This window comes from Candidatus Endomicrobiellum trichonymphae (assembly GCF_002355835.1).
GTDB lineage: Bacteria > Elusimicrobiota > Endomicrobiia > Endomicrobiales > Endomicrobiaceae > Endomicrobiellum > Endomicrobiellum trichonymphae.
On the sequence record NZ_AP017459.1, the window covers coordinates 115343 to 346028 of the forward strand.

General features: G+C 36.5%; 210 protein-coding genes, 13 tRNA genes, 3 rRNA genes, 5 pseudogenes and 1 CRISPR repeat array (2 of these 232 cut by a window edge). Of the genes and pseudogenes, 178 read left to right on the plus strand and 53 right to left on the minus strand.

Annotated elements, in window-relative coordinates; translation table 11 throughout:
• From RSTT_RS00555 to RSTT_RS00590, 7 genes are all read right to left on the minus strand, one after another.
• Nucleotides 1-1064: the 5' portion of a M16 family metallopeptidase gene (locus RSTT_RS00555; protein WP_015423077.1), read on the minus strand. It extends 160 nt beyond the left edge of the window; only the first 1064 of its 1224 coding nucleotides appear in the window; its start codon is at nucleotides 1062-1064; its stop codon lies beyond the left edge, outside the window.
• A gap of 1205 nt (nucleotides 1065-2269) precedes the next feature.
• Nucleotides 2270-3688, minus strand: coding sequence for an MFS transporter (locus tag RSTT_RS00565; protein ID WP_096525301.1), 1419 nt, complete (start codon nucleotides 3686-3688; stop codon nucleotides 2270-2272).
• Between the two features lie 61 nt (nucleotides 3689-3749).
• Nucleotides 3750-5156 (minus strand): glucuronate isomerase, encoded by a 1407-nt coding sequence (gene uxaC, locus RSTT_RS00570; protein WP_096525302.1) that lies wholly within the window; start codon nucleotides 5154-5156, stop codon nucleotides 3750-3752.
• A 21-nt stretch (nucleotides 5157-5177) separates the two neighbouring features.
• Entirely contained in the window at nucleotides 5178-6011 is an 834-nt protein-coding gene (locus tag RSTT_RS00575) for an SDR family oxidoreductase (protein WP_015423080.1), read from the minus strand.
• The gene (gene uxuA, locus RSTT_RS00580; RefSeq protein ID WP_096525303.1) at nucleotides 5998-7092 is read right to left on the minus strand and encodes a mannonate dehydratase; all 1095 of its coding nucleotides are present in this window, start codon (nucleotides 7090-7092) and stop codon (nucleotides 5998-6000) included. The genes RSTT_RS00575 and uxuA overlap by 14 nt, the downstream gene beginning before the upstream one ends.
• A gap of 7 nt (nucleotides 7093-7099) precedes the next feature.
• The gene (locus RSTT_RS00585) at nucleotides 7100-8125 is read right to left on the minus strand and encodes a sugar kinase (RefSeq protein ID WP_096525304.1); all 1026 of its coding nucleotides are present in this window, start codon (nucleotides 8123-8125) and stop codon (nucleotides 7100-7102) included.
• A gap of 18 nt (nucleotides 8126-8143) precedes the next feature.
• Complete coding sequence (locus tag RSTT_RS00590; RefSeq protein ID WP_096525305.1) at nucleotides 8144-9109, minus strand: bifunctional 4-hydroxy-2-oxoglutarate aldolase/2-dehydro-3-deoxy-phosphogluconate aldolase; 966 nt, start codon at nucleotides 9107-9109, stop codon at nucleotides 8144-8146.
• Between the two features lie 279 nt (nucleotides 9110-9388).
• Between RSTT_RS00590 and RSTT_RS00595 the strand changes: the two genes are divergently transcribed.
• The 59 genes and pseudogenes from RSTT_RS00595 to trpA all read left to right on the plus strand — a co-directional run bounded on the left by RSTT_RS00595 (nucleotide 9389) and on the right by trpA (nucleotide 64881).
• Nucleotides 9389-9460, plus strand: a tRNA-Arg gene (locus RSTT_RS00595).
• Between the two features lie 620 nt (nucleotides 9461-10080).
• On the plus strand, nucleotides 10081-10368 hold the full coding sequence (locus tag RSTT_RS00600; RefSeq protein ID WP_096525306.1) for a radical SAM protein: 288 nt from the start codon (nucleotides 10081-10083) through the stop codon (nucleotides 10366-10368).
• A 961-nt stretch (nucleotides 10369-11329) separates the two neighbouring features.
• Nucleotides 11330-12850, plus strand: a 16S ribosomal RNA gene (locus RSTT_RS00610).
• A 158-nt stretch (nucleotides 12851-13008) separates the two neighbouring features.
• Nucleotides 13009-13082, plus strand: a tRNA-Ile gene (locus tag RSTT_RS00615).
• Between the two features lie 59 nt (nucleotides 13083-13141).
• Nucleotides 13142-13214: transfer RNA gene (locus tag RSTT_RS00620), tRNA-Ala, on the plus strand.
• 324 nt (nucleotides 13215-13538) lie between these two features.
• Nucleotides 13539-16421, plus strand: a 23S ribosomal RNA gene (locus tag RSTT_RS00625).
• A gap of 308 nt (nucleotides 16422-16729) precedes the next feature.
• Nucleotides 16730-16846: ribosomal RNA gene (gene rrf / locus RSTT_RS00630) — 5S ribosomal RNA — on the plus strand.
• Together the 16S, 23S and 5S rRNA genes with 2 tRNA genes alongside form the textbook arrangement of a ribosomal RNA operon.
• Nucleotides 16847-17122: 276 nt before the next feature.
• Nucleotides 17123-17638, plus strand: a complete 516-nt coding sequence (rplJ, locus tag RSTT_RS00635; RefSeq protein WP_096525308.1) for a 50S ribosomal protein L10 — start codon at nucleotides 17123-17125, stop codon at nucleotides 17636-17638.
• Nucleotides 17639-17965: 327 nt separating this feature from the next.
• Nucleotides 17966-18346, plus strand: coding sequence for a 50S ribosomal protein L7/L12 (gene rplL / locus RSTT_RS00640; RefSeq protein ID WP_096525309.1), 381 nt, complete (start codon nucleotides 17966-17968; stop codon nucleotides 18344-18346).
• Nucleotides 18347-18457: 111 nt separating this feature from the next.
• Nucleotides 18458-22231: a DNA-directed RNA polymerase subunit beta gene (gene rpoB / locus RSTT_RS00645; RefSeq protein ID WP_096525310.1), complete on the plus strand. Its 3774-nt coding sequence runs from the start codon at nucleotides 18458-18460 to the stop codon at nucleotides 22229-22231.
• A 41-nt stretch (nucleotides 22232-22272) separates the two neighbouring features.
• Nucleotides 22273-27012 (plus strand): annotated as a pseudogene (gene rpoC / locus RSTT_RS00650) (DNA-directed RNA polymerase subunit beta'); the annotation flags it as partial.
• On the plus strand, nucleotides 26999-27394 hold the full coding sequence (rpsL, locus tag RSTT_RS00655) for a 30S ribosomal protein S12 (protein ID WP_015423088.1): 396 nt from the start codon (nucleotides 26999-27001) through the stop codon (nucleotides 27392-27394). The pseudogene rpoC and the gene rpsL, both read left to right, overlap by 14 nt.
• A 347-nt stretch (nucleotides 27395-27741) precedes the next feature.
• Nucleotides 27742-28221 (plus strand): 30S ribosomal protein S7, encoded by a 480-nt coding sequence (gene rpsG / locus RSTT_RS00665; protein WP_015423090.1) that lies wholly within the window; start codon nucleotides 27742-27744, stop codon nucleotides 28219-28221.
• Between the two features lie 357 nt (nucleotides 28222-28578).
• Nucleotides 28579-30663, plus strand: coding sequence for an elongation factor G (gene fusA / locus RSTT_RS00670; RefSeq protein ID WP_096525313.1), 2085 nt, complete (start codon nucleotides 28579-28581; stop codon nucleotides 30661-30663).
• Nucleotides 30664-30677: 14 nt separating this feature from the next.
• Nucleotides 30678-31877, plus strand: a complete 1200-nt coding sequence (tuf, locus tag RSTT_RS00675) for an elongation factor Tu (protein WP_015423092.1) — start codon at nucleotides 30678-30680, stop codon at nucleotides 31875-31877.
• Nucleotides 31878-32046: 169 nt separating this feature from the next.
• Nucleotides 32047-32373: a 30S ribosomal protein S10 gene (gene rpsJ / locus RSTT_RS00680; protein WP_096525314.1), complete on the plus strand. Its 327-nt coding sequence runs from the start codon at nucleotides 32047-32049 to the stop codon at nucleotides 32371-32373.
• Nucleotides 32374-32405: 32 nt separating this feature from the next.
• Complete coding sequence (rplC, locus tag RSTT_RS00685; RefSeq protein ID WP_096525315.1) at nucleotides 32406-33089, plus strand: 50S ribosomal protein L3; 684 nt, start codon at nucleotides 32406-32408, stop codon at nucleotides 33087-33089.
• A 411-nt stretch (nucleotides 33090-33500) separates the two neighbouring features.
• Nucleotides 33501-34121 carry a 50S ribosomal protein L4 gene (gene rplD, locus RSTT_RS00690; protein ID WP_015423095.1) on the plus strand — a complete coding sequence of 207 codons (621 nt, stop codon included), beginning with the start codon at nucleotides 33501-33503 and terminating at the stop codon, nucleotides 34119-34121.
• A gap of 38 nt (nucleotides 34122-34159) precedes the next feature.
• Nucleotides 34160-34450, plus strand: a complete 291-nt coding sequence (rplW, locus tag RSTT_RS00695; RefSeq protein WP_096525316.1) for a 50S ribosomal protein L23 — start codon at nucleotides 34160-34162, stop codon at nucleotides 34448-34450.
• Nucleotides 34451-34641: 191 nt separating this feature from the next.
• Complete coding sequence (rplB, locus tag RSTT_RS00700; RefSeq protein ID WP_096525317.1) at nucleotides 34642-35469, plus strand: 50S ribosomal protein L2; 828 nt, start codon at nucleotides 34642-34644, stop codon at nucleotides 35467-35469.
• Nucleotides 35470-35496: 27 nt separating this feature from the next.
• Nucleotides 35497-35781, plus strand: a complete 285-nt coding sequence (gene rpsS / locus RSTT_RS00705; protein ID WP_015423098.1) for a 30S ribosomal protein S19 — start codon at nucleotides 35497-35499, stop codon at nucleotides 35779-35781.
• Nucleotides 35782-35890: 109 nt separating this feature from the next.
• Nucleotides 35891-36238 carry a 50S ribosomal protein L22 gene (gene rplV, locus RSTT_RS00710; protein ID WP_015423099.1) on the plus strand — a complete coding sequence of 116 codons (348 nt, stop codon included), beginning with the start codon at nucleotides 35891-35893 and terminating at the stop codon, nucleotides 36236-36238.
• Between the two features lie 78 nt (nucleotides 36239-36316).
• Nucleotides 36317-37012, plus strand: a complete 696-nt coding sequence (gene rpsC, locus RSTT_RS00715; RefSeq protein WP_096525318.1) for a 30S ribosomal protein S3 — start codon at nucleotides 36317-36319, stop codon at nucleotides 37010-37012.
• A gap of 76 nt (nucleotides 37013-37088) precedes the next feature.
• Nucleotides 37089-37502 (plus strand): 50S ribosomal protein L16, encoded by a 414-nt coding sequence (gene rplP, locus RSTT_RS00720; RefSeq protein ID WP_096525319.1) that lies wholly within the window; start codon nucleotides 37089-37091, stop codon nucleotides 37500-37502.
• A 7-nt stretch (nucleotides 37503-37509) separates the two neighbouring features.
• Nucleotides 37510-37713, plus strand: coding sequence for a 50S ribosomal protein L29 (rpmC, locus tag RSTT_RS00725; protein ID WP_015423102.1), 204 nt, complete (start codon nucleotides 37510-37512; stop codon nucleotides 37711-37713).
• A 35-nt stretch (nucleotides 37714-37748) separates the two neighbouring features.
• Nucleotides 37749-38012, plus strand: a complete 264-nt coding sequence (rpsQ, locus tag RSTT_RS00730; protein ID WP_015423103.1) for a 30S ribosomal protein S17 — start codon at nucleotides 37749-37751, stop codon at nucleotides 38010-38012.
• A gap of 25 nt (nucleotides 38013-38037) precedes the next feature.
• Nucleotides 38038-38406, plus strand: a complete 369-nt coding sequence (gene rplN, locus RSTT_RS00735) for a 50S ribosomal protein L14 (RefSeq protein ID WP_015423104.1) — start codon at nucleotides 38038-38040, stop codon at nucleotides 38404-38406.
• Nucleotides 38407-38606: 200 nt separating this feature from the next.
• Nucleotides 38607-38918 (plus strand): 50S ribosomal protein L24, encoded by a 312-nt coding sequence (rplX, locus tag RSTT_RS00740; protein ID WP_096525320.1) that lies wholly within the window; start codon nucleotides 38607-38609, stop codon nucleotides 38916-38918.
• Nucleotides 38919-39075: 157 nt separating this feature from the next.
• Nucleotides 39076-39639 (plus strand): 50S ribosomal protein L5, encoded by a 564-nt coding sequence (gene rplE / locus RSTT_RS00745; RefSeq protein WP_096525995.1) that lies wholly within the window; start codon nucleotides 39076-39078, stop codon nucleotides 39637-39639.
• An 18-nt stretch (nucleotides 39640-39657) separates the two neighbouring features.
• A complete protein-coding gene (locus RSTT_RS00750) occupies nucleotides 39658-39843 on the plus strand; it encodes a type Z 30S ribosomal protein S14 (protein ID WP_015423107.1) in 186 nt (61 codons plus the stop codon).
• Nucleotides 39844-39873: 30 nt separating this feature from the next.
• Complete coding sequence (gene rpsH, locus RSTT_RS00755) at nucleotides 39874-40275, plus strand: 30S ribosomal protein S8 (RefSeq protein WP_096525321.1); 402 nt, start codon at nucleotides 39874-39876, stop codon at nucleotides 40273-40275.
• Between the two features lie 101 nt (nucleotides 40276-40376).
• Nucleotides 40377-40943 carry a 50S ribosomal protein L6 gene (gene rplF, locus RSTT_RS00760; RefSeq protein WP_015423109.1) on the plus strand — a complete coding sequence of 189 codons (567 nt, stop codon included), beginning with the start codon at nucleotides 40377-40379 and terminating at the stop codon, nucleotides 40941-40943.
• A gap of 8 nt (nucleotides 40944-40951) precedes the next feature.
• On the plus strand, nucleotides 40952-41311 hold the full coding sequence (gene rplR / locus RSTT_RS00765) for a 50S ribosomal protein L18 (RefSeq protein WP_096525322.1): 360 nt from the start codon (nucleotides 40952-40954) through the stop codon (nucleotides 41309-41311).
• 718 nt (nucleotides 41312-42029) lie between these two features.
• Entirely contained in the window at nucleotides 42030-42530 is a 501-nt protein-coding gene (rpsE, locus tag RSTT_RS00775; RefSeq protein WP_015423111.1) for a 30S ribosomal protein S5, read from the plus strand.
• Complete coding sequence (rplO, locus tag RSTT_RS00780) at nucleotides 42527-42976, plus strand: 50S ribosomal protein L15 (protein ID WP_371828467.1); 450 nt, start codon at nucleotides 42527-42529, stop codon at nucleotides 42974-42976. Before rpsE ends, rplO begins: the two co-directional genes overlap by 4 nt.
• 44 nt (nucleotides 42977-43020) lie before the next feature.
• On the plus strand, nucleotides 43021-44367 hold the full coding sequence (gene secY, locus RSTT_RS00785; RefSeq protein WP_096525997.1) for a preprotein translocase subunit SecY: 1347 nt from the start codon (nucleotides 43021-43023) through the stop codon (nucleotides 44365-44367).
• Between the two features lie 3 nt (nucleotides 44368-44370).
• A complete protein-coding gene (locus RSTT_RS00790; protein ID WP_096525324.1) occupies nucleotides 44371-45009 on the plus strand; it encodes an adenylate kinase in 639 nt (212 codons plus the stop codon).
• Nucleotides 44999-45790, plus strand: coding sequence for a type I methionyl aminopeptidase (gene map, locus RSTT_RS00795; RefSeq protein WP_096525325.1), 792 nt, complete (start codon nucleotides 44999-45001; stop codon nucleotides 45788-45790). The genes RSTT_RS00790 and map overlap by 11 nt, the downstream gene beginning before the upstream one ends.
• Nucleotide 45791: 1 nt before the next feature.
• The gene (gene infA / locus RSTT_RS00800) at nucleotides 45792-46010 is read left to right on the plus strand and encodes a translation initiation factor IF-1 (protein ID WP_015423116.1); all 219 of its coding nucleotides are present in this window, start codon (nucleotides 45792-45794) and stop codon (nucleotides 46008-46010) included.
• Between the two features lie 278 nt (nucleotides 46011-46288).
• Nucleotides 46289-46402: a 50S ribosomal protein L36 gene (rpmJ, locus tag RSTT_RS00805; RefSeq protein ID WP_096525326.1), complete on the plus strand. Its 114-nt coding sequence runs from the start codon at nucleotides 46289-46291 to the stop codon at nucleotides 46400-46402.
• A gap of 138 nt (nucleotides 46403-46540) precedes the next feature.
• Nucleotides 46541-46933 carry a 30S ribosomal protein S13 gene (gene rpsM / locus RSTT_RS00810; RefSeq protein WP_015423118.1) on the plus strand — a complete coding sequence of 131 codons (393 nt, stop codon included), beginning with the start codon at nucleotides 46541-46543 and terminating at the stop codon, nucleotides 46931-46933.
• A 311-nt stretch (nucleotides 46934-47244) separates the two neighbouring features.
• A complete protein-coding gene (rpsK, locus tag RSTT_RS00815) occupies nucleotides 47245-47637 on the plus strand; it encodes a 30S ribosomal protein S11 (RefSeq protein WP_096525327.1) in 393 nt (130 codons plus the stop codon).
• Nucleotides 47638-47720: 83 nt separating this feature from the next.
• Nucleotides 47721-48347, plus strand: coding sequence for a 30S ribosomal protein S4 (gene rpsD / locus RSTT_RS00820; protein WP_015423120.1), 627 nt, complete (start codon nucleotides 47721-47723; stop codon nucleotides 48345-48347).
• Between the two features lie 40 nt (nucleotides 48348-48387).
• Nucleotides 48388-49359, plus strand: coding sequence for a DNA-directed RNA polymerase subunit alpha (locus RSTT_RS00825; RefSeq protein ID WP_096525328.1), 972 nt, complete (start codon nucleotides 48388-48390; stop codon nucleotides 49357-49359).
• Nucleotides 49343-49696, plus strand: coding sequence for a 50S ribosomal protein L17 (gene rplQ / locus RSTT_RS00830; RefSeq protein ID WP_096525329.1), 354 nt, complete (start codon nucleotides 49343-49345; stop codon nucleotides 49694-49696). The genes RSTT_RS00825 and rplQ overlap by 17 nt, the downstream gene beginning before the upstream one ends.
• Nucleotides 49697-49864: 168 nt before the next feature.
• The gene (locus tag RSTT_RS00835) at nucleotides 49865-50893 is read left to right on the plus strand and encodes a rod shape-determining protein (RefSeq protein WP_096525330.1); all 1029 of its coding nucleotides are present in this window, start codon (nucleotides 49865-49867) and stop codon (nucleotides 50891-50893) included.
• Nucleotides 50894-50948: 55 nt separating this feature from the next.
• The gene (gene mreC / locus RSTT_RS00840) at nucleotides 50949-51782 is read left to right on the plus strand and encodes a rod shape-determining protein MreC (protein WP_096525331.1); all 834 of its coding nucleotides are present in this window, start codon (nucleotides 50949-50951) and stop codon (nucleotides 51780-51782) included.
• Nucleotides 51779-52285 (plus strand): rod shape-determining protein MreD, encoded by a 507-nt coding sequence (gene mreD, locus RSTT_RS00845; RefSeq protein WP_096525332.1) that lies wholly within the window; start codon nucleotides 51779-51781, stop codon nucleotides 52283-52285. The genes mreC and mreD overlap by 4 nt, the downstream gene beginning before the upstream one ends.
• A gap of 973 nt (nucleotides 52286-53258) precedes the next feature.
• Complete coding sequence (gene mrdA, locus RSTT_RS00850) at nucleotides 53259-55040, plus strand: penicillin-binding protein 2 (RefSeq protein ID WP_096525333.1); 1782 nt, start codon at nucleotides 53259-53261, stop codon at nucleotides 55038-55040.
• Nucleotides 55037-56383, plus strand: coding sequence for a rod shape-determining protein RodA (rodA, locus tag RSTT_RS00855; RefSeq protein WP_096525334.1), 1347 nt, complete (start codon nucleotides 55037-55039; stop codon nucleotides 56381-56383). Before mrdA ends, rodA begins: the two co-directional genes overlap by 4 nt.
• 116 nt (nucleotides 56384-56499) lie before the next feature.
• On the plus strand, nucleotides 56500-56661 hold the full coding sequence (locus RSTT_RS06030; protein WP_158302762.1) for a hypothetical protein: 162 nt from the start codon (nucleotides 56500-56502) through the stop codon (nucleotides 56659-56661).
• A 1107-nt stretch (nucleotides 56662-57768) separates the two neighbouring features.
• Nucleotides 57769-59244, plus strand: a complete 1476-nt coding sequence (locus tag RSTT_RS00860; protein WP_015423128.1) for an anthranilate synthase component I family protein — start codon at nucleotides 57769-57771, stop codon at nucleotides 59242-59244.
• Entirely contained in the window at nucleotides 59241-59819 is a 579-nt protein-coding gene (locus RSTT_RS00865) for an anthranilate synthase component II (protein WP_015423129.1), read from the plus strand. The genes RSTT_RS00860 and RSTT_RS00865 overlap by 4 nt, the downstream gene beginning before the upstream one ends.
• Nucleotides 59816-60826 carry an anthranilate phosphoribosyltransferase gene (gene trpD, locus RSTT_RS00870; RefSeq protein WP_096525335.1) on the plus strand — a complete coding sequence of 337 codons (1011 nt, stop codon included), beginning with the start codon at nucleotides 59816-59818 and terminating at the stop codon, nucleotides 60824-60826. Before RSTT_RS00865 ends, trpD begins: the two co-directional genes overlap by 4 nt.
• Complete coding sequence (locus RSTT_RS06035; protein ID WP_172412802.1) at nucleotides 60816-60953, plus strand: hypothetical protein; 138 nt, start codon at nucleotides 60816-60818, stop codon at nucleotides 60951-60953. The genes trpD and RSTT_RS06035 overlap by 11 nt, the downstream gene beginning before the upstream one ends.
• Nucleotides 60954-61157: 204 nt before the next feature.
• The gene (trpC, locus tag RSTT_RS00875; RefSeq protein WP_015423131.1) at nucleotides 61158-61934 is read left to right on the plus strand and encodes an indole-3-glycerol phosphate synthase TrpC; all 777 of its coding nucleotides are present in this window, start codon (nucleotides 61158-61160) and stop codon (nucleotides 61932-61934) included.
• 213 nt (nucleotides 61935-62147) lie between these two features.
• On the plus strand, nucleotides 62148-62750 hold the full coding sequence (locus tag RSTT_RS00880; protein WP_096525336.1) for a phosphoribosylanthranilate isomerase: 603 nt from the start codon (nucleotides 62148-62150) through the stop codon (nucleotides 62748-62750).
• 141 nt (nucleotides 62751-62891) lie between these two features.
• Nucleotides 62892-64076: a tryptophan synthase subunit beta gene (trpB, locus tag RSTT_RS00885; RefSeq protein ID WP_096525337.1), complete on the plus strand. Its 1185-nt coding sequence runs from the start codon at nucleotides 62892-62894 to the stop codon at nucleotides 64074-64076.
• Entirely contained in the window at nucleotides 64069-64881 is an 813-nt protein-coding gene (gene trpA, locus RSTT_RS00890; protein ID WP_096525338.1) for a tryptophan synthase subunit alpha, read from the plus strand. The genes trpB and trpA overlap by 8 nt, the downstream gene beginning before the upstream one ends.
• Nucleotides 64882-65869: 988 nt before the next feature.
• On the opposite strand, the gene RSTT_RS00900 is transcribed toward trpA, so the two are convergent.
• On the minus strand, nucleotides 65870-66328 hold the full coding sequence (locus tag RSTT_RS00900; RefSeq protein WP_096525340.1) for a hypothetical protein: 459 nt from the start codon (nucleotides 66326-66328) through the stop codon (nucleotides 65870-65872).
• Between the two features lie 226 nt (nucleotides 66329-66554).
• On the opposite strand from RSTT_RS00900, the gene RSTT_RS00910 reads away from it, so the two are divergent.
• From RSTT_RS00910 to RSTT_RS00945, 8 genes and pseudogenes are all read left to right on the plus strand, one after another.
• Nucleotides 66555-67163, plus strand: a complete 609-nt coding sequence (locus RSTT_RS00910) for a DNA methyltransferase (protein ID WP_096525342.1) — start codon at nucleotides 66555-66557, stop codon at nucleotides 67161-67163.
• Between the two features lies 1 nt (nucleotide 67164).
• Nucleotides 67165-67719: a hypothetical protein gene (locus RSTT_RS00915; protein WP_096525343.1), complete on the plus strand. Its 555-nt coding sequence runs from the start codon at nucleotides 67165-67167 to the stop codon at nucleotides 67717-67719.
• A 190-nt stretch (nucleotides 67720-67909) separates the two neighbouring features.
• Entirely contained in the window at nucleotides 67910-68239 is a 330-nt protein-coding gene (locus RSTT_RS00920) for a hypothetical protein (RefSeq protein WP_096525344.1), read from the plus strand.
• A 24-nt stretch (nucleotides 68240-68263) separates the two neighbouring features.
• Nucleotides 68264-69070 carry an AAA family ATPase gene (locus RSTT_RS00925; protein WP_096525345.1) on the plus strand — a complete coding sequence of 269 codons (807 nt, stop codon included), beginning with the start codon at nucleotides 68264-68266 and terminating at the stop codon, nucleotides 69068-69070.
• A gap of 265 nt (nucleotides 69071-69335) precedes the next feature.
• A pseudogene (locus RSTT_RS00930) lies at nucleotides 69336-70451 on the plus strand (AAA family ATPase); the annotation flags it as partial.
• Nucleotides 70435-70716 (plus strand): hypothetical protein, encoded by a 282-nt coding sequence (locus RSTT_RS00935; RefSeq protein WP_096525347.1) that lies wholly within the window; start codon nucleotides 70435-70437, stop codon nucleotides 70714-70716. The pseudogene RSTT_RS00930 and the gene RSTT_RS00935, both read left to right, overlap by 17 nt.
• Complete coding sequence (locus RSTT_RS00940) at nucleotides 70713-72758, plus strand: DEAD/DEAH box helicase family protein (protein WP_269457771.1); 2046 nt, start codon at nucleotides 70713-70715, stop codon at nucleotides 72756-72758. The genes RSTT_RS00935 and RSTT_RS00940 overlap by 4 nt, the downstream gene beginning before the upstream one ends.
• Nucleotides 72759-72765: 7 nt before the next feature.
• Nucleotides 72766-73140: a hypothetical protein gene (locus tag RSTT_RS00945; protein WP_096525349.1), complete on the plus strand. Its 375-nt coding sequence runs from the start codon at nucleotides 72766-72768 to the stop codon at nucleotides 73138-73140.
• A gap of 388 nt (nucleotides 73141-73528) precedes the next feature.
• Here RSTT_RS00945 and RSTT_RS00950 read toward each other — a convergent pair whose 3' ends face one another.
• Nucleotides 73529-76063: a TIGR03960 family B12-binding radical SAM protein gene (locus tag RSTT_RS00950; RefSeq protein ID WP_096525350.1), complete on the minus strand. Its 2535-nt coding sequence runs from the start codon at nucleotides 76061-76063 to the stop codon at nucleotides 73529-73531.
• A 473-nt stretch (nucleotides 76064-76536) separates the two neighbouring features.
• On the opposite strand from RSTT_RS00950, the gene RSTT_RS00955 reads away from it, so the two are divergent.
• The gene (locus RSTT_RS00955; protein WP_015423141.1) at nucleotides 76537-78312 is read left to right on the plus strand and encodes a cation:proton antiporter; all 1776 of its coding nucleotides are present in this window, start codon (nucleotides 76537-76539) and stop codon (nucleotides 78310-78312) included.
• An 88-nt stretch (nucleotides 78313-78400) separates the two neighbouring features.
• On the opposite strand, the gene RSTT_RS00960 is transcribed toward RSTT_RS00955, so the two are convergent.
• The 5 genes from RSTT_RS00960 to gatC form a co-directional block, all read right to left on the minus strand.
• Nucleotides 78401-78712 (minus strand): phasin family protein, encoded by a 312-nt coding sequence (locus RSTT_RS00960; protein WP_015423142.1) that lies wholly within the window; start codon nucleotides 78710-78712, stop codon nucleotides 78401-78403.
• A gap of 243 nt (nucleotides 78713-78955) precedes the next feature.
• Nucleotides 78956-80440 carry an Asp-tRNA(Asn)/Glu-tRNA(Gln) amidotransferase subunit GatB gene (gatB, locus tag RSTT_RS00965; protein ID WP_015423143.1) on the minus strand — a complete coding sequence of 495 codons (1485 nt, stop codon included), beginning with the start codon at nucleotides 80438-80440 and terminating at the stop codon, nucleotides 78956-78958.
• A gap of 767 nt (nucleotides 80441-81207) precedes the next feature.
• Complete coding sequence (gene gatA, locus RSTT_RS00970) at nucleotides 81208-82665, minus strand: Asp-tRNA(Asn)/Glu-tRNA(Gln) amidotransferase subunit GatA (protein ID WP_096525351.1); 1458 nt, start codon at nucleotides 82663-82665, stop codon at nucleotides 81208-81210.
• 2 nt (nucleotides 82666-82667) lie between these two features.
• Entirely contained in the window at nucleotides 82668-83660 is a 993-nt protein-coding gene (locus tag RSTT_RS00975) for a magnesium transporter CorA family protein (protein WP_015423145.1), read from the minus strand.
• Nucleotides 83661-83689: 29 nt separating this feature from the next.
• The gene (gatC, locus tag RSTT_RS00980) at nucleotides 83690-83986 is read right to left on the minus strand and encodes an Asp-tRNA(Asn)/Glu-tRNA(Gln) amidotransferase subunit GatC (protein ID WP_015423146.1); all 297 of its coding nucleotides are present in this window, start codon (nucleotides 83984-83986) and stop codon (nucleotides 83690-83692) included.
• 445 nt (nucleotides 83987-84431) lie between these two features.
• Here gatC and RSTT_RS00985 point away from each other — a divergent pair, with 445 nt between their 5' ends.
• Complete coding sequence (locus RSTT_RS00985) at nucleotides 84432-84767, plus strand: hypothetical protein (RefSeq protein WP_149029997.1); 336 nt, start codon at nucleotides 84432-84434, stop codon at nucleotides 84765-84767.
• Nucleotides 84768-85239: 472 nt separating this feature from the next.
• Here RSTT_RS00985 and RSTT_RS06040 read toward each other — a convergent pair whose 3' ends face one another.
• The 5 genes from RSTT_RS06040 to RSTT_RS01005 all read right to left on the minus strand — a co-directional run bounded on the left by RSTT_RS06040 (nucleotide 85240) and on the right by RSTT_RS01005 (nucleotide 93221).
• Nucleotides 85240-85416, minus strand: a complete 177-nt coding sequence (locus RSTT_RS06040) for a hypothetical protein (RefSeq protein WP_158302764.1) — start codon at nucleotides 85414-85416, stop codon at nucleotides 85240-85242.
• Between the two features lie 808 nt (nucleotides 85417-86224).
• Nucleotides 86225-89026: a PD-(D/E)XK nuclease family protein gene (locus tag RSTT_RS00990; protein ID WP_096525353.1), complete on the minus strand. Its 2802-nt coding sequence runs from the start codon at nucleotides 89024-89026 to the stop codon at nucleotides 86225-86227.
• A 363-nt stretch (nucleotides 89027-89389) separates the two neighbouring features.
• Nucleotides 89390-92464 (minus strand): UvrD-helicase domain-containing protein, encoded by a 3075-nt coding sequence (locus RSTT_RS00995; protein WP_149029998.1) that lies wholly within the window; start codon nucleotides 92462-92464, stop codon nucleotides 89390-89392.
• Between the two features lie 31 nt (nucleotides 92465-92495).
• Entirely contained in the window at nucleotides 92496-92945 is a 450-nt protein-coding gene (gene smpB, locus RSTT_RS01000; RefSeq protein ID WP_096525998.1) for an SsrA-binding protein SmpB, read from the minus strand.
• Between the two features lie 203 nt (nucleotides 92946-93148).
• A tRNA-Thr gene (locus RSTT_RS01005) sits at nucleotides 93149-93221 on the minus strand.
• A gap of 1327 nt (nucleotides 93222-94548) precedes the next feature.
• Here RSTT_RS01005 and RSTT_RS07035 point away from each other — a divergent pair.
• From RSTT_RS07035 to RSTT_RS01030, 3 genes and pseudogenes are all read left to right on the plus strand, one after another.
• Nucleotides 94549-94761 (plus strand): annotated as a pseudogene (locus RSTT_RS07035) (M23 family metallopeptidase); the annotation flags it as partial.
• 20 nt (nucleotides 94762-94781) lie between these two features.
• Nucleotides 94782-94970: a hypothetical protein gene (locus tag RSTT_RS06045; RefSeq protein ID WP_172412803.1), complete on the plus strand. Its 189-nt coding sequence runs from the start codon at nucleotides 94782-94784 to the stop codon at nucleotides 94968-94970.
• A gap of 18 nt (nucleotides 94971-94988) precedes the next feature.
• Nucleotides 94989-95624 carry a SurA N-terminal domain-containing protein gene (locus RSTT_RS01030; protein ID WP_096525358.1) on the plus strand — a complete coding sequence of 212 codons (636 nt, stop codon included), beginning with the start codon at nucleotides 94989-94991 and terminating at the stop codon, nucleotides 95622-95624.
• Between the two features lie 95 nt (nucleotides 95625-95719).
• Here the strand turns inward: RSTT_RS01030 and RSTT_RS01035 are convergent, their stop codons facing one another.
• The 13 genes from RSTT_RS01035 to gap form a co-directional block, all read right to left on the minus strand.
• On the minus strand, nucleotides 95720-96397 hold the full coding sequence (locus tag RSTT_RS01035; protein WP_096525359.1) for a Maf family protein: 678 nt from the start codon (nucleotides 96395-96397) through the stop codon (nucleotides 95720-95722).
• Nucleotides 96384-97352 carry an ornithine carbamoyltransferase gene (gene argF, locus RSTT_RS01040; RefSeq protein ID WP_096525360.1) on the minus strand — a complete coding sequence of 323 codons (969 nt, stop codon included), beginning with the start codon at nucleotides 97350-97352 and terminating at the stop codon, nucleotides 96384-96386. The genes RSTT_RS01035 and argF overlap by 14 nt, the downstream gene beginning before the upstream one ends.
• 609 nt (nucleotides 97353-97961) lie before the next feature.
• Nucleotides 97962-98035, minus strand: a tRNA-Pro gene (locus RSTT_RS01045).
• 56 nt (nucleotides 98036-98091) lie between these two features.
• Nucleotides 98092-98466 carry a MerR family transcriptional regulator gene (locus RSTT_RS01050; protein WP_015423152.1) on the minus strand — a complete coding sequence of 125 codons (375 nt, stop codon included), beginning with the start codon at nucleotides 98464-98466 and terminating at the stop codon, nucleotides 98092-98094.
• 14 nt (nucleotides 98467-98480) lie between these two features.
• Nucleotides 98481-98777 carry an HU family DNA-binding protein gene (locus RSTT_RS01055; protein ID WP_172412805.1) on the minus strand — a complete coding sequence of 99 codons (297 nt, stop codon included), beginning with the start codon at nucleotides 98775-98777 and terminating at the stop codon, nucleotides 98481-98483.
• Between the two features lie 38 nt (nucleotides 98778-98815).
• A complete protein-coding gene (locus RSTT_RS01060) occupies nucleotides 98816-99808 on the minus strand; it encodes an NAD(P)H-dependent glycerol-3-phosphate dehydrogenase (RefSeq protein WP_096525361.1) in 993 nt (330 codons plus the stop codon).
• Nucleotides 99809-100053: 245 nt separating this feature from the next.
• Entirely contained in the window at nucleotides 100054-100653 is a 600-nt protein-coding gene (gene plsY / locus RSTT_RS01065) for a glycerol-3-phosphate 1-O-acyltransferase PlsY (RefSeq protein WP_096525362.1), read from the minus strand.
• 13 nt (nucleotides 100654-100666) lie between these two features.
• Nucleotides 100667-101992 (minus strand): ribosome biogenesis GTPase Der, encoded by a 1326-nt coding sequence (der, locus tag RSTT_RS01070; RefSeq protein WP_015423156.1) that lies wholly within the window; start codon nucleotides 101990-101992, stop codon nucleotides 100667-100669.
• A gap of 91 nt (nucleotides 101993-102083) precedes the next feature.
• Nucleotides 102084-102155: transfer RNA gene (locus tag RSTT_RS01075), tRNA-Gly, on the minus strand.
• Nucleotides 102156-102192: 37 nt separating this feature from the next.
• Nucleotides 102193-102274: transfer RNA gene (locus RSTT_RS01080), tRNA-Leu, on the minus strand.
• Nucleotides 102275-102306: 32 nt separating this feature from the next.
• The gene (secG, locus tag RSTT_RS01085; RefSeq protein ID WP_096525363.1) at nucleotides 102307-102561 is read right to left on the minus strand and encodes a preprotein translocase subunit SecG; all 255 of its coding nucleotides are present in this window, start codon (nucleotides 102559-102561) and stop codon (nucleotides 102307-102309) included.
• 165 nt (nucleotides 102562-102726) lie between these two features.
• On the minus strand, nucleotides 102727-103977 hold the full coding sequence (locus RSTT_RS01090; RefSeq protein ID WP_172412806.1) for a phosphoglycerate kinase: 1251 nt from the start codon (nucleotides 103975-103977) through the stop codon (nucleotides 102727-102729).
• Between the two features lie 88 nt (nucleotides 103978-104065).
• Nucleotides 104066-105073 carry a type I glyceraldehyde-3-phosphate dehydrogenase gene (gene gap / locus RSTT_RS01095; RefSeq protein WP_096525365.1) on the minus strand — a complete coding sequence of 336 codons (1008 nt, stop codon included), beginning with the start codon at nucleotides 105071-105073 and terminating at the stop codon, nucleotides 104066-104068.
• A 439-nt stretch (nucleotides 105074-105512) separates the two neighbouring features.
• Here gap and RSTT_RS07040 point away from each other — a divergent pair, with 439 nt between their 5' ends.
• The 8 genes and pseudogenes from RSTT_RS07040 to RSTT_RS07220 form a co-directional block, all read left to right on the plus strand.
• Complete coding sequence (locus RSTT_RS07040) at nucleotides 105513-105665, plus strand: hypothetical protein (RefSeq protein ID WP_149030061.1); 153 nt, start codon at nucleotides 105513-105515, stop codon at nucleotides 105663-105665.
• Between the two features lie 203 nt (nucleotides 105666-105868).
• Nucleotides 105869-106066: a hypothetical protein gene (locus tag RSTT_RS01100; RefSeq protein WP_231941957.1), complete on the plus strand. Its 198-nt coding sequence runs from the start codon at nucleotides 105869-105871 to the stop codon at nucleotides 106064-106066.
• Nucleotides 106067-106077: 11 nt separating this feature from the next.
• Complete coding sequence (locus RSTT_RS06735; protein WP_269457764.1) at nucleotides 106078-106206, plus strand: hypothetical protein; 129 nt, start codon at nucleotides 106078-106080, stop codon at nucleotides 106204-106206.
• Nucleotides 106207-106306: 100 nt separating this feature from the next.
• On the plus strand, nucleotides 106307-107029 hold the full coding sequence (locus tag RSTT_RS01105) for a hypothetical protein (RefSeq protein ID WP_096525367.1): 723 nt from the start codon (nucleotides 106307-106309) through the stop codon (nucleotides 107027-107029).
• Nucleotides 107030-107067: 38 nt separating this feature from the next.
• Nucleotides 107068-107289: a hypothetical protein gene (locus tag RSTT_RS01110; protein WP_096525368.1), complete on the plus strand. Its 222-nt coding sequence runs from the start codon at nucleotides 107068-107070 to the stop codon at nucleotides 107287-107289.
• A 264-nt stretch (nucleotides 107290-107553) separates the two neighbouring features.
• Nucleotides 107554-107781 (plus strand): hypothetical protein, encoded by a 228-nt coding sequence (locus tag RSTT_RS07045; RefSeq protein ID WP_096525369.1) that lies wholly within the window; start codon nucleotides 107554-107556, stop codon nucleotides 107779-107781.
• A 40-nt stretch (nucleotides 107782-107821) separates the two neighbouring features.
• Entirely contained in the window at nucleotides 107822-108034 is a 213-nt protein-coding gene (locus RSTT_RS06380; protein WP_197702013.1) for a hypothetical protein, read from the plus strand.
• A 69-nt stretch (nucleotides 108035-108103) separates the two neighbouring features.
• Nucleotides 108104-108389: pseudogene (locus tag RSTT_RS07220) on the plus strand (5-methyltetrahydropteroyltriglutamate--homocysteine S-methyltransferase); the annotation flags it as partial.
• Nucleotides 108390-108505: 116 nt separating this feature from the next.
• On the opposite strand, the gene RSTT_RS01125 reads toward RSTT_RS07220, so the two are convergent.
• Nucleotides 108506-108715 carry a YtxH domain-containing protein gene (locus RSTT_RS01125; protein WP_015423161.1) on the minus strand — a complete coding sequence of 70 codons (210 nt, stop codon included), beginning with the start codon at nucleotides 108713-108715 and terminating at the stop codon, nucleotides 108506-108508.
• A 1-nt stretch (nucleotide 108716) separates the two neighbouring features.
• The gene (locus RSTT_RS01130) at nucleotides 108717-109007 is read right to left on the minus strand and encodes a DUF948 domain-containing protein (protein WP_095558677.1); all 291 of its coding nucleotides are present in this window, start codon (nucleotides 109005-109007) and stop codon (nucleotides 108717-108719) included.
• A gap of 264 nt (nucleotides 109008-109271) precedes the next feature.
• Between RSTT_RS01130 and RSTT_RS07225 the strand changes: the two genes are divergently transcribed.
• From RSTT_RS07225 to pdxA, 6 genes are all read left to right on the plus strand, one after another.
• Nucleotides 109272-109505: a rolling circle replication-associated protein gene (locus RSTT_RS07225; protein WP_442861936.1), complete on the plus strand. Its 234-nt coding sequence runs from the start codon at nucleotides 109272-109274 to the stop codon at nucleotides 109503-109505.
• Nucleotides 109506-109673: 168 nt separating this feature from the next.
• Nucleotides 109674-109979, plus strand: coding sequence for a hypothetical protein (locus tag RSTT_RS01135; protein WP_096525370.1), 306 nt, complete (start codon nucleotides 109674-109676; stop codon nucleotides 109977-109979).
• Between the two features lie 298 nt (nucleotides 109980-110277).
• Nucleotides 110278-110586 carry a hypothetical protein gene (locus RSTT_RS01140; protein WP_096525371.1) on the plus strand — a complete coding sequence of 103 codons (309 nt, stop codon included), beginning with the start codon at nucleotides 110278-110280 and terminating at the stop codon, nucleotides 110584-110586.
• A gap of 376 nt (nucleotides 110587-110962) precedes the next feature.
• On the plus strand, nucleotides 110963-112054 hold the full coding sequence (gene ychF / locus RSTT_RS01145; RefSeq protein ID WP_015423164.1) for a redox-regulated ATPase YchF: 1092 nt from the start codon (nucleotides 110963-110965) through the stop codon (nucleotides 112052-112054).
• A 1144-nt stretch (nucleotides 112055-113198) separates the two neighbouring features.
• Entirely contained in the window at nucleotides 113199-114239 is a 1041-nt protein-coding gene (locus RSTT_RS01150; RefSeq protein ID WP_096525372.1) for a peptidylprolyl isomerase, read from the plus strand.
• 7 nt (nucleotides 114240-114246) lie between these two features.
• Nucleotides 114247-115203, plus strand: coding sequence for a 4-hydroxythreonine-4-phosphate dehydrogenase PdxA (gene pdxA, locus RSTT_RS01155; protein WP_096525373.1), 957 nt, complete (start codon nucleotides 114247-114249; stop codon nucleotides 115201-115203).
• Between the two features lie 73 nt (nucleotides 115204-115276).
• On the opposite strand, the gene RSTT_RS06915 is transcribed toward pdxA, so the two are convergent.
• From RSTT_RS06915 to RSTT_RS01170, 3 genes are all read right to left on the minus strand, one after another.
• Complete coding sequence (locus RSTT_RS06915; RefSeq protein ID WP_197702015.1) at nucleotides 115277-115513, minus strand: PQ-loop domain-containing transporter; 237 nt, start codon at nucleotides 115511-115513, stop codon at nucleotides 115277-115279.
• Nucleotides 115514-115641: 128 nt separating this feature from the next.
• Complete coding sequence (locus tag RSTT_RS01165; protein ID WP_096525374.1) at nucleotides 115642-116196, minus strand: AAA family ATPase; 555 nt, start codon at nucleotides 116194-116196, stop codon at nucleotides 115642-115644.
• Between the two features lie 261 nt (nucleotides 116197-116457).
• Nucleotides 116458-116688 carry a hypothetical protein gene (locus RSTT_RS01170; RefSeq protein ID WP_096525375.1) on the minus strand — a complete coding sequence of 77 codons (231 nt, stop codon included), beginning with the start codon at nucleotides 116686-116688 and terminating at the stop codon, nucleotides 116458-116460.
• 1059 nt (nucleotides 116689-117747) lie between these two features.
• Between RSTT_RS01170 and RSTT_RS01175 the strand changes: the two genes are divergently transcribed.
• From RSTT_RS01175 to RSTT_RS01295, 23 genes are all read left to right on the plus strand, one after another.
• Nucleotides 117748-119247: a CCA tRNA nucleotidyltransferase gene (locus RSTT_RS01175; RefSeq protein ID WP_096525376.1), complete on the plus strand. Its 1500-nt coding sequence runs from the start codon at nucleotides 117748-117750 to the stop codon at nucleotides 119245-119247.
• 389 nt (nucleotides 119248-119636) lie between these two features.
• The gene (locus tag RSTT_RS01180) at nucleotides 119637-119876 is read left to right on the plus strand and encodes a hypothetical protein (protein WP_149029999.1); all 240 of its coding nucleotides are present in this window, start codon (nucleotides 119637-119639) and stop codon (nucleotides 119874-119876) included.
• A gap of 445 nt (nucleotides 119877-120321) precedes the next feature.
• A complete protein-coding gene (locus RSTT_RS01185; RefSeq protein WP_096525378.1) occupies nucleotides 120322-121413 on the plus strand; it encodes a class II glutamine amidotransferase in 1092 nt (363 codons plus the stop codon).
• The gene (locus tag RSTT_RS01190; RefSeq protein WP_096525379.1) at nucleotides 121410-122915 is read left to right on the plus strand and encodes a glutamate synthase-related protein; all 1506 of its coding nucleotides are present in this window, start codon (nucleotides 121410-121412) and stop codon (nucleotides 122913-122915) included. Before RSTT_RS01185 ends, RSTT_RS01190 begins: the two co-directional genes overlap by 4 nt.
• Nucleotides 122916-123047: 132 nt before the next feature.
• Nucleotides 123048-123515, plus strand: coding sequence for a 4Fe-4S dicluster domain-containing protein (locus RSTT_RS01195; protein ID WP_096525380.1), 468 nt, complete (start codon nucleotides 123048-123050; stop codon nucleotides 123513-123515).
• On the plus strand, nucleotides 123512-124783 hold the full coding sequence (locus RSTT_RS01200; RefSeq protein WP_096525381.1) for an NAD(P)/FAD-dependent oxidoreductase: 1272 nt from the start codon (nucleotides 123512-123514) through the stop codon (nucleotides 124781-124783). The genes RSTT_RS01195 and RSTT_RS01200 overlap by 4 nt, the downstream gene beginning before the upstream one ends.
• Before the next feature lie 55 nt (nucleotides 124784-124838).
• Nucleotides 124839-125576 (plus strand): GltB/FmdC/FwdC-like GXGXG domain-containing protein, encoded by a 738-nt coding sequence (locus RSTT_RS01205; RefSeq protein ID WP_015423174.1) that lies wholly within the window; start codon nucleotides 124839-124841, stop codon nucleotides 125574-125576.
• A 241-nt stretch (nucleotides 125577-125817) separates the two neighbouring features.
• Nucleotides 125818-126960, plus strand: a complete 1143-nt coding sequence (gene carA, locus RSTT_RS01210) for a glutamine-hydrolyzing carbamoyl-phosphate synthase small subunit (protein ID WP_096525382.1) — start codon at nucleotides 125818-125820, stop codon at nucleotides 126958-126960.
• 203 nt (nucleotides 126961-127163) lie between these two features.
• Complete coding sequence (locus RSTT_RS01215) at nucleotides 127164-128204, plus strand: peptidylprolyl isomerase (RefSeq protein WP_096525372.1); 1041 nt, start codon at nucleotides 127164-127166, stop codon at nucleotides 128202-128204.
• Nucleotides 128205-128822: 618 nt separating this feature from the next.
• Entirely contained in the window at nucleotides 128823-129041 is a 219-nt protein-coding gene (locus RSTT_RS01220; RefSeq protein WP_096525383.1) for a hypothetical protein, read from the plus strand.
• A 195-nt stretch (nucleotides 129042-129236) separates the two neighbouring features.
• Nucleotides 129237-130310, plus strand: coding sequence for an AAA family ATPase (locus tag RSTT_RS01230; protein ID WP_197702016.1), 1074 nt, complete (start codon nucleotides 129237-129239; stop codon nucleotides 130308-130310).
• 42 nt (nucleotides 130311-130352) lie between these two features.
• Nucleotides 130353-130568: a hypothetical protein gene (locus RSTT_RS01235; protein WP_096525385.1), complete on the plus strand. Its 216-nt coding sequence runs from the start codon at nucleotides 130353-130355 to the stop codon at nucleotides 130566-130568.
• 21 nt (nucleotides 130569-130589) lie between these two features.
• Nucleotides 130590-133901: a carbamoyl-phosphate synthase (glutamine-hydrolyzing) large subunit gene (gene carB, locus RSTT_RS01240; protein ID WP_096525386.1), complete on the plus strand. Its 3312-nt coding sequence runs from the start codon at nucleotides 130590-130592 to the stop codon at nucleotides 133899-133901.
• A 184-nt stretch (nucleotides 133902-134085) separates the two neighbouring features.
• Entirely contained in the window at nucleotides 134086-134346 is a 261-nt protein-coding gene (gene rpsO / locus RSTT_RS01245; protein WP_015423177.1) for a 30S ribosomal protein S15, read from the plus strand.
• Nucleotides 134347-134460: 114 nt separating this feature from the next.
• Entirely contained in the window at nucleotides 134461-136530 is a 2070-nt protein-coding gene (gene pnp, locus RSTT_RS01250; RefSeq protein WP_096525387.1) for a polyribonucleotide nucleotidyltransferase, read from the plus strand.
• Between the two features lie 109 nt (nucleotides 136531-136639).
• A complete protein-coding gene (locus tag RSTT_RS01255) occupies nucleotides 136640-137062 on the plus strand; it encodes an acetyl-CoA carboxylase biotin carboxyl carrier protein (protein ID WP_015423179.1) in 423 nt (140 codons plus the stop codon).
• Between the two features lie 209 nt (nucleotides 137063-137271).
• Entirely contained in the window at nucleotides 137272-139443 is a 2172-nt protein-coding gene (locus RSTT_RS01260) for an FtsK/SpoIIIE family DNA translocase (RefSeq protein WP_096525388.1), read from the plus strand.
• 18 nt (nucleotides 139444-139461) lie between these two features.
• Complete coding sequence (locus RSTT_RS01265; protein WP_096525389.1) at nucleotides 139462-139641, plus strand: hypothetical protein; 180 nt, start codon at nucleotides 139462-139464, stop codon at nucleotides 139639-139641.
• Nucleotides 139613-139864 carry a hypothetical protein gene (locus RSTT_RS01270; protein ID WP_096525390.1) on the plus strand — a complete coding sequence of 84 codons (252 nt, stop codon included), beginning with the start codon at nucleotides 139613-139615 and terminating at the stop codon, nucleotides 139862-139864. The genes RSTT_RS01265 and RSTT_RS01270 overlap by 29 nt, the downstream gene beginning before the upstream one ends.
• Nucleotides 139865-140007: 143 nt before the next feature.
• On the plus strand, nucleotides 140008-140181 hold the full coding sequence (locus RSTT_RS01275) for a helix-turn-helix domain-containing protein (RefSeq protein WP_269457772.1): 174 nt from the start codon (nucleotides 140008-140010) through the stop codon (nucleotides 140179-140181).
• A 550-nt stretch (nucleotides 140182-140731) separates the two neighbouring features.
• A complete protein-coding gene (gene rimO / locus RSTT_RS01285) occupies nucleotides 140732-142051 on the plus strand; it encodes a 30S ribosomal protein S12 methylthiotransferase RimO (RefSeq protein ID WP_096525392.1) in 1320 nt (439 codons plus the stop codon).
• A 56-nt stretch (nucleotides 142052-142107) separates the two neighbouring features.
• A complete protein-coding gene (gene pgsA / locus RSTT_RS01290; protein ID WP_096525393.1) occupies nucleotides 142108-142731 on the plus strand; it encodes a CDP-diacylglycerol--glycerol-3-phosphate 3-phosphatidyltransferase in 624 nt (207 codons plus the stop codon).
• Nucleotides 142724-143173: a phosphatidylglycerophosphatase A family protein gene (locus RSTT_RS01295; protein ID WP_096525394.1), complete on the plus strand. Its 450-nt coding sequence runs from the start codon at nucleotides 142724-142726 to the stop codon at nucleotides 143171-143173. Before pgsA ends, RSTT_RS01295 begins: the two co-directional genes overlap by 8 nt.
• A gap of 80 nt (nucleotides 143174-143253) precedes the next feature.
• Here RSTT_RS01295 and RSTT_RS01300 read toward each other — a convergent pair whose 3' ends face one another.
• Both RSTT_RS01300 and RSTT_RS01305 read right to left on the minus strand, forming a co-directional pair.
• Entirely contained in the window at nucleotides 143254-143658 is a 405-nt protein-coding gene (locus tag RSTT_RS01300; protein ID WP_172412807.1) for a M23 family metallopeptidase, read from the minus strand.
• A 64-nt stretch (nucleotides 143659-143722) separates the two neighbouring features.
• A complete protein-coding gene (locus tag RSTT_RS01305) occupies nucleotides 143723-144418 on the minus strand; it encodes a hypothetical protein (RefSeq protein WP_149030000.1) in 696 nt (231 codons plus the stop codon).
• Between the two features lie 168 nt (nucleotides 144419-144586).
• On the opposite strand from RSTT_RS01305, the gene RSTT_RS01310 reads away from it, so the two are divergent.
• The 14 genes and pseudogenes from RSTT_RS01310 (at nucleotide 144587) to prmC (ending at nucleotide 160185) form a co-directional block, all read left to right on the plus strand.
• On the plus strand, nucleotides 144587-145807 hold the full coding sequence (locus tag RSTT_RS01310) for a DUF1015 domain-containing protein (RefSeq protein ID WP_096525397.1): 1221 nt from the start codon (nucleotides 144587-144589) through the stop codon (nucleotides 145805-145807).
• Between the two features lie 21 nt (nucleotides 145808-145828).
• Entirely contained in the window at nucleotides 145829-146284 is a 456-nt protein-coding gene (locus tag RSTT_RS01315) for a CvpA family protein (protein ID WP_096525398.1), read from the plus strand.
• 22 nt (nucleotides 146285-146306) lie between these two features.
• Entirely contained in the window at nucleotides 146307-147179 is an 873-nt protein-coding gene (gene hisG, locus RSTT_RS01320) for an ATP phosphoribosyltransferase (RefSeq protein ID WP_015423187.1), read from the plus strand.
• 133 nt (nucleotides 147180-147312) lie between these two features.
• Complete coding sequence (gene rsmH / locus RSTT_RS01325) at nucleotides 147313-148188, plus strand: 16S rRNA (cytosine(1402)-N(4))-methyltransferase RsmH (RefSeq protein ID WP_015423188.1); 876 nt, start codon at nucleotides 147313-147315, stop codon at nucleotides 148186-148188.
• Nucleotides 148189-148483: 295 nt separating this feature from the next.
• Nucleotides 148484-150226 carry a peptidoglycan D,D-transpeptidase FtsI family protein gene (locus RSTT_RS01335; RefSeq protein WP_172412808.1) on the plus strand — a complete coding sequence of 581 codons (1743 nt, stop codon included), beginning with the start codon at nucleotides 148484-148486 and terminating at the stop codon, nucleotides 150224-150226.
• 1084 nt (nucleotides 150227-151310) lie between these two features.
• Nucleotides 151311-151457 (plus strand): hypothetical protein, encoded by a 147-nt coding sequence (locus RSTT_RS06050; RefSeq protein WP_158302771.1) that lies wholly within the window; start codon nucleotides 151311-151313, stop codon nucleotides 151455-151457.
• 253 nt (nucleotides 151458-151710) lie between these two features.
• The gene (locus RSTT_RS06740; RefSeq protein WP_269457765.1) at nucleotides 151711-151839 is read left to right on the plus strand and encodes a hypothetical protein; all 129 of its coding nucleotides are present in this window, start codon (nucleotides 151711-151713) and stop codon (nucleotides 151837-151839) included.
• Between the two features lie 488 nt (nucleotides 151840-152327).
• Nucleotides 152328-153857, plus strand: a complete 1530-nt coding sequence (locus RSTT_RS01345; RefSeq protein ID WP_096525401.1) for a UDP-N-acetylmuramoyl-L-alanyl-D-glutamate--2,6-diaminopimelate ligase — start codon at nucleotides 152328-152330, stop codon at nucleotides 153855-153857.
• The gene (locus RSTT_RS01350; RefSeq protein WP_096525402.1) at nucleotides 153857-155257 is read left to right on the plus strand and encodes a UDP-N-acetylmuramoyl-tripeptide--D-alanyl-D-alanine ligase; all 1401 of its coding nucleotides are present in this window, start codon (nucleotides 153857-153859) and stop codon (nucleotides 155255-155257) included. Before RSTT_RS01345 ends, RSTT_RS01350 begins: the two co-directional genes overlap by 1 nt.
• Entirely contained in the window at nucleotides 155257-156342 is a 1086-nt protein-coding gene (mraY, locus tag RSTT_RS01355; protein WP_096525403.1) for a phospho-N-acetylmuramoyl-pentapeptide-transferase, read from the plus strand. Before RSTT_RS01350 ends, mraY begins: the two co-directional genes overlap by 1 nt.
• Before the next feature lie 7 nt (nucleotides 156343-156349).
• Complete coding sequence (murD, locus tag RSTT_RS01360; RefSeq protein ID WP_096525404.1) at nucleotides 156350-157675, plus strand: UDP-N-acetylmuramoyl-L-alanine--D-glutamate ligase; 1326 nt, start codon at nucleotides 156350-156352, stop codon at nucleotides 157673-157675.
• A gap of 159 nt (nucleotides 157676-157834) precedes the next feature.
• Nucleotides 157835-158068: pseudogene (gene rpmE, locus RSTT_RS01365) on the plus strand (50S ribosomal protein L31); the annotation flags it as partial.
• A 179-nt stretch (nucleotides 158069-158247) separates the two neighbouring features.
• The gene (gene prfA / locus RSTT_RS01370) at nucleotides 158248-159318 is read left to right on the plus strand and encodes a peptide chain release factor 1 (RefSeq protein WP_096526000.1); all 1071 of its coding nucleotides are present in this window, start codon (nucleotides 158248-158250) and stop codon (nucleotides 159316-159318) included.
• A complete protein-coding gene (gene prmC / locus RSTT_RS01375; RefSeq protein ID WP_096525406.1) occupies nucleotides 159319-160185 on the plus strand; it encodes a peptide chain release factor N(5)-glutamine methyltransferase in 867 nt (288 codons plus the stop codon).
• 88 nt (nucleotides 160186-160273) lie between these two features.
• Here the strand turns inward: prmC and RSTT_RS06055 are convergent, their stop codons facing one another.
• A complete protein-coding gene (locus tag RSTT_RS06055) occupies nucleotides 160274-160474 on the minus strand; it encodes a hypothetical protein (RefSeq protein ID WP_125266977.1) in 201 nt (66 codons plus the stop codon).
• Between the two features lie 82 nt (nucleotides 160475-160556).
• Here RSTT_RS06055 and RSTT_RS06745 point away from each other — a divergent pair, with 82 nt between their 5' ends.
• The 7 genes from RSTT_RS06745 to RSTT_RS01395 all read left to right on the plus strand — a co-directional run bounded on the left by RSTT_RS06745 (nucleotide 160557) and on the right by RSTT_RS01395 (nucleotide 164357).
• Entirely contained in the window at nucleotides 160557-160772 is a 216-nt protein-coding gene (locus RSTT_RS06745; RefSeq protein WP_149030001.1) for an ATP-binding cassette domain-containing protein, read from the plus strand.
• Between the two features lie 130 nt (nucleotides 160773-160902).
• Nucleotides 160903-161304, plus strand: coding sequence for an ATP-binding cassette domain-containing protein (locus RSTT_RS06750; RefSeq protein WP_149030002.1), 402 nt, complete (start codon nucleotides 160903-160905; stop codon nucleotides 161302-161304).
• Nucleotides 161301-161831 (plus strand): MlaD family protein, encoded by a 531-nt coding sequence (locus RSTT_RS01385; protein WP_096525407.1) that lies wholly within the window; start codon nucleotides 161301-161303, stop codon nucleotides 161829-161831. Before RSTT_RS06750 ends, RSTT_RS01385 begins: the two co-directional genes overlap by 4 nt.
• A 261-nt stretch (nucleotides 161832-162092) precedes the next feature.
• A complete protein-coding gene (locus tag RSTT_RS07250; RefSeq protein ID WP_501037340.1) occupies nucleotides 162093-162299 on the plus strand; it encodes a hypothetical protein in 207 nt (68 codons plus the stop codon).
• A gap of 153 nt (nucleotides 162300-162452) precedes the next feature.
• On the plus strand, nucleotides 162453-162593 hold the full coding sequence (locus RSTT_RS06065) for a hypothetical protein (RefSeq protein ID WP_172412809.1): 141 nt from the start codon (nucleotides 162453-162455) through the stop codon (nucleotides 162591-162593).
• A 68-nt stretch (nucleotides 162594-162661) separates the two neighbouring features.
• The gene (gene radA / locus RSTT_RS01390; RefSeq protein WP_096525408.1) at nucleotides 162662-164029 is read left to right on the plus strand and encodes a DNA repair protein RadA; all 1368 of its coding nucleotides are present in this window, start codon (nucleotides 162662-162664) and stop codon (nucleotides 164027-164029) included.
• Nucleotides 164030-164171: 142 nt separating this feature from the next.
• Nucleotides 164172-164357, plus strand: coding sequence for a hypothetical protein (locus RSTT_RS01395; protein ID WP_096525409.1), 186 nt, complete (start codon nucleotides 164172-164174; stop codon nucleotides 164355-164357).
• Nucleotides 164358-164583: 226 nt separating this feature from the next.
• On the opposite strand, the gene RSTT_RS01400 is transcribed toward RSTT_RS01395, so the two are convergent.
• From RSTT_RS01400 to RSTT_RS01425, 6 genes are all read right to left on the minus strand, one after another.
• The gene (locus RSTT_RS01400; RefSeq protein WP_095558693.1) at nucleotides 164584-164775 is read right to left on the minus strand and encodes a phosphoheptose isomerase family protein; all 192 of its coding nucleotides are present in this window, start codon (nucleotides 164773-164775) and stop codon (nucleotides 164584-164586) included.
• Nucleotides 164776-164898: 123 nt separating this feature from the next.
• On the minus strand, nucleotides 164899-165117 hold the full coding sequence (locus RSTT_RS01405; protein WP_096525410.1) for a hypothetical protein: 219 nt from the start codon (nucleotides 165115-165117) through the stop codon (nucleotides 164899-164901).
• Nucleotides 165118-165145: 28 nt separating this feature from the next.
• The gene (gene accC / locus RSTT_RS01410; RefSeq protein WP_096525411.1) at nucleotides 165146-166495 is read right to left on the minus strand and encodes an acetyl-CoA carboxylase biotin carboxylase subunit; all 1350 of its coding nucleotides are present in this window, start codon (nucleotides 166493-166495) and stop codon (nucleotides 165146-165148) included.
• 75 nt (nucleotides 166496-166570) lie between these two features.
• Entirely contained in the window at nucleotides 166571-167050 is a 480-nt protein-coding gene (locus tag RSTT_RS01415; RefSeq protein ID WP_096525412.1) for an acetyl-CoA carboxylase biotin carboxyl carrier protein, read from the minus strand.
• Nucleotides 167051-167157: 107 nt separating this feature from the next.
• The gene (gene efp, locus RSTT_RS01420; protein ID WP_096525413.1) at nucleotides 167158-167715 is read right to left on the minus strand and encodes an elongation factor P; all 558 of its coding nucleotides are present in this window, start codon (nucleotides 167713-167715) and stop codon (nucleotides 167158-167160) included.
• Between the two features lie 16 nt (nucleotides 167716-167731).
• Complete coding sequence (locus tag RSTT_RS01425) at nucleotides 167732-168784, minus strand: M24 family metallopeptidase (protein WP_096525414.1); 1053 nt, start codon at nucleotides 168782-168784, stop codon at nucleotides 167732-167734.
• A gap of 142 nt (nucleotides 168785-168926) precedes the next feature.
• On the opposite strand from RSTT_RS01425, the gene RSTT_RS01430 reads away from it, so the two are divergent.
• A complete protein-coding gene (locus tag RSTT_RS01430) occupies nucleotides 168927-169130 on the plus strand; it encodes a cold-shock protein (protein ID WP_015423202.1) in 204 nt (67 codons plus the stop codon).
• A 73-nt stretch (nucleotides 169131-169203) separates the two neighbouring features.
• Here RSTT_RS01430 and aroQ read toward each other — a convergent pair whose 3' ends face one another.
• The 3 genes from aroQ to RSTT_RS01445 all read right to left on the minus strand — a co-directional run bounded on the left by aroQ (nucleotide 169204) and on the right by RSTT_RS01445 (nucleotide 171074).
• A complete protein-coding gene (aroQ, locus tag RSTT_RS01435) occupies nucleotides 169204-169635 on the minus strand; it encodes a type II 3-dehydroquinate dehydratase (protein WP_096525415.1) in 432 nt (143 codons plus the stop codon).
• On the minus strand, nucleotides 169632-170717 hold the full coding sequence (gene aroB, locus RSTT_RS01440; protein WP_015423204.1) for a 3-dehydroquinate synthase: 1086 nt from the start codon (nucleotides 170715-170717) through the stop codon (nucleotides 169632-169634). The genes aroQ and aroB overlap by 4 nt, the downstream gene beginning before the upstream one ends.
• Nucleotides 170718-171002: 285 nt before the next feature.
• Nucleotides 171003-171074, minus strand: a tRNA-Met gene (locus tag RSTT_RS01445).
• A gap of 496 nt (nucleotides 171075-171570) precedes the next feature.
• Between RSTT_RS01445 and RSTT_RS01450 the strand changes: the two genes are divergently transcribed.
• The 13 genes from RSTT_RS01450 to RSTT_RS06070 all read left to right on the plus strand — a co-directional run bounded on the left by RSTT_RS01450 (nucleotide 171571) and on the right by RSTT_RS06070 (nucleotide 186928).
• Nucleotides 171571-173031 carry a class I SAM-dependent DNA methyltransferase gene (locus RSTT_RS01450; protein WP_096525416.1) on the plus strand — a complete coding sequence of 487 codons (1461 nt, stop codon included), beginning with the start codon at nucleotides 171571-171573 and terminating at the stop codon, nucleotides 173029-173031.
• Nucleotides 173032-173379, plus strand: a complete 348-nt coding sequence (locus RSTT_RS01455; protein WP_096525417.1) for a DUF3800 domain-containing protein — start codon at nucleotides 173032-173034, stop codon at nucleotides 173377-173379. It begins immediately after the preceding gene.
• Nucleotides 173380-173390: 11 nt separating this feature from the next.
• Nucleotides 173391-173585 (plus strand): hypothetical protein, encoded by a 195-nt coding sequence (locus RSTT_RS05880; protein ID WP_149030004.1) that lies wholly within the window; start codon nucleotides 173391-173393, stop codon nucleotides 173583-173585.
• 253 nt (nucleotides 173586-173838) lie between these two features.
• Complete coding sequence (locus RSTT_RS01460) at nucleotides 173839-175149, plus strand: restriction endonuclease subunit S (RefSeq protein ID WP_149030005.1); 1311 nt, start codon at nucleotides 173839-173841, stop codon at nucleotides 175147-175149.
• 127 nt (nucleotides 175150-175276) lie between these two features.
• On the plus strand, nucleotides 175277-177583 hold the full coding sequence (gene hsdR / locus RSTT_RS01465) for an EcoAI/FtnUII family type I restriction enzme subunit R (RefSeq protein ID WP_096525419.1): 2307 nt from the start codon (nucleotides 175277-175279) through the stop codon (nucleotides 177581-177583).
• A gap of 12 nt (nucleotides 177584-177595) precedes the next feature.
• Nucleotides 177596-178120 (plus strand): 2-amino-4-hydroxy-6-hydroxymethyldihydropteridine diphosphokinase, encoded by a 525-nt coding sequence (folK, locus tag RSTT_RS01470; protein WP_015423207.1) that lies wholly within the window; start codon nucleotides 177596-177598, stop codon nucleotides 178118-178120.
• A gap of 46 nt (nucleotides 178121-178166) precedes the next feature.
• Nucleotides 178167-178967: a 3-methyl-2-oxobutanoate hydroxymethyltransferase gene (gene panB, locus RSTT_RS01475; RefSeq protein ID WP_096525420.1), complete on the plus strand. Its 801-nt coding sequence runs from the start codon at nucleotides 178167-178169 to the stop codon at nucleotides 178965-178967.
• Nucleotides 178964-179815 carry a pantoate--beta-alanine ligase gene (gene panC, locus RSTT_RS01480; RefSeq protein WP_096525421.1) on the plus strand — a complete coding sequence of 284 codons (852 nt, stop codon included), beginning with the start codon at nucleotides 178964-178966 and terminating at the stop codon, nucleotides 179813-179815. Before panB ends, panC begins: the two co-directional genes overlap by 4 nt.
• Complete coding sequence (gene nadB, locus RSTT_RS01485; RefSeq protein WP_096525422.1) at nucleotides 179816-181378, plus strand: L-aspartate oxidase; 1563 nt, start codon at nucleotides 179816-179818, stop codon at nucleotides 181376-181378.
• A gap of 27 nt (nucleotides 181379-181405) precedes the next feature.
• Nucleotides 181406-184216: an excinuclease ABC subunit UvrA gene (gene uvrA / locus RSTT_RS01490; RefSeq protein ID WP_172412896.1), complete on the plus strand. Its 2811-nt coding sequence runs from the start codon at nucleotides 181406-181408 to the stop codon at nucleotides 184214-184216.
• Nucleotides 184217-184522: 306 nt separating this feature from the next.
• Complete coding sequence (locus tag RSTT_RS01500) at nucleotides 184523-185236, plus strand: DNA alkylation repair protein (protein ID WP_197702019.1); 714 nt, start codon at nucleotides 184523-184525, stop codon at nucleotides 185234-185236.
• A 289-nt stretch (nucleotides 185237-185525) separates the two neighbouring features.
• On the plus strand, nucleotides 185526-186701 hold the full coding sequence (locus RSTT_RS01505) for an HD domain-containing protein (protein ID WP_096525423.1): 1176 nt from the start codon (nucleotides 185526-185528) through the stop codon (nucleotides 186699-186701).
• A 53-nt stretch (nucleotides 186702-186754) separates the two neighbouring features.
• Nucleotides 186755-186928 carry a hypothetical protein gene (locus RSTT_RS06070; RefSeq protein WP_172412810.1) on the plus strand — a complete coding sequence of 58 codons (174 nt, stop codon included), beginning with the start codon at nucleotides 186755-186757 and terminating at the stop codon, nucleotides 186926-186928.
• Between the two features lie 472 nt (nucleotides 186929-187400).
• Here the strand turns inward: RSTT_RS06070 and RSTT_RS01510 are convergent.
• Nucleotides 187401-187484: transfer RNA gene (locus tag RSTT_RS01510), tRNA-Leu, on the minus strand.
• A 230-nt stretch (nucleotides 187485-187714) separates the two neighbouring features.
• On the opposite strand from RSTT_RS01510, the gene RSTT_RS01515 reads away from it, so the two are divergent.
• The 20 genes from RSTT_RS01515 to cas2 all read left to right on the plus strand — a co-directional run bounded on the left by RSTT_RS01515 (nucleotide 187715) and on the right by cas2 (nucleotide 211839).
• Nucleotides 187715-188500 (plus strand): ABC transporter ATP-binding protein, encoded by a 786-nt coding sequence (locus RSTT_RS01515; protein ID WP_015423214.1) that lies wholly within the window; start codon nucleotides 187715-187717, stop codon nucleotides 188498-188500.
• 212 nt (nucleotides 188501-188712) lie between these two features.
• On the plus strand, nucleotides 188713-191277 hold the full coding sequence (locus tag RSTT_RS01520; protein WP_096525425.1) for a phosphatidylglycerol lysyltransferase domain-containing protein: 2565 nt from the start codon (nucleotides 188713-188715) through the stop codon (nucleotides 191275-191277).
• Entirely contained in the window at nucleotides 191274-192239 is a 966-nt protein-coding gene (gene tilS, locus RSTT_RS01525; RefSeq protein ID WP_096525426.1) for a tRNA lysidine(34) synthetase TilS, read from the plus strand. The genes RSTT_RS01520 and tilS overlap by 4 nt, the downstream gene beginning before the upstream one ends.
• Before the next feature lie 270 nt (nucleotides 192240-192509).
• A complete protein-coding gene (gene ftsH, locus RSTT_RS01530; protein ID WP_096525427.1) occupies nucleotides 192510-194405 on the plus strand; it encodes an ATP-dependent zinc metalloprotease FtsH in 1896 nt (631 codons plus the stop codon).
• A gap of 65 nt (nucleotides 194406-194470) precedes the next feature.
• Nucleotides 194471-195037 (plus strand): GTP cyclohydrolase I FolE, encoded by a 567-nt coding sequence (gene folE / locus RSTT_RS01535; RefSeq protein ID WP_096526003.1) that lies wholly within the window; start codon nucleotides 194471-194473, stop codon nucleotides 195035-195037.
• 410 nt (nucleotides 195038-195447) lie between these two features.
• Nucleotides 195448-196614 (plus strand): dihydropteroate synthase, encoded by a 1167-nt coding sequence (folP, locus tag RSTT_RS01540; protein WP_096525428.1) that lies wholly within the window; start codon nucleotides 195448-195450, stop codon nucleotides 196612-196614.
• On the plus strand, nucleotides 196614-197477 hold the full coding sequence (gene cdaA / locus RSTT_RS01545) for a diadenylate cyclase CdaA (protein ID WP_096525429.1): 864 nt from the start codon (nucleotides 196614-196616) through the stop codon (nucleotides 197475-197477). The genes folP and cdaA overlap by 1 nt, the downstream gene beginning before the upstream one ends.
• A 1-nt stretch (nucleotide 197478) precedes the next feature.
• Complete coding sequence (locus RSTT_RS01550) at nucleotides 197479-198819, plus strand: phosphohexomutase domain-containing protein (protein WP_172412811.1); 1341 nt, start codon at nucleotides 197479-197481, stop codon at nucleotides 198817-198819.
• A gap of 302 nt (nucleotides 198820-199121) precedes the next feature.
• Complete coding sequence (locus RSTT_RS01560) at nucleotides 199122-199322, plus strand: hypothetical protein (RefSeq protein WP_095558698.1); 201 nt, start codon at nucleotides 199122-199124, stop codon at nucleotides 199320-199322.
• A gap of 1 nt (nucleotide 199323) precedes the next feature.
• On the plus strand, nucleotides 199324-200058 hold the full coding sequence (locus tag RSTT_RS01565; protein ID WP_015423222.1) for a pyridoxine 5'-phosphate synthase: 735 nt from the start codon (nucleotides 199324-199326) through the stop codon (nucleotides 200056-200058).
• A 3-nt stretch (nucleotides 200059-200061) separates the two neighbouring features.
• The gene (gene glmS, locus RSTT_RS01570; protein WP_096525432.1) at nucleotides 200062-201891 is read left to right on the plus strand and encodes a glutamine--fructose-6-phosphate transaminase (isomerizing); all 1830 of its coding nucleotides are present in this window, start codon (nucleotides 200062-200064) and stop codon (nucleotides 201889-201891) included.
• A gap of 344 nt (nucleotides 201892-202235) precedes the next feature.
• Nucleotides 202236-202571: a holo-ACP synthase gene (acpS, locus tag RSTT_RS01575; protein ID WP_096525433.1), complete on the plus strand. Its 336-nt coding sequence runs from the start codon at nucleotides 202236-202238 to the stop codon at nucleotides 202569-202571.
• Nucleotides 202561-203433 (plus strand): NAD(P)H-hydrate dehydratase, encoded by an 873-nt coding sequence (locus RSTT_RS01580; RefSeq protein ID WP_172412812.1) that lies wholly within the window; start codon nucleotides 202561-202563, stop codon nucleotides 203431-203433. The genes acpS and RSTT_RS01580 overlap by 11 nt, the downstream gene beginning before the upstream one ends.
• A 420-nt stretch (nucleotides 203434-203853) precedes the next feature.
• Complete coding sequence (locus RSTT_RS01585; RefSeq protein ID WP_096525434.1) at nucleotides 203854-206298, plus strand: CRISPR-associated helicase/endonuclease Cas3; 2445 nt, start codon at nucleotides 203854-203856, stop codon at nucleotides 206296-206298.
• Entirely contained in the window at nucleotides 206291-207034 is a 744-nt protein-coding gene (gene cas5c, locus RSTT_RS01590) for a type I-C CRISPR-associated protein Cas5c (RefSeq protein WP_197702021.1), read from the plus strand. Before RSTT_RS01585 ends, cas5c begins: the two co-directional genes overlap by 8 nt.
• Entirely contained in the window at nucleotides 207034-209043 is a 2010-nt protein-coding gene (locus RSTT_RS01595) for a type I-C CRISPR-associated protein Cas8c/Csd1 (protein WP_096525435.1), read from the plus strand. The genes cas5c and RSTT_RS01595 overlap by 1 nt, the downstream gene beginning before the upstream one ends.
• Nucleotides 209027-209878: a type I-C CRISPR-associated protein Cas7/Csd2 gene (gene cas7c / locus RSTT_RS01600; RefSeq protein ID WP_096525436.1), complete on the plus strand. Its 852-nt coding sequence runs from the start codon at nucleotides 209027-209029 to the stop codon at nucleotides 209876-209878. Before RSTT_RS01595 ends, cas7c begins: the two co-directional genes overlap by 17 nt.
• 4 nt (nucleotides 209879-209882) lie before the next feature.
• On the plus strand, nucleotides 209883-210521 hold the full coding sequence (gene cas4, locus RSTT_RS01605; protein WP_096525437.1) for a CRISPR-associated protein Cas4: 639 nt from the start codon (nucleotides 209883-209885) through the stop codon (nucleotides 210519-210521).
• On the plus strand, nucleotides 210505-211539 hold the full coding sequence (gene cas1c / locus RSTT_RS01610) for a type I-C CRISPR-associated endonuclease Cas1c (RefSeq protein ID WP_096525438.1): 1035 nt from the start codon (nucleotides 210505-210507) through the stop codon (nucleotides 211537-211539). Before cas4 ends, cas1c begins: the two co-directional genes overlap by 17 nt.
• 9 nt (nucleotides 211540-211548) lie before the next feature.
• Nucleotides 211549-211839, plus strand: coding sequence for a CRISPR-associated endonuclease Cas2 (gene cas2 / locus RSTT_RS01615; protein WP_096525439.1), 291 nt, complete (start codon nucleotides 211549-211551; stop codon nucleotides 211837-211839).
• Between the two features lie 175 nt (nucleotides 211840-212014).
• A CRISPR array of direct repeats spans nucleotides 212015-220499; the repeat unit is 32 nt; unit sequence GTCGCGCCCCGTGTGGGCGCGTGAATTGAAAT.
• 113 nt (nucleotides 220500-220612) lie between these two features.
• On the opposite strand, the gene RSTT_RS01620 is transcribed toward cas2, so the two are convergent.
• The 3 genes from RSTT_RS01620 to RSTT_RS06075 form a co-directional block, all read right to left on the minus strand.
• The gene (locus RSTT_RS01620) at nucleotides 220613-221830 is read right to left on the minus strand and encodes a MiaB/RimO family radical SAM methylthiotransferase (protein ID WP_096525440.1); all 1218 of its coding nucleotides are present in this window, start codon (nucleotides 221828-221830) and stop codon (nucleotides 220613-220615) included.
• Between the two features lie 218 nt (nucleotides 221831-222048).
• A complete protein-coding gene (locus RSTT_RS07050; protein ID WP_096525442.1) occupies nucleotides 222049-222255 on the minus strand; it encodes a 16S rRNA (uracil(1498)-N(3))-methyltransferase in 207 nt (68 codons plus the stop codon).
• Complete coding sequence (locus tag RSTT_RS06075; RefSeq protein WP_172412813.1) at nucleotides 222209-222352, minus strand: hypothetical protein; 144 nt, start codon at nucleotides 222350-222352, stop codon at nucleotides 222209-222211. Before RSTT_RS06075 ends, RSTT_RS07050 begins: the two co-directional genes overlap by 47 nt.
• Nucleotides 222353-222533: 181 nt before the next feature.
• Between RSTT_RS06075 and RSTT_RS06630 the strand changes: the two genes are divergently transcribed.
• The 14 genes from RSTT_RS06630 to infB all read left to right on the plus strand — a co-directional run.
• On the plus strand, nucleotides 222534-222734 hold the full coding sequence (locus RSTT_RS06630) for a YqaA family protein (protein WP_231941960.1): 201 nt from the start codon (nucleotides 222534-222536) through the stop codon (nucleotides 222732-222734).
• A gap of 442 nt (nucleotides 222735-223176) precedes the next feature.
• Nucleotides 223177-223259, plus strand: a tRNA-Tyr gene (locus RSTT_RS01635).
• Between the two features lie 15 nt (nucleotides 223260-223274).
• A tRNA-Gly gene (locus tag RSTT_RS01640) sits at nucleotides 223275-223345 on the plus strand.
• Between the two features lie 26 nt (nucleotides 223346-223371).
• Nucleotides 223372-223443: transfer RNA gene (locus tag RSTT_RS01645), tRNA-Thr, on the plus strand.
• Nucleotides 223444-223507: 64 nt separating this feature from the next.
• Nucleotides 223508-224707, plus strand: a complete 1200-nt coding sequence (gene tuf / locus RSTT_RS01650) for an elongation factor Tu (protein WP_015423092.1) — start codon at nucleotides 223508-223510, stop codon at nucleotides 224705-224707.
• A 502-nt stretch (nucleotides 224708-225209) separates the two neighbouring features.
• On the plus strand, nucleotides 225210-225362 hold the full coding sequence (gene rpmG, locus RSTT_RS01655; protein WP_015423238.1) for a 50S ribosomal protein L33: 153 nt from the start codon (nucleotides 225210-225212) through the stop codon (nucleotides 225360-225362).
• A gap of 11 nt (nucleotides 225363-225373) precedes the next feature.
• A tRNA-Trp gene (locus tag RSTT_RS01660) sits at nucleotides 225374-225444 on the plus strand.
• Nucleotides 225445-225473: 29 nt separating this feature from the next.
• Complete coding sequence (gene secE, locus RSTT_RS01665; RefSeq protein ID WP_096525443.1) at nucleotides 225474-225662, plus strand: preprotein translocase subunit SecE; 189 nt, start codon at nucleotides 225474-225476, stop codon at nucleotides 225660-225662.
• Nucleotides 225663-225674: 12 nt separating this feature from the next.
• Complete coding sequence (gene nusG / locus RSTT_RS01670; RefSeq protein WP_015423240.1) at nucleotides 225675-226205, plus strand: transcription termination/antitermination protein NusG; 531 nt, start codon at nucleotides 225675-225677, stop codon at nucleotides 226203-226205.
• Between the two features lie 71 nt (nucleotides 226206-226276).
• On the plus strand, nucleotides 226277-226711 hold the full coding sequence (gene rplK, locus RSTT_RS01675; protein WP_015423241.1) for a 50S ribosomal protein L11: 435 nt from the start codon (nucleotides 226277-226279) through the stop codon (nucleotides 226709-226711).
• A 102-nt stretch (nucleotides 226712-226813) separates the two neighbouring features.
• A complete protein-coding gene (gene rplA / locus RSTT_RS01680; protein ID WP_015423242.1) occupies nucleotides 226814-227497 on the plus strand; it encodes a 50S ribosomal protein L1 in 684 nt (227 codons plus the stop codon).
• Between the two features lie 78 nt (nucleotides 227498-227575).
• Entirely contained in the window at nucleotides 227576-228031 is a 456-nt protein-coding gene (gene rimP, locus RSTT_RS01685; protein ID WP_096525444.1) for a ribosome maturation factor RimP, read from the plus strand.
• A 10-nt stretch (nucleotides 228032-228041) separates the two neighbouring features.
• Nucleotides 228042-229334, plus strand: coding sequence for a transcription termination factor NusA (nusA, locus tag RSTT_RS01690; RefSeq protein ID WP_096525445.1), 1293 nt, complete (start codon nucleotides 228042-228044; stop codon nucleotides 229332-229334).
• Nucleotides 229315-230686, plus strand: partial view of a translation initiation factor IF-2 gene (infB, locus tag RSTT_RS01695; RefSeq protein ID WP_096525446.1) — the 5' portion only. Its footprint extends 908 nt past the window's final position; the window shows 1372 of its 2280 coding nt (coding positions 1-1372); the start codon lies at nucleotides 229315-229317; its stop codon lies beyond the right edge, outside the window. Before nusA ends, infB begins: the two co-directional genes overlap by 20 nt.

Here is a 230686-nt window from a genome sequence, read left to right on the forward strand (position 1 = left end):
ATGTTATCGGCGGTGCCAAAAGGAGTTTCAAGGGAAAAATTCCAGTTTGTTTTTATTGAAAGTGTTGCTCTATTTAATTCTTCTTCCGCAATACCGCCGTCGATAATATATTCAATTTGTTTTTTGATTTCATCTTTTATTTTTTTGAGATTTTTAGAATCAAAAACAGATATGATACAGATATTTCCAGTTCCTTTTTCAGTCATAAAGTAAGAATCTGTCGAATATACAAGATGTTTTTTTTCATACAGCGCTTTATACAGTCTTGAACTTTTTCCGCTGCCCAAGATATTTACAGCCGTGTCTGCAGTATAGATATCTTCCTCATTTATAGCAGGTCCTAGAAATCCGGTAAGCATATATCCCGTTTCAACTTTTCCGTATTCAATTATATCTTTTCCGTCATGGACTTTTTCAAAAAGCATCGGATCCGGAGACGCAGACTGCTCCTCAAATTTTCCGAAAGTTTCGCCGATAAGTTTCTCTACGGCGGTTTCATCAAAATTTCCCGATACAACAACAATCATTTTTGCCGGAATATAATGAGTTTTGTAATAACCGTATATTTCTTCTCTCGAAACATTTGCAACAACCTGCGGTGTTCCTATAATGCTGTTTTTCAGCGCGCTTGCTTCATAAACAGTTTCATAAAACTTTTCATAAATAACAGCTGCGGGATTATCAGAATGTCTTTGGATTTCTTCAATTACAACTTTTCTTTCTCTGTCAATTTCATCCTGCGGGAAAAGCGGGTTTTGCATAGCGTCCGCAAGCATTTTTATACTTTCTCCCAATCCGTCTTTTTGTATATTTATATAGTACATTGTAAATTCTTTTGCGGTAGCAGCGTTTATATATCCGCCCATATTTTCAACATTTCTGCCCATTAAATCCCCTCTGTAATTTTTACTGCCTTTAAACATCAAATGTTCTAAAAAGTGGGACAGTCCCGACTGAAACGGTTTTTCGTCAACGGAACCCACTCTTACAAAAACAATTGCTGTTGCCGTCAGAGTATTTTTATTGTTTATTAAAATAGACGTAAGTCCGTTTTCGTATTTCACAGTTTTTGCTCCATTTTAAACAGCACTTTAAATAAGAAAATGTTTTTTTAAAGACATTTATATATCTTTTGTTCTGGAACTAAAAGACCTTGTATTTATTTTATATAGGTTTAAAGATGTATATATTTTAGCAATTTTTGCATGGATATCAGCGGAAATATTGCACAAAAACAGGGATTTAATCTGAAGAATTTTAACAGTTTTGTTTTTTCAATGCAAATCATCGTCGCGCAATCGGGAAAGTTCTTTATTTTTTTCTTGCTGTTCAACTCCTCAGAAACGGTTAAAGGTTTTATCTATGACAAACGCATATTCTTATTTTTAGGAGAAACTCTTTTTAGACAGATTAGCGTCAGACTCTCAATTAGATTCTTGTAGCAGTTAGATATAAATATGCACCATTTCAAGCTGATGAGAAATTTATTCCGTCGGACTTTAAGATTTTTATTTTTTTCGCGATATTATCATAATTACATTTTAACGAAAAAAACAGCTTTATCATGTGAGAGAGCACAGCCTTTATATCTTTCCTGTAGTTATCGTAAGGGGAGCGTTGTGAAAAATAATGTATATTATAATTTGTCAAAAAACTACTGTAAAAACGAGGGAATATAGGAGACATAATCGTAAAAGAGAACTGCTTTTCTTTATAGATTCAGCCTTTTGACGTGAAAGTTAAAAGGAGATTTTATATATTTCTCTCAATGCAAGATCAATAGTATCATCTTTTAAAGTTTCTTTCCAGTCTAAAAGCATTCTTCAAGATATTCTAATTGGACAAGCTTTTTCTTTTTCGTTAATTAATGTCTGTTCCTCTAATTTTTCAGCAGCAATCTAATTTTTTGTTGACTTGACAAAAATTTTGATGTCGGGTATAAGAATTTTTTATTAACCGCTATATCGTATTGTTTTTGTAAAGTGTTATGCGTAAGTTGTTTTCTGGATATAATACTATAGTTAATCTGCAAACCGGGTATTATTTTTTATATCTGCACACCCGCTAAAACAGAAAAAGATGAGGCATGACACAACATGACAATATAAATTTTTTTACTGCTTTGAAAATAATTAGCGACTGCAAACTTTTAACAACTCTAAATTTAATCAAGTTTATAATGCCTCTGAAAACTTGACAATTTTTAATTCTGAAAATACGCTTCAGTTTTATGAAAAACTACAAAAAAATCTTGAGCATTGATTGTCATCTATATATCTGTTATAGGTTTAAACTTAGGAACGAGCAGTTTCATTATACACCATGCCAACAAATAGGCAATTGCGCAAAAAGCAAACATTATAGTATATCCTGTCTCAATATGTCCTAATGTGCTGTAATGATCAAACAGCCAGCCGCCGGCTTTGGAAATAATTACGCCGCTGATACTGCCTGCCATTCCGCCGATGCCGGTTACTGAAGCTACAACTTTTTTAGGAAACATATCTGACACTGTAGTAAAAAGGTTTGCCGACCATGCTTGGTGAGCCGATGTTCCGATTCCTATCAGCAAAATAGGCCACCAATAGCTGATACTGCTTAACGGCTGCGCTAACAGCACTACAAGGGGGAATATTGCTATGACAATCATAGCTGCCATGCGGGCAGGATACATATTCATACCCTTATTGACAAAATAAGCGGGCAACCATCCTCCGCCTATGCTGCCCATCATCGTCATAGTGTACAGCACCGCAAGAGGCATCATAAGCTGCGTACCTGCCATACCATAGTATGATTTAAGGAAAACCGGTAGCCAAAATAAAAAAAACCACCAAACGCAATCTGTAAAAAATTTGCCTATGACAAAAGACCAAGTCTGTCTGTATGCGAGAAGACGAAACCAGCGGACTTTGTTTTTGCTGCTTTTCTCTTTGACATCATTTTCAACAGGTTGTTCTTTCGTATCGCTGTGTATATAGTTATACTCGGCTTTGTTTATTTTCCTTTTTTTCAAAAGTTTTTCTGGACTGTCATAGTAGTATTTCCAAAAGACTATCCATAAAAATCCTGTTGCCCCTACTATAATGAATGCGTATTCCCAGCCAAAGTATTCTGCTATAAGAGGCACGCTGAGCGGTGCAACAACAGCTCCGATATTAGCGCCGGAATTGAAAATGCCTGTCGCAAAGGAACGTTCTTTTTTAGGAAACCATTCGGCTGTTGTTTTAATAGCTGAGGGGAAATTTCCAGATTCGCCTACGCCCAGTACAAAACGCGCAAATATGAAACCTACTACAGACACTGGCATCATCACTATGCCGAAAACGGAAAGCAAAGGTGACAATGCGTTGCCTATGCCGTTTGCAAAAGCGTGTATCATAGAGCCTATTGACCATAATATTAATGCCCATGCGTAGCCTTTTTTAGTGCCGAGCCGGTCTATAAACCTGCCTGCAAAAAGCAGGGCTATAGCGTAACAAAACTGAAAAGCTGAAGTAATGTTAGCATAATCGCTGTAAGTCCAGTGAAACTTTTCCGACAAATACGGCTGCAGCAGGCTTAAGACCTGCCTATCTACATAATTTATCGTGGTGGCAAAAAAAAGCAATGCACAGATAGTCCATCTGTAATTAGTCATTTTTTGATTGGTTGTACCGGCGTCGGAAAGAGTTTCATTTTGTGCCATTTATGATCTCCTATCTTAAAAAGTAATTCCTTTACCTGCGATAGTAAGAAAATATTAGAAATCAAAGCTTAAATTTAAAATAACGCACGGCGTTGTCATAAGAAATATCGGAAACTATTTTGGAAAGTATTTTGACATCGTAGGGATATTCGCCGTTTTCAACCCAGCTACCTATCAAATCGCAGAGAATACGTCTGAAATATTCATGCCTTGTATAAGACAGGAAACTGCGTGAATCGGTAAGCATGCCTACAAAGTTGCTTAAAATACCTAAATTGGCAAGAGAAGTAAGCTGTTCCGTTATGCCGGGTTTGTGATCGTTAAACCACCATGCAGCACCCTGCTGTATCTTGCTTAAAGCCGAACTATCCTGAAAGCAGCCCAGTATGGTGCCTATAACAGCATTGTCATTGGGATTGAGGCTGTATATTATCGTCCGTGGCAGCTGTCCAGCAGAGTCAAGAGCATCGAGAAAATTCGATAACTGTGCACCGGGAGCAAAATTGTCTATACAGTCATGTCCGGTATCCGGACCGAGTTTATCAAACACGAGCGTATTATTGTTTCGTTTGCACCCGTAGTGCAGTTCCATTACAAGGTCATTTTTGGAGTACTCCCCTCCGGCAAAAAGCATAAAAGCGGTTTTATATTTTAATTCCTCTTCTTTACTAAGAGCGACTCCACTTAATCTTTTGTCAAATATTGTTTCTACTTCCTTATCGGAAGACGGGACGTACATAATATATTCAGGAGCATGGTCTGTTGTGCGACAGCCTGAGGATATAAAGAACCCAAGTCTTTTCCGGAAAGCCTCTTTCATAGTCTTAAAAGAAGTAATATTAACGTCGCTTACTTCTGAAAAACGTGCGATGTAATCTTTAAACCCCGGTTTTTCTATATTCAGCGCTCTGTCCGGACGCCATGTGGGAAGAACCTGCACGTCAAAAGATTCCTCTTCTTTAATTTTCTTGTGCCATTCAAGATTGTCAACAGGATCGTCCGTAGTGCATATAAGCGTAACGCTGGACTGTTTTATCATAGAGCGCGCAGACATAGACTTTTCCTGAAGTTTTTCGTTACAAATTGTCCACACTTCCTTTGCAGTTTCGCCGTTTAAAACGCCTTCATAGCCGAAATATCTCCTGAGTTCAAGATGACTCCAGTGATAAAGAGGATTTCCTATTGCTTTCTCAAGAGTTTCAGCCCATTTCTGGAATTTTTCACTGTCTGATGCGTTACCGGTTATGTACTTTTCTTCCACACCGCAGGAGCGCATTTGACGCCATTTATAATGGTCTGAGCCGAGCCAGAGCTGGCTTATATTTTCAAACTGTCTGTCCTTAGCAATCTCTTCAGGATTAATGTGGCAGTGGTAATCCAGAATAGGCTTTTTTTCCGCATATTTGTGGAAAAGTTCTTTTGCCGCTTCCGTAGAAAGTAAAAAATCTTTATCAAGGAACTTTTTCATAATTTTCTCCGGGTTTTATTTTTATACGCCTGAATATGCCTGAAAACCACCGTCAACCGCGATAATGCTGCCTGTGACGAAACCGGATGCTTCTTCGTCGCAAAGCCATGAAAGCGCGCCGAATAAATCACGCGCTTCGCCGAAACGTCTCATTGGCGTATGTGTGATAATTTTATGTGATCGTGATGTAAGCGAGCCGTCAGTGTTTGTCAAAAGCGATTTGTTTTGATTTGTAAGGAAGAATCCGGGTGCAACGGCGTTTACGCGCAGGCCTTGTTCTGCAAAATGTACCGCAAGCCACTTCGTAAAATTGTCAATTGCCGCTTTTGCCGCGGCATAACCGAGAACTTTTGTCATAGGACTCTGAGCTGCCATACTTGAAAAATTTATAATGACAGCTCCCTTTGTGCCGAGCATGCGTTTTGTAAAAATTTGAGAGACAAGAAACGTACCCATAAAATTTAGTGAGAAAACTTTTTCTATCTCTTTTGAATCTAAATCAAAAAAAGAACAGACGTTCGGATTATTCAAATCTTTGGGGTTAAAAATTTCATTTGTAGTATTGGCATTTGGCATATTGCCGCCGGCGCCGTTTATAAGGATATGGTACTGCCCGAAATCTTTATATATCTGTTCTTCCGTTTTAATAAGATTTTCTTTATCAAGCACATCGCAGGCATATGCTTTTGCAATACCGCCGGTACTGGTAATTTCTTCTGCAGTGCACTGGGCATTTTTAAGGTTTCTGCTGAGAACGGCTGTTTTAACGCCTTTTGAAGCTAATTCTTTCGCGTAGGCGCTGAGCAGCACTCCGCCGGCACCGGTTATGACAGCCACCTTTTTATTCCACTCCATACTGCCCCCTTTTAGATGCAGATATTTTTTCAAAAGCATCCCATAATCCAAAAATGTACATTATGCCGAGAGATCTGTCATATAAACCATATCCGGGTCGGCATTTTTCGTCCCATATATGTCGTCCATGATCAGGACGGACATAATATTTATAATTTATATCGTGGTATGCCTTTACAATTTCTGTTATATCAAGAGAACCGTCGGAAGTTTTGTGAGAAGTCTCTGTAAAATCTCCGTTTTTAAAATGCCGGATATTGCGTATATGCGCAAAGTATATCCTGTCGCCGAACTCCCGCACTATAGCTGCAATGTTATTTTTCGTGCAGGAGCCTAAAGAACCGCTGCATAAAGTGAGTCCGTTTGAAGGATTGTCAACAAGGCTTAAAAATTTTTTGATATTGTCTCTGCAGGTTATTATACGAGAAAGACCAAATATACTCCACGGCGGATCGTCGGGATGTATGGCCATTTTTATGCCGCTTTCCTGTGCGACGGGTATAATTTCCTGCAAAAAGTATTTCAGATTTTCCCAAAGGTCGTCATCTTTTATCTCTTTATAGGCTTCAAAAAGTTCTTTTATTTTTGAAAGTCTTTCCGGCTCCCATCCGGGCATCGTCAAAAGACCTTCTTGTTTTGACATTTGTTCTAAAAACTTAACCGGATTTATATTGTCAACTTTAGCTTTTTCATAAAAAAGCGCTGTAGAACCGTCAGACTGGGGTTTGTACAGGTCTGTCCGTGTCCAATCAAAAACCGGCATAAAGTTGTAACATACGACTTTTACGCCGGCTCTGCCGAGATTTTTAAGAGTATTTTTATAATTTTCTATATATTTTTTGCGGGAAGGAAGTCCAAGTTTGATATCTTCGTGAACATTAACACTTTCAACAACATCAGCATTAAAGTTATATTTTGCAGCTTGCGCCTTAACTTCTTCAATGCGCTCAACAGTCCAGCATTCCCCTGCTGGTATGTCATGCAGTGCCCATACTATTCCTTCAACGCCGGGTATCTGTCTTATATACCTCAGCGGTATGGGATCAACGTTTTCCCCGTACCACCTGAAGGTCATTTTCATGTATTTGTTACCTCTCTACACGACCGGAAGCATTCCCACCAGCAAGTTTTTTGACCTCATCAACCGAAACCTGATTATAGTCCCCTTCAATACTGTGTTTTAAGCAACTTGCGGCAACCGCAAATTCTATTGTTTTCTGACCCGCATAGTCGTTTATTGAGGAATATATTAATCCAGCGCCGAAAGAATCGCCTCCGCCTACGCGGTCAATGATATGTATCAGATACTCTCTGCTGAAGAAGAATTCCTTGCCGTCATAAAGCATAGCTGCCCAGCGGTTATCGCTGGCGGAAATAGAGCTTCTAAGCGTTATTGCCACTTTTGAGAAATTAAATCTTGTCTTTAATTCCTGCGCCACTTCTTTATAGCCTTCATGATTAATTTTGCCAGTCGCTATATCCGTATGTTTAGCTTTTATTCCGAATACATCGCCCGCATCTTCTTCGTTTGCTATACACACGTTTACGTATTTGCATAGCTCTCCCATAATTCTGCCGGCTTTCTCTTTTGACCAGAGTTTATTCCGGTAATTTAAATCGCAGCTGACAGTGATTTTCTTTTCTTTGGCATATTTGCATGCTTCAAGGCATATTTCGGCGACATTATCGCCCAATGCAGGTGTAATACCTGTAAAGTGGAACCACTGCACGTCTTCAAAAATTTTATCCCAGTCAAAATCTTCTTTTGACGCCGCGGATATAGAAGATCCCACTCTGTCATAAATAACTTTAGATGGTCTCTGGCTTGCTCCTTTTTCTAAAAAGTATATGCCAACGCGATCCCCGCCGCGCGCTATAAAAGAAGTATCAACTCCGTATTTTCTTAAAGAATTTATACCTGCCTGCCCGATTTCATGCTTAGGCATTTTGCTTATAAAAGCTGCTTTTAATCCAAAATTTGCAAGAGAAACAGCAACATTAGCCTCGCCTCCGCCGTAAGTGGCGCCGTATCTGTTAGCTTGTGAAAAACGATAATATCCTTCCGGTGCAAGCCTGAGCATTAATTCTCCAAATATTACTATTTTTTTTGACATTTTAAGTCTCCGTTTATATTATTTTTTTTGAAGGAGATGAACGGCAAAATTCCCAATTTCCTCTTTTATATATATAATGCGCAGATTCCCCGCTTCATCGTATGAAGCAGTTCCTTCATTAAATACAACGCCGGCTCTCCGCAAATAATATACTGCGCGTGCCGCATTATTTGTACTCACTGCGATATGCCCGTTTTTGCCTAAAAACTGTTGTTTCATAATCTCTATGTCGGAACCGGCAAAGAAAGATCCGGAACGTTCCTGTTTTGTAAACCCAAATAGACTCTCAAACGCGCTGGCTGCCTTATTTGCACCGGCTGCATCCGGCATATTAATACCCACGTGCTGTACTTCAAAACCAAGCATGGCGCACAGAGCCTCTTTGGCTAGTTTTGTAACGGCTTCATAGTTGTTGCTTTTGAGCAGTTCTTTACTGACCATCCAGCTGCCTCCGCAGGCAATAACTTTATTAAATGATAGATATGTGTTCAAATTCTTTATATTAATTCCGCCTGTCGGCATAAATTTTATACTTGTGTAAGGTGCGGATATAGCCTTAATCATATTAATTCCGCCGGCGGCTTCCGCCGGGAAAAATTTTACGACTTCAAGTCCTAAGCTCAGAGCGGTTTCTATATCGCTCGGCGTTGTGCAGCCCGGAATTATCGTAATATTTTTATCAACACAGTATTTTACAATTTCGCGGTTTAGTCCCGGACTTACTATAAATTTAGCACCGGCAGCAATTGCTCTGTCAACCTGTTCTACGGTTAAAACCGTACCTGCGCCGACAAGCATCTCCGGCATTTTCTTAGAAATGATTTTTATCGATTCCTCTGCAGCAGCAGTTCTGAAAGTTACCTCCGCGCATTCTAATCCGCCGGCATATAGCGCTTTTGCAAGGGACAAAGCATGGCTGCTCTCATCAAGCACGACAACCGGAACTATACCGATATTAGAAATTTCATTTAATAATTTATTCATTATATATAAAGTCTCCTGATTTATAATTGTACAGAGATTCTGTATCTTTGTTGTTTTTCATGGGATTATATCCACTTGACGATGATAGGGACAAAAGACAAATTTCTGTATTTTCATTATAGTTAAATAACTTTTATTTGAAAAATGCAAGCACCGTTTTATGAAAATGATTTTCTTTATCCCCTTTTTTTTAAGTTGGGCGAAATAACGGTCAATTTGTCAGCAATTGCGGTATTTTGTAGAATTATTCAACAATGTGTTAACAACGGTTTATAGACTGCGCTCGTAGCTTAAAGGATAGAGCGCCGGCCTCCGGAGCCGGTAATTCCGGTTCAAGTCCGGACGAGCGTAATTGTCGCTTAAGTTTTCGGATTTGCATTTCTTTTAGGGATGAGTTATATTTTCGATTTTTATTTTTATTTTTACAAGCTATAATTGTTTTTTTTAAATCCCACGAACTCAGAGCGAAAAATTATTGATGGTTAAAAGTCCTAGAGACCGCAGGGTGTGATAAAATAATGATTGATTTCAATAAAAAATATAGAAAAGCTTTATTCAAAGATGGATTAGGCGTTCTATATGTCCGAGGAAATGCAGTGCAAACAGGAATAAAGGTCAGAAAGGTTTTTGTAAAACTGCGGATAAGATATTTGTCGCAAGTAGCAGTGTTCATATGGGTGAAGAACCGTCTATAAGCGTAAACAGTGGCTCAGTCGCAATTTTTTTTCAAACTGTACCTTAAACTATGTCTTTTGCCAGAATTATCCAATAAGACAGCTTGGCAACGGAAAAGAAGTTAGTTTTGAAGACTTAGTTGATATGATGCTTAATCTTCAAAACAGAGGCGTCCATAATATAAATTTTGTTACGCCTACCCAAATATAGTCCGCAGATTGTAAAGTCCACATATATAGCCCACAAAAAAGGTTTAAGAGTGCCTATTAATATACAATTGCAGCGGATATGAAGATATGGAAACTTTAGAACTTCTAGAAGGAACTGTTGACATATATCTTCCCGATGTAAAATATTCTGACGATGAAATAGCTTTTAAGTATTCCGGAGTTAAGGATTATGTTGAAGTAAATCGAGTCGCTTTAAAAGAAATGAAAAGACAGGTCGGCGATTTAACGGTTGATAGCGAGGGTGCGGCGCAGAAAGGTGTTATTGTGAGGCATTTGGTTTTACCGGGAAATGTTGAAAATACCAAAAAAGCTTTAGAATTTATCGCAAAAAATTATCAGAAAATACTTTTATAAGTTTAATGTCGCAGTATCATACGGCATATAAATCAAATAATTTAAAGAGTTGTCGTGCTCTTTAACCAAAGAAGAATACGAAGAAGCGGTAAGTTATCTTAAACTGTTAAATCTGGAAAACGGCTGGCTGCAGACTTTGCAATAAGGTTTTTTTATATACTGAGTAATTATACAATAAGAAACGGTCATAAACAGAAGCAAAATATCCCATTGAGTGTGATTTTATCTATGCAAAAAATAAACTGTAGCAATTCCGAACTGAATTTGATCACCTTGCATAATTTGAGCGTGGGAGTCGGTGAAAGAGTTGTAGCGACAGCATCACAAACAATGCCGGAAATTAAAAAGCAACGAGAAAAGACGAGAGAATTTAGGATAGAAATATCTAAGGGTGTTGATAATTGCGGGAATAAGATGTTCTATCATTTAGTATATAGAGAAAAAAAGAAGGAACGAGAATATATTATAACGTCGAAAGCTATCCTTTTTATTTTAATAGCAAATTTTTTACACTATAGCTGAGCTAAGTGACTTGACAAAAAAATGTAAATATAGTAAAATAATTGAAATGTAGATGAAGTACTGAAGTGTGGATATGTTTATTAAAGAGTTTACAAAGTGCTTGATAAAATAATATGAATATTATATTATAATTATAAGCTAAAGTAAGTCAGAAAAAAGGACTTGACTTATTTAGAAAAATTTTGTTTAATCATTTGATTATGTTTATGTAATGAAACCTTTGCTAAAGTTAAAAATGCGGAAAGCAAAGAAGATAGAGTTTTTCTCTTTCTTAAAGTTCTTTGAAAGCTAAATAACACGCAGACAAGCGCCTCGCAGAAGAGGCAATCATTTAATTCAAGAGTCATTTGTAAAGAATTGATTCAAATGAAAAATTTAAAAATTTTCATCTAGCAGTGTTAATAATTATGAGCTTATTGACAAAAACTCTATAAAATTATTTATGGAGAGTTTGATCCTGGCTCAGAGTGAACGCTAGCGGCGTGCCTAACACATGCAAGTTGTGCGGGATTCTGCAGAGTATCGCAGAGTTTAGCGGCAAACGGGTGAGTAACACGTAGGAAACCTCCCTCAGAATGGGGAATATTTCCGAGAAATCGGAGCCAATACCGCATAAGACCACAGTTTGGCATCAAATAGTGGTTAAAGCAGCAATGCGTTTTGAGATGGTCCTGCGTCCTATCAGCTAGTTGGCAGGGTAACGGCCCGCCAAGGCTATGACGGGTATCCGTCCTTAAAGGGTGAACGGACACACTGGAACTGAGACACGGTCCAGACTCCTATGGGAGGCAGCAGTGGGGAATTTTGGACAATGGGGGAAACCCTGATCCAGCGACGCCGCGTGGAGGATGAAGGCCTTCGGGTTGTAAACTCCTTTTAGAGGGGAAGAAATAAATGACATTACCCTCAGAAAAAGCCACGGCTAACTACGTGCCAGCAGCCGCGGTAATACGTAGGTGGCGAGCGTTACTCGGAATTACTAGGCGTAAAGCGTATGTAGGCTGTCGTATAAGTCTTTAGTAAAATTTCCCGGCTCAACCGAGAAAAGCCTAATGGATACTGTTCGACTTGAGTGTGGGAGAGGGAGACGGAATTCCTGGTGTAGCGGTGAAATGCGTAGATATCAGGAGGAACACCGATGGCGAAAGCAGTCTCCTGGACCAATACTGACGCTGATGTACGAAAGCTAGGGTAGCAAACAGGATTAGATACCCTGGTAGTCCTAGCTGTAAACTATGTTCACTAGATGTGGGAGGTATCGACCCCTTCCGCGTCGACGTTAACGCATTAAGTGAACCGCCTGGGGAGTACGGCCGCAAGGTTGAAACTCAAAGGAATTGACGGGGGCCCGCACAAGCGGTGGAGTATGTGGTTTAATTCGACGCAACGCGAAGAACCTTACCTGGGCTTGAACTGCTGATGGTAAAAACCGGAAACGGTGATGACCCGCAAGGGAGTCAGCAGAGGTGTTGCATGGCTGTCGTCAGCTCGTGTCGTGAGATGTTGGGTTAAGTCCCGCAACGAGCGCAACCCTTATCCCATGTTACCTGTAGCGATACGGGGTCTCTGAGGAAACTGCCATTGATAAAATGGAGGAAGGTGAGGACGACGTCAAGTCATCATGTCCTTTATGTCCAGGGCTACACACGTACTACAATGGCCGGTACAGAGGGCAGCAATATCGTAAGGTGGAGCAAATCCCTGAAAGCCGGCCCCAGTTCAGATTGTGGGCTGCAATTCGTCCACATGAAGTAGGAATCGCTAGTAATCGCAGATCAGCAGGCTGCGGTGAATACGTTCCCGGGCCTTGTACACACCGCCCGTCACACCACGAAAGTCAGTCATAACAGAAGTCGTCGGGCTAACCGAAAGGAGGCAGTCGCCTAAGTTATGGTTGGTGATTGGGGTGAAGTCGTAACAAGGTAGCCGTACGAGAACGTGCGGCTGGATCACCTCCTTTTTAAGGAGTAAACATGCGTTTTAAGTAAACTTAAAATGAGATGTTAATGGTCGATTCTTGGATTGTATAGTCGAATTCAGCGGGGCGTTTATTTGTGTGTTATTGAAGCTATTTTATGCGTCGGTGACTATATCTTAAAGGGCGTGAGTTGTATAAACGGGCCTATAGCTCAGTTAGTCAGAGCGCACCCCTGATAAGGGTGAGGTCTGTGGTGCAACTCCACATAGGCCCACTAACTGATGCGTAGTGTCAATACAAGGCAGTGTGCGGCAGGTTGCAGAAGAGGGGGGGGGGGATATAGCTCAGCTGGGAGAGCGCCTGCTTTGCAAGCAGGAGGTCGTCGGTTCAAATCCGTCTATCTCCATAAAAAGATTATTTCAGATATTAGTATCTGTGAATATACAATAAATTGCTAAGTATTTTGTGTTCTGATGCTTTTGCATGGTGGTAAAATGATAAAAAATGTTTTTTTCTTTTTTTGTCATTCTCCGGATATCTTAACCGGCAATCTTATTAATTGAAGTAAGCCGTGCAAAGGAATCATAAATGCAAAGGATTAAGCAATAAGCTCATTGAAAACTTAATAGTTGTAAAGGTAAATCAAGCGTCTTCAAATTAATTTTTGAAAATAGAAGTAGAAGTTGTAAAGTCATATTTAAGGTTTTGGAAGAAACGGATTAGATAATGTGACCAAGCTAATAAGTGCATATGGTGAATGCCTTGGCTAAGACTGTCGATGAAGGACGTGGTAAGCTGCGTTAAGCGTCGGGTAGGTGCAAACAACCTTTGATCCGGCGATTTCCGAATGGGGTAACCCACTGCAGAGTAATTTGCAGTATCCGAGAGGAAGGCAACCCGGGGAAGTGAAACATCTCAGTACCCGGAGGAAAAGAAATCAATCGAGATACCGAAAGTAGTGGCGAGCGAAATCGGTATAGCCTAAACTATTGTGTTTACACAATAGGGTTGCAGGACCGCGTGAGTAGAGTTACCAATCAAAAAACTAATTAAACGGTTTGGAAAATCCGACCATAGAAGGTGAAAGTCCTGTAAGTGAAAGTTTTTTGACTCGAAGCGGTATCCTAAGTACCGTCGGACACGTGAAATCCAGCGGGAATCAGGGGGGACCACCCTCCAAGGCTAAATACAAGTCTTAGACCGATAGTGAACCAGTACCGTGAGGGAAAGGTGAAAAGAACCGTGGAAACGGAGTGAAATAGAACCTGAAACCGTATGCATACAAGCAGTTCGAGGCTTATGTCGGAAGCGCAAGTGACCGGAATGGCTGAGAGCGTGCCTGTTGAAGAATGATCCGGCGAGTTATTGGTAGATGCAAGGTTAATTATTATGTTTATTGCATATTAAGCAGCCGTAGCGAAAGCAAGTCTGAAAGGGCGAATAGAGTATCTATCATTAGACCCGAAGCCAAGTGATCTATGCCTGGACAGAGTGAATCTCCTTTAATCAGGGGAGGAGGCTCGAAGCGTCGACCGTTGAAAAGGTCTTGCATGAGCTGGGTATAGGGGTGAAAGGCCAATCTAACTTGGTGATAGCTGGTTCTCCTCGAAATAGTTTTTGGACTAGCCTGGAGCGTTAAACCAGAGAGGTAGAGCACTGGATAGTTTAGCGGGTGTAACCCACTTTGCAATGCTAACCAAACTCCGAATTCTCTGGCGTATTTCTCCGGAGTCAGTACGTGTGGGATAAGCTTCACGTGCAAAAGGGAAACAGCCCAGACCATCAATTAAGGTCCCTAAATATATGCTAAGTGGTAAAGGATGTGGAATTTCTTAGACAGCTAGGAGGTTGGCTTAGAAGCAGCCATCCTTTAAAGAGTGCGTAACAGCTCACTAGTCGAGTGATTCTGCGCCGAAGACACCCGGGGCTCAAGCATATTACCGAAATTATGGATTCTATAGCAATATAGAGTGGTAGAGGAGCGTTCCTGCCGCGCTGAAGGTATACCGTAAGGAGTACTGGAGTTGCAGGAAGTGAGAATGTCGGAATAAGTAGCGATAAGAGAGGTGAAAATCCTCTCCGCCGAAAACCTAAGGTTTCCTTGAGTAAAGTTCGTCTGCTCAGGGTTAGTCGATCCTAAGCCGAGGTCAAAAGACGTAGGCGATGGGTATCCGGTTAATATTCCGGAACTATCTTTGGTGCGCATAATGTGTTTGGCTACGCTTTTCAGTAAGTCATCATCCGATTGGAAGTGGATGTTGCTCCGTGAGGGGGAGGACCTAAGACAACTTGGGGAACTGACTGTATGGAAAGTCAAGAAAAACCCAAACACCTGTGCTAGAGGTAAACGTACCGCAAACGGACACACGTAGGTGGGGTGAGAATCCTAAGGCGCGCGAGATAACTTTCGTTTAGGAACTCGGCATATTGGCCCCGTAACTTCGGGATAAGGGGTGCCTGTGGCAACACAGGTCGCAGTGAAATGGCCCTCGTGACTGTTTAACAAAAACACAGGACTCTGCTGAAATCACAAGATGATGTATAGGGTCTGACGCCTGCCCGGTGCTGGAAGGTCAAGGGGAGGAGTTAACGCAAGTAAAGCTCTGAACTTAAGCCCCAGTAAACGGCGGCCGTAACTATAACGGTCCTAAGGTAGCGAAATTCCTTGTCGGGTAAGTTCCGACCTGCACGAATGGCGTAACAAAGAGGGCACTGTCTCAACGAAAGACTCGGCGAAATTGTGGTACCCGTGAAGACGCGGGTTGCCTGCGGCTAGACGAAAAGACCCCGTGGAGCTTTACTGTATCTTAGTCTTGAATTATGGAAGTAAATGCGTAGAATAAGCGGGACCCTTTGAAGCACAGCTTTTGGGCTGTGCTGAGGGGCAATGTGAAATACCGCTCTTTTAGTTCTGTGGTTCTAACTCCTATGTTTGAATCGACAGGGAGAACATGGCTAAGTGGGCAGTTTAACTGGGGCGGTTGCCTCCTAAATAGTAACGGAGGCGTTCAAAGGTACCCTCAGGACCAATAGAAATGGTCTATAGAGCGCAAGTGTAGAAGGGTGCTTAACTGCAAGACAAACAAGTCGAGCAGATGCGAAAGCAGGAACTAGTGATCCGGCGGTTTAGTGTGGAATTGCCGTCGCTCAACGAATAAAAGCTACCCCGGGGATAACAGGCTTATTTTCTCCGAGAGTCCATATCGACGAGAAAGTTTGGCACCTCGATGTCGGCTCATCCCATCCTGGGGCTGGAGTAGGTCCCAAGGGTTTGGCTGTTCGCCAATTAAAGGGGTACGCGAGCTGGGTTCAGTACGTCGTGAGACAGTACGGTCTCTATCTACCGTGGGCGCAGGAAACTTGAGAGGACTCGTTCTTAGTACGAGAGGACCGGAATGAACATACCTCTGGTGTTTCGGTTGTTCCGCCAGGAGCATTGCCGAGTAGCCAAGTATGGATGAGATAAACACTGAAAGCATATTAAGTGTGAAACTCGCCTCAAGATAAGGTTTCCCTGAAGGGCACTTGTAGACTACAAGTTTGATAGGCTGGAAGTGGAAGTACAGTAATGTATGTAGCTAACCAGTACTAATTGCCCGTTCGGCTTGGTCGCATTTTCTAATCTTTTTGTACTTTACCTTTTACGTTCAAAACTTTTTTATTCAGTGGAGTTTTCTGTTTTATAAATTGTTGCTGATATTTCCCTGAACAATAAATATTTCGTACAAAAAGTGATTGAATTTGTCGATGCAGATTTATCTTATATTTTGTCGTTGCAAAAGACGGGGCGGTTTTGTCGTTATTGAGAATTCTGATTTTTATTATTTTAAAAAATTATTCTTTAAAAACCCATCTTTTCAGCATGATAAAACATTATTAAGTTTTTGATGTGATCTTTAAATGATCTTTAAATAAAATTTTTCCGGTGGTTATTCCGATGGTGTCACACCCGATCCCATTCCGAACTCGGAAGTTAAGCCCATCAGGGCCGATGGTACTTGGACCGCAGGGTCCTGGAAGAGTAGGTCGCTGCCGGATTAAACTTCACTCAGCAGATTTTATTTTGTGGGGAAAGATTTTTCTGTATATTATTATTTATACTTATACAATTATAAATATGCAGTCCTGAAAAATCTGAATAATTAGCATGGCTTATAAAAAAATATAAAGTCAAAGACAGTAAGATATTGCAAGATATTAAAAAAGATGATAAGTCCTTTTCTTACCGAGACGAAGAATTTGTTGTTTTGAATCTAAACTTCTCTCGCGGGAAGTTTTTTTGTTATATGCAAGATGTAGTACAGGGAGTAAAGTATGCCGAATGTGAAAAATCAGGAAATTGTAAAAAGTTTAACTGAAAAATTTAAAGACATGGAAGGTTTGATATTAACAGAATACCGCGGTCTTACGGTGGAAGAGATTTCAGATCTTCGTTTGAAACTTCGCCCATTTGGCAGCGAATATGTTGTTGTTAAGAATACTTTGAGTAAAATAGCGTTTAATGGAACCGGCATTGAAGCATGTGAAAATTTTTCGGGATCTACGGCTCTTGTCATTGAAAGCGGAGATATTATATCTCCGGCAAAAGTCGTTGTGGAATTTGCAAAAACGCACGCAAAGTTGAAGATCAAATCAGGTTTTCTAGAAGGAAAGTTTGTCAACGTGGCAGTCGTTGAGCAGCTCGCGGCGCTTCCTTCAAAAGAAGTGCTTATCGCGAGAATGTTGGGCAGTATGAATGCTACTGTAACAGGTTTTGTGAATGTGTTGGCGGCAAATATCAGAGGGCTTGTAACGGTGTTGGATGCAGTAGCTAAAAAACAAGCGGTGTGATTGTATAGTTATTCTGACTGCCGTTCACATTTTTAGAGATTAGGTGTGTGTAAGAAGCGTCTTGGTTTTAATGTAGAGATAAGAAAGGAACAGATGTTGCTGAAATGAACGGATATAGACATCTTTTCTCTATACTTGAAAGCGAAGGTTCCTTTTTTGTTTCTCAATCTCTTTAGGGGAAAGTAAACATAAAATAAGGTGTAAATAACTGCGATTGAAAACTTTGGCTTGTAAAGTTCAGTTTAAATATGACACTCTAGAAGCAAAGAAAGCAGAGAGCCTACTGACAAAAATTAAAAAGAGTCAATAATCGGAGGATAGAGTATAATGGCAGGATTATCAAAAGACCAATTAATTGAATCAATCTCTTCAATGTCGGTTATCGAGCTTTCAGAGCTTGTAAAAGCATTAGAAGAAAAGTTTGGCGTATCAGCAGCAGCTGCACCGGCGCCGGCAGTCGTAGCAGGGACGTCACCGGCGGCAGCGACAGAAGAAAAGACAGAGTTTAATGTTATTCTTGGAAGCGTTGGTACGAGCAAAATAAATGTTATTAAAGTTGTAAGAGAAGTTACGGGGCTGGGGCTTAAAGAAGCAAAAGATCTTGTTGACGGTGCTCCCAAAACAGTAAAAGAAAATGTTGCAAAAGCCGAAGCTGAAGAAATAAAGAAAAAGTTTACCGAAGTGGGTGCAACTGTTGAACTTAAGTAAACCTGAAAAAGTGTTTAAAGAATCAAAAAACATTTGACAAATGATATTTATTATGTATAATAAATGTTTATTTGTCATTTGTGTATAAATAAAAAAACAGGTTGAAAAATAATGAATAAAGTTAACTTTGGAAGAATTAGAATTCCGATAGATCCACCACCTCTTTTGAAAATGCAGAAAGATTCTTTTTCTGAATTTTTGCAGCAGAATGTTGCTCCTGAAAAAAGGAAGCTTCAAGGTCTTGAAAGTGCTTTCAGAGATATATTCCCCTTGACAAACTCCGATGGAAATCTTGTTTTGGAGTATGTTTCTTATGCTTTTGGCGAACCTAAATATTCTGTTGAGGAGTCCATTACCAGAGATGCTACCTATGCACTTCCTCTGAAAGTAAAGTTAAGACTTATATGTAAAAAAGAAGACGATATAGAGAAAGAACTTTCAGAGCAAGAAGTGTATTTCGGAGATATTCCCTTGATGACCGATACGGCTACGTTTATTATAAATGGAGCGGAGCGCGTCGTCGTAAGCCAGATTCACCGTTCTCCAGGAGTAATTTTTGAAGAAGATGAAGAAAAAAGAGTTACCGTTTTGGGCAAGCCTTTATACTTTGCAAGAATGATACCTTACAGAGGTGCATGGGTTGAGTTTGAATTTGATCAGAACGGTATTCTATATGTTAGAATTGACCGCAAAAGAAAAATATTTGTAACCACTTTCCTGCGTTCGCTGGGTTTCAGAACCGACGAAGAAATTTTAAATCTCTTTAAAGAGGTTAAAGAAGTATCGCTGGATGCGGCTCTGACTTCTCTTACGGGCGAATATATTGCCGAAGATATTTCCGACGAAAATACGGGTGAAATAATTGCGGATACCGGAAGAGAACTGCAAGAAGATCTTATAAAAAAACTTTGGGCAAAGGGTTTTACTAAAGTAACGGTTTTTAAAGATGTTTCAATTCTTTTGACCCTAAAGAAAGATACTATAAAAAACCAAAAAGAGGCTATTAATTACATATATAAAGTTTTAAAAACTCAAGAATTTGTTGTACAGGAAAGAGCACAGGTGTTTTTGGAAGAACTTCTCTTTAAATCCGTCCGAAGATACGATTTGACTAAAATCGGAAGATATAAAATATTAAAAAAACTTGCTCCAATTTTTAAATATTACGAAAAGAATTTTAATTTAAACATTCCTCCGGGAACTAAAAGAACTCTTACGAAAGAAGATGTAGTGGTGACGCTGAAATATCTTTTGATGCTTTATAGTGGAGAGACTGAATTTACCGAAAATGGACAGACTACTAAAATAGTTTTAGACGATATAGATCATTTAGGTAACAGACGCGTGAGATCGGTAGGAGAATTGCTGGAAAACCAGATAAGAATAGGACTTGTCCAGATGGCAAGGACTGTAAGAGAGCATATGAATAATCAGGACAAATTCAATGTTACTCCTAGATCTCTTATAAATATTACGCAGTTTATAGCCCAGATAAGAAAGTTTTTCGGAACTTCGCAGCTCTCGCAGTTTATGGACCAGATAAATCCTCTGGCAGAACTTACTCATAAGAGAAGACTTTCCGCTTTGGGCCCCGGTGGTTTGAATAGAAAAAGGGCAGGATTTGAGGTAAGAGATGTTCATCATACACATTACGGCAGAGTTTGCCCTATTGAGACGCCTGAAGGACCGAACATCGGGTTAATAACGTCTCTCTCGGCTTTTGCAAGTGTAAATCCTTATGGTTTAATAGAAACTCCTTATAAAAAAGTGAAAAACGGCAGGGCAACAGACAAAATTGAATATCTGACCGCGGATAAAGAAGATGAGTTCTTTGTTGCGCAGGCAAACACTCCTTTAGATGACAAAGGAAATATTTTGTCGGATTTGGTGCAAGGACGAAAATGGGATGATTTCTTATTTCAATCTCCCGCTAAGGTTGATTATATGGATGTTTCTCCTATGCAGGTGATATCCATTTCAGCCGCATTGATTCCTTTTTTGGAACACGATGATGCCAACCGTGCTTTGATGGGTTGCAATATGCAGCGGCAAGCAGTGCCGTTGCTGTTAGCGGAAGTCCCTTTGGTTTCAACCGGCATTGAAAAAAAAGTTGCAGAAGATTCAGGCGTGGTTGTAGTTTCAGACTCCGACGGCGAAGTCGTGTCTGTTTCTTCTGATGAAATAATGATTTATTCCCAAAGTAAGAAAATAGAAGTATATGAATTGAAAAAATATCTGCGCTCCAATCAGGACACGTGCATAAACCAAAAACCTTTGATAACTTTGGGCGATATTGTTAAAAAGGGACAGATAATAGCAGATGGTCCGGCGACAAGCGATGGGCAGTTGTCTCTGGGACAGAATATTCTGGTTGCTTATATGCCATGGGATGGATATAATTTTGAAGATGCAATGTTGCTGTCGGAGAAATTAATACAAGATGATAAATTTACTTCGATTCATATCAGAGAGTTTAAGACTGAAGCAAGAGAGACAAAAGAACGTCCTGAAGAAATAACGAAAGATATTCCAAATGTTGGTGCGGAAGATCTTTTGGATCTTGATGAATACGGAATAATTAAAGTTGGGTCGATGGTTCAAAGAGGTGATATACTTGTTGGAAAAACGGCGCCTAAAGGTGAACAGCAGATGACTCCCGAAGAGAGACTGCTTAGAGTGCTGTTCGGCAAAAAAGCAGAAGATGTGCAGGATGTATCGCTTAGAGTGCCGCCGGGAATATCGGGTAAAGTTATAGGTGTAAGAGTTTTCATAAGACTTGAAAAAATTACAGACAAAGAAAAGAAGAAAAAACAGAAAGAAATGTACAGTGTTTATGAAGCGGCAAAAGCAAAACTTTGTAAAGATAAAAAAGAACAACTTGAAATTGCAAAGAAATCTGAAACTGCAAAGATAGAAGCTATTTATGCGACAAAAGAAGAAATTTTAAGACAGAATTATGAATCTGAAAAAGAAAAATTAAAAAAAGGCGATGATCTGCCGGTTTCGGTAAATAAGACGGTAAAAGTTTATATTGCGGCAAAACTTAAAGTTCAGGTGGGCGATAAACTTGCGGGAAGACACGGAAATAAAGGTGTTGTTGCAAGAATACTTCCCGTCGAAGATATGCCGCATCTTCCAGATGGAACGCCGGTTGACTGCGTTCTTTCGCCGCTTGCAATTCCTTCGCGTATGAATGTGGGACAGCTTCTCGAAATTATGCTGGGATGGTCCGGAAAAGAGCTTGGAGTGCAGATGATAACACCCGTATTTGACGGTGCGAGCGAGGAACAGATAAAAGATTATGTAGAAAAGGCTAAAGCTAAAATATTGGATAAAAAGAAAAAACTGCTGATTGATCACGGGTTAGAAGGTGTAGAACTTGAAGAATCTTTGAGTAAGTTTGCCGATGAAAGTCTGCCGACGAGCGACTGTAAAATTAAGCTTTATGATGGAAGAACCGGCGAGCCGTTTATGGAAAAAGTAACGATAGGTGTTATGTACGTTATGAAGCTCAATCATCTTGTGGAAGATAAGATGCATGCAAGATCTACCGGTCCTTACTCTCTTATTACTCGGCAGCCTCTGGGCGGAAAAGCACAGTTTGGTGGACAGAGGTTTGGAGAAATGGAAGTATGGGCTATAGAAGGTTACGGTGCAGCTCATATACTGCAGGAATTTTTAACCGTAAAGTCTGATGATGTTGAAGGAAGAGTGAAAATGTATGACTCAATCATAAAAGGCGAGTCGATATCCAAACCCGGCGTTCCTGAATCGTTTAAAGTTTTGGTAAGTGAGCTTAAGTCTTTAGCCCTTAACGTTGAGCTTTTCAACGGCAAACGCCAGAAGGATAACCATGAGAAAATGAAAGGTGTCGATAAAAAATAATGGTTAAAATAAATTTTCAAATCAAAAAGAAAAAGTCAAACGATCCCAATTTTATTGGTTTTGACGCTGTAAGAGTGTCCGTTGCAAGTCCTGATCAGATAAAAACATGGTCTTACGGTGAGGTTAAAAAGCCGGAAACTATAAATTATAGAACGTTTAAGCCCGAGAGAGACGGTTTGTTCTGCAACAGAATTTTCGGTCCTACAAAAGACTGGGAATGTCATTGTGGAAAGTATAAATATATAAAATACAAGGGAACGATATGCGACAGATGCGGCGTTGAGGTGACTGAGTCTAAAGTGAGAAGAGAGAGGTTCGGTCATATTAATCTTGCGGTTCCCGTAGCCCATTTGTGGTTTTTGAGGAAACCGCCGTCAAGAGTCGGAATACTTTTAAATATGAAAATTTCCGATTTGGAAAAGGTTATTTACTATGCGAAATATATAGTAATGGGAGATTTAAAAGATCGATCGGGAATTTCTTTTTTTGCCAGGAAAGGCATGCTCATGGGAGGAGAAGATTTTAATTTGTTTAAGTGCGGAATAAACAATCCCATAGTAAAGGAAGAATTCAAAAATATTTTTGACGGTATTGTTTGTGAAGAAATAAAGCTCGATTCCAATTTGACAAAAGCTTTGAAACAGCTTAAAGTTTTAGTGAAAGGTCAAGCTGATTCGGCGGGAATATCTACCGAAGAAGCCGCAAAAAAGATTCTTGAAAATGTCAAAAAAGGTGACATTTATTATAAAGTTTATTTTAAACCTCATTCAGTGTATTATTATATTGATTTGGATCCATCAAGCCACGGAGAAATAAAAAAAATTCTTTCTGAAAAGTTTGAAAAAAGTTCTACGGTTTCAATAACGGAGACTGATAAAAAAATTAGGATAGAATTTTTTGATATTGAAAAAGACAAAATTTACAATGACCTCAGAAAAGATTCCTTCGCTCTAAAAAAATATGAAGGGTGTCTTAGAATTGAGATATTAAAAAATAAAATTCCTTTTATAGAGAATTTTTCAAGGTCTGATAGTTTTGTTCTGCTTGAGGAAAGCGATATAAATAATATTCAAAATGGTTTCGGGGACAGTTTAAAAGTTAATATCGGAGCGGAGGCAGTGAGAAGTCTTCTGGAAGAAATTAATCTGGACGATGAAATGAAAAACATTTATGCGGAGATTAAAAAGACAAAATCGGATGCAGAAAGAGCGAGGCTTCTCAGAAAACTCAGAGTAGTCGAAGGATTTTTGAATTCTCAGACAAGACCGGAGTGGATGATTTTGACCGTTCTTCCGGTAATCCCTCCCGATTTGAGACCATTGGTTGCTTTGGACGGTGGAAGATTTGCAACTTCTGATTTAAACGATTTATACAGAAGAATAATAAACAGAAATAACAGACTGCGTCACATTGAGCAACTGAAAGCTCCCATCGTTATGATAAATAATGAAAAGAGACTTTTGCAGGAAGCGGTCGACGCTTTAATAGATAATGATTCGAGGATAAGACCAGTGACGGGCGCCGGCAACAGAACACTCAAGTCTCTGTCTGACACGCTTAAAGGCAAGCGGGGACGTTTCAGACAGAATTTGCTGGGGAAAAGAGTCGATTATTCTGGAAGAAGTGTCATAGTGGTGGGACCTAATCTGAGATTAAATCAGTGTGGGATTCCCAAAGAAATGGCTTTAGAACTTTTCAAGCCTTTTATTGTAAAAGAGTTGATAAAACAGGAAAATATAACGCTGAGATCCGCTAAGAGAATGCTTGAAAGAGGTGATTTAAAAGTATGGAACATACTTGAAAAAGTTACGCAGAGTCATCCCGTTCTTTTAAATAGAGCTCCTACACTTCACAGGTTGGGCATACAGGCTTTTGAACCTGTTTTGGTTGAAGGGAAGTCAATACAGCTTCATCCTCTTACATGTTCCGCTTTTAATGCAGATTTTGACGGGGACCAGATGGCGGTTCATCTGCCCATATCTCTTGAAGCGCAGCTTGAAGCGAGAGTTTTGATGATGGCTACCAGAAATATACTATCACCAGCTTCCGGAAGACCTATTGCCGTTCCGTCGCAGGATATGGTTTTGGGGAACTGCTATCTTACAAAAGAAAAATACGGGGTCGTGGGTGAAGGAAAAGTTTTTTCGTCGGTAAGCGAGGCTATTAGCGCCTATCAAGCAGAGAAAGTAGATTTGCAGGCGAGAATTAAAGTCGCTGGAATTACAAGTATAAGAGATAAAAACCTTAATAATGATGACGAACAACCAGATGTTACAAAATGGAAAAACTGCAAATCTGAAGACGACACAGAAATTATTAATTATACGACTGTGGGAAGAATCATATTTAATGAACAGCTTCCTAAAAATGACGATGGTTCGTACGCTTTAGAATACCAGAACAAGAGTATGACGAAAAAAGAACTCGTCGCACTTGTCGATAGATGTTATAAAGAGCTGGGGCAGTTTAAAACTACTGTTCTTTTGGACGAGATAAAGAGGATAGGTTATAAATACGCAACCCTTGCCGGTATTTCTATTTCTATAGACGAAATGAAAGTTCCGACTGAAAAAGAAAAGATGGTGAGAGAGGCAAAAACAAAAATCAGCGAAATTGAAAAACAAGCTAAGCTCGGCTTGATAACCGAGTCGGAACGTTACAACAGAATCATTGATATTTGGACGAGAGTTACCGACGAAATCTCGGATATAATGTTTGACGAAATGAGAAAAGAGGAAACGAAAGCCTATAAGCCGGGACAGAATCGTTTCAATTCGATATTTATGATGGCGGATTCCGGATCAAGAGGTTCAAGACAGCAGGTAAGACAGCTTGCGGGTATGCGCGGGCTTATGGCAAAGCCTCAAAAGAAGCTTACGGGAGGTATCGGTGAAATTATCGAAACTCCTATTATCTCCAACTTCAGGGAAGGTCTTACGGTGTTGGAGTACTTTATTTCAACTCACGGAGGACGCAAAGGTTTGGCTGATACTGCTTTGAAAACCGCAGAAGCGGGTTATCTAACAAGAAGACTTGTCGATGTAGCGCATGATGTTGTCGTAAGAGAAGAAGACTGCGGAACAGTAAACGGAGTATTTATCGGGACACTGTGCTGCGGCGATGAAATAATTGAAAAAATAGACGAACGTGTCGTTGGCAGAACAGCTCTTGACAACGTTGTGGATATCGTTCATGACGATCTGATAATAAAGAGGGGAGAACTTATTACTCCTAAAAAAGCTGAGAAGCTTGTTGAAGCGGGTATTGATAAGATTGGTATCAGAAGTGTTTTGACGTGCGAGTCGGAACACGGCGTGTGCGCAAAATGTTACGGCGTAAATCCCGCTACCGGAGAACAGGTTGAGATGGGCGAAGCAGTGGGTATTCTGGCGGCGCAGTCAATCGGCGAACCCGGCACACAGCTTACTCTAAGGACATTCCATATCGGCGGAGCCGCAAGCCGCGTTGTTCAGCGTTCGGAAGTTTACGCTGAAAACAATGGGACAGTCAATTATTATAACTTAAAAACCATTCAGAATAAAGATGGCGAAACTATAGTTTTAAGCAGAAATGCGGAACTTGTATATACGGAATACCCAGTTTACCGTAAACAGATCTATCAGATACCGTATGGTGCGGTAATTAAAATTTATGACGGGCAGACAGTTGAAATTAGAGTTAATCCCATCACAGGAATGAAGAAAGACATATTGATAGCAAAGTGGGATCCGCATTCAAAGCCGATTATTTCGGAATTTGCCGGAACGGTGAATTTTGTTGATGTAAAAGACGGCGTAACTCTTCAGAGAGAAAAATCAAAAATAACCGGGCAGATAGAAAGAGTTATTATTGAGCATTCTTCTGATAGGAGAAGTCCCAGAATTGTTGTTAAAAAAGACGATGGAAGTGTCGTGGAATATCCGCTTCCGGTGGATACGACTCTTGTTGTACGCGACAAAGACAGGGTTAAATCCGGCGATATTTTGGCAAAAATTCCGCAGGAAATTTCAAGAACAAAAGATATTACTGGCGGTCTACCGAGAGTTGCGGAACTGTTTGAAGGAAGAAGACCCAGAAACGTCGCGGTTGTTTCAGAGATCGACGGTATAGTTCATTTAGTCGGACCTACTGTAAAAGGTAACGTAAAAGTTGAGGTTGAAAATCCTGAAACAAAAATGAAAAAGAGTTATCTTGTGCGTGCAGGTCGACATCTTGTTGTTTACGAAGGTGATAGAGTTAAAGAAGGTGAAGCGCTTTCCGACGGAGCGATAAATCCGCACGATATTCTTAAAGTTAAAGGTCCTAAAGAAGTTCAAGAATATCTTGTCAACGAAATTCAGCAGGTTTACAGGCTTCAGGGTGTGTCAATTAACGATAAACACATTGAAATAATAGTAAGACAGATGTTATCTAATGTAAGAATAACTGATTCAGGAGACAGCCACTACCTTAACGGTGAAATTGTTTCAAGGTACAAATATGAAATTGACAGAAAAGCCATTAAAGGGAAAAAAGGAAAAGCTCCAATTGCTCATTCTATTCTTTTAGGCATAACAAAAGCTTCATTGTCTTCAGATTCATTTATTTCTGCCGCGTCTTTTCAGGAAACAACGCGAATTTTAACTGAAGCTGCTATTTCAGGGCAGGTTGACTATTTGAAAGGATTAAAGGAGAATGTTTCTATAGGTCGACTGATACCTGCAGGAACAGGACTTGCGGCGGTTGATATAGGCGATAACAATAAATTTTATTCGAGGGAACAAAACGATGCCAACAATTAATCAATTGATAACGAATGGAAGAAAAGGCATAATAAAAAAAACAAAATCGCCGGCGCTTAAGAATTGTCCGCAGAGAAGAGGCGTCTGCACAAGAGTTTATACGGTGACTCCTAGAAAACCTAATTCTGCTTTGAGAAAAGTTGCAAGAGTAAGACTTACGTCGGGGTATGAGATTTCTTCATATATACCGGGAGAGGGACATAATCTTCAGGAACATTCTCTTGTGCTTATCCGTGGCGGACGTATAAGAGATCTGCCGGGTGTACGTTATCATATTATAAGAGGAACTTTAGATACAGCCGGGGTTGACGGACGCAAACAGGGAAGGAGCAAGTACGGGGCTAAAAAGGCTAAAGTGGCTAAAACAGCTTCAGCGAAGTAATGCTCTGTGTTATTTTATTGCGCTTATTGGTTTTTGTTTTGTTTATGGGCAGAGACGGTGTTGATGTTGCTGACAAATGCAAGTTTGTGGCAGGAAAGAGTTGGAAGTGCCCGAGGAAAGAAGCAAGGATGATTATTGCTGAAAATGTTTGTGGTAGGGTAGCACTTTGTTTTGGGTGCTTCATATGTTTGTGTCGATGATAGTTGAGTGTGTGAATACTTATCCGCTCGAATATCACAAGATAAGAGTTGTAGTGTGAAAGATATAGAAAAATAGTATACTTAATTGGGTTTGGCATGATGAATAATATAAATATATAGAAATAAATTAGGTAATAAGAGGACAATATGCCACGCAAAGCGTTAAAACCGAAAGAAAAAAGAGGTCTGCCGGAACCGGATTCAAAGTTTGGTTCGGTGCAGATAGCCAGATTTATAAGTAAACTCAATTTTGAAGGTAAAAAAAGTATAGCAGAATCAATTATGTATGGTTCTTTTGATATAATAAAAGAAAGAACGGGTGAAGATCCCGTTTCGGTTTTTAACAGAGCTTTAGAGAATATAAGACCGCTCCTTGAAGTAAGACCGCGCAGAGTCGGCGGAGCTACATATCAGGTTCCTATGGAAGTTCCCGTAATTCGCTCTACAACTCTTGCTATTAACTGGCTTATAGGGATTGCAAGAAGTAAAACCGGAAAACCGATGAGAGAAAAACTTGCTCAGGAAATTATTGACGCCAGCAAGAAAGAAGGTGCTGCGGTAAAAAAGAGAGAAGATACGCACAAAATGGCGGAAGCGAATAAGGCGTTTGCACACTACCGCTGGTAATTTTTACTTTGATATTTTTTTTGTTATATTTCGATACTAATATGTAAACTTCGGCGTAGCAAGCCTCGGTTCTTGTGCTATGGTTGGAATAATGAATAATCTTAGATTGGGAATGACGAAGCAAAGTGTTTTGTAAAGTTATTGATAAACCAAATACTATTGCAATGCAGTGTGGTTTCTGAATATTTGGTTTATTTTTTGTATGGTAAAAGGCGAGACTATTTTACTCGCTTAGCGGACAGTGTTGTTGAATCGTACGGCAAAGTCGGTAATTTTGATAGTATAAACAAAATGCAAATGAAAATATAGTTCAGTACAGATAAAAAGTGTATAATAAAAATATAAAGGTTTATAAATATGGCTAGGGAATATCCGTTAAATAAAGTTAGAAATTTTGGAATTGCGGCTCATATTGATGCTGGTAAGACGACGACGACGGAAAGAATTTTGTACTATACGGGAAGAACGCATAAAATTGGCGAGGTTCATGAAGGCGCTGCCACTATGGACTGGATGGAACAGGAAAAAGAAAGAGGTATCACAATCACTTCTGCCGCTACATACTGTAGATGGCAGGATATGCAGTTCAATATTATCGATACACCTGGGCATGTTGATTTTACCGCGGAAGTTGAAAGATCTTTAAGGGTTTTGGACGGAGCGGTTGTTGTGTTTGATTCAGGAAACGGAGTTGAACCGCAGTCTGAAACTGTCTGGAGACAAGCTGATAAATACGGCGTTCCGAGAATTGTTTTCTCAAATAAAATGGATAAAGTAGGTGCGGATTTTTTTATGGTTGTAAACGATATAGAAGAAAAGCTTGGGGCGAAGCCTATTCCTGTTCAGATTCCTATAGGTGCGGAATCGAGTTTTCAGGGTATAGTTGATTTAGTGACTATGAAAGCTCATATATGGTCGGGCGAAGAACTTGGTGCAAAATTTGACATAACGGACGTTCCAAAAGAACTGGAAGAAAAGGCTCATGCTGCGCGTAGCGAGATGATAGAGCTTATCGCGGATTACAGCGACGATATAATGAATAATTTTATGGAAGGAAAAGAATCTACGGCAGTTCAGATAAAACAGGCAATTAGAAATGCGACTCTTCAAATAAAATTAATTCCGGTGCTTTGCGGGACGGCTTTTAAGAATAAAGGCGTGCAGCCTATGCTTGATGCAGTTTGCGATTACCTGCCTTCGCCGCTTGACCGAAAAGCATTTAAGGGAATAAATCCGGTGACCAGTGAAACAGACAGTAGAGAAGTTGACGACAAAGCACCTTTCAGCGCGCTTGCGTTTAAAATTCAGGCGGATCCTTATATAGGAAAACTTACGTATCTTAGAGTGTATTCCGGAACTTTGGAAAGCGGTTCGTACGTTTACAATCCCATAAAAGATGCAAAAGAGAGAATTTCGCGAATAGTCCGTATGCATTCAAACAACAGAGAGGAAGTAAAATCGGTTAATACGGGGGATATTGCAGCAGCTGTAGGTTTAAAAAATACGGGCACCGGAGATACTCTGTGCGATGAGGAAAAACCGATACTGCTAGAATCTATGGATTTCCCGGTTCCGGTTATCGATGTCGCAATTGAACCAAAATCTAAAGCCGATGAAGAAAAACTTGGCATAGCTTTAAACAGGCTCTCTGAAGAAGATCCTACTTTCAGAGTGAGAACGAACGAGGAAACTAATCAAACGATTATAGCGGGAATGGGAGAACTTCATCTTGAAATTCTCGTTGACAGAATGAAAAGAGAATTTAATGTGCAGGCAAATGTGGGAAGACCGCAGGTTGCCTACAGAGAGACAATAAGAAAAGTGCAAGAAGCCGAATCAAAGTATATAAGGCAGACCGGAGGACGCGGACAGTATGGACACGTTGTTCTAACTGTTGAGCCGCAGGATCCCGGCAAAGGTTATGAGTTTGTAAATAAAATCGTAGGTGGAGTAATACCGAGAGAATATATACCGGCGATAGACAAAGGCATTAAAGAAGCGATGACTTCGGGAACTTTGGCGGGATACCCCGTAGTGGATGTAAAAGTGGTTGTTATCGATGGTTCGTTCCACGAAGTTGATTCGTCAGAAATGGCATTTAAAATTGCGGGTTCTATGGCTTTTAAAGACGCCTGCAGGAAAGCAAGTCCCGTTATTTTAGAACCTATAATGAAAACCGAAGTGATTGTCCCGGAAGAATATATGGGCGACGTAATAGGTGATTTGAACTCAAGGCGCGGCAAAATTGTCAGTATGGAATCAAAAAATAAGGTGCAGCAGCATATCAAAGCGAACGTACCTCTCGCGGAGATGTTCGGATATTCAACTACGCTACGTTCTCTTACTCAGGGTAGGGGAAATTACAGTATGGAACCTTCGCATTATGAAGAAATTCCAAGTCAGATTGCTGATAAAATATTAGAAAGAACGACTAGAGGATAAGAGGGGAAATAAAAATGGGAAAAGAGAAATTTGAGAGGAGTAAACCGCACGTAAATATAGGGACAATAGGGCATGTAGATCACGGTAAGACGACGTTAACGGCGGCGATAACGAAAGTATTGGGTGATAAAGGGTTAGCGAAGTACATTAGTTATGATGAGGTGGCGAGGGCGTCAGAATCGCAAGGGAGAAGAGATGCGTCAAAGATAGTGACAATAGCGGTGAGTCACGTGGAATATTCAACGGTGAATAGGCATTATGCACATATAGATTGTCCTGGTCATGCTGATTATGTAAAGAACATGATAACGGGAGCGGCGCAGATGGATGGTGCGATACTGGTGGTGAGTGCGCTTGATGGTCCGATGCCGCAGACGAGGGAGCATATATTGCTTGCAAGGCAGGTGAATGTGCCGGCAGTGGTAGTATTTCTGAATAAATGTGATGCGGTGGAGGATAAGGAGTTGTTGGATTTAGTGGAGATGGAGGTTAGGGATTTGCTGACGAAGTATAATTTTCCTGGGGAGAGCACGCCGATAATAAGAGGGAGTGCATTAGGTGCGTTGGAAGGGAAGCAGGATGGAGTGGATTCGATAATGAGTTTGATGGAAGCGGTAGATAATACGATACCGTTGCCTGCGAGGGATGTTGACAAGCCATTTCTGATGAGTGTTGAGGATGTATTTTCGATAACAGGGCGAGGGACGGTAGCGACGGGGAGAGTAGAAAAAGGGAGAGTGAGAGTAGGAGAGAATGTGGATATAGTGGGGATACAGGAGACGAGGAAATCGGTGGTGACGGGTATAGAGATGTTCAGAAAGCTGCTTGATGAAGCGCAGGCAGGGGATAATATAGGGATGCTGTTGAGAGGGATAGAGAAGAATCAGGTGGAGAGAGGACAGGTAATAGCGTATCCGGGTTCAATAAAGCCGCATAAGAAGTTTAGAGGACAGGTATATGTGCTGACTAAAGAAGAAGGAGGGAGACATACGCCGTTTTTCAATGGGTATCGTCCGCAGTTTTATTTTAGGACGACGGATGTGACGGGAATAGCGCATTTGCCTGAAGGTGTGGAGATGGTGATACCTGGGGACAATGTGACGATGGATATAGAGTTGATAATGCCTGTGGCGATGGAGACGCAGTTAAGGTTTGCGATAAGGGAAGGTGGGAAGACGGTAGGTTCTGGGGTTGTTACCGAGATAGTTGAATAGAGAGAGGTTTTTTTTTGATTATGTTTGTGTGAGTGAAAGATTTGGGTGGAGAAATTATTAGATTTAATAAGAAAGAAGCTTTATTGTTTGGATACGACTTGAATGTAAAATAATCGACGCTTAAGTATTATGTTATAAAACGGAGATTAAATAAACAGGATTAAAATCTATGGTAAATGAAAAAGCAGTCCCGACTCAACGTTTGAGAATTAAGTTGCGGTCGTATGATCATAAAATATTAGATGATTCTCTTGCAAAAATTGTAGAAACGGCAAGGCGTACTGGTGCGGCTGTAACAGGACCTGTGCTTTTGCCTACTAACATAAAGAAATATACAGTTAATAGGTCCGTTCATACTGATAAAAAGTCGCGTGAGCAGTTTGAAATGAGAATTCACAAAAGATTAGTCGATATTTGTGAACCTTCTTCAAAGACTGTGGATGAACTTATGAAACTTGATTTGCCAGCGGGCGTTGATATTGAAATCAAAGTGTAGTCTTTAAAAATATTTGATTGCAGAGAAAAAATATGTTAAAATTTATCATTGGAAAAAAAATAGGTATGACACAGGTTTTTGATGTAAAAGGAAATCTCGTGCCTGTGACAGTAGTGGAAGTGGGACATTGCGTCGTTACGGATGTACGCACGGTTGAAAAAAACGGTTATTCTGCTGTTCAACTTGGTTTTGGGGAAATAAAAGAAAAAGGACTTAACAAAGCTCAAGCAGTCTTTTTTAAGAGAAATAATCTTTCATACAAAAGAACCCTCAAAGAGTTCAGAGTTTCTGAAGTAGCTGGATTTTCTGTCGGTCATGAGATAAAAGCGGATGCGTTTAAAGCCGGTGATTATGTTGATGTTTCTGCAGTTACAAAAGGCAAAGGTTATGCCGGAGTTATTAAGAGACATAATTTTGGCATGCAGCCCGTCTCTCATGGTCAGTCTGACAGAACTCGGTCGAGAGGTTCAAGCGGTGCGCAGGGTCCTCAGAAAGTTTTAAAGGGACTGAAAATGTCCGGACATATGGGCAATGAATATGTTACGGTGCAGAAACTGCTGATTGTAAATGTTGATGCCGAAAAAAATGTTTTGCTTATCAAGGGTTCAGTTCCTTCTGCTAATAGGGGAACATTATTTATAAGCAGTACGCTTAAAAAAATTCCGAAAGTTCTTGTCGCGGTGGCACATAAAGGAACAAAGGTTAAGAAAAAGTAACACTATTGCCGCATACTACTTAATTTAATTTAAGATTTGCAGTTAAGTACATTTTAAGACGTTTTGCAGTAATAGTTGCGCGACATATTTTCCCGATTTGTCAGTTCACAGTCCTGTTGTCAGTGGTCAAAAAGATAGATATGACCTAAAGCATAGACGACATATAACACTTTTGGAATGTCTCCCTTTCTTTTTGCAAAAGAGTAAGCTGCAAGGCGGAAGGTGCGGGAGAGATGTTAAATTGGCAGTTGAAAGATTTGGCTTGATGTAAAAGATGAATATGCGTTTGACAGATTTCAATGGTGCTGCAGTAAACATAGTTTAGGATTTAAAAAAGTGGTTTCTCATATTAAAAGTGGAATAATTTTTCCCCGGAAAGCGTTCGGGAAAAGATAAGAGAGAGAAAGAAAAGTGGAAACAACAGTTTATGATGCAAAGGGTGAGGAAAAAGGTAAAATAGAGCTTCCTGATTTTTTTGGTAAGAAAGTGTCAGTCGCACTTTTGCACGAAGTTACGATGGCGTATTTAAATAACCTAAGAGCCGGTACACATAAAACAAAAACGAGAGGCGAAGTGTCTTTTTCAGGAGCAAAACCATGGAAACAGAAAGGCACAGGCAATGCCCGTGCAGGGCAAAAAAATTCCCCACTGTGGAGAAAAGGCGGTATCATTTTCGGACCGCAACCCAGAAATTATTATACAAAAATATCAAAACGGAAAAAAAAGCTTTCTTTAGATATGGCATTTTCCGCGCAGCTTAAAAATGGCAATATAATTGTTGTCGATTCGGTGAAAGTTAGCGAAGTTAAAACAAAAAAAGTAGCGGAACTCATAAAAAATCTTAAAGTTGGAGGCAAGAAAATTGTCTTTGCTATTCCCAGCGATACGGATTTTAAAGTTGCGGCAAGAAATATAAAAAACGTCATAGTTGAAAATATTAAAAATATCAACGCATATCAAGTTCTTTGGGCTGATAAACTGGTTATTACTCCCGAAGCAGTTGATTTAATAAAGGAAAGACAATCCGCATAAGTTTGAGATAAGTTATATTTTGTTATTTAGGGAATAAAATGGATATCAGAAACATTATTAAGAGACCGATAGTAACGGAAAAAGCTGTACTTATGAAAGAAAAAAGCAATAAATATACTTTTGTGGTAGATAAAGGCGCAAATAAGTTTCAGATAAAGTATGCTGTCGAAACTCTATTTAATGTAAAAGTAAAGAGTGTGCATACTTCAAACTGCATGGGAAAAAGCCTGAAAGTCGGCAGGTATGCTGCTGGCTACAGGAGCGATTGGAAAAAAGCAATAGTAAAACTCGGCAAAGGGCAGGAGATTCAATTAGCCGACAAAGTCTGATAGATCTGATTTCAGGCAGGGTTTTATGAAGTAATACAAATGTATTGTATTTTTCAAAATCTCATTTTACATGTGCAGGTAGGCGCGGAGTTTGAGGTATTGGAAGCATAGCAGAGTAAAACAGCATTTGTTTTTAAAGAAGCAAATATGGGCGTAGGTAAAATAAAAGTCCCGATAATAGGAAAAAAGCAATGCCGATTAAAACATTTAAGCCGTATACGCAGTCAAGAAGACATATGTCAGTTTCAAGTTTTTCGAATATTACAAAAACAAGTCCTGAAAAGTCATTGACAAAAATAATAAAGAAAAAAGGCGGCCGCAATAATACCGGACAAATAATGGTTCGTTTTAGAGGCGGTGGTCATAAAAGATTTTATAGAATTATTGATTTTAAGCGTGATAAATTTAATATTCCGGCGGAAGTAATGTCAATAGAGTACGATCCTAACCGTTCAAGCAGTATAGCTCTTCTGCAGTATCTGGACGGTGAAAAAAGATATATACTTTACCCCTTAGGCGTAAATGTCGGGGATTTACTTGTGTCCGGCCCGGATGCAGGTATAAAACCGGGAAATTCTCTTCCTATTTCAAATATCCCGGTGGGTACTTTTGTGCATAATTTGGAGCTTGTGGAGGGTAAAGGGGGACAGTTTGTCCGTTCTGCCGGCGTTGCAGCGCAGATTCTTGCTAAAGAAGGCGATTACGCTCATGTAAGAATGCCTTCCGGTGAGATAAGACTTATCCGTGTGAAGTGTTATGCGACAATCGGTCAGGTGGGAAATTTAGACCACGAAAATATTACACTGGGTTCTGCGGGAAGAAGCCGACACATGGGCAGAAAGCCTCATGTGCGCGGAACTGCAATGAATGCCGTCGACCATCCTCATGGAGGTGGTAGAGGTAGATCAAAAGGCAATAACCAGCCCAGAAGTCCTTGGAACCAGCCTGCTAAAGGTTTTAAGACAAGACCTAAAAAAATCTGGGACTGGGTAATAATTAGCCGCCGTAATAAAAGTTGAGAATTAATCAGGATAAGGGGGAGTAGATTGAGTCGTTCAACAAAAAAAGGACCTTACGTAGATGAAAAGCTTTTTGAGAAAATGCAAAAGCTTAATAAAACCGGCGACAGAAAAGTTGTTAAAACTTGGGCAAGAGCAAGTGTTATAACTCCGGAATTTGTCGGACATACGATAGCGATACATAATGGCAAAAAGTTTTTTCCGATATTTATATCAGAACAAATGGTAGGGCACAAATTAGGGGAATTTGCTCCGACAAGGACTTTTAAAGGTCATGGCGGAATGACAAAGCAAGAGACTTCTCTTGTATAAACAAGCGTGAACGAAAATGTGCGACTGGGCTGTGCTACTCTTTCAGAGATGCGGTGTTAGTTGTCGTCTGCACACGTGCTGTTATTGTTAAATATAAAAGGATGTTGAGATGGAAGCAAAAGCAACGGCAAAGTTTGTCAGATATACTCCAAGGAAGGTAAATCAGGTTCTTGCGCTTATAAGAAACAAAAAAGTTGAGAAAACGCTTGAAATTCTCTCTTTTCTTCCAAAATCTACGGCGGTGCTTGTTAAAAAAGTATTGAAAAGTGCGACAGCAAATGCGGGGAAGTTTGAGGATTATTCGGGTCTTAAAGTGAAAGAAGCATGGGTCGGAAACGGTCCGATATTAAAAAGAATAAGAGCGGGCTCGAAAGGAAGAAGTATGCCTATAAAAAAAAGAACGGTTCATCTCACGATAATTGTTACAGATGCTAGCACATATCTGCGGAAAAAATAAAGGAAAAAGCAATTAAAAACGAAGTTGAAGCGAAAAAAGCGGAGTGAGATAAAATTTTTTTAGGAAAGGTAAGGCAAAATGGGTCATAAAATACATCCCAAAAGCATAAGATTAGGATATATCAAAGATTGGGAATCAAAATGGTTTAACTTGAAAGAGATGCCTAATTTTATTGAGGAAGATTACCGTATAAGAGTTTATTTAAAAAATAGACTTAAATTAGCTTCCGTGTCAAAAATTGTGATTGAAAGACCCGGCAAGTATTTACGCGTGAGTATTTATACAGCTCGTCCGGGAATTGTAATTGGAAAAGGTGGACAAGGCATTGAAAGTTTAAGAAAAGAAATTGAAACTATGACGGCAAAGAAAACCTTTGTGAACATTATGGAAATTAAAAGACCTGAAATCGACGCTCAACTTGCCTCCGAGAACATTGCATTTCAGCTGGAAAAGCAAATTGCTTTCAGAAGAGTGATGAAGAGAACAATAGAGAAAGCAATGATGTCGGGAGTGCAGGGGATAAAGGTGATGGTTTCTGGCAGGCTTGGTGGAGCAGAAATTGCGAGAACCGAATGGCTTAAAGAAGGAAGAATTCCTTTGCAGACTTTCAGAGCCGATATTGACTACGGTTTCTCGGAAGCTTGTACGCCTATGGGTCATATAGGTGTAAAAGTATGGATATTTAAAAAAGAATTTTTTAAAAAGACGGCTAAAGAATTAGCTGAAGATGCAAAAGTTGTCGTTGACTTAGATACGGCAGTAAAACAGGGGTAGGCAGTCAGGTAACGCGACGGACACTGGCGGAAGAATCTAAACAGACTAAAACATAAAATCAGAGGATATTTATATAATGTTGATGCCCAAAAGAGTTAAATATAGAAAAATGCATAGGGGAAGAATGAAAGGCAAAGCTAAAGGTGGAGTTTCTTTAGCTTTCGGCAAGTATGGACTTCAGGCTCTTGAACCTGTGTGGATAAACAGCAACCAGATAGAAGCAGCTCGTATCGCGCTGGCGAGGTCTATAAAAAAAGGTGGAAAAGTTTGGATAAGAATATTTCCTGATAAGCCTGTCACAAAAAAGCCTGCTGAAACAAGAATGGGTAAAGGTAAGGGCGATCCGCAGTTTTGGGTTGCGGTAGTAAAACCCGGAAGAGTAATGTTTGAAATGGAAGGTATTCCGGAAGCAGAGGCAAAAAAAGCCCTGAGGCTTGCTTCAAATAAACTTCCTATACATACAAAGATTTTAGTCAGAGCCGATATTTGAGGATGCTATGAAAAGTAAAAATTGGAATGAGATGAAAAATATGTCGAGAGTTGAGTTAAATGAAAAACTTAGCGAGTTACAGGATAAAATTTTCAGATTAAGATTCCGTCATTTGACAGTTCCTGTAAAAAATCCTCTTGAAATAAGAGAAATAAGAAAAGATATAGCGAGAATTAAAACTCTTATTGCTCAGAAGAAAAAGACTAAGTAAAGACTTTGAATAAGAAAAAATAACAGGAAGGAATAATGGCAGAACGTGGAAAACGCAAGTTTCGTACGGGCATAGTTGTAAGCGATAAAAGCAATAAGACAAGACAAGTCTCTGTTGAGAGAACATATCGCCATTCTTTATACGACCGTGTGCTTCGCAGTAAAAGTAAATTTATAGTACATGATGAAAAAAATATTTCTCATGTAGGAGATACGGTCAAAATAATGGAGTCTAGACCGTTGTCTAAGATGAAAAGATGGGTATTGGTTGAAGTTGTAAATAAAACGTCAGAAATCTAAAATAAGTTTTTCGAAGGATAACGTAATGATTCAGGAAAGAACTATTTTGAACGTTGCAGATAATTCAGGAGCAAGAAAAATCCGTTGCTTCAGAGTTACTAAGGGGTTAAAACGCCGGTATGCCAGCATAGGTGATGTAATCCATGCGTCGGTTCAAGATGCATTGCCGCATGCAAATGTTAAGAAAGGCGATGTCGTTAAAGCTGTAGTGGTGCGCACGGTAAAAGAGATACGCCGCGCAGACGGAACTTATATTAAATTCGACGACAATGCAACTGTTATTATCAATGACGAAGGTGAACCGAAAGGAACTCGTATTTTCGGACCAGTTGCAAAAGAACTCAGGGAAAATAATTATCTTAAAATAATTTCTTTGGCGCCGGAAGTGATATAAATGTTTGTGCTTTTTATTTGTCTTTGCCTATGCCCGGTTATTGTAAATTATAAATTGTAGAATGCGGATTTCTGTCTGTCATCATCATTGTGAATGACGAAGTGAACAGTCAGAAAAAGCAGAAGATGCGTAAAAATGTCAGGGTATTCCTGAAATGACTGTTTTCTCAACATGTAGACGAAGAAAGGGAAATATAACAAATGCTTAACATTAAGAAAAAAGATAAGGTATTAATTTTATCGGGAAAAGACAGAGGAAAAAAAGGCGAAGTCATTTATGTTTCCCCTGATAAGGGCAAGGTTATCGTTACAAAAATAAATGTTGTCAAAAGACATACTAATCCTACTCGTAAAGATCTGGGAGGAATTCATAAAAAAGAAGCTCCTATTGCCATAAGTAAAGTTATGCTTATATGTCCGAAATGCAGTCGGGGTTCAAGAGCTAAATTTGATAAGCTTTCGGATGGTAAGAAGATAAGAGTATGTCGTCGTTGCGGCGAGGTGATAGTTTGATGCGTTGTCTTTTGGGTTTTTTGAACTGCGAAGTTTTTCCCGTCTGCAATTTTTAGTGGACTTTTTCCGGTTTTGCTTGGCAGAAAAGAAAGCTCAAAGCATTTTGTATTGCCGTAAAACAGGCGAAAGTATAAAGGAAATATATAAGGAAAGAATAATGAATCAGCCTCGTTTAAAAGAGTTTTATCATAAAAGTATAACGGCAGAACTTAAGAAACAGTTTAGCTTTAAAAATGTTCACCAGATCCCCAGACTTACGAAGATTGTCGTAAATATTGGACTGGGCGAAGCAAAAGAAAACATTAAAGTTTTGGACATCGCAACTGAAGAGCTTGCGGCAATTACTGGACAGAAACCTTTGATTTGTCGTGCAAAAAAATCGTTGTCAAACTTTAAAATACGGCAGGGAATGCCTATAGGTATTAAAGTAACGCTCAGAAGCGCTATGATGTATGAATTTTTAGACAGGCTTATTAACGTTGCAATACCGCGTATAAGAGACTTCAGGGGTATTGAATCTAGCAGTTTTGACGGGAAAGGCAATTTTAATTTAGGTCTTGCCGAGCAGTACATTTTTCCTGAAATAAACGTTGAAAAAACAGATAAAGCTAGAGGAATGAATGTTACTATAGTGACAACGGCGGAAAAAGACGATCATGCAAAAGTATTGCTTGAGTCTTTCGGTATGCCGTTTAAGAAAGGGTTGATAAACAACAAATAAATTAAAGGATATTTTTCTATGGCAACAACTTCAGCAGAAGCAAAGATGCGTAAACCTCAGAAATTCGCAACGCGGTATAGGAACAGATGTCGTCTGTGCGGAAGACCGCGTGGCTACTATAGAGATTTCGGAATTTGCAGAATATGCCTGCGCAAATTAGCGTACAATGGCGAAATACCGGGCGTCACAAAATCAAGTTGGTAATAACTTTTAAAAGAAGAGGTCGGTTAAAAAATGATCATAGATCCAATATCAGATATGTTTACGCGCATTCGTAATGCAAATTTAAAACTGCACGAAAAAGTCGATGTTCCGTCTTCAAAATTGAAATTGGGAATTGCAAAGATTTTAAAGGAGGAAGGATATATCTCGAATTACGAAATCAAAGGCATTGAAAACCAAACTCAGAGTGTTTTGAGGATTCATCTTAGGTATACATCTAAAGGCAAAGTGGTTCTTCAAGGTATAAAAAGAATTTCAAAATCAAGCTTGAGGATATATAAGGGTCATGCTGATGTGCCTAGAACCATTGGCGGTTTGGGCGTTACCATTATTTCTACATCTAAAGGTTTGATGACTGACGGACAGGCGAGAAAAGATAAGATCGGCGGAGAAGTAATAGGATGCGTTTGGTGAGGTGTATGACAGGAAAGTGACGGTACGATTGTAGTTGTGAAGGATAAAAAATCTTGAAAGATCCGGCGGTTTGGCAAGAAATCTATATTGAGGATCAAATAATGAGTCGCTTAGGGAAAAAACCGGTTTATATGCCGGAAAAAGTGAAAGCAGAATTTAAAAAAGGAATATTAGAAGTAACGGGTCCTGGTGGAAAGCTTTCGCAGGTAATTGATAAGAAGATGAACGTGAAAGTTGACAAAAGCACTATTCTTGTCGAGGCTCTGGGAGATTCACGCCGGCACAATATGTTGCATGGTCTTACAAGAGGTCTTGTTGTTAATATGGTTGAAGGCGTTACAAAAGGTTTTAAAAAGGAACTTGAAATAATAGGACTTGGTTACAAAGCAAATGTAGAAAGCGGGAAAAATTTGATTATGGCTGTGGGTTTCTCACATCTGGTAACTATTCCTATACCTTGCACGGTAAAAGCTAGTGTACTTCTTACGCCCGATAAAAATACTTTAATTACGGTAACGGGAATTGATAAATATGAAGTTGGAGCATTTGCCGCTCGGATAAGAGCTGTAAAACCGGCTGAGCCTTATAAAGGTTTTGGTATAAAATATTCAGGTGAGAATATTATAAGAAAAGCCGGAAAAGCTGCAGCAGGTGCAGGCAAGAAATAGAGGATTAAATGAAAGATTCAAATAAAAGATTTGATTATCGCGTAAAAAGAGTCAGAAGTAAAATTAACGGAACTCATGACAAACCGCGTCTAAGCGTTTACCGCGGACATAAACATATTTATGCACAGATTATTGACGACAGCAGAGGCGTCACCCTTGCCTCGGCATCAACATTGTCGCCGGAGCTTAAGGGGAAATTGGGAATTAACGATACTGTTGAAGCCGCTAAATCTGTCGGCGGTTTGATTGCAAAAAAAGCAGTTGAAAAAGGTGTAAAGAAAGTTGTTTTTGATCGCAGGGGATATGAATATACGGGCAAGATTAAAGCGCTTGCAGATGCTGCAAGAGAAAGCGGACTTAAATTTTAGAAGCTTTTATTTTCTATTGCCTTTATTTGCATAAAACTTCATTCCGTTTATATACTTATCAAAAAATTAAAGAGTTATTAAGTGAAATGTTCTTTCTTATTTTTTACAACCCAAGGATAGTCTTTTTTATAATACGACTGCTCTTCATACGATTTTTAAATAAATGTTAAACCGTCTGGTTTGAAGTTTTACTTTGTGCTGATATCTAATCAATTGCTCAGAGCGTTCGTCCTCTAAATTTCAAATTATTTTTTACCGTCAGAGCAGAAATTGAAGCAACATTTTTTATAGTTGTGGAAAATATAGAAAAATGATAAAATAAAAAAATAATTTTAATTAAATAAGAGAAGGATATAATATTATATTCAGTTGCTGCAATACATTCTAAGGAATGTAATAATTTCATCTCTTTTCTCTTTTGCCTAGGGTGATGAGCGGACGGAAACGGCGAGTAAGACTTGTACTCGAATTTACTTTAACCGCGGGAATGGATTTGAGGGGACAGACATATATAAAGTATTGAGAATTTTTATAACTGCAGCGGAAATAAATTATTGTAGTAATTTAATTATTTAGTGGTGAAAGTGGCGATCGTTTGTTAAAGCAGAGTGAACTGCGACTGTCTTGACAGAGTCGAGTCGACAGGTCGTAACGGGGTAAATTATAGAGGATAATCATATTGTAGAGATATAATATGCAGTTTTAGGAGGAGGATAAGTTGGCTGAACAATCGGCAATACAACAGCAAAGTGACAGCAGCTTAAAAGAAACGGTTATTACCGTTAACAGAGTTGCAAAAGTTGTTAAAGGCGGCAAGAGATTTTCTTTTAACGCTTTGGTTGTGGTAGGTAATGGATCTGGAAAAGTGGGTTGCGGACTCGGTAAAGCAAATGAAGTACAGTCGGCAATTCAAAAGGGCAGTATGTATGCTTCAAAACATATGATTTCTGTGCGGCTTAAAGGAAATACTATTCCCCACGAAATAATCGGTGTTTCAGGATCGGGAAAGGTTTTGTTGAAACCTGCTGCTCCCGGAACGGGTGTTATTGCGGGAGGAATGGTAAGAGCAGTGCTTGAAGCGGTAGGAATAAAAGACATTCTTACAAAGTCAATGCGTTCTTCAAATCCTTTTAATGTAGTTTATGCGACTGTTGAAGCTCTTAAAAAACTTCGCTCAAAGGAAGATGTGGCTAAAATCAGAATGAAAGAGGTTGTATGATAGGTTTGAATAATTTAAAACCTGCGAAGGGTTCAAAACACAGAAAAAAAATTGTTGGACGCGGGGTAGGTTCTGGTCACGGACGCACCTCTACGCGTGGTTGTAAAGGGCAAAAATCGCGTTCGGGAGATGGGTCGAAAAAAATAGGTTTTGAAGGCGGGCAGACGCCTATTTTCAGAAGGATTCCTAAAAGAGGTTTTAGGAATAATCATTTTCGCGGAGAATATGAAATTGTCAACGTTGACAAATTAGATAAGTTTGAGACGGGTGCTGAAATTACTCCGACATCATTAAAAGAAGCGGGATTTGTTGCTAAAACTAGACTTGTGAAAATTTTGGGCGGTGGCAATGTTAAAAAGTCTTTTACGGTAAAAGTCGCTGCTTTTTCAAAATCTGCACTTGATAAAATTAAAGCAGCCGGCGGAAAGGCTGAAATTGTTAAGTAAGAAATGGTAAAGATGTGCTGTAATTGTAAATAATGGGAAACAATATGCTGAATAATTTTGCTGATATATTTAAAGTACCGGAACTTCGGAAAAAAGTTTTATTTACATTGTTTATAATTATTGCCTATAGAATAGGAGCTATGGTTCCTATTCCTGGTATTAATGTGGAAGCATTAAAATCTTTTTTTGCTACACAAAATAACGGTCTTTTGGGTTTTTTGGATATGTTTTCAGGTGGCGCTCTCAACAGGATGTCAATTTTTTCTATGGGTATTATACCTTATATTAACTCGTCTATTATAATGAGTTTGTTGCAGGGCGCTCATATGATTCCTTATTTAGATAGGCTTGGAAGAGATGGAGAACAGGGTAGAAAAAAGCTTACGCAGATTACGCGGTATGGAATGGTACTGTTGGGTATGTTTCAGTCTTTTGGTTGGATGATGATGATAATCAGAATACATTCTCCGTCTAGAATGCCTGTGGTTGTTGATCCGTCATGGCCATGGATTATTTTAGCGGGTTCGACTCTTGTCGCCGGTTCTGTCTTAATTATGTGGCTTGGCGAACAGGTCACGGAAAGAGGTATAGGCAATGGCATTTCTCTTATAATTTTTTCGGGTATTGTAGAAAGACTTCCTCATACAGTACTTAGTATTGTAAAGCTTATACAAATGGAAGAACTTTCGGTAGTCTTTGCATTAATGCTTGCTGTTGTTGTGATAATAGTTTTAGTTTTAGTCGTCTGGATTGAAACGGCGCAGAGAAAGATCCCTATTCATTACGCAAAAAGAGTGATTGGCAGAAAAATGTACGGCGGTCAGGCATCTTTTCTGCCGATAAAAGTTGATCAGTCGGGCGTTATTGCCGTGATATTTGCAGTTTCTGTTTTATCTGCTCCTTTAATTCTGGTTCAGTTTACTACGGAATGGACGGTATGGAATTTTCCTATAGTCAGAAAAATTACTGAGTGGCTTAGCGGCACCAATTCTGTAATATACAGTTTGGTTTATGCCTCTATTATTATTTTCTTCTGCTATTTCTATAACTCTATATCTTTTAATCCTAAAGATTTGGCGGACAGTATGAAAAAATCAGGCAGTTTCATACCAGGCATAAGACCTGGTGAATCGACTTCCATATATATACAAAAAGTTTTGGAAAGGGTTACTCTTGTCGGGGCACTGTTCATTGCCTGTATCGCCGTTTTGCCGGATTATTTAAGGTCGGCGATTGGCAGTCCGTTTTTTTTCGGTGGAACATCGCTGCTTATTGTTGTAGGTGTTTCGCTTGATACTGTCGGGCAGATAGAATCACATCTTATTATGTGCCATTATGAAGGATTTATTAAAGACGGGCGTGTAAAAGGAAGATGGTTTAAAGTAAAATAGATTATGAATTATATAATTTTAGGACCTCCCGGAGCAGGTAAAGGCACTCAGGCAAAAAAGATTGCCGTAAAGTTCGGTATACTTCATTTATCTACTGGCGATATGTTTAGAGAAGCAAAAAAGTCGGACGAATCTATAAGCAAACTTCTTTCGTCGGGACAGCTTGTTCCTGATGAAATAGTTGTCAATATGGTAAGAAAACGGCTTGAAAAAAATAATATAAAAAAAGGATTTCTTTTAGACGGATTTCCTAGAACCGTAAAACAGACTGGAGAATTAGACAGAATGCTTATGTCCGAAAATATAAAAATAGATAGGGTTTTTTTGATAAGCGTGCCTTTTGAAGAAGCGGCTAAAAGAATAGCGGGAAGAATAGTTTGTGCGTGTGGGGCAAGTTATCATACAATGTTGCTTCCTCCGAAAGAATTCGGAAAATGCGACTGTTGCGGCGGAGTACTATTTCATAGAAGCGATGATAAAGAAGAAGATATCATCAGGGATAGATTTAGTGTTTATGAAAAGCAGACTAAGCCTTTAATTGAATATTATAAAGAGAGTGGACTACTTATTTATATAGATGGTTTGAAGAGCGAAAGCGACGTATTTGAACAGATAAGCGGTTGCATTATAAATGGGGAATAAATTGTTTTTTGAGAAACGAAACATAGAATTAAAAACGATGAAAGAAATTGAGAGAATGAGAACTGCCAGCAGTGTTGTAGGAGAAATTCTGCAAAAGCTTTCCGAGATAATAAAGCCTGGAATAACGACAAAAGATATAGATATTTTCTCGGAAAAGTATATAAGGTCGCTGAATATGGTACCGGCATTTTTAGGCGTGAAAGGAATAAGTTGTCCTTTTCCAGCTTCGGCTTGTGTATCGGTAAATGACGAGGTAGTTCATGGAATTCCGAATACTTCGCGTGTACTCAAATCAGGCGATATAGTTTCCGTAGATATGGGCGTGATTCACGAAGGTTATTATGGCGATGCGGCAATGACTTACGCGGTAGGAGATATCTCCACTTCCGCCGCAAAACTTCTTGAAATTACTGAATTATCTTTGCAGAAAGGAATTGAACAGGCGTTATCGGGGAAAAGACTTGGTGACATTTCTTATGCGATTCAGAAAACGGCGGAAGATGCCGGCTTTTCCGTCGTAAGGGATTTTGTCGGACACGGGATAGGAAGATCTTTACATGAAGAACCCCAGATTCCAAATTTTGGCAGAGCTTGTGTGGGTATTAAGTTGCTTCCAGGTATGGTGCTTGCGATAGAACCTATGGTAAACGCCGGAAGTTATGAGGTCTGTATGTTAGATGATAGTTGGACGGTTGTTACAAAAGATGGCGGATTAAGCGCCCACTTTGAACATACCGTCGCAATAACTGAAAATGGCTGTGAAATTTTAACAAAGGTGTAGAATGGGCAAAGAAGAAAAGATTATTGTTGATGGAAAAATTTTAGAATCTCTATCGAATGCGTTGTTTAAGGTAGAAATTGAGGGGAAGCATATAGTTTTGGCGCATATATGCGGTAAAATGAGAATGCACTATATAAAAATCCTTCCCGGCGATAAAGTAAAAGTTGAACTTTCTCCCTATGATTTAAAAAGAGGCAGGATAACATATAGAGAAAAATAGAAACCGCTTTGGATTTTATTATAGTTGAAATATAGACAACTATTTATATATTCCTATTTCCTAGTAGTTTTCTACTGTTGTGAGAAAGGGGATTTGTGTCAGGCAGTAGTCGTCGTCAAAACTGAATGCTATTGCAGACAGCTTTAGGTGCTGTATGATTCTTATTGTCAAAACTTGTTTGTAGATATCGCGTCAAAAGCAAAGAGTCTCTTTTTTTCCCTCTCTAGCAGGAGTTATAGAGAGGGGATACCAGATATAGAAATAAAGCGGAGTATAAAATGAAAGTCAAAGCGTCAGTAAAACCGATTTGTCAAAAATGCAGAGTGGTAAAACGCAAAGGCGTTGTAAGAGTAATATGTCAGGATCCCAGACACAAACAGAGACAAGGATAAATAGAGACAGATTTAAGAGGGCAGAATTGACAAACGTCGACGAAAGCTGTAGCATGTCCCCCCCCCAATCCCAATAGGGGAAGGGAAATCAGCAACATCAGAATTATTTCCGATAAACCGATTTGGAGGAATAGATAAATGGCTCGCGTAGCTGGAATAGATTTACCGAATAATAAAAGACTTGATATAGCATTAAGATATATTTACGGTATCGGACCTGCCATATCAGACGAAATCATTAAGGAACTTTCTTTAAATCCTGCAAAGAGAGTTAAGGATTTAACAGAAGAGGAAGTCGGCAGGATAAATAATCTTATAACGAAAAACCTTAAAGTTGAGGGGGATCTCAGAAGGGAAGTCCAATCAAATATTAAGAGACTTATAGAAATAAGAAGTTACAGAGGTTTGCGACATAGAAGAAATCTTCCTGTAAGAGGGCAGAGAACTAAAACCAATGCACGCACAAGGCGCGGTAAGAGAAAAACTGTCGGTGCGGGTAAGTCGACGTCTTCCATAAAGAGGGTTAAGTAGTATGGCAGAAACAAGTAGTTTCCTGTCTATCGTTCATTGTGCGGACAAAATAAAGCGTCTGGTTATTTATCTGTATTTCAGACGAACGGACATAGCGAAGTAAAGAATGCAGAAAAAAGAAGTTGTCGGGAGAGAGAATAAGAAAATCTCTGTACTGTGGAAATGGCAGTTTGCTCCAAATAATCCGGCCGTCTGTAGAGCTTTGTAGAAGTTATAATCAGTTATTTGTTTCCTTACACATTTGAAAGCTTGAAAATCTTGAACAATTTAATATAGGATAGGAATAATAAATAAAATATGGAGGAAGAAGTATGGCAGGCGAAAAGAATGCCGTCGGATCTAAAAAGAAGAAGTATACCGGTGGAGTGGCAAAAGCTTATATATTATCGACGTTTAATAATACGATTGTTAATATAACAGACGAAAAAGGAAATACTCTGGCATGGGCGTCGGCAGGCGTCTCTGGATTTAAAGGCACAAAAAAGGGGACTCCTTTTGCGGCGCAAATGACGGCGGCTTCAGTCGGCAGAAAAGTTATGGGCATAGGCGTAAAACAGATTGCGATTTTTATAAAAGGACCCGGACCCGGAAGGGAGACGGCGATAAGGGGTTTGCAGAGTTCAGGTCTTGGTATAACGACTATAAAAGATATTACTCCCGTTCCTCATGACGGCTGCCGTCCGCCGAAACTTAGAAGGGTATAATTTAAAAACGATGTTCGGCAAGCAGCGGATTGCTGTCGGGTATTTATTTAGAGTAATGTAAAGAATCTGGAGGATTTTGATAGATGTCACGTTATTTAGGGTCAGTATGTAAGTTGTGTCGCCGTGAAAAAGAAAAACTTTTTCTGAAAGGAGAGAGATGTTCTTCAAATTGCGCCCTTAACAGAAAAAGAGGTAAAAACAGTCCCGGACAGCACGGAGCTTCGAAAGTTAAGATGTCTGATTACGCAAAACATTTACGTGAAAAACAGAAAGCTAGAAGAATGTACGGTTTAACCGAAGAGCAGTTCAGCAACTATTATAAAACAGCAGAAAAAATGAAAGGTTCTGCCGGCGATAATCTGCTTAAACTTCTTGAATTGAGACTTGATAACGTAGTTTACCGTCTCGGACTTGCTTCGTCAAAAAAAATGGCAAGACAGATTGTAAATCACGGCAATATTTTGGTTAACGAAAAAAAAATAGATGTTCCGCGCTACCGATTAAAAATCGGCGATGTTATAACGTTTCCTGAGAAGTATAAATCAAATGTGATTATAAAAAAACTTATTGAAAAAATGGTGTCAAGTATTCCTGCATGGCTCAGTTTTGATAAAAGCCGTATTGCCGGAACAGTAGTAAGCGAGCCGCTTGCTGGCGAGACTTCTCATCCCATAAACAGCCAGCTTATTGTAGAATATTATTCGAAATAAACTAACCGCCGAAAGGTTTATTGAGTGAGGTTATTGAAGAATGAAAGCATTGGATTTAGAAAAATTACGTAAACTTATTTTAGACGAAAAAACTGCTACGAAATTTTACGGCCATTTTAGTGCGGGTCCTTTTGAACGCGGTTATGGACACACAATAGGCAATTCGTTGAGAAGAATTCTTCTTTCAAGTCTTGAAGGAGCTGCTATTACTTCCGTAAAAATTGCGGGAGCTTTTCATGAATTTGCGGTTTTGAAAGGCGTTAAAGAAGATGTAGCGCAGATTGTTTTAAATTTAAAAAGAATCAAAGTAAAACTCCACTCTGAAGGTCCGGAAAAGCTTTATTTAAAAGTTAAAAAAGCCGGAACAGTTACCGCAAAAGATATTGAAGCAAACGCAAGCGTCGAGATAATGAATCCTGAGCAGGAAATTGCGAATATAGACAACGGAACAACTCTTGAAATGGAATTAGAAGTTTCTCTGGGCAAAGGATACGTTCTTGCCGAAGAAATGAAATCAAACGGATATTCATCAGGAACGATAATCCTTGATTCATTGTTCTCTCCGATAATAAAAGTTAATTACGAGGTTGAAAATACACGCGTGGAACAGACTCTCAATTATGACAAGCTTATTATAGAAATATGGACAGATGGATCGGTATCTCCTAAAGACGCTTTAATGCGGTCTGCAGAAATACTGAGAAAAATTCTTGTAATTTTTACAGACAACGCATTTAGGACTGAAGAAGTTTCCGCTGATAAAGAAGAACAAGATGGAATTTTAGGCAAGCCGGTGAGCATTATGGATATTTCAGTCAAAACCCTGAAAAGCTTAAAAAGCGCTGGCATTGAGACCGTAGAGGATCTTGTTAAGATAAAAGAAGAAGATTTATTGAATTTTAATAATCTAAGCAAACGGTCGTGTGAAAAAATTAAAAATAGAGTTAAAGAGCTAGGTTTATCTCTTGGAATGAAAATTGAGGATGGAGAAGTGAATGATAAAAACTTATAATGGAAGCAAACTCGGAATTACAAGTTCGCATAGGAAGGCGTTGCTTCGCAATTTGGCAGCAGCGTTGTTTCTGTATGAAAAAATAACGACTACGCTGTCTAAAGCAAAAGAACTTGTAAGTTATTCTGAAAAACTTGTAACAAAAGCGAAAAAAGCCGATTTAAGTGCTATGAGAGCAATAAACGGCGAAATAAATAGTAAGGCTGCTGTAAAGAAAATTTTTGATATTTTAGTGCCGCGCTACAAAGAGAGAAGCGGCGGCTATACGCAGATTTTAAAAGTTGGAACGAGACGCGGTGACAGTGCGGATGTTGCTATAGTTAAACTTGTTACTTAAAAACAGAATTGAGAATGTAAAAAGAAATTAAAGGCAGCTCTGTATAAAACGGTTTAGGATTTTTTGTATCTTTTTCGCTTTTGAATAATATGTGTTTCTTATTCGTTGACCGTCAGCTATTGTGGTTTGCTCCGCTTTTTATTTTCTTTTTTTCGCATTGAGGAAAAAATGTTCAATTATATTTTCGGATTGTTTTCAAATGATATGGGTATAGATCTCGGAACGGCTTCCGTTCTTGTTTTCATTAAAGGGCAGAATATCGTCTTAAGAGAGCCGTCTGTCGTGGCTATGGAACGCGATACAAAGTGCGTTTTAGCTATCGGCGTGGAAGCAAAAAAAATGCTCGGCAAAACTCCCGCGAATATTATTGCCGTAAGACCTTTGAGAAACGGAGTTATTGCGGATTTTGAAGCAACCGAGAAGATGATAAGATATTTTATAAGAAAAGTTCACAAAAAAAGAACGTTGCTTCATCCCAGGATAGTTATAGGCGTTCCTTCCGGAATTACTGAAGTTGAAAGAAGAGCTGTCAGAGAATCCGCAGAACAAGCTGGTGCAAGGGAAGTTTATCTTATCGACGAGCCTATGGCTGCTGCAATCGGTGCTGGTATACAAATTCAGGAGCCTGAAGGGAGTATGATAGTTGATATCGGCGGAGGTACGACCGAAGTTGCCATTATATCTTTGGGTGGTATGGTTATTGCAAAGTCGCTTGATATTGCGGGCGATAAAATGGACGAAGCCATAGTTCAGTATTTCAGACGGAAATATAATCTTACTATAGGTGAAAATACGGCGGAGGGAGTTAAAATGAAAATAGGTTCCGTATTTCCGCTTGAAGAAGAACTATCTGTGGATGTAAAAGGCAGGGATCTTCTTACTGGTCTTCCTAAAACGGTCAATATTAGTTCGGAGGAAGTCAGGGTTGCATTGTCGGAGCCTATCAAAAAAATAACGGAAATTGTAAAAAATGTCCTTGAAGAAACTCCGGCGGAACTTTCCGCAGATCTTATTGACCGTGGAATAATATTGAGCGGAGGCGGCTCTCTTGTAAAAGGACTTCCGGATCTCTTATCAAAAGAAACTGAACTTCCCGTAAATCGGGCAGATGATCCGCTAGGCTGTGTTGCAAAAGGAACAGGTTCATATTTAGATGAACTGGATAACATAAAAAATTCCAGGAAAAGACGCATGTAGTTGAATTATCTGGCTGTGCAAATCTTTTTTTTGTTCTGCAGCGGGTTTTGATAAAATGTGCCAACATCAAGAATCAAAATATGAAAATATCATCTTTGTATTTCTTCTTTTAATTGGGTTTTTTTTAATAGCCGGCAGACTTACTTCTCCTGTAAAACTTATAAAAAATCTTGTTTACTACATTTCTTATCCCACTCTCAGAACGGCGGATTGTATCTTTCGTTCCATGGAAACTTTTGCCGACAATGTTAAAGCAATAGTTTATACGCATCGGGAAAATATTGTCTTTAAACAAAAAAATCAGGAACTTACTGATAAACTTCGCAGTTATGATGCAATATCTGAAGAATGTAATAACCTATCAAGACTTTTAAAATTAACAAAAATAAAAAATATCATATGCGTTTTTGCTGGAATTTCCTTTGGAGCGCTGGATGAACGGTACCAGTGGTATATCTTAGATAAAGGTGGAGCTGACGGTTTATACAATGAACTTCCAGTGGCAATGCTTAATAAAGAAAACGATATATTATGTGTTTCGGGGAAAATAATAGAAACTTATAAGACTTCGTCAAAGGTTGTTTTGATAACAAATTCAATTTCTATACTTCCTGTGGAAATTAAAGATAAAGGCATTAATTGTCTTGCCGAAGGATCCAATTCAAGCTTATTAAAGATTACCTATATTCCATTCGATGCTGATGTTAAACCCGGCGATGAAATTGTTGTAAGCGGATTGAGCGCGGTTTTTCAAAAAGGTATGCCTGTGGGCGTTATTACGGCAGTATCGGAAGGAGTTTCTGCGGATTTTAAAACTGCAACGGCTAAAGTTTTTTATGAAAATAATATTCTTAATAAAGCAGTTGTTCTTGTACCGCAAAAAGAATGAAAAAGTTAATTTTTTATTTTTTCCTTTATTTTATTTTTTGTATGCTTCAGTTTTTTTTTGGCAGATACATAAATATTTACGGAATTTTCCCAAACTTTATACTGATTTTTGTTGTATACCTTGGTTTTTCAAAAGGAATAATAAATACGCAGTTAATGGGTTTTCTGTTTGGCTTAACATGGGATGTTTTCTCAACGGACATTTTCGGCATAAGAACGGTAATGTTTACAGTTATAGGATACCTTGCCGGCAGATTTTGCAAAGACTTTGATAGAGAAAAGATTTTTACGCAGATTGTGATAATGTTTTTTGCAGGTACTATTTATTGGTTAGGCTTCGGTTTAATTTATTTTATTTTTGGGGATAATGGAAATTGTGCGTTTTCTTTTAGTATTCTTTCGGTTTCTTCAAAAATTCTTGTCACAGCGACGTTTACTCCCTTAGTATTTTATATTTTAGAAAAGATGGATATTATCTGGCACCGCGATACAACTGAAAGATAGAAAAAAGGAACGACTAAAAATGAAATAATAATAATACTTTTAATTTAGGGTTGCTGCTGTTTACGTCTCATGAAAAGCCGAGAGAGTTTTATTAAACATCAACAAAGAAGCTGATAGCAGCTCTCTTGGGGTGGTATCCCCCCCCATTTGCGTACGAATATAAATCATGCCATGCAGTTGCGGTGATAGTTTAGGCTTTATCGTTGTTTGGAAGGGTAGAAAATGGATTTATAAAAGAATATCTGGGTCTAAAAAAGATATGAGTGTTTTCAAGAAATTAGATGGTTATGTTAATTGAAACGATTACTCTAAAGAGGATGTATTTTAGCTGATGAGGAAATGACTCAGTTATTGTACCTTTATAAATGTTGCAAGCGAGGATAAAAGGATGAGTTTTAAACTGAAAAGAAGGCTGATCATTGTTAATGCAATGCAGGACATAGAAATTAAGGACGCAAAAATGAAAGAAATAAGCTGGTGGTATAGCTGAGAGAGTTATTAAAATAGCAACAAAGAGGTTGATAGTAGCTCTCTTGTAACTGCTGGTAGATAAAGAGAAACTAGAACAAGTATTAATAACAACTTTAAAAGAGCCTGCCTTATATGTTTCTTTAGGTATAGTCCAGAGGGCACTGGCAGTATTGGCATCGTCTGGTGTTGTCGTTAAAGCTGTTGCTTAGTATGCTTAGAGAAATCGTTGGGTGTTTCTTTGTTAGTTACCAAAGTGCTATTAAAAAAAGGGAGCAGTGTTCACAGAGTTTCGCTATGGAGTAAACTGTTGCTCATTTTAAAAACTATTAAAAGCGTAGGTGTACATATTTATGAAAAAAATAATTAGTATTTATGTTTTGATGTCTTTAGTGTTGCTTTAGCGGTTGAAGATAATACAGTCCGTCTATGATATCAGGGATGAAGTTGCGAATTTGCAATCAATGTCAGTTAGAAATATTACCTAATAAAGGTGGTTGCGTAAATGGTGTGGCAGAAGGAAGATATATCTGCTTATGAAGCTTTTCTTAAAAAACACAAGATGATTCTTGTGTTTTTTATTTTTTTATTTATTTGTCTTTCTATGCGGCTTTTTTATCTTCAGATTGTCAAGGGTAGCAGCTACCGAAAAGTTTCGGAGCAGCAAAGGATACATAATACGTACGAACGCGCTCCAAGAGGAGTAATTTATTCTGCGGACAACGCCATACTTGCGGAAAATGAATTCTCTTACGTTGCTTTATTTTATCCTTTTGAGCAGCAGTGGACTTTGTCAGACGAGAGTATAAAGGAACTCAATAAAATTTTAGGAAGAAATATAAAATTTACTGCAGATAAAAATTGGAGATACGGCACATTTATAAAACTTGCAGATAACATTACGATTGAAGAGATGTTTAAAATAAAAGAAAAAAAGTTGATTTTAAAAGATATTTCCGTCATAAAAAAGCCGCATAGAATTTATTATTATCCGGAAGTTGCAAGTCATATAATAGGTTATATAGGTGAAATAAGAGCTGACGAAATTGAAGAATTGTCGGAACAGGGATATAAAGTAGGAGATTATATAGGCAGAGGGGGCGTAGAACAGTCCTATGACAAGTACTTGCAGGGCAGAGACGGCGACTGGCAGACTGAAGTAAACGCAAAAGGATATAAGGTAAAGTCGTTTAAATATGTTCCGCCGGAAATCGGGGCAAGTGTTTACTTAACGGTGGATTTAAAACTCCAGAAAGTCGCTTACGATGCGTTAAAAAACAGCAGTACCGGCAGAGGAGCAGCGGTAGTGCTTGACACAAGAACCGGTGCTGTAAAAGCGTTGGTTTCGTGTCCGGGTTTTGATACAAATAGAGTTGGCACTAAAGATTTTGGGATATATTTAAAAGATAAAAAGCTGCCGCTTTTTAACAGATCGCTTCAAGCCCTTTATCCTCCGGGATCCGTATTTAAAATAATAACGTTTGTCGCAGCCGTAGAACTTCTAAATGTTGATGCTGAAAAAACAATGCATTGTGACGGCAGTTTTGAACTTGGCGACAGGCATTATTCCTGCTGGTATAAGCCGGGCCACGGCGAAATGAATCTTATTTCCGCGACGGTGCAGTCGTGCAATATTTATTTTTATCAGTTAGGGCTAAAACTTGGTATAAAAAATCTTGAAAAATATGCAAAAAATTTTTATCTCGGACAAAAAACGGAAATAGACTTGCCTAATGAAAAAAGGGGTTTTGTTCCCAGTCCGGAGTGGAAAAAATTGAAATCAAAAGTGTCATGGCTTCAAGGCGACACGGTTATATTTGCAATAGGTCAGGGTGCGCTTTGGGCAACGCCTCTTCAGATGGCATATATAATAGCTGCTGTTGCAAATAAGGGTGTATATTATAAACCTTATATTGTGGATAGAGTTATAGATTTTAACGGCAATGAAGTTTATAAACATACGTTAGAATGCGCTGGGCGGACAGATGTGTCGGACAGGACATGGGATCTGTTGTATAAAGCGCTTTTGGAAGTCGTTGAAAGCGGTACGGGAAGAAGAAGCAGACTTTCCGGTATTAAAATTGCAGGTAAAACTGGAACAGCCCAAAACCCGCATGGAAAAGACCATGCTTGGTTTATTTCCTATGCGCCTGCCGATTCTCCTGAAATTGCAATAGCGGTTATTGTTGAAAATGGTGGTGGCGGCGGACTTAACGCTGTTCCCGTAGGCAGGAAAATATATGAAGCTTATTTTAATGTAGAGTCGGAAAAGGAAGAACAGCAGTGATTGATAAAAAACAGTTTTTTCAGCATCTTATTTCAGATATAGATTGGCGGCTTATTTCTGTGCTTTTGATTTTAATGTTGATAAGTTTTATTGCAATATATTCTGCAGGCGTTAATTACAGAATTTCGTTTAAGTATCTTTCAGTTCAGATTTTAGCGTTTGGAATAGGTTTTATATGGCTTTTTCTTTTTGCGAGTTTTAATTACCAGCATTATAGGCGTTTTGATAAGTTTATTTATATTTCGTCTCTTGCTCTTTTGGTTTCTGTTTTGATTTTTGGTTCAGTAAAAAGGGGGACGAGAGGCTGGTTTGATTTCGGATTTATATCTTTTCAGCCTGTAGAAATTGCAAAAGTAATGTTTATTTTGGCACTTGCTTCTTTCCTTGATAAGAGAGCAGAAGAATCGAGAAAAATATCTTTTTTAATTTACGCATTTACAATACTTGCGGGTCATTTGGTGCTTATAGTGATGCAGCCTGATTTTTCTTCCACACTTTCTTATTTTCCTGTCACTTTAGTTCTTCTTTTTATGGCAGGCGTTAACCCTTTTTATCTGCTTTGCAGCACTGTTTTAGGAAGTCTAGCCGCAGGCATACCTCTTTTAGAGACATTTCTGGATATGCCTCTGAAATCTTTAGGAAGCGAAACATTTTTAACGAGTTTGGGAGTTTCTTTAAAGACTGGCTGGACCGGCATTTATATTATTGCGGCAGTATTGTTTCTGATAGCGGGCGGATGGTATTTACTGTGGAAGTTTCGGGTTAAAATTCCTATTATTTATCCGGCTGTTTTGTGTGGCGCGATACTGATTGGTTGTGCGGCTTCTATACCTGTGGAAAAGTCGTTAAAAGACTATCAAAGGAAAAGACTTGTGGTGTTTTTAAATCCCAAGGTTGATCCGCGTGGAGCGGGTTACAATATAATACAGTCTAAAATAGCCATAGGTTCAGGCAGATTTACGGGAAAGGGGTTTAAAAGAGGAACGCAAACTCAGCTGGGCTTTTTACCGGAGCAGCATACGGATTTTATTTTCTCGGTTATTGGCGAAGAAGGCGGTTGGATTATATCGCAGCTTACTCTCTTTTTATATATATTTTTTATTTGGCGGGCTCTTGTTATAGCAAAGGAAGCTCGTGACAGATACGGATCTCTTGTTGCGGTGGGATTTGCCGCGATGTTTACGTTTTATGCAGTGATCAACATAGGCATGGTTATGGGTATAATGCCTGTAACGGGTATGCCTCTGCTTCTTCTCTCTTACGGCGGTTCATCAATTTTTTCATCACTGTGTGCTGTTGGTATTTTGTGCTCTATTCACATAAGGAGACATATCTATTATTGATGTTTTTTCTTAGCTCTTTTCTCAAAATATGTGCCGTTTGTAGATAGGTTTGCAAAAATATAGTAAAAAATATAAAATTACTAATACAGTTAAAATACTAAAAGGAGAAATAAAAAATGAAAAAACTGGTGTTATTTGTAGCATTAGCGGCAGTATTTGTTTTATCATTTGTATCTTGTAGTGGCAGTAAGTCAGAAGATACTTCAGCAGAAAATGGCAATGTTGAAAGCGGTGTTCAAGAGCCTGGTGGCAGTAATGCAGATGTGCTGCAGCAGTAAGGGTATAAGATTATCATAGATGAATGTATCATCAGAAGCAGCTGCAAGACTAGTTTATCGGCTTTTCTTGTAATATCTATACATTTTATTTCTTTCTCTGATAACTTGACAGAGATATTGCCTTTAAAAGATGAGATTGTTTTTATGTAAGGGTACTTTTAGGTGTAAATTACATCGAAATGAAACGTAGGTAAACGCTGAAGTTCTGTGAGAAGTTGTTTACGTCTCAAATAAAAAATAAAGAGACTGTCTGTTTGACAGACAGTCTCTTTATTTATGCTGTAGTATTTTATAGCTTAAAAAGTGATGGAAATTCTTATTCCATTTAACTAAAGCTGATAATTTTCTGTCTTGATTTCTAAAATACTAGATAACTGGAGCTATAGAGACGTAGTCATTTACCGCAAAGTTATAATACAATTCTAATTCTATTTGTATTTCGTTGCTATTTTTGTAAGTTTTTAATAGTATACATCTATCCGACTGCAAAACCTGTTACATCATTTATTCTTGACCATTTTAAGCCTTTTATCTGAGCGTCGATATTCCATAAAAGAAATGGAAGATCTATTTGCCGCAATTAAATCTGCAAAAGAAATTAGAAAAAACAATAGAGGAAATTTAAAAGTCCCAAAGGAATTTAATATAAATATAGTAGCGGATAAAACTTTTGTGGTAAAAAATGGAGGTTGTTGTTAAGTGTAGCGGGCTATATTGACATTGAAATTGTTTTTTTATAACATAATTAAAATGGTTTTATTTGCTTGCTTGAAGTCGTTGATGTGGAAATAGCGGTAATTGTGCAGTTACAGAGAGCGGGCGCAGCTGAGATCCTCGTACGATGCAGATTATCAAATGGACCATGAATGACGCGGCCAAAAGGATTACGGTTTATGACTCTATCCGGCTGTAATATCCCTAGTATTCCGCGACGCATAGCAGTCGTTATTTGCGATGTGGGTATCAGCGCTCTTAAAAAGTTCGGATTTGGTTTTTGCTATTCCCGTAAATCAAGGTGGTACCGCGGATAATTTTATACGTCCGTCCTTGACATATATTTTTATGTCATGGACAGGCGTTTTTTTTTACTTTACATAGGAGAGAAAAATGATTAGACCTTCGTTTGAAGAGGCGAAAAAGTTTTTTGAGGATTGCACTATAGTTCCAGTATGTACAGAAATTTTTGCGGATATCAGAACGTCTGTTGAAATCCTCAAAATTTTTACGTCGGCAAATAAAAAATGTTATCTGCTTGAAAGCGTCGAGAGTTTTGCTTTCGGAGAGACTTGGGGAAGATATTCTTTTCTTGGCTGCGACCCGAAATTTACCGTCAGATGCAACAATAATAAAATTTTTATAGACAACGGCGCAAAGAAAGAAATAACAACGGATAACCCTGTAAAAATATTGAGAGATATCATTTCGGAATATAAAAGTCCTAAGATAGAGTATATGCCTCCGTTTACGGGTGGATTAGCGGGATACTTTTCTTACGATTTTGTTAAGTACGGTAAGAAATCTTTAAATCTTTCAAATTTAAATGACGAAAATTTTGATGATTTTTATCTTATGCTCTTTGATACGATTATAGCTTTTGATCATTTAAAACAAAAAATTTTTATTGTAGTAAACGTTCCCGTGAGAGATTTTGAAAAGAATTTTATAAAAGCGGAAGAAAAACTCAAGAAAATGGAATATCTTATAAGGAACGGCGTGGCAAAAAAAGAGCAAAAGTCAGAACTTAAGTCGGACTTCAAAATGCTTCATGATAAAAAAGAGTTTATTAATATGGTTGAAAAAGTGAAAGGACATATACGCGAAGGCGATATTTTTCAGGCTGTGATATCAAACAGAGCTGAGGCGGATTTCAGTGGCAGTCTTATACAGACATACAGAGTTTTAAGAACTACAAATCCGTCGCCGTATATGTTTTATTTCAATTTCGGAGATATTGAGATTGCTGGTGCTTCGCCTGAGACGCTTGTTACTTTAAAAAATAAAAAAATAACAAATTATGCTCTAGCTGGAACGTGCAGACGCGGAGCGAACGCCGCCGAAGACGAATTTCTTATTTCGCAGCTTTTAAACGACGAAAAAGAACTTTCGGAACATAATATGCTTGTGGATTTAGGAAGAAATGATTTAGGCAAAGTCAGCGAGTTCGGTTCTGTAAAGGTAACGGAATATATGAAAATTTTGAAATTTTCGCATGTAAGTCACATAGCGTCGGTACTAAGTTCAACTATAGAGGACGGTTATGATCATCTCGACGCTTTGTCAGCGGTTCTTCCAGCGGGAACTTTATCCGGCGCTCCCAAAAAGAGAGCCTGCGAGATTATAAACGATTTGGAGAAACATAAACGCGGGACTTACGGCGGTGCGATAGGGTACATAGATTTTACAGGAAATATGGATATGTGTATTGCAATAAGAATGGTAAAACTGCAAAACGGGAAAGTTTATGTTCAGTCCGGTGCTGGTGTTGTTGCAGACAGCGATCCGGAAAAAGAATATAACGAGTGTAGTCAAAAAGCGCGTGCAGTTATTAATGCGCTTCAAATTGCACAGGAGGAGAAAATATGATTTTGATTATAGATAATTACGACAGTTTTTCTTATAACCTTTACCAGTATGTCGGAACTATAAATAAGGACGTAAAAGTTATAAAAAATGATGAAATGACGGTTAAAGAGATAGAGGAATTAAATGCGACAAATTTAATTATTTCGCCGGGTCCGGGAAGACCGGATGCCGCGGGAGTATGTGAAGAAACGATAAAATATTTTAAAGGGAAAATACCGATACTGGGAGTTTGTCTGGGACATCAGGCGATATGTGAGGTGTTTGGAGCAAAGATTACGTATGCAAAAACGTTAAAGCACGGCAAAACCAGCGATATACATATTGCTAACGGCAGCCCTGTTTTTAAAGGACTTTCTCCTGTTCTTAGAGCCGCAAGGTATCATTCCCTAATTGCAGACAGAGCGACTATTCCCGATGAGCTGCTTGTGATAGCCGAAGATGAAGAATCGCAGGTAATGGGCGTAAAACATCAGGACTGCGATCTTTACGGACTGCAGTTTCACCCGGAGTCGGTGCTTACAAAAAATGGAATGACGATAATTGAAAACTTTCTCAGTTTGAGGGGGACAAGATGATACGGGAAGCTATTTATGAAATCGTAAACAGGAATAATCTTACAATAGATAAAACAAAAGAAGTAATGAATCGGATAATGGACGGCGGAGCTACCGATGCGCAGATTGCGTCTTTTCTTACGTCATTGAGACTTAAAGGCGAGACTATTGAAGAGATAACGGCTTGCGCAATGGTTATGAGGGAAAAATGTCAGAAATTAAATCCCGAATTTGACGTGCTTGATATTGTGGGAACAGGCGGCGATGAACTTGCGACGTTTAACATTTCAACAATATCGTCTTTTATCATTGCGGCGGCTGGCGTGCCGGTTGCAAAACATGGCAACAGAAGCGTATCGAGCAAATGCGGAAGCGCGGATTTGCTTGAAGTTTTAGGAGTAAATATAATGCTTAGCCCGCAGCAGTGCGAAGCGATATTAAAAAAAGTCGGAATGTGCTTTTTAATGGCGCAGACATTTCATTCGTCAATGAAATATGTGGCTAAAGTGAGAAAAGAGCTTGGTATAAGAACGATATTTAATATTTTAGGACCTCTTGCAAATCCGGCGAAAGCAAGTTATGAGCTTATCGGCGTTTACGATGAAAATCTTGTGGAGCCTATAGCGAGTGTACTTGTAAATCTAGGTGTAAAAAGAGCGATGGTAGTACACGGGCATGACGGACTTGACGAAATAACATTGTCTGACACTACGACTATTTGCGAAGTAAATCGCGGCAGATTAAACAGTTTCTTTATTACGCCGGAACAGTTTGGATTAAAAAGATGCAGCTTATCTGAATTGATAGGCGGAACGCCTCAGGAAAACAGAGAAATAGCGTTAAATATTTTAAACGGCGAGCAGGGAGCTAAAAGAGATACCGTTGTTTTAAATTCCGCTGTGTGCTTATATATGTTTTATGATAATATGACGCTTAAGCAGTGTTTGAGAATGGCTCAGGATATGATTGACAGTAAAAAAGCGTTAAATAAACTTGACGAGTTTATAAAGGCGTCGCATGAGACTTAAAGGAAAAGGAATGTGCTTGATAGCGGTTTGTCTTGCTTGTCCGTTTGAGAGATGTTGTCCGGTCGGTGTAATTCGGACGAACGGAGCACAGTCAAAGGCAGCGGGATTTAATCGTTGCGGAGTGTGATTCTCTTATTTCTTTTTCCTCATATCGTGGAGTGAATTGAGGTAAAGGTCGGAAAGTGCAGGTAATCAAAGATTAAAAGCTGAAGGTCAAGGGATATAAAGAAATTGATGATAAGTTGTCGTTTTTCCATTGTCCTGAAAAGCATAAAATGTTTGAACGTGAGATTTATTTTTGTAAAAGTGTTAATGAGGTATAATAATAAAAATGATATTGGATAAAATTGTCGCGGCAACAAAAGTAAGAGTGGAAAAAGCAAAACTTCAAAAATCTTTTAAAACAGCGAAAAGAGAAGCCTTATTAAATAAAAAAAAGAATTTTGTTTCTTTTAAAAAAGCATTATCAAAAGCGGGAATAAATTTTATCTGCGAAGTTAAAAAGGCATCGCCGTCAAAAGGATTGATTTCAACTGACTTTAAATATAAAGAAATTGCTCTGGAATATGAAAAAACTGGAGCCGCCGCGATTTCCGTTCTCACTGAACCGAATTTTTTTCTTGGCAGCATAAGGTATTTGCAGGAGATAAAAAGTATTGTTAAAATACCTGTTTTGCGCAAAGATTTTATAATAGATTCTTACCAAATATATGAATCGAGAGTCATCGGCGCGGATGCAGTTCTTTTAATATGTGCTGTTTTATCATACGATGTTTTAAAGGAATTTTTGGAGACGGCGCAGGGACTCGGTATGTCTTGTCTTGTTGAAGCTCACAATGAGGAAGAAATTGAGACAGCGTTGAAAGCCGGTGCGGAGATAATAGGCGTAAATAACAGGAATCTTAGAACTTTTGAAGTTGATTTTGGCAACAGTATGAAACTCCGCAGACTTGTGCCGGTCGATAAAATTTTTGTTTCAGAAAGTGGAATTAAAACGAAAAAACATATAGATATTCTTAAAGCAAATGATGTCAATGCGGTTTTGATAGGCGAAGAACTTATGAAAAGCGGAAATATTGCGGAACGTCTTAGAGAATTGAAAGACTGAAAAAGAACTGACTGCCGTCTGTCGCCGGGTCTGATAAATCTATCGGTGTGGGGATGGGTAGAAAATAATAAACGGTTTCTGCCTGACATTTGAGACAATAGCGGGTCTTTTCGCAGTTTTTGCGGCAAGACTTGCCGGTTTGATTTGATACAAGACGACGAAGGCCGGGACGTCAGGTTTTAAGTGATAAAAATCAGCGGAGAATTGCAGTTAATGCCGAAAATAAAAATATGCGGACTTAAAAGAGAAGAGGACGTAAGTTTTGTAAACATTGCAAAGCCGGATTATGCCGGTTTTGTTTTTGCAGGCGTAAAAAGAAAAATAGATTTTAACACTGCTGTAAGATTCAGATCTTTACTTGATGATACAATTCAGTCGGTCGGCGTTTTTGTAAACGATAAAATTGATAATATTGTAAATTTGTGTGAGGATAAAACCATAGATTTGGTTCAGCTTCACGGCGGAGAAGATGAGTCTTACATAGGCAGATTAAAAGAGAGAATTAAAAAACCGGTTGTAAAAGCCGTGAGGGTAAAAGATAAAATTTACAGCGCCGCGACAAAAGCGGATTTTATGCTTTTTGATACGTATAGCAGCTTCGAATACGGCGGCAGCGGAAAAATTTTTGATTGGGATTTGCTTAAAGAGTTCAGAAACCCATTTTTTCTTGCTGGTGGACTGAATAGAGATAATATTGCGGAAGCGTTAAAAAAGTTGAATCCTTATTGCGTTGATTTAAGCAGCGGCGTTGAAACGAATGGCGTAAAAGATTTGAATAAAATTATTGAGACGGTAAAAATTTTAAGAAGTTTATAAAAACCGGATGCAGAGTTCTTTGTCTGTCATTATAAGGCTGGCAGCGACGTTGCGGATGGAATAATCCGGATTTTATAGTTTTAAAAACACCTTCAGGCTTTTGTTTTTCAGAATGACAATCATAGAGGAAGGAGATAGATAATGTCAAAAGGAAAATTTGGGATTCATGGCGGCCAGTATATTACGGAAACTCTTATGAGTGCCGTGAACGAACTTGAATCGGCTTATAACAGTTTTAAAAATGACGGGCATTTTAACGAGGAGCTTACTGCTCTGCTCAACGGGTATGCTGGAAGACCTTCGGAGTTATATTATGCTAAGAATGTTACCGAAAAACTCGGCGGGGCAAAAATATATTTAAAAAGGGAAGATTTAAATCATACCGGATCGCATAAAATAAACAACGTTTTGGGGCAGACTCTGCTTGCCAAAAAAATGGGCAAAAAAAGAGTTATAGCGGAAACTGGAGCGGGGCAGCACGGAGTTGCGACTGCGACAGCCGCTGCACTGCTTGGCATGGAATGCGAAATTTTTATGGGCGAAGAGGATACCGAAAGACAGGCTTTAAATGTTTTCAGAATGCAGCTGCTTGGCGCAGAAGTTCATCCTGTAAAAAGCGGCACGAAAACTTTAAAGGATGCCGTAAGCGAAACTATGAGAGAGTGGAGCAAAAGGGTTGATGATACATTTTATGTTTTGGGTTCGGTAATGGGACCACATCCATATCCGCAGATTGTGAGGGATTTTCAAAGTGTTATAAGCAAGGAAATAAAAGAACAGTTGATGAAAAGAGAATCTATTCTTCCGTCCGCTGTTATAGCCTGCGTCGGAGGAGGGTCAAATTCAATAGGCGCTTTTTACAATTTTATAAACGATAATGAAGTCAGGCTTATAGGCTGCGAAGCTGCTGGCAAAGGCGTTGACACTTTTGAAACCGCTGCTACAATTGCAAAAGGCAGGCTTGGAATATTTCACGGAATGAAATCGTATTTCTGCCAGACGGAAAAAGGACAAATTGCGCCTGTATATTCGATTTCTGCAGGACTTGATTATCCGGGCATAGGTCCGGAACATGCGTATCTGCACGATACAAAAAGAGCGCAGTATGTTCCCGTTACCGATGATGAAGCTGTCGGAGCATTTGAATTTTTATCAAAAACCGAAGGAATTATTCCCGCAATAGAATCTGCGCATGCAATGCATTATGCAATTAAGATTGCCCCTGAAATGAAAAAAGACGAGATAATAGTTGTCTGTATTTCTGGCAGAGGCGATAAAGATGTTGCAATGATTGCCAAATACAAGGGGGTAAATATTAATGAATAATATCCGTTCTTCTACTGCTGCCTCAAAAAGCAGGTGGCTTATCACAGAAATATTTAAAAATGGAAAGGCTCTGATAACATATCTTACGGCTGGAGATCCGTCTCTTGATAAAACTGAAGACTACGTTTTGACAATGGCTGAAAATGGATCTGATTTAATAGAAATAGGCATACCTTTTTCGGATCCTGTGGCAGAGGGTGAGACGATACAAAATGCAATGACAAGAGCATTGTCAAAAAATATAGATTTAGATGATATTTTTAATGTTGTTGAAAACGTCCGAAAAAAGTCAAATGTTCCGCTTGTATTTATGACGTATTTAAATCCTTTGTTTTCTTATGGATATGAAAAGTTTTTTAAAAAGTGCGCCAGTACGGGAATAAACGGCATAATCGTTCCAGATATGCCTTTTGAAGAGCAGGACGAAATCAAAAGTTTTACTGATAAATACGACATAACGATTATTACGCTCATAGCTCCTACGTCTAAAGAGAGAATAAGTGTTTTGGCAAAGCAGGCGGAAGGTTTTATATATCTTGTTTCATCGCTTGGCGTTACGGGAGTGAGAAGCAGGATAACCACCAATATTGACGCTATAGTCTCTGAAATAAAGAAAGTGACGGATACGCCTGTTGCTGTAGGATTTGGGATTTCTACTCCCGAGCAGGCAAAAAAAGTGACAAAGTCTGCCGACGGTGTGATAATAGGAAGCGCTGTTGTAAAAATAATTGCAGAGTATAAAGAAAGCGCCGCTTCCAAACTTGCGGAATATGTTTCAGAAATCAAGAGAGTTATACAGGACTGAGATTAAAATATGCCGGAAAAATGTTTTTACCCGACTTTCATGGTTTGAAATATCAATAGCTTTAAAGAGAAGAGATGTTTCCTGCCAAAAGACTATGATAGCTCCTGCCATAGACTTTTTCTTTTGAGGGAAGGAAAAAGCGAAAGTTGTTGTTTTAGGAAAAGACAAGATAGGGTTGACGTAACAAAAAAGAATTTCAACAGATAAGTTTAGGATTATTTCAGTCGCCGTATTATTCTTGTGATAGGCAGAACTAAAATTCTTACCTCTTGCCATATATTTTTGATAAAAGCGGATTTCTTACTTTTGCAGAAATGACACTTTTTTAACTGTTTCTACTATTCCAACAGTTTGTAGAATATTGTTTCAGAAGTTTTCATTGTCGGACAGCCAAATAGCATACCTTAAATAATATTTCAAGTTAGATTTAGAATAGTGCTATACTATCAACAATTTTTTAAATTCATAAAAAGAAAGTATTGGGGAATTAATTTTTTTAAAAAAGAAGCAAACACTTTATTTGTTATCATAAAGGGTTTAATTTTATAACTAGAATCTACAATTAGATTCTGACTTTTAAAAAATCTTATATAATCCCCCTTTATATAATCAATTCGTTTTTGAAATTTTTCAGCAGATTTCTTTTCAAAGAAAAATCTTTTCTGTTCCATACTAGCTTCAAAAATAGAGCCTACTTTTTGTAAGAATTTGCACTCAATAACATAGATATCTCTATTTTTATATCATAATCTCCTAAATCATTAGGATGATTGCCTGCACTATCTCTAGAATGTAATTCTAACATATTGAAACTGTTTCTTTTTTAAAACGTCAACAATATCTACGACTATTTGTTTTTCATATCTTTTTTTCCACCTGCTTATTAAATAAAAAAGCAGACATCCATATATTTAATAGATTATGAAGCGTAACCGGAGAAAAAATAATATTGTCATCAATTTCTAATATAGACTTTATTTAAAATCTGTTATCTCTTTTTTCTCGCTCCCAAACAAGGAAGAACCTCAAAATTTTTGCCTTCTATTTGTCTTATTTTATCTGTTGAAATGCATAAAAAATTAAGTATTTTATCAATATTAACTTCATCAATATTTAAGTCTGGAAGATTAATAATATCGTTAATTAATTTTGAAAGTATATTGCTGGCAATTTCATAGCCGTTTTTAGTATATTCGGTAGGTAATTCAATCATATTACACATTTCTTCAAATTTAATATCAGTATCTTGAAAGAAAGCTTTTTTTGCTTCTTCAATAAAATTTTTATCGATTTCATCATTTTTGATTGGGTAAATTGCATTAGGATCAGGACGCTGCTTATATTTTTCTAAAAAATTCTTATATTTCGTACTGTTTTCAGTATTAACACGATAATCTGGTGTTACTTCGATAAAACAATCAAATTCGTTATGGTAAAAAATCAGCATTATTCTGCAGTTCTGATAACCAATGAGCAAAACACAATAGATAATCAAAATTTTCTTGATTACATTTTATAGTAGTATTTTTTTCTCGTCTTAGACTTAAATTAGTTTCTATTAAGTAAATAAGACCTCTGGAAACTAATCGTCTAATTTTTTGTTCAGTCTTATACATTCTATTATTCTTAAATATCTCTATAGCAGAAGCTGAATAAAAGCTGAGTGCTTTTATATGCAAATCAGACATTTCATAACGGATGAAATAATAAACAAATTATCAAAACATTCAAACCTAAAAGAGCAGATAAAAGAATGGCAAGAATTGGGAATGGTAGATAATAATTTTAGTTTCTCCGAAAGATCAGAAGCGCATAAATATTTGTCGATAGATACAAAACGTTTCAAAGATTTAGAATTAGATATTTTAGCCTTATTTGATAATTTAGACGAAGCGTTGGACGGCAGGTTAATACACAGCGAGAACTATCAGGCTCTTAATACTTTGCAGGAAAGATACAAAGAAAAAATACAGTGTATTTATATCGACCCGCCTTACAATACAAATTCATCTCCTATAATATATATTAATAATTATAAGGATTCATCATGGCTAACTATTATACATAATAGAATGGAGTTATCCAGGAAGTTACTAAAAGATAATGGAATAAACATAACAGCTATTGACGATATTGAATTAAGATATTTAACATTTTTGCAAGATAATGTATTCGGTAAAAATAACTATATAACAACCATTATAACAAAGTGCAATCCTCAAGGAAGAGTCGCTGACAAAATTTCTAAAACATACAGAATTTCATATACTGCACTCAGGTAAATTGTTCATTAAGAAAAATGACGAAAAAAAGCCATTTCCATTGAAAAGAGGCGGAACAAACTCAAAAAGAGTAGAAAGACCAAATAGATATTATCCAATACTTGTTAAAGATAATAAAATATATATGATAACAGATGAAGAATATAGCAAAATTTATAATAGAGAAAAACAGCTGTTTAACGACAATTTCGTAGAAAGTCTGAAAAATAAATATGAAAGTCAGGGGTTTTCTTTTATTTTATCTATAAATCAGAGAGACGAAAAAGTAGTTTGGCAGAGAAAATTCGAAAGAGTAAAAGAAGAGAAAGAAACTTATATTGTCAAAAATAATATTATTTCTACATCATCCTCTGATGTAGAAATACCAAAAACTCTATGGCAAGACGCTAAATTCTCAAACCCCCAATATGGAAGTTCATATCTAAAAGATATTTTAGGACACAATAAGTTCGAAACTCCTAAAAGTATAAATACAATAAAGCAATTTCTTTCAATGTTTGAGTCTACTGGAATTTATTTAGGGAACTACCGCAGAGGCTATAATAAGTGCAAATAAAGAGGATGATGGTGATAGAAAATATATCATTATTGAATTAGGAGCGCATATTGATACTATTATTATTCCAAGAATAAAAAAAATTATTTTTTCTGATTGTTGGAAAAATGGAATAAGTCAAAATGGGAAAGGAGTTTCTCAATTTTTCAAGTATTATTCTTTAGAACAATACGAAAATACTTTAAGAAATATGAAGTATTCAGAAAATATTCCATCTACTCTATGGGATACCAAAAACCCATTTGAAACTTATACTTTTAAAGCAGACCAAAAATTTGCCGATGTATTAAGCATAGAAAGCGAAATTTTGGAAGTTGATTTTAACAAATTATACAAAGATATAGATTTTGCGGAAACAATATCTAATCTTAAGGGATTACCTATAAAGAGAATAACTAAAACAGGCGTATTATTAGACGGCGAAAACAAAGAGATGAAAACTAATTATAAAGATATGGCGAATTCTGAAAAGATTGAATTTATAAGACTGTTAAAACCCTTACTTTGGTGGGGCGAATAACAGATATAGGAGATATAAAGAACAATGATTAGTAGAATAAATAAGATAAAAGATTTTGGGGGTTTTAAAAACTTTGAAAATAATGGCGAAGTTCCAGAGTTTAAGAAATTCAATCTTATTTATGGCTGGAATTATTCAGGCAAAACTATGCTTTCAAGAGTGTTTAGATGTTTAGAAAAGAGCGAAAAGCACCGTGATTACGCAGACGCAAAATTTGAACTCGAAATATCAGGGAAGAAATATGACAATAATTTTTCATCGCCGAAACCCAATATCCGCGTTTTCAATTCCGATTTCATGAAGGAAAATCTAAAGTGGGATATAGATGATATTATTGAACCCATAATACTTATGCTAGGCGAAGAAAACATTAAACTGCAAACAGAGTTAAGAAAAAAAGAAGAAACATTAATAAAAATCCGCGAAGAAAATGGAAGAAACAAAAAAGACATAGATAAGGCAGCTACATATAAAGCAAAAGAAATTAAAAGTATACTAAGTTTAAGCAATTTTGACAAGAAATATTTGGAAAAAATTATTGAAAAGGTAAAAAACGATACTTCAGGATATATTTTAAAAACTGATTTTGATAAATATAAAACGCGAGCGCTGTCAACAGAACAAAAACCGATTATTGAGAATATAACATTTAATATTAAAGATCTGGAAATACTAAGAGAAAAATCTGAAGAAAAATTATACCGGCAAATATCTTCTAATAAAATTGAAGAATTACTTAAAGATCCACAAATTAACAGTTGGGTAGAAACAGGCAAAAATCTGCATGAGGTAAAACAGTTTGTGAATTTTGCGGAAACCCGCTGCCAATAGATCTGCTGCCTAAATTAAATGAACACTTTTCTAGAGATTATGAGTTATTAAAAAATGATATTGAAACACTGCTGGAAGAATTAAATATCTTTGAAATAAAATTAAATTCTTTGCCTGAGGAAATTGCTTTTTATACAGATATTCAACCAGATTTTAAAAAAGCCAAACCTATTCTTGAAAAAGAAATTCATAATTTTAACGATGCTGTAGAGATTTAAAAACAAAGCAAGAAAAACCTTTTGATAAATTAGAAGTTACTCGATTTGTAAATAACACAAAAGAATTAGAAAAAGCTTTAGCAGACTTCAACGCTATCATAAGAAAAAATAATGATAGAACAGATAATTTTGAGAGAGAGAAAAATGCCGCAATTGCAAAATTAAAAGAGCATTTTGCAGCAGAGTTTGAAAAGATAGAAAAGTATTCTGAAAGGCAAATGCTATTAGAAAGTGAACGAACAAAAATTGAGAAAGATAAAGAAGAAATCGGCAAAATAAAAGCACAGTTAGATGAAAGTGGTAAAGGCGCTGAAAAAGTAAATGAATACTTAAAAATATTTTTTGAAAAAGACAATATTAAGATTGAACCAACAGAGGATAAAAAGTTTAAGCTGGTTCGCGGAACGGAAATAGCAAAGAATTTAAGTGAAGGAGAGAAAACAGCAATTTCATTCGCCTATTTTGCGGCGAAACTTGAAGAACAAAATAACAATATAGCTGATACAATAGTTTATATTGACGATCCGGTTTCAAGTTTGGATTCAAATCATTTGTTCAATATTTATTCTTTTATAAGAGATATATTTTATGAGTACAAAAATAAAAAACATATTTGCAAATGCAAGCAGTTATTTATTTCAACACATAATATTGAATTTTATAATTTATTTTGCGATTGGTCTGAAAAGCAAGGGTATTTAATTAAAAGAATAAAAAAATCACATTGTGACGAATCTATATTAACTAAAAGCGAGGATGTGATTGAGAAATATAAGTCTGAATATGTTTATTTATTCTCATTGATAAATAAATTTAATAACGATCCCGAGCCAAAAGACACTTTTGAACATCTATATTATTTACCTAATGTCTTAAGGAGGTTTGTTGAAACATATTTGAGTTTTAAATATTTGTCCCGTAAAAGTATTGAGGAGAACATTCATGATTTGATTTCTAATCGGGTTGATTGTGAAAGAGCAAGAAAATTTATGCATTATCACAGTCATAGTTTGACGATCAATAACTTAATAGGATTCCCGGATTTAGCCGAAAGTACTGATATAATAAAAGCCGTGAAAAAAGATGATTCAACGCACTATAATTCATTAGTTAAAGCAGTAAATAATATAACTAGAGAAAAAAATAATGAAAATCACTCTTGAAAAGATTTTAGAACAGATAGATTATGCCCAGTTGAACAATTGGCAGCTTCCTAGTATTTCTTGTTTTTCTGAAAATAAAAATTTAGAGGGGTTTCCATATCAAAAACAAGCGCTTAAAAATATAACAAAAGCGCTTTATTTGTCTTTTAAAACTTTTCAAAACGGCAATGCAAGTCCCGATAAACAAACTCTCCATACAAAATCGGACTTAAAGACAAAGCCTTTGCTGTACGTAAATTTACAAACAATAAAGATAAAAGCATAGGCAATACAAGCGGCAGATTTAAGTTTTTTCAAAATTATTCAAAAGATTATAAAGTTTTAGGGGGAGGAACTGAAGAATATGTCGCAGATGCCGCTTTTTTAAACAGGGCTTGTTTTTGGATGTCGACAGGTTCGGGGAAAAGTATTGTTTTGATAAAAACTATTGAACTTTTAGATTATTTACAGAAACAAAAACTTATCCCGAGAAAAGAAATAATGCTGCTTCCAAGAGAAGACTTGATAAAACAGTTTAAAAGAGAAATAGAAGAATTCAACAAAAGCAGAGAAAGAAAAATTGAACTTATAAATCTCATAAACTATGAGGATGATAAACAAGGCTTTAATTACGACCATTCCATAAAGGTTTATTATAGAAGCGATTTGTTAAGAGATGAGCGCAAAGAAAGTATTTTAGACTACAGAAATTACGATAACGAAGGAAACTGGTATATATTTCTAGATGAAGCGCATCGCGGAGAAAAAGAAAATTCTTCAGCGCAAAATTATGTTTCTGTTTTATCAAGAAACGGGTTTTTATTTAATTTCTCTGCAACTTTTACGGAGAATATAGATTACTCGACAACTTGTTTTAATTTTAATCTTGAAAAATTTATCTCAGAAGGCTACGGAAAAAACTTATATTTAAGTCATGCTTGTTTTACTTTTGCAGCCGAAAAAAACGAATTAAGCGAGATAGAAAAACAGCAACAAGTCTTAAAATCTTTACTAGCTTTTACTTTAATCAAGAAATCAAAAAAACAAGGATATTATCACGATCCTCTGCTTATAACTCTAGTAAATTCAATAAATACAGCCGACTCTGACTTACTTTTATTTTTTAAGAAGATAGAAGAGATAGCAACCGACAGTATCGCATATCAAATTTTTGATAAAGCAAAAGACGAGTTTGAACAAGAATTATCAGACAACAAAAAATATATATTTGGGCAAGAAAAATTTTCTTTTGATAAAGAATTATTTGACAAAATTATTCTTAAGGATTTGTTAGAAAATATTTTTAATACTAAAAAGCCCGGCAAAATTGAACTTTTAGAAGGCGAAAAGGAGAAAGAAATAGTATTAAAATTAGAAACAACAGATAAACCGTTTGCGCTCATTAAAATAGGCGATGCTAAGAAATTTCAAAGGGAAAAATTAGGCGGTAATTATCAATATGTAACTTCTCCTGAAAAAAAGACTGTATTTCAAGGGATAAATGATAATGAGGATATAAATCTTTTGCTTGGAAGCCGTAGTTTTTATGAGGGCTGGGACAGTAATAGACCGAATGTAATAAATATGATAAATATCGGCGGAAAAGAGGCTAAAAAGTTTGTTTTACAAAGCATAGGACGAGGCGTTAGAATAGAGCCTGTGAAAGGCAAAAGAAAGAGATTACCTGAAAATGATACAAATAAAAATAGACTTTTAGAAACGCTTTTTATTTTTGCAACCGATAAGAATTCTATAGCCAGCATTTTTGAAACAATTGAAGAACAGAAAACAAAAGACGAAGAGTTAAAAGGTATTTTTAAAAACACTCCTCATTATGAGGAAGAAGCGCCAAGAAATAATTTTGCAAAGTTTAATATTTCAGAGCAAACAAAAGAAAACATTAGAGAATATATTAAAGAATTCAATAAAAACCTTTTATTATTATCTTTAGAAAATCTCAATCTTTTACTTGAGAAAATTGACGACGATAATTTTTTTCAAATAAAAGAGGATAATGTTTATAATGATATGGATTTTTTGTTTAACAAATTGATTTCTCATACTGCTGTAAAAAATAAAAAATTTTCTGGACTTAAAAAACTTGAGGACGAAATAATACATTTTAAGCATATAAAAATATCTAATTTAGAAACTGAAAATGTTGAATTGTTAAACTCAGAAATTGAAGATGTAAAAATAGGCAAAAAGAAAGAGGCTGAATTTAGAGAATTAAAAATAAAAAATATAGCGAAACATTATTATTTGCCATTAATTTATTCAAGAAAAGAAAAAATAGATTATATAAACCATATAATTAATAGTAAATGAGAGCGAAGTGAAATTTATTCAGGCTCTTGAAAAATATATAAGTCGAGAAAATATATCATCAGAATGGATGTTTAGCAAAATAGACGAAACTTTGGACGAAAAAATTGGAATACCGTATTTTTACAGAAAAGATAACAGATACAGAAAATTTTCCCCTGATTTCATCTTTTGGATTAAAAAAGGGAATAATTATAAAATTATATTCATAGATCCTAAAGGAACAAGCCATGCCGATTATGAGAACAAGGTTGATGATTTTGAAAAGTTGTTCCTCAGTCTCAACACTCCCTATCCCTATAAAGGACTAAATATTGAGTTTGATTTAAGGCTTTATACTGATGATACCAATAAATCCCATAGGGGGGGGGGGGGGGGAATATAAGACATATTGGCATACTAATGGAGATTTTTCTTTTCTGAAGTAAAACCTTTTAGGGGCAAGCTATAAGATTCTTTGATTAGCGGAACTCACAATAATTTCACTGAAAGCAAACATCAAAAATAAGCAAAATATATACGCATATTAATGGTTACTTTGTAAAAGTTTATATGCTTGTAACAATAAACTTCCTACTCTATTATAAGAATTTAAAAATCAAATTTAACAGGTATTAAATATGTTTGTAGCATTGAGAAACTTCTCATAAACAGCGGGAGAAATTTTCCTGCCGGCGAAATAAGTTTTTCTGGTATTATTTCTGCAACAGAAAGGCACATTTTTATAACGCGATTAAACAGAGAATAACGACTAAAGGCATAAATCTGATATTTTATGGTTCATATATTTCCCCATTTTTTGTTTCAATATATAAATTAGTTCTTTCAACTGCATATATTTTCCCGGAATTGTCTTGATTCCCCAGCAGTTTTTTTAAAACCGCTTCAGGTCTTACAGATTTGCCGCTGCTAAAACGAAGCTGTAATTTTAAAACGCTGTTTTCATTTTTGAAAGATTTTATTAAAGGTTTAGCATCGATCTCAACGGTTTTCCCTTTTTTCGTTTTCTCCACTATAATTAAACCTTGAGATAAAAATTTATCGATTTTTTCCTGAGCGATATCTGCATTTTTTATTTTATACTCTGAAATGTTTGACGAAATGTTTATAGCCGGAAAATTTAAAGGTACTTTTTTTACGTCGAGTAATCTAAATCCATCCGGCAGCGCTTTTGAAAATTCCAGCTTAACATTTTCAATATTCACTTTCTGCGTAAAATATAATTCCATATATTCGCTTGAACTTTCTTGACCTACAGAAAGCGGCGGTCCGTAAGATGATTTAACCTGAGGACTGAAACCCGCAGTAAATGCTACGGGAAGTCCAGAACGTCTTGCGGTTCTGCGGAATACTTCAACCTGTTCTAAATGAGACACGAATCTGACGGCGCCTTTTTTTGAAAAACGAAGTCTTAAGCGCATAACGGGGGCGTCAGTCGGAATTTTAATCTCCGCATAATTTTCAGGCAGAATGCACTGTGCTTCATAAGATTGTATCGCCGCAATATCGACTGTTTCATTTATGCCTTTAGTGTATTCCTTATACAGCGCTTCTTTTGACATACCGAAATTCAGATGCTCCCACGGCAGAATTTCGTCATATTTTATATTTCTGTACACATAAAAATTTAAATCAATTCCGCTTTCAGCGAGAGCCTCGTCCCATATATCACTGACAAACTTGTCAGTCCACTGGTCGAATCTCGCACCTTTCTGCCATGCTTTATAAATTACAGATGAAAGCCGCCTGTCACCTTTTGCAATTAAAGCCTCTAAGATACCCGCTCTGCGATTATGCGTTTTTACATTTGCCGGAAGTAGTTTATTTAAAAGATTAATTTTTCGTTTTATTTCGTCCGCGCCTGCCATCGGCGCCCATTGAAAGGCTGTCTGTGCTTTCGGGACAAAAGGCGAAACAGTAATATTAAAATTTAAATCCTTTGCTTTTTTTCTAACAAGTTTTACGAGGCGTTCTATACCCGCTATATCTTCATCGGCTTCCGTAGGGAGACCTATCATAAAATAAAGTTTTATAACTTTCCATCCCATAGCGCTTGCGGTAAGCAGAGTTTCAACTATTTGTTTTTCAGAAAGATATTTACCTATTACATTACGCATTCTCTCCGTGCCTGCTTCAGGCGCAAAGGTGAGTGTAGGTCTTTTGCTTGTGTTGACATAACGTGCGGCTTTAAGAGAATGTTTGTTGCATCTTAAAGACGGCAGCGAAATGCTGAGATTTGATTTGCCGCACAAATTGTTTGTTTCAATTAACAACTCGTCTAAATTTTTATAGTCGCTGCACGAAAGAGACGAAAAAGAAATTTCTTCAAAACCTGTAGATTGTATACCCTTTTTTATGAGATCAAGCAGTTTTTCAGGAGGTCTCTGCCTCCATGGATGGTAATATTTTGACGCCTGACAGAAACGGCATTGTCCGGGACATCCTCTTGCCACTTCAATGTTCAATCTGTCATGCACAGTCTTTACAAAAGGGATTATTTTTTTTTCCGGGAAATACGCATTTTCAAGGTTTAAAATTCTTTTTTTAACAACCGGCTTTATATCTTCTGATACGGGGATTACAGATTTTACAGTATTATCGTCATTATATTTGACATTATAAAACGACGGCGCATATACGCCGTCTATTTTTGACAAATTTTTTAAAGTTTCTAATCTTGAAAGCCCGGCTTTCTTAGATTCTTTACATACGCTTATTATATTTTCTATCGCTTCTTCGCCGTCGCCTAAAACAAACATATCAAAAAAATCGCAGAAAGGTTCGGGATTAGTCAGAGCGGGCCCGCCGGCGATTATTAGCGGTTCGTCGTCTTTTCTGTCTTTTGAAAATATGGAAATGCCCGATAAGTCAAGAATATTGACAATGTTTGTCGCAACAAGTTCGCACTGAATTGTAAAGCCCAGAATATCAAAACTCTTTAAATCGCTGCCGGATTCCAGCGAGAAAAGACTAAGTTTTTTTTCTTTTAAAAGCAACTCTAAGTCGATGTCCGGAGCAAACGCTCTCTCGCAACGGGCAAGCTTTTTTTCATTAATTAAATGATAAAGGATTTCAATTCCGAGATTAGAGGCGCCGACTTCGTAAATATCAGGAAAACATAAGACTACCGAAAAATCCGCAGACATATCGGCGGGATGCGAATTTAACTCGCTATTTATATATCTTGCGGGTTTTTTCACAATATTTAATATTTCGTTAATTTTGGACAGTTTTTTCATAAGTTGCGTATAACAGCTACTTTTCTCTCGTACTTTCCAGCAGTTTTCCATCGTTGTATTTTCTTTCATTTTTCCTCTTTTTATGCTCCCTTTTTTAACTACAGGGACGGGGAAAGGGAACCTAACCTGTCTCTAAACTCTTAGCTTTTATTCCTTTGCTTATTATTTATTCGAGGAAAATCAAGCTGAAAAGTATATCCGATAGTAGGCAATAACAAAAAAAATGATGTGCCCCCAATTAAAATGATAGTTAAATATTTTGTCGGACATCATACCAAAAACCAATCAGTATAAAATTGAATATATGCCTCTCTGAGATATCTTTTTTTTGTTTTTCTGGAAACTCAGTATAATTATACACAATTTGCACCCAAAACAAATCTTTCTTTACTTTACGTTTCAATGTATTTTGGCAGTATTTGTGAAGACTGACTGTCAAATAATATAAAAGTCCGCAATAAAAACCTAAGGATGGATATATAAAAAACTTGTTAATTTTTATGTTATAATATTAATATCGCAAAACTTCCAGGCGGTTTTAAATGCACGAGTATCACTTACTTGAAATTATGGCAGTAGGCTTTACCCTTGCTCTTGCATTTGGTTTTATAACGCAAAAACTTGGACTTTCTTCCATTGTCGGATATCTTTTAGCAGGATTTTTTATAGGTCCCGCTTCTCCCGGATTTGTTGCAAATTACGGTTTAGCATCCCAGCTTTCAGAAGCCGGCGTCATTCTTTTGATGTTCGGCGTAGGATTACATTTTAAAACAGAAGATCTTGTAGCGGTCAAAGGTGTCGCTATTCCGGGGGCTATCATACAAAGTGCTATTGCAACTGTCTGCGGAATATTGACTGGCACTGCTTTAGGACTTGATTTAAAATCAGCGCTTATACTCGGTTTTGGTCTCGCCGTAGCAAGCACTGTCGTGCTTTTAAGAGTTTTAAACGATAATGATATTGTCGGCACCGTACACGGGCACGTAGCTATCGGATGGCTTATTGTAGAAGACATTTTAACCGTATTAATACTTGTCGCTCTTCCCAGTCTTATTATAATATTGTCCAATACGAGAAATGTAGTAGGAAGCATTGAAATACTTAAGGCAATAGGAATTGCTCTAGCGCGCCTTGTTTTATTGTGGATTTTGGTTATGAAAGTCGGAGGACGGTTTGTTCCGTGGCTTTTGTCAAAAATTGTAAAGGTCCGTTCGGAAGAACTTTTTACGCTTACGGTTTTGGTTATAGCTTTTTTAACGGCAGTTCTCGCGGCTGTAGTGTTTCAGGCATCGTTTGCGCTGGGCGCATTTTTGGGCGGCATGGTTGTAGGGAAAAGTAAACTAAGCCATCAGGCAGGTGCTGATATTCTTCCGTTAAGAGATGCCTTTGCAGTTTTATTTTTCCTTGCGGTCGGCATGCTTTTTGACTTCAAATTTGTAGTTGAATATCCCCAGCTTATATGCGTATGTCTTGTCATTGTTTTGCTTGTAAAACCTCTAACCGCTGTATTTGCGGTTTCAGTTTTAGGCTACTCCGTAAAAACCGCCCTCACGGTTGCCTCGGGACTTGCACAAGTCGGAGAATTCTCATTTATACTGGCTCAGGAAGCGAAGAGGTTAAATCTTGCCGGAGATATTGTTTACAATACGATAGTCGTATGTTCTATCGTATCAATAACTTTAAATCCGTTGTTATTTAAAAAAGTTCCGCCAATTGAAAAATTTCTGCATTCCAGAAAAAAACTGTGGAATATTTTGAATTTTGTAGCCGACAGAAGAATAAATAAAAGCAACAGAAGTAAGGAGATTGCGAAGAATTTGCTTCCCACCGAAGAATATCTTGCCCAAAAAACAAGTATAATAGTGGGCTACGGACCTACCGGTAAAAAGGTTACGGATGCGTTGATAGAATATGGTGTAAAACCTATTGTTGTTGAAATAAATATCGATACGGTTAACAGTTTGAGTTCGCAGGGACAAACGGTAATTTACGGGGATTCGGCAAAAAAAGATATTTTACTTGCAGCGGGCATAAAAAGCGCGGACTATTTAATTATTACAGTCCCTTCTTTACAGGTGACGTTAGAAACCGCTTTGCTTGCGTCTGCCTTAAACTCAAAAACACGCATACTTGTAAGAGCGCACTTCCTTGACAGTAAAGAAACCTTAAAACAAGCAGGCATATCGGGAATAGTTTTTGAAGAAGAAGAAGTTTCAAATGCCCTGACTTCTTTACTGCTTGATGATTTAGAAAAGCAGAGTTTGCTTGCGACAGCTTCGGAACTTATTAATCAGTCAGTCAACGAAGAACGGAAATAAGCAGTAAAAAAATATGCATTTGCGTTAGAAGCTGATTTTTATTTGACATGACGTGGACTGGAAATAACTTTATCAGGAAATTTACAATTTACTTTTTCTTTTTTTCGGATTTATGCAGTTGCGATTTAAGTTTTTCTATTTCGTTTTTAAGATTATCGGTCTCTTTACGCGTTATAAAACCAATTTTATTGACTGTCGTTTTTACAGTTTTATTAATTTTTTTTGATAATTCATTTTTTGTCGTTTCAGCGTGTTTTATAGTTTTGTCAACAAACTTTTTGCCTTCGTCGGCTTCCCTTTTGTTATTTTCAACAAATTTTTTTGCCGCTTCTTCTACTTTCTTTTTGCCCTTTAATGCTAATCCTATACCTGTATAAAACACTCTTTTCAAGTCTGCCATGATTTCTCCCTTTGTCATAAGCTGACATATTGCAAAATTACCAGAAATAAATAAAGCTTTAATTTTTATTTTTCAATTTTGCTATTCTTTTTAAAAAATTTTCAATATTATACAAAAATATTTAAGTTTTACCATGTTTGTAGCCTTATAATATTGAGGTGACGAAATCCCCGAAATATCTAGTCTTTTATTTTTCTTTTCCGGGATTGTCAAAATCTTCGCTTTTTTAGATGGCAACGGCGCTCAATATGCTTTCAGTTTTTCCAGCAGGATTTTATTGACAAGCTGTGGGTTTGCCTTTCCTTTTGACTTTTTCATCACAAGACCGACAATTGCTCCGATTGCTCTTTCTTTTCCTGACTTAAATTCTGCAACAGCTTTAGGACTTTCAGAAATAGCTTCTTCGCATATTCTTAAAATAGCTGACTCGTCAGAAATCTGCACAAGTCCTTTTTCTTTTACTATTTTTTCAGGCTCTATTGATTTTTCATACATTTCTTCAAAAACGGTTTTCGCAATTTTCCCCGAAATGGTTCCGTTTAAGATAAGAGAAACCAATTTTGCCAAATTTTGACTTGAAATGTGAGTTTCCGCAATACAGGTTTTTGAAGCGTTAAGTTTTGCGTTCAATTCCGTAGAAATCCAGTTTGCAAGAAGCTTAGCCGCAACGACAAAATTTCCGGATAAGCTGTCGGATTTTTGATTTTTTAAAGCGTTTAATGCTTCTTCATAATAATCTGCAATCATTCTAGTTGAAGTTAAATAATCCGCATCGTATTCCGATATTCCGTAATCTTTTATAAATCTCGCTTTTCTTGCTCGCGGTAGTTCCAGAATCTGTTTTTGCAATTCTTCAATAAAAGAGTCCGGTAAATTAAAAGGAAGCAGATCCGGCTCAGGAAAATATCTGTAATCTAAAGCACTTTCTTTTGAACGCATTGATTTTGTTATTCCCTCTTCCGCTTTCCAAAGTCTTGTCTCCTGCGTAAGTTTGCCGCCGGAATTAAGAACTTCTTTTTGTCTTTCAACTTCATAGGCTATCGCATCTCTTACGCCTGATATTGAATTCATATTTTTAATTTCAACTCTCGTTCCAAGCTCTTTCTGTCCTACAGGACGTATGCTTACGTTTACGTCGCAACGCATTTTACCCTCTTCCATATTGCACTCTGAAGTTCCCAAATATTCGACAATATTTTTGAGTTCTTTTAAAAATTCTAACGCTTCATGCTGAGAAATAATCTCCGGCTCTGTGACAAGTTCCATTAATCCTACGCCGGCTCTGTTTAAATCAAGAAGAGAATAATCAAGTTTTTTGTTGCCTATTTCATGGACAAGTTTTCCGGCATCTTCTTCAAGATGTATTCTTGTTATGTTTATAATCTTTTCTTTCCCATCGATGGTTATCGCAAGTTTTCCTCTAGAACACAAAGGCGGTTCGGACTGGGTTATCTGATAGTTTTTGGGGACATCGGGATAAAAATACTGTTTTCTCGCAAAAGTACACCGTTTATTTATACTGAAGTTCAGTGCAAGCCCTGTTTTAACTACAGCTTCAACTGCTTTTTTATTTAATATTGGAATTGCTCCTGGCTGGGACGTGCATATTATGCACGTATTTGAATTTGGTTCGGCACCGAACCGTGTAGAGCATTCGCAAAAAACCTTTGATTTTGTGTTGATCTGCATGTGGACTTCAAGTCCTACTACTGTTTCATAATCAGCCATTGTTTTTTACCTTTTGTAGTTGTCTATATTTTTAAACCTAATCAAAATGCAGCTTATGCTTACTTCTCCCAAACTATATGCCAGTTTATAACATTGTTTTTTTCTGATGATAACTAAAATCCTCTAATTTTTTTGTTTAACCGCTCTTGAATCGTGTCTGTAAACTCTCTTTTGTCCTTTGTCAGAATCACTGAAAGTTCTGTCAGTAAGTTTTTTATACTTCGCAGTCAGTCAACAGCTAAATTTCCAACCGCCGCTCGTCCAATCCGCAAAATCTTTTTTTGTTATATCTGCGCCAACACTTTTTTGTCCGACTTTATTTTTATCTAAAGGAACATTCAGTATCAAACGTTCGCTGTTTTTTGCCCGATAATAACAATTTTTCTACCATTTTTCAATAAAAATTAAATAATCGTCATAACTTAAAACATCATTGTTTGAATTACACTCAATCCTGATATTATTAATGCGGTGGTGAAGTAACAATTAAGTCACAGAAATTGCTTTTAAAATTATCTAGATTAAAAACATCATCTTTATATAAAACGACATTATTAAATTTAAAAAAACAGTCTCATTTTATAGCTGTTCCTTTCTGTCTTAAATAAGCGACAACTAAGTCTACTGTTCATGTTTTTGCTTCATAAATTTTTATAAGATTTTTTAAAGACGGAGGGGGAGATATCTGACAGTTCTCTAGAACATCGGGGATAAAATGGGAGCGTATAAGTTTTTCAGCCGCGTCAGCTCAGAAGTTAAAATCTTTGCTAAAGGTTTGGATATTTATTTATATCAAAACCCGATATTCTTTCAAAAGCATCAGCAATCTGAAAGAGTTTTGCATCAGAAAAGCGTGATCCCATAAAATGCACTCCCATCGGCATGCCTGAACTTGTAAAAGTGCACGGAACAGTAATACCAGGAAGTCCCGCAAGATTTGCTGCCGTAAGGAAAATATCGCATTCTTCCGAAAGCTTTTCGCCAAATTTTACAGGCATCTGCAAAGTTGCCGGCGAAAATATAAAATCACACTTCTTATATGCATCGGTTATCTGATTTATGAGAAGAGTTCTGACTCTTTGAGCCTGATGATAACATCTGTAATAATTTTTTGCGCCTAAAACGTAAGTTCCAAACAATATTCTTTTCTTAACTTCATACCCGAGCGACTCCGCGCGGGATTTCGCATATTCGTCGTTTAGATTCCTGCCGTTTGACGATCTGTATCCGTAACGGATTCCGTCGAAAGTTGCAATATTTGCAGAAACTTCAGCGCACATTATGACTTCGTATAAGGCAGGAACATATTTGTAAGCTGGAACGTCAATTTCTACAGTTGCGGCTCCTTCAAGTTTGAGTTTATTTACAGCTTCGCCGAAGTATTTTGTAATTTCCTCATCTGCCTTATAGTTTGAAAGCTGTTTGGGTATGCCTATTCTCACAGTTTTCAATATATCCGGATTGTAAATACCATGCGCATAATTAGTTTGTTCTCCCGTCTCGCAGACCGGATCTCTATAGTCTCCGACTGCTATAAAGCTTGTAAGCAGAGAAGCGTCTTTTACGGTTTTTGAAAACACGCCTATTTGGTCAAAAGAAGACGCTAAAGCGCATGCGCCGTACCTGCTTATCAATCCGTAAGAGGGTTTATAACCTACTATGCCGCAAAAACCTGCAGGCTGTCTTATTGAACCGCCGGTATCAGAACCCAATGCAAAAGGCACCATTCCCGAACTTACGGCTGCCGCGCTGCCGCCTGAAGATCCGCCCGGAATATAGTCGATGTTCCATGGGTTTGCAGTTTTCTGATAAACCGACGTTTCCGTAGAACCGCCCATCGCAAACTCGTCCATATTTGTTCTCCCTACAAAAATTACGCCCGCTTCTTTAAGTTTTTCTATAACAGCGGCATCGTAAGGAGAAATATAATTTTCAAGATATTTAGAAGCGGAGGTCATACTCTCGCCTTTTATCATAATATTATCTTTTATGCCGATGGGGACTCCTTCAAGAGATCCGCATTCCGCTCCAGTTTTTATTTTGTCGTCACTTTGGGCAGCCTGTTTTAAAGAGCGTTCTTCATTCAATTTAAGAAACGCCTTTACTTTTGGATCAGTTTCTTTAATGCGTTTAAAACAGGCTTTGACAATTTCTATGCTTTTTATCTGGCCGGAACGAATTTTCGCACACAAATCTTTTACTCTGGTTTTTAAAATCTCATCCATACTCAAAACCACTTTTTCTTTTTAAAATATATGAGCATAGCTATTATGCCGACAAACATCAAACACACCGCAAAAATCCATAATTCTCTTTCTCCGAAAATTGAATACTCCGGGAACTTTATGTTCATTCCATAATATCCGGATATAATAAGAACAGGCATTAAAACCGTCGCTATTACCGTTAAAAATTTCATAGCTTCGGTAAGTCTTAACGTTACACTCGACATATAAACTTCAAGTAGGCTTACAACCGCCTGACTTCGCATCGTTATCGATTGATTCATTTTTGCGCACTGCGTATAAATATCGCGGAAATACACAAAATGCTCTTTTGAAATTAAATTGTTGTTTGGTCTTGTAAAATAAATATATGGCGTCTGTTGAGATTCGGCTATTTTTCTCATTGCAAAAATTACTTTTTTGATATTGAGTATTTCTTCCATATTTACAGTTTCCGGTTCTTCAAGAATATCATCTTCCAGATTTTCCATTTTATCGTCAATTTTTTCCAGAGTAAACTCGTAACTGGAAACAACTTTATTGAAAATATTGTAAAGCAGATTTTCAAGACTTTTCATTTCAATCTGCGGTCTTGTTTTTGCTTTTTCAAAAATGGTTTCAAGAAAAAACAGCTCTTCCGCATGCACGGTGACCACAAAGTCTTTACCTATAAAAATATCTAATTCGTAAATGCTGTCTTCAAATTCTTGAAAATAATGAGGTTTAAGCTGTATTCCATGCACAGCAGTAAAAATATAATTTCCAAATTCTTCTATTTTCGGATATTGAGGAAATAGACAGTCCTCAATTGACATCTCGTGAAATTTAAACGATTCTGAAAGGATCAGTGTCTCTTCCTGTTCTAACTCGTGGTTTTCTAAATAGATGTCGATCCATATGAGATTGGGTTTTTTATTCTTATAATCTTCCGAAATTTTTAATGCTTTATACTTGGTAGTAACTGTGCCGTTAATAGAATAAATTGCTTTTATCATAATAAAACACATCCTGTATTTGCATTAAGTTAAGATGCGCCCGATATAACTTTTTTAATTTTATAAAAAGTTCCTTCTTTAGCAGGTGCACTGTCAAGCATTTGTTCTATAATTTCTTTAGGACAAGGTTTTACGACGTCCTCTCTCCAGACATTTCTTATCTTCGTAACATGAGTTGTAGGCTCTAAATCAGCTATGTCAGGTTCATGTAAAATTTCAATATAGTCAAACATCATGCTTAAATCTGCAAGATATTTTTCTTTTTCATCTTCTTTAATGTGTATTCTTGCAAGAAAAGCGGTAGTTTCAAGTTCTTCTTTTAGCATAAAAGCACCTCATTAGATCAGATTTAAGATTGTACAAAAATCAAAAATTTTTAACAATAAGTCTGTACAAGCAATATAGCGCGTCTTTCGTAGAAACATATCCTGTTCTAATAACAGCTTTTAAGGATAATAAACGAAACAAAAGACTATAACACTATCATTATTTTTTTAATTGCGTCTGACTTGAGAGAACAAACAAAATAATTATAGTACAGTTATAAAATGAATAGCGGTGTAAAAAAGCGAAAGAAAGGCAGAAAATCGCTAAAAGCAGATGATATAAAAATTGAGGTTAAGTGAAAATGCAGACTAAGTTTGAAACTTGGATACAGACATCGTGATATTGTTAGATGAGTGTATTTGTGTCTTTTTGTTGCTGAGATTTTATATGTGTGTTTTCCATTTTCTAAAGTACCAACTGGAAGCGATTAGTGGTGCAGAAAAAGTGAAAAAAAATAATAATGCTTTTAACAGTGGGATTAGTTGTGTTGACGTCTTGCGGAAAACCGATACAATTAAAATAAAAGAACGTTTGTTATCTGCCGCTATAATGCCCAGACGGATACCGCAGAAAAAGAACTTTTATGAAAGCGATAGAAATAAAGAAATAGTTCTTAGGGGATTGTCGCAAGTTTGGGAGTGTATGTGGGATGTAGCGATATTCCATAGAGCGGAAGGAAAACTGTGGGCAGTTCAGCAAGCCTTTGTTGCTATGGCAGTGGTATCGGGAATATTTTTAAGATGCTTGGAAGAAACTATATTGTTATATAGTGTTTGTTGATATACAGGTTGTATCGGAATTAGTGGAACTGAGTTACTATTATAGACAGTGATGATAATGATGAAAAAAATAGAATAAGCAAATATGGATAGTCTTTACGATAATAATCGAGCCACCGCTTTAACCTTTCCTGATTTTTTGACATTTGCATAGCCTCTCCTTACAATAAATGTAATATATTTATCGCTTTTTGTCAAATCATTCACAAATATAAAATAATTTTAATTAAATTAAGATTGACACATTTGATGTGTTTTAAACTATAATCGGGTTTATAGTTTATTGTCTGATTTGTATTAAAACGAGAAACCACCTCTTGAACGTCGATTTAAAGGAATAATCTTTTTTTCTGCTTACGGTCTCAAGCTGTTCCATCTAAAGCCCATTATTATCACCTATCTTTTCAAACACAAATTACAGGTAATGAAACTATAGCTAATAATTACCATGTCATTATTATACAATTTTTTTATTATGCCTCCTCACCGTTAAAGGCATTTTTAATCCGCCAATTTTTACCTATTTTAAAATTTTTAAACATTTCTTTACTCTGTTCCGCATTAAAATTATCTATTCCCTTTTTTATAGTATTCAACCCATGCTCTGAATAATCTTTACGAACTTTATCTGCTCTAAATAAGCTTAGCATAAGGCATTTCTAATTTGTTATACATTCTCTCAATATAATAGCGAGGCATTGATTACATATTTTTTTAGGGGGGGGGGCAGTATTGACGATGTTCTCTGTCAAGACTATCATAAAATACTTTATATTTTCGAGGAAGTTCTATATTATGTCTGAATTTCATTATCTTTCATTTTATGTACTTCTATCTAATGCTTTCCAAGTCCTGAGGACATGGCGCTACACGTTTGTTTTTATATTTTGTGTCAGGACCTGCATGAGCTAATATCCGCTGGTAGATATATCCGTCTTGCTTCAACATATATTTTGCCGTATATCCAAAACAATCCTTTTTTTCACAGTCAAAGAGTTTTGCGTGTCCTTTTCCTCACAAAATATATTCAAGTTCCTGTTTGTGTTTTGTTGCAACAAGTCAGAAGCTTTTTGAGCAAATGGAACTATTCTGAGATTTTTAAGTGCAAAGCCTGTACCTCTTCTCTGATATGCCTACTTCATATATTATTACGCTTATTGTTCTCTTTATTTTCTTTGTACACCCTGTTGAGATAAGAAAAAATGGAACAAAAAAAACAATATAAATACGAACTAGCTTTTTCATTGATTGATTACTGCCTTTTTACAGATGTAAAACCAGCAGCTTGGGAATATTACTATAAAAACTTTTTCACTTTTAGTTTAATAATATTTACCGTCGGCATATTTAGTTAAAACTTCAATTTTACAACTGGGAATGAACGAATCCGAAAACTCAGTCTTAACGTGTTGAGTCGTAATGTCTGTCCCTATTTAAGAACTGTAAAAAATTTTTGTTTTAGGTACATATATAAAAATATTTGCATGTTTTACAGTTAACTTTATCCTCTTCATCAAATTCAAAACTTTCCCCAGTATTTATTTCGTCAAGCAGAGACCTAACCGCATCAATGCATTTATCATATATTTCTTTTCTTTCAGGAAATTTAATAATTTCAGCTTTTTTTATATCGTAAATTCCGCATTCCAAAACGGCAAAACCTGTTTCTTTCTCAAATATATTTTTATACAATGGAAGTTGCATAGAACTTACTGCTTTTTTTATGTTTTGCCTGTCAAAATTATTTGACATCAGATCAAAATATTTGTTTGAAACAATGCTGCATGGAGCAGCGCCGGTTTTGTAATCAAATATCATATAATTTTCACCGTCCGTATCTATTCTGTCGATTCTACAGTTAAATTTATAAGTTTCTCCAGACGCTGTTTTAATATTTGAATAATATTTTTTCTCGCAGCCGTAAATATTTTTATAAGATCTTAGCCTTTCATAATGTAAAATGTTTTTCATTCTGTATAGTAAAACTTCTTTTATCATAAAAGCGTCTTCCCTGAATTTAAAATGCGGAGAATTATCAAAACTGTTCTCAAATTTTTTAAAATACTCTTTTTCAAATTCTAAAGTCTGCAGTTTTTTACTGTCAAGTTTTTCACATAGGGTGTCTTTTAAGAAACTGTGCACAAAATTTCCTATATCGACGGCGGAAAACTCTTGTCCCACTTTCGTTCTTTCATCAAGAATAAGTACGTGCATAAAGTAAAATTTAAGCTTGCAGCTTAAATAAGCATCAATTTTGCTGTGAGTGTAAGACATATTTTTAAGATATTCCCTAATCTTTTTGGTTTTTGCATATTTTCTTTTTGCAGGTTGCTTTGCCAAAAATTTAGGCAGAACAAATTTATTTATTTTTACGATATTAATGTCTTTATTTTCAAACTGCTTATTCCAAATAAGAGATTCGATAAATCTGCTCCTCTCATCTTTATCATTGTCAGGATAGATAAGATTTAAATTTTTTGCCCCTGAAATAAGCCTGTCAAAATGATACTGCTGTATTTCAAGTTCTTTCTTTGCTATTTCAATTCCTAAAGCGTACATTATATCTTTGGGTATAAGGGAATATTCTTTTTTTACGGCAGGTATTGCCGAATCTATCATGCCCGCTATGAAAACATTTTCAAATGAAAGGTTTCTTGATTCTAAGAGTCCTAAAATCTGCAGTCCTTTAAGAGGTGATCCCGGCAAAACTATTCTTTTATTTTTAATCAGTTTTTTAAAAGTGTTTAGAACATCTTCATTTTGAAATTTTGCTTGTGATACTTCTCCAAATTTCAGTTCTTTTGCTAAAGACAGCAACAGTTCTGTAGCTTCAGCATTTAATGAATAATTGGCAGCTACGCTTAAAGAATATATTTTCTTCAACAATTCAGACAAAATATAAGACAGATTATTGAGAGTTTCAATCTTTTCCCACGATGTGAAGAAAACGTCGAAAATCTCTTTTAACATTTTCATAATTTCTTCGGGGGCAGTATATTCCCAGACTTCGTTTACGGCAAGACTTATTTCGTCAATAATTTGTTTTTCACCGATAATTTCTTTAAAAGCGACAAACATTCTGCCGCTTAAGCAGTTTCCTGAATACTGGTTCAAAGCTTCCTCAATTTTGTAAACAGCAGTTCTTGATATTGAACTTTCTCCGAGAAATTCCATATTTTTTACAAGAGGGTTAGTCAATACTTTCATAACGTCTTTTGAATAGTAATATTCTCCTTTTCTTGAAAGCTGCGCTTCTATAATTGCGTTGAGCAAAGAAAAAACCGGCGTTTTTTCCGCAGGATATCCTGCGGAAACATTATATCGATCTGTAACTATTGAAATTTCAGATATTACAGATTGTAGCATTTTGGAATCCGGCACAATAACAGCCGTTTTATCTAAGTCATTTTCAGAATAACCGCTGATAAGATTTTTAAGCAGAGCGCCTTGAGACTGATCGTCAAAAGCAGAATATATATTTAATTTGTACTCATCTTTTTTATTTTCTATATCCGGCAACGGCTCACCAAACACAGAATATATTTGCATTAAAGCTTCGTATTTTTTGGGATTTCCATGAATGAATACGGTTAGTTTTCCAGCGTTGTAAATCTTCTTAAAAATTTCAATTTCGACTTTGTGAAGATAAAATGGCGACATTAATATTATTTCATCAAAATTCCCAGTCAGCAGGTTTGATTCTATCTCCGCAGCTTTTAAAAAACTGTGCCCCTTTGTAGTTTTTGATGATTTTTCCATGCTGTTGTAAAAACTCTTTCTTATTTTGAATATATTTTTTAACAGACTGTTGATATTTTCGGGAACATCGTAGCCTATTTCGGCGTTTGCTTTTACAGCTTTGAGCTTATCTTCGGAAACATTTTCCAAGTCCAGCTGTTCTATAAAAGACAAAATTTCAAAAGACCATTCCATAAAAGATGCAAAAGAAGTTTTATCTTTTAAAAGCTGAGGCGATTCATTTTTAACGGTTTCAAATATCATAAACGTCGCTTCAATATCCGAAATTTTTATAAGTTCCGTGTTGTCAAAAATAATTTCCTCAATAAATCCGTCATTTGTAAAGAATTCTGGAGAAAAAAAAGCTTTTTTCTGCTTTTCGGCAAGTTTCTTTTTAATAAACAAAAAAGGTCTTCGTCCTCCGCTGATCAAAGCAGTTTTTTTGTCTGATTTGGAAATATAGTCGGCTGTAAAATCTATTATGCTTTCATGAACGTCTATATTTAATATCTTTCCTGACATTTTGCGTTCCTATGTATATTTTAACGACAGACTGTTAATACTACTGCATGTTCGGTCAGTGAAATTGTTCTAGAATCCGGATGCTCGTTTCCGTAATAATGATGTAGCAGCGATCTGACAGCAGGAGCGGACAAATGATGAGATGGCAGAGTGCGAGCTTGACGAAAATGAATTTCCTGTTTACATTTTTAGATAATACCTTAACGTGGGGTAGCAAAGCAGACTGAAAAATTCTATCTCTTGTTTGTCATACATATAGATGGACTTTAACACTGAAACGTCTTTTCTTTTGTTTTTTCTGGATTTCTAAAACTATGCTTTCTAAAAATAACAATTACTTAAACGGTAAACTCTCCGCCGTTTTTAAAGTAGTAGCGTTTGTCGTTTCAATAATAAACAATCTGCGGTGTCAATATCTGCAATATAAGCCGATATCTTTTTGCCGGGATAAATTTCAGCAATGAGAGTGTTGCGATACTCCACCTGCTTTTTATTTTTTTCTTCTTTGTCGTTTGAAATTTGAAAATCTGCTGTTATAACTTCATCGTCAAGCACTATCAGCTTATCAATCCTGAAAGTTTCGCCTGCCGAATTTACGATTTTTTTTTCGTTGCAAATATATTTTTCGTCATGCATAAACAAATCTAGAATTTTTTTCGTTGCAAATAATCTGTTAAGTTTTTCTCTGCAAAATTTAACGTCTTCAAAGAAAAATTTTCTTTTTGTAATCCTGAGTGCATAACTGATACAGTCGTTTATATTTTTATTTTTTAATGACGTTATCTTTGACAAGGCATAACATATAATTGAATTTTTTTTACTGCTGTTGTTTATATCAAGCGTCGTTTTATCTGCGTTTTTTAAATATTTTTGTATATCTTTATATCCGGAGTCGAAAGAATCTTTGACAATGTTGTCTTTTCCGTTGTTGTCCTGAGCGTATGTTTGCTTAACGCCTGAAGTGAGAGCTTTGTTTCCCAGTAGTACCGGAATCTCATTATTTGAAATTCCGGATTTCGGAGGAACTATCGCGTAAAGTTCATATTCGGCTCTTGTCATTGAAACGTACGTCACATTGAGTTCAGACAATAAAGAACTTATCTTTTCTCTGTCGTATATTTCCTTAGCTTTGTGTGAAAACTTTGTAATGTTTTTCGATATGTTAAACAGTTTTATTTTATTGCCTGAGCTGTCAAAATACGGTTTTCTGTCGGGCTTTACTGAAAGTTTGAGAAAAGGAATTATCACTACAGGAAATTGAAGTCCTTTTGCTTTATGTACCGTCATAACTTTTATGCCGTTTCCGAGAGCGCTTTTTATATATAAAGATTCTTCATTGTCTTTTAAATCGTCGAAATATTCTAAAAAGTTTTTAATCCCCGAACCCTGTGTTTCAAAATCTTTTACGAGTTCCAAAAAACGCATTATAAACGCTCTGCTGTCAGAAAAATTATCAGTAACTTTAAACTTTTCAAGCGCTGCAAGAGTTAACTCATAGACAGGTGCGAAACCGTCTTTCACAAAAAAATCTTTAAAATATTTGTCCCACAGATTTTCATATCTGTCTTGGAAGGTTTTGTAAAAAGTTCCAGCTCTGTTTCTTTTGTTACAGGCAAAAATAAACTTTTCAAACTCAACGTTTTCAATACCTGAAATTTTACTGAAAATATCTCCAAGGATAAAAGAGGAGAAAGACAGCGCATCTATGGGAGAGTTAATAAACATAAGCAGTGATATGATCTGTTTTATTACGCTGTTGTTTCTTATATTTAAAGTCTGCGATGATTCTACGTCAAAATCGTTCTCCAAAAGCCATGAACTCACCGTAAGCACTTCATCGTTTGCTCTGCATAAAGTAGTTATGTCTTTGGGATTAAACCTTTCCGATACCTGAGCAACGCAGTTTATAAATCTTTGTTTTATTTTTTCTTTAACGTTTTCGCAGGTTTTATCTATTACGTCTATTTCAATATAACCGTAATTATGCTCTGCCGGCGTTTCCTGACGAAGGAAAGAATAAGTTTTGATAAACTTTGAAAAACCGCATTCAATATTTTTCTTTTTGTAAAATTCATTTAGAAATCTCTCGATATTTTCTTTTGAAAAAATATCGTTGTTAAAATCTACGATAGTCTTGCCGCTTCTAAAATTTTGGTTGAGGGTCTTTATGTTGACATCCGCAGAAAAAAATTCCCTTGACGGCGCATCAAAAATCTCGGGTTCCCCGCCCCTGAAAGCGTATATTGCTTGTTTTATGTCGCCGACGTAGAAAAACGTTCCTCCTTCGGCAAGACTTTCTTCCAGAAATCTTTTGATTCCTACCCACTGCACAAGGCTCGTATCCTGAAATTCATCAATTAAAAAATGCTTATATTTTTCTGATAATCTGTAATATACTTCGGGCATAACAGTGTTATCTTTTTCAAAAAAACCGACTGTTTTTTTATTTATTTCATTTAAAAATACAATGCCGTCTTTTTTTGACCGCAGGTCAAATTCAAATGCGACTTTTGAGTATATATATGAATAAACGCTGTAATAGTTTTCCATATAAAAATCGCATAGAGATTTAATATCTTTGTTTATTTCGCTCCAAAGCTCGTCTGCTTCGGCGTTAATTTTAGCGTCTTTTATGTATTTAATGGTTTCGTATGCGAATCTTACAGGAATATCCATTGAGAAAAATATTTTTCCGCCGGTGCTTAAAACTTTTTCAACAGCTTCCGAATAATATTTCTTTGCCTGAATATTGGGAAGAAGTACTGCAAATTTTTTGATTTTTCTGATAATTGCCGCACTTCTTGAAGCAATTTCGTTTCTGAAAGGTACTCCTTCGTACGGCATAATATCTTTTCCTGTATTTCCTGACTCTTTGAAAACTTTTTCAATTTCATTGTAGATATTGTTTTTAGGAAACCAACCGGAATCTTTCATTAAATACTGAGACAGATACTGCAATATAATGTTTCTCAGGTTTTCCGAGGTCCGCGCTTTTTGCAGAAAGATTTCTAAGGAAAATAAAAGATTGTCCGAATAATCTTGCTCTATAACAAAGTTCGGCGAAATATCAATGCTCATAGCGCAGGATTTTAAGATACGGTTTTTAAAACTGTCTATGGTGCTTATGTTAAAGTTATCGTAAAACTTAAAAATATCTTTTAAAACTGCGGCGCTTCTTTGGGCTATTTTGTCTTTTGTAAGTTCTAACTCGTCAAAAAAATCACCGGTATCCAAAGACAAAGCTGCTTTTTTAAGATAATCTATGACTCTGTACTTCATTTCTACAGCCGCTTTGTTAGTAAAAGTTACAGCTATTATATTTTTTATGCTGGTGTTATCGTTGGAACTGAGCAAAAGATAAAGATATCTTTTTGCAAGATTATATGTTTTGCCTGTTCCTGCGGATGCCAGCACTGAAATTATTTGAGATTTGTTCATAGGTTTTTGCGGTCTGCCGGCATTATTCGTACTAATATTCTCTTGCCACTTCTCTTTCAATATCTTTTTTCTTTAGCGCTTCTTTTTTATTATACGTTTTTTTGCCTTTTGCAAGACCTATAAGAAGTTTGATTTTACCTCTATTACCGATATAAACTTCCAAAGGAATAACAGTAAGTCCTTTTTCTTTAACTTTTGTGCGCATTTTGTTGATTTCCGATTTATGCATTAAAAGTTTTCGTTTTCTTTTGGCGTCATAATCGGCAATATGAGTTGATATCTGTTCATAGGAAGCTATAAACATATTTTCAGCGAAAGCTTCGCAGTCAGAAAAGCGCACAACACTGTCAACAAGACTTATATTAGACTGCCTTGCGGATTTTACTTCGTATCCCGATAATACAATTCCTGTTTCCAGCTTTTCAAGGATTTCATAATTATAATAAGCTTTTCTGTTTGATGAAAGTGTTTTTTTTTCCATTAAATTGTACATTATTGTAAGTTGTCAATCAGATTTTGGCGAAATTTTGCTTTAAGTGATATAAAATGCGCTGTAATTTAAGGACGGCAGAGTATTTTTAATTATGCTCTGCTTTGCTGTTGCTTAAGCGGATTTGTTCGGAACAGATATTTCCCCCCCCCCCGAGTTTAATGCAGAGATCAAATATCGGCCGGACTGCCTGCAGCCGACGATAGGAATTGAACCTATGACCCGCGGTTTACAAAACCGCTGCTCTACCAGCTGAGCTACGTCGGCGTGCCAGTGAGATATATAATATGGTTACGCTGCTGTGATTTTTCAGAGAATTTCATCCATTTTAAACGAGACGGTATTAGTTATTCAACAACGTTCTCGCTTTACCTGACCACACCGCATCTGTTTCCGGGAGGATGCGAGTATTGTTTATGTACTAAAAGATTATATGTGATAATATAGAAAATAATATAAAAAAAATTCGCTGATGTCAAAAATACATTGATAGAAATTTCCTATATGTGTGAATAATAGTATTATCTATAAAAATAATATATAAAATAAAAGAATTATAGTAATAGTTATTATACGCGGAAAAACAAATCCATTAAAAATAAACATTTCTCTTTTGTTTATGTGTGTTTTTATGATTTCATTGACAGCTTTAACCCTTTTATATGTCTATTTTGCAAGCAAACGCTTTGATTATGTCAAAACAAAAGTTGACAATAAGGTTATGCAGGTAGGACTGCTTCTTTTTAGAAATAGACTTAAAAAAGCAAAAATATGTTTGAAAAAGTGCAGGGAAACGACGAAAAGATTTGCTTGTCGCTTGCAATGAATAAATACAAAAAAGTCAATTTTGGGAGAGTGACTGGGGTGGAATTTCGGAGAGGGCGGACCTACGCTGACCCAGACGAACGCATTTGCTGCAATTCTATCGGGCACAGTTTAAAATAAAATGAATTATTCCGAGATTTCGCGTGAGACTGGTGCTCTTTATGAACAGTATAAATTTATGTGAAGCTACAAATGAAATAATATCGCATATTCATAAGCAAAGGCTAACACTTTCCAGATGTCCGTACAAAGGATGTATATTATATATTCAGTTTACAGGTTCATATTGTACTCGATATAGATATTCCGCGACAAGGAATTTCATTCGGGACTTGATATTGATATTGAAAATTATGTCTAATACTTTTATATTCCCTCCCGCCGGTGGCAAAATTATTTTTCCAGACTATCGGTCTAATAGTTATAAATCACGGGCGAGGAAGACAAATGAAAAAACTGAAATAGCTTTAATGGCATTAGTAATGATGTTGTTATCAGGATGCGGAGACATAATGTTTAGAAAGGAAGGGATTGTGATTGGATGGGCGGCGTGTGAGGCTTACCAAAAGACTGGAGAGATCACGATGTCTTCACCGATGTTTTTGAAATGTAGATGAAACGTTTTTTTTAAACAAAGCAAAATCCAGATGCTTCAGAGACACTGTAGACGTTATAGACGACAACTATTGGGACGTCGACAGATTATTATAGGGGGATTAATGAAGTCACCAGAAAGAAAAGCGATGGGTAAAATGTTAAGAGCTATGAAGGTTATAGAACCATTTACGCTCATCTTTCCAAGCAGCTTGTAGATTTATATATATCCAGAGGAACTATTGTCGCGAAAATGGGAAACACGGACAATTCAAATGATTCGCATCTGCACTACGAAGTTCATTTTAAAGAAAATCCTGTGAACCCTAAACCATATTTAATAAATTATTCTTTCGCCCAGTCTGAAAAGGAGTGCTATGTTCAATAAAAGATCAAAAAATCTGCTTGATGCAGTTGTGTGTGGAATGCGGTTTTGAAGGTACAATCAAAACCGAAAATGTAGGGGTGGGCATCGACGATAAAATTAAGTGCGACATGATGCTTGTGGTCGGTGACATAAAAACAGATATATTGACTATTGCGGAAGAAACATATTTTTACGGCAAATCTTCAATTATAACAAAAGAATATAGATAGCGGAGTGAAAAAGAAGTGATGAATTTCTTAAGAAAACATATTCGTATAATTTTTATTGTGACAATCGTTGCTTTTATTGGCAGCTCTTTTGCAGGAGTAGGGTATTATTTTTTCAGTTTTAAAAATGATTTTAAAACTTTCGTTGTTGTAAACGGCATCAAAGTACCTGAGAAACTATTTAATTCGGTCTATACGGACTTCCGTCAAATGATAAATGAACAGCTTTCTGATGCGGATTTAAAAGAACTTAAAACTAAAGTTATTTACTCTTTAGTGCAGGATGAAATTCTTTATCAGCAATCAAAACTTTACAGTATTGTGGTTACGGACGAGGAATTGAGAAACGATTTGCGGAATTCGGTAAAATTTGAAGACAACAATATTTTTAACATACGGAAATATCACGCATTTTTAGATTCTATACAAATGACGGCGAAAGAATATGAAACTATGCGGAGGAAACAAATTGCCGCAATTAAAGTTAAAATGTTTATTGCTTCTTGCGTAAAATTATGGAATTACGAACTGGAAAATGCTTTTAAACAAGAGCCTTCGATAACAGAAAATACTTTGATTCAGGCAAAGGTAAACTTTATTTTGAACGAGTGGTATTTAGATATTGTCAGAAATTCGAAAATAGCAGTCCCGAAATAACCGTTGGTGGGAATGATTTTTAGATAAGTCATGACTGGATTTCAATCTGATTTTAAATTTTTTTAATTCTGTAGCAAGTTTTTTGTAAGGAAGACCTATAATAATCTGTCGACGTCCCAATAGTTGTCGTCTATAACGTGCAATATCAATATCAAGTCCCGAAATAACCGGTGGTGGGAATGATTTTTAGATAAGTCATGACTGGATTTCAATCTGATTTTAAATTTTTTTAATTCTGTAGCAAGTTTTTTGTAAGGAAGAACTATAGCTGTGTAATAGTCGCCGTAAATTTTTTCTACAAAATTATCGCCGGTATCTTGAACGGCATAAGCGCCTGCTTTATCCATATGTTTTCCAAAAAGCTGCTTGAGCATATTTTCAGGCAGTTTTCTCATTTTTATGCAGGCGATATCATAAAAAACAGAGCATTTATCTTTCTGTATTACTGCAACGCCCGTATAAACTTTATGTATACTTCCGTTTAATTCCCTGATTATTTTTTCTGACTCTTTTTTGCTTTTCGGTTTCCCGATAATCTTTCCGTTTAAAACAACAACAGTATCCGCTGATAAAGTTAAAGCATCGGGGTATCTTTGCGCTACATGGCGGCCTTTTCTGTAAGCGAGTTCTTTTACTATATACGAAGGCTTTATAAGATTGATTTTTTCATCCGCACCGCTTGGAATGATTTTAAAAAATAAACCCCATTGTTTAAGAAGAGATATTCTGCGCACAGATGAGGATGCGAGTATAATTTGTTTATTTACGCGCATGGCTTCTGTGGGGCGGGCTAATCAGAGAGGTATTCAGCAAATATAATAGAACAGCTTTCTGCACATAAAGCCTGTTTTCCGCCTGCGTGAATATAGAGCTTTCGTACTTGTACATAATTTCTTCGGTAATTTCTTCTCCTCTTATTGCAGGAAGACAATGGAGAACAATACATTTTGAAGAAGCTTTTTTTAGCAGTTCGCTATTTACCTGGTAAGGCGCAAAAATCTTTTTTCTCTTTTTCTCTTCTGCTTCAAAGCCCATTGATGTCCATACATCCGTATATATTACATCGGCGTTTTTCGCATCATTGACGTCGCTTGTAATTTTAATTTCAGCGCCGGTTGACGAAGTATATTCCAGAGCCTTGTTTAATATCCTCTTTTTAGGCGAATATTCTTTGGGAGATATAAGCGTAAAATCAAATCCTAAAACGGCAGATATAGCAAGCAGCGAATTTGCGATATTATTACTATCGCCCGTGTAAACAATTTTAATCTTTTTTAAGGCTTCAACCGTTTTTATTTTATGGATCTCCATGACAGTCATAATATCTGCTAAGATTTGACAGGGATGTTCGTGATCTGTGAGACCGTTTATAACGGGAGCTGTAGAATATTTTGCAAATTCTTCTAGGTCGGAATGCTTAAAACTTCTTATCATAAGACCATCTAAATAACGCGACAAAACTATTGCCGTATCGTGTATGGATTCGCCTCTTTTGCGTTGGAGATTTTCCGTATTAAGAAAAACAGGTGTTCCGCCAAGCTGCAACATTGCCGCAGTAAAGGAAACCATTGTTCTTGTAGAAGGTTTCTCGAATATCAGTCCTAATATTTTCCCTTTAAAAACATCGAGATGTTTTCTATCGTTTTTAAGTTTAAATGCTTTATTTAATATCTCTTTTATTTCTTTTGTTGATAAATCATAAATTGATAATAAATCTTTTTTTGCCATATTTGTCTCTCCTGCGTACAAGTTTTTGCCCGTTACAATGAATTTTATCATAAATAATCATTATAAATCAACGAAAAATACTTTCCCACTCGGAGGATTAATATAGCTGAAATAGCAAAGCGGTACAAAGGAAATGGGTAACGGACTCTATCAGTTTTTTGATCAGCATAAATATTCCCACGCGATTGAATTCTTTTTTACGCTGGTTTTAACTGATTCCCTTGTTCGCGTGTTATCGTCCGCGTTTTTTTTCAGATTGTGGGGGTATAGGGGGGGGCTTAGGACTGGTTCATCTCTTGCTTGTTAGAAATTTATCAGATTGGCCTGTAGTAATATAGGTTTGGCTGACTGTTTGCTTCGTTTTGATTATCAATCTGGATTCTAGATTACAACAAATACAGGCTATTGCGACAAGTTTAGCAAGTTATGACGGACACACATGATATGTGATATCTTCTCCACAGCATTTCAACTAACGACCAGCAATGCCAATAAGATTGCAACTAAAAAATAATTTTTTATTCGGTTTTTGAGATAAACTGTGCTTGATTAGTTTAGTTAGTTTAAATGCTCATGCCGAAATCTCAACGTTAAGCTGTTTTCGAGTAATCGGGGCGACTGGACTTGAACCAGCGACCTCTCCCACCCCAAGGGAGTGCGCTAGCCAACTGCGCTACGCCCCGATTATGTCATCAGATTGTAAAGGAGTGGATTTTATACTGCAATTATGATTTTTGTATTATTTCTTTAAAAGTTTTAAAATGTGTTTAAGTTCTTCTTTTATATCTTTTAAAAGTTTAGAATCCGGCATATATTCCAAATCTAAATTTAAATTCGTCTGCAAATTTGTAAGTCTTTTACGCTTATCGCCGATTAAATATTTCTTAACACCTTCAATTGTATAGCGCTGATTATACAATAAATTTTTGATTTTAAAAACAAACTCCACTTCTTCTTTGCGGTAACTTCTTTGTCCGGAACTTTTTCTAATAGGACGCAAAAGCTTAAACTCGCTTTCCCAATACCGTAAGGTATGTTTTGGGACAAGCGTTATCTGCGAAACTTCCCCTATTGTAAAATATTCTTTATCAGGTATCGGCGGAATTTGAAACACTTATATTACCTGCATTACTTAAAAAATTTTTTTGACTGTTTAAACCTTATTTTTTTCATCGGGGCGATAAGAAGTTTTTCACATGTTCTGGGATTTCTTACACGTTTTGTTTTTGTTTCAAACATATTAAAACTTCCAAAGCCCGTTATAATAACTTTATCGCCGTTCTTTAAAGAATTCGACATTTCTTCAAAAACTTTATTTACAGCTTCTTCAGCTTCTTTTTTTGAACTTAGAATTCTTGACAATGCTATTGCTATATCGTTTTTTGTCATTTTTATCACCCCCGTTCCTTTTTCACACTTAACCAAAATTTTCTGCTGCGGCTGGCCGGGGAAAAGTAGGATAGTTATTCGTGACATGGACATCTTGTCATTAAATCGCTTACAGCTTTAAGAGGATTTTTACCCTCAAATAAGACTGCGTACACTTCATTTATTATAGGAAGTTCGATATTGAGTTTTTTCCCTATTTCATAAGCACTTATTGTGTTTTTTACGCCTTCGGCAACCATGCCGAGATTTTTTTCAGCTTCATCTAAAGTTTTACCTTCTCCTATAGCCTGTCCTATGGCACGATTTCTTGAATGTTTTGAAAAACAGGTAACCATTAAATCGCCCACTCCGGATAGTCCGTAAAAAGTCTGCTCTTTGCCGCCTAAAGCAATCCCAACTCTTGAAAGTTCTTTAAGACCTCTTGAAATAATTGCAGCTTTTGTATTGTCGCCGTATTTTAATCCATCTACTATTCCGGAAGCTACCGCAAAAACATTCTTTAATGCGGATCCGATTTCAACTCCTATGATATCGTTTTGATTATAGATCCTGAAATATTCATTCATAAAAATCATTCTGCATCTTTCTGCAGTTTCAAGATTTAACGCTGTTGATGTAACTGTAGTAGGTATTTTTCTGCATACTTCCTCAGCATGGCTCGGTCCTGAAAGAACTGCAATATTTCTGTAAACTCCCTTAAAAATTTCGTCTATTACTTCAGACATTCTCAAAAGAGTTTTATTTTCTATGCCTTTTGTCGCGCTGATTATAAGTTTTCCGTCAAGCAATATTCCGTTATTTTTTAGATGCAGGCACAACGATCTCACATACTGCGAAGGGATTACAAACAAAACGGCTTCGCTGTTTTTTAAGCTTTTTATGCTGTTTGTCACAACCAGCGCTGAAGGTAAGTTAGTGCCTGCATTAAACGGTTTTATTTTTCTGTCCTGTAAGTCCTTTGCCCTTTTTGCATCAAATTCCCAGAGAGTAACATCATGTCCATTTTCAAATAAAAGAGCAGCAAGCGTTGCTCCCCACGAACCTGCTCCCAAAACAGTAATTTTCATATTATTTCCTATGAATTGTGTTTATAGTGCTAGTCAATCTGTGTCTGTAAATAAATGTTTGTTAAGAAATATGTCTGACTGTCTTTTTTCATCAGCCAGCTTTTACTGTATCTCTTTCCCTTTCTGAATTGTCTCTCGTAATGTCGCCGCAAGGGAAGATGGGTAATCATTTCTCTGTGTAAAGTATTACGATATGATGGAATTTATAAGAAAAATTCCCGTGATATAAATATCACGAAGGGGAATTATTTCTTTTTAAATATTCTTAATTTGTTTTCAGATCTTTCTATCAGCCTTTTTATATTTGTTCTATGCCTGTAAATAATCAAAAGCGTTATGGCAAAAGTAAAAATTACAACTTCGGCACTGTATCCTAAAAAATAAGATGTCAAAGGAAGACTTATAACCGCACATATTGATCCTAAAGAGACATATCTTGAAAAAACAAAAGTCAACCCGAAAATGGCAAGCGCTATCAACGATGGCCAACGCATGAGTGCGAAGAACACCCCAAGTCCAGTCGCAACGCCCTTACCGCCTTTAAATTTTAAAAATATCGTAAACACGTGTCCGACCATTGCAGCTGCAGCGACAGCAACAGAATAAGAAAAAGAATTGTCTATAAATGTCGCAAAATATACGGGAATAAAACCTTTTAAAATATCCGCGATAAGTGTTATAACTCCCGCGCATTTTCCTATTTCTCTGAAAACATTTGTAGCTCCGGAATTGCCCGAGCCTACAGTGCGTATGTCAACTTTTCCGTTTGCTTTTGCAACAATGTAGGCAGAAGGAATTGAACCGCATAAATATGTAATAATAATATATAAAATCTTTATTAGCATTTTTAATTTTTTATTAATCCATTTTCTTTTTGTAATAATTTCTGAATTTTAAAACTATCGGAGTTCCGTGAAAATCGAATTTTGCCCTTAAACAGTTCTCAAGAAATCTCTCATAAGAAAAATGCACAAGATCTGTATCATTGACCGAAAAAATGAATACAGGAGGTTTTGAAGTCGCCTGTACATATTCTTTAATCTTCAAAGTTCTGCCTTTGTTCGTATAAGGCTTTTTGGCAAGAGCGTCTCTTATAACATCATTGAGTTCTTCCTTAGTCAATTGTTTTGAATACTGTTCAAAAACAAGCTTCGCTTCCTGAAATATTCTGCCTAATCTCTGTCCTGTTTTTGCAGATATAAAAATAATATCCGCCCAGTTCATAAATTTTATTCTTTCTCTCAGCTGCCCTGTAAAATATTTTGCTGCTTCTTCTTTTTCTTCTATTAAGTCCCATTTATTTACGGTTACGATAACCGGTTTCTTTTTTTCAAGCAGGAGTCTTGCAATTTTGACTTCGGTTTCGCCTATTCCCTGAGAAGCGTCTGCGATTAAAACGGCGACATCGGCGTCTTCAATAGCATGACCTGTGCTTAAATTTGAAAGATATTCCATACCATCTTTTGTCTTGTTGCCTCTATGAAGTCCGGCGGTATCTGTCAAGATGTATTCTTTACCGTCACTTTGAATGCGCGCTGTAAGGGAATCTCTTGTGGTTCCTGGAGTATCGTGAACAATACTTCTTTCTTCTTTAGCAACAGTATTAATAAAAGAAGATTTCCCTACGTTTGGTTTTCCTACAAGAATAATTTTTAATGTTTTCCATGTGTTTTTTTCTTTTCTGTCATATTTGATATTTTCCCAGATTTTATCCAGTAAATCGTGTACGCTTCTTCCATGGTTTGCGGATACAAAAATGACATCATCAAAACCAAGTTCGTAGAATTCGTATCCTTTGATTTCTTCCGCTTGCGTATCTATTTTATTTACGACAAGAATCGTTTTTTTTCGTTTGAGTCTTATTTGCTGAGCAATCTGGACGTCTGTCGGATGAGCACCTGTCTTTCCATCAACAACAAACAACACTATATCAGATTTTTCAACAGCAATATCAAGCTGCCGCGACATATCTTTTGAGAACGCCGAAATATCCGTACTCCAGCCGGCGGTATCCGTAGCAATAAAATTTTTATCTCTCCAAGAGACTTCATGATCATTTCTATCTCTTGTTGTGCCGGGCGTTTCGTGGATGATAGCTTTTTTTCTTCCTATAAGTCTGTTGAAAAGAGCAGATTTACCAACATTTGGCCTGCCCACTATAGCGACTTTTGTTAACATTAACATCAAGCAATCCTTTTTAATACAATAGAATTTTATAATATTATTAATAAAAAAAGCCAGTCTTTAGAGACTAGCTTTTCAATTGAAAATCAAAAGCGGGCGATGGGACTTGAACCCACGACCTTCTCGTTGGCAACGAGGCGTTCTACCACTGAACTACACCCGCAGTAATTTTTATAAAAAAAGATACATTTATTTTTTAATGCTGAGGGCGGGACTTGAACCCGCATCCAGTCAAGGACACGCCCCTCAAACGTGCGCGTATGCCAGTTCCGCCACCCCAGCAAATCCCTGTTTTACCGCGATAATTTAGAGAGCTAATTAACAACAGATATGGCTGGAGAGAGTTTTGTAAGCATTAAAGAAGTGAACAAAAATATACAAGCCATAAGAATAGTCACTTTTTTTATAAAAGCCATTCTCGATGGAGCATTAAAAATCTGATCTGATCCGCCACCGCTGAAAATACCCGCCATATCTCCGCTTTTTGCCGTCTGCAGAAGAATTACAAGAACTAATCCGGCGCATATCGTATAATGAATAAATTTAAAAGCAGAAAATGCTATGCTCATGATTTTATTATATCGCAAAAACCGCAGAGTGTCAAATTTTCAATATTATGCTGTTGTTGCGGCGGAACGTTTGGCAGAGAGTTTGCAGAATAGTCCCACAACGGATCTGTAACAACAAATTTCTAGACAGTCTCCTACTGGGGAATACAATGAACGAGACAGAATTTATTTTTTATCAGGAAGAGCTGCAATTCCGGGAAGTTCCTTATCTTCAAGGAATTCCAATGACGCTCCCCCGCCGGTAGAAATATGATTTATTCTTTTATCTACACCAGCTTTTTTAACGGCGGCAATGGAATCACCTCCGCCGACTATGGATATTGCTCCATTATCAGTCGACTTAGCTACGAGATTTGCAATTTTAATTGTTCCTTTGGAAAATTCGTCTATTTCAAATATGCCCAGCGGTCCGTTCCAAACTATAGTTTTTGCGGATTTGATGATTTTAGAGAATTTTTCTATTGATTTTAGTCCTATGTCAACGCCCATAAATCCTTCGGGTATTGCCTCATCAGCGGTATTTTTTACAATCGCATCGCCCGGCATCTGTTTATTTACAAAATCTACTTTATCAGTAATTATGTGATCAATAGGAAGCAAGAGAGCGACTTTTCTTTCTTTGGATTTTTTAATAAGTTCGATTGCTAGATCAAGTTTATCGTCTTCAACTAAAGATGTTCCGGTGATTACTTCCTGCGATTTTAAGAAGGTATATGCCATTGCTCCGCCGATTATAATCGTATCAGCCTTATTCAAAAGATTTTTTATAACGTTTATTTTATCCGACACTTTTGCTCCGCCGAGAATTGCCAGAAAAGGCCTTACTGGATTTTCAAGTGCTTCACCTAAAAACTTTAATTCTTTTTCAACAAGAAATCCAGCAACAGCGTCTTTGGCATATTTGACAATAGCTGTGGTTGAAGCATGTGCCCTGTGAACTGTTCCAAAAGCATCCTGAACAAAGACCTCGCCCATTGAAGCAAGCTCTTTCGCAAAAACATCCATTGCGGCTTTATCTTTTTCGCCTGAAGCATTTTTACCTTCTTCCTCAGGATGGAATCTGAGATTTTCTAACAAAAGTATCTCGCCTGGCTTTAAATCAGCTGCTGCTTTTTTTGACTGTGAATCTATGCAGTCGCCTCCGACAAATTTAACAGGTTTGCCTAGAAATTCGCTTAAACGTGGCGGAACCGGCTTCAAACTCATTCCGGGAACAATTTTTCCTTTCGGTCTTCCCAAATGAGCCATAAGAATTATTGCGCTGTTTTTCTCCAAGAGATACTGTATAGTCGGAAGGGTTGTAGCTATTCTCTTGTCATTTGTAATTTTAAGATTTGCATCAAGCGGAACATTATAATCTACGCGGACTAAAACTTTTTTACCTTTTACATCAATGTCTTTAAGCGTATTTTTCATTTCATACCTCATTAAGGACTAAGACTGACCGTACTTGCACATGGTTTTATGTGGTGCGGACTTACAAAACCGTTAAATCCTGATTAAGTTATCCATTTACTTTTTTCATATAAGAAATGAGATCCAAAATCTTATTGGAATAGCCCCATTCATTGTCATACCATGAAACAACTTTGACAAATTTATTTGTTAAAGCAATTCCCGCTTTTGCGTCAAATATTGAGGTGCGTGCATCGCCTACAAAGTCTGAAGATACAACTTCATCTTCAGTATAACCTAAAATTCCTTTAAGTTCGTTTTCGGAAGCTGATTTCATAGCAGCTTTAATTTCGTCATAAGAAGCGGGCTTTGCTAAATTAACCGTTAAGTCAACAACCGAAACGTCAAGCGTAGGAATGCGGAACGACATACCTGTCAATTTTCCGTTTAGCTGAGGAATTACTTTTCCCACAGCTTTAGCTGCTCCTGTAGAAGAAGGAATAATATTGCCGGATGTTGCTCTGCCGCCTCTCCAGTCTTTAGCAGACGGTCCATCAACGGTCTTTTGGGTAGCCGTAGTAGCGTGAACTGTAGTCATCAGTCCGTCGAGAATACTAAATTTATCGTTTAACACTTTAGCAATTGGAGCCAAACAGTTTGTCGTGCAGGAAGCATTGGAGACAAACTGCGTGCCTTTTTTGTATGAATCCAAGTTTACTCCGCAGACAAACATAGGAGTATCATCTTTGGAAGGAGCAGACATAACGACATATTTTGCACCTGCATTGATATGCGCCAGAGCTTTATCTTTAGAAAGGAACAATCCAGTCGATTCTACAACGTACTCAGCCTCTACATCGCTCCATTTTAAATCTGCAGGATTTTTTTCTGCCGTTACGCGGATGGTATTTCCATTAACAATTAAATTACCGTTTTTCACTTCAACAGTTCCCTTAAAAGTTCCGTGAACGGAATCATATTTTAACATATAAGCCATATATTCGACATCAATCAAGTCGTTGACGGCAACCACTTTAATATCGCTTCTGTTCTGTGCTGCACGAAACACCAAACGTCCTATACGTCCAAAACCATTAATACCTACTTTAATTGCCATAATACGCCTCCCAGTGGTTATTTTTGAAAGTTTAATATAATTGAGAGTAAGAATATAAAATTACTATGCTTTTTGTCAATTAACTGTTGTCTGTCATTTTTTATTTCTGTGTTCTTTACTTTTACATTGCTTTACTTTAAAATTTAAAATTTGACATAAAATGAGGTAAATACCAAGAGTTTTAATATTCTTCGATGGAAAGAGGTAAATAAAAGCTTTTATTTACACAGTTTCTTTTTTGTTAAAAGGAAACAGGTTTTTATTTAAAAATCCAATATTTTGTATATGGGAGGCAAAATAGAAAGTCCAGAGCGGGCGTTGCGTAAATTGTTAAGACGTGATGCATTAAATAACAAACGACAGAGAGAATACGCTCTGCCGTAAGGAGATTGGTATGAAAAAATTGTTAAAACGACAGTATAGGGTATAAAAAAGAAAAATTTGCAACCATCTACTTGAAACGGCTTCTTTATACGGTAAAATTTTAAAAGAACTTGAAAACAATGGAGTTAGAATGGTCATAATAGAAGAGCCTGCTTTTGTTTTAGATTTAACAGACAAAGAAGCGGAAATTTTAATTAAAAATTACTAAAGATTTAAATATTATACAATGACTTGCCAGAAACAAAGCCGTAAAACGGTTTCTAGAAAAACACAATCCTAAAACAAGGAAAATACACGTATCTGTAGCAGGCAAAAGCCTGCACAGGATGAAGACCAAAAATAAGTTTAGCGGTTTTGATATCAATGATGTTTACGACTGGATGCGGATTAGTAAAGGCTGTAGGTGAAGAGATGAACGGCACACACGCACTTAAAAAAGAGTTTATGCTGGGGTACTGTACTTGCAAGGCAGACCAACTTGTCGGAGATCCCTTAAGATGCAGTGTAGCCTATAAAGATTGTATAAGAAAGCTTTTAAAGCAATACTCCAACGACCACAATTTTGAGTGGGACGTTGTAGAAAAAATGAATTGGGACGACTTAGTTTAAAGGAGAGACAAATGAAAAAAGTTTTAGCACTATGCATTATGTCAGTGTTTGTTTTAAGTTTTGTAAGCTGTAAAAAAGTAGCTAAAGTTTTGGACGCTAAAGCAGGGACAGAAGAAGTAAAAACCCCGCCACAGGCATAGGGTTGAGGATCGAATCGATCTTGACATTTTAGTGAATGTGTCTTATACTGTATGCCGTGTCTCACACGGCACACAACAGGTGTAAAGCGGGAGGAAACAAATGAAAATAAAAGCAGTGGTAGCAGTATTCTTATCTATATCGGTGTCCCTTTTTTCCTGTGGAAGGGGAAAAGTGTTGACACACACATCTATGATATCAAATCCGACACCTACGGCTGGAACAAACGTTGTATTAAAAGAAGAGGTTAAAGCAGTAGATCCTACATTGCCTACTATACCTTCCGAAGGAGACAATCTTCCATCAGAAGGAAATTATACAAGAGCAGACGGTGAGTTTCTGGGCAAAAGCAATTATTTGCTGTGGGGAGTGACTGTATGTTCTACAATTGTAGTGTTCCTGCTCATATACCACAGAAAAACTATAATGGATTTCCTTTGTTGCGCACGAGAATTAAGAGAAAAGGTTTCAACTGGATCTCCAAAAGATGAACCACCAGTTGAAACGACAAAAGCAGACGAAGAAAAGGAAGCGGGTTCCGAAGATGCTTCTAAAGTTAAGGATATAAAAAGTCCGTCGTCTGAGTCTGGTGAAGAGGAAGAGAAGCCGTGGGGAGGAATGACATTCATTAACCCAAAAAACAAACCAGATAAAAAATCACAGCCAGTAGAGGTGCCTAAACCAGAGGAAATGAAGGTACAGTTTGAGCTACCAAAAGTTAAGCTTAGAGCTGATTTGCGCAAGACAGAAATCCCAAAAGAGGTTTTTGAGAAAAAAAACGTTCCAGAACAACCTAAAAGGGATAATGAGGTTCCTGCAGACTAAAGTAGAGGGAAATACTGAAAAGGAAAAGGGTAGTTCCCTTGAGGAAGAGGATAGCGCGCGCGCTGGACAGTAAAAGAAGGCAAGCCGAAGAAGCAGAAGAGTTATCACGTCTGTTAATTGAGAGTGACAAGAATAAGGATAATCAGCCTGAAGTACCAGAGTCTCATCCATCTGTAGAAGCTATAGAGGTACCACTCGATGTTTTAAATGGTATTGAAGATTCGCTAGCGAAAGCAAAACTAAATGCGGGAAATAAATGAAATGGTTAGGATATGTTGTTTGCTGATTTTGATATTTGTTTTTTTGAGTACGTGTCAGGTCATAGAAAAGATAGACATTAAAGAGTCTGGAGCGGGTGGTTCGTATTGCTTGTAAAAAGACTGTAAAAGGAGTAAACAAATGGATATAATAACAGGTAGGACTATGGATGGGTATCCTTACCTATAATGCTGGTTTTAATACCGAATATATTCAGACTTATTACGAATAAGATCGTAAACGAACTGCCCGTATAGGGAATTGGGATGGACTTTGTCGCAAACTCCGAAAACATTAAAAATATAAGAAAATTTGGATTTCTGAAAAGTAAGCGGTTAATAGTAGGTGTTGCTTCAGGTCGCGATATATGGAAAACTAATTTTACCAAAGCGTCGAGTTTAATAACCGAGCTGTTTGAACTGACAGGTCAGGAAGAACCAACTATTCACCTCTTTATCATCTGTGTTTTATTGAACCCTGAAAAATTTATCTAAATGCTGATTTAACACAGCTTCTTTCTTTTGCTGATGAACAGTGTTGAAACAGATTATTAATGAAAAGCAGAATGTTCCTAAACAGGATTTTGAAGAGATAGGAGAAGTTTTTAAAAATGAAAAAGTACAAAAAGTAGTCGTCGTAGTAAAAAAAGATTCAATAGGAAGGAAAGAAAGTTTTGAGCAAAGATGTGTCCGTCAAAAAGAAACTCTTAAGCTCCCGCTCTTTCCTATTACCACTATAGGCAGTTAACCGCAGACCGCTGGAAATAAGGAAGTTCAGAGTTGCTTTCAAAGAAAATTCAATTTCAGAAGAATAGTATTAGGTTTAGACGTGCTATTTCACGGAGAGTTTGGAAGAAATGATATGGTTGAATATTTTGGTCAAAAACTTAAAGGGCTTGTTTTCACAAAAAAACGTATAGGCACAGCCTTACGGCAGCATATGCGTTAAACCTCCGATAATATATGGCGGTGTTTACCGTAAGCAGAAAATGACGATAAATGCAATAACTTATGCTCAGTCTCTGACACAGAAAACGGTTAAAGGTATGCTTACATGTCCTGTAACAATTTTGAATTGCTCATTTTTTAGAAAGGACATTTCCTTAAACTACTAAAAGACAGAGTACCGCTGGTGCTTATATAATTAGCCACTCTGCCGGACTAAACGCCTCACATATACTGAATTACACCGAAAATTTTAACTAATCTTTACTTTCGCTTACTTTATTTTAGAAGAAACCTTAAACTGGCTTTCATCATCTTTGAAATCATCGCTTAAATTGCTGACAGTGTCCACTATTTCTTCGCCGAACTTTTTAATGTTGCTTCTCGTCTCTCTTCCCGATTTGGGAGCATACAGTATTCCCAGAGTCGCTCCTATTAAACCGCCTAAAACAAAAGCCAAAAGCGTATCTCTATTATCGCTCATTTTATTCCCCATGCGTTCTGTTTTTTCTTTCACTGACACTTAAAAAAGCATAAAAAAGAAATGAAATCCCCTTAATAACCAAAGACGATAACTTTCTTCTCATTGATGCAACACCAGAAACTTTATTGACACCATCTAGTTCGCTGTTTATTTTCTTTATAAACCTTCTAAATTCTATCGCAGATTTCTTTATCCCAATCAGCATAAGTATTAGAAAAACTGTCACTGCCACTACGGAAAGAGTTATTAAAATAACTCCTATAATAATAAATACTAAACCTATAGAATTCATATTCGAGTATTTTAATAAAAACTCAAGGGTATGTCAATAAACTGAAAATGATACGAATAAAGACGGTTTGAATCTACAGGTGGAATATGAAATAAATGACATCTATTAACCTCAACGTTTCTCTGTTAATTAGAGAGAGTGTGTGTAGTGGAGGGAGTGTACATAGAATAGAGTTTTCTTTGAGTCCCCGAAATATCCAGCCCTTATTTCAAAGCGACGATTATTGCTAACTTTAGTATTGAACATAATGAGCTTGTACGTGAATTGAATAAATATTCTACGTTTCGTAAACTTGACGTCCAGACATTTATTAAGGATTTGCGTGATTATCTTAGTTATCATAGAAATTTAAAGATTAGGTGCTTTTATTGCGGTGAATACGGAAATATATTGGATAGACCGCATTATCATATCACTGTATATGGGCTTAGCGCTGGCTATAGCCCTAAAACTATATCTAGAATAACTAAAGATTATAACAAGTGGGGTTATTTTTGATAATATGAAGTCTTTGTCAATGGCTAAATATGATTATTATTTTTTGAAAAAGCAACAAGCTCAATGGAATTCTACAAATGAATTGCTCCAAAAAATTTGGAAATACGGTGAAGTTCGCAAACTTTGTGATTGTACGTCTAAAGGCTGTTTTAATTATGCTGCAAATATATGTTGAAGCAGGCGAGAATTAATTATCGTAAAACTTTGGTTGAAGCAAAAGGCAGAGTTGCAACAGCTAAAAAAGATAAGATTTTAATTATGTGTGATAAGAATGGCAGGCTCGCGCCTTTTAGGCAATATTCAAAAGCATTAGGATTAGGCTTTAATCGTGAGTTTCCTGCTTCTGTTGTCGCTTCTGCTGATGTTTTTACTAATGCGGCTACTGCTGGTTCTGTTGGTCTTGTTGATGGTTGGAGTACTAATTTTGCTAAGATTGGTATCTGTAGGATTGGTTTAAAAAAATCCAGATGTTAAGGGAAAAGAAGCCGTTGAGAAAGTCCGTTTTAATGAAGCTCTGGAGCGTAATGCCGAAATTGTACAAAAATTAAATGAGGATTTAATGCGTAAAAATAATTATGATATTAATGACTGATTTTTATTATATCGCTTGCCGTTAGTTGTTTTCTGTTTAGCTTACAGAGGGAACCCACTGACGGTAAGGGTTTGAGATGTATAAAAATGTAATAATTAAATAATTGGTACTGCAATAATGTTAATATATTGCATTAAATAAATAATTGTATTAAATATATATCAAGGGAGTTAAAATATTATGTTTAAGTTCTGCTTTAGTTTGTTCGTTTTGGTTTTGGTTTCTGGTTGTAATTCTAAGTCTATGTTAAAGCTTGCTGGTGCTGTTGAAAGCTTAAATAAAGATTTAGTTGAAGCCAATAAGGTTCTTGCTAAATCTAATGTTGACTTATCTAATTCCGTCACTAGGTCTACGAATGCCATTCAGAAACTTGTTGACGTTCAAGCGAAAGAGGCTGAAAGAAAAGCTAAAAAGGATGCTGAAAAAAAAGCTAAAGAGGAAGCTAAAAAAAATAGGAGTTGGTATGAAAAGTTGGTAGATTTAGATTAGGTTAAAGTAGTCAGGAAGTGAATGCGAAGCATAAGAGGAGCGAAGCTCCGTGCGTTGTTGCCGTTTCTTTTCTGCTTTTTCTTTTAGAAAAAATCCGAACTTTTACAACTGCTTAGTGATATATATAAAGTAGCATCGTCAAAAGAAAAGTCAGGAGTGCTTGCAAAAATAAGTGTAAAACAGAAAATAATATATTTTCTGCGATGTCTGATGTTTTGCAGAAGAATATAAAGAGAAATAATAGCGTCTATAAATACTGCTAAATGCGTTCTGAAACTGTTATTACAGTTTCTATAAAAAGACTGTGAAGTGTATTTGCGATGTTAATTTTTTTGCCATACATTAAAACTGAATTTTAGTTTATTGCAGAGGTTATATGAAACTTGGTATTATTGGACTTCCTAATGTAGGCAAGTCGACGCTGTTTAATGCCATAACAGAAGCGCGCTCAGAAACAGCAAACTATCCTTTTTGCACTATTGATCCGAATGTCGGGGTGGTTAATGTTCCGGATAAACGGCTAGATTTCCTTGAAAAACTTTACAATTCTAAGAAGAAAGTTCATGCAACTGCAGAATTTTTGGATATCGCGGGACTTGTAAAAGGCGCATCACAGGGTGAAGGACTGGGCAACCAGTTTTTGTCGCATATAAGAGAAACTGCCGCCGTTATTCATACAGTGAGATGTTTTGAAAGCAAGGACATTACTCATGTCATGGGGGGCGTCGACCCTTTTAGAGATATAGAAATTATAGATACGGAACTCATCTTGGCTGATATAGAATCCGTTTCAAAAAGACTTGAAAAACTTGAAAAAACTGTCAGATTAAACGATAAAAAGATACTTGCTGAAAGAGAACTCGCAATAAAAGTCAAAGCTCATCTTGATGTGGGAAATCCTGCAAGAACCCTCAAACTTTCAGACAATGAAAAAATAATAGTAAAAGACTTTTTCTTAATAACTGCAAAACCTGTTTTATACGTCTGCAACGTTGCGGAAAGTGATTTGCCCGTAATGGAAAATAAATACATAAAAATTGTGAAAGAAAAATCAGAAAAAGAAAATGCGCTGGTAATACCTGTATGCGCAAAAATTGAAGCAGAACTCTCCGAACTTTCCGAAGATGACCAGAAAACTTTTCTAAAAGATTTAGGACTGGGATATCCCGGACTTAACCGTCTAATAAGAGCAGGATACGATTTGCTCGGACTTGCAACGTTTCTTACTGCGGGGGAAGATGAGGTAAAAGCGTGGACTATAAAAAAAGGAATTCCGGCTCCTCAAGCTGCCGGTGCAATACATTCTGATTTTGAAAGAGGCTTTATACGCGCTAAAGTTATGAGTTTTGATGACCTACTCAGGCTTGGTAGCGAAAAAGCCGTAAAAGAAGCGGGATTGTTGAGAAGTGAAGGAAAAGAATATTTAGTTAAAGATGGCGACATAATAGAATTCCGCTTTAATGTATAACTGAATTCAGAATATACAAAATGATTGTACGGTTTTAGAGATCTTACAGATATTTGTCTTTTTGAAGAAGTGCTGCATATAAAATTTTGAAAAGACGGCTCTCTTTTAAATCCGGTACAAAATTAAATAATTTTTATCAGGGGAAATACAGAATTATGCTTAGTGTATATGTCTGCCGCTGTTGCTGTCAAAATAAACGTTTGGTATCCGCTTTAAAGTGTAAACAATCACAATTTATCTAGCTGTTGTGATGTAATAATATGATTGGGAGTTTAACGTTAGATTACTGTCATTTTAAAAAAAATTGAAGTTTTTTGTGAATCCGGGGGACAAAGAAAGATAAAATGCTGGAAATTTCGGGAACAAAGCGTTCTCGATATGACAAAATAATGACCATGCTGTTCTGTAAAAGAATTGTCTCATCAATTATTGCGATAAAATTCAAGTTTCTAGTGTTGTGCCCGCACTATAATACTTTTTTAATTTTGGTTGTCTTGTATATGCATAGCAGTTTGACTAGTGGATAATAAATTTGTAAAACTTTAAAAGGAAGATATAAGATAGATTAGGATGTGGACGGTGAAAAAACTAACAATAGTACTGCTCGGATTACTTGTTATGTAATGGTGTTCTAACTATAAAGAGTTCGCGGACGGATTGGTTTTAGGTAAAGCTTGTGGTTAGTTATACGTCATGTGCAAAAGAAATCCGATTTACCCCTATGTAGAGAACGGCAGAGATTATAGAAAAAGCACTTAAAGCAGAATAATGCACAACATGCTAAACAACTCTTATCAATTAATACAAAGTGTACTATAATGAAAATAAAACTATATTTGAAAATCCGGTAAAATTTTGGTAAGATCATATTCTTGTCTCAGACTTAAAGACCACACAAAAAGCTTATAAAAGACTTAGAGTTGCCGTATGTCGTTAAAACTCTGTATGGATATGATATTTAAAATTTCAGAACAAAAACTTCTTTTTATATCTTTTGACTAAGCAAGAACTTTGGTGAAGAATGGGTTGGGAATGAGAAACGAAAATTTGACGTTAAAGTTAAAGTAAATTATGACATCTCGTTGTTGGCTAAAAAACTCATAGTAAATGATAATAAATATCTAATTAAAATATAGGAGTAAAGATGAAGAAATTTTTTTCAGCGTTGGCGGTAACGTTTTTTATAGTAGGGGTGGGGAGTATTTTTGCGGAACCTAAAAAAGTGGATCAAACTTTGGCTATAGTAAACGGCAAGCCTATCTTTGAATCGGAAGTAAACAAAGTTTTCAATAATTTAAAATCTGATATGCTTGCATCGGAGCAGTGGTCAGAACAAAAGATAAATGAGTTAAAAAACAGGATTTTAGAGAGACAAATTGATTCCATCCTTTTGAAAAATGAAATAAAAAAACAAAAAATTTTAGTTTCAAGAAAAGAAGTTTTAGAATACATTAAAGAACTGAAAAAGAATCATGCAATTGATGAAGAACTCAGTAAACAAAATCTTACGTACAAAGACTTAGAAAAAAGTGTTAGCGAAATTATTAGATTTATGAAACTTATTGATAAGATATTGGATGTCAATGTAGAAAAGATTACGGAAGCTGAAATTAAAAGTTTTTACGATAAGGTTATTATAAAAATGAAAGGAGGAAATCCGGGACTTTCACATGATAAGGACTGTTTAGCTGCAAGTGTTGCCGACGATCTGAAAAAAATGTTCAGCGAAAATGTGAGAATTAAACAAATATTTATTAAAAATCCTAAAGGTACACAGGATGCTGAAACACAAGTAGTACAATCGAAAGTTGAAACTGTAAAAAAAGAACTTCAAGTAAAATCTTTTGCAGAGGTTGCGAGAAAATATTCCGAAGATCTTATTTCTAAGTCAAGAAATGGTGATTTGGGAATAGTTGTTGTGAAAGGCGATTTGCCTCTGGTTTTAGAAAAGGCTGTTTTTTCTATGAAAGTTGGTGATTACACAAAAGAGCCTATAAAAACAGATATAGGATATTATTTCATAAAACTTGAAGAAAAACTCCCAAACAGAAAAATAGTTTTTGACGGTAAGGTCAAAGATTATATAAATAGCAGATTATTGCAATTCAATAATGAGCAAGCTTGTATCCGTTACATAAGCACTTTGAGGACAAAAGCGAATATTAAAATAAACAAAGTCTGGTAAAATAATAATGACTAAACCCCGATTGGCGATTACTTTAGGCGATCCTGCGGGCGTAGGCTGTGAAATAGTCTGCAGGGCTGTAAGTTCTTCAGCGGTAAAAAGAGTTTGTAATCCCGTTATATTTGGCGATAAACAAAGTCTGAAGAGAAGCCTGCTTAAATATCTTAAAAATAGAATGCCTTTTGAGTTTGTAGAATCTTCAAATATTGGAGATTCTGTAAAAATGGGAGCTCCATCAAAAAAAGCAGGGATAATTGCGGCATCTGCAATTTATAAAGCCGTAAAATATTGTGCGAATGGTAAAGCTCTGGCGCTTGTCACAGCTCCGGTTTCAAAAGAATCGTTAAAAATGTCGGGGATAAAATATCCGGGACACACAGAATTGCTTGCCTCTCTTACCAACAGTAAAAAAGTTGCGATGATGATGACTTGCGGCAATATACACGGTGTTATGGTTACAAGACATATTCCCGTTTCAAAAATCTCTGAAAATATAAAAACAAAAACTATAGTTGAAGCCGTAAATTTGAGTGTAAATTTCTTAAGAAAAGCAGGCAAAAAAAACATAAAAGTTGTCTTATGCGGTTTGAATCCGCATGCCGGTGATAATTCAATTTTAGGCTTTGAAGAAAAAAAGTTTATATTGCCAGCGTACAAAATAATAAAAAAATCAGGAATTGACATAACAAAACCTCTGTCCGCAGATTCCGCTTGGCTGAAAACAAAAAATGGACAGTACGATTTAATATGCGCTATGTACCACGATCAGATAATGATAGCTCTGAAATGTATAAACGCTGCAAAAATAGTGAATGTCACTATAGGACTTCCTTTTGTGAGGACGTCTCCCGGTCACGGAACGGCGTTTAATATTGCAGGCAAAAATGAAGCAGATGCAAGCGCAATGATAGAGGCAGTATTATATGCTGCACGGTGGGGAAAGAAAAGTCGTATGCAAAGTTAAATGCTGAACATAATTGGCGGCATAACACTGCTTCAAAAGATAATGATAAAGAGTTATTGCATTTTTTATTTATTCAGTAAGACTTTTTATTCGAAATAATGCGGTTTCTTAAATACAGGCAGGAATCTGCAAAAATCATAATAAAATTAAAAATATACAGAAAAATAACGCTGTCGTAATTGTAGAATATTTTGTGAATTATACAAAACATATAACCGGACAAAGCAATCAGTAAAAACCACAAACTTTTGCCATCATTACTTTTCGACTTATACGACTTATATATTGAAAACGGATATAAAGTGCCCAAAAAAAATCATCATTAAAGCTTCAAAAATACTCATTTTATTGCCCATCTGTTTAAAGGTAAAAAGAAAGCCTTTAAATCTTATTATAGAAAAATATCTGCCGCCGATTGACGCAACAAATCATATATTATCATTTGTTTTTAATATCTTTTAACAGTTTTTCAACTGTAATTTCTAGACTAGCCATATCGTTTGAATAGTTGATAAAATTAATGTCAGCCATATCTGCCGTCTTTTTCAGCTGCTGGCCATGCCCTTTGGTTTGAGATTCTTTTTCTTCAAGTTCAGTAAATTTTTCAAAAGTCTGTGGGTCCCCGTATCTTTTTCTATTCCGCATTCTTTCAAAACGTATATTTTGTGGGGCCGTGATGTTTACTAAAATAAAATCTTTTCTTTCTCTTAGTTTTTCAACTTCGCCGGTATGTCTTATGGAAGTTATACAGAATCTGCCACCTAAATCAATTTTTTCTAGAGCCTTTTTTGCAAGAATTTCGTTCCCGTTTTCTTCTCTTAATTCAGTTCCAAACACTGCCAGATTTTCTCTAGTAAGCTTAATGCCTTTTTCTTTCATTATTCCCCTTAAAATCTCTGACAGCGAATAATGTTTATAGCCGTGCTTTTTAGAAATATACTCTGCAATTGTGTCTTTACCCGAGCAACAAGCTCCCGTCAAACCTATGATCATTTCTCCTCCTGCACTTACTATAACTTGGATAAATTTTTCCGGGTTTACCCACGCTTTTTTGGATTGATATTATCGGCATAGTTTTTTTCAAATTTTATGCCCGATGGACTCTCTATGTGCAATTCTAAAGCTGTCGTATGGCGAAAAAGAATAATCAATCATAATATTGCAGTATTTTAGACAAATCTCGCATTAAATTCCGAAAAAATACTGAATTGATTCCTTGTCCGTTGTATTCCCGTGCGCCTCGTAACTAAAATTTCATTGTTTATACCACTCACATATTGCCACGCCTACGGCGGGAAATATTTTATTATTGTAAGGAAACAACATCACTTCCACTGAAATCAAGAAAGAATCAAGCAAGTATCTTGAAGCGCCTAATTTAAAGTTGAGCGACTGCAAATCCTTTTTTTTACTTTTCACTCCAAAATTCTGTATAATAAAATCAAACAATATAACATCGTTTTCAATGTAATATATAAATCCCATATCTGCCGCAAGCACCTGTAGCAGTGAATTTGCAATTTTTGAATAAATATATTTCAGATTTAATCCATAATTAAACTTGACTTTTTAGTCCATTAAATCTGTAATATACGCCATAATACAAAAAATCGCCGAAGCGCAATTTAAAAAAACTGATGAGGGATTCCAGCAAGTAATACCTGTGCGATGCTCCGCAATAGAAGTGATGTCATTTCTTTTACCTAATTCTTTTGCCTCATCGCCGCTCAATTCAAGAAAACTAACACCAGTAGCCAGTAGTGATTCCAGTCAAATTATTTGAAAATTCGGTACACGGAATTGAAAGAGATGAGGAAAAATAGCTGTAATAATAAATAGGTATTTCTCATTTTTTACTACAGAATGTATCAAACCCAGCTTTAACTATACATTTTTTGCCAGACTTTTTATGCGCAGCGGACTATGGGCCGTCCTGCAGAAAAAATAATGCAAAATTTCCACATTTTAAGACAATGTCAAAATCCGATTTATTATTGAAAAAAGATATGTCTTTTGATTCGTCGTAATTTTTATAAACTTCCTTTACAGTTTGACAAACTTTTCCAACCTATTATATCATGCCCATTGCACATCTCTGCGTATCTCACAAGTTTTCATTCTGATAATTCTTTAGACTTTGGCTTTGAGGTTTCAACAACCGCATACATACTGCCGTTTATTTCATACCTTTGTTCTTTTGACGAGCAGTAGATGTTTGACTTTATAAAACGCAAAGCATCTTCGATATATGAGTAAAGACCAATATTTTTTAAGTTACCTGTTATCGTAGATATAAATTGTACAAAATAATGGAAATTTTTTGACAAGAAAAAACGACATGTTGTCTTTTGTTTTGGTACTAGTCCGGCGTTAATTGTGTGTAAAACTCGTTATTTTTATCTGCTGACGGAGCCCGTAAGATTCCTTGACAGCGGCAGAATAGAAGTTGAATAATATACGGCTAAAATAAAAACGGAAAAACTCCGGAAGCTTATATCGAGTTTCACAGGATATCCGGTTCAGCTCAAAAATTCCGCTGATAATATGGAAGATATAATAATTTCATATCCCGCCCCGGTACAGCGGAAAAAGAAATTAAGACAGTTATTGACGACGCAGATTTTTATCTTGCCGCTTTATGTTATAATGTCGGTGGATATGGAAGACATAGTCATACCTCAAAGATATAAATCGATAATTGATAAAATTTCTATTACCGCGGTAGAAAACAGTTTTGATGTTTATATTGTCGGCGGTTTTGTAAGAGATTTATTTATCAAAAGAGAACCTAAAGATTTAGATATTATGGTCTGCGGTAGAGGAAGCAATTTATCCATGCAGTCAGCCGGAATAAATTTTTCTAAAATTCTGGCAAAAAAATACAAGCTTGACAAACCTGTTATTTTTGAAAGGTTTGGAACGTCCAAACTGTTTATGGACAGCGAAGAAGTGGAATTCGTAATGCCAAGAAGAGAATATTATAATGCGAATTCCAGAAATCCGGATACGCAGATAGCCTCTGTAGAACAGGACGCTTTAAGACGGGACTTTACAATAAATGCTTTGTTTTTGAGACTCAACGATATGAAAATTCTGGATTTTACTTCACAAGGCGTCGTCGACATCAAAAACAAGATCATAAGAGTAACCGATCCCTCAAATATCGAAATAATATTTAAACAGGATCCTTTAAGAATTTTGCGTGCTGTGCGCCAGAGTGTGCAGCTTGATTTTAAGATTGAAACTGAAACTTATAATGCGATGAAAATTTCGTCGCCTAGCATTGAAATTGTTTCGCCCGAACGCATAAGAGACGAAATAAACAAAATTTTAATAGAAAAGATCCCGTCAAAAGCGTTTAAGATAATGGATGAAATCAATCTTTCAGTTAAAATCCTGCCTGAAGTTGCGAGGTTAAAGAATTTAGAGCAGCTTGAAAAATATCATACTGATGACGTATTTGTGCATACTCTTAAAGTTTTAGACAGAACAAAAAACGATATCATTTTAAGAATGGCGGCTTTACTGCACGATACGGGAAAATATGCAACGTGTAAAAAGAATGGTGGCAGAATTTGTTTTTACGGGCATGACGCTGAAAGCGCTAAAGAAGCCGAAGCTGTTTTAAAGAGACTTAAATACTCAAAAGAATTTATACAAAAAACCGTATCGGTTATAAAAAATCACATGTACCCTAAAATGTATTCGGACGACTGGACAGACGGCGCAGTGCGCAGATTTGTCAAAAGATGCAGTGGCGAACTTGATTTAATAATGGAAATTTCAAGAGCAGATTATGGTAAAGACAGCAACGACGTAAAACTTGTTAAACTCAAAAAAAGAATTGAAGATTTAAAATTAAAAAATATGCTGTATCCAAAACCGGAATTACTGACGGGAAGAGAAATGATGAGCATATTTAATAGACTTTCGGGTAAATGGATACGGAAAGCAAAGAGTAAGATAGAGGAAATGCGGTTTGAAAATCCCGGGATTACAAAAGAAGAAGCGATAGAAATAATAAGAGAAATGTTTAGAAAATAGCGCATTATTACTTAGTCCTTTAGTGGTTTTAGAGCAATCCTGAAGAAAGATTCTTTTACGGCATTATCTGTCATTTAGAAAAGCCAAGCTTAGATCATTAAAGGCTGCAGGTTTTTGAACAAAAGAAAAAGAGAATGGATGTTTCGAGGACAAAGTTTCCTTAATATGAGAAAAGAATGGTCTTTTCGTCACAAAAAAATTGTTTCAGAATAATATATTGTACCGGTTGATCATGACAGAAAAAGGTTTTTTCGCTGTATTGAAATAATGTTCGCAAACTTGATTGCGTTTCCAGTCAATGACATAGGGGAGACTTTTCCTCCACATTAAAAGAAAACTGCTTGTAAAAAATACTGCTATATCTATTTTTTGAAGTACTACAATAAAGAATGAACGTTATGGGATTTTTAACTTTTGAAAAAGAAGAGAAGTTAGAGATTGTGGAAAAGAAGGGATGGGATTTAGCAAAAATCCTGTACGTCTTAGGATGTGGGAGGGGAATGATTAACAGTTGTGTTCGAGAGCTGGAGGGAAGAACCGACGACGAGCTGGTTCAGGCACTTAAAGATGTAGTCGCAACAATTCAAAAGGCGCAGGACTTCTTAAGAGCCAACAAAATGGATGATTAAGTGAACGAACAGAATTGTTTTAAATATAATTTAAGATTTTGTACAAATCTTTACAAATACACAATGTTGAATCAAAGTCGTCTATAAGCAAATCCAAATAATTGTAATTCAACTGTACATGATTCATGATTATCGTAAATTGGGGTCATAAACTAAAACTGTTTCTTTAGGTAGGCTCTTTCTTAACTAGTGATCTAACAAGAATATTGCCAAAACCAAAAACAACTCATTCAGTAATTCAGCGATGACTATACATAAAATTCAGTAAATTCAGAGAAAAGTGGAGCGCTCTTGACATTTTTTAGCATTTTATGTATACTCTTAAAATAGTTTGTTGAAAAGTCCTAATAAGTCCTGAAATTTTTTTAAAAATGTTGTTTTTAGGGTAATCGAGGAGTTATTTTTACGCATAAATAATAGGGTGTTTGGCTGTGTGGGGGAATAAATGTTAAAAGAAGGTGAATTGAGAATTCCATCGGGATGCGCTATAAGCGGCATTATAGACAAAGAAGGCAAGAGATTTAATGGGGATGAGATAATTAAATCTATCGCCTTAATGCACGATCGTTCGAACGGATTAGGCGGCGGTTTTGCTGCTTATGGCATTTATCCGCAGTATAAAGATTTTTATGCGCTTCACATATTTTATGACAATTTAAGCATTAAAATGCAGACGGAAAATTTTATTTCAAAATATTTTGACATTGAAAGCGCGGGAAACATTCCTACAAAATCTGTACTGGGCGTTAGAAACAAACCGCTGATATGGCGCTACTTTGTCCATCCTAGAAACTATATGGTAAAAGATGGTTTTGTTGACGAAGCTGAATTTACATCAAGATATGTAATAAAGATAAATAAAGAATACAAAGGCGCGTACGTTTTTTCGAGTGGAAAAAATATGGGAACGTTTAAAGGCGTCGGATATCCTGAAGATATCGGCAAATTTTTTATGCTTGACACTTATGAAGGCTATATGTGGATGGCGCACGGAAGATTCCCAACTAATACCCCCGGCTGGTGGGGAGGAGCGCATCCTTTTACTATGCTTGACTGGTCGGTAATACACAACGGCGAAATATCTTCTTACGATGCCAACAGAAGATTTGTAGAAATGTACGGATATAAATGTACTCTCCAGACTGACACCGAAGTAATAACATATCTGTTTGACATGCTTGTGAGAAAACATAATATTCCGATGGAAAAAGCAATAAAAGTTGTTGCGGCTCCTTTTTGGGAAGATATTGAAAGAGAAAATAAAGAAGTTCAAAATGAATTAAAAAGTATAAGATCTGTTTATGCGAGTGCTCTGATTAATGGACCCTTTTCAATAATTTTAGGATTTGAAAAGGGAATGATAGTCTTAAATGACAGAATTAAGCTTCGCTCTTTGGTTGCCGCAGAGAAGGGCAGCAGAACTTATGTTGCCAGTGAAGAAAGTGCGATAAGAATAATATGCGATAATCCGCATAAAATTTGGTCGCCGCAAGGTGGAGAGCCGGTTATTGCTTTATTGAAAGGGGAGCAAAAATGAGTTTGGATTTTAACAGTCCCGCATTTGAAGTAATAAGAGACGAAAAGAAATGCATTCAGTGTCAGGTGTGTGCGCGTCAATGTTCCAATAAAGTACATTTATATGATGAAGAAGATAACGTTGTCCGCGCTGATGATATAAAATGCGTCAACTGCCACAGATGTGTTGTTCTTTGTCCTACAAAGGCTTTGGTGATAAAAAAGTATCCTCTTGAGTTTAAGGAAAACGCAAACTGGACAGACGCTGCATTAAAGGAAATTTATAAACAATCTCAGACAGGCGGTGTTTTACTTTCAAGTATGGGCAATCCAAAGTCTTTTCCGATTTATTGGGATAGAATGTTGCTTAATGCAAGTCAGGTCACAAATCCGTCGATAGATCCTTTGCGCGAACCTATGGAAACAAAAGTTATGATAGGCAGAAAGCCTGAGAAACTTGAATTTGATGCTAAAGGTAAACTTGTAACAAATGTCCCTCCGCAGATTGAGTTGAGTATTCCCATTATGTTTTCTGCAATGAGTTACGGTTCAATTTCGAGAAACGCCCATGAATCTCTTGCCAGAGCTGCGACAGAACTCGGAATTTGTTATAACACCGGTGAGGGCGGTTTGAACAGAGATTTTTATAAGTATGGGAAGAATACGATTGTTCAGGTAGCTTCGGGAAGATTCGGCGTTCATAAGGAGTATTTAAACGCCGGAGCTGCAATTGAAATTAAAATAGGGCAGGGAGCAAAACCGGGTATCGGAGGACATTTGCCGGGCAAAAAAGTCGGCGAAGATGTTTCCGCTACGAGAATGATACCGGTAGGCTCCGATGCTATTTCTCCAGCGCCTCATCACGATATTTATTCAATAGAAGATTTGAGACAGCTTATATTTTCGTTAAAAGAAGTTACAGCTTATAAAAAACCTGTTTTTGTAAAAATTGCTGCGGTTCATAATTCGGCTGCTATAGCTTCAGGCATAGTAAGAGCTGGAGCGGATGCCATTGTGATTGATGGTTTTCGCGGTGGAACCGGTGCAGCTCCTACAAGAGTGAGAGATAATGTTGGTATTCCGATTGAACTTGCTTTGGCGGCAATAGATCAAAGGCTGAGAGAAGAGGAAATAAGAAATGAAGTTTCTCTTATTATTGCGGGGAGTATCAGAAACAGTGCCGACGTAGTGAAAGCTGTTGCTTTAGGCGCGGATGCCGTTTATATAGGTTCGGCTGCTGTTATAGCTTTGGGTTGTCATTTATGCCGTTCTTGTTCTACTGGAAAATGCAACTGGGGAATAGCTACGCAAGAGCCTGAACTTGTAAAGAGGCTCAATCCGGATATTATGTATAAAAGACTTGTAAATTTGGCGTCTGCATGGAATCATGAAATTCAGGAACTGCTTGGCGGAATGGGGATCAATGCTATTGACAGCTTAAGAGGCAATAGACTTATGCTTAGGGGCATAGATTTGAATGAAAAAGAGTTAGAGATACTCGGCATAAAATATGCAGGCGAGTAAAGTAAATCATTTCGACTGTTGTTATTATATTTACTTACTTATGTGCCGGATTTGTGCTCATCGTCAGACTGTAATTTTGCAGGTGTCGTCTTGAATACAAATACTTTACGCTTGAAAAGTTAAGAGGAGTGTATGAAAAAAATTTATGCGTTTGAACGCGAATGTTTAGGATGCAGACTATGCGAGGTTTACTGCAAAACGGCTCACTCGAAATCCAAAGACATAATAAAAGCTCACAAACAGGAAAATATAACTTCTGCAATAATTATTGAAGAAATTTTACAGCCGAAAGCCGTTTCGTATTTTGCGTTGCAGTGTCGTCACTGTGCAAGTCCCAAATGCGTGAAAGCCTGTATATCAGGAGCGATGTATAGAGACGAAAAGGGAATTGTGCATAATGATAAGAAAAGATGCGTCAGCTGTATGTCGTGCGTTTTAGTTTGTCCCTTTGGTGCAGTTAAAAAAAGTAATGATGGAAAAGCCGTTTCAAAGTGCGATTTATGTGTGGATTACGGTAATGGTAAATCGCTTTGCGTTGAAAACTGTCCTAATAACGCTATAAAGCTTCTCAATGAAGATGAAGCGGAGGTGTTGAAATGAAATACTTAATAATAGGAAACAGCGCTGCGGGGGTAAATGCTGCAGACGGCATAAGGGCAAATGACAAGAAAGGCAGCATAACGATAATTTCAAATGAAGAATTCGGCGCTTACGGAAGACCTCTGATATCTTATTATTTAAGCGGAAAAGTAAGATCCGAAAGTATGTACTACCGAAGTGAAGATTTCTATAAGTCTAGGAATATAGAAGTGTTGCTGAATACCGAAGCTGAAGAAATAGATGTAAAAAAGAAAGAAGTTCTCACAGCTGGAGGTAAAAAACTCAGTTACGATAAACTTCTTATTGCAACTGGCAGCAGTCCGTTTATTCCGCTGGTTAAAAATTTGGATTTGAGTAAACAAGAAAATGTTTTTACTTTTCTGACCTACAAAGACAGCATAAAACTCAAAAAGCAAATAATAGGAAAATCAAAAGTGGTTATCGCTGGTGCAGGTCTTATAGGATTGAAAGCAGCCGAAGGTTTGTTTGGGCAGGTCTCAAGCATAACGGTTATAGATTTGGCGGATAGGGTTATGGCATCTGTTTTAGATAAGACATCCGCTGACATTATACAAGGACATATAGAGCAGAATGATATTGATTTCAAATTTCAAACGAGCATTTGTGAGGTTCATGGTGGCGAGCGTAATGTAAACAAAGTTGTTCTTTCAAACGGAGAGACTCTTGATTGTGACATTTTGATAATAGCTGTAGGCGTTCGTCCTAATATAAATCTTGCAAAAAAAGCGGGAATAAAGACGGCAAAAGGAATAATTGTCGATGAATATATGCGGACTTCTGTGAAAGATATTTATGCAGCGGGCGATTGTGTTGAATCTGTGGATATGCTTTCAAATGAAAGCAAAATTCTCGCTTTGTGGACTAACGCTTCAAGTCAGGGAGAAACTGCGGGTTTTAATATGACTGGAACAGAAATAAAAGCTCCAGCGGCTTTCGCAATGAACGCAATTTCGTTTTTCGGACTTCAGCTTATTTCAGCCGGCGTCATAGGAACTTCAAAGTCGAACGAGATTGTTACGGATTCAGCAGAAAATAAACTCCGCAGATTAAATATTTCAAACGATAAATTGGTAGGATTTGTTCTTATTAATTATAATCAGAGAGCCGGAATTTATACAGCTCTTATAAGTGACAGAACAAAACTTTCAACTCTTGAATACGATATAACATCAAAAGATATTGGTCTTGACGTATATCCGAAAGAAGAAAGAACAAAAAAAATATGGAATCATAAAGGAGGATGTTAATCTGGTCTGTATGTGAAAAGCGGGATATTGTTTATATATCAGATTGACGTAAGCTATGAAGACTATAAATGCTTTGAATGTATATTATCGTGATTTAAATGCTTCAATAGATGAAACGGTTAAAGTTGATAAAAGTATTACTTTAAGAAATGTTTTCGGACAGAGATATATAGGAAGGGGATTGCCTGAAAAAGTTAAATTAAAAATTTACGGCACTCCCGGGAATGATATGGCTGCATATATGGATGGAGCCGAACTTGAAATATTCGGGAACGGGCAAGATGCCGTAGGAAATACTATGAATTACGGAAGAATAATAGTTCACGGAAGTTGCGGTGATACTTTAGGATATGCCATGAGAGGCGGGGAAATTTACATTGAAGGAAATGTCGGTTATCGGGTTGGCATCCATATGAAAGAGTATAAGGAAATGAAACCGATTATTGTGGCGGGCGGTAAAGCGGGCGAATTTTTAGGCGAATATATGGCGGGAGGTGCAATTATTCTGCTTGGTTTAAATCTTTCAAAGGATGAATATATAACGGGAAAATTCTGCGGAACCGGTATGCATGGCGGAGTTATTTATTTAAACGGAAGCGGGGGTAAGTGTAAATTCGGGAAAGAAGCTGTAAAAGTAGATATCAACGGCGAAGATATTTTATTTCTTAAAAAACATATTAGTTTTTATGCAAAAACTTTTAAAAAGGATTTAAGCCGGTTAAAGCTAGAATCGTTTTCAAAGTATGCAGCGATCAATAAAAATCCTTATTCAAATATGTACTGCACTTATTAGCTGTCGGCTGTATTTAGAGCAAGTTCCACTGCCTTTAGCATTAGCATTTTTTTAGATTCAACCACTACGGACAAAAGTCTGCGGTGGTTGATTTGCAAATGTACGTTTTATATGCATAGTAAAAAAGAAAAATTTACAAGGATAAATAAAAAAAGTAGAAATTGTCAGTGATCTTGTTATTTTGTAAAATCATATCAGAAATTGAGTTGATTTTTTTCAGCAAATTGTAAAGGAATAAAAAATGGAACAAACAAAGAAAATTTTAGGCAAAAAATATAAAAAAGCCTGTCTTGAACTTTCAAACGGGGTAAAGCTTAAAGGCAATGCAATTGGTGCTGATGTAATTGTCAGCGGCGAGATGGTTTTTAATACGGGAATGCTCGGCTATAGCGAAGCTATGACAGATCCGTCATATTTGGGACAGATACTTGTTTTTAGTTTTTGTCTCATTGGCAATTATGGAATTCCCGATCTTAAAATCGGGGATTTTTTTATGTCTAAAGGGCATGAGAGTTCCTCAATAAAAACGCAGGGAATTATAGTTTCGGATATATACGACGGCTGCCATCACCATGACGGCGGAGTTTCTCTTGAGGACTGGATGAAAAGTCAGGGAGTGCCCGGAATTTCTGGTATCGATACAAGATACTTAGTGCAGATGATAAGAGAAAGCAGAAATCTTTCTGGAAGAATTATTCCTGAAGGTGCAAAGCTGCAAGATAAAAATAAGTTTGAATTTTTGAAAAATTTTAGAGACGATGAGTATGTGGATCCGTCAAAATATAATTTAATGCCGTCTGTGTCAACAAAAGAAAAAGTGATAATGAATAAGGCTTCAAAGAAAGTCGCTGTTGTTGACTGCGGTGCAAAATGGAATATTATGAGAATGCTTGTAGGAAGAAATTGTGGGGTAGAGCTTTTACCATGGGACAGTGATTTTTCTAAAGTAAAATGTGATGGCTGGATTATAAGTAACGGTCCAGGAGATCCAAAAAATACAGGCGATTTAGTTGAGAGAATAAAAAAAGATGTTTTAAGTTCAGATAAGCCCATTTTAGGGATATGTCTGGGACATCAGCTTTTATCGCTTGCGTCGGGAGCAAAAACAAAAAGACTTAATCACGGGCATAGAAGCCATAATCAGCCGGTCTTTTCGTTTCCTGAAAAAAATGCATATATGTCTAGCCAAAACCATAGGTATGCTGTTGAGAAAAATTCAATACAGCCGGGCTGGATGTTGTGGTTTGAAAATGCAAATGACGGTTCCGTAGAAGGATTGAAACATGAGACTAAACCGTTTATGTCAGTGCAGTTTCATCCGGAAGCATCAAGCGGTCCGAACGATACAAGCTGGATAATGGATAAATTCGTAGGTTTGCTGTAGTTGTTAATTGTATAGAAATAATATATTGAAAAATGTCGTTGGTTGTAATGCCGTTTAGTTCGTTAGAACTTAAATAAATATCAACAGAAAAATAAGGAACAATTTTGTAAGATGATAGATTCAGTTCTTTTTCATATCTCGTTGTTGGCTAAAAAACTCATAGTAAATGATAATAAATATCTAATTAAAATATAGGAGTAAAGATGAAGAAATTTTTTTCAGCGTTGGCGGTAACGTTTTTTATAGTAGGGGTGGGGAGTATTTTTGCGGAACCTAAAAAAGTGGATCAAACTTTGGCTATAGTAAACGGCAAGCCTATCTTTGAATCGGAAGTAAACAAAGTTTTCAATAATTTAAAATCTGATATGCTTGCATCGGAGCAGTGGTCAGAACAAAAGATAAATGAGTTAAAAAACAGGATTTTAGAGAGACAAATTGATTCCATCCTTTTGAAAAATGAAATAAAAAAACAAAAAATTTTAGTTTCAAGAAAAGAAGTTTTAGAATACATTAAAGAACTGAAAAAGAATCATGCAATTGATGAAGAACTCAGTAAACAAAATCTTACGTACAAAGACTTAGAAAAAAGTGTTAGCGAAATTATTAGATTTATGAAACTTATTGATAAGATATTGGATGTCAATGTAGAAAAGATTACGGAAGCTGAAATTAAAAGTTTTTACGATAAGGTTATTATAAAAATGAAAGGAGGAAATCCGGGACTTTCACATGATAAGGACTGTTTAGCTGCAAGTGTTGCCGACGATCTGAAAAAAATGTTCAGCGAAAATGTGAGAATTAAACAAATATTTATTAAAAATCCTAAAGGTACACAGGATGCTGAAACACAAGTAGTACAATCGAAAGTTGAAACTGTAAAAAAAGAACTTCAAGTAAAATCTTTTGCAGAGGTTGCGAGAAAATATTCCGAAGATCTTATTTCTAAGTCAAGAAATGGTGATTTGGGAATAGTTGTTGTGAAAGGCGATTTGCCTCTGGTTTTAGAAAAGGCTGTTTTTTCTATGAAAGTTGGTGATTACACAAAAGAGCCTATAAAAACAGATATAGGATATTATTTCATAAAACTTGAAGAAAAACTCCCAAACAGAAAAATAGTTTTTGACGGTAAGGTCAAAGATTATATAAATAGCAGATTATTGCAATTCAATAATGAGCAAGCTTGTATCCGTTACATAAGCACTTTGAGGACAAAAGCGAATATTAAAATAAACAAAGTCTGGTAAAATAATAATGACTAAACCCCGATTGGCGATTACTTTGATAAAGCGCCTAAACAAAATTTCAAACACTGTTGTTGACATGTACGGTTATGTAATAGAACCAGTAATAACCGTGGTACAGCAAACACCCAGATGAACTTTTTGGACACGCAACAATCATAGCTTGCATTCTTTGTGTGCACCCATCGCCGCAAAAGAACAGAGAAAAATGAAGAATTGGCTGAAAAAGAGGGATATAATTGCAATTTCAAAGATGACTGGAGATATGCGAGAAATGGGACTTGCGCTAAAATTGAAACTAAATATCGCTACTATTAATTAAGGAGAAAGAATAAAATGGAAGATATGGGAGATAATCAAGAGAAATTTTGAAAAAAACAAAAAAGATAAAAGAAATGCAGTTGTAAAGCCGTTTAGCCTGCTTAGGATTTAAATATCAATAGAAAAAAATAAAATGATAGAGAGGAATTCTCCGTAAATGTTAAGACATATATGCATATTTAAAATCAAATAAAATGAAGATATATGTAGAAAAAATCATTATTAAAAACAGGGCGCCTTTTGATAATTTAAGTTTAGATTTCAAGGAAGCTGTCGTATATTGCTGATGCTTGGTATGAAATGGCGAAATCTTTTTTTCAGAATGAATTTGAAGGGAAACAGGATGCTTTTAACATTTATAAAAATCAGCTGTCTTTTGTATATATAAGATTTAAAACTAAAACTTATGAAGAGCAATGTAAATATTACATTGACTATGTTGACATCAGAGAAAAATGTACTCAGGATCAGTATAATAAAGCTATACAATTAGAAGAAAAAATATCTTTTGATAGATAAAATTCAAAACTATATTTCTCAAAACTATTGTGTTAAACATGTATCACTTAATTTTAATAAAGATAAAGCTGAAAAAATATTCAAAGATAATGTTATTACTTATTTTTCTTCTTATAGATACGAGTCTCCGGGCTACTTAAATGATCCATATGAAATCAATTTGGAGTTTAAAAAAAGGATCAATTTTCAGGATATTTGAGAAATCCAATTGAAGTTAGAACTTGTTTGTTACAGCTTGCTAATTGGGTTATGGATATTGTTTTAGACTTGAAAGTAACCGAAGCCAAACAAGAAGCGGTTTTACTGAGGAATATAAATAATATATTTACGCAAACTCTTGTTTCTAAACAGTTGGGAGCTGTTAGAGTTGGTATAGGTCAAAGGAGTTTTGGTAGTACTCGTATCCAGATAGTAAAAAAAGAAACAGTGCAGACTGTTTATCCAACAATTTTCAATCTTTCTTCTGGTGAAGCTGCGATGTTTTGTTTATTTGGAGAAATTCTCAGGCAGGCAGATAATAACAAAAATAATATACTTCTAGAAGGTATAACAGGGATCGTGTTAGTTGATGAAGTTGATAAGCATTTGCATATTAAACTTCAAAAAGAGATTCTTCCTAAATTACTTGATATTTTCCCAAATGTGCAGTTTATTTTAAGTTCTCATTCTCCATTTCTAAATATGGGATTAGCTGCAGTGGCTAAAGAACGGGCTAAAATAGTTGAACTTAACAATTTTGGTGTTTCTACGGATCCAACTGCTAATGAGCTTTATGATGAAGTATATAAAATGATGATCAGTGAAAATGACAGATTTAAAGAAGCATATGATTCTTTGAAAGAGACCATAAAATCTGGCAAAAAACCTCTCATAATTACTGAAGGTAAAACTGACATGATGTATCTAAAGAAAGCAAAAGAAAAATTAGAAATTGAAGACTGCGATATTGACTTTTTTGATTTTGGACAAGAAAAGAGTTTTGGAAACAAGGAATTAGAAAAATTGTTAGGATATATTTCAAAAATTAGACTAGAAAGAAAAATAATAGGAATTTTTGACAGAGATAATGATGATGTTATAAAGCGTATTGAAGGCGAGAAGGAATATATAAGTTATTTAAACAATGTGTATGCTTTTTGCATTACGCTTGTGAATAAGGATATTTATGAAGCAGATTATATATCAATGGAACACTATTTTATAAAAAAAGATTTATGCAAACAAGATAAGGAAGGTAGAAGGTTGTTTTTGGGGAGTGAATTTTTTTGATTCTGGAAAAAGTAAGGGGAGAATGGATCATTTGAAGTAGAGATGGAAAAGGGGAAATTGAAAAAAAATAAGATTGGTAAAAATGTGGTAATTGATAGTGCTGTTTATTTATCAAGTGATCGTGAATATAAAAATTCGATTGCATTGTCAAAAGCTGACTTTGCGGAACTTGTTGCAAATAATAATGAATTTGCAGGGGAATTTGATTTTTCAAATTTTGAATCAATCTTTAAAAAAATAAAACAAATAATAGAATAAATATTAATAAAGAGGAAAAATATGCCAATTTTAGATTTTTTGTTGCCGAAAAACGGAAAAAAACAAAAAGTGATTCTTTTGGGTTCAGGTGCTTTATCTATAGGACAGGCCGGAGAATTTGATTATTCTGGTTCGCAGGCTGTAGAAGCTTTGGAAGAAGAAGGTCTTGAAGTTATAGTTATTAATCCTAATATTGCTTCCGTTCAGACTAATAAGGCAGCGAACAAGAGAGTTTATTTATATCCCGTCACTCCTTTTTGGGTAGAGAAAATTATTAAAATTGAAAAACCTGCTGCAATTATTTCAAGTTTTGGCGGACAGACGTCTTTGAACTGTGTTATAGAGTTGGAAAAAAGCGGGATTTTAAAAAAATATAACGTAAAAGTTTTGGGAACTCAGGTTAACGCTCTTGAGATGTCCGAAGACAGGGAGCTTTTTGCCCAAAAGATGAAATCGATAGATGCACCGGTAGCAAAAAGCCACGCTGTTTCTACTGTAAAAGAAGCTTTGGAGACTGCGGAACAGATAGGTTATCCCGTTATAACAAGATCTGCATTCGCTCTCGGCGGACTTGGCAGCGGTCTTGCAGCAACAGACGCCGAATTGAAGAAGCTTACACAGTCGGCGCTTATGAGTTCTCCGCAGGTTTTAATTGAAAAATCTCTGCACGGTTGGAAAGAAATAGAGTATGAAGTTATGCGTGATAAAACAGGAAACACTATAACGATATGTAACATAGAAAATTTTGATCCTATGGGAATACATACGGGAGATTCCATAGTTATCGCTCCCTGCCAGACGATAAATAATATTGAAAACAATATGTTGAGAGATATGGCAATTAAGATTGCCCAGAACGTAGGTATTGTCGGCGAATGTAATGTTCAGTACGCTTTAAATCCAAAAGATTACGGTTTTTATGTGATTGAAATTAATGCGAGATTGTCGCGTTCAAGTGCTTTGGCCAGTAAAGCTACCGGATATCCTATTGCGTATATAGCTGCAAAAATAGTGATAGGATTTGATTTGCTGGAACTCAAAAATCCTGTTACGGGGACTACTTCGGCTTTTTACGAGCCGTCGCTTGATTATGTTACTCTGAAAGTTCCGCGCTGGGATCTAAGCAAGTTCAGTGGAGTTTCAAAAAATCTCGGAACACAAATGAAATCGGTAGGCGAAGTTATGGCTATAGGGAGAAATTTCTGCGAAGTTATACAGAAAGCTTTGAGAATGGTAAATGAAAATGAAGACGGCATAACCGTAAACTTTTTCAAAGATGCTTCCGATGAAGATATTGAGAAAGAACTTCTGTCTCCGACAAATTTAAGAGTTTTTGCAATTTATGAAACGTTTAAGAGAGGGGAAAGTCTTGAGTATGTGTATGAGAAAACAAAAATAGATTACTGGTTTTTGTCGCACATTCTTTATCTGGCAAAGATTGAAAAGGAATTGCTTAATTTCTTTAACCCAAACGTAAAGAAAGATAGTGTTACGGTTCAGGAATTGTATGATGCTTATAAACAGATTCCAAAAGACTTTTTACAGCATTTAAAATCAAGAGGTTTTTCCGATTTCCAGCTTGTGAAGATATATCTCTTAGCATGTTTGAACAGTAAAATAAAACTCAGCATAAAAGAAATAAGAAATCTTTCTTTCGCCGTAAGAAAGTTGAGAAAGAAACTCGGAATTTTGCCTGTTGTAAAGCAGATAGATACGACATCGTCGGAATATCCTACAAAATCCAATTATTTGTATCTAACTTATGACGGAATACATAGTGATGTGTCTTCTAAGAAAAATGAAAAGAGCATTATAACTCTTGGAAGCGGAAGTTATCGCATAGGAAGTAGCTTGGAGTTTGACTGGTGTTCCGTTATGACTAGCAGTTATTTTAAAAATAAGAAAAATGACAGTGTCATAATTAACTGCAATCCCGAAACAGTATCGACGGATTACAACGCTTCGGATAGGCTTTATTTTGAAGAACTGTCATTTGAAAGAGTGTTGGATATTATAGATATTGAAGACCCCAAAGGCGTGATTGCCTGCATGGGCGGACAAAATCCTAACAATTTAATCCAGCCTTTAAGCGAAGCGAAAGTAAATATTTTAGGACACAGCCAAAAGAGCGTTGCCGCCGCCGAAGACAGAGAAAAATTTTCAGCTACGCTTGATAAGCTCGGAATAGACCAACCGGAATGGATTTCTGCCGTTTCTATTGCTGATATTGATAAATTTATAAAGAAAGTCGGATTTCCGGTTTTAATACGTCCAAGTTTTGTTCTTTCAGGGACTCTTATGAATGTTGCAACCGACAAAAAGAGTTTGGATTATTATTTGTCTCTGACTAGAGATATTTCATTTGATTTTCCCGTTGTTATTTCAAAATTTATTCTTGACGCAAAAGAGATAGAGTGCGACGGAGTCGCAAAGAACGGAGATGTCATTCTTTCTATCGTAAGCGAACATATTGAAAACGCTGGTGTACACAGCGGCGACGCAACAATGGTGTTTCCGGCTCGTAAGATATACGTTCGCACGGTAAACATTATAAAAGACATAGTTAGAAAGATAGCTAAGGGTCTTAATTTAAACGGACCTTTCAATATACAGTTTATAGCTAAAGACAACGATGTCAAAGTTATTGAATGCAACGCAAGGGCTTCGAGATCATTCCCGTTCATTTCAAAAGTTTCGGGCGTAAATCTTGCCGAGATTTCGTGTAAAGTGATGAATAATGAGAGAGTGAAAAAGATTTTAATCGATGAAAGCGAGATACCTTACGTAGGAGTTAAAGCTTCAATGTTTAGTTTTCAGAGATTAGATGGGGCGGATCCGGTTGTTGGCGTAGAAATGTCGTCTACTGGCGAAGTAGGTTGTTTGGGCGAGAAATTTAATCATGCAATGCTTCTTTCTATGGAAGCAACCCGAATAATAAAACCCCAAAAGGGAGTTCTTTTAAGCACTGGCAGAGAAAAAGATAAAGTTAAATTTATGGAAGTGGTGGATAATCTTTATAAACTCGGCATTCCAGTTTATGCTACAAAGGGATCTGCAAGATATCTTGAAGGCAGGGGATATAGCGTCAATACAGTTCACTGGAACCGCAGTTCGCGCGCTGTAGATGTTATAATTGACGGGAAAGTTGATTTCGTAATAAATATAAATAAGAATCTGAGCGTTGACGAAATTAATAATAATTCAGAAATAAGAAAAACAGCCGTTAAATTCGGATGTTCCATTTTGACAAATCTCGAAAAAGCGATAGCTTATTTGAGAGCGTATGACTCATACGACGAACTGCAGAATATTGAAAACTGCATAGGTCTGTAAAGAGCAGAATAAAATTGGCGGTAAGCAAATCCTATCAGTAATAATATGTTTTTAAGAGTTAAATAATAAGAGCGGAGTATAAAGAAGAAACTTAAATCCCGCGTAAAAAACATCAAAATAAAAATGGACAGGGAATGAAATATTTGGTATAATTTTTAAATGTAATAAAAGCAAGGAGTCATAAATGACATTTGAAAAAAAAACGGTGGTTGATCAGTTTAAAGTACATGCAACCGATACGGGGTCTTCAGAAGTTCAGATTGCTATTCTTACTACAAGAATTAAATATCTTTCAGATCATTTCAAGAAATTTCCGAAAGATTTTGCGTCGAGAGTTGGATTTCTCAAAATGATAGGACAGAGAAGACAATTATTGGATTATCTTAAGAAATATAACAAGGACAGTTATTCTTCGTTAATCAAGAGATTATATCTCAGAAAATAAAAAATAATATCTGGCAAAACTACAAAGGATGCAAGGAGACGCTTGAATAGTAAGATAAAAGTGTGTGTTTGAATCTTTTGTATGAGTTGTTGTGTCGACTAATGGAGCTTAAGAGTGGAATATTTTAAAAAAGAAGTTGATGTTGCTGGAAAAAAATTTATTGTTGAATCCGGTAAAGTTGCGAAACAGGCTGGCGGTTCTTGTACTGTAAGAATTGGAGAGACAGTAGTTTTGGTTACGGTGGTTTCTTTAAAAGAGCCTAAAGTTAGCATAGATTTTATGCCTTTAACGGTAGACTACAGGGAAAGAACTTATGCAGCCGGCAAAATACCAGGTGGTTTCTTTAAAAGAGAAACTAGACCTAGAGACGGAGAAGTATTGGTAAGCAGGCTTATAGACAGAAGCGTCAGACCTCTTTTTCCTGAATATTATAGAAACGATACTCAGATATCGGCTGTTGTTCTTTCGCACGACGGGGAGAATGATTCTGAGATGGCGGCTATTTTAGGTGCTTCCATTGCGTTATACACCTCCGATTTGCCTTTTACGACGCCTATAGCGTCTGTGAGAATAGGCAAGATAAACGGACAGCTTATTATAAATCCGCTTATTGCTGAACAAAAATTGAGTGATTTGGATTTGGTTGTCAGTGGAACTGAAGAGGCTTTGACTATGGTTGAAGCTGGTGCGCGAGAACTTTCAGAAGCTGAAATGCTTGAGGCTTTAAATCTGGCGGGAAAGACGTTAAAAGGAATATGTTTATTTCAGAAGACGCTTCCTGCAAAAACAAAAATTGTGGTTGAACAGCCTCAGCATAACTCGTTATTGAAAGCGGATATTGAAGCTGAAGCGGTTTCGAAAGCTGAAATGAGCGTCGTAATTAAAGAAAAATGCGAAAGAGAATTTTTCTGGGATTCATTTAAAAAAGACATATCGTCGAGACTTCTCGAAAAGTATCCGGAAGAATTGCCGTCGACAATAGATGCGATACTGGAAGATATTTTCTATCAAAAAGCGAGGGATCTTGTTTTAAATAAAAAAATCCGTACAGATGGGCGGGGTTTTGAAGAGATAAGACCGATAACTTGTGAAACCGGTGTGCTTCCGAGGGTTCATGGCTCCAGCTTATTTACAAGGGGGCAGACGCAGGCTTTAGTAACTGTAACACTGGGGAGCCCGTGTGATATGCAGGTTATTGATGAGCTTATAGTCGAATATAAAGAACGTTTTATGCTTCATTATAATTTCCCCGGTTTTGCGACGGGAGAACCTAAAAGAGATAGAGCTGTAAGCAGGAGGGAAATCGGACACGGGAATCTAGCTAAAAAAGCTTTAAGACATATTATGCCGGACGGAGAAGATTTCGGTTATGCCGTAAGAATAGTCTCGGATATATTAGAATCAAACGGTTCTTCGTCGATGGCTTCAGTTTGCGGGGGGTCGCTTGCTTTATTTAATGCCGGAGTACCTGTAAAATCAAGCTGTGCTGGTGTCTCTATGGGGCTTATGAAAGAGGGCGGCAGTTATGTTATTTTAACGGATATTACTGGAATGGAAGATCATCTCGGAGATATGGATTTTAAAGTTGCAGGTACAAGAAAAGGCATTACTGCTCTTCAAATGGATATAAAAATTTTGGGACTTACTACTGAAATTGTGGCTCAGGCTCTTGAACAGGCAAAGCGTGGAAGATTTTTTATATTAGATCAAATGGATGCGGTGGTTTCAGCTCCTAAAAATGATCTTTCAAATTATGCGCCTCGTATGATAACTTTGACAATACCTCAAAATAAAATAGGCGAGCTTATAGGTCCCGGCGGAAAAAATATAAGAAAAATTCAGGAAGATAATAGCGTTAAAATAGATATTGAAGAAACCGGCAGGGTTTTTATTTCCGGGGTAGAACCTGATGGTGTTAAGTCTGCGAAGGAATACGTTGAATGTTTGACCGTTGAAGCCGAAGTCGGGAAAATTTATAAAAGCAGAGTTACAAAAATAATGGCGTTTGGCGCTTTTGCCGAAATTTTGCCGGGCAAAGAGGGATTGATACACATTTCGCAACTTTCAAATCGGCATACAAAAAGAGTTGAAGACGTTGTAAAAGAAGGCGACGAAGTTAAAGTTAAAGTAATTGAAATTGATAAGCAGGGAAGAATAAATTTAAGCATTAAAGCGGCTTTATAATAGCAGTGCGGCGTTTGTCTATTAAGTTAGTATTTTTTGTGCTTTTAGCCGCGTTAACTCCGCTCTTTACGTTCAAATCTTCGCATTTTTTTATAAAAAGGTTGATAATATGGTTAATGATATTAAAGACGAAGTAAGGTCTCTTTATGAAATAATGAAAGAGGAGAAAGTTCAGGAACTTGAGATAAACTCAAGAAATTATAGTATTTGCATAAAGCGCAAAGATCACGATGAAAATAATCAGACTGTTCAGAAAAAACAAATTATTGTGCAAGAAGAGCCGATGGTTTCAGGTGAAACTATAAAAACGCCTATAGCGGGCGTATTTTATAGATCTCCGTCGCCATCGTCTCCTGTGTTTGTAAATGAGGGAGATATTGTAAATATCGGAAAGACCGTGTGTATAATTGAAGCGATGAAAGTTATGAACGAAATAAAAGCTACTTTTAAAGCTAAGATATTAAAAATGCTGGCGGAAAACGGAAAACCAGTGAATTCGGGACAGGACTTGTTTGAAGTAGAAAAAGTATGAGGTAAGGTATGTATGGAAATAGCTGGAAATAAATTCTGCCATAGTTGAAACTTTTGTATTTATCGGTAATAAAATAAAGACAAGTCTGGGCGTGTACGGATACAATGCTTTATCTTTCGTTAGAGCGGCTTTTAAAAGAAGGTAAAGTTAATTGGATAGAGCATCGGAATTTCTCCAAAATAACTTCCGAAAAGTAAGGGATTGTTTTTGTGAGAAAAAACAAAAAAACTAAAAATAAAAAGCAGGATAGTTTAAAGAGAAACAGGGAAGCCGCTGCCCTATTTTTTGCTTTAGCATCTTTTTTAAGTGCTTATGTTTTTATCGTTCGATCCAGATCGGGAATACTCGGAGGGGCATTCTTTGCTGTGATGTTTGCCGTGTTCGGTCCGACGATCTACATTTTGCCTTTGATATTTTTACGTTACTTCATAATACATATAATGCAGTCTGTGGAGTTGAGCAAAAAACTTGATTTTATATGGTCCGTTATCTGCATTGTTTCTTGTTCTGTATTATTTAAGGCGGTGTGTTTGACATTTGTGCCTACAACTAAGATTTTCAGCGGCGGCTGGGTAGGGGATAATCTATATCCTTTTTTTAAAGAACTTTTTGGTGTATGGCTTGGTTTTGCCGTTATTATAGCAATCTTTTTGTTCTCAGTTGCAAAGCTTTTTAGGATTTCGATAAATAATTTTCTGAAAAATCCGGAAGCAAGCATAACAAAAGTGGAAGAAGAAAAAGTTCAAGATATTGCGCAGGCGAAAAAGCAGGAATATTTGATACTGCAGAAATCCGATCGTGCAATTCCTAAGCCTAACATTTTAAGCAGACAGGAAAAAGAAGAAAAGAAAAAAGCGGAAAGTCTTATCTGTCCAACTGTTAAACAGACAAAAGTTGACAGCAAGATTTTTGATTATAAACTTCCTGTTGCTGGTTTGCTTAAGAATGATTCTGCCGCAGACTTTGAGACAGGCAAAGACGAACTTTTGAAAAGAGCGGAACTTTTGAGAACCACTCTTGCAGATTTTGATATTGACGCAAAAGTTAAAGATATTATTCCGGGTCCCGTAGTAACTCGTTATGATTTGATTTTATCTCCCGGAATAAGAATACAGACGGTGTCCGGAATTATAGATAATATTTCTCTTGCTATGCGCACTGCGTCGATAAGAGTTGTTCCTATACCCGAAAAAGCGGTTGTGGGAATAGAAGTTCCCAACTCTTCAGGCATTATTGTCGGTTTGAGAGGAATTTTAGAAAGCGCTACTTTTGAAAATTCAAAATCTTTACTTACTTTGGCTTTGGGGAAAACTACGGATGGATCAGGTTATGTAACTGATTTGGCTTCAATGCCGCATCTTTTAATCGCGGGTGCTACTGGTTCTGGAAAAAGTGTCAGCATTCATACTATAATACTTTCTATTTTATATAAAGCGCGTCCTGACGAAGTAAAGTTTATGTTGATTGATCCTAAACGCGTTGAAATGCCTATATACAGAGATATTCCGCACATATATAATCCATGTACTTGTGCGACTAATGCGGATATTATAACCGGTCATAGAGAGGCAGCGGTGGCTTTGAAAAAACTTGTAAACGTTATGGATGAAAGATATACGAAATTTGCAAAGGCAATGGCAAGGAACATTGAAGATTATAACAGCAAAATGGTTGAAACCGGAGGGGAGAAAGAATTTTATATTGTCGTTATAATTGACGAGCTTGCTGATTTAATGACTGTGGTGCAAAAAGAAATAGAAGATTCTGTACAACGTTTGGCTCAAATGGCAAGAGCGGTAGGTATACATTTAATTCTTGCAACTCAAAGACCTTCGGTTAACGTCGTAACCGGTATTATTAAAGCCAATTTCCCAGCAAGGCTTTCATTCCAGACGACATCTAAAATAGATTCAAGAGTTATTTTGGATATGCTTGGAGCGGAATGCTTGATGGGTAAAGGCGATATGCTGTTTTTGCCGCCCGGAGAAGCAAGACCCGCTCGTCTTCAGGGAGCTTATGTTTCATTAAAAGAAGCCGAGAAAGTTATCTCGTTTATAAACGAACAAAATTTCCCAAGATCATACGAGCCTGTAGTCGCTGAAGTTGAGAGAACCGTCGGTTTTAATGCAGACAAAGAGAAAAGAACGAGAGATTTAATACCCGCGCTTAAGCTTATAAATGAGCGTAAACGCATATCTCAGGATTTGCTTAAAGCAAATTTCGGCGGTTCCGCAAGAGCTACGAATATATTAAGCATTCTTGAAACGAGAGGCTTTATAACAAAACCGGAAGGCACTAATAAATGGCAGATAGATTATGATAAAATCAGACAGTACTTGGAAGAAACAGAGCGGGGAGCGTGCGCTGAAAGGCAGAGTTAACAGAAATAATCTAATGCGGTGCGGGATTTTATTACTGCGACGGCAGACCGTGCCTTTACTGCGTTGGTTGCGTTTATTGTTTTGGCAGTCGTCGCTTTTGCACATAGTAAAGATGATAATCTCAATGATATTCTTAAGAAAACCGGACAGCATTTATATAAATTAAAGGATGCCGCAGGAACAGCGCATATATATTAACAGCAAAAATATTACAATTTATGCCCCGGAAAATAGACAGGCGGTAATTTGCAGCTGGAAAAATTTCATTGATGGAGACTTTGCTCTGGCAGTTTTTATAAATTTTGGAAGTAGCTGGAGAGAAATAAAAAGAACTAACATAATAAGTTTAGGCGGAGAAAATGAAAAATATGTTGTTATTAAAGTTAATCCGATAGAAAATAAAGAAAAGACTGGAATATAAAAATATATGTTTCAAAAGCAACTATGCATCCCGGAAAAGCCGTTATAGAGTCTGAGGGAGTTAGAGGGGAAATTATATTTGAAAGCTATACTCTTAATCCTGCATTGAAGTAATAAAGCTCAATTAGAAGATGCAGTGAAAAAATAGGAGAGTTACTTAAAGAAAAACGCGGAAAAATGAATATATCTTTTGCCGACATTTATAAAGCTACAAAGATCCGCGAAAAATATATCTCTGCAATTGAAGACGGTGATATGAGTATTTTTTCGCGGCAGTTTATTATAGAAGTTTTGTGTGGTCGTACTCTGAATATCTAAGTTTTAATACGGAAGAGCTGTTTGAGAGGTTTGGTATGGGAAAACGTCTTCTTAAGGAATTGCCTAGCGAAGAAGAAAAAAATCAAATATGAAAATTGAATTACTCGGAAAAACTTCTCAAAAAAGTAAAATTAGTGCTTTTATATAATAGCTACGGCTTTTTTTGTGCTTTATAGAAGTATTTTAAGTATCCCACTGTTTGTTAAAACTCATCCTCAAATCGAAAATTTAAATAATCAGGATCATACTGATGGAGTTATCGCTGCTCTTGAAGAAAAAAAGAAACTCTTTCTGATTCTAAACAGAAACTTGTTGTTGAAGCCGTTGCCGATGCTTGGATTAAAATAGATTCCGATAACAGTCCGATATTTGAAGGAACTGTTGCATAAGACAGTAAAAATTCATGGGAAGCTGGCAAATGTTTTGAGTTGCAAATAGGGGTTATACGCCCGGCGTTAATGTATTTTTTAATGGAAAGTCGGTGTTGACGTTGACGTAGTAGTTTTTCAGGAGCTGTACAGGATGTCAATACAGTCATTTTAGAGAAACAATGACGGATAATATTATGCAGACGATAGCCGTAATAGCTTTAGGATGTCCGAAAAATACTGTTGAAGCTGAATACTTACTTGGGATTTTTCAAGAAAAAGGTTTTAAGATAAGCAGTAATCTTGATAAAGCTGACATTGTCGTGATACATACGTGTTCTTTTATAAAAGCGGCAAAAGCGGAATCCGAAAAATGCATACGAACTATTTTGGATATTAAAAAAAAGAAAAGTTTGCGTGTTTACGTTTCAGGTTGTCTTCCACAGTTGTTGAAAGAAAAAATGTCTGTGCTTTTCCCAGACATCGACGGTTTTGCAGGTACGGGAACATTGCAGTATCTGCCGGATTTGGTTTTCGGCAAAAATTTCGGCAGATTTATTTTGCCTCCCGGAGGTTTGAACGATTCTAATTACAGAGTGCTTTCTTCAACTATTCCGTCTGCATATTTGAAAATTGCCGAAGGTTGCGGACACGTATGCAGTTTTTGTATAATTCCAGCTTTGCGCGGAAGATACGAAAGCCGCACGATGGAATCATTAGTTGACGAAGTTGCCGCATTGGCAGAAAGCGGCATAAAAGAACTTATATTAATAGCTCAGGATACAACGGGTTATGGAAAAGACATTTACGGCGCTTTCGTTTTGGATAAACTGCTTGTAAAACTTTCAAAAATAAACGGGTTAAAATGGATAAGGTTGCTTTATGCTTATCCGTCGAGTATTACCGACGGTTTGATTGAAGTGTTTAAAGAACATAAAAAAATTTGCAGTTATATGGATATTCCCATACAGCACGCGAGTAAAAATGTTTTATCTGCGATGAAGCGTCCGTTAAATACACCTGGTATTATTGAGAAAATAAAGAGAAAATTGCCTGATATTGTTTTGAGGACGTCGATAATAGCGGGTTTTCCCGGTGAGACGAAAAAAGACGTAAACGAACTTATAAATTTTTTAAATCGTGGATATTTTCAATATGCAGGAGTTTTTGAATATTCCGATCTCAAAGAAGCTGTCTCGTCAAAGTTGAAAAGGCATGTCAGAGCTGCCGCCGCAAAAGAAAGAAAAATAATGATAGAAAATGCACAATATGATATTTTTCAAGCAAAAATTGATAAAATAAAAAACAATACTGTTGAATTTCTTGTTGAAAGCTGTTTAAAAAAAGGGAACGTATATAGTATAAAAGGAAGAAGTAGTTTTCAATCGCCTGAAATTGATGGAAATATAATATTGGAAAACGATAAACCTCTTGCGGTCGGAGGATTCTATAAGGCAAAAGTAAGAAGCGTTGACGGTTATAATATAAAAGTATATATTTGACGATTTTATTTGCTAACTTAAGTTTATCTTAGATGATCTTAAAGTGGAGGGACTGAGTGAATTTGGCAAACAGGCTTACCATAGCAAGAATTTGTATGCTTCCATTTTTTACTTTATTTATGGAATTAGGCGGATTCTATAATAGTGTTTTAGCACTAGCTGTTTTTTGTGCTGCATCAATTACGGATATGCTTGATGGGCAGATAGCTAGAAGAAGTAAAACCATAACATCTTTGGGAATATTTTTAGATCCTATTGCTGATAAGATGTTAATATCTGCTGCTTTTATATATTTTGTTAATATTCCTATGCTTGGCATTGCCGTATGGATGGTTATTATCATAATTGCTAGAGAATTTATAATTACAGGACTTCGTTCCATAGCTGCAGCCAGAAATATAATGATACCTGCAGACAAGTCTGGAAAATGCAAGACTGTATCGCAGATAGTCGTAATTATAGTAATAATGGTGATTTTAATAGCGCGCGAAGCGCTTTTTGAGTTTACGGGGCTAACTCCTGATACTCTTAGACTTTATGATTTCGGATCTTATACCGCATTGTCGCTTATAATGGAAAAGATGCCCTTTTGGACAACTTTTGTTGCCATCGTGCTTACGGTTTATTCGGGCGTAAAATATATATTGAGATACAGAAAACTGTTCAGTGAAAATGGATAAAATAGTGATATTTTTTTCTTCGGTTTTTGGTTTGGGTTATATAAAATCCGCTTCGGGTACGTTCAGCAGTTTGGCCGGCATTTTGTTTTGGGCGTTATTTGTGACGGATATTTATATATTTCAGATTTTTGTGCTTGCTGCAATGTTTAGCATTTCGGTTTTATTTTCCTCACTTGCCGAAGATATTTATAATAAAAAGGATGACCTGAGAATAGTCATAGATGAAGTTACGGGAGTATGGGTTTCGGTTGCGTTTTTGCCTAAAACTTTTATGTTTTTATTTTTAGGCTTTTTATTGTTTAGAATATTTGATATAGGAAAGCCGCTATTTATAAGAGAAGTTCAGAAAGTAAAAGGCGGACTGGGAATTACCATAGACGATGTGGTAGCAGGAATATTTACGAATATAATATTGCAGGTTTTAAGATTTGTGGCATATTGAACTTTTTTCTTTTGATTTAGTGTTGACATTTCAATTACGCTGTTGTTGATTGGTGTCAGACTGCGTAGTGAGCGGGATAATTAGCCGCATTCGATGTTTTGCAGTCGATCATCAAAAATATCAAGAAGATTTTGTATTTTTTCTTTGAATTCTTTTTTATCTTCACTGGTTAATGTTATTGTTGGTTGTTCTATTTTACAGAAGTCAAAGAAGTTATTGTTGTGTTTTATTCTAAAATCCAAGTGCGCTCCTGTGGCAAAACCTGTCATACCTACGTATCCTATAACCTCTCCTTGATTTACTCTTACGCCTTCCTTTATCCCTTTTGCGTATTTTGAAAGATGTGCGTAATATGTTTCATAATTGTTTGGGTGTTTTATGACAACTAAATTACCGAACTGTTTGGTACTCTCTACTTTTTTCACAATTCCGTCCCCGACAGTCGACACGGGCGTCCCAAAAGGAGCAGCGTAATCCGTAGCCAAATGAGATTTTACGCATTTTAATATCGGATGGATTCTTTTTGTTGTAAAGTTCGAACTTATTCTTTTAAATTGCAGAGGAGCTTTTAAAAATACACTTTTTATAGATTTGCCATTTTCGTCGAAATATCCGCTTCTTGCGTTTTTTTGGTTTAAAATAAAATGCGTTATAGGTTTTTAAAGGTGTTTTATACTGAGCTGCGATAATTCTTGATGACAGCTTTTTATTTTTTTTGCTTATATTTTCTACTTCGTACACAATTTTAAAAGCGTCATCTTTTTTTGCCTTTCTAAGAAAGTCTATATGCCATGAAAATATGTCTGTAAAAGAGGTTATTATTTCCAGCGGTATGTTTTGAGATTTCATTGCTGCCCACAGGGAAGAATTGATAATCCCTTGCGCTTTATGTTCTGTTATGGTTGTTGAAAATTTTTTCTTTTCTGTTTTTATGACGCCGTCTGAGGATTTGGTTATTAAGCAATATGAAGTACCTGTCGGATAATACAAAAAGTCCGTCCATTCTCCAGTTCTTGAATCGTAAAATATTTCGTAGAAGTCTCCCGGTAAGCAACGGTTGATATTTAAGACTTTTTTTAATTCTCTTATGATATCGCTTGAATCCTTTGGAGGGAGTCTTGTATTGTTTAATGTTAAAGAGAAAGAATCGCCGTGTTGAATTATTACTGTTTCTATATTGGGATTGTGGTTATCCGTAGCAGCTGTATATTCAGTGCTTGAAGTGTTTTTTTTGGCGATTAACATAGCGACAATGAAACAAAAAATACATAATAACATGAAAGTTTTCTTTGAAAAAAAGTTCATAATGTAATTATTATATCAGATTTTAAGTTTTTTGACAATAGCGGGAATTTATGGTAAAATCAAGCCTTCAATCGGGTATAAAACGCCCGGATTTTCGGGAGAAGTATAATGGCAGAAATAAAAGCATTTCAGGCGATAAGATATTCAAAAAAGTTTATTACAGATTTTATATGTCCGCCTTATGATGTTATAGATTCCGAAGAAAAAAAAAGGCTTCAGGAACTTTCGCCCTTCAATATAGTAAATATTGAGTTGTCCGATCCCGGAGACAAAAGTGACAAATATAAAAATGCCGCTAGTTTATTTAATGCATGGCAGAACAACGGCGTGCTTGTGCGCGATAAGGAACCATCTTTGTATTTTTATGAGCAGATTTTTGAGGTTTGCGGAATTGAGATGACGAGGAAGGGTTTTTTTGCGGCTTTGAAACTTGACGAGCCGTATTCTGAGAAAGGTTTGGTGAAGCCGCATGAGAAAACGCTCGCAAGATCTAACGCCGACCGACTGAGACTTTTGAAAGCAACAAAAGCAAACATCAGTCCTGTTTTTTGTTTGTTTGAAGATGAAAAACTTGTTGTTACGGATATCTGCAGGAAAATAGCGAAGAGAGTGCCTTCGGCAACAGTAAGAGATAAAAAAAGGACATTTCATAAGTTGTGGGTTGTCAGCGATGAAGACATAATTAAAACGGTTGAAGAATATCTATCGGACAAAAAAATATTTATAGCGGATGGACACCGTAGATATGAGACCGCTTGGGATTACAGTCAGGAGATAAAAGAAAAAAATGAAAATTATTCTCCGACAAAAGGATATAATTATGTTTTAGTTTATTTGTGTCCAATTGAAGACCCGGGAATTTCAATTTGGCCTGTGCATAGAGTTATTAAAGCGCCTGCAGATTTGGAATCAAAGATTGAAAAATATTTTGATGTGCATCCGGCAAAAAATTTTCATAGACTTTCTAAAAAAGAAATTCAACCTATGATAATTTTTAAAGACGGCAGATACAGGGTTTTAACGATAAAAAAAGAGGCATTTCTTAAAAAGGCTATGCCCGGAAAAAGCAAAGCCTATAGAGATTTAGCGGTAAACACTCTGCATTATATACTTATGCCGAAAACTGATGCTTCAGAATTCGCTTATGTAGAAAACGATAAAGAGGCGGTTTTGCTTGCGCAGAAAACAGGAAGAATTGCAGTTATAGTTCCGGCTACGACTGTCAAATCTTTAAAAACTGTCAGCTTAAATAACGAGATGTTGCCGCAGAAATCAACATATTTCTATCCGAAACTTGCAAGCGGAATAGTGATAGCCAGTTTAGCATAAATATAAAGGATATCATAAGTCTTGGCAATAGATATTTTTTTAACGTTAACTGTAGTTCTGGCAGTTTGGCTCGGCTGGTTTGCGGGTTTTACAAGAACTTTTTTTGCGTTTCTTGCGGGCTTTTTAGCAGTTTTTGCCGCAAGTAAGTATCCGCATCAGAAAGGACTAAATTTCTATTTAGTATTTGTAATAACTGCACTGCTCGTTATTATGTCCGGCGGGTTTACGTTGAGACTGATCAGTTTCTTCTATCTGAATATTTTAGATAGAATCGGCGGTGCCGCATTAGGCGCCTGCATTTGGCTTGTAGTATCCGTCAATATAATAATTCCTGCGGTGTTTTGCGGGACTTATATGTCGTGCGGCCAATCGCACATATATAAGACCGTTTCCCACGTAATGCAGTCTGAGGTTCCGGTGTTTAAAGATTACATTTCGCAGTCGCTTGGAAGAATAATGATAGAATGCCGAAAGTAAAATCTAAGGAGATATTATAATTATGAAAAAGTTAAAATTAGGTTTTCCGAAAGGAAGCCTTCAGAACGCGACGGTTGAATTATTTAAAAAAGCAGGCACAAAAATAAGTATATCGTCGAGATCATATTATCTGATATCAGATGATGATGAGTTGGAAATAATGCTTGTGCGTTCACAGGAAATGGCAAAATATGTCCAGGATGGCTTTTTTGATGCCGGACTTACCGGTTTTGACTGGATTTGTGAAAGCGGTGCAAAAGTCGAGGAAGTGTGTGAATTGAATTATGCAAAATCGGGATTCAGATCCGTAAGGTGGGTTTTGGCAGTGACTGAAGATTCAAAAATCAAATCAATAAAAGATCTGGAGGGAAAGAGAGTTGCAACCGAACTTATAAATTATACAAAAAAGTATTTTGCAAAAAATAAAATTAAGGCGGATATAGAGTTTTCATGGGGTGCGACGGAAGCTAAAGCAGGTAAGCTTGTTGACGCAATAGTTGAACTTACTGAAACGGGCTCATCTTTAAGAGCGAATAAGTTGAGAGTAATCGACGAAATGTTTTCTTCAACCACGAGATTTATTGCAAATGACAAAGCATTAAATGATAACTGGAAAAAAGAAAAAATTGAAAATATGGCAATGCTTTTAAAAGGGGCACTTGCGACAGAAGGGATGGTAGGTTTAAAGATGAACGTTCCTCTTAAGTTTTTAGAAAAAGTTATAGTTGTTCTTCCCGCGCATAAAAAACCTACGATATCGCAGTTAAGCGATCGTGAGTGGATTGCTCTGGATATTATTATAGAAGAACGGACTGTTAAAAAAATAATCCCCGCGCTGAAAAGATCCGGAGCGGCTGACATTATTGAGTACCCGTTAAATAAGATAATATATTAAAGAACAGTAAATTCTTTGAGTATTTTCAGATGACAGCGGTGGTGTGTGTTGCCTGATAATGACGTTTTACGTTTTTGTGATATCTTCTGTCAGTAGTAAAATGTTGGATTTTAAGTGAACGGATATACTCTTAATGTTCCATATTCCTGTAATGCCTTTAGAAACATCGCGGTATTTAATTGGTAAACCCGGCGGTTTATATGTTGATTGTACCTTCGGTGGTGGTGGACATGCTTTGTATTTGCTTGATAAATTCAAAGACATTAAAATAGTTGCTTTTGACTGGGATGAAGACTCTTCAAAAAGGTTTATTGAAAGAGAAAAAGAGTTTAGCGGAAGAGTAACTTTTATAAGAGACAATTTTAAAAATGTAAAAAAAGCTTTGTCCGCTTTAAACATAAGTAAAGTTGATGGCATTTTAGCCGATATTGGCGTTTCTTCAAAGCAGTTTGGCGATTTAGACAGGGGATTTTCGTTTAATTCTGGCACTCTTGATATGAGAATGGATAAAAGAAATGGTTTTGAGGCAAAGGAAGTTGTTAATTCGTATTCGTATGAAGATCTAGCTGATATTTTTTATAAGTACGGCGAAGAGCGCAAGTCAAGGCAAATTGCCTCCGCAATTCTTTTGCGCAGAAAAAGAGGTATAATAAACACAGCGTCAGAACTGCAGACTGTAATATGTTCTGTGAAAAGACCGGAAGGTAGAATAAATCCTGCAACAAAAGTTTTTCAGGCTTTGAGAATTTTTGTAAACAGCGAACTTGAAAATCTGGCAGTTTTATTATCCGATGCTCCGGAATTGTTGAACGCCGGCGGCAGAACGGTGATAATAAGCTTCCATTCTTTGGAAGACAGAATTGTAAAACAGAACTTTAAGCGGAATTCCGAGTGCGGAATATATAAAATACTTACGAAAAAGGTTGTTACGGCTTTAAAGGAAGAGGTAAAAATCAATCCCGGAAGCAGAAGTGCAAGGATAAGAGCGGCAGAGAAAACAAGTGTATAAATCGTTTTTAGCATTTATATTGATGATTTTAAGTGTCTTTATTTTCCTTTGGCAGCAGAATACTTCTACTAGATTTGCCTATAAATTAAGTAACTTACAAACGGAATATGATAAAATCAGTTCGGAAAATAGGTCTTTGCAGATGAGAATTAATTCAATACTTGCTCTTGATAAAATGCATAAAATTGCCGAAGAAAAAAATCTTTCCATTCCAAATGAAAATTCCATAGTTTACATTGATTAGGGTTTTCCTGAGATGGTGAGAAGAAACAAAAAACGAATTAGCAGAAAGACTGTGTTGGTATTGATAATACTAGCAGTCTTTTTTCTTTTATTTGCAAAGCTTGTATATGTGCAGATTTTTTTGCACGGTAAAATAAACGAAGCAGTTAAAAGGATGGTAAGTCGTAAAAATATTAAAATCTCAAAACGAGGAGATATTTTGGATTCAAGAGGAAAAATTCTTGCTTCAAGCATAGAAAAATATACTGTTTTTCTTGATCCGAAAATAATAGAAGATTTTGATAAGGTGAAAAGTATTTTGTCCGAAAACGGAATAAAAGTCAAAGAAAAAAGTTTAAATGAATTCAGGAAAACGTCTTATGTTCCCGTAGTTTTTAATATTGATGCCGATGCTGTTGATAGAATTAAAAATGAGAAATTAAAAGGTATTGGATTTGAAAGCAGATATTTAAGGCAGTATCCGGAGGGCAGACTTCTTGCACACATTCTTGGAATAATAGGATCTGATGGAAATGGGCTTGAAGGTATCGAGAAAACCTGCAATGAGTCTTTGTCTGGAGACAATATTATGACTAGAGCGATAAGAGATGGGCGTGGGTGCATAATACAGGATGAATTTATCGATAAAACAAGAATATGCGGACGAAATGTTAAACTCAATATAGACAGGACCCTGCAGTTTATAGCTGAACAGGAACTTCGGAGAGCTTTTGAGAAGTATAAAGCAAAAAAGGCGATATGCATAATTCAAAATCCTAAAACCGGAAAAATTCTTGCAATGGTTTCTCTGCCTGATTTTAATTCTTCAGATAAAATTAAAGATTTAGGAATTTTAAGAAATTCAGCCATAAGCGATATTTATGAGCCAGGATCGACTTTTAAAATTGTTGCCGTTGCTGCGGCTTTAGAGCTGGGGAAAGTAAAATTTACGGATAGTTTTTATTTGGAAGACGGAAAATATAAAATTGCTGGACATACTATAAAAGATGACCACAAAATTAAAGGCAACGCATCTTTAAGTGGAATTATGGAACAATCATCAAATATAGGTATGATAAAAATTGCGCAAAAACTTGGAAGCGGAAACTTTTACGGATACATAAGAAAATTCGGTTTTTACTCTTTAACTGGCGTTGATTTGCCGGGAGAGGCAAGAGGTCTTTTAAAAGATGTTAAAAACTGGAATGCTTTATCTTTACCTGCGATTTCTTTTGGACAGGGCATAGGAGTTACGGGGCTTCAGATGATAAACGCTTTTTCTGCGATTGCAAATGACGGAGTGTTAATGAAACCGCTTGTAATAGAAAATATAGGAAAAGCTGATGCTGATACTAAAGCGGCATCGACTGAAAGTGCGATAGCTATGCATGCGATGGGGACTAAGGAAAAGACTGGTAACGGAATGGCAGAGGGTGTTTTTGAACCAAAAGAAATAAGAAGAGTTGTTTCCATTGAGACTGCCCGCAGGGTAAAAAAACTTTTAAAAAGTGTCGTGGAGTTCGGAACCGGCAGAAGCGCAAAAATTTCGGGGTATACCGTAGGCGGAAAAACCGGTACGGCGCAGAAAGTTGATCCTGTATTAAAAACTTATTCTGCAAAATATTATACTGTTTCATTTTGCGGTATGGTGCCTGCTATGGAACCAGAAATTGTCATACTTGTTATTATTGACGAACCTAAAGGTAGCAGTTATTATGCGGCTTCGGTTGCATCTCCTGTTTTTGCAAACATTGCCAAAAGAGTGGCGGAGTATTTGGGCATTAAAAAAGATGATAAGAATGAGTCGTCATTTTAGATATGAACGGGCAGTCTGTTTGCCTGCGTGTCTGGTTGCTGTTTTTCTGAATAGAACGTGCTTTCAAAGTAAGAATTCTAGAGATATCCTTACTTTTCTACTATAAATTTTATATATTGGTTAAGAAAACAATAATATTGCCGCATCGCAAAGAGCTGATATATTGGAATATAAAAGGGATATGGTAGCAAGAGGTCATAATCCGTCGACGATTGCGGTTATCTTAATTTCAGTAAAACTGTTTATCAGATAAGGGAAAATATGCTAATGTTGCTGACTATGTTAAAGCTTCGAAACAAGATAAGGGACATAAAAAGGATTATTTGGCAACTGAATATATACAGATAATCTTAAACAAGATAGACCTCAATGCGATGACGGAAAAAGAAATTATGCATTAATGTTGCTTGCATTAACGGGCGGATTATGTACGATAGAAATAAGTCGTACAGACGTTGTAGGCATAAGAATAATTGGAAATTCTGAAGTATTATGTATATACAAGGAAAAGATAAAGCTAAAAAGAATGATTATATTAAGATTACCGTAAAAACAGCTGAAGCAATAAGAGAATATTTAACGGTGAGGAATGTATATAAGATCTTTGCCAGTCCATTATTTGTAAGTCATTTAACCCACAACACCGAAAGCAAAATGACCTGGAAGCATAAGTAGAATTATCAAAGAAAGAATAATAGACGCAGGATTTAATAGCGACGAGCGATTGAGACGACGCACAACTATAACATTAAGTCTTATGAATGGCTCGACGTTGCAAGAGGGTAAGGCATTCAAGCACAAAGAAAAGATATATGCACACAATTTAGACAAGTTTGCAAGCACTTGGAAGTAAGTATTGAACAGACAATATTTGCTTGCAAGTGGGACTGGGGGGGGATGAGGAGGTAATAATAGGAATAACGTCTAGAGCAGTGTGTGTAGGAGCGATATATGTTTTATTTGTGAAAAAGAAAGAAACGAAATGAACGTAAAATTTATAGGTTTGTTTTTTGGGAATAGTTGGTTGTTTAAAAAATATTGTATGTTTATTGAAAATTATAAATGAGGATTTAAGAGAGTAGTAATGAAACTGAAAAAAGGACGTCCAGTATTGAGTAAGAATAGAGTTATTATGGGAGTTTATATTAACCCGGTAAATCTTAAAAATTTAAAAAGCGAAGTAAAGAAAAACAAAGTCACAACATCGGCAATGTTAAGAGGACTATCTTGAAAAAGACTTGCGAGCAAGAGGGGGTGTATTATAAGATAAAGGAAACAGAAATAAAACCGAAACTGACACCTCTTAACTTGTTGTCAGGAATGCATCGTGAGTTAGTTAAAGTGATGTGAAAAATTAAGTGGTTTGATGATAATATTTTAACAAAACGGTATAATGAGTGTTGGCAACCAAGCATAATTTAAAATATTGAAAAATTAATATTATTAATAAGTAGGTTCATAAGTTTATTAAAAGGAGAAGTAAAATGGGCTTTTTTGACATAATTAGTCTTATTATTGTTGTACCTGTTGGGCTTGTAATTTGCCTGATGACAGTATCTGAAAGGTTTTTCCTTTTTTGTATAGGTAAAATGAACAATGCGGCAGTAAAATAAAAACATTTTGTCATAGTAAAACCTGCTTGCGGTTCGCAGAAAATAGAAGTAGTTAGCTTATATATGAAATAGAAAAAACGATGAAGAAACAAAAAGAATTAGAGCCATTTTTTACATTTAATAATGCTTGTCTTTTAAAGGAAGTGTTCTTAGTATATCTAATTTTAAAAAGGAATTTTGTGATTTAATTATTACATCTAATATGATATTGGGATTGAATATAATTCAAATAATGATGTTTTAAGTTGTGGGGATTTAATATTTACCAAAGAATGATTAACAATTGTTACTATTGGACGAGAGATACTGGACGTTTGATACTAAATATTCCTCTTGATAAAAGCAAAGATGGACAAAAAAGCGTAGACAACATCACTGGCAAATTTGCTATATAGGAAACGAACAACACTAGAAATAGAAACAGTAAGGGCAGTAGGTCGAATTACGGTTTTTAATTGGTAGTTTATTTAATTTGAAGAGATTAAGTAATGAAATTAAGAGAACTTTTGTCTGATGAAAGTGCGTTTGTTATAGGCGATGAGGATACCGAAGTGTCAGGAGTGTCGTATGATTCGAGAAAAATAGAAAAAGATTATGCCTTTTTTTCGCTTCCTGGTCATAATACCGATGGCAGAAAGTATATTGCCGAAGCAATAGCAAATGGAGCTTCCGTGATTATTACTGATTCAAAATACGATACTAATGACGTGGCTCAAGTTGTCATTAAAGATATTTTTCGTTTTATGTCACTTTTTGGTGCTAAGTTTTATAATTATCCAGATAGAGAATTAAATATTATGGGTATAACCGGCACAAACGGCAAAACGACGGTTACTTATATGATTGAAAGTATACTTGCAAATTCAGGCATCGAATGTGGAGTTATAGGCACGGTTAATTATAGATATAAAGGTAAAGTTATTGAAGCAAACAATACAACGCCGCAGTCTTTAGATATTTATAGAATTATGAGAGATATTTCAAACAACGGTATTAAATATCTTGTAATGGAAGTGTCTTCACACGCTTTAAGTTTAGACAGGGTTTACGGAATAGAGTTTGACACAGCCGTTTTTACAAATTTAACGCGTGAGCATTTGGATTTTCATAAAAATATGGATAGATATTTTGAGGCTAAGTCCGCACTGTTCAAAGAACTTGGAGCGGGCAAAAAAAATAATAAAAAGTGCGCTATAATTAACGTTGATGATGAATACGGCAGAAAACTTTTAAAAGTGGGGATTAGTGCTGAAATAAAACTCTATTCCGCGATAGAAAAAAATGCGGCGGACTTTAAAGCCAGCAATATTAAGGTTACAAATAAAGGAGCTGTGTTTAACTTGGTTTTTTGTAACAAAAGGGCAAGAATTAGAATAAAACATATAGGTGTGCACAACGTTTACAATGCTTTAGCGGCTTTGGCTGCCGCCGTTTGCAGCGAAATCTCTTTTGAGAATGCCGTTGAAGGATTAAATAATTCCAGCCGGGTGCCCGGCAGACTTGAAAAAGTTAATACGATAGGACTGGGATTTGAGATAGTCGTTGATTATGCGCATACTGATGATGCTTTAGAAAGTGTTTTACGAGCTTTGAAAGATCTAAATCCGAAAAGAATTATAATCGTTTTTGGTTGCGGTGGTGATAGAGACAGAGCGAAGAGACCCTTGATGGGGAAAATTGCTGTTGAAATGAGTGATTTTGTTTTTGTAACATCTGACAATCCGAGAACAGAAGATCCGTATCAGATAATTTTAGATATAGAAGTCGGAATAAAGAGAGCGGGCAAAAAAAATTATAAAGTTGTAGTTGACAGAGAAGCGGCAATAAAAGAAGTTATTATGATGGCAGATAAAGGCGATATTATTCTGCTTGCCGGAAAAGGGCACGAGACTTATCAGATTACGAGTGGTGGAAAAGTTCATTTCAATGATGTTAAAATTGCTGAAAAGTATATTGATTTAAAAAAGAAACAAAAAATTGCGGCAAAACAAACGGGACAGAGGGAGTTTATCTTTTAGTGGAAACGTTTTATCTTAAAGATTTAATGCGTGTTGTCGGCGGAAAATTTGTAAAGGGAAATCCCGGATTTTCCGCAAATGGTGTTTCGATAGATTCAAGAACAATAAAAAAAGGTGAAGTATATTTTGCAATGCAGGGTGCTCGCTATGACGGACATGATTTTATAAAAGAAGCGATTAACAAAGGCGCAGCCGCCGTAGTATGTTCAAAAGATAAAATTGATTTCGTAAAATCTTTTCCGGATTCTGTTTCAATAATTAAAACTAATGACACGCTTATTTCTCTTGGAGAATTTGCAAAATCATATAGAGCGAAATTTAAAAGTATAAAAATAGCTGGCATTACGGGATCAAACGGCAAGACCACTACAAAAGAAATACTGGTTTCGATTTTTAATAGAAAAGGACGGACGCTTTCAAATAAGGGCAATTTTAATAATAGAATAGGTATTCCTCTTTCAATATTTAATTTAACTTCAGATATTGAGTATGCTGTTTTTGAAATGGGGACATCTTTGCGCGGTGAAATTAAAATATTGTCTGACATTTTAAACCCGGATGCCGGTATCATTACAAATGTAGGGTTTTCGCATTTAGAAACTTTTATTTCTCCGGAAGGTGTATTTGAAGAAAAAAAAGTTTTGTTTGATAATGTAAAAGAAACAGGATTTATTGTTATAAATAATGACGATGAGTTTTTAATGACAGCGCCTCAATATGTCAGTCGCAAAATTATTGCGTTTGCTTTGGATGTGGCTGCGGATGTCTGTGCAAAAAATATAAAGTTATATTCTAATAAAATGGATTTTGAAATTTTTTATAAGGAAACCTCGGTGAAAATTGCAATGCCTGCAAAGGGCAGGTTTAATGTGTCAAACGCTTTAGCCGCAGTCGCCTGTGCAATCGGATTCGGATTTTCTCTTGACGAAATAAAATGCGGTATAGAAAATTTTATGCCGCCCAAAATGAGGATGGAAACTCTAGTAACAGGAACGGATGTTGTTTTGATAAATGACGCTTATAATGCAAATCCATCTTCTATGAAGAAAGCAATACAGGCAGTACTTCAGTCTTACAGCGGAAAAAAGATTAATCTTGTGTTGGGCGATATGCTTGAACTCGGCGATAAATCAGCCGATTATCATTCTGAACTTGGGAAGTTTATCAATGCTCATGATGTAAGTTCCGTTCATCTTTTGGGCGAAATGAGTTTTTATACAAAAGAAGCTTTAAATACTAAAAATGTTTTTCATTCAAGGAATTCTGATTCTCTTTTGACTCAGCTTAAGCAGATTCCTGCCGAAGACGATTGCGTATTTTTATTTAAAGCATCAAGGGGTATGAAACTTGAAAAGATTTGCGCAGAGTTTTATAATATTTTAGAGCAGAGAAATAAATAGTGCTGTATCATGTCTTTTACTGCTTAAGTAGTATATTTACACCGTTTAATATTTTCCAATACATAACTTTCCGCGCTGGCGGTGCCATTTTAACAAGTCTTTTGATTTGTTTTGTTGCCGGACCTTGTATTATCGAGAAGCTAGAAAATTTTAAAATAAAACAAATAGTGAGAACAGACGGTCCTGAGACGCATTTAAGCAAAAATGGTACTCCGACTATGGGTGGCTTGCTTATACTGCTGTCGGTAGTTGCATCGACGTTTTTATGGGCGAGACTTGATAACAGATTTATTCTCTGGCTTTTAACAGGAACTTTATGGCTTGGTTTTTTGGGATTTTGCGACGATTATTTGAAACTTAAGAAAAGAGATTCAAACGGACTCTCGGCAAAAAGTAAGATTTTTGGTCAGACGGTTTTTGCCGCCGTTCTCGCCGCATATTTAAATTTTTCCCCGTCGAACCCAGAATTTGCAACGTTAGTAAACGTTCCTTTTCTTAAAGGTTTTTTTATAAATTTTTCCTTTTTGTACGCGTTATTTGTGATTATTGTAATTGTAGGCAGTTCAAATGCCGTAAATTTAACGGATGGTCTTGACGGACTTGCCGTAGGCAATATAACTATTGTAGCTTTTAGCCTTACTTTGTTTGCATATTTTGCCGGACATTCCCAGATAGCAAATTATTTAAAGATTATTAACGTTTCCGGCGCTGGAGAAATATCAATTTTTTTGTTTGCAGTGGTGGGATCGAGTCTTGGTTTTTTATGGTATAACTCACATCCGGCGGAAATTTTTATGGGTGATACCGGCAGTTTGTTTCTAGGTGGAGTGCTTGGTATGGTGTCTCTGTTTATAAAGCAGGAACTTGTTTTGGTTCTTTTAGGCGGTGTTTTTGTTATTGAAGCACTTTCAGTCCTTATACAGATATTTTACTATAGAAGAACAGGTAAAAAAGTATTTAAAATGTCTCCGCTTCATCATCATTATGAAATGCTTGGACTATCTGAAATGAAAGTTACGGTAAGATTTTGGATAGCAGGCGTGATTTTGGCAATACTTTCTTTTGCATCGCTTAAAGTGAGGTGAAAAGTATATGAAAAAAAATATAGGGATTTTGGGTCTTGGCAAAAGCGGCGTTGCCGCCGCAAATCTTGCCGTAAAATTAGGATATAATGTTTTTGCAAGCGACAGCAAAGAAAAAAAAATAAAAAATTTGAATAAAAAAGTCATAAAAGAATTTGGCGGGCACTCAGATAAAGTTCTGAATTCGGATGTTATTATAAAAAGTCCCGGAGTTCATTCTAATATCCCGATTTTAAAAAAAGCTCGGAAACAAAAGATTAAGATTATGAGTGAACTCGCTTTTTCTCTTGAGAATTCTAAATATAAAAAAATTATGGCTGTTAGCGGCACCAACGGTAAAACTACTGTAACTGATTTAATTTCAAAAATAATAAAAGCAGCGCATAAAGATTCAATAGTGTCGGGGAATATAGGTTGCCCTTTGGCAGATAAAGCTTTGAAAACTACAGAAACTACATTTATTACGATGGAACTTTCAAGCTATCAGCTTGGTGATACTCCTGATTTCAGACCTGCCATATCGGTATTGTTAAATATTACTCCGGACCATCTCGAATATCACAAAACGATGAAAGCGTACCTGAGGGCGAAAGAAAATATATTCATAAACCAAAGGGACGGGGATTTTACGGTGATAAATTATGACGATACAATTTGCCGAAAAATATTTGAAAAAACTAAAGCGGCAGTAATTTTTTTCAGTAAAACCCCTTTGAAAAAAGGAGTATTTTACGACAGCGGAAGCATAGTTATAAACGTTAAAGAAAAACATTACGTAATAAAACCTAAAATTAATATTGTCGGGACGCACAATATAGAAAATATTTTGGCGGCAGTAGCGGCATCTTATGCGGCGGGAGTAAAACCCGCGGTTATAGAGAAAATTGTTTCAAAGTATAAAGGCGTAGAACACAGAATAGAGTTTGTGAAAACTTTAAATGGCGTTGATTATTACAACGATTCAAAATCGACAAATATTGATTCCACTAGAGTTGCCCTTGAATCTTTTGATAAAAATATTTTGATTATCATGGGCGGACGCGATAAAGGCGTTCCTTATACTCCCTTAAAAGAACTTGTGAAGCAGAGAGTTAAGTTAATTTTTCTTATAGGTGAAGCTTCTGATAAAATCAAAAAAGATTTAAACGGAGCGTCTTTTGTTGACTGCGGCAATATGGAAAATGCTGTAAAACAGATATTTAGAACTGCTGTCAGAGCTGATATAGCTTTGCTTTCTCCCGCTTGTGCTTCTTTCGATCAGTTTGAAAACTTTGAAGAAAGGGGTAAAGTGTTTAAAAAAATGGTTTTAAGTTTAGGGAGTGGTGCCATAAGCTGAGATATGGACAACTTTCCGCAGTGACTTGCCATTTTTTATAGCTGTTTTTGCAATAGAATCATAGTAGTCTTGTTGTTTGGCTGAAAAGTAAAAATTTTGAATAATTATGCGATAGTATAATAAAGTATGTAACGGCAGAGTAAAAGGAGAAGTCAGGAAATGAGAGAAGCAATACATCCTAAATATGAAGAAAGCACGGTTTCATGTGTGTGCGGTTATACTTTTAAAACCCGCTCGATAAAGCCTTTAATAAAACTGGAAATATGTTCAAACTGTCATCCATTTTTTACCGGCCGGCAGAAGCTTATAGATACGGCGGGTAGAGTTGAAAAATTTCAGAAACGTTTTGCGAAAACAATGGGAAAAACTATAGTAAAAAAGAAAACTGAAAAGAAAGTTCCGGTATCGAGAAAAACTTCGGTGAAAATATTCACTATTTCACCTAAAAATGCAAAAATGGACCCGAAGAAAAAAAAAGAAACTAAGGGTAAGTAGTTTTCAAAGATAATATTGCAACAGAACATTTTATGCGTATTTAAAGATTTTGTCATATTTTTATGGGTGATAAAATTATGTTTTTAGAAAAATTGAAATTGTTAAATAGTATATTTGAAGAAGTTGAGAGTAAACTCAGCGATTTGTCTGTTATTTCAAATCAGGAAGAATACAGAGAACTTACAAAACAGCACTTTTATCTTCGCCCTCTTGCCGAAAAGTATATTCGATATTCAAAGCTCTTAAATGAAATAAAAGATGCCGAAGAGTTACAAAAGTCGAAAGATGCTGAAATGAAAGAGATAGCTTTTGCCGAATATAACAATCTTATTGAGAAACGGAATCAGATGGAAAATGAAATAAAAGTTTTGCTTATACCGACTGATCCAAATGAAGATAAAAATATTATTGTAGAAATCCGCGCGGGAACTGGCGGCAATGAAGCCGCTTTGTTTGTAGGCGATTTGTATGGAATGTATACAAGGTTTGCTGAGAGAAACGGATGGAAATACGAAATTTTAGGTTCAAATCCTACGGGACTTGGCGGTTATAAAGAAGTTGTATTTGAAATAAACGGCGGCAAGGTATGGCGTTGTTTTAAATTTGAAAGAGGCGCTCATAGGGTCCAGCGAGTTCCTGAAACCGAAGCGTCTGGAAGAGTTCATACGTCGGCGGCGACTGTGGCGGTTCTTCCCGAAGCGGAAGAAGTAGATGTTGAAATAAAAATGGAGGATTTGAGGATTGATACTTATAGAGCCTCCGGAGCAGGTGGGCAGCATATAAATAAAACAGATTCAGCAATAAGAATCACGCATTTGCCTACAGGACTTGTCGTTTCATGTCAGGATGAGAGAAGTCAGATAAAGAACAGGGCGAAAGCGTTTAAAGTTTTGAGAGCAAAGATTTATGAACAAAGAATCTTAGAACATGAAATGCGGCTTTCAAGTGAGAGAAAGCAGCAGATTGGTTCCGGCGACAGGTCAGAAAAGATAAGAACGTATAATTTTCCACAGAATAGAATTACGGATCATAGAATAGGATACAGTGTGTATAATATCACTGAGGTTATGGATGGGAATTTATCAGAGCTTGTCAATAAACTTATTAAAGCCGATATAGAGTCTAAACTTAAAGAAAACAATATTTAAATGTTTGGCGACGGAAATGTTTATTCTTTGCTGAAAAGAGCCAAAAGATTTTTGGAATCAAAAGGGCTTTCTGAGCCTGAATCTGATGTTGAAGTTCTTTTAAGTTTTGTTTTACAGACTAAACGTTCAAAACTTCCTCTTATGAGAAGTCAAAAACTCACAGATATACAAGTATTGCAATATGAAAGATATATTTTAAGACGTTCTAAAAGAGAACCGGTGGCTTATATAATGGGGCTTGCCGGGTTTATGGATCTTGAATTTAAGGTGAATAAAGATGTTTTAATACCGAGGCCTGAAACTGAAATTTTAGTCGAAACTGCATTAAAGATTGCAAAAAAAGAAAATAAGAATTCGGTGCTGGATTTATGCACGGGTTCTGGTTGTATAGCTGTCAGTTTGGCAAAACTCGGTAAATTTAAAGATATTATGGCTTCGGATGTAAGCGGCAGCGCTCTTGAGATTGCGAGAGAAAATGCGCGGAGCAATAATGTTCTTGATATAAATTTTGTTAAAAGCAATGTTTTCAGCGGAATAAGCGGTAAAAATTTTGATATTATTATTTCAAATCCGCCTTATGTTTCGCATGAAGAGTATGATGCTTTAGAACCCGAACTTAAGTATGAGCCCGAGATTGCTTTAGCAGCTGATGACAGTGGCTTATTTTTTTATAAGAAAATAGCAGGTAAAGCCGGCAGATATTTAAAGGATAACGGATTTATTTTGATTGAATTAAATGCATATAAAGCTGGTGAAATAAAACAAATATTTTCAACCTGCGGTTACAAAAATATTGAAATAGTCAAAGATTATGCGGGATTGCCGAGAATGTTAAAAGCAGAATCTAATTTCCTGATGGGGAATTAATATCAATAGAATATTTAGAAAAGGTGGAATTTAGTCTGTTAGACTTTAATGGTTTTCATTTTTTTCACAATATTATTATAATTGCATTTTAGCGCGACAAAGACGGCTTTGGCAAAAGACATTGCCTTTCACACTCCCCTTTGAGGTAATAAAAGAAGACTTGACGAGAAATAAGGTTTAGTTGCTTAGATGTTGCCGGACTATCCGGAAAAAATATATTTGCCGCGATACCATTTGGGTCAGTTAAGGCTTGAATATCAATCGGACGGAATACGTCATCTTGTTTCAATATTATTCTGTATGATTAAATTTGCGACATTGCGTTTAATATAGGTAAAGTTATAGAAAAAAGTAAATGATAAAAATGGAAAATGTTCATAAACAGTTTGGCGTTAAACTGTGGAGTAGATCTTGAAGTCCGCGATGGTGAGACTTTGGTTACTATAGGTTCTTCCGGAACTGGAAAAAGTATTTTATTAAAAAATATAGCCGAACTTATGAAACCCGATACTGGTTCGGTAAAGATTGACGGAATAGACATAACAAAATGTTCTGCTTTCAATTTACACGAAATCCAGAAAAAATAGGTTATGTATTTCAAGAATCCGCTCTTTTTGATTCGCTTACTATTTTTGAGAATGTTGCATTCGGTTTAAGGATTCTTACTTCGCTTGGCGAAAGCGAAATAAAACAGAGAGTTGCGCAGAGTGTCTTACAATGATGGAATTGGGGAATATTGAACACTTAAAGCCGCCTGAACTTTCATGGGGAATGAAGAAGAGAGTCGGACTTGCAAGAGCTATTGCATATCAGCCGCAGCATATTTTATATGATGAGCCTACTACAGGACTAGATCCGATAAGGGTTGACATAATAAGCGGTTTAATAATAAGTTTGAGAGAATATCTGCGGATTACTTCGATTGTCGTAACGCATGATATGAAATCGGCATATAAAATTGCAGATAGAATAATGATGCTCTATGAAGGTAAAATTATTTTTAGCGGTACGCCGGAAGAGGCGAGAGATACTAAAAACGAATATATAAGGCAATTTGTGGAAGGTTCAAGTCACTGGCCGATAATTTATGATAGAACTTTTGAAATGGAAAGAATATGAACAATCAGCTCAAACTTGGAATTTTTGCCGCTATAGGATTTTTTGCGATAGTTGTTTCAATTGTTTCAACCGGAGCGTTTACGCTGACAAAAACTTATCATGTTTATGCAAAGTTCGACAATATTTCGGGTCTCACGCGGAAAGCCAAAGTTAAAATAGCTGGTGTTGAAATAGGAGTTTTAAGAGGTATTTCTTTGGACGATTCAAAAGCAAAATTAAAGCTTTTAATAAGGAAGAACATTGTTTTATACCAAAATGCTTCCGCGCACATTGCATCTATGGGAGTTATTGGAATGAAATACATTGAAATTATTCCGGGAGATGCAAGCTTTCCGAGATTGAAAAAAGGTGATTATATATCGACGGTGCAGAGACCCTTTATTGAAGATACTTTCAATAATATCGTTAATAAAATTGCTAAAGCGTTGGACGACGACAAGGAAAGAGGTGATATGATAGAAAATCTTGCCGCAGCATTATGTTCTCTTAAGCAAGTTTTAGATAATCTGGCGGCGCAGAACAATTAGATTGCGGCAATGTTAAGCAACTTTTAATAAATTCTCAATTGATGTCGCAAAAATTTCTATGCAGAATAAGCAGGATTTAAGAGATACAATATCATTTATCAGAAATATTTCAGATAAAGTAAACGTATTAATTGCCCGCATATATGACGGCAACGGACCGTTGCAGCTCTTATAAATGATGAACAGATAAGTGTAAAGACTTAAAAGAAACAATAACGTCTGCAAAAGAGGACTGCCGGCAGTCTCAATGATGTAATCGGAATAGTTGACAGATTACAGTTCGGCTGCTGGGATTATACCGGGGGATATAATTTTAGAGATGAGAAATACAAAAACAATATCGGCGTTAGAATAGTGCCGGACAACAATAAGTTTTACTATTTGGGAATTACAAACAGCGTTTATAACCGCTCTGCGGCTGATAAAGACAAAAAAAATGCTGTGAACGCTCTTTTGGGGGATTCATAATATCAACAAAAGCAGAAATTTACGGTGGAGTGATGAAGGTTTTGGATATTCGTTATGCGTTATACGCTGAAAGTTTATCTGAATGGCATATAACTTCCAGAGAAATAAACGCGGTCTGGAAATTGATGCAGGCATAAGATTTGGAATAACAGAATGGGAGGGGGGCTCTATGCCGGAGTTGCGATTGAAGATGTTTTGCATAAAGTATCGCGTGTGTATGCCTTAGGGTCGATGGATAAAAGTTTAACGGCGCTGCTTAGAATTATAGGTATTACCGCCGTTGCTTTGCGGTAAGCGTTCACTATCATCCTCTCTTCTCGTCAGTCAGTATAAGAACTTACTGCAAGAGGATATTTAAACAAGTGAAAAAACGAAAAACAAGGTTTTTGTGTCAACACTGCGGTTATGAATCTGTCCAATGGCTTGGCAAATGTCCTTCTTGCGGAGCGTGGAACAGTTTTGCGGAAGAAAAGTTTTCATTGCCTGCCAGAACAGGTTCTCTTTCAAGACAGCTTACCGGATTTTCCTCTGAAGTTTTAAAATTAAAAGATATTTCAGTCAAAGATTTTTCAAGATACCAAACTGCAATAAAAGAATTCGACAATATGATAGGCGGAGGAATTGTACCGGGATCTTTAATACTTTTAGGCGGAGCGCCCGGAATTGGAAAATCTACGCTGATGTTGCATATATCGGATTCTTTAAGCGATAGCGGGACGGTTCTTTACATATCAGGCGAGGAATCCCTTTCTCAGGTTAAAGCGCGCGCTGAACGCCTTAAAGTAAAAAAGGATAATATTTTTTTAGCTTCTGAAACAAATCTTAAAAATATTATAGACGCCGTAAATAAAATAGATCCTAAGTTTCTGGTTATAGATTCAATTCAGACAACTTATCACCCCGATCTTTCAAGCGCTCCCGGCACAGTGGGACAGGTGAGGGAAACTGCGGCAGAGCTTTTAAGAGTCGCAAAATCAAAAAGTATTGCCGTGTTCCTTTTAGGACATGTTACAAAAGAAGGCGACTTGGCAGGTCCTAGGGTTTTGGAGCATATTGTCGACACAGTGCTGTATTTTGAGAATGAACGCCGACAGACGTACAGAATTTTAAGAGCATATAAAAATAGGTTTGGACCTACAAGTGAAATCGGAATTTTTGAGATGGACTCTTCAGGACTTTCTGAAGTTTCAAATCCGTCGCTTATTTTTTTGGGAGAGCGTGCTGCGGAAGCTGCTGGAAATACTGTAACTGTGGCAATGGAGGGTACAAGACCTATTCTTTTGGAAGTTCAGGCTCTGACTGCAAGAACTACTTTTGGCATACCTCGCAGAATGGTTTCCGGATACGACGCAAACCGTATTACAATTCTTATAGCAGTTTTGGAAAAAAGACTGAATCTTCCGCTTGAAGTGCAGGACGTTTTTATAAATATAGCAGGCGGCGTAAAGATTAAAGAAACCTCTGCAGACTTAGCTGTTGCTTGTGCTATAATGTCTGCCAATTCTGGTTTTATATGTCCTAAAGATATTATAGTTTTCGGCGAGGTCGGTCTTGCCGGTGAAGTTCGTTCCGTAACTTTTACTGCGGAAAGACTTTCCGAAGCGGAAAAGCTCGGCTTTAAAAAAGCAATAATACCGAAAAGCAATTTAAAAAATTTGTCATATAAAGGTAAAATCGACGTGCTTGGAACAGAAACGCTAAGAAGCGCAGTCAAATTTTTAAGAAATTGAAGCTTTAAATGAGCGTTTTCCGCAAAGATAAAGATTATTTTATTAAAAAATTTGCTTTTGTTTTTAATTTGCAATCAAACCTCAATAGCGGATACTCAAGAAAAAAACAGAGAGACAAGTTATTCTCCACAGTAAATAGTTTGTGAAATGGAAATATGTTGATGATTTGATAAAACAAGACGGTATTTTTCATATTTTTGCCAGCAGCGATGTGCTGGAAGTTATGAGCAGGTTTTTTAAGGTTGTAAATTCTCAAGTCATTGCCAAAGGACAATTCCCTGAACAAAAGATAATGGTTAAATGTAGAGGAAATTTAAATGAGAAATGATATTCCCGTACAATTTAGATTTAATATCTTAAAACCGAGAACAATGAAGTTATTATTTGAAAAAATCCCGCAAACTAAAAAGTTTAGCGATAAGATTTTCGTTTATGTCGTTGCAGACAAACGATTTGGTAGTTGGTGATTTATAAAATAGAACATTTTTGCAACTCAATGGCTTCCGCAATTCCCATTTTCATCTTGTCATCTTTTATGAACCGATATTTTAGTTTTATGTCTGATTGAAAATTTTTTCTTCGACAAGTTTTGCAATGATATGTATTAGAAGTATATGACATTCTTGCGCTCTCGCAGGAATTTTTGACGGAGCGCAATAACACAAATCGCATATATTTTTCATTTTCCCGCCGTTGAGGTTTGTAAATCCTATTGTAAAAATGCCTGACTTTTTTGCCGATTTCAAAGTTTTTATGATGTTTGGCGCGCTATAAAGACATCACCTTTTTGTCCAAAAGCTTCAAGCTGGCGACTGAAAGATTAATCGTATCCGAAATCGTTTCCTATAGCGGTTATTGTCGATGTGTTTTCAGATAGAGCAATTTTTCAAACCCGTCGACCATCTCCGCAAAGCGTCTAAAGCAGAACCTCCGTTACCGCAGATAATTGTTTTTTTCTTATTTCTGTACATTTCAACAATTTTATATGCAACATTGTAAATACATTCGATATGCTTTGGTTTAAGCATTTTCTTTTTTGCTTCAACATTTTCATTGATAAGATTTTTAATAAATTTTTTGGTTTCCACTGTTCTTTTTTTAAGTTTATGACCAAAATTATCTTCCCAAAATATATTTTGGCAGAAAGTTTGTGCTGACGCTGCCTTTGCGGAACTTTTCATTTGCCATGATTTTACTATGAAGGGCTGAAGTATTTTTAATGCCCTCTATTTCAACTTCTCTCAAAGCTCTGGACATTCTTGCAATAGCTTCATCCCTGCTCTCGCCTAAAGCAATAATTTTTGCAATCAGGCTGTCATAAAAAGGAGGTATTGTATATCCCGAATAAACGTGCGTGTCCAGTCTTATTCCGGGACCTCCAGGCAAAAATAATTTGCCTATTGTTCCCGGCGAAGGAATAAAGTCTCTGTCAGGATCTTCAGCATTTATTCTGCATTCTATGGCGTGACCTAAAATATTAATTTTTTCAGGAACAATCAAAAGTTTTTCGCCTGCAGCAAGTTTTATCTGTTCTTTTACCAAATCTATTCCTGTAACCAATTCGGTAACGGGATGCTCTACCTGAATTCTCGTATTCATCTCTATAAAATAGAAATAGCCTTTTTTATCTACGAGAAATTCTACAGTGCCTACAGTGACATATTTTATGGCTTCCGCTGCATTTCTTGCGACTCTGCCCATTTTCTTTCTCAACGTATCGCTTATTAACGGAGAGGGACTTTCTTCAATTAATTTCTGATGTCTTCTCTGTATGGAGCAGTCTCTTTCCGGAAGATAAGCTGTTTTCCCGTATTTGTCGCCGAGTATCTGGAACTCTATATGATGGGGTTCTTCAATGTATTTTTCCATATATATTTCAGGATTTCCGAAAGCGGCTTTGGCTTCTGTCTGTGCCATAACGATAGAATTCTTTAGGTTTTCTTTGGAAGTGACTATTCTCATGCCTTTTCCGCCGCCGCCTGCAGTTGCTTTAATAATAACGGGGTATCCTATTTTTTTGGCTGTATCAAAAATTTTAGGATCATCGACATTGACAGGACCGTCTGAACCGGGAATTACTGGAATACCTGACTTTTTCATAAGTTTTATAGCTGTAATTTTATTGCCCATTTGTTCTATTGATTCTTTTGAAGGTCCGATGAAATTCAATCTGCAAGCTTCGCAAACTTCAGCAAAATAAGTGTTTTCAGCTAAAAACCCGTACCCGGGATGGATTGCGTCCGCGCCAGAAATTTCCGCGGCTGCTATAATGCTTGGTATATTTAAATAACTTTCAGAAGCGCTTGCATCTCCTACGCATATAGATTGATCGGCAAATTTTACATGCATACTTTCTCTGTCAACTTCTGAATGAATAGCAATGGTTTTAATACCCAGTTCTCTGCAGGCTCTTATAACTCTGCACGCTATTTCACCTCTGTTTGCAATCAAAACTTTCTTAAACATCTTATCTCCTGTTAAGATTGTTTGAAATGTTGAGAATGGAGTTTTCACAGAGTATCTTTTGTTCAACTCCAAACTTCACTCAAACTTCACTCTGTCTTTTCTTTCGCTCCTTTCACATTGTTTACTTGTATCCACCAGAAACAATTCTTGCCCGTATTCAACGGACTGTCCGTTTGATACAAGAATTTTTGATATTCTGCCTTTGATATTAGAGAGGATGTCTTTGATAATTTTCATAGCTTCAATTTGTCCAATTTTTTGTCCGACAACTATATTATCACCCTCTCTGACAAACGGAGGTTTGTCATTGCTTTGGGCGCTGGCAAATGTGCCGACCATTGTTGATTTGATAGCAGTGAGTACTATCTTTTTATCTTCTTCTTTTTTATTTTTGACTTTGACTTCAGTTTCGATAGCCTCTTTTGCGTCAGGCGCTATAGCCTTTACATCGGTTTTTTTTAGATATAGAGAATTATCTCCGCTTTGATATTGGATTTCTTCAATATCCGTATCTTTAATTGATTTTAAAAGTTCTTTAACTTCCTGCGAATTCATTTTGACCTCATTAATTCAATTCCCCGCCAGATTGGGGAATTATTTATTCATTATTGTTTATATCGATGATATTAAACCTTTACGAAATTTAAAAAAGTAGTATTTTTTTAGGCTCTTTCCACGTATTCGCCGGTTCTTGTATCAACTTTTATTCTGTCGCCTTCTTTGATGAAAAGAGGTACATGTATGTCTGCGCCGGTCTCAAGTTTAGCTGTTTTCGTCGTATTTGAAACAGAATCGCCCTTGATTCCATGTTCCGCTTCGGCTATTGTCATTTCTATAATTACGGGAAGATCTATTCCGATAAGTTCATTTTCAAGATATATTGCTTCAACTTCAAGGTTTTCTTTAAGAAAATTTACCATTTTGCCCAAGAGTTCCGGATGTACGGTTATCTGTTCATAAGTGTCCATATCCATAAAGTTGAAGTTGTTGCTCTCTTTGTATAAAAACCGCTTTTTCTGCCTTCTAATGGTCAATGCTTTAAATTTTTCACCTGACTTAAAAGTGCGTTCAATAATACCGCCCTTTTTAAGATGTCTGAGTTTTACGCGCATTACAGCGCCGCCTTTGCCCGGCTTATGGTTTTGAAACCATGCAATCTGGTAAGGTTCTCCGTCAACTAAAATATTGGTCCCGTTTTTAAAATCTGATGTTGAGATCATCTTTATCTCCTGATTATTAGTACACTGCTGAAGTCAACATTTCGCACCCGTTTTCTTTTATTAATATTGTATCTTCAATTCTCACACCGAATTCACCTTCAATGTATATGCCCGGTTCTACCGTAACTGCCATGTGCGTTAAAAAGACACCTTCGGCATTTGGCGCTAGCAAAGGCATTTCATGAATTTCTATACCTACTCCGTGACCGGTAGTGTGAATGAATTTATCTTTATAGCCGGCTGCTTCTATAATATTTCTTGCCGTTTTGTCTGCCCAGGATAGCGGCAGTCCGGCTTTTATTTCTTTCAAAACGGCATTTTGAGAGCTTTTTACAATGTTCCAGATTTTTTTTTGCTTGTCGTTAATTTTATCTAAAAAATATGTGCGTGTCAAATCCGAACAATAGCCATTGTACATGCAGCCTATATCCATCATTACTATGTCATTTTCGATTATTTTGCGATTTGAACTTCTGTGATGGGGATTAGCGGAATTCGCCCCTGAAGCAATTATAGGGATAAAACTCTCTGTTACCCGGTTTTTAGCAAACAATTCAATTACTCTGTAATGAATGTCAATCTCGCTTAAGCCCGGTTTCAGCTCTTCTTTAACTGTATTGCATACTTCGGATACAATCTGACAGGCTTTCTTGAGATTTTCAACTTCAACAGTGCCTTTTATAATTCTTAAACTGTCTAAAACACCGGTTTTTTTTATAAGATTGATTTTTTCATGGCTTAAATTTTCATTTATTAAAATAAAATCTGCAGCGTTCATGTATTTCGGATTAATTAACAAAGAGTTTATTTTATCTTGTTTTAGAATTTTTACAACGGTCTTATATAGAGGCGATTCTGTGTGCATGCGTATATTCTGTTTCCCAAAATATTCCATTATCTGGTTTTCAATCATTTTTGAGCATATTATATGAGTGTTATCTTTTGCGTTTAAAAGCCAGAATCCGTCAAATTCCGCGCCTGTAAGATAAGAAGTTTCTTTTACGTTTGTAAAAAGAATACTTTCTGTTTGATATTTGCTTAATATTTTTTTTAATATTTTTTCTTTCATATTTTCTCCGCTGGCTTTTGTTTTGTTGACCAAAAGTGGTTTATTTGACAATTTATAATTATTTAGCTACACTAAAATAGCAATCGCGAGAAGTGATTGGAAATTAGTTATCCGCAAAGGATATGGAAAAGGAGTTGTAGTAATGGCACAAGGCAAAGTTAAATGGTTTAACGACCAGAAAGGTTATGGATTCATTTCTAATGATGATGGATCAGGAGATGTATTTGCACACTATTCAGCTATTCAGTCTGACGGTTTTAAGTCGTTGGCAGAAGGCGACAGTGTTGAGTTTGAAATTGTAAATTCAGACAAAGGACCTAAGGCGGCAAATATAAAAAAGATCTAACCTTATTAATACCTTAAAAGACCTCCGGGTATTTTCTTGGAGGTCTTTTAAGGATATGTTATTTAAAAACAGTTTACATTAAGGATACCATTTTTCTTAAAGCGAAAAGATAACCGTCAATTCCCAGTCCAGCAATTTGTCCTATCGCCTCAGCAGCGATATAAGATTTATGTCTGAATTCTTCCCTTGCGTAAATATTTGAGATGTGAACTTCGATCGTCGGTACGGAAATTGAAGATAAAGCGTCTCTTATTGTTATAGAAGTGTGAGTAAATGCTGCTGGATTTATAATAATTCCAAAAATCTTATTTATGCTGTCTTGGATTTTATCTACAATCTTGCCTTCATGGTTTGATTGAAAAAATTCAACTTCAACTTTGAGCTCTTTTGCAAGTGAACTGAGGCTTTTTTCAATTTCTGCAAGAGTAATGTTTCCGTAAACCGCAGGTTCTCTTATTCCTAACATATTTATATTGGGCCCGTTTAAAACAAGTATTTTTTTCATTTGTTTTCTCCGGTAAAATTCTTTAAAACATTTAAAACAACATTATCTTTTACATAAGTGCTGACTGCTTTTCCTATATCTTTTATAAGAATAAATTTAATGTTTCCGTCAATAGATTTTTTATCTTTTTTCATAAGAGAAAGCATCTGCCGGGCATTGTTTTTTGTACTTAAAGTAAAATCTGCTTTCTGCAAAAGGTTTTCAACTTCTTTATATGTTTCCGGTTTGCATATTCTTAATTTCAAAGAAAGTTTTACTGCAAAGAGCATTCCTACGGCAACCGCTTCTCCGTGTAAAAACTTTTTGTATTTTGTAGCCGTCTCAAGTGCATGAGCAAAAGTATGTCCGAAGTTCAGAACAGCTCTTAATCCCGTTATTTCTTTTTCATCTTTTTCAACGACTCTGGCTTTATAGGAACAGCTTTGATATATAATGTATTCAAAATCTTTTGGCGGTACGGTTCCATTTTCCAACGTATCGGATAAATAACTGTAGAATTTTTTATCAAAAGTAAAAGCGTATTTTATAATTTCAGCAAGTCCGTTTTTTATATGCCTTTCAGTTAGAGTGCTTAAAAAAGCAGAATTAATCCATACAAGATCGGGCTGGTAAAACACGCCTGCAATATTTTTCCCGCCTTTTATATTTACTGCGGTTTTTCCCCCGACTGAAGAGTCTGTCATTGCAAGCAGAGTCGTAGGCACTTGGATGTAATTTATGCCGCGCATATATGTTGCCGCAAAGAATCCTGCAACATCGCCGATAACTCCGCCGCCCAAAGCTATTGCGCAGCTTTTTCTGTCTATGCCGGCTTCAAGCGCTTTATCATATAAAAAAGATAAACTTTTTATATTTTTCCCGATTTCGCCGGCGCTTATAACTGCAGTTTTAACGTTGAAGCCTTTCCGTTTTAGTAAAACCGTAAAATATTTTAAATGAAGTTTTTCTACGTTTTTATCGGTAATGACAAAAAACATGTTTGTTTTTGCGGCTTTTGCTAATGCCGTAAAAAAATCATTTTCAGATTGTGAAATAACAATATCGTATTTCTTTGTTTTTAAATTTACAATTATTTGTTTCATAACTCTTTTAATGTAGGACTATTACGCTGCTGAGATTTTTTGAATAATATAAATTATCAGCATATAACTCTTGAAACTTCACATATTTTACTTTTACCTGAGTTTTTTTGCAAATATTTGCATATATTTTTCGGTTGCAGTCTTATTCTACCTTAAATCTGCCCATCGGTAAGAATTTAAACGCTTTAAGAGCAGCGGCATTTAATAATATTTTTATATGAGTTGAATTGAGAGTAGTAATTGGGGATTATAAATGTCGGCTGTTTTAAAACGCTCCCCGATAATTGGCGACGGTAGGAATTGAACCTACGACCAAAGGCTTATGAGTCCTCTGCTCTACCCCTGAGCTACGCCGCCGAAATAAAAAATAATGTGATTATTCTATCTATTTTTACTTACAGAAGTCAATTTCAAATTGGAATTAAACAGACTTTATATCTGCCGTTTTTTTAGTTTTTTCGCTTATTATTTTATATGCGTTCGCATTGAAAAGCATTCCCATCCAGAGATAGGCATCAATAAAGAGATATTATGCAGATTTGGAATTTAATCCGCAGAACTTTAGAAAAAAGAGAGAATAAAAAGGTATTCCCGCCGTCAGAGAATTAACGATAACAGCAACCGGTTTCTTCATTTAATTTCTGTCAATATTTTGCAGCAAATGTATAAAAAACTTTTTGGTTTTGTATGTCATTTTGGCATGCTGTTCCTTTGAGAAATCTAAAAAAAGAACAAAATATTTTTCTATGTTTATTAAGAATATATAGTAAAAAAAGATTTATTTTTAAGAGTATATATTATTATGCTAAAATTATTTAAATAAACTTGATTTTAACTTTTGAAAGGATAAATGATGTTTGAACAATCTTTCAAGAATATAGACGATATTTTGCGTAAAGACGCAGGCTGTAGCAGTGAACTTGATTATATTGAGCAGACTTCTTGGATTTTGTTCTTAAGATATTTAGATAGTTTAGAACAGACAAAAATCAAAGCTGCCCTGCTTGAGGACAAGAAATATACAAATATAATTTTAAAAGAATTCCAATGGGATGTTTGGGCATGTCCGAAAAAAGGTGGTAAATTAGATTATAATGAAGCTCGTACAGGCGATGACCTTATTGATTTTGTAAATCAAAAACTCTTTCCATATTTTAAAAAATTTAAGACTACTTCTGAAAACTATAATACGATAGAATATAAAATCGGAGAGATTTTCAGCGAACTTAAAAATAAAATCCAAAGCGGTTATAATTTAAGAGAAATATTAAATATTGTTGATGAATTGAAATTTTCCACTAGCGCTCAAAAACATGAGATGTCTCACCTTTACGAATCAAAAATTAAGAATATGGGCAATGCCGGACGTAACGGCGGGGAATACTATACTCCGCGTCCGCTTATTAGGACTATAGTAAAAGTTGTAGCGCCCAAAATAGGAGACAAAATTTATGATGGGGCTGCTGGCTCGGCGGGATTTTTGGTAGAAGCGTTTGTTTACCTGCATGAGAAAGTCAAAACGACAGGAGAGCAGTCCATATTACAACACGATACTTTTTACGGCAAAGAGAAAAAAGCTCTTGCGTATATCATAGGAATTATGAATATGATTTTGCACGGCATAGAAGCGCCGAATATTTTGCATACGAATACTCTTTCAGAAAATATTAAAGATATGCAGGAGAAAGATAAATTCAATGTTGTTCTTGCTAATCCGCCTTTCGGCGGGAAAGAACGTTCTGAAGTACAGCAGAATTTTGATATTAGAACTGGAGAAACAGCCTTTCTGTTTTTACAGCATTTTATAAAAATACTAAAAGCGGGAGGTAAAGCCGGCGTTGTTATTAAAAATACATTTTTATCTAATACTGACAATGCTTCTGTATCGCTTCGCAAAGGATTGATTGAAAATTGTAATCTGCATACGGTGCTGGATTTGCCAAGCGGAGTGTTTATCGGAGCAGGCGTAAAAACTGTAATTTTGTTTTTTGAAAAAGGCAGTCCGACAAGAAAAATTTGGTATTATCAGTTAAATTTAGACAGAAATCTTGGCAAGACTAATCCTTTAAGCGAAGATGATTTAGCCGATTTTGTTAAACTTCAAAAAACAAAAGCTGATTCAGATAATTCTTGGACTGTAAAAATTACGGATATAAATAAAGAAACTTATGACTTATCTGTAAAAAATTCCAATAAAAAAGATGAAACGGCAATAAGAGATCCGGAAGATATATTAAAAGAAATAGCGGCGTTAGATAAACAGTCCGTTAAAATAATTGCTGAAATTGAAAAAGTTTTAATAATGGAAAAATAAATGGCTTATATTTTTATGGATGAAAGCGGCTGTTTAGGTTTTGATTTTACAAAAGCCATAACTTCCAGATATTTTGTTATTACACTTTTAATGGCAAAGAATGATAATGTTATTAATAAAGCTGTTAGTAAAATATTTAAATCAATTCCTAAAAATGAACTTAAAGTTCATTGCGATACATTACATTGCTATAAAAAAAATGACAGGACAAGAATAAAATTATTAGCGGAGTTGAAAGGTTTGAAAGATTTGAAAGATAAGGATGTAAGCGTAATGTCTATAATTTTGAATAAGCAAAAAGTTTTTGATTATTTACAAAATGAAAGACGCGTTTATACAATTATATAACAAAGATACTTTTGGATAGAATTATAAATAAAAGATTATTGCTTTCAGATGAAAGTATTGATTTCATAGCGTCAAGAAGAGAAACAAATAGGTTCTTAAATGAAAATTTTAAAGGTTATTTGGAAACTAAAACATTACTAAATCACAAATTAAAAATTGAGGTGAGCATAAACTCCCCGTATTCTGTTAAAGAATGCAAGCGGTAGATTTTGTGTCTTGGGCAATGTTTAGGTAATGTTTAAGAAATATGAACACGACGAGAGTTATTATTACAATATTATCAAAAATTTGGTAGTTGATAAAGTGCCTTTATTTAGATAAAAAAAGGAAAGAACGAAGAACCTTAAAAACACTTTAGGCTTTTAAACCTTGAGGAACCATTCGGAGCCCCATTTTTAAAGGAAATTACCTTCGCTCACTACTCAGCATAATATAAAATTATATGTAAATGTCAATAATTTGCATTTTAAGATGCTAAATAGCTTCAAAGGTTTAGTGATGAGAATAAATAGTAAGTGGGAAGTGAAAAAACTTGGGGAAATTTGTACTTTCATTAATGGATTATGGGCTGGGAAAAAATGTCCGTTTATTAATGTTTATGTTATTAGAAATACTAATTTTACTAAAGATGGAAAACTTGATTTATCGAATGTTGTAAATTTATCTCTTGAAAAAAAGCAATATGAGAAAAAAAGATTAGAGTATGATGATATAATATTAGAAAAGTCTGGAGGAGGACCGAAACAACCCGTCGGAAGAGTTGTTCTTTTTGATATTAAAAAAGGAAATTTCTCATTTAGCAATTTCACATCAGTTATAAGAATTATTAATAAGAGATATGTATATCCAAAATATTTGTATAACTATTTGTTTTATTGTTATATATCTGGCATGACTGAGGTTATGCAAAGTCACTCAACAGGTATTAGAAATCTTAATTTTGATGAATATAAGAAAATTAATATAGTATTTCCTTCTATTTCAGAGCAGAAAAAAATTGTTGCTAAACTTGATAAATTTTCAGAAAATATAAAAAGACTTGAGGATGCGTCAAGAAAAAATCTTCAGAATGCAAAAGATTTATTTAATAGCGTTTTGAATGAAACGTTTAAAAATAAATCTGCCGTAGCCAATGATAATAGACAAGTATATAAAAAAACGCATTGGGAAGTGAAAAAACTTGGGGAAATTTGTACTTTCATTAATGGATTATGGGCTGGGAAAAAATGTCCGTTTATTAATGTTTATGTTATTAGAAATACTAATTTTACTAAAGATGGAAAACTTGATTTATCGAATGTTGTAAATTTATCTCTTGAAAAAAAGCAATATGAGAAAAAAAGATTAGAGTATGATGATATAATATTAGAAAAGTCTGGAGGAGGACCGAAACAACCCGTCGGAAGAGTTGTTCTTTTTGATATTAAAAAAGGAAATTTCTCATTTAGCAATTTCACATCAGTTATAAGAATTATTAATAAGAGATATGTATATCCAAAATATTTGTATAACTATTTGTTTTATTGTTATATATCTGGCATGACTGAGGTTATGCAAAGTCACTCAACAGGTATTAGAAATCTTAATTTTGATGAATATAAGAAAATTAATATAGTATTTCCTTCTATTTCAGAGCAGAAAAAAATTGTTGCCAGACTTGACAAACTATCTGCAGAAACAAAAAAATTAGAAATTGTTTATCAAAAGAAAATAGATGGTTTAGCAGAACTAAAAAAATCTGTGTTTAAACAAACATTTGATTGCGGGTAGAGGTTTTTTGCAGAAAGGTAAGAGTGTTATTTATCTGTCATTCTGAAAAGGCGAAGCTTTTGAGAAATCCAGTGTTTATATGTTATTGATGTCGAGTATGATAAGGCAAAACTTGTAGAGAGTAATTATGAACGAAGCGGAAACAAGGGCAGAACTTATAGATCCTAAACTGAAGGACAGCGGCTGGATTGAGGAAAATAATTGTAAAATTTTTCGCGAGTTTACTATAGCTGAACCTAAAATCGGACTGCGTTCTTCTCATGGTCTTAAGGCAGATTATGTACTTTCTTATAAAAATGTGAAACTTGCTGTTGTTGAAGCTAAGAAATCGTCTTTATCTGCCGGCGATGGTGTCAATCAGTCTAAACTGTATGCGCAAAAGTTAAATATTCGTTACGCTTTAGCGACTAACGGCAGGGGAATTTATTTTATTGATATGGAAACAGGCAAAGAGAAAGAAATAGACAAATTTCCCGATCCGGATGAACTTTATAATAATATTTTCGCAATGCAAAATGAATGGCGCGATAGGTTTAATTCCGAGCCTTTTGAAAATAAAGGCGGGTCAATATCTGTGCGTTATTATCAGGAAATAGCCGTAAATAAAGTTATGTGCGCCGTCTCGGAAAATAAAAATCGTATTTTATTAACTTTAGCCACAGGTACAGGCAAGACTTATATAGCATTTCAAATTGCGTGGAAACTTTTTAAAACGCGCTGGAATATAAATAAAGACGGCAAAAGGCTGCCGCGTATATTGTTTTTAGCGGATAGAAATATTTTGGCAGACCAAGCGTTTAATACTTTTTCCGCTTTTCCTGAGGACGCTTTAAAACGCATTAAACCTGAAGAAATAAAAAAGACGGGCAGAGTCCCGACAAACGGCAGTATTTTCTTCACAATTTTTCAAACTTTTATGAGCGGCGCAGATGAAAAACCCTATTTCGGTCAGTATCCGAAAGATTATTTCGATTTTATTATAATTGACGAATGCCACAGAGGCGGAGCAAATGACGAGAGTCGGTGGCGCGCTATTTTAGATTATTTCTATCCGGCAGTGCATCTTGGAATGACTGCCACGCCCAAACGTGAAAAAAACGCAGATACATATAAATATTTTGGTGATCCTGTATATATTTATTCTCTTAAAGACGGAATAAACGACGGGTTTTTAACGCCTTTTAAAGTTCGTCGTATTCAAACAACTTTAGACAGCTATATTTATACTCCTGATGATGATGTTATTGAAGGAGAAGTTAAAAAAAATCATGAGTATGTAATAGAAGAGTTTAATCGAGATATTGAAATTGAAGAAAGAGAAAAAAAGCATGTTAAAATTTTTATGAATGAAATAGATCAAAAAGAAAAAACGCTTGTTTTTGGCGCAAATCAAGATCATGCGGCTTTGCTCAGGGATTTAATAAACCAAATTAAAACTATCGAAAATCCTGACTATTGCGTAAGAGTAACTTCAAATGACTGTGAAATAGGGAACCAGCATTTGAGAGATTTTCAAGATAATGATAAAACAATTCCTACTATTTTAACTACTTCTCAAAAACTTTCTACGGGTGTTGACGCAAGAAATGTGAGAAATATTGTGCTTATGCGTTCCGTAAATTCTATGATTGAGTTTAAGCAGATAATAGGCAGAGGAACAAGACTTTTTGACGGTAAAGAATACTTTACAATATATGATTTTGTCGGTGCTTATAAAAACTTTTCTGATTCTCAATGGGACGGAGAACCTGTAGAAGATGCAGATATTTATGAATCTACTAAAAAAGAACAGATAAAGAGCTTTAAATCGTCTGATATTGCAGGAGCAGAGGCTTTGCTTGAACGTCCTAAAAAACAGAAAGTTAAAATAAAATTAGCGCCGGGTAAAGAAAGAGAAATTCAATACATGTCACGGACATCATTTTGGGATGCAAGCGGAATTCCTATATCTGCCGAGCAATTTATATATAAATTATTTGGGAAACTTCCTGAGTTTTTTAAAAATGAGCAAGAATTAAGAGATATTTGGTCTTATCCGGATACGCGGAAAAAATTTTTAGAAAAACTTGAGCATGCAGGATACGGGCGTAAAGAACTTGAAATTTTACAGCAACTTACATATACGCAAAACAGCGATTTGTTTGATGCTTTAGAATATCTTGCATATAACGTTAAACCTTTGACAAGAGCGGCTCGAGCAGGAAAAGCAAAAAATGAAATAGCGAAAGTTGAAGAATTTGAAGATAAGCAAAAAGCTTTTTTAGAGTTTGTTTTGGAAAAGTATGTAGATGCAGGCGTAAAAGAATTGGAACAAGAAAAGTTGTCTGAGCTTGTCAAGCTGAGATATAACACTATTGATGACGGTTTGGCGGAATTAGGGGATGCTGAACAAATCAAAGAAGTTTTTATATCCTTTCAAAAATATTTGTATTGATACGTAAACAAAATGAAAAACGCTGTATATTTAAGTTTAGGGTCAAACGTCGGCGACAGAGCGGAAAATATTGTTTCCGCTTTATCTTTTTTGCAAAGCAGTTTATTTGCAGATATTAAAAAGATTTCTTCTTTTTATGAAACGGCGCCTATTGGTCCTAAACAAAGAAGTTTTTATAATATTGTAATTGAAGCGCAGACAGATTTAAAACCGGATGATTTGCTTTTATTTATAAAACAGGCTGAACATATTTTAGGGCGGAGGAAGACGATAAGATGGGGGCCGCGCGTTATTGATATTGACATTCTGCTTTTTTGCAGAAAAATTATTAATCAAACCGGTTTAACTGTGCCGCATAAAGAGATACAGAACAGACTTTTTGTTTTAATTCCGTTAAGCGAAATAGCTGGCGACTTTGTACACCCTGTTTTAAAACAGAAAATCAGCGGTATTTTATACGATAAATCATTGACACTTAAATGCCAAAAGGTTAAAATCATACAAACAAATATTGCAAATCGGAGTTTGAAAAATTGAAAACGGAACGAACGGAATGACAAAAAGAAACGGATTGAATTTTTAAATGAAGAAAAAAACGGTTTTAACGATTTTAAAGAAAAAACAGTCCGGCGAAAAAATAACAATGCTTACCTGTTATGATTATGTTACTGCAAAGCTTATTTCCTCACAGGATATTGATGTGTTGCTTGTAGGAGATTCTCTCGGCAACGTTAAACTTGGCTACGAGAATACTCTTTCCGTTACAGTCGACGATATGATATACCATACAAAATCCGTAAAAAGAGGTAATGACGGCGCTTTGCTTATTACTGATATGCCGTTTATGTCTTATGAAATAACTGTTGAAGATGCTGTTAAAAATGCGGCAAGAATTGTTAAGGAAGGCGGAGCAGAAGCGGTAAAAGTTGAGGGCGGAATTGAAATTGTAGATAGGGTTAAGGCAATTTCGGACGCGAAAGTTCCTATCGTCGGACATTTAGGGCTTACCCCGCAGTCGATAAATAAATTCGGCGGTTTTAAAATTCAGGGAAGAACGGAAGAAGAGCGCGGGAGACTGATTGCCGATGCTGAAGCACTAGAGAAAACCGGCGCATTTGCGGTCGTTTTGGAGGCTGTTCCCGAACAGCTTGCAAAAGAAGTTACAGAGCGCTTGAAAATTCCTACGATAGGCATAGGTTCAGGCCGTTATTGCGACGGACAGGTTTTAGTTGTTGACGATATGCTGGGAATGTTTACTGATTTTACGCCTAAATTTGTAAAAAAATATGCCGAAATTGGCGAAATGGTGCGAACTGCAGTAAAAAACTATATAGATGAAGTAAAAAAAGGACAATTCCCGCGTGAAGAGAATACATATAAATGAAAATTATAAAAAATGCTTCGCAGATGCAGAAAATTGCTTTAAGACATATTAAAGACGGTGATGAAATAGGACTTGTCCCTACAATGGGAGCTTTGCATGAAGGTCATATTTCTTTGATTGCAAAGTCTGTAAAAAATGATGATATCACTATAGTATCGATTTTTGTAAATCCGATACAATTTGGTCCCAATGAAGATTATTTAAAGTACCCTAGACCTGTCAAAAAAGATAAGGAAATCTGTAAAAAAAATCATGTGGATTATGTTTTTATGCCGTCGGTAAACGATATGTTTCCGGCGGATCATAAAACTTTTATAGAAGTAAAAACCTTGCAGGATATTTTATGCGGAGCGTTCAGGATAAATCATTTCAAAGGTGTTGCCACAGTTGTTGCAAAACTTTTTAACATATCGTGCGCCGACAGAGCCTATTTTGGAATGAAAGATTTTCAACAGCTTAAGATTATAGAGAAAATGGGTAAAGATTTAAATTTCAGGACTAAAATTATTCTATGTTCTATCGTAAGGGAAAGAAACGGTCTTGCTCTTTCAAGCAGAAATTCTTATTTGAGCGCTGAAGGAAAAAAGAGAAGCTTAAATATTTCTAAAAGTTTAAAAGAAGCAGCGGAAGATTTTAAACGCAGAGATTTAAATTTTGTCAAGAAAACTGTCATAAATAAACTCAAGAAAATACCGGGAAGCGAAATTGATTATGCTGAAATTGTAAATTTTGACGATTTGTTGCCAGCTGATAAGAATACGAAAAAAGCAGTTTTTGCGGTAGCCGTATGGATAGGAAAAACAAGACTCATAGATAACATTATGATGATAAAGGATAAAGATAGCTAAATGATAAGTTCGGACTATTTGGTTATAGGGAGCGGCATAGCGGGCCTTAGTTTGGCATTGAAAGCATCAAAAAACGGCAGCGTTTCTTTGATTACAAAGAAAAAACTGTTTGATTCGGCTACGGGGAAAGCGCAGGGTGGTATTGCTTGCGTTATGGATGAGTCCGACTCTTTTGAAGCGCACGTACGTGATACGATAGTTTCTGGAGCAGGACTTTGCAATGAGAAGATGGTTGAAAAAATGGTTGTAGAAGGTCCAGAAAGAATAAGAGAGCTTATAGTGCTCGGCGTTGAATTTACTAAAAAGAAAGATTCTGATTCGAAGTTTGAGTTGGCTCTTGAGGGCGGACACGGTAAGAGAAGAATTCTTCATGCCGGAGATATAACCGGAAATGAAATAGAAAGAGTTTTGATAAGAAATATAGAAAAATATAAAAATATAACTGTTTATGAGTATCATACAGCAATAGATTTGATTTTAAATAAGGATAGAATTTGCAGGGGTGTGTATGTTTTTGATAGTGAAAATAATAATACGGAAATTTTTGAGGCAAAAGTGACAGCTTTAACTTGCGGCGGCGCTGGAAAAACGTATTTATATACTTCAAACCCCGATGTTGCCACAGGTGACGCGGTAGCTATGGCATACAGAGCCGGAGCGGACATTGCGAATATGGAATTCGTCCAGTTTCATCCAACGTGTTTGCACAGTAGCGATGCTAGATCTTTTTTAATATCTGAAGCAGTACGCGGTGAGGGCGCTGTTTTAAAACTTAAAGACGGCGGATCGTTTGTTGAAAAATACAATCCTCAAAAAGAACTTGCTTCGCGTGATGTTGTGGCAAGAGCGATAGACTGTGAATTGAAATCCAGCGGCGAAAAATTTGTTTATTTGGATATCACCGCAAAGAGTAAAGATTTTCTTATGAAAAGATTTCCGAATATCTATGCAAAATGCCTTGAATACGGCATAGATATTTCAAGGGATATGATTCCGGTGGTTCCCGCGGCGCATTTCTTCTGCGGGGGCGTTGTGATAGATGAAAACGGCAGGAGTAGCATTAAGAATCTTTACGCGGCGGGGGAAACCGCGTGTTCCGGCGTACACGGAGCAAACCGACTTGCTTCAAACTCTCTTCTTGAGGGAGTTGTCTATGCAGACAGGATATATAAAGACTCGTTGCAATTTTTAAGAAAAGAGTATTCAAAAATTGACGTCAAGCCTATTGGCAATATAAAGTCTTCTTTAAATAAATCTGCTGTTTTTGTGCAGAAAAAGGAAGAAGTGAGACGATTGACTTGGGATTATCTAGGTATTTCGCGTTCAAACGAAGGACTTTTAAAAGCGCAGGAAAAAATAGATGTTTTGAAGGTTGAAATAGAGCAGTGTTTCAAAAAAGCGCCTTTTACGATAGACGGGATCGAAGTGAGAAATATGATGTTTATAGCAGAAATGATTGCGCGTTCAGCGATACAGAGAAAAGAGAGCAGAGGACTGCATTTTAATACGGATTATTTGTTTCTTCTGCCTGATGTGAAAGACACAGTAATAAACATAAGATGAAGAAAATAAGTGGAAAAAGAAAATATTATGGACATAATCAAAATTCGCGGCGCGCGGCAACACAATTTAAAAAATATAGATCTTGACATACCGAGAAATAAACTTATCGTGATTACGGGTTTGTCCGGTTCCGGCAAATCTTCTCTTGCTTTTGACACGATTTATGCTGAAGGTCAAAGAAGATATGTTGAATCTCTATCCGCTTATGCAAGACAGTTTTTGGAACTTATGGAAAAGCCCGATGTTGATATTATTGAAGGTTTGTCTCCGGCAATTTCAATAGAACAAAGAAATCCGTTGCATAATCCGCGATCTACAGTGGGAACAGTAACAGAAGTTTACGATTATTTAAGGCTTTTGTTTGCAAAAGTAGGTGTTCCGCACTGTCCTAAATGCGGCAAGATAATCCGTCCTCAGTCCGCTCAGCAGATAATTGATGAAATTATGAAGATGCCTGCTGCTACTGTAATTCATATTTTGTCACCGCTTATAAAAGGAAGAACTGGCACTTATGAGGAACTTTTTTCTCGTCTTGCGAAAAGCGGATATTCGAGAGTAAGAGTTGACAATGAAGTTTATCTGCTTGATGAAAAGATAGAGTTGAACAGATATAAAAAACATACTATAGATATAGTAATAGACAGAATAACACTTAATGAAAATTTACGTTCAAGAGTCGCTGCTTCGATTGAAACAGCTTTAAAAGAGTCAAAAGGGACAGTGTCTGTTGCCGTAATTAAGAATGGAAAATCTATTGCTGAGACAGTTTACAGCGAGCAGTATGCTTGTACGGACTGTGGGATAAACCTCTCTGATATTGAACCGAGACTTTTTTCTTTTAACTTGCCGTTTGGAGCGTGTCCTGAATGCGGCGGACTCGGAAATAAGATAGAGATTGATGAAAATTTGGTAGTACCCGATAAAAACCGTTCCGTAAGACACGGCGCGATTATTGCATGGTCAGAGCCGATAACTACGAAAACCAATAGATGGAAAAACAGTTGGGGTGGGTATTACAGGGAACTTTTAACTGAAGTCGCAAGAAAAAATAAAATATCTTTGATTGTGCCTTGGGAAGAACTTATAAGAGAGCATCAGAAAATTCTGCTTTACGGACAGGACGATTTTGAAGGTGTTATAACAAACATGCAGCGCAGATACAACGAAACAGAATCTGCTTTTGTAAGAGAAGAAATTTATAATAAATATATGACCAGAAAAATTTGTCCGCTGTGCGGCGGACAAAGACTTAAAAGAGAAGCTCTTTCAGTTTTGGTTGGCGGGAAATCAATTTCAGATGTTACAAAAATGTCCGTTGAAAAATCTTTTGACTTTTTCGATAAAATAAGGTTTGGCGGTAAAGATAAAATTATAAGTAAAGCTGTTTTGAAAGAGATACATGAACGACTGCGGTTTTTAAATAATGTGGGTTTGGGATATTTAAGTTTGGAAAGAGAAAGCGGTACGCTTTCAGGCGGAGAAGCGCAGAGAATACATTTAGCGACGCAGATAGGTTCAGGTCTTACTGGAGTTTTATATGTACTTGACGAACCATCTATAGGTCTTCACCAGAAAGATAACTATAAACTTCTGGAAACTCTCATAAAACTTAGAGATTTGGGCAATACTTTGATTGTTGTTGAACATGATGAAGATACAATGAGAAGGGCGGATCGCATAATAGATTTAGGTCCCGGCGCCGGAGTATACGGTGGGCATATAGTGGCTGAGGGAAATGCAAAAGAAATAGTAAAATTTAAAAACTCTCTTACGGGTCAGTATTTAAAAGGGGTTTTGCAGATACCGGTTCCCAAAAAGAGAAAACAACTTTCGGATAAATGTCTTACGGTTGAAGGTGCAAGTCAATTTAATTTAAAAAATATAGATGTGCATATTCCTATCGGACTTTTTATCTGTGTTACCGGAGTGTCGGGAAGCGGTAAATCTACTTTAGTGCACGAAATAGTATATAAAAGTATTGCTCATAAACTTTACGGATCGAAAGAAAAACCCGGAAAATTTAAAAATATGGATGGACTTGAAAATATAGACAAAGTTGTAATTGTCGATCAGTCGCCCATAGGAAGGACGCCCAGATCAAATCCTGTAACTTATACGGGCGCTTTTTCAATAATAAGGGATTTATTTGCATGGGTTCCTGAGGCAAAAGCAAGAGGATATCAGCCGGGGAGGTTTTCTTTTAACGTAAAGGGTGGAAGATGTGAAAACTGTCAGGGTGACGGTACTTTGAAAACTGAGATGCAGTTTTTGCCGGACATTTATGTCAGATGCGATGTTTGCGGCGGAAGAAGATTTAACGAAGAAACTCTACAGATAAAGTATAAAGGCAGGAATATCGACGAAGTTTTAAATATGACGGTTGAAGAAAGTGTAAAGTTTTTTGAAAACATCCCTGTGCTTAAAAGGATTTTGTCGACGATTGAAGATGTTGGTCTCGGATATATAAGAATAGGGCAGCAGGCTACTATGCTTTCAGGCGGGGAAGCGCAGAGAGTAAAACTTGCGGCTGAACTGTCAAAAAAAGCTACCGGGAGGACAATGTATATTCTTGACGAACCTACTACCGGGTTGCATTTTGCCGATGTGAGCAAACTTCTTGAAGTGTTGCAGAGATTTTCTTATGCCGGAAATACCGTTCTTGTTATAGAGCATAATCTTGACGTTATAAAAACTGCCGATTGGCTTATTGATTTGGGTCCCGAGGGCGGTGAAAGAGGCGGTAGGCTTGTAGCTGAAGGCACACCTGAAGATGTAATGAAAAATCCTAAATCTTTTACGGGATATTACTTGAGAAATCATATTAATCGTCATAAATAGCACGGCAAAAACATGAAAAAATGCTGCCGTTAAACAGCAAGAAGTTTGAGTTTTGTTTGTCATGCTGCGACAGTGTTTTGTCTCAATCCAGTAGAAGGCAGGCAGAATAGAAAAGGAATGATGAAATGCCTTTAAATCTTATAGTATATGCAGTTATTTTCGGTATTTTCTATGCGTTGATATTTTTATTAATTTACAAAACTAAATTTTTTAAATTTAAAATCGATTTTGCATCGTTATTCTTTTTTACTTCAATCATATATCTCGTTTTTACTTTTCTTTTGAAGAAATATATAAATCTATAAAATGAAAATAAATTTTAAAGAAAATTTGTTAAAAGATTTGAAAAAATACAAGAATGAAATTTTTGCAAACCGCTACGCGAAATATTTTCAGACGCATAAAGGCGGTTATGGGGAAGGCGATTTTTTTTGGGGACTTAAAGTTCCTCAGCAGCGGATTACAGCTCGTAAATATTGGAAAGATATAAATTTAAAAGACGTTGAAAAATTATTACAGCATAGAATCCACGAAGTAAGACTTACCGCGTTAATGATTTTAATTGAAAAATATCAAAAAGCGGATGATGCTAAATCAGTTATAGTAAAAATATATTTGAGAAATTCTGAATGCATTAACAACTGGGATTTGGTTGACTTATCTGCGCCATATATCCCGGGACATTATTGGCATGACAATTCTTTAAAAGATTTTTGGGAATACGCGGAGTCGGGGAGTCTTTGGAAAGAAAGAATTGCGATGATTTCAACATTATATTTTATAAGACAAGGAAGATTTGTGGAAACTTTGGCATTGTCAAAGTTGTTTTTAGCGCATAATCACGATTTGATACATAAAGCATCGGGCTGGATGCTTAGAGAAGTTGGAAAAAGGGACACAAGGACGCTTATTTCATTTTTAGATAAATATTCTAACGTGATGCCGAGAACTATGTTGAGGTATTCGATTGAAAAACTCTCTCAGGAAAAAAGAGAATATTATATGGAAAAAGACATATAGGAAATTGAAAAATAAAAGCAATGATGTCTCTATTTTTTAATGCGGTATAGAAAAAGATAAAGGGTTGTTGGCAGAACGCAGTTAGAATATAGGCGTATGACAGGATGTCCAACCGGGAAAGAAATACAAAAGACTGAAAATTTCTGAGACAAAGTTTATTCAGCGTGATAACAGGGACTGAATTATTATAACTTCTGAAAACTGTAAAGAAAACAAATATATTTACATTGTTTTTCTATTGATATAAATTTCCTCCTATGAAAATAATATTAGCCTGATAGTAGAACAGATGATAACAAAAGACTTGATTTTAAGAATTTTTTCAGCTGCAAATATTTTAAGATGGAACGACCACATACGCCCGTTTGATTTTTTTGAACTTGATAAGCAAGCCCACAAGATGATAATCGCTTATATCGTTGCGAAATTTGAAGAAGAAGATGACAAACCGGTTGACTGGGTGAAACTTATTGAATGCGGGATTTTTGAATTTTTTCAGAGAATAATGCTCACGGATTTAAAGCCGGAAGTTTTCCGCGAGATAATGTCAAAAAAAGAAAAAGAGTTAAACAGATGGGTGATAGAAAACTTAAATAATGATTTATCAGTTTTAAAAGGAGAGTTTGGCAAAAGATGTTCAGAGTATCTTTTAGAATCGGATTATGCACTACATGAAAAGAGAATTTTAAGCGCGTCGCATTGCCTGTCGACAAAATGGGAGTTCAATATAATTTATCCGTGGAATTCAATGATTTACGGTATAGAAAAAACAAAGAATGAAATAGAAAAAAGTATTGCAGCTTTTGATGATTTATCAGGTATAAAAAAGTTGGTAATAAATAAAAAATATTATGGGTTTTTGGATTTGTGCGGGCAGTTGCGGTTTCAGCAGAGATGGGCGCAGGCTTTTAGAATACCGAAGACAACCGTATTGGGACATATGCTTACGGTTGCAATTTTTGCATATTTGTTGTCAATGGAAATAAACGCTTCAGACAGGAGAAAATATAATAACTTTTATTCTTCTTTATTTCACGATCTTCCTGAAATTCTAACAAAAGATATTATTAAGCCGGTAAAATCTTCAATAGTAGGTCTTGAGAATATAATAAAGCACTACGAAAAGAAACAGGTTGTAGAGAAAATACTTCCTTTAATTCCACCTGAGTGGCATTTTGAAATGCAGTATTTTATAGAAGATGAATTTTTGGATAAAATTATTGAAAACGGAAAAGTAAAAGAAGTTGATAATGCAGCGGATTTCAATGATAATAAATATAATGCTGTTGACGGAACTTTGACTGAAATGTGTGACAAACTGTGTGCTTATATTGAGGCTTCAATGGCATTGGAATACGGTATAAAATCCTCCACTTTAATCAAATCAAAACAAGCCCTTTATGATAAATATTCAAATGTCAGAAAGAACAACTTAGATTTTAGACGACTGTTTGATCATTTTTAAGAAAAAGATGTAAAAGTAAATTTTTGGGAAAGAGTAAAAAAGGATAGGAAAAAATGAAAAAAACTTTAGCAGTTATTTTATCAATGTTTCTTTTAGTAATTACAAGCAGGAATAGTTTTGCAACAAAAAGTTATAGAAGCAAAATAGGCGAACCAAAGACTGTAAAAGTAAAAAGTTATAATCGTAAAAGTGGAACTTCGGTAAAGTCTCATTATCGTTCAAAATAAAAAGAAATCATAACTTGATGAATACAGATTAAAAGAATAAAAATTATAGATATAAATTTATCAAAGTAGTAAATTTATGTCTATACTTATACTGTTTATTTGCAATATTTTTGTTTCCTTTCTATTTATTTTTCTCTGCCGCAATTTAAACATATTGCTTATATATTTATTCTTCCACTTTGTTTTAGTAATATGATACTATCATTTCTGGTGGTTTTCTGCATAAAACTTTAAGTTATTTTTCCATTAACAGATAAATGAAGACAGCTTATCCAAAAGTTTCCGTTATGGACACCATTAGTTTTACTTGAATCAGAAAAAAGATTTGTTGAAAATAACAACAATAGCAAAACACTTAGAAATTTTTTCCTCGTAATTCCTTCTTGTTTGTTAAAGGTTTTTGTTGCTTATTTAACATTTTCAATCAGTTGTAAAATTTTTGACTGCTTTCCCAAAAAACAAAGTAAAAATATGCTGAGGAGGGGATTCGAACCCCTACCGCCCTTTCGGGGACAGGCTTCTGAGACCTGCGTGTCTGCCGTTCCACCACCTCAGCTTTATGCGCATACGTTTCCATTTATTTGTTTATATCTTAAGTAAAAAAAAGCGGCAACGCTCCAACGTTTTTTTATGAGAGTAAAAGTTTTTAGAACTTAGCACACACTTTATATAATTATTATTTTATTCTCAAATTGTTAAGACGGTGCTTTGAAGCTATGATCTCTCTTTCTTTTTTCTGCCGTATATTATAGAATTTACCTCTTATTATGGAGAAGGAGTAATAAAGTGGATAGTTTTATTGAATTAAAAAAAATTTCTGTACTTCGTGGTGACAGAAAAATTTTAGACGATATTAATTTTGATATAAGTTCCGGCGAAAATGTTGCTGTGATAGGTCCTAACGGATCAGGAAAATCTACTTTTATCAAACTTATAACCGGCAAAATTTATCCGTCTTATACCGGAAACGGCACGGTTTGCAAGTTGTTTGGACACAGTCGGTGGAATATACATAATCTGCGCAGTATGCTTGGAATAGTAACAAACGAACTTCAACATGATTTTTATAACGAGATAACGGGTTTTGAAGCTGTTTTGTCGGGATTTTTCTCAAGTGTTGGCATATCAAACAATCATATAGTTACAAAAGATATGACTAAAAAGGCCGACGACATGATTGACTTTTTGGAAGTATCTTCTCTAAGAAATAAAAAACTTGAAACTATGTCGTCTGGAGAAGCAAGAAGATTTTTAATAGCAAGAGCGCTTGTAAACAATCCTAAAGTTTTAGTTTTGGACGAACCGTCAAACAGTTTAGATATTTCATCATCTTTGAAACTTCACAATACAATGAGAAAAATTTCGTATTCTGGAACAAAAATAATACTTGTAACACACTTAGTGTCGGACATTATTCCTGAAATGAACAGATTTGTCTTTTTTAAAGGCGGAAAGATTTTTGCCGACGGAAAACGCAGTGAAGTTTTTACTTGTGATAAACTCTCTTCTCTTTTTGATATGAAAGTGAAACTTGCTGAAAATAACGGCTTATGCTGTATTACGATAGTGTAGTTATAGAGGTTTTCATTGTCAAAAAAAATACCAGCTATTTTCTTTTATGCATTTGTCGCGTGCGACTATCATTTTAATACGCATAATATATAAAATGTGTTATCATATCCATGTAATATTGTGAAAATATATTTTGACTGCTGCTTGTTTTTATCCCCCCCCCCCCCCCCGCCGTTTTGCAGCATGATTGGATTCATAGGATTAAACACATAATGAGAAAATGGATAAAATTTATTATTGTGCCATTAGGCTTTTTGATTTTTATTGGGGCGTTGATGTTGCTTCACGATCAGCTGAAAGATTTGAGTTACGTTGATATTATAAACGCATTGAAAGCAATACCGGCATTAAGAATTACAATAGCTTTATTTTTGTCTTTATCGTATTATCTGATTTTTGGCGGGTATGATGTTATCGCATTTAAGTATATAGGCTTAAAAGTTCCATTAAGTCTCAAAGACATTTTATTCACATGTTTTATAAGTAATGTTTTAGGAAGCAATACTGGCTATTCAATGCTTTTTGGCGGATCAATACGATACAGACTTTACTCAGTGTACAACGTGCCAATAGTTGACGTTACAAAGATTATTATTTTTTCTTCAATAACAATCTGGCTCGGTTTTTTAACGGTTGGCGGACTTATTTTTACTTTTGCGCCTGTTTCTCTAGAAAGAATGTTTAGTTTTACTACTAGAACAATAGGTCTGTTTTTCATCGCTGTTCTGGTTTTGTATATTTTTTTAAGCATACTACGTTCAAGACCGATAAAAATATTTAAATGGAATGTAGCTTTTCCAAATATCAAAATTGTTTCTTCGCAGATTTTGCTTGCCACATACGACTGGCTTATCGCATCGCTTATTCTTTACATTCTTATGCCTTCTGGAGAAATATCTTACTTTGTTTTGCTTAAAGCTTTTCTTGTATCGCAGCTTTTGGGAATTATAAGTCAGGTGCCGGGCGGCATAGGGGTTTTTGAAACTGCCATTTCAAAGCTGCTTCCAAATTCCGCAGGCAACCCCGGAGTTATCGGAGGCTTGCTTGCCTACAGGGCAATATTTTATTTCTTCCCGTTTTTAATAGCGCTTGCTCTTTTAGGTATTTTTGAGATTATGATGTTTATAAAGAAATTTAACGGGAAAGCGAAGATTTTCGGAAAGACTATTTCTTCGGTTATAATTCGGGTTATAGCGCTGTCGTCATTTTTTGCCGGTATGATTGTGATGTTTTCTACATCTACGCCTTTTGATGTAGTGCAGTTAAAGTTTGTCATAAATATTCTTCCTGCATGGTTTGCCAATTTATCGCATTTTCTATTGAGCATTACGGCAATAGGGTTGCTTTTTGTTTCAAAAACTTTACAGCTTAGAGTTAAAAGTGCGTGGAGTACTGCCTGTATTTTGATAAGTTTTATGATTGTTCTTGTACTTGTGGTAGGCGAGCCGCCTTTAGTGCTTTTGTATCTTATAGCGTTGTTGCTCTCTCTTTTATTTTCTAAAAAATATTTTTATAGGGATATGTCGATATTGAATACGGCGTTCAACGCGTGGTGGTTTAGCGCCATTGCAGTGGGGGGTATTTTATCGGTATGGATAGGATTCTTTGTAAATAGGCAGGATACTTTTTCTTGGGTACATTTGGGCGTATTTTTTAAAAATATTTTAAGTACTACGGATGCCGCAAGATTTTTAAGGGCAAGTCTGGGTATGGGAATTATAATCTTTATAGCTGTTTTGGAGCAGATATCAAGAAATTTATTTAAGAAACCTGTCTCATTTACAAAGCGCGATATAAAAAATATAGTTGACTCTTCGGATTACACATATTCGTTTAATGCGCTTGCTTCCGATAAAAGTTATATTGTAAACGATGAAAAAGACGCATTTATTATGTATGCAAAATCAAAAGGTAGTTTGATTGCTTTGGGGGACCCTATAGGAAAATCCGAGCGCAGAAACGAACTTTTATGGCAATTTAAAGAAATTGCGGACAACGCTTTGGCAAAGCCCGCTTTTATCGGAGTAGATCATAAATACATGCAGATTTATGACGATATAGGACTTGATACTTTTAATATAGGACAAGAAGCAAGAGTTCCGTTAATAACTTTTGATAAAAGAGACAATCGTTTTGAATATTTCTGCAGTTTGGAAAAAGATATAGAAGATTCAGGATTTAAATATCAAATAATGAATGCCGGGCAGTTTGGGCAGTACAAAGAGATATTTGCAAAGATAAACGAAGAGTGGGAAAAAAATACTAACTATCTTGAGAGAAATTTCATACCGGGGAAATACGACGAATCTTATATGAACGATATGGACTTTGGGATATTGGAAAAAGCCGGTAAAATTTATGCTTTTTCCATTATTATAAAAACTAAAAACAAGTGTGAGTTGTCTTCCGAAGTTGTAAGATATATAAAGTGTGATCATAATGTTTTTGCTTATGTTGTGTTTAAAAATATTTTGTGGGCTAAACAAAATGAATACGATTGGTTTAATTTGGGGTTTGCGTATTCTCCGGCAGTAAATAGTGATGGCGGAGTGATAAGGCATTTTGCAAAAATGTTTATGTTTGCCGAACATTTTGATTATAATCTTGTATTTTTGAGAAAATTTAAAGATAAGTTTTATCCTGTATGGCGTAACAAATATATTGCAGTGAGTCCGGATAAGTATATCGTTACTTTTATTAAGAATTTTACGACTCTTATTTCTCCTCTTAGAATGGTTGACGAAAAACATTTGTTCAGAAGGTTCTTTAAAAGATGAAAACGTGGAATATTTTTTATCAAAACGTCTCTCAGAACGGCTTTGTTATACCCGGAGATAAAATTATTTTGTCAGTGTCGGGTGGTATGGATTCCATGTGTATGTTACATTTGTTTTGGCGTCTTGCCAAAAAAATGGATATTGTTTTTTTAGCGGTAAATTTCAACCATAATTTAAGAAAAGAATCCGTAAAAGAAGCGGAAATCGTCAAGAATTTGTCAGCTGAATTCGGAATAGACTGTCTTCTTGAGGAAATAGGTGTAAAAGAGTATTCCAAAAAGTATTCTCTTTCGGTTGAGACAGCCGGGCGTAACTTGAGATATTTAACTCTTGAGAGAATTTCAAAAAAATATAAGTGCAATAAAATCGCCACTGCACATAACGCAAACGATAATGCCGAAACCGTACTTATGCGACTTTTGAGAGGGAGCGGAAATTTTGCTGGCATACCGCAAAAAAGAAAAATAAATAGAAATATTGTCGTAATCCGCCCGCTGCTTCCGGTTAAAAGAAAATTTATTGAAGAATATGTTAGAAATCATAAGCTTCCATTTTGCACTGATAAATCTAATTTTTCAGATATATATACAAGGAATAAAATAAGGCTGTCGCTTATGCCTGTTTTTGAAAAAATAAACCCTATGGCTGTGGAACATATTTTTGCTTTAAGTTGCATACAGTCTCGGGAAAATGCGTATCTAGAAGAAGTTTCGGCTAAGTTTTTGAAAAAGTGTGTAAAGAAGCAAAAGAATCAGATTTTACTTGATTTAAAGACGTTTTTACGGTATAATAAAACAATACAATTTAGAATTCTAAAAAACCTGTTGCCACAAAAGAAATATAATTCACATATTAATCTAATAATGCGTAAAATTGTGTTGTCAGACACGTCTGTTTATAGACTCTCTGCCGTCTGGATTTTTAAGATAAAGTCGGACAAAGCTTGTTTTATAAGAAATTAGATTAGAATTAATTAAAATCAGATATATATATGCGGACGTTATTTTTTCCGAGAAAAGTAAAAAAGAGAATCTCTGAATTTGCTTTGCGGAATATCTGTCTGTTTTGAAAGATAAAGAAATTCCGCTTATTTCGATTTATTTTAAATGTCAGTGTTTTTGAGTGCGATTGTTTGGAGACGCGTGGTTATTTTGTCGCAGGGCGCGGTTTGGATTGCGGCGGATTTTTCGGAGGATTGCCTTTACACAGGAAAATTAAAAGGAGTTTTTTAAATGAAGAAGAGCAATCCATGGTTTGTATTTTTCTGGATAACACTGTTAGTTATTGTACTTATGTTTATAAATTTTGCTAGGCAGGGAGGGAATGAAGTCGAGCTTGAATATTCCCAGTTTAAACAACATATAAAGGCGGGAAGCGTATTTAAAGTTTTGGTCGCTCCCGGACTTATCAGAGGACAATTCAGAGACGGTGACGGAGTTTTTAAAAGATTTAAAACCGTTCCTATGGATGATCCAAATCTTGTAAAAGATATGGAAGACAATAAAGTGCTTGAATTTTCAGCTACGGAAAAGAGTGGGTGGCTTGGATCTTTACTGTTAAATTGGGGCCCCGTAGTTCTTTTAATTTTGTTCTGTTTTTGGATGATGCGCGGTATGTCTATGGGGAACAAGCAGGCTATGTCTTTTGGTAAAACAAAAGCAAAACTTGCTGTCGGTGCTTCAAAAAAGATTACTTTTAAAGATGTTGCGGGTTGCGATGAGGCAAAAGAAGAACTTCAAGAGCTGATAGAGTTTTTAAAAGATCCGGCAAGGTTCCAAAAACTTGGCGGAAAAATTCCTAAAGGTGTTTTGCTTTTCGGTTCTCCGGGAACAGGAAAAACGCTGCTTGCAAAAGCTGTTGCAGGCGAAGCCAATGTTCCGTTTTTCTCTTCAAGCGGTTCGGAATTTGTCGAGATGTTTGTAGGTGTTGGCGCTTCAAGAGTAAGAGATCTCTTTGATCATGGCAGAAAATCTGCTCCGTGTTTGTTGTTTATAGATGAAATAGACGCCGTGGGCAGACACAGATTTGCGGGTATAGGCGGCGGACATGATGAAAGGGAACAGACATTAAACCAGCTTCTTGTTGAAATGGATGGTTTCGATAGCAAAGAGGGCGTGATTCTGATTGCTGCAACAAATAGACCGGATGTTTTAGATCCTGCGCTTTTAAGACCGGGAAGATTTGACAGACAGGTTATTATTCTAAGCCCTGATCTTAAAGATAGAGAAGAGATACTCGGTGTGCATTCAAAAAAAATAAGACTTGATAACGACGTAAATTTAAATGTAATCGCAAGAAGAACTCCTGGATTTGTCGGTGCGGATCTTGCAAATCTTGTAAACGAGGCGGCTCTTCTTGCGGCAAGAAATAGCCAAAACGCCGTGAATATGAAAAATATGGAAGAAGCAATAGACAGAATTCTTGCTGGACCTCAGAGGAAATCGCGTTTGATGTCTGATAAAGAAAAGAATATTATTGCTTATCATGAAGCGGGACATACTCTTGTTGCAAAATTTTTGCCGTCGGCAGATCCTGTGCATAAAGTTTCTATAATTCCACGTGGTCCTGCTTTGGGATATACGTTGCAGCTTCCGGAAGAAGATAAATATTTAACTTCAAAATCTGAGCTCCTGGATAAACTTTCAATATTGTTTGGCGGACGTGTTGCTGAAGAGCTTGTGTTCTCCGAGATTACTACGGGAGCGCAAAACGATATATCTAAAGCGACGGAAATTGCCATGAGAATGGTTACTGAGTTTGGCATGAGTGATAAAATAGGACCTATGGCTCTTCAGAGGCCTAATGAAGAAGTGTTTTTAGGAAGAGATATTTCAAGAGATGCAAGGCATTCAGGAAAAACTTCTGAACTTATAGACGAAGAAGTTAAAAATATTATATACAGTTCAAAAAGCAGGGCTTCTAAAATTATTAAAGACAATGTGAGTATCTTAAATAAAATTGTAAGCTATCTTCTGGAAAGAGAAAACTTAAGTGGTGAAGATATAGATAAAATAATAAAAGGTGAGGAATTAGCGCCTTTATCTGAAAGCAGTTCTGTTGATGAGGAAACTAAAAAAAAATCTACTGTTGAAAAAAAGGTTATAAATGAAAAAGTTATAACCAGCTGACTTGACTGTGAAACATTGCCGGCATTAATCTTAGTTGTCTGAAAGTGGGAAAAGTACTAGTGCAAATATTTAATTTTGATGAAAAAAAGGCACAAAGAGCCGTAAAACTTTTACTTGAATCTTTTGGTGAAGATTTAAACAGAGAAGGTATAAAACGTACGCCTGAAAGAGTTGCGGAGTTTTATAAGGAAGTATTATCTGGAAATAAAATTGATCCTTTAAAATTTATTCCAGTGCATTATGCGACAGAAGACCATGAGGAGATAGTTTTAGTTAAAGATATTACTTTTTATTCTCTGTGCGAACATCATTTGCTCCCTTTTTTCGGTAAAATGCACATAGCGTATATACCTAAAAAAGACAGGATAATCGGAGTATCAAAACTTATAAAACTTGTTGAAATTTTTGCAAATAGACTCCAGCTTCAGGAAAGACTTACAAAACAGCTTGCAGATATAGTAATGAAGTTTGTAAAGCCGCATGGAGTTATGGTAGTTGTTGAAGCAGAACATTTGTGTATGACGATGAGAGGCGTAAAAAAAGCAGGTTCAAAAATAATTACTTCCGCCATGCGTGGCATATTTTTGAAAGACGTAAGAACACGCTCAGAAGCGATGTCTCTATTAAGATGATAGACAAGTGAAAATAACTGAGATTAACGGCGCTGCAAAAAATTGACATTACTGAATGCAAATCATGCAATAAATAAGGTTTATATATATCACAGCGAAAACGAAATAGACAAAATAAATATCAATACCGAGATGGTTTGTTAATACGCATATATAAACATTATAGGTAAGATTACTAAGTTTTTCCCATATTTATAGTTATTAAACTAAGCGATAGTATGATGGTGATTGCTTATTGTATGACTTTTTAAATGCTTTGGTGGCAGAGATGGAACACTGTGGACAAAATAACAAGCAGTCTCTCCATATTTAACAGTGTGTATAAAACCGTTTATAGCAGTAAGTTGCAAAAAAATCTGTCATTGAGAAGTTGTTTATCTGCTTTGGCAGTCTGTGTGGTGTGTAAATAAATGATTATAAGAAAAGCAATTGTTAGTAACTTTAATGACGCTTTAAGACTTGTAAAAAACACCGGGAGCAGCAGCGTTGTTAACGAACTTCTTGCAAAAAAAGGAGTTTTCAATGCGATAGTTATTGAAAAAATAGATAATAGAGCAGCAAATATTTTAAAACAGGAAACTATTTCTGTCGGAGCTTCTGTTGCATTAAACGAAAATGTCAGTAGATTTAAAAAAGGCATATCCAATACAGTTTTATTTGCTACCGTAAATCAAATTGAGAAGTTGATAAAGAAGCTTCGCTTACAACCGTTTAGATTGAAAGAAATTGCTTTAAAACTTGAAAATATAGTAAACAAAAAAAAAGTTTTCAAATATAGAGAAAGATATATGGATTTGTCAAATCCGGTTGTTATGGGTATTGTAAATGTAGATCCCAATTCTTTTTCCGGTGACGGACTTACAGATCCTAATGAAGCGCTTAAACAGGCGGTTGAATTTGAAAGGTTTGGTGCGGGAATAATAGATATAGGCGCCGAATCTTCAAGACCGGGAACAAAACTTATTGATGCAAAAACAGAAATAAAGAGGCTAATTCCTGCTCTTAAAAGAATAAGGAAAAATGTTAAGATTCCCGTTTCGGTAGATACTTATAAGTATGAGACTGTGAAAGCAGCTCTTGATGAAGGCGCGGATATAATAAATGATATTTTTGCTTTAAGGAAAGGTAGAGAAAGATCAGCAAAGCTTATTGCGGATGCGAAAGCCGGAGTGATACTTATGCATATGAAAGGCATACCTAAAAATATGCAGACATCTCCGGAATATAAAAACTGTACATCGGAAGTTTACGGATTTCTTGCGCAGCAAAAAGAATATGCAGTTGGTTTTGATATAGAAGAGGAACGTATTGCAGTTGACCCTGGTCCAGGTTTTGGAAAAACAGTAGAACATAGTGTTGAGTTAATAAAGAATATTGGCGTTTTCTCAACGCTTGGTGCTGTTGTGGGAGCGGTGTCAAGAAAAAGATTTATAAAAGCGCTTGCAGGTGAAGATAGAACGTCGTTTATTGCTGCAAATTTTCTTGCGGGGTTTTGTGGCGCAGATATTATAAGAGCACACGATGTAAAAGAGACAGTAAACGTTTTGAAAATGGCTGAGACTTTTCGGAGAATGTAATGGAAACTATGTTAAATATTTACAATACATACATAGTCAACATTCTTGATATCTTTATACTTGCAATAGTATTTTATAGAGTTGTTCTTATTATAAAAGGAACAATGGCAATACAAATTATTGTTGGTATATTGTTTATTTTAGGTTTTACAATAGTTGCAGAATATGTTTTGTATCTAAGAGTGTTGTCATGGCTTTTAAGTAGGTTATGGGTTACTGCAGTTGTTATCTTTGCCGTAATATTTCAGACGGAAATCCGTAGTGTTTTAGCTCGGCTTGGCGGGCAACTTTGGGGTTTGAAAGCTAAAGTAAAGGATTCTTATATAATTGAAATTGTCGAAGCTGTTGAAGATTTAAGTGTGTCTATGTCAGGTGGACTTATAGCAATAGAAAAAGAGATAGGTTTAAAAAACTTTGCAGAAACTGGAATACCTTTGAATGCAGATATTTCAAAAGAACTGTTACTTTCAATTTTTAAAAATAAATCGGCTCCTCTGCATGACGGAGCTATAATAATATTTAAGGATAAAATTTCAGCTGCAGGGTGTTTGCTTCCTTTAAATAACGATGCAGGTGTGGAAATATTAGGCACAAGGCACAGATCGGCACTTGGTTTAAGCGAAGTGACGGATGCAGTTATAATTGTTGTTTCTGAAGAGACGGGACGGATATCTGTTGCTTATAAAGGGGAATTAAGTTTTAATATATCGTCCGCAGAACTTAGAAAAATAATTAGTATAAACGGCGAGGCTGAAGTCAAAATGAAGAGATTATATATCAAAATGAGAGAGAATTGGCAGCTTAAATTGCTTGCTTTATGTCTTGCAATTTTTGTCTGGTTATATGTGGTTGGATATAAGTGAAATGAAATTATTTGGAACTGATGGCATAAGAGGCGATTCATTTAAATTTCCGTTTGATAATATTACTCTTGGGATTATTGGCAAATCAATAGCCGAAACTTTGGTCAGTAAAAAAGATATCCTAGTTATACGCGATACTAGAGAGTCCGGAAAAAGAATACAAAAAGAATTAGCCAAAGGAATTTTAAGTGCGGGGGTAACGCCGGTTTTTGGCGGCATTATGCCTACGCCTGCTGCATCTTTTCTTATGCAGAGCGGAAAATATTCGGCGGCTGTTGTGATTTCGGCAAGTCATAATCCGTATATGGATAACGGAATAAAAATTTTTAATTCAAAAGGGCTAAAAATTGGGGATTTTGTAGAAACAGAAATTGAAAAAAAAGTAAATAAATATCTTGGTTTAAAAGTTGTTGTTTCAGTCAAAAAAATAAAAGTAGTGGAGAATTCTGAACTCTTAAAATTTTACAAAGAGTTTATTGTGAGAAATTTTACCGGAAGCGATCTCAAAGGGAAAACTATAGTTATAGATTGCGCAAACGGTGCTTCTTATAAATGTGCTCCTTATGTTCTAAGGAAGCTTGGGGCAAGAGTTATCGCGTTAAATGTTAAGCCAAACGGTAAAAACATAAATTTAAATTGTGGTGCTCTCCAGCCTGAATATGCCGTAAAAATAGTAAAAGAACTTAAAGCGTTCTGCGGATTTGCTTTTGACGGTGATGCCGACAGATTAGTGTGTATTGATGAAAACGGTATTGTAAGAGACGGTGATTATTTCCTTGCTTCGATGGCATGCTGGCTGAAAAGTAAAAAAAATCTTAAAAACAATATTTTAGTTGCTACAGTTATGACAAACATAGGGTTTTTGCAGGCTATGAAAAGAGAAAAGATTAAAATAGTATCCGCAAAAGTCGGTGACAGATACGTTATATCCGATATGAAAAAATATAAAGCGGTGCTTGGTGGAGAACAGTCGGGACATTTTATATTTAAAGATATTTTGGCTACAGGCGATGGACTGTTGAGCGCAGTTATGCTTCTTACAGCATTAAGCGACAAAAACAAAACAATGTTGGAATTTATGAACGTAATTGAAAAATTCCCGCAGGTGTTTATAAACAAAAAAGTTTCTGTGAGAATTCCCGTTGAAAAACTTTCAGAATCTTATAAACTTATTAAAAGTTATGAGAGATCTCTCGGTACAGATGGGCGTATACTCGTAAGATATTCAGGCACGGAAAACCTTTTGAGGGTTATGGTTGAGGGAAAAGAGATAAAAGAAATTAAAACAATTGCGAAAAATATAGCGGACAGTATTGAAAAAGAGATTAAATATTATGAATGACGTTTTTTACTTTTTCCTTGTATGGTTTGCGTCTGCCTGATAAAACAGACAAAACCGTCGGCAGAGAAAGGTCGGCTATCTCAGTGTTTGGGTATTACAATGTTGCCTTTACTCTGATTTTTCAGTCTTTCCTAAGAGTCATGTTAAAAAGGACGAAGGGAAACTTATCGAGTATTGATGTCGTTGAGGACAAACGGCAAAGGGAAATAAATACCATAATAGCACGCTATGCGGGCAGGGGTGAATGTTGTTTATATATAGAGATTTAAAACAGAATGTGGATTGGGATAAAGTATTAAAAAGTGCAAAAAACAGGAGTAAAAGGCGTATATGAGCATAAAATTGACGAGTGGAGAAAACTTTTTGACGAAGCAGTTAACGAGCTAAATTACCGTATAAGAGTAACATCTTTTCGGGAAAGCGCAGACAACAAAATGTCGTCTGGCGAGATTTATATCTTAAGAGTTGTTAATGACAGTAGTGGAGGAGGTTATTTCGGATAAAATGGTAAAACTTGGTGTAAATATCGATCATATAGCAACAATAAGGCAGGCAAGAAAAGAAGATTTTCCTTCTGTAATTAAAGCTGCAGCAATATGCGAAAAAAGCGGAGCAGATGGTATAACCGTGCATTTAAGGGAAGACAGGAGACATATTCAGGATGAAGACGTTTACGATTTAAGGAAGTCGCTTAAAATAAAACTGAATCTTGAAATGGCTGCGAGCGAAGAAATAGTTAAAATAGCTTTAGATGTAAAACCGGATTTTGTATGTATGGTTCCAGAAAAGAGGCAGGAACTTACTACAGAAGGCGGTCTTGACGTTAAAGCCCATAAAAGTAAACTTGCAAGTATTGTTGCAAGGCTTCAAAAAGCGGGAATTATCGTAAGTGTGTTTATTGATGCGAATACGGAGCAGGTGCTGGCGTGCAGCGAGATAAAAGCCGATTCAATAGAACTTCATACAGGTAAATATGCAAAGTTTTTTAAAGAAAATGGAACGGATTCTTCTGAATTTAAAGAAGAAATGGAAAGACTTTCTGAAGCATCGCGTAAAGCGGTGAAAAAAGGGCTTATATTAAATGCCGGTCATGGACTGGATTATGATAATGTAGAACGAATCTGCAATATCCCGGGCATGAACGAGTTTAATATAGGTTTTTCAATCATTGCAGAATCGGTATTTGCAGGTCTTGAAACGGCTGTCAGAAATATGAAAGAACTTATTAGCAAGGACTGAAATATGTGCGGAATTTTTGGATATATAGGTAAAAAAAATGCTGTAGATATAATATTTAAGGGTTTGGAAAAGCTTGAATACAGAGGATATGATTCCGCCGGTATTGCTGTTGTTATTGACAAAGAACTGTGTATAAGAAGAAGTGTTGGAAAACTGTGCAATCTTGGGTTAAGCCTTAAAGAGAATCCTATTAGTGCAAATATAGGCATAGGGCACACCCGTTGGGCTACACACGGAAGCCCGTCTAAAGAAAACGCTCATCCGCATACGGATACTGCAAAAACTGTTGTTATTGTGCATAACGGAATAATAGAAAATTATGTTGAGTTAAAAGCCGAACTCCAAAAAGACGGGTATGAATTTAAATCTGAAACTGATACGGAAGTAATAGCGCATCTTATAAAAAAATATTGTAAAGGTAATCTGTTTTGTGCCGTTCAAAAAACCTTAAGCAGAGTCAAAGGTTCTTATGCGCTTGGAATAGTCTCTAAAGACGAGTATGACAAAATAATATGCGCAAGAAAAGATGCGTCTCTAATTATAGGCGTCGGTGTCGGTGAGAACTTTATGGCTTCTGATATTCCGGCGCTGCTTCCTTATACGCGCGATATGATTTTTCTTGAAAACGGAGATATTGCAGAAATTACTGCAGAGAAAGTAGTTGTAAAAAACATCAAAGGCGATATAATAAACAGAGAAATAAAAAACATACGATGGGATACAGTACAAGCTGAGAAAGACGGCTATAAGCATTTTATGTTAAAAGAGATATTTGAACAACCTCGTACAATCGAAGATACTTTTCGTGGAAGAATTTATCCTGATGAAGGAAGAGTTTATATCGAAGAAGTTAAACTTAAAGAAGAATACATTAAAAATATATCAAATATTTATATCGTAGCTTGCGGAACATCGTATCATTCTGGGCTTGTATCAAAATTTTTATTTGAAAGTTTTGCAAAAATACCGACAGAAGTTGATATCGCTTCCGAGTTCAGATACAGAGATGTTATTTTAGATGAAAAAACTTTAGTTGTGGTTATTTCGCAGTCTGGCGAGACTGCGGATACTTTGGCAGCTTTAAGACTTGCAAAAAGTAAAGGTTGTCAAACTCTGGCGGTATGTAATGTCGTAGGTTCAAGTATTAGTCGCGAAGCTATGTATGTGATTTATACGCATTGCGGTCCTGAAATAGGAGTTGCCTCTACAAAAGCTTTTACGGGGCAGGTTACTGCTCTATATGTACTTGCTTTGGATTGGGCATATAAAAGAGAGGCGCTTACAATCAAAGAATTGAAAAAATATTTAAAAGAGTTATGGGAAATTCCTTTAAAAATCAACGAGTTTTTGAAAAATGCCGAGTCCGTTCATGATATTGCAAAGGTTTTTGCAAATAAAAGGGATTTTTTATATCTGGGAAGACACATAAATTATCCTGTGGCGTTGGAGGGTGCATTAAAAATTAAAGAAATTTCATATATACACGCTGAAGGCTATGCCGCCGGCGAGATGAAACACGGACCGATAGCTTTGATTGATAAATCTATGCCGATAGTTGCAATAGTCATTAAAGGCAGAATATATGAAAAAATAATTTCAAATATAGAGGAAGCGAAAGCCAGAGGCGGGACTATTATAGCGGTGGCAGATCAATCTGATAAAGAAATTGGAAATAAAAGCAATTATGTGATTTATGTTCCTGAGACTGATGAGTTTGTGTCGCCGCTTATGACTGTAATTCCGCTGCAACTTTTAGCTTATTACATTTCGCTCATTCTCGGTTGTGATGTAGATCAGCCTAGAAATCTTGCTAAGTCCGTCACAGTCGAATGATTTTGATTTTTCTTTTTTATCTTTTTTTGAGATTGCGACGCTGAAAAGTATGATGTATCTATCATTTTGAAAAGGCAAAGCCTTTGAATAATCCAGTTTTTTGTTTGTAATCTGCTGTCAAGTTTTTACCGTTTTATTTATGAGTAATATTAGTTTTTTTCTTAGCGGTTTAGTAGAATCTGTGAAACAGATATTTTGGTTGTAAAGTCCGACAATAATATAGATTATTAAGCAATGAATATTTGTTAATTTATCATAGGGAAAGAAAATATTAAAAAAGAAGTTGTAACCGCTGTAAACTTGTTTGCTGTGTTTAACAATGACTGTTGTATTGGGTATGTTAAATGAATGTAGGGATTGATATTGAAGAAGTTGAAAGATTTGTTAAGTATGTAAGAGACAAAAAATTTTTGGAACGTATTTTTGCAAAGGAAGAAATATCTTACTCTATTCCAAGAAAAAATGCTGCTCAGTATTTGGCGGCGCGTTTTGCGGCAAAGGAAGCCGTTTGGAAAGCGTTAAGCACGAGGAATAAAAAATTTACTATTGCAGATATTTCGGTTAGAAATACTAAGGACGGAAAACCTCAGGTCTATATTAAAAATAAAAAATATAAAAGAATAGACATATCGCTGTCGCATACTGATAAGTATGTTGCAGCTGTTGCGATTGCCTTTTGAAAATACTATGAAAGAAAAAGAAATTAGAAGTTTTGCTTCAAAATTAAAAAGGAAACCTGACAGTTATAAATATAACTATGGTCATGTTTTGGTAATAGCAGGTTCTAATACTATGCCCGGTTCCGGCATATTGTGCTGTTTGGGAGCATTGCGCTCTGGATCGGGACTTGTAACTTACGCTGTTAGAGATAATTTTTTAGATCAGGCATGTGCAATATCAAAACCTGAAGTAATGTTTTTTGTATATAGAACGGCGACGGATATTCTTGATTTTATTAAATCCAGAAAAGTTACGTCAATTGTAATAGGTCCGGGATTAAAAGCTGATAACAGCGTATTATGCAAATTTATTAAAGAAATTATTTATGCTGTTAACATACCGGTTATCTTAGATGCTTCCGGACTTGCCTGCTTTAATGGCATCGCAGGTGAACTTAAAACGACAAATGCTAAGCTTATAATAACGCCGCATTTGGGCGAATTTTCTAAACTTTTAAATATACAAAGCGCTGTAATAGAAAATGATAGGAAAAAGATAGTTGCAGATTTTGCAGAAGTAAATTCTCTTATTTGCGTTCTAAAAGGCAGCAATACTTTTGTATCTTGCGGTAAAAAAAATTATAAAAATAATACCGGCACTCCGGCAATGGCAACCGCGGGAAGCGGTGATGTATTGAGCGGAATAATATCTTCTTTTGTAAATGTTACGGATGATGTATTCGAAGCTGTAACATTTGCGGTTTTTATTCATGGACTTGCAGGTGAGATTGCCGAGAAAGATAAAGGTATGACGGGCGTTATTGCAAGCGATATTGCGGAAAATATTTGTTATGCAATAAAGCAGATAATGATGAAAAGATAGATAAACTTAGATGGATTTTTGTTTAAAAGACTCCAAGATGGCAAGTTCTCTTTTGTATTTTCCCGAATATTGTTATTGGGTATCCGTTTTTCTGAATATTTTTTGTAGTTAATTATATTGTGAGATAGAAATGACTTTAGAGCGTGGAATTATCGAAATAAGAAGACATATACATAAAAATCCTGACTAATAAAAGAAAAAAATTATTTGAAAAGAGTACAAGCTATATAATAACATCTCATAGTTTGCTTAAGGTGAACATTATTAAAGGTATCGACATAATTAAATAAAATCGCATTTTATATGAATGCGTGAATTAAAGTTATTTTTAAATATGAAAAAGAGTATCGTTAGTTTTTCTTTTTGTCTTTTGTTTACAGATGCATTAAAAATGACTTGTATAAAAGGAGAGGTTTTAGAATGATTTCTGAAAAGCAACCACTATTATTTTATGCTCATTTATCTAAATCTAAAGATGATAAAAATAAAAGACAAGAATTAAATACACATTTAACTGAAGTTGCTGAGATGTCTCAGAAGAATGCTTCAAAAATCGGAATGAGAAACATAGGATATTGTTTAGGATTGTTACATGATTTAGGAAAATATTCTGAATTATATCAAGACTATTTATTGGGAGAAAGAGGCGATATTAGCAGAGGAGATATAGATCATTCTACTGCAGGCGCTCAATATTTCAATGAGTTTATTAAAGCGTCAATGCAGGACGATAATAAATTAAAAAACTTTTTGTCTGAACAAATTGAACTTTGTTGTGTTTCTCATCATTCTGGACTGATTGATATGATTGATATACGTGGAAAGAACAATTTTGATAAAAGATTGAACAAAAAATATTATTATAAAGAAACTGTCTCGATAGAAGATATAAAGAAAAACATAGAAAAAGACGTTGTGGATAAAATAAATAATATTGCCAATAACGACTTATTATATGAAATTGAACAAATCAAAAGCAAAATAGACAAAAATTCTAAAAATGAGATATATAGAACATTTTCATACGGAATGCTTGCAAGGTTTTTGTTGAGTTGTCTTATAGATGCAGATCATACAAACAGTGCAGATTTTGAGCGCGGAAAGAAAATTAAAAATAAGCTTGTAGATTGGAATATAATTTCAGAAAAATTAGAAAAAGCAATAGACGAACTTAATGATAAAAATAAATCTTCTGAAAATATAAAAGAAATAAGAAAGCAGATTTCTGATGATTGTGCTATTGCCGGACAAACATATCAAAAAGGATGTTATAAACTTGAAGTGCCTACAGGTGGCGGAAAAACACTTGCAAGTTTTAGGTTTGCTGTTGAGATGGCAAAGAAGTGCAATGCTGGTATTGATAGAATAATTTATTGCATTCCTTTTACTACAATAATTGAGCAAAATGCTAATACAATAAGGAAAATAGTTGAAGCAGATAAATCCGATAAAGGGAATATAGTATTAGAACATCATTCTAATATATCTCAAACATCATATGATAAGGGAAAAGAAGAAGAATTTAATCCAACAGAACTTTATATGCAAAGTTGGGATATTCCTATTATATTTACGACAAATGTACAGATTTTAGAGGTTCTGTTTGGACGTAGAACTAGTGACACAAGGAAACTTCATCAATTGGCAAATTCAATAATTATTTTTGATGAGGTACAGTCGCTTCCAATAAAGTGCGTTCATTTATTTAACAATGCGATAAATTATTTAGTTGATTTTTGTAATACTACTGTTGTTTTATGTACTGCAACACAACCTTTATTAGACAATGTAGATCCAGAAAGAGGTTGTTTAAAACTTTCTGAAAAACCAGATATTATTCAGAATAGAAATTGTGTGTTTGATAGTTTGAAGCGAGTAGAAGTTAAACCTGAAATAAAAGATGTTGATTATACAAGTGAAGAAATAGCTTCAAAAGCCGCAGAGTTTGTTAATGATAACGAGAATTGTCTGGTGATTTGTAATACAACAAAATCTGCAAAAGAGATTTTTGAAATTATAAAAGGCAGAGTGGATTATGAAGTTTATCATCTTAGCGCAAGAATGATGCCAATTCATAGAAAAATTGTTTTAAGAGCAATAAAAAGAAAATTAAATAAGAGAAAAAAAATTGCAGTTGTCTCTACGCAGGTTATAGAGGCTGGCATTGACATTGATTTTAATTGTGGCATTCGAGCATTGGCAGGATTGGATTCTATAATTCAAGCGGCTGGAAGAATCAATAGAAATGGAACTTTAAAAACTAATGATGGGAATAATAAAAAGGGCAAACTGTATGTTTACAATTTTAATGAAAATTTAGGTATTTTAGATGATATTAAGAGAGGAAAAGATACTGCTGAAATTATTTTAAGGAGGCATCCTAATGCAGATTTGTTAGACAATAAAATAATCAAAGATTATTATGATGATTTCTTTTATCAAAAAAAACAGCGAAAAGATATGCAATTTTTAATTTGTAATGAAAATACTGAATTGGATTTATTGTCAGAAAACTGTAAGTATAATGGTAAATATAATCTTACGCTGAATCAATCTTTTAAAGAAGCTTCAAATAATTTTAAAGTTATAGATAATATTGCAAGCCCTGTCTGCATTGAGATAAAAAGAGTTCGTAAAATTATTGATAAAATAAATAGTTCTTTTGATTCTAAAGAAAGATATAAACTTATAAAGAAACTTCACAAATATAGAGTTAATATCTATCCAAGTCAATTTAAAAATTCAACCGCGATAAAACCAATAAGTAATGATTTAGATATTTATAGCATAAGCGATTGTTATTATGATAAAAACTTTGGCATTACAGAGGAAGCAGCATTAGATAAAGGAGGTGCATGTGTTTAATATTCCCAAAAACGCAATAGAGTTTAAAGTGTATGGAAAATATGCATTATTTACTGATCCAATTACAAAATTAGGCGGAGAAAAATGTTCATATCAAATTCCTACTTATGAGGCAATTAAAGGGATTACAGAGTCAATTTATTGGAAACCGACATTTATTTGGATTATAGATAAAGTTCGTGTTATGAAGTCTATAGAAATGGAAGCCAAAGGTGTAAGAACTTTAAAGTATCATGGCGTCGTCGGATTATATTACTATACTTATCTACGAGATGTTGAATATCAAGTGCAGGCACATTTTGAATGGAATGTTAATGAGTCTAATCTCATACAAGACAGAATAGATGGGAAACATTTTGCAATAGCAAACCGTTCGCTCGAAAATGGCGGCAGGAGAGATATTTTTATTGGAACTCGCGAGTGTCAAGGATATGTTGAACCTTGTAAATTTGGAGAAGGTGATAGTGATTATGATAACAATAATTTATTGTCTTTTGGCTCTATGTTTTATAATTTTGGTTATCCAAATGAAACAGGGAAAAAGGAATTAATAACGAGAATATGGTTAGATGCCAATATGAAAAAAGGGACAGTTGATTTTAACGATAAAAAGAATAATATAAAAGAAAGAATAGTGAAACCAATGCAACAAGAAAACCAATATGTTTTAGATAAGAATATTTTGAAAGTTAATACAGAATATGAAAATATATTTGGAAATATGGAGGTAAAATAATGAGTTGGTTTCAACGATTATATGAGACTTATGGAAATTGTGTTGCCGCACAAGGAGAGTTTGAAATCGCTCCTGTCGCACATACCAATAAAGTTTGTAATATTGAGATAACATTAAATGAAAAAGCTGAGTTCATAAAAGCTGAGTTCATAAAAGCTGAGTTCATAGAAGCTATAACCCCAATCCCTACAACAGATGATAATAATTGCCTGTGGCCACTTGCAGTTGATATAAAAACTTATCAAAAAGAAAAAGATAAGCAAGGAAAAGAATTAAAAGTTACATACAAAAAACTGTTGAAAGAATGGTCTGATACCGCTGATATAAAAATACAAATAGTAAATAAATATATTCAAAAAAATACATTGATACAGGATTTAGAAAAAAAAGGAATTTTATGGCTCAGCGAAGATGGTAAATTTATTGAAAAACCTAAAAAAGATATAACTGATAAGTACAAAATTTTCCAATATGTTAAAAAACAAAAAGATGCCTTTATTAGGTGGATTGTTGATACGGGTGAAGGACTTAATCGTAATACTTGGGAAGATGAGGCAATTATAGAATCTTGGATAAATTTTAGGAAGCAAAAAGAAAATAAAAAATATAAATCTGAAATTGAAAAAACTTACAGAAAAATAGATAAAGAAAATAATATTGTGTCAAGATTAACAGATGATAAAATTTGTTACATTTCAGGAGAAATTACTGATTGTATTACAACAAATCATCCGTTCGCAAATGGCACATCTAAACTTATAGCAGTTGGAGATGATCTAGTATTCAAAGGAATATTTGAAGAATATTATGAAGCATTATCTGTAAGTTTTGACGTGTCTCAAAAAGCGCATAATACACTAAAATGGCTTATTTCAAAAGAAAGGGAACAAGCATATCGTAATTATCCTCAAATAATTGTTGCTTTCACTATAAATGGTAAAAATGGGAATGTAGGGCTGATTTTCGGGGAAGATTTTGTTAAAAGTGCAAAAGGTTATAGGATAGATTTTGAAAAATTTGAAGAAGACGAAAAAATCGTAAAGACCAGCTTGCAGAGCAGGAAGCACAAAATAGATTTTGAAAAATTTGAAGAAGACGAAAAAATTGTGCTTTTAGAGATGAATGCTGCAAGTCCAGGCAGAGCCTGTATAACTTATTATAAAGAACTTTTAGGTTCTCAATATTTAAAAAACATAAAAAATTGGCATAAAAAATATTGTTGGCAGTTTTTAAAAAGAAAAAATAAAAATAGTCAAAAGAAAGAATATCAATATTTTTGTGGAACACCATCAATAAATACGATAGCTAATTCATATTTTTATAAAAAAGATAAGTATTCGGCTGAAAAAAGCGAACAGAATATAAAAAGAAAGCTGATAAGAGACTTAATGCCAAGTGTTTTAGAAAATAAAAATATTCCAGAGTATATAGAAAAACATTTTATTGAAAAGGCTTCAAATCCTGTTGTCTTAAATAATATTCAATGGAAAACAATCTTAAGCATTGCTTGTTCAATATATAAAGGCAATCATTTATATTATGATGAAAATAAAAAAGAGGAGGATTGTTTAATGAGTGTTGACGAAAACTGCAAAGACAGGAACTATCTTTATGGAAGGTTATTGGCTGTGATTGATGATGCTGAAAAAAGTGCGTTGTTAAAACAAAATAAAGAAAATAGTAACGCAAAAGAGACAATAAGATCAACTAATGCTCAAAGACTGATGCGTCAGTTTTCTATAAAACCATTTGAAACTTGGAAATTTTTATATGAAAAATTTAATGATGCTTATAAAAAAAGGCTAAGTGGGGATTGGATAGATAAAAGAATAGCAGATATTAAAGATAAATTTACTTCAATAGAAGAATTTGAAAATAATTTAAAATTAACAGGTTTATATTTGTTAGGTTATTTTCATCAATTAAAAACGATAGAAAATGAAAGAGGAGCTGCGATACAAAATAAAAATAAAAAAGAAAAGGAGTTTTCAAATGACACTGCTAAGTAAAAAAATTGATTTTGTAGTTATATTTAAAGTAAAAAGTGCTAATCCTAATGGAGATCCTCTTAATGAAAATATGCCGAGAACATTGGCAGATGGGATTGGTGAAGTAACAGATGTATGCATTAAAAGAAAAATTAGAAATAGACTATTAGATATGAATAAAGATATTTTTGTTCAATCTGATGATTATAAAAAGGATAAATATAGTTCTTTACAAGAAAGAGCAAACAAAGAAATAGGTGAAATAAGTAAAACTTCTGATTTTTCTACAAAAGCTTGCGAAAAATGGATGGATGTTCGTGCTTTCGGACAAGTTTTTGCTTATGAAAAAGGAAGTTCTATTGGGATCAGGGGTCCAGTGACAATTCGAACTGCTTTTAGCAAAGAACCGATAATTGTTATAAGCGACCAAATAACAAAAAGTGTTAATGGTAAAAGCAATAAAAAAGGCAATGATTCAGATGATGAAGGAATGGCATCTGATAGGATGGGAATGAAACATTGGATAAGAGAAGCGATATATGTTTTTTATGGAGCTATGAATCCTCAATTGGCTGAGAAGACTGCTTTTACTGATGAAGATGCTAAAGACATAAAAGATGTATTACCAAAATTGTTTGAAAAAGATGCTTCTTCGGCGCGACCAGAAGGAAGTATGGAAATATTAAAAGTTATTTGGTTTGAACATAATTCACCGGCTGGACAATACTCTTCTGCAAAAGTTCACGGTTCAATTAAAATTGACAATAGTGGCAATATAGAAAATGAAAAAGATTTAGAAAATGGAACTGTGGAATCAATAAAAGGTTTAAAGGCAGAAATAATTCAAGGTTGGTAAAATAATGTATTGTGAAGACGATTTGCTTCATATAAGAGGAGTACAGCAATTATCTTATTGTAAGCGAAGATGTGCCTTGCTTTTTATTGAACAGCAATGGTCAGATAATTTCTTTACGGCAAAAGGAATTGTTATGCACGATAAAGCTCATGTAGAAAAAATTGAGCATAAAAAAGGCGTAGTTATTGAACGTGATATTTATCTTAAGTCTTATGAGCTTGGATTGATAGGGAAAAGCGATGTTGTGGAGTTTCACAGATCCGGGAATAAATTAATTCCATTTCCTGTTGAATATAAAAGCGGTAAGGCAAAATCTGACAATGTAGATAAAGTTCAGCTTTGTGCGCAGGCTTTGTGTCTTGAAGAAATGATGAATGTTACAATAGAAAGTGGCGCTATATTTTATGGGAAAACTCGCAATCGGCTAAATGTTGAATTTAATAAGTCTTTAAGAGAAGAAACTTTTGCTCTTGCTCAGGAATTTCACAGCTTAGTTGATAGCAGAGAAACTCCAAAACCGGAGTATTCGAAGAAATGTTACAATTGTTCGTTTGAAGAATTATGTCTGCCGGAAATATTTGACAAACAAAAATCTGTAAAAAAATACTTAAAAAAAATTGTAAACAATGAAAAAACTATTTAGCACGCTTTATGTTTCAACTCAAGGGGCATATATATCAAAAGAGCGTGAAAATATTGTAGTTAGTTTACAAAGCAAAGAATTATTTAGAGCGCCAGTTCATCTGATTAATTCAGTTGTTTGTTTTGGAAATATTATGTGTTCGCCTTTTCTTTTGGGGTTATGTGCTGAGAATAATGCTTCTGTAAGTTACTTTACAGAATATGGGAGGTTTATTGCGAAAGTGCAGTCTCCGGTTTCAGGAAATGTACTTTTAAGAAAACAGCAGTATAAATATTCAGATGATGGAAAATTTTGCCTTGAAACAGCCCAATCAGTATTGCTTGGAAAGTTGAGTAACTCAAGAACTGTAATAAATAGAGCTTTAAGAGATCACGAGGATAAAATATCTGATTCTGATAAACTAAAACAAGTGTCTGATGGTTTACGCAGGGCAATTGCTAATGTTTTCAATGCTGAAAATGTAGATGTATTGCGGGGTATGGAAGGCGATGCTGCAGTTGCTTATTTTAGTGTCTTTAATAAACTAATATTGAATCATAAAGAAGAGTTTTTTATGCCCGGGAGAAACAGACGACCTCCTAAGGACAGAGTTAATTGTCTTCTTTCGTTTGTGTATACTTTATTAGTGCATGATGTTTCGTCAGCTTTAGAAGGAGTTGGATTAGATCCTCAAGTTGGATTTTTGCATAAAGACAGACCCGGCAGACCAAGTTTATCTTTAGACATAATGGAGGAGTTTAGATCTGTAATAGCCGACAGATTAGTTCTTACTTTAATAAATCTATCTCAAGTTAATGCCAATGGTTTTTCAGAATCTCCAAGCGGCGGTGTGATAATGGATGATGAAAATAGAAAGATTGTTATAGATGCATATAGAAAGAGGAAAGAAGAAGAAATATTTCATCCTTTTTTCAAAGAGAATATACATATAGGGCTTTTGTATCATGCACAGGCTTTACTTTTTGCCAGATATATAAGAGGCGATATTGATGCATATCCGCCATTTATTTGGAAATAGGATTATATTATGTTGGTTTTGATAAGTTATGATATAAGTACTATTGATGCAGGAGGACAAAAGCGGTTAAGGAGGGTTTCTAAAGAATGCTTGGATTATGGACAGAGAGTTCAGTATTCGGTATTTGAATGTGAAGTTGACCCTACTCAATGGATTTTTTTAAAGGATAAATTATTGAATACTGTAAACTTAAAAAAAGACAGTATAAGGTTTTATATGCTTGGTTCAGATTGGAAAAGAAAAATAGAACATTATGGTTGTAAAAAACCTGTTGATTTACATGGAACGTTGATAATATAAGAGTTATAAAGGAGTATAACGGTGCGAATGGTATGTAATTGATTGTTGTTTATTGGCATCGCACATTGAAAAATGAATAGAAATTAAGAATATGTCAATGGTTTTGTAATAAAAATGGGTGATTCGCATAAATTGTGAAAAATGTGTTGAATTTTTAATTATTTTTTGTTTTGCTGTCGCGCCCCGTGTGGGCGCGTGAATTGAAATGTATGTTGTGAGCGTTCCGCCGTTCACTGCATGTGTCGCGCCCCGTGTGGGCGCGTGAATTGAAATTTTTTGGGATCGGCCTGATTGCGGTACAGTGGTTGTCGCGCCCCGTGTGGGCGCGTGAATTGAAATTTACTGAAGCCCAAAACTTCGAGCAGAAAATGCAGGTCGCGCCCCGTGTGGGCGCGTGAATTGAAATCGAAATAGGTTATCGTACAAATAATGAGCAAATTGTCGCGCCCCGTGTGGGCGCGTGAATTGAAATGAAGTATGCTAGTCTTGGTAGTTCAATGTTCGGAGTCGCGCCCCGTGTGGGCGCGTGAATTGAAATCATCATAGTGCTTGTGAGTGTTTGCTTTGTTTTTGTCGCGCCCCGTGTGGGCGCGTGAATTGAAATAGTATTTTATATCTATTCCGCCCTGTGCTTACGGTGTCGCGCCCCGTGTGGGCGCGTGAATTGAAATTTTAGCTTCGCAGGACTATGATTTTGACGACGACGTCGCGCCCCGTGTGGGCGCGTGAATTGAAATCACTTATCAGGGCAATATATAACAGTTGCGGCATGTCGCGCCCCGTGTGGGCGCGTGAATTGAAATCAGCTGAACGAAAGATATACACTAAGGTTCAACGTCGCGCCCCGTGTGGGCGCGTGAATTGAAATTTGAGAATGTTGACTAAATTTCGTGGGTTATCTGGTCGCGCCCCGTGTGGGCGCGTGAATTGAAATGGAAGCCATAATAGGTAGAGTTGTGGGTGCGGTAGTCGCGCCCCGTGTGGGCGCGTGAATTGAAATCTCAAAAGACTGCTTGAGAGCGGAAACGTTTCTGGTCGCGCCCCGTGTGGGCGCGTGAATTGAAATTAATACATTCGTATCCTACTCCGTTGGCTAAAGTCGCGCCCCGTGTGGGCGCGTGAATTGAAATCTCCTGCTAAACCTCCCAACATCCCGCCTCCTCCGGTCGCGCCCCGTGTGGGCGCGTGAATTGAAATGGAACGCAAACGCACGCAAGAAAAGAACTTGACGGTCGCGCCCCGTGTGGGCGCGTGAATTGAAATACAACAGACTTGAGGATATTTACCCAACAATGTTTGTCGCGCCCCGTGTGGGCGCGTGAATTGAAATATGTTATGGTCTGCGATTTTGGCTTTAAATGCTTGTCGCGCCCCGTGTGGGCGCGTGAATTGAAATCAGTTCTCTACAGGCAACATGTGATTTGCCTCATGTCGCGCCCCGTGTGGGCGCGTGAATTGAAATCTGTTGCATAACTGCACCACAATACCTGCGTAATGTCGCGCCCCGTGTGGGCGCGTGAATTGAAATGTTTCTGTAGATGTGTTTCGCTTTTTCAAATGTGTCGCGCCCCGTGTGGGCGCGTGAATTGAAATCTTTCAGAATAATCAGGGATATTTACTATCAAAAAGTCGCGCCCCGTGTGGGCGCGTGAATTGAAATAAAATGTTATAATAAGACAAGGCACAGACACTTCGTCGCGCCCCGTGTGGGCGCGTGAATTGAAATCGTCTGTTTGAGGCAATATGCCCAGTTCTTTCTCGTCGCGCCCCGTGTGGGCGCGTGAATTGAAATATTAGTTTCTAAATCTTTCTGCAGTGCTTCAAATGTCGCGCCCCGTGTGGGCGCGTGAATTGAAATCGATTGGAAAGATACAGCTCTGGACTTTATAGGGTCGCGCCCCGTGTGGGCGCGTGAATTGAAATGTCCCATTTCTCCTGCCCGCCCTCGTAGCCTTTGTCGCGCCCCGTGTGGGCGCGTGAATTGAAATCTGCAAAGCTGTAAACACAGAAGCCAAATGGGCAGTCGCGCCCCGTGTGGGCGCGTGAATTGAAATTTCATATCCTTCTTTTGGTGCAATAAAGAATTGCGTCGCGCCCCGTGTGGGCGCGTGAATTGAAATCATCTCTAGTGCAAACAGTGCGTTTTCGTTTACCGTCGCGCCCCGTGTGGGCGCGTGAATTGAAATTACAGCTTTCTGATACAAAGCATTTATAGACTGCGTCGCGCCCCGTGTGGGCGCGTGAATTGAAATCCTAAACAACACTTCGTTTCTTTTCATTCTCTTTGTCGCGCCCCGTGTGGGCGCGTGAATTGAAATCCTCTTCAGCTGTATTTTCAAAATCAAACAATTGGTCGCGCCCCGTGTGGGCGCGTGAATTGAAATTATTTGCCTGCTTTCAGCGTAAGTAATAGAAGGAGTCGCGCCCCGTGTGGGCGCGTGAATTGAAATCAATACAGATACATCCGTACCTTTCTCAAATCTCGTCGCGCCCCGTGTGGGCGCGTGAATTGAAATTTACATAATCTGCGTAAGCTAACAGCCTGTAATGTCGCGCCCCGTGTGGGCGCGTGAATTGAAATTTGACAAATAAATAATAATATGCTTATGTGGTGTAGTCGCGCCCCGTGTGGGCGCGTGAATTGAAATTAAATATTCCGCATACATTTCGTAATAATCGTTAGTCGCGCCCCGTGTGGGCGCGTGAATTGAAATCAATAGTATCTCCATCCTCGCTCAATCCCATCTTGTCGCGCCCCGTGTGGGCGCGTGAATTGAAATCTGTGCTCTGAACATTTTGCCATCTTCTCTCTCTTGTCGCGCCCCGTGTGGGCGCGTGAATTGAAATAGCTATAAAATTATATAACCGCTGAACTCTTCCAGTCGCGCCCCGTGTGGGCGCGTGAATTGAAATAACAGTGTTTGTATGATTTCTCAAAATCTTAAAGTCGCGCCCCGTGTGGGCGCGTGAATTGAAATAATCCATTGGTCTCTATCCAGTATAGGTTTATTAGTCGCGCCCCGTGTGGGCGCGTGAATTGAAATCGCACGTAGCTTCGGCAAATGCGATTTTAGGTGTTGTCGCGCCCCGTGTGGGCGCGTGAATTGAAATTTTAAAGGCATTAAACTTGTCAAATTTTGACATAGTCGCGCCCCGTGTGGGCGCGTGAATTGAAATGCGAGTGCTTTTCCAACCGTGCGAGAAAAGATTAGTCGCGCCCCGTGTGGGCGCGTGAATTGAAATCTGCTGAATCTGAAGCAACGTATCTAAATAATAAGTCGCGCCCCGTGTGGGCGCGTGAATTGAAATTCGTGGCAGCCCCATTTCCTCATTTACTTCTGCGGTCGCGCCCCGTGTGGGCGCGTGAATTGAAATGCGCCCCGTGTGGGCGCGTGAATTGAAATTTTCGTCGCGCCCCGTGTGGGCGCGTGAATTGAAATCTCTATCAAGTGGTGCATATAACGCATACATTTGGTCGCGCCCCGTGTGGGCGCGTGAATTGAAATTGCTCTTTCTCTTGCAGTTCAGCTTGTTTTATTATGTCGCGCCCCGTGTGGGCGCGTGAATTGAAATTTTAATGAGTTTATGTTTTAGTAAAAGTAGAAGCGTCGCGCCCCGTGTGGGCGCGTGAATTGAAATTATAATATGAGTGTTCGCGGCGTTCCACATCAACAGTCGCGCCCCGTGTGGGCGCGTGAATTGAAATAGAATGCAGTTTAATGTATTGTGTGTCCGTTCCTGTCGCGCCCCGTGTGGGCGCGTGAATTGAAATAGGTACGGGAGGCAAAAATGACGCGGGAAGAGTAGTCGCGCCCCGTGTGGGCGCGTGAATTGAAATTGCTTTAAACCTTAATTTCAGCACTGATAAAAGGAGTCGCGCCCCGTGTGGGCGCGTGAATTGAAATCGTTATCTCCATATACAGGTATTCAAATATTAAGTCGCGCCCCGTGTGGGCGCGTGAATTGAAATAATCTTGAAAAGCCCTGTAAGATTAGATATGTAAAGTCGCGCCCCGTGTGGGCGCGTGAATTGAAATTTGACAAAATTGCCGACTTTTCTGATAAATTTCGCGTCGCGCCCCGTGTGGGCGCGTGAATTGAAATAGGATTTTGTTTCCATTGGTGAAGACCTTTCAGAAGTCGCGCCCCGTGTGGGCGCGTGAATTGAAATAGCCAATCGGCTGTGAAATTATTGTACCGCAAGAGTCGCGCCCCGTGTGGGCGCGTGAATTGAAATCTGTAGAATCGGACGCAATAGCTTTCCACTGGACAGTCGCGCCCCGTGTGGGCGCGTGAATTGAAATGGATGTTATAACATACTTAACTATCAGAGAAAAGGTCGCGCCCCGTGTGGGCGCGTGAATTGAAATTCCTATATGGAAGTTATATCCTAAAGTGTTGCTGTGTCGCGCCCCGTGTGGGCGCGTGAATTGAAATAACGACAACAGAAAAGACAAGTTGACTTTTTTTGTCGCGCCCCGTGTGGGCGCGTGAATTGAAATCGCAAAAGTGATATTAACTGTTCCTCTTCCGCCAGTCGCGCCCCGTGTGGGCGCGTGAATTGAAATCTCTTGAATTTATTGTAAATTTAATCAGACGTAATGTCGCGCCCCGTGTGGGCGCGTGAATTGAAATCAAATGCTTCAGGATTTCAACCCTTCGAATCCCTGTCGCGCCCCGTGTGGGCGCGTGAATTGAAATCCAGATCGCTTGATAGCCAAATGGCACATTATTAGTCGCGCCCCGTGTGGGCGCGTGAATTGAAATTATTATGCCTCGTACCGCATATCAGCAAGGTATCGTCGCGCCCCGTGTGGGCGCGTGAATTGAAATGATTAGGCACAAAGAAAAAATGTGTGTATACATGTCGCGCCCCGTGTGGGCGCGTGAATTGAAATGCGTACGAGCGTGAGCAGGCTCGTTTGAACGAGGTCGCGCCCCGTGTGGGCGCGTGAATTGAAATAATAATGCTCCAGTACCTTGAGGAACATTTAAATGTCGCGCCCCGTGTGGGCGCGTGAATTGAAATTTTCGTAGTGCGGAATAATCCGTGAACAGAATTCTGTCGCGCCCCGTGTGGGCGCGTGAATTGAAATAGGAGCAGATGGTGTGCCTACTTTCTGGTAAAGAAGTCGCGCCCCGTGTGGGCGCGTGAATTGAAATGTATTTGCCGATATTTTTCAATCAAGGTGCTGGCGTCGCGCCCCGTGTGGGCGCGTGAATTGAAATTACACCTAAACATCGTTCAGCCGCTTCCGCTTTGTCGCGCCCCGTGTGGGCGCGTGAATTGAAATATATTGACAAGTGCGATTGTAATAATACATTGTGGGTCGCGCCCCGTGTGGGCGCGTGAATTGAAATATTTAGTTTGGAAGGAAAATCCTGTAACTGGTGAGTCGCGCCCCGTGTGGGCGCGTGAATTGAAATCTTTCAGAATAATCAGGGATATTTACTATCAAAAGTCGCGCCCCGTGTGGGCGCGTGAATTGAAATTGGAGGAAATGTTCAGAGGGCGGTGTCCCCAAATGTCGCGCCCCGTGTGGGCGCGTGAATTGAAATTTTTAAAAGTATCCATAAAGATATTCTGGAGGATGTCGCGCCCCGTGTGGGCGCGTGAATTGAAATTTTAAAATAATCAGTGAATAACTGGTCCCCTTCTAGTCGCGCCCCGTGTGGGCGCGTGAATTGAAATTGATAAGCGTAAGAATTGGTATGTGAGAGAGAATGTCGCGCCCCGTGTGGGCGCGTGAATTGAAATCTGACGGAAAACCGAAAGTAGACGGACAGATATGGTCGCGCCCCGTGTGGGCGCGTGAATTGAAATTGGTACCACGGATGAGCAGCGCCCGCAACAGAAAGTCGCGCCCCGTGTGGGCGCGTGAATTGAAATGCAGATGGAACCGTCGGACGCTGTCAATTTTGAGGTCGCGCCCCGTGTGGGCGCGTGAATTGAAATAGATAGATATGTCAAAATTTGACAAGTTTAATGCGTCGCGCCCCGTGTGGGCGCGTGAATTGAAATATTCCCTGTGCCTGTAAGAAACTTCGTGCCAGGTCGCGCCCCGTGTGGGCGCGTGAATTGAAATAAGCCCTTGACAAATAAATAAAAATATGATTGTAGTCGCGCCCCGTGTGGGCGCGTGAATTGAAATATTTATTTTCAGGTGCTTGTACCTCTGGTACCTTGTCGCGCCCCGTGTGGGCGCGTGAATTGAAATTGCAAAAAGGTTTTAACATATCCAAAACAAATTTGTCGCGCCCCGTGTGGGCGCGTGAATTGAAATCGTTACCCACTCAATATTCGAGTTAAATGCTACTTGTCGCGCCCCGTGTGGGCGCGTGAATTGAAATAGGCGCAATATTATTCCGCTGGCAACGTTGCAGAGTCGCGCCCCGTGTGGGCGCGTGAATTGAAATCGAAATAAAAAACAAAAGCACAGCGGAGGCAAAAAGTCGCGCCCCGTGTGGGCGCGTGAATTGAAATCGCTCAATTACAATTTAACGATTATAGATTTTCCGTCGCGCCCCGTGTGGGCGCGTGAATTGAAATGGAACGGTAAAAAAACGGTTCGTTTTCACCGTAGTCGCGCCCCGTGTGGGCGCGTGAATTGAAATAAACTGTGCAACACGCATTCCAGGGTAGCACTTCGTCGCGCCCCGTGTGGGCGCGTGAATTGAAATTTTGTATTGGAAATCTTTAGCTTTGCCTTCTTTAAGTCGCGCCCCGTGTGGGCGCGTGAATTGAAATTTATCGCCAGCGTCCACCAATGTTTTAACATCGCCGTCGCGCCCCGTGTGGGCGCGTGAATTGAAATAAATCCTGACATATCTAACTCCTCTTCCACTGACGTCGCGCCCCGTGTGGGCGCGTGAATTGAAATAACTATGAATAGATATTCCGACGAATTGTTTGAGTCGCGCCCCGTGTGGGCGCGTGAATTGAAATCAGAAAAGAAGCCTTGATAATATCGTAGAAGGGCTTGTCGCGCCCCGTGTGGGCGCGTGAATTGAAATAACTGCCACACCGTATACACTGCGTATATAATCAGTCGCGCCCCGTGTGGGCGCGTGAATTGAAATTATTTTCGTAGTTGATATCGTGTTTCAGTTGATGGTCGCGCCCCGTGTGGGCGCGTGAATTGAAATGTTTGATTTTAGTAGATATGTTTCACCTGCCATTGTCGCGCCCCGTGTGGGCGCGTGAATTGAAATATAATCTTTATCCTCGTTTGCCGTATGAAAATCCAGTCGCGCCCCGTGTGGGCGCGTGAATTGAAATTTAATCATAAGCATTTTAGGACATTTATTGAGAGGTCGCGCCCCGTGTGGGCGCGTGAATTGAAATCTTGTACCTTCAATTTCTGTGCAACGAGCGCCTCGTCGCGCCCCGTGTGGGCGCGTGAATTGAAATGATCCCGGTATCGAGCGACGGCAGAGCGCCTGTGTCGCGCCCCGTGTGGGCGCGTGAATTGAAATTATTTTCTAAGAAATGTTCCTGATTTTCTTTTCTGTCGCGCCCCGTGTGGGCGCGTGAATTGAAATAATGAATTCACGCAACTGCCGTTCGAATCGTATCGTCGCGCCCCGTGTGGGCGCGTGAATTGAAATAAATCCTCGTATGCTTTTGCTACTGTAATTACAGTCGCGCCCCGTGTGGGCGCGTGAATTGAAATCATTAAAAACAACTGTTTTATATACTCCTCTGAAGTCGCGCCCCGTGTGGGCGCGTGAATTGAAATATTCCAATTAGTTTCCTTTATATTTGCCTCTGCCGTCGCGCCCCGTGTGGGCGCGTGAATTGAAATTAATATTAAGTGTACAGGATTTGCCCTGTTTATTGTCGCGCCCCGTGTGGGCGCGTGAATTGAAATTAATATTAAGTGTACAGGATTTGCCCTGTTTATTGTCGCGCCCCGTGTGGGCGCGTGAATTGAAATAAGTCCCCTTGACTTTTAAATAAAAATATGATTGTCGCGCCCCGTGTGGGCGCGTGAATTGAAATATTGCCTACATCAATTATTATGCTGTTGTTGTGGTCGCGCCCCGTGTGGGCGCGTGAATTGAAATAGCGATGTTATGATCTCTATATACAGGTATTCCCGTCGCGCCCCGTGTGGGCGCGTGAATTGAAATAAATTAAGACTGTACAATTCGTTGAGGAGAGTATGTCGCGCCCCGTGTGGGCGCGTGAATTGAAATAGACGGGACAGCAGATAGCCAATGTGCCAGACTTGTCGCGCCCCGTGTGGGCGCGTGAATTGAAATTGCTCTGAATACTCCGTGCTGGCTTAAAGGTGCAGTCGCGCCCCGTGTGGGCGCGTGAATTGAAATTGACAATTATCTACAGATTACGGGAGTTGACGGGTCGCGCCCCGTGTGGGCGCGTGAATTGAAATTCTCAGATACGCTTGAGAAAGGCAAAGAACTTCCGTCGCGCCCCGTGTGGGCGCGTGAATTGAAATTTGACGAAGTAATTGTTGATAAATTTGCTGTTGAAGTCGCGCCCCGTGTGGGCGCGTGAATTGAAATACAAATTTGGCAGAGCTTTAGACTTACATTTGAAGTCGCGCCCCGTGTGGGCGCGTGAATTGAAATCAATCCCTGATTTACAAGGCTCTCTTCCAACTTGTCGCGCCCCGTGTGGGCGCGTGAATTGAAATTAAACCCATCAACGATATCTGTTATAGCTTCCTTCCTATCTTTAGATGTGCTATACTAAATTATTGAAAATTCAATTGATTTAGCGTTTTCTATTTTTAGTAAGCAGGCTTTATTAAATTTCGGAAGTATCTGTAATTTCAACTTCAAAAATGCCGCTCTGCTTCTTTTTATTGCCGGAGGCTTTCATAATTCCACACTCTACATTCCACGCTTCAGTTTGTTGTTTAACAGTTATATAATTGTCTGTAAGCAGCTTATTTTTTCCTGTTTTTACAGCCTTTCTTTTTGTGCCTATGTTTTTATTTAAAAAATCTTTTCTTTTTATAGAATCTATTTCAAATATATCTTTTGACCTGCTTTTTATTTCAATTGTAGGAACTTTGTTTCCAAATGTTGAAGCTTTCGTTTCCTGTCTGTAAGAATATCTGAAAATGTGAAATCTTGCAAACAAAATTTGTTTTACAAAATCGCATGTTTCTTTGTGGTGTTTTTCGGTTTCTCCGGGAAATCCCGTAATGATATCTGTAGTAAGCGCCAAATCAGGTAAAATCCGCATTATTTTACTTACCTTTTTTTCAAACTCCTTTGTTGAATAATTTCTGTTCATTTGTTTTAAAATTTCATCGCTACCGGACTGCAGGGGGACGTGTAGATGACGGCATATTTTTTCTGCATTTGTTTCTATAAGTTCTATGAATTTGTCGTCAATCTCGTTTAATTCTACAGATGAAATCCGTACTCTGAAAGCTAAAGGAATTTTAATGATTTTTTCAAGCAGATCTGAAAGTCCGCCGTCATATTTTCCTGTATGTATTCCGGTCAGAACTATTTCAGAGTATCCGCTTTTTACAAGATTTTTAATTTCCGATAAGACTTCATTTTCGGGTTTGCTCCATAGAGTGCTTCTTACATACGGAACTATACAGTAGCTGCAGAAACTTTTGCAGCCATCCTGTATTTTTAAAAATGCTCTTGAGTGTCTATCAAAACCGGAGACTTTCTGTTTTTGTGGTTCGATAAAAAGTTTTGTTTTATCCTTTATTATTTCAATATCGGGGAAGAGATTTTTGATATCAATATTTTTGTTTTTTACAATACAGCCTGTAAGCATTATTTTGGGTCTGTTTGGCAGTTTTGTCGCTTTTCTTAAAAAATATTCCAACTTTTTATCAGCGTCTGCCGTTACGGTGCAGGAATTAAAAATAATAATATCAGCTTCTTCAGGCTTTTGCGTGCATTCAAAATTATCTTTTCTAAATTTTTCGGAAATGAGCTGCGATTCGTATTGATTTACTTTACAGCCGAAAGTGTGTATATAATACTTTTTCATTTAAGATTTTTAAAAAAATTTAAAATCAAGGTGCTTGTGACAATTGCCGCGGTTTCTACTCGTAAGATGTTGTTTCCGAGTGTTTTTGTCAGGATGGCGAACGATTTCGCAAATTATACTTCTTCATTTTCAAATCCACCTTCCTTCCGGACCTATAAAAAATACTGTAGCTATTATATTTTACTTTTTCTTTAAAAATATTATTTATAAGGGATTTGTTATTTTCGCTTTCGTAAGGATAAAATATTTATGGATTTTTTGTCTGCGGCAGCATTTTTGCAAGCAGTTTTAAAATCCAAAGGCTCATTTATTTTCATAATGTCGTTTCTTTCGCACTGCGAACTTGCGGCAACGGATATCTTTTTATATCGTTCTGACTTATTTTTTGAAAAACTGGTTTTTAGTATTAACAGGTGCGATTTCAGAAACTTCTATTTCGGCATGTTTTTCAATAAGCCATTCAAATTGTCGTCTTTGGGAAGCTTTTACGATAAAATCAGACATTTTATGTAAAGAAGACAAAATATTCTCCATGAGCATAATTACTATTATAACACAATACAAAGATTATCTGAAATGGTAAAAATGGCTGTTTTAAGTGTTAACAAAGTAAGTTGTAAGGAATTTATTTTTTAATTTGATAATGATACACGACTTAAAATAGAATAGCTATGTGAAAAAATAATAATTTATTCTTTTAGATATGTGCATTTATGATTGGACTTTGCATTGGATAAAGACAAGAAACTCAAATTACGTATTATTTGGCATAGCTTTTATGGAAAATTTATTTTCCCCTGTTCCGACGAATATACTGCTTACTCCTTTAGTTATTGCAGAACCTGGAAAATGGTGGCAGAAAGTATTAATATGTACTTTGGGTTCCGTTTGCGGCGTTATATGATAGGCAAGGTTTTTTATAAGACTATTAAACTTGTAAATAGTAAATTTTTATAATTTACGCAATGCTGTGGCAATAATCGGTGAAAAATATGCAGTAAATGCTTTTTAAGTATTTTTACAGGAACATTTGCGACTATTCCTTATTAAAGTGCTAACGATTGCAGCTGGAATATTCAATATATCTATGCTTGTTTTGTTTGTTGCGTCTATGCTTTGAATAGTCGGGCGTTTTTTTATTGTCTCTACTGCTTTAAAGCTGTTTGGCGCAAAAATCTAATATACAATAGAAAAGTATTTTAATATCCTCTCTGCAGTATTGCTATTTTACTTATTACCGGCTTTTTTTTAGAATTAAAGTGTCCTATACATTTCTGTTGACGGTGCGATATCTTTATGGTATAATTATAGGTTGATTGATACGATAAATTTTAAGTTATTAAAACGGGGGTGTGGCAGAGCGGTCTAATGCACCAGACTGTAAATCTGGCGGGCTTGCCCTTCGGTGGTTCAAATCCATCCGCCCCCATACTACTATAAATTTGCGGGAGTAGCACAATGGTAGTGCTCCAGCCTTCCAAGCTGTCCACGCGGGTTCGATTCCCGTCTCCCGCTTTTTACTTATTGTTGTCTGAGAGTCTGCCGAGGTGGCTCAGTGGTAGAGCACCTCCTTGGTAAGGAGGTGGTCGCGGGTTCGATTCTCGCCCTCGGCTAGTTTATCTTGAAAGTTACAATTAGTACTGCAGTGAGGTTGATGATGAGGGAGGGGAAATAAAAATGGGAAAAGAGAAATTTGAGAGGAGTAAACCGCACGTAAATATAGGGACAATAGGGCATGTAGATCACGGTAAGACGACGTTAACGGCGGCGATAACGAAAGTATTGGGTGATAAAGGGTTAGCGAAGTACATTAGTTATGATGAGGTGGCGAGGGCGTCAGAATCGCAAGGGAGAAGAGATGCGTCAAAGATAGTGACAATAGCGGTGAGTCACGTGGAATATTCAACGGTGAATAGGCATTATGCACATATAGATTGTCCTGGTCATGCTGATTATGTAAAGAACATGATAACGGGAGCGGCGCAGATGGATGGTGCGATACTGGTGGTGAGTGCGCTTGATGGTCCGATGCCGCAGACGAGGGAGCATATATTGCTTGCAAGGCAGGTGAATGTGCCGGCAGTGGTAGTATTTCTGAATAAATGTGATGCGGTGGAGGATAAGGAGTTGTTGGATTTAGTGGAGATGGAGGTTAGGGATTTGCTGACGAAGTATAATTTTCCTGGGGAGAGCACGCCGATAATAAGAGGGAGTGCATTAGGTGCGTTGGAAGGGAAGCAGGATGGAGTGGATTCGATAATGAGTTTGATGGAAGCGGTAGATAATACGATACCGTTGCCTGCGAGGGATGTTGACAAGCCATTTCTGATGAGTGTTGAGGATGTATTTTCGATAACAGGGCGAGGGACGGTAGCGACGGGGAGAGTAGAAAAAGGGAGAGTGAGAGTAGGAGAGAATGTGGATATAGTGGGGATACAGGAGACGAGGAAATCGGTGGTGACGGGTATAGAGATGTTCAGAAAGCTGCTTGATGAAGCGCAGGCAGGGGATAATATAGGGATGCTGTTGAGAGGGATAGAGAAGAATCAGGTGGAGAGAGGACAGGTAATAGCGTATCCGGGTTCAATAAAGCCGCATAAGAAGTTTAGAGGACAGGTATATGTGCTGACTAAAGAAGAAGGAGGGAGACATACGCCGTTTTTCAATGGGTATCGTCCGCAGTTTTATTTTAGGACGACGGATGTGACGGGAATAGCGCATTTGCCTGAAGGTGTGGAGATGGTGATACCTGGGGACAATGTGACGATGGATATAGAGTTGATAATGCCTGTGGCGATGGAGACGCAGTTAAGGTTTGCGATAAGGGAAGGTGGGAAGACGGTAGGTTCTGGGGTTGTTACCGAGATAGTTGAATAGAGAGAGGTTTTTTTTTGATTATGTTTGTGTGAGTGAAAGATTTGGGTGGAGAAATTATTAGATTTAATAAGAAAGAAGCTTTATTGTTTGGATACGACTTGAATGTAAAATAATCGACGCTTAAGTATTATGTTATAAAACGGAGATTAAATAAACAGGATTAAAATCTATGGTAAATGAAAAAGCAGTCCCGACTCAACGTTTGAGAATTAAGTTGCGGTCGTATGATCATTGACACCGAGAGATTTGTTTTGGAGCTATTTTATTATAGTTATTACTCTTAAGAAATTATATATAGCGATTCTAACAGATATATAAAACAGAGGGGGGGGGGGTAAACCGAAACGACCATAAAGAGACGATAGCGGCAGAATAAAGTGATAGAATATAGCACAGGCTCTCGTTATCGGCGAAAGAAATATGAAGTAAAAGCAAACAGATGTTTTTGAGACAAAAACTACCTAAACATGGCAGGCAAAATATAAAATTGGAGAATTAATAGATGGCGGAAAGAGTTATTATAACATTAGCGTGCAGTGTATGTAAGAACAGGAATTATTATTTTGACAGAGCCAAAAATCATGAAGGGAAGCTCGCATTGAAAAAATTTTGTAAAAATTGCGGCAAACGCACTGATCACAAAGAGACAAAATAATCAAGACAAGGGGGGGTATAAGCTAATGGTAAACTGCTGGTCTCCAAAACCAGCTTTGGAGGTTCAAATCCTTCTGCCCCCGTTTTTGAATAATATTTACGAAGGTTTAAGATGAATTTAATTAGAACGTTCATACAATTTTTTAAAGAGTCGTATTACGAGCTTACAAAGGTTACATGGCTTGGCAAAAAAGAAGTTGTGGGAACTACTATAATAGTGATTATATTTGTTATTATCATGTCTATTTTTGTAAGCGTTGTTGACTTGTTTTTAGGCACTGTTGTTGGTATTATATTATAGCTGGAGTGAGAAATGGCAAACCAATGGTATGTTGTTCATGTTTATTCAGGACATGAATATAAAGTAAAAAAAGGGTTGGAAATGACTGTTGCAAATTTGAACATGCAGGATACTATTTCGCAAATACTTGTCCCCACTGAAGAGGTAATTGAGGTAAAACAAAATAAAAAAAAAATAAAAAAAAGAAAATTCTATCCCGGTTATATTTTTGTTGAGATGACGATAAACAATTCGACTTACTGGCTTATTAGAAACACCGCAGGAGTTACAGGTTTTTTGGGCGGCGTAAAGCCTATTCCAATATCGCAGTTTGAAGTTGAAAATATTCTTAACACTGTTGCCAATCCGGATACTTCTAAGCCCAGACCCGCGGTATCGTTTGAGAAAGAAGAAAATATCCGTATTATTGAAGGGCCGTTTAAACATTTTATAGGTATCGTGGAAGAAGTCAATCACGAGAGAGGTAAGTTAAGAGTTATGGTGACGATATTCGGAAGGCATACACCGGTAGAGCTTGGTTTCTTGCAGGTTGAAAAAATGTAAAAAAGTTAAGGTTAAATTCTATATATATTTTTACTTATATGCGAAATCAGTCAATACAGGAGTAATATAAAATGCCCCCTAAAAAAATAAAAGCAATGATTAAATTACAAATTCCCGCAGGCGGAGCAAATCCGTCGCCACCAGTAGGTCCCGCATTGGGACAGCAGGGCGTAAATATTATGGATTTCTGCAAACAATTCAATGAAAGAACAAAAAGTATGGAGCAGGGAATGACAATACCTGCAGTTATAACTGTATTTGAAGACAGATCATTTACTTTTATAACAAAAATACCCCCCGTTCCGGTTTTGATTAAAAAAGCTGCCGGTGTTGCAAAAGCTTCTGGAGTTCCTAATAGAAATAAAGCAGGAAAAATTACTGCGACACAGGTAGAAGAAATAGCAAAGCAAAAAATGCCGGACTTAAATGCAAACGGAGACCTGAATGCTGCAAAGCTTATGATTGAGGGAACTGCAAGAAGTATGGGCATTGATATTGTTAAGTAACCGTAAAGTTGAAAGTGAAAGCAAATAGTGAAATTGACAATAATAATAGAAGTGAATTGTGGGAGTCGGTTTATGCTCGACATATAACCACAGGAGGAAAAAGTGGGTAAAAGATTAAGCGAAGCGTCAAAGTTAGTTGATAAGAACATGGTTTATAAACTGACGGAAGCTGTAATTCTTGTAAAAGAAACGGCAAAAGCAAAATTTGACGAAACTATTGAAATTCATATTAAGTTAGGCATTGATCCTAAACGGAGCGATCAGATGGTGAGAGGTACAATATCTATCCCGCACGGCATCGGTAGGACAAGAAAAATCGCGGTTTTGGCAAAAGGCGAAAAACAAAAGGAAGCTGAAGCAGCGGGTGCTGATATTATAGGTTCAGATGACTTAATTGAGGATATATCAAAAGGTAAACTTGGTTCTGGCTTCGACGTTTTGGTTGCGACGCCTGACGTTATGAAAGATTTGAGTAGGGTTGCAAAAATTCTCGGACCTAAGGGTCTTATGCCGAATCCGAAGTCAGGAACTGTGACGTTTGAGATCGGCAAAACAGTTGAAGAACTTAAAAAAGGAAGAGTCGAATATAAAAACGATTCTTTCGGAATAATTCATGTTCCGGTAGGAAAGGCATCTTTTGAAAAAGAAAAACTTGAAAACAATATAAAAACTTTGCTTGAAGCTGTTGCGAAAGCAAAACCTTTAAGTTCAAAGGGACAGTATATAAAGAGTATTTCTATTTCATCAACTATGGGTCCCGGTATATTTGTTGAACAAAAAATATAGTTGCTTTTTAAGTTTTAGTTATATAAAAGGCGGCTGACTAAAGGCTGTCTTTTACTTTTTTTGTGAGGATGGTGTCAGATGAGAAAAGTGCAGGAAATAGAGGATTTGCTTGCTCCAGTTGCAGCGAGGGAAAAAATTGAAATAGTTGATGTACAGTACAGTAAGAAAGCTGGCGATTGGGTTGCAAGAATTTTTATCGATAAAGACAGCGGGGTGACAATAAGCGACTGTGAAAATATAAGCTGTATTTTCGGTGCTTTTTTAGATGAGAGCGATATATTAAAAGATTCTCATGTTCTGGAAATTTCTTCTCCGGGATTTAAAAGAGTTTTAAAGAGCGAAAAAAGTTTTAGACGTTTTATAGGAAGTAAAACTAGAATTCGGACTTTTAAACCTATAAATAATCAAAGGAATTTTTTAGGAACTCTTTTAAATTTTGATGATGGCAGGATAAAAATAAACGATGTGACAAACGGAGTTGTGGAAATAGAATTTTCAGATATAAGAAAAGCTAATATAGAAGCAGATATTTAGGGGGGATGGAATGGCAGAAAAGGGTGAACTTTTAATAGCTCTTGAGCAGATTGAGAAAGATAAGAAAATTAAGAAAGAAGATATTTTAGTAGTGATAGAAAATGCTCTTGTGTCGGCCTATAAAAAACATGTTGGTAAAAATGTTAATGTTGAAGCTAAAGTCAATCCTGAATTGGAGGAGATGACGGCAAGCGTAGTAAAAGTTGTTGTCAAGGATGTTGTAAATCCGCTTTTAGAGATATGTGTTCAAGATGCAAAAAAATTCGATCAAAGTGCAGAGATTGGGACTGAGGTAAGAATACCTCTTGATACGCGGGATTTTTCGCGTATTGCCGCGCAGACAGCAAAACAGGTTATAGTGCAGAAAATCAGGGAATCCGAGAGGGATTCGCTGTTTGACGAGATGAAAGAAAAGATTGGACAGATTGCAAATGGTGCTATATATCGCATAATAAACAGAAATCTTATAGTGGATTTGGGTAAAACAGAAGCGATACTTCCTTCAAGCGAGCAGGTATTTAAAGAGAAATTTAGTGTTGGGCAGTATATAAAAGCCGTAATTATAAAAGTTGAAAAGAGTGTTAAAGGTTCCGGAGTCGTTTTATCGAGAACAAGCATCGAACTTGTAAAAAGACTTTTTGAACTTGAAGTTCCTGAAATTTACGAGAAAATTGTAGAGATAGTAAATGTTGTAAGAGAGCCGGGTGTGAGGACAAAGATAACCGTACTGTCGCATAATCCGAAAGTTGATCCTGTAGGAGCATGCGTAGGCGTGAAAGGCGCGAGAGTGAAACCCATCATCGATGAATTAAGAGGTGAAAGGATTGATTTGGTGTCTTATTCTGTAGATCCGGCAAAATATATAGCGAGTGCGATGTCTCCCGCAAAAATTGTTTCCGTAACCACTATTTCTGAAGAAGAGAAAAAAGCAGAAGTTTTGGTGACCGATGATATGCTGTTTTTGGCTATTGGCAAAAACGGGCATAACGTAAGACTTGCAGCAAAACTCACAGGTTGGCATATCGATGTAAAATCAGAGGGACAGAAAAAACAGGAAGGTAATGAAAGAATTGAAAAACAAGCTGAGGTTTTCGAAAAACTTGAAGGTTTTAGCGAAAGAATCATAAAAATGCTTGTAAAAGCTGGAATTACGGATGTAGAAAAGTTATCCTTGCTAACAACTGAATATCTTATTACTCTACCTGGTATAGGTCATAAAACTGCCGAAAAGATTATTGAAGTGGCAAAAAAAATAGCATTAGAAAATAAGCAGGAGTGTTTATATGCCATCAAAACAAGGTGATAAAGTAGAAGTTTCTGAAGAAAAAAGTGCAAAAAAGAATACCGTATCGTCAGGTAAAACAAAAAAAGTTTCAGCTAGAAAAGCCGTAAAAAAAGCTGCTATTGGAGTTGCTCAAAAGGTGGTTAAAACTAAAGTTGTGTCTAAAAAAACGGAATTAGGTGCTAAAACAAAATTTGTTAGGACGAAAGTGGGAAAAGCTAACTCTGTTAGAAAGAAAATTATTAAGGATGTTTTTTCTGAAAAAAATGACCATGAAGAAAAATCTGAGATTGAAAAAAAATATGATTTAGAAACTGTTGTAAAAGAAGAAAAAGCGACACCTAAAAAAGAATCTGCAATAATAAAAGGACAAGAAACTGTTATTTTGCATTCTCCGATGTCTTCTGATGCAACAGCTGGATATCAAGAGTCGAAACAAAAACCGATAGAACCAGAATCGTCTGTTCCGAAAACTGAAAACCCAAAAACTGCTATAAAATCTACAGAGGCTAAGCCCGGAACCGTTAAAGATAATTACAATGGGATAATTTTAATAAATGAGTTGATAACCGTAAGAGAACTTGCCGATAAAATGAAGCTTATGTTTGGTGACGTTTTAAAGAAACTTCTTTCTATGGGAAGTCTTGCTACCATAAATCAAAGGCTTGATACTGATACGGCTATTCTTTTGGCTAAAGAGTTTGATTATGATGCGAGATTTACGTCAATTTATTCCGAAGAGGAAATAAATTCCAAAGAGGATTCTTCAAAATTAAAGCAGCGTCCGCCGGTTGTTACAATTATGGGACATGTTGACCACGGTAAAACTTCTCTTCTTGATGCAATAAGAAGCAGCGACGTTATTGCAGGCGAACACGGCAGAATTACGCAGCATATTGGAGCATATAAAGTTAAAGTGTCTAGTGGGGACTACATTGCGTTTTTGGATACTCCGGGTCATGAAGTTTTTACAGCAATGCGTTCTAGAGGAGCTCAGGCTACCGATATAGTCGTACTTGTTATTTCTGCAGCTGATGGTGTAATGCCGCAGACAGTTGAAGCTATAAATCATGCAAAAGCCGCAAATGTACCTATTATTGTTGCTGTAAATAAGATAGATTTGCCTTCTTCAGACACGCAGAAGGTAAGACAGGAATTAAGCAATTATGGTCTTGTGCCTGAAGAATGGGGTGGTGATACGATAATGATTGATATTTCTGCAAAACAGAAAACCAATATTAATTCATTGCTTGAAATGATTTTGCTTAAAGCTGAGATGATGGAACTTAAAGCAAATCCTGATAAAAAAGCAGAAGGAGTAGTTATTGAAGCAAAACTCGATTCACGCAGAGGTCCGGTCGCGACGCTTTTGG

Coding starts and splice junctions, on each gene's coding strand:
- RSTT_RS00565 (WP_096525301.1), bottom strand. CDS start 3,688: ATGGCACAAAATGAAACTCTTTCCGACGCCGGTACAACCAATCAAAAA.
- uxaC (WP_096525302.1), bottom strand. CDS start 5,156: ATGAAAAAGTTCCTTGATAAAGATTTTTTACTTTCTACGGAAGCGGCA.
- RSTT_RS00575 (WP_015423080.1), bottom strand. CDS start 6,011: ATGGAGTGGAATAAAAAGGTGGCTGTCATAACCGGTGCCGGCGGAGTG.
- uxuA (WP_096525303.1), bottom strand. CDS start 7,092: ATGAAAATGACCTTCAGGTGGTACGGGGAAAACGTTGATCCCATACCG.
- RSTT_RS00585 (WP_096525304.1), bottom strand. CDS start 8,125: ATGTCAAAAAAAATAGTAATATTTGGAGAATTAATGCTCAGGCTTGCA.
- RSTT_RS00590 (WP_096525305.1), bottom strand. CDS start 9,109: ATGAATAAATTATTAAATGAAATTTCTAATATCGGTATAGTTCCGGTT.
- RSTT_RS00600 (WP_096525306.1), top strand. CDS start 10,081: ATGGAAACTTTAGAACTTCTAGAAGGAACTGTTGACATATATCTTCCC.
- rplJ (WP_096525308.1), top strand. CDS start 17,123: ATGCCGAATGTGAAAAATCAGGAAATTGTAAAAAGTTTAACTGAAAAA.
- rplL (WP_096525309.1), top strand. CDS start 17,966: ATGGCAGGATTATCAAAAGACCAATTAATTGAATCAATCTCTTCAATG.
- rpoB (WP_096525310.1), top strand. CDS start 18,458: ATGAATAAAGTTAACTTTGGAAGAATTAGAATTCCGATAGATCCACCA.
- rpsL (WP_015423088.1), top strand. CDS start 26,999: ATGCCAACAATTAATCAATTGATAACGAATGGAAGAAAAGGCATAATA.
- rpsG (WP_015423090.1), top strand. CDS start 27,742: ATGCCACGCAAAGCGTTAAAACCGAAAGAAAAAAGAGGTCTGCCGGAA.
- fusA (WP_096525313.1), top strand. CDS start 28,579: ATGGCTAGGGAATATCCGTTAAATAAAGTTAGAAATTTTGGAATTGCG.
- tuf (WP_015423092.1), top strand. CDS start 30,678: ATGGGAAAAGAGAAATTTGAGAGGAGTAAACCGCACGTAAATATAGGG.
- rpsJ (WP_096525314.1), top strand. CDS start 32,047: ATGGTAAATGAAAAAGCAGTCCCGACTCAACGTTTGAGAATTAAGTTG.
- rplC (WP_096525315.1), top strand. CDS start 32,406: ATGTTAAAATTTATCATTGGAAAAAAAATAGGTATGACACAGGTTTTT.
- rplW (WP_096525316.1), top strand. CDS start 34,160: ATGGATATCAGAAACATTATTAAGAGACCGATAGTAACGGAAAAAGCT.
- rplB (WP_096525317.1), top strand. CDS start 34,642: ATGCCGATTAAAACATTTAAGCCGTATACGCAGTCAAGAAGACATATG.
- rplV (WP_015423099.1), top strand. CDS start 35,891: ATGGAAGCAAAAGCAACGGCAAAGTTTGTCAGATATACTCCAAGGAAG.
- rpsC (WP_096525318.1), top strand. CDS start 36,317: ATGGGTCATAAAATACATCCCAAAAGCATAAGATTAGGATATATCAAA.
- rplP (WP_096525319.1), top strand. CDS start 37,089: ATGTTGATGCCCAAAAGAGTTAAATATAGAAAAATGCATAGGGGAAGA.
- rpmC (WP_015423102.1), top strand. CDS start 37,510: ATGAAAAGTAAAAATTGGAATGAGATGAAAAATATGTCGAGAGTTGAG.
- rpsQ (WP_015423103.1), top strand. CDS start 37,749: ATGGCAGAACGTGGAAAACGCAAGTTTCGTACGGGCATAGTTGTAAGC.
- rplN (WP_015423104.1), top strand. CDS start 38,038: ATGATTCAGGAAAGAACTATTTTGAACGTTGCAGATAATTCAGGAGCA.
- rplX (WP_096525320.1), top strand. CDS start 38,607: ATGCTTAACATTAAGAAAAAAGATAAGGTATTAATTTTATCGGGAAAA.
- rplE (WP_096525995.1), top strand. CDS start 39,076: ATGAATCAGCCTCGTTTAAAAGAGTTTTATCATAAAAGTATAACGGCA.
- RSTT_RS00750 (WP_015423107.1), top strand. CDS start 39,658: ATGGCAACAACTTCAGCAGAAGCAAAGATGCGTAAACCTCAGAAATTC.
- rpsH (WP_096525321.1), top strand. CDS start 39,874: ATGATCATAGATCCAATATCAGATATGTTTACGCGCATTCGTAATGCA.
- rplF (WP_015423109.1), top strand. CDS start 40,377: ATGAGTCGCTTAGGGAAAAAACCGGTTTATATGCCGGAAAAAGTGAAA.
- rplR (WP_096525322.1), top strand. CDS start 40,952: ATGAAAGATTCAAATAAAAGATTTGATTATCGCGTAAAAAGAGTCAGA.
- rplO (WP_371828467.1), top strand. CDS start 42,527: ATGATAGGTTTGAATAATTTAAAACCTGCGAAGGGTTCAAAACACAGA.
- secY (WP_096525997.1), top strand. CDS start 43,021: ATGCTGAATAATTTTGCTGATATATTTAAAGTACCGGAACTTCGGAAA.
- RSTT_RS00790 (WP_096525324.1), top strand. CDS start 44,371: ATGAATTATATAATTTTAGGACCTCCCGGAGCAGGTAAAGGCACTCAG.
- map (WP_096525325.1), top strand. CDS start 44,999: ATGGGGAATAAATTGTTTTTTGAGAAACGAAACATAGAATTAAAAACG.
- infA (WP_015423116.1), top strand. CDS start 45,792: ATGGGCAAAGAAGAAAAGATTATTGTTGATGGAAAAATTTTAGAATCT.
- rpmJ (WP_096525326.1), top strand. CDS start 46,289: ATGAAAGTCAAAGCGTCAGTAAAACCGATTTGTCAAAAATGCAGAGTG.
- rpsM (WP_015423118.1), top strand. CDS start 46,541: ATGGCTCGCGTAGCTGGAATAGATTTACCGAATAATAAAAGACTTGAT.
- rpsK (WP_096525327.1), top strand. CDS start 47,245: ATGGCAGGCGAAAAGAATGCCGTCGGATCTAAAAAGAAGAAGTATACC.
- rpsD (WP_015423120.1), top strand. CDS start 47,721: ATGTCACGTTATTTAGGGTCAGTATGTAAGTTGTGTCGCCGTGAAAAA.
- RSTT_RS00825 (WP_096525328.1), top strand. CDS start 48,388: ATGAAAGCATTGGATTTAGAAAAATTACGTAAACTTATTTTAGACGAA.
- rplQ (WP_096525329.1), top strand. CDS start 49,343: ATGATAAAAACTTATAATGGAAGCAAACTCGGAATTACAAGTTCGCAT.
- RSTT_RS00835 (WP_096525330.1), top strand. CDS start 49,865: ATGTTCAATTATATTTTCGGATTGTTTTCAAATGATATGGGTATAGAT.
- mreC (WP_096525331.1), top strand. CDS start 50,949: ATGTGCCAACATCAAGAATCAAAATATGAAAATATCATCTTTGTATTT.
- mreD (WP_096525332.1), top strand. CDS start 51,779: ATGAAAAAGTTAATTTTTTATTTTTTCCTTTATTTTATTTTTTGTATG.
- mrdA (WP_096525333.1), top strand. CDS start 53,259: ATGGTGTGGCAGAAGGAAGATATATCTGCTTATGAAGCTTTTCTTAAA.
- RSTT_RS06030 (WP_158302762.1), top strand. CDS start 56,500: ATGAAAAAACTGGTGTTATTTGTAGCATTAGCGGCAGTATTTGTTTTA.
- RSTT_RS00860 (WP_015423128.1), top strand. CDS start 57,769: ATGATTAGACCTTCGTTTGAAGAGGCGAAAAAGTTTTTTGAGGATTGC.
- RSTT_RS00865 (WP_015423129.1), top strand. CDS start 59,241: ATGATTTTGATTATAGATAATTACGACAGTTTTTCTTATAACCTTTAC.
- trpD (WP_096525335.1), top strand. CDS start 59,816: ATGATACGGGAAGCTATTTATGAAATCGTAAACAGGAATAATCTTACA.
- RSTT_RS06035 (WP_172412802.1), top strand. CDS start 60,816: ATGAGACTTAAAGGAAAAGGAATGTGCTTGATAGCGGTTTGTCTTGCT.
- trpC (WP_015423131.1), top strand. CDS start 61,158: ATGATATTGGATAAAATTGTCGCGGCAACAAAAGTAAGAGTGGAAAAA.
- RSTT_RS00880 (WP_096525336.1), top strand. CDS start 62,148: ATGCCGAAAATAAAAATATGCGGACTTAAAAGAGAAGAGGACGTAAGT.
- trpB (WP_096525337.1), top strand. CDS start 62,892: ATGTCAAAAGGAAAATTTGGGATTCATGGCGGCCAGTATATTACGGAA.
- trpA (WP_096525338.1), top strand. CDS start 64,069: ATGAATAATATCCGTTCTTCTACTGCTGCCTCAAAAAGCAGGTGGCTT.
- RSTT_RS00900 (WP_096525340.1), bottom strand. CDS start 66,328: ATGCTGATTTTTTACCATAACGAATTTGATTGTTTTATCGAAGTAACA.
- RSTT_RS00910 (WP_096525342.1), top strand. CDS start 66,555: ATGCAAATCAGACATTTCATAACGGATGAAATAATAAACAAATTATCA.
- RSTT_RS00920 (WP_096525344.1), top strand. CDS start 67,910: ATGAAGTATTCAGAAAATATTCCATCTACTCTATGGGATACCAAAAAC.
- RSTT_RS00925 (WP_096525345.1), top strand. CDS start 68,264: ATGATTAGTAGAATAAATAAGATAAAAGATTTTGGGGGTTTTAAAAAC.
- RSTT_RS00935 (WP_096525347.1), top strand. CDS start 70,435: ATGAAAATCACTCTTGAAAAGATTTTAGAACAGATAGATTATGCCCAG.
- RSTT_RS00950 (WP_096525350.1), bottom strand. CDS start 76,063: ATGAAAGAAAATACAACGATGGAAAACTGCTGGAAAGTACGAGAGAAA.
- RSTT_RS00955 (WP_015423141.1), top strand. CDS start 76,537: ATGCACGAGTATCACTTACTTGAAATTATGGCAGTAGGCTTTACCCTT.
- RSTT_RS00960 (WP_015423142.1), bottom strand. CDS start 78,712: ATGGCAGACTTGAAAAGAGTGTTTTATACAGGTATAGGATTAGCATTA.
- gatB (WP_015423143.1), bottom strand. CDS start 80,440: ATGGCTGATTATGAAACAGTAGTAGGACTTGAAGTCCACATGCAGATC.
- gatA (WP_096525351.1), bottom strand. CDS start 82,665: ATGGATGAGATTTTAAAAACCAGAGTAAAAGATTTGTGTGCGAAAATT.
- RSTT_RS00975 (WP_015423145.1), bottom strand. CDS start 83,660: ATGATAAAAGCAATTTATTCTATTAACGGCACAGTTACTACCAAGTAT.
- gatC (WP_015423146.1), bottom strand. CDS start 83,986: ATGCTAAAAGAAGAACTTGAAACTACCGCTTTTCTTGCAAGAATACAC.
- RSTT_RS06040 (WP_158302764.1), bottom strand. CDS start 85,416: ATGCTAAGCTTATTTAGAGCAGATAAAGTTCGTAAAGATTATTCAGAG.
- RSTT_RS00990 (WP_096525353.1), bottom strand. CDS start 89,026: ATGTCAGGAAAGATATTAAATATAGACGTTCATGAAAGCATAATAGAT.
- RSTT_RS00995 (WP_149029998.1), bottom strand. CDS start 92,464: ATGAACAAATCTCAAATAATTTCAGTGCTGGCATCCGCAGGAACAGGC.
- smpB (WP_096525998.1), bottom strand. CDS start 92,945: ATGGAAAAAAAAACACTTTCATCAAACAGAAAAGCTTATTATAATTAT.
- RSTT_RS06045 (WP_172412803.1), top strand. CDS start 94,782: ATGCAGTTGTGTGTGGAATGCGGTTTTGAAGGTACAATCAAAACCGAA.
- RSTT_RS01030 (WP_096525358.1), top strand. CDS start 94,989: ATGAATTTCTTAAGAAAACATATTCGTATAATTTTTATTGTGACAATC.
- RSTT_RS01035 (WP_096525359.1), bottom strand. CDS start 96,397: ATGCGCGTAAATAAACAAATTATACTCGCATCCTCATCTGTGCGCAGA.
- argF (WP_096525360.1), bottom strand. CDS start 97,352: ATGGCAAAAAAAGATTTATTATCAATTTATGATTTATCAACAAAAGAA.
- RSTT_RS01060 (WP_096525361.1), bottom strand. CDS start 99,808: ATGAAAATTACTGTTTTGGGAGCAGGTTCGTGGGGAGCAACGCTTGCT.
- plsY (WP_096525362.1), bottom strand. CDS start 100,653: ATGCTAATAAAGATTTTATATATTATTATTACATATTTATGCGGTTCA.
- der (WP_015423156.1), bottom strand. CDS start 101,992: ATGTTAATGTTAACAAAAGTCGCTATAGTGGGCAGGCCAAATGTTGGT.
- secG (WP_096525363.1), bottom strand. CDS start 102,561: ATGAGCATAGCATTTTCTGCTTTTAAATTTATTCATTATACGATATGC.
- RSTT_RS01090 (WP_172412806.1), bottom strand. CDS start 103,977: ATGAAAAATACGCTTAAAGACATTGATGTAAAAGGTAAAAAAGTTTTA.
- gap (WP_096525365.1), bottom strand. CDS start 105,073: ATGGCAATTAAAGTAGGTATTAATGGTTTTGGACGTATAGGACGTTTG.
- RSTT_RS01100 (WP_231941957.1), top strand. CDS start 105,869: ATGAACGGCACACACGCACTTAAAAAAGAGTTTATGCTGGGGTACTGT.
- RSTT_RS06735 (WP_269457764.1), top strand. CDS start 106,078: ATGAAAAAAGTTTTAGCACTATGCATTATGTCAGTGTTTGTTTTAAGT.
- RSTT_RS01105 (WP_096525367.1), top strand. CDS start 106,307: ATGAAAATAAAAGCAGTGGTAGCAGTATTCTTATCTATATCGGTGTCC.
- RSTT_RS07045 (WP_096525369.1), top strand. CDS start 107,554: ATGGACTTTGTCGCAAACTCCGAAAACATTAAAAATATAAGAAAATTT.
- RSTT_RS01125 (WP_015423161.1), bottom strand. CDS start 108,715: ATGAGCGATAATAGAGATACGCTTTTGGCTTTTGTTTTAGGCGGTTTA.
- RSTT_RS01130 (WP_095558677.1), bottom strand. CDS start 109,007: ATGAATTCTATAGGTTTAGTATTTATTATTATAGGAGTTATTTTAATA.
- RSTT_RS01135 (WP_096525370.1), top strand. CDS start 109,674: ATGTTGAAGCAGGCGAGAATTAATTATCGTAAAACTTTGGTTGAAGCA.
- RSTT_RS01140 (WP_096525371.1), top strand. CDS start 110,278: ATGTTTAAGTTCTGCTTTAGTTTGTTCGTTTTGGTTTTGGTTTCTGGT.
- ychF (WP_015423164.1), top strand. CDS start 110,963: ATGAAACTTGGTATTATTGGACTTCCTAATGTAGGCAAGTCGACGCTG.
- RSTT_RS01150 (WP_096525372.1), top strand. CDS start 113,199: ATGAAGAAATTTTTTTCAGCGTTGGCGGTAACGTTTTTTATAGTAGGG.
- pdxA (WP_096525373.1), top strand. CDS start 114,247: ATGACTAAACCCCGATTGGCGATTACTTTAGGCGATCCTGCGGGCGTA.
- RSTT_RS01165 (WP_096525374.1), bottom strand. CDS start 116,196: ATGATCATAGGTTTGACGGGAGCTTGTTGCTCGGGTAAAGACACAATT.
- RSTT_RS01170 (WP_096525375.1), bottom strand. CDS start 116,688: ATGGGATTTATATATTACATTGAAAACGATGTTATATTGTTTGATTTT.
- RSTT_RS01175 (WP_096525376.1), top strand. CDS start 117,748: ATGGAAGATATAATAATTTCATATCCCGCCCCGGTACAGCGGAAAAAG.
- RSTT_RS01180 (WP_149029999.1), top strand. CDS start 119,637: ATGAACGTTATGGGATTTTTAACTTTTGAAAAAGAAGAGAAGTTAGAG.
- RSTT_RS01185 (WP_096525378.1), top strand. CDS start 120,322: ATGTTAAAAGAAGGTGAATTGAGAATTCCATCGGGATGCGCTATAAGC.
- RSTT_RS01190 (WP_096525379.1), top strand. CDS start 121,410: ATGAGTTTGGATTTTAACAGTCCCGCATTTGAAGTAATAAGAGACGAA.
- RSTT_RS01195 (WP_096525380.1), top strand. CDS start 123,048: ATGAAAAAAATTTATGCGTTTGAACGCGAATGTTTAGGATGCAGACTA.
- RSTT_RS01200 (WP_096525381.1), top strand. CDS start 123,512: ATGAAATACTTAATAATAGGAAACAGCGCTGCGGGGGTAAATGCTGCA.
- RSTT_RS01205 (WP_015423174.1), top strand. CDS start 124,839: ATGAAGACTATAAATGCTTTGAATGTATATTATCGTGATTTAAATGCT.
- carA (WP_096525382.1), top strand. CDS start 125,818: ATGGAACAAACAAAGAAAATTTTAGGCAAAAAATATAAAAAAGCCTGT.
- RSTT_RS01215 (WP_096525372.1), top strand. CDS start 127,164: ATGAAGAAATTTTTTTCAGCGTTGGCGGTAACGTTTTTTATAGTAGGG.
- RSTT_RS01220 (WP_096525383.1), top strand. CDS start 128,823: ATGGCGAAATCTTTTTTTCAGAATGAATTTGAAGGGAAACAGGATGCT.
- RSTT_RS01235 (WP_096525385.1), top strand. CDS start 130,353: ATGGAAAAGGGGAAATTGAAAAAAAATAAGATTGGTAAAAATGTGGTA.
- carB (WP_096525386.1), top strand. CDS start 130,590: ATGCCAATTTTAGATTTTTTGTTGCCGAAAAACGGAAAAAAACAAAAA.
- rpsO (WP_015423177.1), top strand. CDS start 134,086: ATGACATTTGAAAAAAAAACGGTGGTTGATCAGTTTAAAGTACATGCA.
- RSTT_RS01255 (WP_015423179.1), top strand. CDS start 136,640: ATGGTTAATGATATTAAAGACGAAGTAAGGTCTCTTTATGAAATAATG.
- RSTT_RS01270 (WP_096525390.1), top strand. CDS start 139,613: ATGCCGCAGGAACAGCGCATATATATTAACAGCAAAAATATTACAATT.
- rimO (WP_096525392.1), top strand. CDS start 140,732: ATGACGGATAATATTATGCAGACGATAGCCGTAATAGCTTTAGGATGT.
- RSTT_RS01295 (WP_096525394.1), top strand. CDS start 142,724: ATGGATAAAATAGTGATATTTTTTTCTTCGGTTTTTGGTTTGGGTTAT.
- RSTT_RS01305 (WP_149030000.1), bottom strand. CDS start 144,418: ATGTTAATCGCCAAAAAAAACACTTCAAGCACTGAATATACAGCTGCT.
- RSTT_RS01310 (WP_096525397.1), top strand. CDS start 144,587: ATGGCAGAAATAAAAGCATTTCAGGCGATAAGATATTCAAAAAAGTTT.
- hisG (WP_015423187.1), top strand. CDS start 146,307: ATGAAAAAGTTAAAATTAGGTTTTCCGAAAGGAAGCCTTCAGAACGCG.
- rsmH (WP_015423188.1), top strand. CDS start 147,313: ATGTTCCATATTCCTGTAATGCCTTTAGAAACATCGCGGTATTTAATT.
- RSTT_RS06050 (WP_158302771.1), top strand. CDS start 151,311: ATGAAACTGAAAAAAGGACGTCCAGTATTGAGTAAGAATAGAGTTATT.
- RSTT_RS06740 (WP_269457765.1), top strand. CDS start 151,711: ATGGGCTTTTTTGACATAATTAGTCTTATTATTGTTGTACCTGTTGGG.
- RSTT_RS01345 (WP_096525401.1), top strand. CDS start 152,328: ATGAAATTAAGAGAACTTTTGTCTGATGAAAGTGCGTTTGTTATAGGC.
- murD (WP_096525404.1), top strand. CDS start 156,350: ATGAAAAAAAATATAGGGATTTTGGGTCTTGGCAAAAGCGGCGTTGCC.
- prfA (WP_096526000.1), top strand. CDS start 158,248: ATGTTTTTAGAAAAATTGAAATTGTTAAATAGTATATTTGAAGAAGTT.
- prmC (WP_096525406.1), top strand. CDS start 159,319: ATGTTTGGCGACGGAAATGTTTATTCTTTGCTGAAAAGAGCCAAAAGA.
- RSTT_RS06745 (WP_149030001.1), top strand. CDS start 160,557: ATGTTCATAAACAGTTTGGCGTTAAACTGTGGAGTAGATCTTGAAGTC.
- RSTT_RS06750 (WP_149030002.1), top strand. CDS start 160,903: ATGATGGAATTGGGGAATATTGAACACTTAAAGCCGCCTGAACTTTCA.
- RSTT_RS01385 (WP_096525407.1), top strand. CDS start 161,301: ATGAACAATCAGCTCAAACTTGGAATTTTTGCCGCTATAGGATTTTTT.
- RSTT_RS06065 (WP_172412809.1), top strand. CDS start 162,453: ATGGGAGGGGGGCTCTATGCCGGAGTTGCGATTGAAGATGTTTTGCAT.
- accC (WP_096525411.1), bottom strand. CDS start 166,495: ATGTTTAAGAAAGTTTTGATTGCAAACAGAGGTGAAATAGCGTGCAGA.
- RSTT_RS01415 (WP_096525412.1), bottom strand. CDS start 167,050: ATGAATTCGCAGGAAGTTAAAGAACTTTTAAAATCAATTAAAGATACG.
- efp (WP_096525413.1), bottom strand. CDS start 167,715: ATGATCTCAACATCAGATTTTAAAAACGGGACCAATATTTTAGTTGAC.
- RSTT_RS01425 (WP_096525414.1), bottom strand. CDS start 168,784: ATGAAAGAAAAAATATTAAAAAAAATATTAAGCAAATATCAAACAGAA.
- RSTT_RS01430 (WP_015423202.1), top strand. CDS start 168,927: ATGGCACAAGGCAAAGTTAAATGGTTTAACGACCAGAAAGGTTATGGA.
- aroQ (WP_096525415.1), bottom strand. CDS start 169,635: ATGAAAAAAATACTTGTTTTAAACGGGCCCAATATAAATATGTTAGGA.
- aroB (WP_015423204.1), bottom strand. CDS start 170,717: ATGAAACAAATAATTGTAAATTTAAAAACAAAGAAATACGATATTGTT.
- RSTT_RS01450 (WP_096525416.1), top strand. CDS start 171,571: ATGTTTGAACAATCTTTCAAGAATATAGACGATATTTTGCGTAAAGAC.
- RSTT_RS01455 (WP_096525417.1), top strand. CDS start 173,032: ATGGCTTATATTTTTATGGATGAAAGCGGCTGTTTAGGTTTTGATTTT.
- hsdR (WP_096525419.1), top strand. CDS start 175,277: ATGAACGAAGCGGAAACAAGGGCAGAACTTATAGATCCTAAACTGAAG.
- folK (WP_015423207.1), top strand. CDS start 177,596: ATGAAAAACGCTGTATATTTAAGTTTAGGGTCAAACGTCGGCGACAGA.
- panB (WP_096525420.1), top strand. CDS start 178,167: ATGAAGAAAAAAACGGTTTTAACGATTTTAAAGAAAAAACAGTCCGGC.
- panC (WP_096525421.1), top strand. CDS start 178,964: ATGAAAATTATAAAAAATGCTTCGCAGATGCAGAAAATTGCTTTAAGA.
- nadB (WP_096525422.1), top strand. CDS start 179,816: ATGATAAGTTCGGACTATTTGGTTATAGGGAGCGGCATAGCGGGCCTT.
- uvrA (WP_172412896.1), top strand. CDS start 181,406: ATGGACATAATCAAAATTCGCGGCGCGCGGCAACACAATTTAAAAAAT.
- RSTT_RS01500 (WP_197702019.1), top strand. CDS start 184,523: ATGAAAATAAATTTTAAAGAAAATTTGTTAAAAGATTTGAAAAAATAC.
- RSTT_RS01505 (WP_096525423.1), top strand. CDS start 185,526: ATGATAACAAAAGACTTGATTTTAAGAATTTTTTCAGCTGCAAATATT.
- RSTT_RS06070 (WP_172412810.1), top strand. CDS start 186,755: ATGAAAAAAACTTTAGCAGTTATTTTATCAATGTTTCTTTTAGTAATT.
- RSTT_RS01520 (WP_096525425.1), top strand. CDS start 188,713: ATGAGAAAATGGATAAAATTTATTATTGTGCCATTAGGCTTTTTGATT.
- tilS (WP_096525426.1), top strand. CDS start 191,274: ATGAAAACGTGGAATATTTTTTATCAAAACGTCTCTCAGAACGGCTTT.
- ftsH (WP_096525427.1), top strand. CDS start 192,510: ATGAAGAAGAGCAATCCATGGTTTGTATTTTTCTGGATAACACTGTTA.
- folP (WP_096525428.1), top strand. CDS start 195,448: ATGATTATAAGAAAAGCAATTGTTAGTAACTTTAATGACGCTTTAAGA.
- cdaA (WP_096525429.1), top strand. CDS start 196,614: ATGGAAACTATGTTAAATATTTACAATACATACATAGTCAACATTCTT.
- RSTT_RS01550 (WP_172412811.1), top strand. CDS start 197,479: ATGAAATTATTTGGAACTGATGGCATAAGAGGCGATTCATTTAAATTT.
- RSTT_RS01565 (WP_015423222.1), top strand. CDS start 199,324: ATGGTAAAACTTGGTGTAAATATCGATCATATAGCAACAATAAGGCAG.
- glmS (WP_096525432.1), top strand. CDS start 200,062: ATGTGCGGAATTTTTGGATATATAGGTAAAAAAAATGCTGTAGATATA.
- acpS (WP_096525433.1), top strand. CDS start 202,236: ATGAATGTAGGGATTGATATTGAAGAAGTTGAAAGATTTGTTAAGTAT.
- RSTT_RS01585 (WP_096525434.1), top strand. CDS start 203,854: ATGATTTCTGAAAAGCAACCACTATTATTTTATGCTCATTTATCTAAA.
- RSTT_RS01595 (WP_096525435.1), top strand. CDS start 207,034: ATGAGTTGGTTTCAACGATTATATGAGACTTATGGAAATTGTGTTGCC.
- cas7c (WP_096525436.1), top strand. CDS start 209,027: ATGACACTGCTAAGTAAAAAAATTGATTTTGTAGTTATATTTAAAGTA.
- cas4 (WP_096525437.1), top strand. CDS start 209,883: ATGTATTGTGAAGACGATTTGCTTCATATAAGAGGAGTACAGCAATTA.
- cas1c (WP_096525438.1), top strand. CDS start 210,505: ATGAAAAAACTATTTAGCACGCTTTATGTTTCAACTCAAGGGGCATAT.
- cas2 (WP_096525439.1), top strand. CDS start 211,549: ATGTTGGTTTTGATAAGTTATGATATAAGTACTATTGATGCAGGAGGA.
- RSTT_RS01620 (WP_096525440.1), bottom strand. CDS start 221,830: ATGAAAAAGTATTATATACACACTTTCGGCTGTAAAGTAAATCAATAC.
- RSTT_RS06630 (WP_231941960.1), top strand. CDS start 222,534: ATGTGCATTTATGATTGGACTTTGCATTGGATAAAGACAAGAAACTCA.
- tuf (WP_015423092.1), top strand. CDS start 223,508: ATGGGAAAAGAGAAATTTGAGAGGAGTAAACCGCACGTAAATATAGGG.
- rpmG (WP_015423238.1), top strand. CDS start 225,210: ATGGCGGAAAGAGTTATTATAACATTAGCGTGCAGTGTATGTAAGAAC.
- secE (WP_096525443.1), top strand. CDS start 225,474: ATGAATTTAATTAGAACGTTCATACAATTTTTTAAAGAGTCGTATTAC.
- nusG (WP_015423240.1), top strand. CDS start 225,675: ATGGCAAACCAATGGTATGTTGTTCATGTTTATTCAGGACATGAATAT.
- rplK (WP_015423241.1), top strand. CDS start 226,277: ATGCCCCCTAAAAAAATAAAAGCAATGATTAAATTACAAATTCCCGCA.
- rimP (WP_096525444.1), top strand. CDS start 227,576: ATGAGAAAAGTGCAGGAAATAGAGGATTTGCTTGCTCCAGTTGCAGCG.
- nusA (WP_096525445.1), top strand. CDS start 228,042: ATGGCAGAAAAGGGTGAACTTTTAATAGCTCTTGAGCAGATTGAGAAA.